General features: G+C 48.0%; 204 protein-coding genes, 3 tRNA genes, 1 rRNA gene, 1 pseudogene, 3 riboswitches and 1 other annotated feature. Of the genes and pseudogenes, 66 read left to right on the forward strand and 143 right to left on the reverse strand.

The window, feature by feature from the left end:
- Positions 1–347 precede the first annotated feature (347 nt).
- Together KNP00_RS06290 and KNP00_RS06295 are read right to left on the reverse strand one after the other, a co-directional pair.
- Complete coding sequence (locus tag KNP00_RS06290; protein WP_215143322.1) at positions 348–1520, reverse strand: substrate-binding domain-containing protein; 1173 nt, start codon at positions 1518–1520, stop codon at positions 348–350.
- 39 nt (positions 1521–1559) lie between these two features.
- Positions 1560–2498, reverse strand: a complete 939-nt coding sequence (locus KNP00_RS06295) for a nucleotidyltransferase-like protein (protein ID WP_240542753.1) — start codon at positions 2496–2498, stop codon at positions 1560–1562.
- A gap of 102 nt (positions 2499–2600) precedes the next feature.
- Here KNP00_RS06295 and KNP00_RS06300 point away from each other — a divergent pair, with 102 nt between their 5' ends.
- On the forward strand, positions 2601–2960 hold the full coding sequence (locus tag KNP00_RS06300; RefSeq protein WP_240542754.1) for a YgzB family protein: 360 nt from the start codon (positions 2601–2603) through the stop codon (positions 2958–2960).
- A 36-nt stretch (positions 2961–2996) separates the two neighbouring features.
- On the opposite strand, the gene perR is transcribed toward KNP00_RS06300, so the two are convergent.
- Positions 2997–3428, reverse strand: coding sequence for a peroxide-responsive transcriptional repressor PerR (gene perR / locus KNP00_RS06305; RefSeq protein ID WP_215143660.1), 432 nt, complete (start codon positions 3426–3428; stop codon positions 2997–2999).
- Between the two features lie 191 nt (positions 3429–3619).
- On the opposite strand from perR, the gene KNP00_RS06310 reads away from it, so the two are divergent.
- Both KNP00_RS06310 and KNP00_RS06315 read left to right on the forward strand, forming a co-directional pair.
- Positions 3620–4918 carry a glutamate-1-semialdehyde 2,1-aminomutase gene (locus KNP00_RS06310; protein WP_215143326.1) on the forward strand — a complete coding sequence of 433 codons (1299 nt, stop codon included), beginning with the start codon at positions 3620–3622 and terminating at the stop codon, positions 4916–4918.
- A gap of 115 nt (positions 4919–5033) precedes the next feature.
- On the forward strand, positions 5034–5429 hold the full coding sequence (locus tag KNP00_RS06315) for a thiol-disulfide oxidoreductase DCC family protein (protein ID WP_215143328.1): 396 nt from the start codon (positions 5034–5036) through the stop codon (positions 5427–5429).
- A 35-nt stretch (positions 5430–5464) separates the two neighbouring features.
- Here the strand turns inward: KNP00_RS06315 and KNP00_RS06320 are convergent, their stop codons facing one another.
- The 4 genes from KNP00_RS06320 to mutY form a co-directional block, all read right to left on the reverse strand.
- The gene (locus KNP00_RS06320) at positions 5465–7213 is read right to left on the reverse strand and encodes an ABC transporter ATP-binding protein (protein WP_215143330.1); all 1749 of its coding nucleotides are present in this window, start codon (positions 7211–7213) and stop codon (positions 5465–5467) included.
- Between the two features lie 39 nt (positions 7214–7252).
- A complete protein-coding gene (gene ntdP, locus KNP00_RS06325) occupies positions 7253–7795 on the reverse strand; it encodes a nucleoside tri-diphosphate phosphatase (protein ID WP_015880896.1) in 543 nt (180 codons plus the stop codon).
- A gap of 89 nt (positions 7796–7884) precedes the next feature.
- A complete protein-coding gene (locus KNP00_RS06330; RefSeq protein WP_215143332.1) occupies positions 7885–8310 on the reverse strand; it encodes a hypothetical protein in 426 nt (141 codons plus the stop codon).
- Positions 8297–9331, reverse strand: a complete 1035-nt coding sequence (mutY, locus tag KNP00_RS06335; RefSeq protein ID WP_215143334.1) for an A/G-specific adenine glycosylase — start codon at positions 9329–9331, stop codon at positions 8297–8299. The genes KNP00_RS06330 and mutY overlap by 14 nt, the downstream gene beginning before the upstream one ends.
- An 88-nt stretch (positions 9332–9419) precedes the next feature.
- Here mutY and KNP00_RS06340 point away from each other — a divergent pair, with 88 nt between their 5' ends.
- Positions 9420–10403, forward strand: coding sequence for a metal-dependent hydrolase (locus tag KNP00_RS06340; protein WP_215143336.1), 984 nt, complete (start codon positions 9420–9422; stop codon positions 10401–10403).
- Between the two features lie 25 nt (positions 10404–10428).
- On the opposite strand, the gene KNP00_RS06345 is transcribed toward KNP00_RS06340, so the two are convergent.
- Complete coding sequence (locus tag KNP00_RS06345) at positions 10429–10962, reverse strand: YceI family protein (protein ID WP_215143338.1); 534 nt, start codon at positions 10960–10962, stop codon at positions 10429–10431.
- 219 nt (positions 10963–11181) lie between these two features.
- On the opposite strand from KNP00_RS06345, the gene adh reads away from it, so the two are divergent.
- From adh to KNP00_RS06360, 3 genes are all read left to right on the forward strand, one after another.
- On the forward strand, positions 11182–12702 hold the full coding sequence (adh, locus tag KNP00_RS06350) for an aldehyde dehydrogenase (RefSeq protein ID WP_215143340.1): 1521 nt from the start codon (positions 11182–11184) through the stop codon (positions 12700–12702).
- 1 nt (position 12703) lies between these two features.
- Positions 12704–13066 carry a DUF779 domain-containing protein gene (locus KNP00_RS06355; protein ID WP_215143342.1) on the forward strand — a complete coding sequence of 121 codons (363 nt, stop codon included), beginning with the start codon at positions 12704–12706 and terminating at the stop codon, positions 13064–13066.
- 117 nt (positions 13067–13183) lie between these two features.
- Complete coding sequence (locus KNP00_RS06360) at positions 13184–13909, forward strand: nuclease-related domain-containing protein (RefSeq protein WP_215143344.1); 726 nt, start codon at positions 13184–13186, stop codon at positions 13907–13909.
- Between the two features lie 42 nt (positions 13910–13951).
- Here KNP00_RS06360 and KNP00_RS06365 read toward each other — a convergent pair whose 3' ends face one another.
- The 12 genes from KNP00_RS06365 to recX form a co-directional block, all read right to left on the reverse strand.
- On the reverse strand, positions 13952–15022 hold the full coding sequence (locus KNP00_RS06365) for an ABC transporter substrate-binding protein (RefSeq protein ID WP_215143346.1): 1071 nt from the start codon (positions 15020–15022) through the stop codon (positions 13952–13954).
- Complete coding sequence (locus tag KNP00_RS06370; protein ID WP_215143348.1) at positions 15019–15813, reverse strand: ABC transporter permease; 795 nt, start codon at positions 15811–15813, stop codon at positions 15019–15021. Before KNP00_RS06370 ends, KNP00_RS06365 begins: the two co-directional genes overlap by 4 nt.
- Positions 15810–16631: an ABC transporter permease gene (locus tag KNP00_RS06375; protein WP_215143350.1), complete on the reverse strand. Its 822-nt coding sequence runs from the start codon at positions 16629–16631 to the stop codon at positions 15810–15812. The genes KNP00_RS06370 and KNP00_RS06375 overlap by 4 nt, the downstream gene beginning before the upstream one ends.
- The gene (locus KNP00_RS06380; RefSeq protein ID WP_215143352.1) at positions 16618–17724 is read right to left on the reverse strand and encodes an ABC transporter ATP-binding protein; all 1107 of its coding nucleotides are present in this window, start codon (positions 17722–17724) and stop codon (positions 16618–16620) included. Before KNP00_RS06380 ends, KNP00_RS06375 begins: the two co-directional genes overlap by 14 nt.
- 21 nt (positions 17725–17745) lie before the next feature.
- Complete coding sequence (locus KNP00_RS06385) at positions 17746–18285, reverse strand: helix-turn-helix domain-containing protein (RefSeq protein ID WP_215143354.1); 540 nt, start codon at positions 18283–18285, stop codon at positions 17746–17748.
- Positions 18286–18435: 150 nt separating this feature from the next.
- A complete protein-coding gene (locus KNP00_RS06390; RefSeq protein ID WP_215143356.1) occupies positions 18436–18705 on the reverse strand; it encodes a YfhJ family protein in 270 nt (89 codons plus the stop codon).
- Positions 18702–19016, reverse strand: a complete 315-nt coding sequence (locus tag KNP00_RS06395; protein WP_215143358.1) for a YfhH family protein — start codon at positions 19014–19016, stop codon at positions 18702–18704. The genes KNP00_RS06390 and KNP00_RS06395 overlap by 4 nt, the downstream gene beginning before the upstream one ends.
- Before the next feature lie 68 nt (positions 19017–19084).
- On the reverse strand, positions 19085–20263 hold the full coding sequence (locus tag KNP00_RS06400; protein WP_215143360.1) for an RtcB family protein: 1179 nt from the start codon (positions 20261–20263) through the stop codon (positions 19085–19087).
- Between the two features lie 9 nt (positions 20264–20272).
- Entirely contained in the window at positions 20273–22327 is a 2055-nt protein-coding gene (locus KNP00_RS06405; RefSeq protein WP_215143362.1) for an ABC transporter ATP-binding protein, read from the reverse strand.
- A gap of 22 nt (positions 22328–22349) precedes the next feature.
- Complete coding sequence (locus tag KNP00_RS06410) at positions 22350–24074, reverse strand: ABC transporter ATP-binding protein (protein ID WP_215143364.1); 1725 nt, start codon at positions 24072–24074, stop codon at positions 22350–22352.
- Between the two features lie 320 nt (positions 24075–24394).
- A complete protein-coding gene (locus KNP00_RS06415) occupies positions 24395–26035 on the reverse strand; it encodes an L-lactate permease (RefSeq protein ID WP_215143366.1) in 1641 nt (546 codons plus the stop codon).
- 48 nt (positions 26036–26083) lie between these two features.
- The gene (gene recX, locus KNP00_RS06420) at positions 26084–26896 is read right to left on the reverse strand and encodes a recombination regulator RecX (protein WP_215143367.1); all 813 of its coding nucleotides are present in this window, start codon (positions 26894–26896) and stop codon (positions 26084–26086) included.
- 145 nt (positions 26897–27041) lie between these two features.
- Here recX and KNP00_RS06425 point away from each other — a divergent pair, with 145 nt between their 5' ends.
- From KNP00_RS06425 to KNP00_RS06445, 5 genes are all read left to right on the forward strand, one after another.
- Positions 27042–27950 (forward strand): TIGR01777 family oxidoreductase, encoded by a 909-nt coding sequence (locus tag KNP00_RS06425; RefSeq protein WP_215143369.1) that lies wholly within the window; start codon positions 27042–27044, stop codon positions 27948–27950.
- Between the two features lie 12 nt (positions 27951–27962).
- Entirely contained in the window at positions 27963–29117 is a 1155-nt protein-coding gene (locus tag KNP00_RS06430) for an amidohydrolase (RefSeq protein WP_215143371.1), read from the forward strand.
- Positions 29118–29294: 177 nt separating this feature from the next.
- Positions 29295–29861: a GNAT family N-acetyltransferase gene (locus KNP00_RS06435; RefSeq protein WP_215143374.1), complete on the forward strand. Its 567-nt coding sequence runs from the start codon at positions 29295–29297 to the stop codon at positions 29859–29861.
- Between the two features lie 168 nt (positions 29862–30029).
- Positions 30030–30719 carry a response regulator transcription factor gene (locus tag KNP00_RS06440; protein ID WP_215143376.1) on the forward strand — a complete coding sequence of 230 codons (690 nt, stop codon included), beginning with the start codon at positions 30030–30032 and terminating at the stop codon, positions 30717–30719.
- A complete protein-coding gene (locus KNP00_RS06445) occupies positions 30716–32107 on the forward strand; it encodes a sensor histidine kinase (protein WP_215143378.1) in 1392 nt (463 codons plus the stop codon). Before KNP00_RS06440 ends, KNP00_RS06445 begins: the two co-directional genes overlap by 4 nt.
- Before the next feature lie 69 nt (positions 32108–32176).
- Here KNP00_RS06445 and KNP00_RS06450 read toward each other — a convergent pair whose 3' ends face one another.
- Complete coding sequence (locus KNP00_RS06450) at positions 32177–32464, reverse strand: hypothetical protein (protein WP_215143380.1); 288 nt, start codon at positions 32462–32464, stop codon at positions 32177–32179.
- Positions 32465–32581: 117 nt separating this feature from the next.
- Here KNP00_RS06450 and KNP00_RS06455 point away from each other — a divergent pair, with 117 nt between their 5' ends.
- Positions 32582–32788 (forward strand): hypothetical protein, encoded by a 207-nt coding sequence (locus tag KNP00_RS06455; protein ID WP_215143382.1) that lies wholly within the window; start codon positions 32582–32584, stop codon positions 32786–32788.
- Between the two features lie 29 nt (positions 32789–32817).
- Here KNP00_RS06455 and KNP00_RS06460 read toward each other — a convergent pair whose 3' ends face one another.
- From KNP00_RS06460 to KNP00_RS06470, 3 genes are all read right to left on the reverse strand, one after another.
- Positions 32818–33225: a cytidine deaminase gene (locus KNP00_RS06460; protein WP_215143383.1), complete on the reverse strand. Its 408-nt coding sequence runs from the start codon at positions 33223–33225 to the stop codon at positions 32818–32820.
- A gap of 94 nt (positions 33226–33319) precedes the next feature.
- The gene (rlmD, locus tag KNP00_RS06465) at positions 33320–34696 is read right to left on the reverse strand and encodes a 23S rRNA (uracil(1939)-C(5))-methyltransferase RlmD (RefSeq protein WP_215143384.1); all 1377 of its coding nucleotides are present in this window, start codon (positions 34694–34696) and stop codon (positions 33320–33322) included.
- Positions 34693–34902 (reverse strand): hypothetical protein, encoded by a 210-nt coding sequence (locus tag KNP00_RS06470; RefSeq protein ID WP_215143385.1) that lies wholly within the window; start codon positions 34900–34902, stop codon positions 34693–34695. Before KNP00_RS06470 ends, rlmD begins: the two co-directional genes overlap by 4 nt.
- Before the next feature lie 85 nt (positions 34903–34987).
- On the opposite strand from KNP00_RS06470, the gene yfkAB reads away from it, so the two are divergent.
- From yfkAB to KNP00_RS06485, 3 genes are read left to right on the forward strand one after another with little or no spacing between them, the layout of a single operon-like run.
- Positions 34988–36094, forward strand: coding sequence for a radical SAM/CxCxxxxC motif protein YfkAB (gene yfkAB / locus KNP00_RS06475; RefSeq protein WP_215143386.1), 1107 nt, complete (start codon positions 34988–34990; stop codon positions 36092–36094).
- Between the two features lie 53 nt (positions 36095–36147).
- On the forward strand, positions 36148–36342 hold the full coding sequence (locus KNP00_RS06480) for a hypothetical protein (RefSeq protein ID WP_215143387.1): 195 nt from the start codon (positions 36148–36150) through the stop codon (positions 36340–36342).
- A gap of 42 nt (positions 36343–36384) precedes the next feature.
- Positions 36385–37527, forward strand: a complete 1143-nt coding sequence (locus KNP00_RS06485) for an MFS transporter (RefSeq protein ID WP_215143389.1) — start codon at positions 36385–36387, stop codon at positions 37525–37527.
- Positions 37528–37566: 39 nt separating this feature from the next.
- Here KNP00_RS06485 and KNP00_RS06490 read toward each other — a convergent pair whose 3' ends face one another.
- Positions 37567–37869, reverse strand: coding sequence for a hypothetical protein (locus KNP00_RS06490; protein WP_214701154.1), 303 nt, complete (start codon positions 37867–37869; stop codon positions 37567–37569).
- 134 nt (positions 37870–38003) lie between these two features.
- Entirely contained in the window at positions 38004–38948 is a 945-nt protein-coding gene (locus KNP00_RS06495; protein ID WP_215143391.1) for a DMT family transporter, read from the reverse strand.
- Between the two features lie 199 nt (positions 38949–39147).
- Between KNP00_RS06495 and KNP00_RS06500 the strand changes: the two genes are divergently transcribed.
- The 4 genes from KNP00_RS06500 (at position 39148) to KNP00_RS06515 (ending at position 43618) form a co-directional block, all read left to right on the forward strand.
- Positions 39148–41055 (forward strand): heavy metal translocating P-type ATPase, encoded by a 1908-nt coding sequence (locus KNP00_RS06500; RefSeq protein WP_215143393.1) that lies wholly within the window; start codon positions 39148–39150, stop codon positions 41053–41055.
- 116 nt (positions 41056–41171) lie between these two features.
- A complete protein-coding gene (locus KNP00_RS06505; RefSeq protein ID WP_215143395.1) occupies positions 41172–42098 on the forward strand; it encodes a PfkB family carbohydrate kinase in 927 nt (308 codons plus the stop codon).
- Positions 42099–42165: 67 nt separating this feature from the next.
- Positions 42166–42603, forward strand: coding sequence for an NUDIX domain-containing protein (locus tag KNP00_RS06510; protein ID WP_215143397.1), 438 nt, complete (start codon positions 42166–42168; stop codon positions 42601–42603).
- A gap of 64 nt (positions 42604–42667) precedes the next feature.
- Positions 42668–43618 (forward strand): YihY/virulence factor BrkB family protein, encoded by a 951-nt coding sequence (locus KNP00_RS06515; RefSeq protein WP_215143399.1) that lies wholly within the window; start codon positions 42668–42670, stop codon positions 43616–43618.
- Positions 43619–43655: 37 nt separating this feature from the next.
- Here KNP00_RS06515 and KNP00_RS06520 read toward each other — a convergent pair whose 3' ends face one another.
- Together KNP00_RS06520 and KNP00_RS06525 are read right to left on the reverse strand one after the other, a co-directional pair.
- Positions 43656–44189: a beta-class carbonic anhydrase gene (locus KNP00_RS06520; RefSeq protein WP_240542766.1), complete on the reverse strand. Its 534-nt coding sequence runs from the start codon at positions 44187–44189 to the stop codon at positions 43656–43658.
- Between the two features lie 36 nt (positions 44190–44225).
- Entirely contained in the window at positions 44226–45125 is a 900-nt protein-coding gene (locus KNP00_RS06525; protein ID WP_215143403.1) for a 1,4-dihydroxy-2-naphthoate polyprenyltransferase, read from the reverse strand.
- 168 nt (positions 45126–45293) lie between these two features.
- On the opposite strand from KNP00_RS06525, the gene KNP00_RS06530 reads away from it, so the two are divergent.
- The 6 genes from KNP00_RS06530 to menC are packed head-to-tail and all read left to right on the forward strand — an operon-like array spanning position 45294 to position 52400.
- Complete coding sequence (locus KNP00_RS06530; RefSeq protein ID WP_215143405.1) at positions 45294–46679, forward strand: isochorismate synthase; 1386 nt, start codon at positions 45294–45296, stop codon at positions 46677–46679.
- Positions 46672–48321 carry a 2-succinyl-5-enolpyruvyl-6-hydroxy-3-cyclohexene-1-carboxylic-acid synthase gene (menD, locus tag KNP00_RS06535; RefSeq protein ID WP_215143406.1) on the forward strand — a complete coding sequence of 550 codons (1650 nt, stop codon included), beginning with the start codon at positions 46672–46674 and terminating at the stop codon, positions 48319–48321. The genes KNP00_RS06530 and menD overlap by 8 nt, the downstream gene beginning before the upstream one ends.
- Positions 48318–49097 carry an alpha/beta fold hydrolase gene (locus KNP00_RS06540; protein WP_215143407.1) on the forward strand — a complete coding sequence of 260 codons (780 nt, stop codon included), beginning with the start codon at positions 48318–48320 and terminating at the stop codon, positions 49095–49097. The genes menD and KNP00_RS06540 overlap by 4 nt, the downstream gene beginning before the upstream one ends.
- A 2-nt stretch (positions 49098–49099) precedes the next feature.
- Positions 49100–49924 carry a 1,4-dihydroxy-2-naphthoyl-CoA synthase gene (gene menB, locus KNP00_RS06545; RefSeq protein WP_215143408.1) on the forward strand — a complete coding sequence of 275 codons (825 nt, stop codon included), beginning with the start codon at positions 49100–49102 and terminating at the stop codon, positions 49922–49924.
- A gap of 50 nt (positions 49925–49974) precedes the next feature.
- Entirely contained in the window at positions 49975–51333 is a 1359-nt protein-coding gene (gene menE, locus KNP00_RS06550; RefSeq protein WP_215143409.1) for an o-succinylbenzoate--CoA ligase, read from the forward strand.
- Positions 51330–52400, forward strand: coding sequence for an o-succinylbenzoate synthase (menC, locus tag KNP00_RS06555; RefSeq protein ID WP_215143410.1), 1071 nt, complete (start codon positions 51330–51332; stop codon positions 52398–52400). Before menE ends, menC begins: the two co-directional genes overlap by 4 nt.
- A 52-nt stretch (positions 52401–52452) precedes the next feature.
- Here the strand turns inward: menC and map are convergent, their stop codons facing one another.
- From map to KNP00_RS06580, 5 genes are all read right to left on the reverse strand, one after another.
- Positions 52453–53202 (reverse strand): type I methionyl aminopeptidase, encoded by a 750-nt coding sequence (gene map, locus KNP00_RS06560; RefSeq protein ID WP_215143412.1) that lies wholly within the window; start codon positions 53200–53202, stop codon positions 52453–52455.
- 14 nt (positions 53203–53216) lie between these two features.
- Entirely contained in the window at positions 53217–54401 is a 1185-nt protein-coding gene (locus KNP00_RS06565) for an EAL-associated domain-containing protein (RefSeq protein WP_215143414.1), read from the reverse strand.
- 40 nt (positions 54402–54441) lie between these two features.
- Positions 54442–54693: a hypothetical protein gene (locus tag KNP00_RS06570; protein ID WP_215143416.1), complete on the reverse strand. Its 252-nt coding sequence runs from the start codon at positions 54691–54693 to the stop codon at positions 54442–54444.
- Between the two features lie 100 nt (positions 54694–54793).
- On the reverse strand, positions 54794–56323 hold the full coding sequence (gene cshA, locus KNP00_RS06575; protein ID WP_240542758.1) for a degradosome RNA helicase CshA: 1530 nt from the start codon (positions 56321–56323) through the stop codon (positions 54794–54796).
- 168 nt (positions 56324–56491) lie between these two features.
- Positions 56492–57343, reverse strand: coding sequence for a CvfB family protein (locus tag KNP00_RS06580; RefSeq protein ID WP_215143420.1), 852 nt, complete (start codon positions 57341–57343; stop codon positions 56492–56494).
- 288 nt (positions 57344–57631) lie between these two features.
- Here KNP00_RS06580 and KNP00_RS06585 point away from each other — a divergent pair, with 288 nt between their 5' ends.
- The 5 genes from KNP00_RS06585 to KNP00_RS06605 all read left to right on the forward strand — a co-directional run bounded on the left by KNP00_RS06585 (position 57632) and on the right by KNP00_RS06605 (position 61179).
- Positions 57632–57784, forward strand: a complete 153-nt coding sequence (locus KNP00_RS06585) for a hypothetical protein (protein WP_215143422.1) — start codon at positions 57632–57634, stop codon at positions 57782–57784.
- Between the two features lie 128 nt (positions 57785–57912).
- Positions 57913–58155: a hypothetical protein gene (locus KNP00_RS06590; RefSeq protein ID WP_215143424.1), complete on the forward strand. Its 243-nt coding sequence runs from the start codon at positions 57913–57915 to the stop codon at positions 58153–58155.
- An 87-nt stretch (positions 58156–58242) separates the two neighbouring features.
- The gene (locus KNP00_RS06595; protein ID WP_215143426.1) at positions 58243–58503 is read left to right on the forward strand and encodes a hypothetical protein; all 261 of its coding nucleotides are present in this window, start codon (positions 58243–58245) and stop codon (positions 58501–58503) included.
- Positions 58504–58582: 79 nt separating this feature from the next.
- A complete protein-coding gene (locus KNP00_RS06600; protein WP_215143429.1) occupies positions 58583–59284 on the forward strand; it encodes a lysophospholipid acyltransferase family protein in 702 nt (233 codons plus the stop codon).
- Entirely contained in the window at positions 59281–61179 is a 1899-nt protein-coding gene (locus KNP00_RS06605; RefSeq protein ID WP_215143431.1) for an ABC-F family ATP-binding cassette domain-containing protein, read from the forward strand. The genes KNP00_RS06600 and KNP00_RS06605 overlap by 4 nt, the downstream gene beginning before the upstream one ends.
- Positions 61180–61190: 11 nt before the next feature.
- On the opposite strand, the gene KNP00_RS06610 is transcribed toward KNP00_RS06605, so the two are convergent.
- From KNP00_RS06610 to KNP00_RS06635, 6 genes are all read right to left on the reverse strand, one after another.
- Entirely contained in the window at positions 61191–61724 is a 534-nt protein-coding gene (locus KNP00_RS06610; RefSeq protein WP_215143433.1) for a GNAT family N-acetyltransferase, read from the reverse strand.
- Positions 61721–62356, reverse strand: a complete 636-nt coding sequence (locus tag KNP00_RS06615) for a response regulator (RefSeq protein ID WP_215143435.1) — start codon at positions 62354–62356, stop codon at positions 61721–61723. The genes KNP00_RS06610 and KNP00_RS06615 overlap by 4 nt, the downstream gene beginning before the upstream one ends.
- Before the next feature lie 2 nt (positions 62357–62358).
- Complete coding sequence (locus KNP00_RS06620) at positions 62359–63381, reverse strand: sensor histidine kinase (protein ID WP_215143437.1); 1023 nt, start codon at positions 63379–63381, stop codon at positions 62359–62361.
- Complete coding sequence (gene liaF, locus KNP00_RS06625) at positions 63378–64067, reverse strand: cell wall-active antibiotics response protein LiaF (protein WP_215143439.1); 690 nt, start codon at positions 64065–64067, stop codon at positions 63378–63380. Before liaF ends, KNP00_RS06620 begins: the two co-directional genes overlap by 4 nt.
- A gap of 78 nt (positions 64068–64145) precedes the next feature.
- The gene (locus KNP00_RS06630) at positions 64146–64790 is read right to left on the reverse strand and encodes a PspA/IM30 family protein (protein ID WP_215143441.1); all 645 of its coding nucleotides are present in this window, start codon (positions 64788–64790) and stop codon (positions 64146–64148) included.
- A 22-nt stretch (positions 64791–64812) separates the two neighbouring features.
- Positions 64813–65202, reverse strand: coding sequence for a lmo0954 family membrane protein (locus tag KNP00_RS06635; RefSeq protein WP_215143443.1), 390 nt, complete (start codon positions 65200–65202; stop codon positions 64813–64815).
- A gap of 245 nt (positions 65203–65447) precedes the next feature.
- Between KNP00_RS06635 and rsgA the strand changes: the two genes are divergently transcribed.
- Entirely contained in the window at positions 65448–66413 is a 966-nt protein-coding gene (gene rsgA / locus KNP00_RS06640; protein WP_215143445.1) for a ribosome small subunit-dependent GTPase A, read from the forward strand.
- Between the two features lie 39 nt (positions 66414–66452).
- Here the strand turns inward: rsgA and pflA are convergent, their stop codons facing one another.
- On the reverse strand, positions 66453–67169 hold the full coding sequence (pflA, locus tag KNP00_RS06645; protein ID WP_215143447.1) for a pyruvate formate-lyase-activating protein: 717 nt from the start codon (positions 67167–67169) through the stop codon (positions 66453–66455).
- 56 nt (positions 67170–67225) lie between these two features.
- Entirely contained in the window at positions 67226–69472 is a 2247-nt protein-coding gene (gene pflB, locus KNP00_RS06650) for a formate C-acetyltransferase (protein ID WP_215143448.1), read from the reverse strand.
- A 361-nt stretch (positions 69473–69833) separates the two neighbouring features.
- On the opposite strand from pflB, the gene KNP00_RS06655 reads away from it, so the two are divergent.
- The 3 genes from KNP00_RS06655 to KNP00_RS06665 are packed head-to-tail and all read left to right on the forward strand — an operon-like array spanning position 69834 to position 72117.
- The gene (locus KNP00_RS06655) at positions 69834–70256 is read left to right on the forward strand and encodes a hypothetical protein (protein ID WP_215143449.1); all 423 of its coding nucleotides are present in this window, start codon (positions 69834–69836) and stop codon (positions 70254–70256) included.
- A 53-nt stretch (positions 70257–70309) separates the two neighbouring features.
- Positions 70310–71476: a DEAD/DEAH box helicase gene (locus KNP00_RS06660; RefSeq protein WP_215143450.1), complete on the forward strand. Its 1167-nt coding sequence runs from the start codon at positions 70310–70312 to the stop codon at positions 71474–71476.
- Complete coding sequence (locus KNP00_RS06665; protein WP_215143451.1) at positions 71473–72117, forward strand: hypothetical protein; 645 nt, start codon at positions 71473–71475, stop codon at positions 72115–72117. Before KNP00_RS06660 ends, KNP00_RS06665 begins: the two co-directional genes overlap by 4 nt.
- Before the next feature lie 22 nt (positions 72118–72139).
- Here the strand turns inward: KNP00_RS06665 and KNP00_RS06670 are convergent, their stop codons facing one another.
- The 9 genes from KNP00_RS06670 to KNP00_RS06710 form a co-directional block, all read right to left on the reverse strand.
- Positions 72140–73246: a hypothetical protein gene (locus KNP00_RS06670; protein WP_215143452.1), complete on the reverse strand. Its 1107-nt coding sequence runs from the start codon at positions 73244–73246 to the stop codon at positions 72140–72142.
- A gap of 9 nt (positions 73247–73255) precedes the next feature.
- Positions 73256–74062: a hypothetical protein gene (locus KNP00_RS06675; RefSeq protein ID WP_215143453.1), complete on the reverse strand. Its 807-nt coding sequence runs from the start codon at positions 74060–74062 to the stop codon at positions 73256–73258.
- Positions 74059–74739: an ATP-binding cassette domain-containing protein gene (locus tag KNP00_RS06680; RefSeq protein ID WP_215143455.1), complete on the reverse strand. Its 681-nt coding sequence runs from the start codon at positions 74737–74739 to the stop codon at positions 74059–74061. Before KNP00_RS06680 ends, KNP00_RS06675 begins: the two co-directional genes overlap by 4 nt.
- The gene (locus tag KNP00_RS06685; protein ID WP_215143662.1) at positions 74717–75109 is read right to left on the reverse strand and encodes a GntR family transcriptional regulator; all 393 of its coding nucleotides are present in this window, start codon (positions 75107–75109) and stop codon (positions 74717–74719) included. Before KNP00_RS06685 ends, KNP00_RS06680 begins: the two co-directional genes overlap by 23 nt.
- Before the next feature lie 139 nt (positions 75110–75248).
- Positions 75249–75839: a kinase gene (locus tag KNP00_RS06690; protein WP_215143457.1), complete on the reverse strand. Its 591-nt coding sequence runs from the start codon at positions 75837–75839 to the stop codon at positions 75249–75251.
- 50 nt (positions 75840–75889) lie between these two features.
- On the reverse strand, positions 75890–77575 hold the full coding sequence (locus KNP00_RS06695) for a b(o/a)3-type cytochrome-c oxidase subunit 1 (RefSeq protein ID WP_215143459.1): 1686 nt from the start codon (positions 77573–77575) through the stop codon (positions 75890–75892).
- Positions 77576–78046: a cytochrome c oxidase subunit II gene (locus tag KNP00_RS06700; RefSeq protein ID WP_215143461.1), complete on the reverse strand. Its 471-nt coding sequence runs from the start codon at positions 78044–78046 to the stop codon at positions 77576–77578.
- Positions 78047–78071: 25 nt separating this feature from the next.
- On the reverse strand, positions 78072–78191 hold the full coding sequence (locus KNP00_RS06705) for a cytochrome c oxidase subunit 2A (protein WP_240542759.1): 120 nt from the start codon (positions 78189–78191) through the stop codon (positions 78072–78074).
- Between the two features lie 176 nt (positions 78192–78367).
- A complete protein-coding gene (locus tag KNP00_RS06710) occupies positions 78368–79078 on the reverse strand; it encodes a Crp/Fnr family transcriptional regulator (protein WP_215143463.1) in 711 nt (236 codons plus the stop codon).
- A gap of 172 nt (positions 79079–79250) precedes the next feature.
- Between KNP00_RS06710 and KNP00_RS06715 the strand changes: the two genes are divergently transcribed.
- Positions 79251–79463 (forward strand): hypothetical protein, encoded by a 213-nt coding sequence (locus KNP00_RS06715; RefSeq protein ID WP_215143466.1) that lies wholly within the window; start codon positions 79251–79253, stop codon positions 79461–79463.
- Between the two features lie 68 nt (positions 79464–79531).
- Here the strand turns inward: KNP00_RS06715 and KNP00_RS06720 are convergent, their stop codons facing one another.
- The 16 genes from KNP00_RS06720 to KNP00_RS06795 form a co-directional block, all read right to left on the reverse strand.
- Positions 79532–80917 (reverse strand): aldehyde dehydrogenase, encoded by a 1386-nt coding sequence (locus tag KNP00_RS06720; protein ID WP_215143467.1) that lies wholly within the window; start codon positions 80915–80917, stop codon positions 79532–79534.
- Positions 80918–81097: 180 nt separating this feature from the next.
- Complete coding sequence (locus tag KNP00_RS06725) at positions 81098–82228, reverse strand: MFS transporter (protein ID WP_215143469.1); 1131 nt, start codon at positions 82226–82228, stop codon at positions 81098–81100.
- 120 nt (positions 82229–82348) lie between these two features.
- Positions 82349–83062, reverse strand: a complete 714-nt coding sequence (gene deoD, locus KNP00_RS06730) for a purine-nucleoside phosphorylase (protein WP_215143470.1) — start codon at positions 83060–83062, stop codon at positions 82349–82351.
- A 15-nt stretch (positions 83063–83077) separates the two neighbouring features.
- Complete coding sequence (locus KNP00_RS06735) at positions 83078–83788, reverse strand: response regulator transcription factor (protein ID WP_215143472.1); 711 nt, start codon at positions 83786–83788, stop codon at positions 83078–83080.
- A complete protein-coding gene (locus tag KNP00_RS06740; RefSeq protein ID WP_215143474.1) occupies positions 83785–85536 on the reverse strand; it encodes a sensor histidine kinase in 1752 nt (583 codons plus the stop codon). The genes KNP00_RS06735 and KNP00_RS06740 overlap by 4 nt, the downstream gene beginning before the upstream one ends.
- Positions 85537–85765: 229 nt before the next feature.
- Complete coding sequence (locus KNP00_RS06745; protein ID WP_215143476.1) at positions 85766–86983, reverse strand: M48 family metallopeptidase; 1218 nt, start codon at positions 86981–86983, stop codon at positions 85766–85768.
- 97 nt (positions 86984–87080) lie between these two features.
- Positions 87081–88169, reverse strand: a complete 1089-nt coding sequence (locus KNP00_RS06750; protein ID WP_215143478.1) for a PQQ-dependent sugar dehydrogenase — start codon at positions 88167–88169, stop codon at positions 87081–87083.
- A gap of 37 nt (positions 88170–88206) precedes the next feature.
- Positions 88207–89667: an MDR family MFS transporter gene (locus KNP00_RS06755; protein ID WP_215143480.1), complete on the reverse strand. Its 1461-nt coding sequence runs from the start codon at positions 89665–89667 to the stop codon at positions 88207–88209.
- A 63-nt stretch (positions 89668–89730) separates the two neighbouring features.
- Positions 89731–90450 carry an ABC transporter ATP-binding protein gene (locus KNP00_RS06760; protein WP_215143482.1) on the reverse strand — a complete coding sequence of 240 codons (720 nt, stop codon included), beginning with the start codon at positions 90448–90450 and terminating at the stop codon, positions 89731–89733.
- Positions 90443–91240, reverse strand: coding sequence for a hypothetical protein (locus KNP00_RS06765; protein WP_215143484.1), 798 nt, complete (start codon positions 91238–91240; stop codon positions 90443–90445). The genes KNP00_RS06760 and KNP00_RS06765 overlap by 8 nt, the downstream gene beginning before the upstream one ends.
- A gap of 2 nt (positions 91241–91242) precedes the next feature.
- The gene (locus KNP00_RS06770; protein ID WP_215143486.1) at positions 91243–91794 is read right to left on the reverse strand and encodes a nitrous oxide reductase accessory protein NosL; all 552 of its coding nucleotides are present in this window, start codon (positions 91792–91794) and stop codon (positions 91243–91245) included.
- Positions 91781–92965, reverse strand: a complete 1185-nt coding sequence (locus KNP00_RS06775; RefSeq protein ID WP_215143487.1) for a right-handed parallel beta-helix repeat-containing protein — start codon at positions 92963–92965, stop codon at positions 91781–91783. Before KNP00_RS06775 ends, KNP00_RS06770 begins: the two co-directional genes overlap by 14 nt.
- 146 nt (positions 92966–93111) lie before the next feature.
- Complete coding sequence (locus KNP00_RS06780) at positions 93112–94404, reverse strand: ABC transporter substrate-binding protein (protein ID WP_215143488.1); 1293 nt, start codon at positions 94402–94404, stop codon at positions 93112–93114.
- 160 nt (positions 94405–94564) lie between these two features.
- Positions 94565–95545, reverse strand: a complete 981-nt coding sequence (asnA, locus tag KNP00_RS06785; RefSeq protein ID WP_215143489.1) for an aspartate--ammonia ligase — start codon at positions 95543–95545, stop codon at positions 94565–94567.
- A 68-nt stretch (positions 95546–95613) separates the two neighbouring features.
- Positions 95614–95854, reverse strand: a binding site (T-box leader).
- Positions 95855–95958: 104 nt separating this feature from the next.
- Complete coding sequence (locus KNP00_RS06790; RefSeq protein WP_215143666.1) at positions 95959–96777, reverse strand: carbohydrate ABC transporter permease; 819 nt, start codon at positions 96775–96777, stop codon at positions 95959–95961.
- A gap of 80 nt (positions 96778–96857) precedes the next feature.
- Positions 96858–97763 carry a carbohydrate ABC transporter permease gene (locus KNP00_RS06795; protein WP_215143490.1) on the reverse strand — a complete coding sequence of 302 codons (906 nt, stop codon included), beginning with the start codon at positions 97761–97763 and terminating at the stop codon, positions 96858–96860.
- Between the two features lie 244 nt (positions 97764–98007).
- Between KNP00_RS06795 and KNP00_RS06800 the strand changes: the two genes are divergently transcribed.
- From KNP00_RS06800 to KNP00_RS06810, 3 genes are all read left to right on the forward strand, one after another.
- Positions 98008–99693 (forward strand): formate--tetrahydrofolate ligase, encoded by a 1686-nt coding sequence (locus KNP00_RS06800; RefSeq protein WP_215143491.1) that lies wholly within the window; start codon positions 98008–98010, stop codon positions 99691–99693.
- A gap of 14 nt (positions 99694–99707) precedes the next feature.
- On the forward strand, positions 99708–100616 hold the full coding sequence (locus KNP00_RS06805) for an alpha/beta fold hydrolase (RefSeq protein ID WP_215143493.1): 909 nt from the start codon (positions 99708–99710) through the stop codon (positions 100614–100616).
- Positions 100617–100786: 170 nt separating this feature from the next.
- On the forward strand, positions 100787–103756 hold the full coding sequence (locus KNP00_RS06810; RefSeq protein WP_215143495.1) for an SH3 domain-containing protein: 2970 nt from the start codon (positions 100787–100789) through the stop codon (positions 103754–103756).
- Between the two features lie 37 nt (positions 103757–103793).
- Here KNP00_RS06810 and KNP00_RS06815 read toward each other — a convergent pair whose 3' ends face one another.
- From KNP00_RS06815 to KNP00_RS06825, 3 genes are read right to left on the reverse strand one after another with little or no spacing between them, the layout of a single operon-like run.
- Positions 103794–104207 (reverse strand): DUF3805 domain-containing protein, encoded by a 414-nt coding sequence (locus KNP00_RS06815; RefSeq protein WP_215143496.1) that lies wholly within the window; start codon positions 104205–104207, stop codon positions 103794–103796.
- The gene (locus tag KNP00_RS06820) at positions 104204–104758 is read right to left on the reverse strand and encodes a hypothetical protein (protein WP_215143497.1); all 555 of its coding nucleotides are present in this window, start codon (positions 104756–104758) and stop codon (positions 104204–104206) included. Before KNP00_RS06820 ends, KNP00_RS06815 begins: the two co-directional genes overlap by 4 nt.
- 2 nt (positions 104759–104760) lie before the next feature.
- The gene (locus tag KNP00_RS06825; RefSeq protein ID WP_215143499.1) at positions 104761–105120 is read right to left on the reverse strand and encodes a hypothetical protein; all 360 of its coding nucleotides are present in this window, start codon (positions 105118–105120) and stop codon (positions 104761–104763) included.
- Positions 105121–105251: 131 nt separating this feature from the next.
- On the opposite strand from KNP00_RS06825, the gene KNP00_RS06830 reads away from it, so the two are divergent.
- From KNP00_RS06830 to KNP00_RS06845, 4 genes are all read left to right on the forward strand, one after another.
- Positions 105252–105325, forward strand: a tRNA-Gly gene (locus tag KNP00_RS06830).
- Between the two features lie 13 nt (positions 105326–105338).
- Positions 105339–105412, forward strand: a tRNA-Gly gene (locus KNP00_RS06835).
- 156 nt (positions 105413–105568) lie between these two features.
- Positions 105569–106369, forward strand: a complete 801-nt coding sequence (locus KNP00_RS06840) for an MBL fold metallo-hydrolase (RefSeq protein ID WP_215143501.1) — start codon at positions 105569–105571, stop codon at positions 106367–106369.
- A 403-nt stretch (positions 106370–106772) separates the two neighbouring features.
- Positions 106773–106979 (forward strand): DUF3006 domain-containing protein, encoded by a 207-nt coding sequence (locus tag KNP00_RS06845; protein ID WP_015880796.1) that lies wholly within the window; start codon positions 106773–106775, stop codon positions 106977–106979.
- A gap of 49 nt (positions 106980–107028) precedes the next feature.
- On the opposite strand, the gene KNP00_RS06850 is transcribed toward KNP00_RS06845, so the two are convergent.
- Complete coding sequence (locus tag KNP00_RS06850) at positions 107029–107595, reverse strand: TlpA family protein disulfide reductase (RefSeq protein ID WP_240542760.1); 567 nt, start codon at positions 107593–107595, stop codon at positions 107029–107031.
- Positions 107596–107669: 74 nt separating this feature from the next.
- On the opposite strand from KNP00_RS06850, the gene KNP00_RS06855 reads away from it, so the two are divergent.
- Positions 107670–108524, forward strand: a complete 855-nt coding sequence (locus KNP00_RS06855) for an aldose 1-epimerase family protein (protein WP_215143505.1) — start codon at positions 107670–107672, stop codon at positions 108522–108524.
- 36 nt (positions 108525–108560) lie between these two features.
- On the opposite strand, the gene KNP00_RS06860 is transcribed toward KNP00_RS06855, so the two are convergent.
- The 3 genes from KNP00_RS06860 to KNP00_RS06870 all read right to left on the reverse strand — a co-directional run bounded on the left by KNP00_RS06860 (position 108561) and on the right by KNP00_RS06870 (position 110783).
- Positions 108561–108779, reverse strand: a complete 219-nt coding sequence (locus tag KNP00_RS06860; protein WP_215143507.1) for a PspC domain-containing protein — start codon at positions 108777–108779, stop codon at positions 108561–108563.
- Between the two features lie 20 nt (positions 108780–108799).
- Positions 108800–109507 carry an SDR family oxidoreductase gene (locus tag KNP00_RS06865; RefSeq protein ID WP_215143509.1) on the reverse strand — a complete coding sequence of 236 codons (708 nt, stop codon included), beginning with the start codon at positions 109505–109507 and terminating at the stop codon, positions 108800–108802.
- Between the two features lie 79 nt (positions 109508–109586).
- On the reverse strand, positions 109587–110783 hold the full coding sequence (locus KNP00_RS06870; RefSeq protein ID WP_215143510.1) for an LCP family protein: 1197 nt from the start codon (positions 110781–110783) through the stop codon (positions 109587–109589).
- 196 nt (positions 110784–110979) lie between these two features.
- Here KNP00_RS06870 and KNP00_RS06875 point away from each other — a divergent pair, with 196 nt between their 5' ends.
- On the forward strand, positions 110980–111894 hold the full coding sequence (locus KNP00_RS06875; protein WP_215143512.1) for a hypothetical protein: 915 nt from the start codon (positions 110980–110982) through the stop codon (positions 111892–111894).
- A 179-nt stretch (positions 111895–112073) separates the two neighbouring features.
- On the opposite strand, the gene KNP00_RS06880 is transcribed toward KNP00_RS06875, so the two are convergent.
- Complete coding sequence (locus KNP00_RS06880) at positions 112074–112298, reverse strand: hypothetical protein (RefSeq protein WP_215143514.1); 225 nt, start codon at positions 112296–112298, stop codon at positions 112074–112076.
- A gap of 271 nt (positions 112299–112569) precedes the next feature.
- On the opposite strand from KNP00_RS06880, the gene KNP00_RS06885 reads away from it, so the two are divergent.
- The gene (locus KNP00_RS06885; RefSeq protein ID WP_215143516.1) at positions 112570–113442 is read left to right on the forward strand and encodes a hypothetical protein; all 873 of its coding nucleotides are present in this window, start codon (positions 112570–112572) and stop codon (positions 113440–113442) included.
- Between the two features lie 65 nt (positions 113443–113507).
- Here KNP00_RS06885 and KNP00_RS06890 read toward each other — a convergent pair whose 3' ends face one another.
- A complete protein-coding gene (locus tag KNP00_RS06890; RefSeq protein WP_215143519.1) occupies positions 113508–113879 on the reverse strand; it encodes a hypothetical protein in 372 nt (123 codons plus the stop codon).
- Between the two features lie 96 nt (positions 113880–113975).
- On the opposite strand from KNP00_RS06890, the gene KNP00_RS06895 reads away from it, so the two are divergent.
- Positions 113976–114395, forward strand: coding sequence for a VOC family protein (locus KNP00_RS06895; RefSeq protein ID WP_215143521.1), 420 nt, complete (start codon positions 113976–113978; stop codon positions 114393–114395).
- A gap of 11 nt (positions 114396–114406) precedes the next feature.
- Here KNP00_RS06895 and KNP00_RS06900 read toward each other — a convergent pair whose 3' ends face one another.
- Positions 114407–115453, reverse strand: coding sequence for an NAD(P)/FAD-dependent oxidoreductase (locus KNP00_RS06900; RefSeq protein ID WP_215143667.1), 1047 nt, complete (start codon positions 115451–115453; stop codon positions 114407–114409).
- Between the two features lie 167 nt (positions 115454–115620).
- Here KNP00_RS06900 and KNP00_RS06905 point away from each other — a divergent pair, with 167 nt between their 5' ends.
- The gene (locus tag KNP00_RS06905) at positions 115621–116175 is read left to right on the forward strand and encodes a methyltransferase family protein (protein ID WP_215143523.1); all 555 of its coding nucleotides are present in this window, start codon (positions 115621–115623) and stop codon (positions 116173–116175) included.
- Positions 116176–116211: 36 nt separating this feature from the next.
- Here the strand turns inward: KNP00_RS06905 and KNP00_RS06910 are convergent, their stop codons facing one another.
- Both KNP00_RS06910 and KNP00_RS06915 read right to left on the reverse strand, forming a co-directional pair.
- Positions 116212–117021 carry a DUF368 domain-containing protein gene (locus KNP00_RS06910; protein WP_215143525.1) on the reverse strand — a complete coding sequence of 270 codons (810 nt, stop codon included), beginning with the start codon at positions 117019–117021 and terminating at the stop codon, positions 116212–116214.
- 73 nt (positions 117022–117094) lie between these two features.
- The gene (locus KNP00_RS06915) at positions 117095–117670 is read right to left on the reverse strand and encodes a GNAT family N-acetyltransferase (protein ID WP_215143527.1); all 576 of its coding nucleotides are present in this window, start codon (positions 117668–117670) and stop codon (positions 117095–117097) included.
- A 99-nt stretch (positions 117671–117769) separates the two neighbouring features.
- On the opposite strand from KNP00_RS06915, the gene KNP00_RS06920 reads away from it, so the two are divergent.
- Positions 117770–118519: a sugar nucleotide-binding protein gene (locus tag KNP00_RS06920; protein WP_215143529.1), complete on the forward strand. Its 750-nt coding sequence runs from the start codon at positions 117770–117772 to the stop codon at positions 118517–118519.
- A 38-nt stretch (positions 118520–118557) separates the two neighbouring features.
- On the opposite strand, the gene KNP00_RS06925 is transcribed toward KNP00_RS06920, so the two are convergent.
- On the reverse strand, positions 118558–119796 hold the full coding sequence (locus KNP00_RS06925; protein WP_215143531.1) for a cytochrome P450: 1239 nt from the start codon (positions 119794–119796) through the stop codon (positions 118558–118560).
- A gap of 91 nt (positions 119797–119887) precedes the next feature.
- Here KNP00_RS06925 and KNP00_RS06930 point away from each other — a divergent pair, with 91 nt between their 5' ends.
- Positions 119888–120253, forward strand: coding sequence for a potassium channel family protein (locus KNP00_RS06930; protein WP_215143533.1), 366 nt, complete (start codon positions 119888–119890; stop codon positions 120251–120253).
- A 17-nt stretch (positions 120254–120270) separates the two neighbouring features.
- Here the strand turns inward: KNP00_RS06930 and KNP00_RS06935 are convergent, their stop codons facing one another.
- Positions 120271–121623, reverse strand: coding sequence for an alanine/glycine:cation symporter family protein (locus KNP00_RS06935; RefSeq protein WP_215143535.1), 1353 nt, complete (start codon positions 121621–121623; stop codon positions 120271–120273).
- Positions 121624–121753: 130 nt separating this feature from the next.
- Positions 121754–122023 (reverse strand): membrane protein insertion efficiency factor YidD, encoded by a 270-nt coding sequence (gene yidD / locus KNP00_RS06940; RefSeq protein WP_215143537.1) that lies wholly within the window; start codon positions 122021–122023, stop codon positions 121754–121756.
- Positions 122024–122215: 192 nt separating this feature from the next.
- On the opposite strand from yidD, the gene KNP00_RS06945 reads away from it, so the two are divergent.
- Positions 122216–123004: a pyrroline-5-carboxylate reductase family protein gene (locus tag KNP00_RS06945; RefSeq protein WP_240542762.1), complete on the forward strand. Its 789-nt coding sequence runs from the start codon at positions 122216–122218 to the stop codon at positions 123002–123004.
- 37 nt (positions 123005–123041) lie between these two features.
- Here the strand turns inward: KNP00_RS06945 and KNP00_RS06950 are convergent, their stop codons facing one another.
- From KNP00_RS06950 to KNP00_RS06975, 6 genes are all read right to left on the reverse strand, one after another.
- Positions 123042–123740 carry a DUF554 domain-containing protein gene (locus KNP00_RS06950; RefSeq protein ID WP_215143541.1) on the reverse strand — a complete coding sequence of 233 codons (699 nt, stop codon included), beginning with the start codon at positions 123738–123740 and terminating at the stop codon, positions 123042–123044.
- A gap of 147 nt (positions 123741–123887) precedes the next feature.
- A tRNA-Val gene (locus KNP00_RS06955) sits at positions 123888–123960 on the reverse strand.
- A gap of 86 nt (positions 123961–124046) precedes the next feature.
- On the reverse strand, positions 124047–124604 hold the full coding sequence (locus KNP00_RS06960; protein ID WP_215143543.1) for a GNAT family N-acetyltransferase: 558 nt from the start codon (positions 124602–124604) through the stop codon (positions 124047–124049).
- Between the two features lie 71 nt (positions 124605–124675).
- Positions 124676–124981 (reverse strand): DMT family transporter, encoded by a 306-nt coding sequence (locus KNP00_RS06965; protein WP_240542772.1) that lies wholly within the window; start codon positions 124979–124981, stop codon positions 124676–124678.
- Positions 124982–124986: 5 nt separating this feature from the next.
- Positions 124987–125316, reverse strand: coding sequence for a DMT family transporter (locus tag KNP00_RS06970; RefSeq protein WP_240542773.1), 330 nt, complete (start codon positions 125314–125316; stop codon positions 124987–124989).
- 7 nt (positions 125317–125323) lie between these two features.
- Entirely contained in the window at positions 125324–125905 is a 582-nt protein-coding gene (locus tag KNP00_RS06975) for a TetR/AcrR family transcriptional regulator (protein ID WP_215143546.1), read from the reverse strand.
- Positions 125906–126019: 114 nt separating this feature from the next.
- Here KNP00_RS06975 and KNP00_RS06980 point away from each other — a divergent pair, with 114 nt between their 5' ends.
- Positions 126020–126802 (forward strand): alpha/beta hydrolase, encoded by a 783-nt coding sequence (locus KNP00_RS06980; RefSeq protein WP_215143547.1) that lies wholly within the window; start codon positions 126020–126022, stop codon positions 126800–126802.
- Between the two features lie 37 nt (positions 126803–126839).
- On the opposite strand, the gene KNP00_RS06985 is transcribed toward KNP00_RS06980, so the two are convergent.
- Positions 126840–128078: an aminopeptidase gene (locus tag KNP00_RS06985; RefSeq protein ID WP_215143548.1), complete on the reverse strand. Its 1239-nt coding sequence runs from the start codon at positions 128076–128078 to the stop codon at positions 126840–126842.
- Between the two features lie 112 nt (positions 128079–128190).
- Between KNP00_RS06985 and KNP00_RS06990 the strand changes: the two genes are divergently transcribed.
- The 3 genes from KNP00_RS06990 (at position 128191) to KNP00_RS07000 (ending at position 132260) form a co-directional block, all read left to right on the forward strand.
- A complete protein-coding gene (locus KNP00_RS06990) occupies positions 128191–128598 on the forward strand; it encodes a YkvA family protein (protein ID WP_215143549.1) in 408 nt (135 codons plus the stop codon).
- A 77-nt stretch (positions 128599–128675) separates the two neighbouring features.
- On the forward strand, positions 128676–129542 hold the full coding sequence (locus KNP00_RS06995) for a YitT family protein (RefSeq protein ID WP_215143551.1): 867 nt from the start codon (positions 128676–128678) through the stop codon (positions 129540–129542).
- A 114-nt stretch (positions 129543–129656) separates the two neighbouring features.
- Positions 129657–132260 carry a putative bifunctional diguanylate cyclase/phosphodiesterase gene (locus KNP00_RS07000; RefSeq protein ID WP_215143553.1) on the forward strand — a complete coding sequence of 868 codons (2604 nt, stop codon included), beginning with the start codon at positions 129657–129659 and terminating at the stop codon, positions 132258–132260.
- 24 nt (positions 132261–132284) lie between these two features.
- Here the strand turns inward: KNP00_RS07000 and KNP00_RS07005 are convergent, their stop codons facing one another.
- A complete protein-coding gene (locus KNP00_RS07005) occupies positions 132285–134354 on the reverse strand; it encodes an alpha-amylase family protein (RefSeq protein ID WP_215143554.1) in 2070 nt (689 codons plus the stop codon).
- 151 nt (positions 134355–134505) lie between these two features.
- On the opposite strand from KNP00_RS07005, the gene KNP00_RS07010 reads away from it, so the two are divergent.
- A complete protein-coding gene (locus KNP00_RS07010) occupies positions 134506–135141 on the forward strand; it encodes a hypothetical protein (RefSeq protein ID WP_215143555.1) in 636 nt (211 codons plus the stop codon).
- Positions 135142–135159: 18 nt separating this feature from the next.
- Here KNP00_RS07010 and KNP00_RS07015 read toward each other — a convergent pair whose 3' ends face one another.
- Together KNP00_RS07015 and KNP00_RS07020 are read right to left on the reverse strand one after the other, a co-directional pair.
- The gene (locus KNP00_RS07015) at positions 135160–137202 is read right to left on the reverse strand and encodes a heavy metal translocating P-type ATPase (RefSeq protein ID WP_215143556.1); all 2043 of its coding nucleotides are present in this window, start codon (positions 137200–137202) and stop codon (positions 135160–135162) included.
- Positions 137203–137310: 108 nt separating this feature from the next.
- Entirely contained in the window at positions 137311–137673 is a 363-nt protein-coding gene (locus tag KNP00_RS07020; protein ID WP_215143557.1) for an ArsR/SmtB family transcription factor, read from the reverse strand.
- Positions 137674–137823: 150 nt separating this feature from the next.
- Here KNP00_RS07020 and yhfH point away from each other — a divergent pair, with 150 nt between their 5' ends.
- Positions 137824–137982 (forward strand): protein YhfH, encoded by a 159-nt coding sequence (gene yhfH / locus KNP00_RS07025; protein ID WP_215143558.1) that lies wholly within the window; start codon positions 137824–137826, stop codon positions 137980–137982.
- Positions 137983–138020: 38 nt separating this feature from the next.
- Here the strand turns inward: yhfH and KNP00_RS07030 are convergent, their stop codons facing one another.
- The 3 genes from KNP00_RS07030 to KNP00_RS07040 all read right to left on the reverse strand — a co-directional run bounded on the left by KNP00_RS07030 (position 138021) and on the right by KNP00_RS07040 (position 140032).
- Positions 138021–138362: a fluoride efflux transporter FluC gene (locus KNP00_RS07030; RefSeq protein WP_215143560.1), complete on the reverse strand. Its 342-nt coding sequence runs from the start codon at positions 138360–138362 to the stop codon at positions 138021–138023.
- A complete protein-coding gene (crcB, locus tag KNP00_RS07035) occupies positions 138359–138751 on the reverse strand; it encodes a fluoride efflux transporter CrcB (protein WP_215143562.1) in 393 nt (130 codons plus the stop codon). Before crcB ends, KNP00_RS07030 begins: the two co-directional genes overlap by 4 nt.
- 78 nt (positions 138752–138829) lie before the next feature.
- Entirely contained in the window at positions 138830–140032 is a 1203-nt protein-coding gene (locus KNP00_RS07040; RefSeq protein WP_215143564.1) for an ornithine--oxo-acid transaminase, read from the reverse strand.
- Between the two features lie 155 nt (positions 140033–140187).
- Between KNP00_RS07040 and KNP00_RS07045 the strand changes: the two genes are divergently transcribed.
- The gene (locus tag KNP00_RS07045; protein WP_215143566.1) at positions 140188–142242 is read left to right on the forward strand and encodes an EAL domain-containing protein; all 2055 of its coding nucleotides are present in this window, start codon (positions 140188–140190) and stop codon (positions 142240–142242) included.
- A gap of 16 nt (positions 142243–142258) precedes the next feature.
- Here KNP00_RS07045 and KNP00_RS07050 read toward each other — a convergent pair whose 3' ends face one another.
- Entirely contained in the window at positions 142259–143662 is a 1404-nt protein-coding gene (locus KNP00_RS07050) for a basic amino acid/polyamine antiporter (RefSeq protein ID WP_215143568.1), read from the reverse strand.
- A 223-nt stretch (positions 143663–143885) separates the two neighbouring features.
- On the opposite strand from KNP00_RS07050, the gene KNP00_RS07055 reads away from it, so the two are divergent.
- Positions 143886–145511: a peptide ABC transporter substrate-binding protein gene (locus tag KNP00_RS07055; protein WP_215143570.1), complete on the forward strand. Its 1626-nt coding sequence runs from the start codon at positions 143886–143888 to the stop codon at positions 145509–145511.
- A 116-nt stretch (positions 145512–145627) separates the two neighbouring features.
- Here KNP00_RS07055 and KNP00_RS07060 read toward each other — a convergent pair whose 3' ends face one another.
- The 3 genes from KNP00_RS07060 to ade form a co-directional block, all read right to left on the reverse strand.
- Positions 145628–147220, reverse strand: coding sequence for a Na+/H+ antiporter NhaC family protein (locus KNP00_RS07060; protein ID WP_215143572.1), 1593 nt, complete (start codon positions 147218–147220; stop codon positions 145628–145630).
- Positions 147221–147332: 112 nt separating this feature from the next.
- A riboswitch (Lysine riboswitch) is annotated at positions 147333–147508 on the reverse strand.
- Between the two features lie 57 nt (positions 147509–147565).
- Positions 147566–147850: a hypothetical protein gene (locus KNP00_RS07065; protein WP_215143574.1), complete on the reverse strand. Its 285-nt coding sequence runs from the start codon at positions 147848–147850 to the stop codon at positions 147566–147568.
- Between the two features lie 119 nt (positions 147851–147969).
- Positions 147970–149679 carry an adenine deaminase gene (gene ade / locus KNP00_RS07070; RefSeq protein WP_215143576.1) on the reverse strand — a complete coding sequence of 570 codons (1710 nt, stop codon included), beginning with the start codon at positions 149677–149679 and terminating at the stop codon, positions 147970–147972.
- 119 nt (positions 149680–149798) lie between these two features.
- Between ade and KNP00_RS07075 the strand changes: the two genes are divergently transcribed.
- Positions 149799–150335 (forward strand): gamma carbonic anhydrase family protein, encoded by a 537-nt coding sequence (locus tag KNP00_RS07075; RefSeq protein WP_215143578.1) that lies wholly within the window; start codon positions 149799–149801, stop codon positions 150333–150335.
- 109 nt (positions 150336–150444) lie between these two features.
- Complete coding sequence (locus KNP00_RS07080) at positions 150445–150630, forward strand: hypothetical protein (RefSeq protein WP_215143580.1); 186 nt, start codon at positions 150445–150447, stop codon at positions 150628–150630.
- A 147-nt stretch (positions 150631–150777) separates the two neighbouring features.
- Here KNP00_RS07080 and KNP00_RS07085 read toward each other — a convergent pair whose 3' ends face one another.
- The 12 genes from KNP00_RS07085 to KNP00_RS07140 all read right to left on the reverse strand — a co-directional run bounded on the left by KNP00_RS07085 (position 150778) and on the right by KNP00_RS07140 (position 161706).
- Entirely contained in the window at positions 150778–151065 is a 288-nt protein-coding gene (locus KNP00_RS07085) for a hypothetical protein (protein ID WP_074037802.1), read from the reverse strand.
- Positions 151066–151239: 174 nt separating this feature from the next.
- The gene (locus KNP00_RS07090; protein ID WP_240542763.1) at positions 151240–151794 is read right to left on the reverse strand and encodes a nitroreductase family protein; all 555 of its coding nucleotides are present in this window, start codon (positions 151792–151794) and stop codon (positions 151240–151242) included.
- 93 nt (positions 151795–151887) lie between these two features.
- A complete protein-coding gene (gene lysA / locus KNP00_RS07095; protein WP_215143584.1) occupies positions 151888–153180 on the reverse strand; it encodes a diaminopimelate decarboxylase in 1293 nt (430 codons plus the stop codon).
- The gene (gene alr, locus KNP00_RS07100) at positions 153150–154238 is read right to left on the reverse strand and encodes an alanine racemase (protein ID WP_215143586.1); all 1089 of its coding nucleotides are present in this window, start codon (positions 154236–154238) and stop codon (positions 153150–153152) included. The genes lysA and alr overlap by 31 nt, the downstream gene beginning before the upstream one ends.
- 12 nt (positions 154239–154250) lie before the next feature.
- On the reverse strand, positions 154251–155177 hold the full coding sequence (locus tag KNP00_RS07105; RefSeq protein WP_215143588.1) for a branched-chain amino acid transaminase: 927 nt from the start codon (positions 155175–155177) through the stop codon (positions 154251–154253).
- A 42-nt stretch (positions 155178–155219) separates the two neighbouring features.
- On the reverse strand, positions 155220–155927 hold the full coding sequence (gene dapD, locus KNP00_RS07110; RefSeq protein ID WP_215143590.1) for a 2,3,4,5-tetrahydropyridine-2,6-dicarboxylate N-acetyltransferase: 708 nt from the start codon (positions 155925–155927) through the stop codon (positions 155220–155222).
- Positions 155905–156654: a 4-hydroxy-tetrahydrodipicolinate reductase gene (dapB, locus tag KNP00_RS07115; protein WP_215143592.1), complete on the reverse strand. Its 750-nt coding sequence runs from the start codon at positions 156652–156654 to the stop codon at positions 155905–155907. Before dapB ends, dapD begins: the two co-directional genes overlap by 23 nt.
- Positions 156651–157532, reverse strand: coding sequence for a 4-hydroxy-tetrahydrodipicolinate synthase (gene dapA / locus KNP00_RS07120; RefSeq protein WP_215143595.1), 882 nt, complete (start codon positions 157530–157532; stop codon positions 156651–156653). The genes dapB and dapA overlap by 4 nt, the downstream gene beginning before the upstream one ends.
- Before the next feature lie 12 nt (positions 157533–157544).
- Positions 157545–158540 carry an aspartate-semialdehyde dehydrogenase gene (locus tag KNP00_RS07125; protein WP_215143596.1) on the reverse strand — a complete coding sequence of 332 codons (996 nt, stop codon included), beginning with the start codon at positions 158538–158540 and terminating at the stop codon, positions 157545–157547.
- An 11-nt stretch (positions 158541–158551) separates the two neighbouring features.
- Positions 158552–159751 (reverse strand): aspartate kinase, encoded by a 1200-nt coding sequence (locus KNP00_RS07130; protein WP_215143597.1) that lies wholly within the window; start codon positions 159749–159751, stop codon positions 158552–158554.
- A 114-nt stretch (positions 159752–159865) separates the two neighbouring features.
- Positions 159866–160045, reverse strand: a riboswitch (Lysine riboswitch).
- Positions 160046–160123: 78 nt separating this feature from the next.
- On the reverse strand, positions 160124–160552 hold the full coding sequence (locus KNP00_RS07135) for a GNAT family N-acetyltransferase (protein WP_215143598.1): 429 nt from the start codon (positions 160550–160552) through the stop codon (positions 160124–160126).
- Positions 160546–161706, reverse strand: coding sequence for an alanyl-tRNA editing protein (locus tag KNP00_RS07140; RefSeq protein ID WP_215143599.1), 1161 nt, complete (start codon positions 161704–161706; stop codon positions 160546–160548). The genes KNP00_RS07135 and KNP00_RS07140 overlap by 7 nt, the downstream gene beginning before the upstream one ends.
- A gap of 95 nt (positions 161707–161801) precedes the next feature.
- Between KNP00_RS07140 and KNP00_RS07145 the strand changes: the two genes are divergently transcribed.
- Positions 161802–162530, forward strand: coding sequence for a GntR family transcriptional regulator (locus KNP00_RS07145; protein ID WP_215143600.1), 729 nt, complete (start codon positions 161802–161804; stop codon positions 162528–162530).
- A 196-nt stretch (positions 162531–162726) separates the two neighbouring features.
- Here KNP00_RS07145 and KNP00_RS07150 read toward each other — a convergent pair whose 3' ends face one another.
- The 4 genes from KNP00_RS07150 to KNP00_RS07165 all read right to left on the reverse strand — a co-directional run bounded on the left by KNP00_RS07150 (position 162727) and on the right by KNP00_RS07165 (position 167364).
- The gene (locus tag KNP00_RS07150; RefSeq protein ID WP_215143601.1) at positions 162727–163830 is read right to left on the reverse strand and encodes an LCP family protein; all 1104 of its coding nucleotides are present in this window, start codon (positions 163828–163830) and stop codon (positions 162727–162729) included.
- A 148-nt stretch (positions 163831–163978) separates the two neighbouring features.
- Positions 163979–164743: a glucosamine-6-phosphate deaminase gene (gene nagB / locus KNP00_RS07155; RefSeq protein ID WP_215143603.1), complete on the reverse strand. Its 765-nt coding sequence runs from the start codon at positions 164741–164743 to the stop codon at positions 163979–163981.
- The gene (gene nagA, locus KNP00_RS07160; protein WP_215143605.1) at positions 164740–165888 is read right to left on the reverse strand and encodes an N-acetylglucosamine-6-phosphate deacetylase; all 1149 of its coding nucleotides are present in this window, start codon (positions 165886–165888) and stop codon (positions 164740–164742) included. The genes nagB and nagA overlap by 4 nt, the downstream gene beginning before the upstream one ends.
- 114 nt (positions 165889–166002) lie before the next feature.
- A complete protein-coding gene (locus KNP00_RS07165) occupies positions 166003–167364 on the reverse strand; it encodes an MATE family efflux transporter (protein WP_215143607.1) in 1362 nt (453 codons plus the stop codon).
- A gap of 39 nt (positions 167365–167403) precedes the next feature.
- Here KNP00_RS07165 and KNP00_RS07170 point away from each other — a divergent pair, with 39 nt between their 5' ends.
- Positions 167404–168177 (forward strand): CHAD domain-containing protein, encoded by a 774-nt coding sequence (locus tag KNP00_RS07170; RefSeq protein WP_215143609.1) that lies wholly within the window; start codon positions 167404–167406, stop codon positions 168175–168177.
- Here the strand turns inward: KNP00_RS07170 and glsA are convergent.
- Positions 168174–169115, reverse strand: coding sequence for a glutaminase A (gene glsA / locus KNP00_RS07175; RefSeq protein ID WP_215143611.1), 942 nt, complete (start codon positions 169113–169115; stop codon positions 168174–168176). The genes KNP00_RS07170 and glsA overlap by 4 nt on opposite strands.
- Before the next feature lie 48 nt (positions 169116–169163).
- On the reverse strand, positions 169164–169328 hold the full coding sequence (locus tag KNP00_RS07180; RefSeq protein WP_215143613.1) for a hypothetical protein: 165 nt from the start codon (positions 169326–169328) through the stop codon (positions 169164–169166).
- Positions 169329–169427: 99 nt separating this feature from the next.
- Between KNP00_RS07180 and hemG the strand changes: the two genes are divergently transcribed.
- A complete protein-coding gene (gene hemG / locus KNP00_RS07185) occupies positions 169428–170807 on the forward strand; it encodes a protoporphyrinogen oxidase (RefSeq protein WP_338082266.1) in 1380 nt (459 codons plus the stop codon).
- Positions 170804–171886, forward strand: coding sequence for a TIGR04053 family radical SAM/SPASM domain-containing protein (locus KNP00_RS07190; protein ID WP_215143616.1), 1083 nt, complete (start codon positions 170804–170806; stop codon positions 171884–171886). The genes hemG and KNP00_RS07190 overlap by 4 nt, the downstream gene beginning before the upstream one ends.
- 161 nt (positions 171887–172047) lie before the next feature.
- Here the strand turns inward: KNP00_RS07190 and clpB are convergent, their stop codons facing one another.
- The 24 genes from clpB to purE form a co-directional block, all read right to left on the reverse strand.
- Entirely contained in the window at positions 172048–174639 is a 2592-nt protein-coding gene (gene clpB / locus KNP00_RS07195) for an ATP-dependent chaperone ClpB (protein ID WP_215143619.1), read from the reverse strand.
- A 20-nt stretch (positions 174640–174659) separates the two neighbouring features.
- Positions 174660–175529, reverse strand: a complete 870-nt coding sequence (locus KNP00_RS07200) for a DnaJ C-terminal domain-containing protein (protein ID WP_215143621.1) — start codon at positions 175527–175529, stop codon at positions 174660–174662.
- Between the two features lie 141 nt (positions 175530–175670).
- Positions 175671–176843 (reverse strand): CamS family sex pheromone protein, encoded by a 1173-nt coding sequence (locus KNP00_RS07205; RefSeq protein WP_215143623.1) that lies wholly within the window; start codon positions 176841–176843, stop codon positions 175671–175673.
- Positions 176844–176966: 123 nt separating this feature from the next.
- On the reverse strand, positions 176967–178442 hold the full coding sequence (locus tag KNP00_RS07210) for an LPXTG cell wall anchor domain-containing protein (RefSeq protein ID WP_215143625.1): 1476 nt from the start codon (positions 178440–178442) through the stop codon (positions 176967–176969).
- A gap of 244 nt (positions 178443–178686) precedes the next feature.
- Positions 178687–180675, reverse strand: coding sequence for an NAD-dependent DNA ligase LigA (ligA, locus tag KNP00_RS07215; protein WP_215143627.1), 1989 nt, complete (start codon positions 180673–180675; stop codon positions 178687–178689).
- Positions 180676–180690: 15 nt separating this feature from the next.
- On the reverse strand, positions 180691–182907 hold the full coding sequence (gene pcrA, locus KNP00_RS07220) for a DNA helicase PcrA (RefSeq protein WP_215143629.1): 2217 nt from the start codon (positions 182905–182907) through the stop codon (positions 180691–180693).
- Between the two features lie 38 nt (positions 182908–182945).
- Positions 182946–183626, reverse strand: coding sequence for a heptaprenylglyceryl phosphate synthase (gene pcrB / locus KNP00_RS07225; protein WP_215143631.1), 681 nt, complete (start codon positions 183624–183626; stop codon positions 182946–182948).
- An 86-nt stretch (positions 183627–183712) separates the two neighbouring features.
- Positions 183713–183946, reverse strand: a complete 234-nt coding sequence (locus KNP00_RS07230) for a hypothetical protein (protein WP_214742724.1) — start codon at positions 183944–183946, stop codon at positions 183713–183715.
- Between the two features lie 13 nt (positions 183947–183959).
- Complete coding sequence (locus tag KNP00_RS07235) at positions 183960–185342, reverse strand: TrkH family potassium uptake protein (RefSeq protein WP_215143633.1); 1383 nt, start codon at positions 185340–185342, stop codon at positions 183960–183962.
- A 35-nt stretch (positions 185343–185377) separates the two neighbouring features.
- Complete coding sequence (locus KNP00_RS07240) at positions 185378–185683, reverse strand: YerC/YecD family TrpR-related protein (protein ID WP_214742722.1); 306 nt, start codon at positions 185681–185683, stop codon at positions 185378–185380.
- A gap of 67 nt (positions 185684–185750) precedes the next feature.
- Complete coding sequence (locus tag KNP00_RS07245) at positions 185751–187493, reverse strand: adenine deaminase C-terminal domain-containing protein (protein ID WP_215143634.1); 1743 nt, start codon at positions 187491–187493, stop codon at positions 185751–185753.
- A gap of 182 nt (positions 187494–187675) precedes the next feature.
- On the reverse strand, positions 187676–189964 hold the full coding sequence (locus KNP00_RS07250) for a bifunctional diguanylate cyclase/phosphodiesterase (RefSeq protein ID WP_215143636.1): 2289 nt from the start codon (positions 189962–189964) through the stop codon (positions 187676–187678).
- Between the two features lie 90 nt (positions 189965–190054).
- Complete coding sequence (gene purD / locus KNP00_RS07255) at positions 190055–191308, reverse strand: phosphoribosylamine--glycine ligase (protein ID WP_215143638.1); 1254 nt, start codon at positions 191306–191308, stop codon at positions 190055–190057.
- Positions 191309–191322: 14 nt separating this feature from the next.
- Positions 191323–192843, reverse strand: a complete 1521-nt coding sequence (gene purH / locus KNP00_RS07260) for a bifunctional phosphoribosylaminoimidazolecarboxamide formyltransferase/IMP cyclohydrolase (RefSeq protein ID WP_215143640.1) — start codon at positions 192841–192843, stop codon at positions 191323–191325.
- The gene (gene purN, locus KNP00_RS07265; RefSeq protein ID WP_215143642.1) at positions 192840–193418 is read right to left on the reverse strand and encodes a phosphoribosylglycinamide formyltransferase; all 579 of its coding nucleotides are present in this window, start codon (positions 193416–193418) and stop codon (positions 192840–192842) included. The genes purH and purN overlap by 4 nt, the downstream gene beginning before the upstream one ends.
- Positions 193415–194449, reverse strand: coding sequence for a phosphoribosylformylglycinamidine cyclo-ligase (gene purM, locus KNP00_RS07270; protein WP_215143644.1), 1035 nt, complete (start codon positions 194447–194449; stop codon positions 193415–193417). The genes purN and purM overlap by 4 nt, the downstream gene beginning before the upstream one ends.
- Before the next feature lie 12 nt (positions 194450–194461).
- Complete coding sequence (gene purF, locus KNP00_RS07275) at positions 194462–195871, reverse strand: amidophosphoribosyltransferase (protein ID WP_215143646.1); 1410 nt, start codon at positions 195869–195871, stop codon at positions 194462–194464.
- Entirely contained in the window at positions 195847–198066 is a 2220-nt protein-coding gene (gene purL, locus KNP00_RS07280) for a phosphoribosylformylglycinamidine synthase subunit PurL (RefSeq protein WP_215143648.1), read from the reverse strand. Before purL ends, purF begins: the two co-directional genes overlap by 25 nt.
- Complete coding sequence (gene purQ, locus KNP00_RS07285; RefSeq protein WP_215143650.1) at positions 198050–198730, reverse strand: phosphoribosylformylglycinamidine synthase subunit PurQ; 681 nt, start codon at positions 198728–198730, stop codon at positions 198050–198052. Before purQ ends, purL begins: the two co-directional genes overlap by 17 nt.
- Positions 198727–198969: a phosphoribosylformylglycinamidine synthase subunit PurS gene (gene purS / locus KNP00_RS07290; protein ID WP_047795907.1), complete on the reverse strand. Its 243-nt coding sequence runs from the start codon at positions 198967–198969 to the stop codon at positions 198727–198729. Before purS ends, purQ begins: the two co-directional genes overlap by 4 nt.
- Complete coding sequence (gene purC / locus KNP00_RS07295) at positions 198966–199670, reverse strand: phosphoribosylaminoimidazolesuccinocarboxamide synthase (protein WP_215143652.1); 705 nt, start codon at positions 199668–199670, stop codon at positions 198966–198968. The genes purS and purC overlap by 4 nt, the downstream gene beginning before the upstream one ends.
- Before the next feature lie 49 nt (positions 199671–199719).
- Complete coding sequence (gene purB / locus KNP00_RS07300; protein WP_215143653.1) at positions 199720–201012, reverse strand: adenylosuccinate lyase; 1293 nt, start codon at positions 201010–201012, stop codon at positions 199720–199722.
- Positions 201009–202103, reverse strand: coding sequence for a 5-(carboxyamino)imidazole ribonucleotide synthase (purK, locus tag KNP00_RS07305; RefSeq protein WP_215143654.1), 1095 nt, complete (start codon positions 202101–202103; stop codon positions 201009–201011). The genes purB and purK overlap by 4 nt, the downstream gene beginning before the upstream one ends.
- Positions 202103–202591 carry a 5-(carboxyamino)imidazole ribonucleotide mutase gene (gene purE / locus KNP00_RS07310; RefSeq protein WP_215143655.1) on the reverse strand — a complete coding sequence of 163 codons (489 nt, stop codon included), beginning with the start codon at positions 202589–202591 and terminating at the stop codon, positions 202103–202105. The genes purK and purE overlap by 1 nt, the downstream gene beginning before the upstream one ends.
- Before the next feature lie 68 nt (positions 202592–202659).
- Positions 202660–202761, reverse strand: a riboswitch (purine riboswitch).
- Between the two features lie 146 nt (positions 202762–202907).
- Here purE and KNP00_RS07315 point away from each other — a divergent pair.
- A pseudogene (locus tag KNP00_RS07315) lies at positions 202908–203099 on the forward strand (NUDIX domain-containing protein); the annotation flags it as partial.
- A gap of 122 nt (positions 203100–203221) precedes the next feature.
- On the opposite strand, the gene tnpB reads toward KNP00_RS07315, so the two are convergent.
- From tnpB to rrf, 3 genes are all read right to left on the reverse strand, one after another.
- Positions 203222–204310, reverse strand: a complete 1089-nt coding sequence (tnpB, locus tag KNP00_RS07320; protein WP_215143656.1) for an IS200/IS605 family element RNA-guided endonuclease TnpB — start codon at positions 204308–204310, stop codon at positions 203222–203224.
- A gap of 255 nt (positions 204311–204565) precedes the next feature.
- Positions 204566–204757: an NETI motif-containing protein gene (locus KNP00_RS07325; RefSeq protein ID WP_215143657.1), complete on the reverse strand. Its 192-nt coding sequence runs from the start codon at positions 204755–204757 to the stop codon at positions 204566–204568.
- Positions 204758–204844: 87 nt separating this feature from the next.
- Positions 204845–204961: ribosomal RNA gene (rrf, locus tag KNP00_RS07330) — 5S ribosomal RNA — on the reverse strand.
- Between the last annotated feature and the right edge of the window lie 131 nt (positions 204962–205092).

Genomic DNA, 205092 nt, shown 5'->3' on the forward strand with positions numbered 1-205092 from the left:
CGCCAGCGTTCGTCCTGAGCCAGGATCAAACTCTCCAAAGAATTTGATATAGCTCTTAGATTGACGAAGCTTGCGCTTCATTCAAAAATTGTAAAACTTATTTTTGCCTCATCGTTCAGTTTTCAAAGTTCGTCTGCCGCTCTTGGCGACTTCATTAATCTATCACGTTTCGACTGTTTTCGTCAACAACTTTTTCACAAATTGTTTTTCTAAAATAATCTTTTGCCGTGACAACGTTTATAACTATAATCTTTAATTACTACTTCGTCAATATAAAACGTAATAAAATTTTAAAAAAAGATTTACTCTCCGTCAATGTGACGAAAAGTAAATCTTGAAATCACCTATTAATCGAGACGAACGTAGCCAGTCTTTTCGACTAACGTCTGCCCTTCCTCACTTTCGAGCCACTTTAGAAAATCTTCATACTGCTTTGCTTTCTCATCAGTAGTCACCGCGTAAAATTCAGACGTCAGCGGATACGATCCATCTTGAATCGTTTCGACGGTCGGCTCGATTCCTTCTATACGAAGTAACTTGATTTTATGGTCATGCACCATTTCAGTCGCATAGTATCGGAATGAAAATCCAATCGCATTTTTATGGTTTCGATACGATGAAGCTTGTTGGATGATCCCACCCATCCCTTGAGGAACATCTTCTACCGGCGCTTCCATGAGCTTTTGATCGCCCATCATCTTTTGTAAAGCTGTTTGGCTGCCGCTATCCTCCGGTCGTTGGAAAGCTCGAATGGTTTCCGAGTTGCCGCCGACCTCTTCCCAATTCTGAATGTCTCCCGAATAGATTCTACGAACCTGTTCGATCGACAACGAATCGACCGGGTTATCTTCATGAACGAAGTAAACAAATGCTTCCCTACCAATCGGTGTCATATGAAGAGAAACGCCTTTTTGATCCGCTTCCTGCAACTGACGGTCTGATGGACCAGCGACGAAAATTAAGTCAGTCTGATTGTTCATCAGTCGACTGTAAGCTTCCGGTGTCGTTGTCGACACGACTTTACTCGTTTGTACATTATATGGGTCGTACGCTCCCGTTTCCGGATAGACCGCTTCCACAAAGGAAGCGTACATCGGATAGAGCGCTGTCGCCCCGTCTAATCGCGGCAAACCTTCCTCGAACTTCACCAAGCTCTTATGATCGAGCTTCGCCAATTGCCCTGATTTCGTAAACGGCTGATAGTCCATCAACTCCACACCGCGCTCTTCAATCTTCAAGCTGTCCTGATACATATAATATCCTTTCACAGAAGCGAAGAGGACAGCACCGACCAACGCACCCCAGCCGAGAACTTTTCGAATCTTTTGTTTTGAAAAGGACGAGAAATCATAGAGTCCCATACATACGATTAGTAGAAGGGCCATATACCATATCGTCCAAATAATCGGTCGCCCGAGTGTGATGGGGTCTCCCATCGTAAAAAGAGCGACAAAGACAGAGATCACAATCGTGACAAATAAAATAAAAATGGTTCCAACGCTAAATTTCAACAGTTTCATACACCTAGTATTCTCCTCATTGTTCCTAGGGAGGGACAGTTAAGCAATCTCATACAGGACCGCTTCTACCCCGACACCTTTTGTCGGTCTCGTGACCGTGCGAACATATCCTTTTTTCACTAAAAAACTAACGATGCTCCCGAGGTCGACTCGGAGCTCATTCAAATTCGGATGTTCCATTAGTTCTGAGAATGTCCACGCCTCATCCTTCTCCTGCATCGTCTGAAGTAACAGCAATGTTCCCGGCAACACTTTCGATTGAATCAAATGTTCCATGCCAATGACGACTAGGTGGATACGCTGTTCAAGCGACTCTTGCCCCCCGACTAATTCCTCGTGCAGTTTATAGATTTCAAGGTCGATTGCCCGGACCTGTTCCCACAACACGATTTCTGGATGAACTCCCGCCTCAAGAATCGAGAGGCGGGCCAAATGGGTGAGCGCATGATGAACTTGTGTGAAGGCATCTTGGAACTCCCCTTCTAAAAACAAATAGCGTCCGTCTTCGAATCGGCGCAACAATTTTGCGAAAGACAACGAGAGTTGTAAACGTTGTTCCCGATTCGTCAAGTTCCGGTTGCGTTGTCGTAACTCTAAGATGTATTCATTCCGTTCGAACAACACGATTCCGTCTTCAATCCAATGGATGGCTCGTCGGTTTTCGTTTAAGACAATCCACCGGTCCATCATTGAGTCACTGACTACATGTAAGACAATTCTCTCCTGACCGACTTGATAATGCTTCACTGTCCAAAACGCTTCCTCTTTCGCTTCGATCACAATGAGTAGACGATCCGACTGATCGGTCAACGGGTCACGTGCCCGTTTCTTCTTTACTTCAATAATCCCGAGTGTTGATACCCGTGCAGCATATTCTGAATAAATGGTGCGAGTCGCATATTCCATCGCCATCTGGACCCCTTCTCTCCCAATCGCAAATTGACTATATATGACGATTGTCATTTCGATACGAACCAAATTCGCCCCCTTTTCAAAAAACTCCTGCCGAAAAAATGCAGGAACTTCTCACTCGTTTGAAGATGAGCTATGATAGAGACAGACAATTGGAGGGATTCACTCATGAAAAAACGGGGGAACAAAATCAATCGCGCACGCAATGTAGCGTTACTCCTCATCTTTGGCGGGATCGGGGTCATGTATCTCGGTCTTCTCGCAAAATCCATCACCTGGCTCATGATTATTTTCATGCTCCTCGGCTTTATCATGGTACTCGCGAGCTCTGCCCTTTACTTCATTATCGGAATGGCCTCAACAAAAGCCATCATCGTGACTTGCCCAAACTGTGAACGAGAGACGAAGATGCTCGGGCGCGTCGATTTATGTATGCATTGTGATGAGCCGCTCACAATCGACCGGTCACTTGAAGGTAAAGAATTTGATGAGAAGTATAATAAACGTCAGTCACAACAAACCGACTAACACAAAAACCACATCCGACTGCTCGGATGTGGTTTCTTAATGCGTTTGCGATTGTTCAGCCTGACAAGATGGACACGTCCCGTACACTTCAAGTCGATGCCGATCGACTTTGAAGCCGGTCAATTGAGAAGCTACCGCTTCAATCTCATCTAATACTGGGTAGTTGAAATCGACGACCTTCCCACACGTGTCACAGATGATGTGATAGTGCTTCGACGTCACAAAGTCAAAGCGACTCGAGGCGTCACCGTAATTCATTTCTTGAACGAGCCCTACTTCTTTGAAGACGCGCAAATTGTTATATACAGTGGCCACACTCATGTTCGGAAACCTTGCGGCAAGTGCCTTATAAATGTCATCCGCTGTCGGGTGACTATGCTCCGTGACGAGGTACTCCAAAATGGCCTGGCGCTGAGGCGTCATTCTGACTCCATGTTCTCGGAGCGACTGAACAGCATGGTCAAGCATTTCGCTTCCCACGTCAATCCCTCATTTCTTCTATAAAATTCATGCGAAATAGGTTTGAACTTTAACTTATTTCTTACATAGTAATCTTTATAATTAGTGTACTGATTTCTAAACGCTTCGTCAAACACCGAGCTTATGCGGTTGACGGCTATGATACAATAAGTGCGAATTTGAATAAGGAGGCAATACATATGACTACTTCATCAAATCGTCAGTCATCTGATGCATTGTACCAAGATGCACTTACTCACATCGTCGGAGGTGTCAACAGCCCATCCCGCTCTTTCAAGGCGGTCGGTGGTGGCGCCCCTGTCTATATGGAACGCGGCGAAGGCGCTTATTTCTATGATGTAGATGGAAAACGTTACATCGATTATTTGGCTGCCTACGGACCAATCATCACCGGGCACGCCCACCCACACATTCACGAAGCGCTCGTAAACGCTTCTTCAAAAGGTCTGCTTTATGGGACCCCTCATCGCCTCGAGGTCGAGTTTGCAAAAAAATTGAAGCAAGCCATTCCTTCGATGGATAAGGTCCGGTTCACCAACTCGGGAACAGAAGCCGTCATGACGACGGTCCGAGTCGCCCGTGCTTATACCGGTCGTGAACTCGTCGTAAAGTTCAGCGGCTGTTATCACGGGCATTCAGACCTCATGCTCATTGCAGCAGGTAGCGGTCCGGCGACGCTCGGTTCTCCTGACTCTGCAGGTGTAACGAAAGCCACTGCCAAAGAAGTGATCACCGTCCCGTTCAACGACGTCGAAGCGTATCGGACGATGATGAAAGAATGGGGAGACCAGGTCGCTTGCGTCCTCGTCGAACCGATTGTCGGAAACTTCGGGATCGTCGAGCCAAAACCAGGCTTCCTCCAAGCTGTCAACGACATTACGCATGAGCATGGCGCACTCGTCATCTATGATGAAGTCATCACGGCGTTCCGCTTCACATATGGAAGTGCCCAACAAGTGTATGGCATCGAACCGGATATGACAGCTCTCGGGAAAATCATCGGTGGCGGTCTGCCGATCGGCGCATATGGCGGAAAGACAGAAATCATGGAGACGGTCGCACCACTCGGACCTGCGTATCAAGCGGGCACGATGGCGGGGAACCCGGCCTCGATGGCGACAGGGATTGCCTGCCTCGAAGTGCTCGAGCAGCCTGGTGTCTATGAGAAGTTAGATGCACTCGGCGCAAAACTAGAAGCCGGAATCCGTGAGGCGGCGGAGAAACATGACGTCACCATCACAATCAATCGCCTGAAAGGTGCCCTTACGGTTTACTTCACGGATGAAGTCGTCACCGACTATGACGGTGCGGAAAAATCAGACGGGGAGAAGTTTGGTCGCTTCTTCAAGTTGATGCTCGAGAACGGCGTGAACTTGGCCCCATCCAAATATGAGGCTTGGTTCCTGACGACCGAGCATACAGATCAAGATATCGAAGAGACAATCGAAGCGGTCCATCGCTCGTTTGCTCGGTTGTGAGAGATGCGCAAGCATCTCTTTTTTCGATTCACTCTATTCATGCTCGCAAACTCGCAACTTGATGTTTAAGATGAAGACAGAATGGTAAAAAAGAACGATGAAGGAGGCGAAGTACTTGCCTACGATTGTGTTATTCGATGGCGATTGTAACTTTTGTGACGCCAGTGTCCAGTTCATCATTCGTCATGATCGACACGCCTTGATTCACTTTGCATCGCTCCAAAGCGAGGTCGGTCAGTCGCTCCGAACACGACACCGGATTCCGGAATCAGTCGACAGTATCGTCTATATTGAACAAGGGGTCCCTTATTTAAAATCAGACGCTGCGATTCGAATTGCCGAACACCTTGATGGCCGTTGGCGCCTGCTTCGACTCATTCGTTTCATACCTAGACCGATTCGTGATTATGGATATGATCTCTTCGCCAAACATCGGACACGCCTGTTCGGGAAAAAAGAAGTGTGCACACTCCCTCCCCCGGATGTGCGTAAACGATTTTTAGACCGATGAAAAAGTCGAGTTCCCACCGGAACTCGACTTTTTCATTATTCCACTACGGCTAAATCTTGAATCATATATAGGTCATAATACGCCCCGCGACGACGCATCAGTTCTTCATGCGTCCCTGTCTCCATGATTTTACCGTTATCGACGACGACGATTTGGTCCGCGTCGGTAATGGTCGACAAGCGGTGGGCGACGATTAACGTCGTACGCCCTTTCGTCAGACGGGCCAACGAGTCTTGAATCATCGCCTCACTCTCTAAATCAAGCGCGCTCGTCGCCTCATCTAAAATCAAAATCGGAGGATTCTTCAAAAAGACACGGGCAATCGCAAGCCGCTGTTTTTGTCCACCAGACAGTTTGACACCTTTTTCCCCGACCGGTGTCGCATACCCCCCCTCAAGTTTCGAGATGAACTCATGGGCGTTCGCCGCTTTCGCCGCTTCGATGACTTCTTCGTCCGTCGCATCCGGGTTCCCCATGCGAATATTCATCGCGACCGATTCACTGAAGAGGACGGAGTCTTGCATGACCATCCCGATTTGATCGCGAAGCGCACGTAATTTGAAATCACGTACGTCTACCCCGTCGATTTTAATGCTTCCATCCGTCACGTCATAAAAACGCGGAATCAGGCTGACGAGTGTCGACTTTCCTCCACCGGACATTCCGACAAACGCAACGCGTTCTCCGGAACGAATTTGGAGGTTCACATCATTCAACGCTCGTGTCCCGTCCTGCTCATACGAAAAGCTGACATGCTCGAGGTCGATTTTTCCTGCTGTCGACAATGGAACGAACCCGTTCGGCTTCTCCTTGATATCGTACGTCTCATCGAGAAACTCGAACACACGGTCCATCGACGCGACCGATTGCGTGAGTGTCGTCGCCGAGTTGACGAGACGACCGAGCGGTGCATAGAGTCGGTCGATGTACGCGATGAACGCGACGAGCGTCCCGAGCGATACCGCTTCTTGAAGGACAAGCCACGATGCCGTCGTGAAGATAAGGATTGGCGCGATGTCGGTGATGGTCGACACGACGACATACGTCTTGGCATTCCAACTCGTATGTTTGAGTGCCGCGCTCAAGAAACCACCGTTTTGTTGTTCGAACGCCTTATTTTCATATGGCTCTAGCGCAAAACTCCGAATGACCGCCATCCCGTTGACGCGCTCTGTCAAATGACCTTGAAGATCAGCAAGTGCGGCCGAACGTTCACGCGTCAAACGACGCAACCGCCCATAGAAATAGCGGACTGCGATCGCATAAAACGGAAGTGGTAAAATCGCAATCAGTGTGAGTTGAGGGTCAATCGTATACATGATCACGATGGCGATGAGGATGGTGACCATGTCGAGCCAAATATTCATCAGACCGGTGATGACAAAGTCTTTCGTCTGTTCGACATCGTTGATGATTCGTGAAATGATCTGCCCCGTCTTATTATTTGAATAATAACGGAGTGACAACTTTTGGACGTGGTCAAACAATCGATTTCGTACATCAAACAAGACACGCGTCGCGGCCCATTGCGCCAAATACTGACGTAAGTATTCAATTGGCGGTTTGACGACGAGAAAGATGAAGAAGACGATGCTGAACAACCAAACGAGCGTCGTGTAATCCTGCTTTGGCGCATCATCCGTCAAATAGTTATCGATGACATACCTATAAAGTAACGGTAATCCGAGCGGGATCGAAAACTTCAAAATCCCGACGAAGATGGTAATGGCAATTTGATTTTTGTACGGACTGACAAATTGCATATAACGTTTAATACTACCCATAGTGCCTCCTGACTTAAGAAAAAAAGCGGAGATGAGGAATCATCTCCGATAACGTGCTTCGTATTCGCGATACCATTCATCGACGAATGTTGGGTTGAACGGCCCTTTCCGTCCTCGAATCCAGTTGATCAGCTCTTGCACGTTCTGCTTCAAGATTCGATCAATCGCTTTCGGATAATTCATCTCGCGACGATGCCGCTCATATTCATCTTCATCTAAAATCGTATACGACATATCCGGGAACACCTTGATGTCCAAATCGTAATCGATGTATTTGATGGCACGTTCATCCCCATCAAATGTAGTCGGCGAACCTAGATTACAGTAGTAGTAAATCCCGTCTTCGCGAATCATACAGATGACATTGAACCAATACTCAGATGAAAAGTAGCAAATTGCCGGCTCTCGCGTTCTCCATTGCCGACCGTCTGACTCGCTGACCATAATCCGGTCATTGAATCCGATCATATCCGTTTTTGACGACTGAAGGACGAGCGTTTCTTCCCAAACGCGATGCAAAGTTCCGTTGTGCTTGTAGCTCTGTATCTCGATTTTGCTACCTGCTTTGGGAAATAAGCTCATAAGCTCCTCCTTTCCGCTATGATGCTATACAATTCTCATATTTAATTATAGCGACTTTCAGAACCAATGAAAAAGGAAATCTCTTATTTTCATGAATTTAGTGTTTTTTGGAAGGCTCGTGCCCGTTCTCGAAACATCGGCCGAAGCACGAAATATTCGACGAGTATGTTCGGGACAAAGCTATCGAACGTCACTTCGTCAACCATGACCGCCTTCCCATCCCGCTCTTCGACCCGATGCACGTGCGTGAACCGCTTGAACGGAAACGGTAACGTCTTCCCTTGATCGCAAAATGCCCGTTCCCCTTCAATCGCAATGACACTGTCCCACGGCAGTTCCACTGGACCGACTCCAACGAACAACTTTATTTCATTCCCTTCGACCGAGGCGCCGTCCCCTACTAAGCGTACTTTCGGAAACTTCGTCAACTTCGTCAGAAGCGAAGCGTCCTGCAATAGCTCCCATAGCGTCTCTACCGTCGTATCGTATGTCGACTCTACATCAAATTGTCTCATGTTCGCCACCCGCCAATCGCTCTAGTTTTTGTTGGGCCACAGAAACCGTCTTCTCCTCGCGCTCCGAGGCGTCTAGCCAGATGACGTCATCGATTGGAAGCGTATCGACTCGATATAAATCGATATACCAAACGATATGAGAGAAGACGTGCTTCACTTGCCCGAGATAAGTACCGTTAACCTGTTCCCCTGTTCCCCGTTCCGTAAGCGGGTATTGCCACATCCCGGCAAGTAAACCTTTGTCCGGTCGCTGCACGTAAGCAACTTTACCGTCTTTCTCGACCCATAGTGCGTCATACATCTCGATGCGAGCCGCTCCTTTTTTCGTCTTCACCGGCAGCTCTTCTTGAACGTTATGGGTGTATGCGTAACAATTGTCTTGCACGGGACAGAGCGAGCACATCGGATTTTTCGGAGTGCAGACCGTAGCACCGAGTTCCATCACGCCCTCATTAAAATCAGATGCATGAGCCGGGTCCATCAACCGACGAACGACTTGTTCAAAAATTTTGCGCGTTTTCGGTAACGCGATATCGTCATAGATTCCAAACTGTCGAGACATCACGCGCATGACATTCCCATCCACGGCTGGTTCAGGTTGATTGTACGCAATCGATAATACGGCTCCCGTCGTATAAGGACCAACGCCTTTCAACTTTTCAAAACGTTCCTTTTCTTCAGGCACGATGCCATCATATACGGAAGCGACTTCCTTGACCGCCTCATGAAGATTGCGGATGCGAGAGTAGTAGCCGAGCCCTTCCCAATACTTCACGACTTCATCTGTTTCAGCGTCCGCAAGCGCCTCGAGTGTCGGGAATCGTTCCATAAAACGATTGTAATACGGGATGACCGTGTCGACCCGCGTCTGTTGTAACATCACTTCACTCACCCAAACGCGATATGGATTTTTTGCGTGTCTCCAAGGGAGGTCACGCTTTTCACGATTAAACCAAGTGACCAACTCCTCGTTGAAATGATGAATATTATAATTTGTGAACAATTTATCAAGATTAAGCATTGTGTTTCCCCTCGTTTTAAAAATATTGTATGATAAATAAGAATAGATAACGTGATCTTGTGTTTATTGATGGAGGTGCTGACGCACATTGGATACAGCGACACACATTGGTATGGGACTTGGCTTAAGCGCCATCGCAACGCTTAGTCCGGAAGTTTCAGGTGATGCTCAACTATTTTTAGCTATGACAGCGACAGCTCTTGTAGGCTCACACGCACCTGACTTTGATACCGTCTTTAAGTTAAAAGGAAACAGTACGTATTTACGCCAGCATCGTGGTCGTTCACACGGAATCACCGCGCTTCTCGCTTGGCCAATCATCGTCAGTGCCGTCATCGGAACGGTTCTTGGCGTCAATCCTGCCTCACTTTGGGTCATGGCACAAGTTGCCGTACTGCTACATGTCACCGTCGATTTGTTTAACGCCTACGGGACGCAAGCGCTTCAACCATTCTCGAAAAAATGGATTGGGTGGGGAGTCATCGGAACGTTTGATCCGTACTTGTTCTCGGCTTATTACGGTGCATATGCATTATGGATGATAACGGGTGCGACTGTCCCTATTTTTGCACTGCTCATCGCGCTTGTCATCAGTTACTATGCCATTCAGTTCAAATTACGCAACCGCGCGCTCGCCACGGTAGCGCGTCACTTCGCAGGTGCACATGAGTTATTCATCTCCCCAGGAATCGGGTGGGATGACTGGCATGTCGCCGTTCGTTTCCGTGACGGTCTCGGAGCCGTAAAAGTGAAGAAAGGAAAGGTCATCGAGTGTGGACGTTTTCGTGATAAACCGATGCCTGGTGAAGAAGACCCACATTTCGTCAAGGCTAAAAGAAATGCCGATTTGCAGGCGTTTCTCGATTTTTCTAAAATTCACACGTACACTGTCACTCGTTATAACGGGATGGTTGAATATCGATTTACGAATTTACGCTACTTCTCTAAAAATATGTATCCGTTCGTCGCCGTCGTCATCGTCGACGAGCATTCGAATGAAGTATTGTCATCCTTTACAGGTTGGGTGTTTAGCGAAGACAGCCTACAAAAGAAATTAGTGTATGAACAATAAAAAGTCGCTCATGATGAGCGACTTTTTATTGTTCTGCCTCAGTGAACTGGAGCTCGAACTCAAATTTCACTTTTTTGTCGACTAGGACTCCACCAGCTTCAAGCGCTTGGTTCCAAGTGAGTCCATAATCCTCTCGGTTGAGTGACCCTTCACCAGAGAAGGCATACTTCATATTGCCCCATGGATCTTTCGCACTCCCCTCATACTCTACTTCAAACGTCTCCTGTCGAGTTGTACCACGAATCGTCAAATCTCCCGTCAACTCGAATTCTCCATCGCCTTTCGAACGGAACGATGTCGATTGAAACAAGATATGCGGATGTTCTTCTGCATTGAAGAAATCGCCTGAGCGGAGGTGATTATCTCGATCTGCGTTATTGGTGTCAATCGATGCTGCCTGAATCGTCACTTTTACGTTCGCATCTGATAAGTTACTTGGGTCACCATTCGCTTTGATCTCGAACTCTTTGAACTCGCCTTTCACCTTTGAAATCATCATATGCTTGACAGTAAACGTGATTGAACTATGTGCCGGGTCGACCTGATATGCCTTTGCCATCATGATTCACTCCCTATACTTGATTTTCATGTACACATGTACTCATTACCAAAAACCTTGACTTCAAAACATTTTTACAAAAGATTGACAAATTATTGTCAAAAAATTTTGACTTTTATCACAGTGCGGCTTTACGATGAGAAAGGGAGTCGTTCGCTTACCGATAAATGTAAGCGCATACATCACTCTTCTATCTCGTATGAAAAGGGAGGAATGATCATGATTTATGAAGTGCCGAACTCAGCAGGAACGACAGTACAGTTTAAGGACCGTTATGAAAATTTCATTAACGGAAAGTGGACCGCGCCAGCTGGTGGAGAATACTTCGAAAATACATCTCCTGTGAATGGGAAAGTATTATGTGAAGTCGCCCGCTCAACGAAAGAGGATATTGAACTTGCATTAGATTCCGCCCATGCCGCTAAGGAAAGCTGGGGGAAAACGTCGGTCACGGAACGGTCTGTCATTTTGAATAAGATTGCGGACCGAATGGAAGAGAATCTCGAGATGCTCGCGTATGCAGAAACATGGGAAAACGGAAAAGCTGTAAGGGAAACGCTCAACGCCGACCTTCCGCTCGCCATCGATCATTTCCGTTATTTCGCTGGTGTGATTCGTTCACAGGAAGGTGGCATCAGTGAACTCGATCACGATACGGTCGCCTATCACTTCCATGAGCCACTCGGCGTCGTCGGACAAATCATCCCGTGGAACTTCCCGATCCTGATGGCCGTTTGGAAACTAGCTCCTGCGCTCGCTGCCGGAAACTGTGTCGTCTTGAAGCCGGCGGAACAAACGCCATCTTCGATCATGGTCCTCATGGAACTCATTGAAGATTTATTACCACCCGGGGTCCTTAATATCGTGAACGGCTTTGGTCTCGAGGCGGGCAAACCACTCGCTTCGAGTGACCGTGTCGATAAAGTCGCCTTCACCGGTGAGACGACAACGGGTCGTCTGATTATGCAGTACGCTTCTCAAAACATCATCCCGGTCACGCTCGAGCTCGGTGGGAAGTCACCAAATATCTTCTTTGCCGACATCATGGAAGCGGATGACGATTTCTTTGATAAAGCGATCGAGGGACTCGTCATGTTCGCCTTGAACCAAGGAGAAGTATGTACGTGCCCATCTCGCGCTTTAATCCAGGAATCCATCTATGACAAATTCATGGAGCGTGTGCTCGAGCGCGTCAAAGCAATCAAACTCGGCAATCCGCTCGATTCGGACGTCATGATGGGTGCGCAGGCGTCGAACGAACAGATGGAAAAAATCCTTTCTTATCTCGAAATTGGGAAAGAGGAAGGCGCAGAGTGTCTCATCGGTGGAGAACGCAACATGATGGATGGAGACTTGGCTGACGGGTATTACATTCAACCGACCATCTTTAAAGGTCATAACAAGATGCGGATTTTCCAGGAAGAAATTTTTGGACCAGTCTTGTCGGTGACGACGTTCAAAGATGATGAGGAAGCACTCGCCATCGCGAACGATACGCTTTATGGACTCGGGGCAGGCGTGTGGACACGTGACATGAACCGTGCCTATCGGTTCGGTCGTGAAATTAAAGCAGGCCGCGTCTGGATCAACTGTTACCATTCCTATCCGGCACATGCCGCATTCGGTGGCTACAAAATGTCTGGGATTGGTCGTGAGAACCATAAGATGATGCTCGGTCATTACCAACGCACGAAAAACATGCTCGTCAGCTACAGCGAACAGAAGCTCGGGTTCTTCTAAGATGGTGAGACGAGTCGAGGCCACTCCCGCCGCGCTCGAACTGATCGAACGTCTAAAGTCGAAACACGGCCCCCTCCTCTTTCATCAATCAGGAGGGTGCTGTGACGGAAGTTCTCCCATGTGTTTCCCACGTGACGAGTTTATGGTGGGCGACCACGATTTGCTCCTTGGTGAAATCGGAGATACCCCGTTCTATATCCACGAGAAACAATATGATTATTGGAAGCATACACAGCTGATTATCGATGTGGTCGATGGTCGGGGCGGTATGTTTTCCCTCGAGGGTGTCGAAGGCAAACGATTTTTAGGGCGTTCTCGAGTCTTTACAGAAGAAGAGCGTGAAGCGCTGAAACGTGAAGCATGAGCAGGAGGACCCATTTCGGTGGGTCCTTTATGATGTAAAAAAAGATTATCCTCAATTGTAAAAAATATACATATCAAATGTTGTTCTTTTGTATAGTAGATAGAAAGGAGGGATTCGATGGATTCATTACTCACGACATTATTCGAAAGTATTTTTGTTACCTTGGTCAGCATATTCGCACCCATTTTTCTCGTCCTCACACTCATCATCATCTACAAGGTCAAACGTTATCAAAGCAGTCAGTATTCTCAACAAACTCGACATCCTTATCTCAAAGTGGTTCAAGATACCGGTCTACTCGGAGAATATTTATGTGTGGCGGAGATTGAGTCAAAGTTCTTCCAACCGTTGATTCTGACAAACTTGTATCTCCCCCATCCTTCTAAAAAAGATCGAACAACAGAAGTTGACGTCGTTTTTATCAATCAGTCCGGGGTACATGTCATCGAATCAAAAAACTATAGCGGTTGGATTTTTGGACGGGCACGTGACCAATACTGGACGCAGACACTCCCCCGCCGGAAGAAACACCGCTTCTTCAATCCAATCAAACAAAATGAATTGCATCTGAAAGCCATCGAGCGAGTGCTTGGATTAGACCGGACCCATCTTCACTCGTGGATTGTGTTCAGCAATCGTTCGACGCTCAAACAGATCGAATCTCCCGATGTCCCTGTTCTCAATCGTCAACAATGGATCAAAAAGCTGATCACCCATCAAGATTTCGTATTTGACCTTGATGAACAAATGCAGCTATATAAAATCTTACAGTCCTTCACTCAAGTCGACACGACTGTCACCTTGAAACATATTGAAGACATCAAATCGACGATCAAGCAATAAATGAAACATCCCCGAGCTCATGAGGAGCACGGGGATGTTTCGTCATTTACTCTGCATTTTAAAGCGTAAATACAGTTCGTTATAGTAAGCGTTCATCCGCTTCCCTAAGTTTTCATACACTTCAAGGTCTTGCGTCACTTCGCGAGACGGGTAGAACCGTTCATCCGAAGTGACTTCCTCGTCCAAGAATTCGAGAGCTGCTTCGTTCGGAGTCGAGTAGCCGACATAATCCGTGTTACGGGCTGCAATCTCGGCATCTAACATAAAGTCGATGAACTCGTGTGCCCCGTCCACGTTTTGTGCCGTATTTGGAATGACGAGGTTATCGAACCAGAGATTCGTCCCTTCTTCCGGAATGACGTACGTCAACTCTTCGTTCTCATACATGATTTCCGACGCATCCCCGGACCAGACGACGGCTACCGCCGCTTCACGGTTCGCCATCAACATTTTGATTTCGTCTCCGACGATTGCTTTAATGTTCGGCCAAAGCGTCGTTAACTTCTCTTCCGCCTCAATCAACTCATCCTTGTCCGTCGTATTGAGCGAGTAGCCGAGCGAGTTCAAGCCAAAGCCCATCACTTCACGCGTTCCGTCCGCAAGGAGGATGTCATTTTCAAGCGGCATGTCCCATAGGTCGTTCCACGATGTGATTTCACCATCGACTAGCTCGGGATTGTAGACGATCCCGACCGTTCCCCAGAAGTATGGAATCGAGTATTGGTTACCCGGGTCGAACGATTTGTCTAAAAAGCGTGGATCGATGTTGTCGACATTCTCCAGTTTGTCGTAATCGATCGGAAGCAATAAATCATCCTCAATCATCCGACTGATCGCATAATCTGACGGGACGGCTACGTCGAACGCCGTACCACCTTGCTCAATTTTCGTGAGCATCGCCTCGTTTGAATCGAACGTCTGATAGACGACCTTCAATCCACTCTGTTCTTCGAACTCACCAATTAAGTCCTCATCGATGTAATCTCCCCAGTTATAGACGACAAGCGTATTGTCGCCACCGAATCCTTGAGCGGCATTCAACTGTTGAATCCAAAGAAGGAGACCAAAGCTGACAAGCAAAGGTACGGCCAGCATGATGACTAATTTTTTCATCGTCTAACCTCCTTTGAGCCACGTTGCGCCAATACATAATATCCAACGACAAGAGTAAGCGTGAAGACGAACAAGATGGCTGACAGCGCATTGATTTCAAGCGAGATTCCTTGACGTGCCCGCGAGTAAACTTCTACCGCAAGCGTTGTAAAACCGTTCCCTGTCACGAAGAACGTGACCGCAAAGTCATCTAGCGAGTACGTGAGTGCCGTGAAGAATCCGGCGAACACACCCGGTGTGATATACGGGAGAATGACTTTCGTCAACACGTCCCACGTGCTAGCTCCTAAATCTCGTGACGCATCGATCAGCGTCGGACTCATCTCTTGGAGTTTCGGTAACACTAAGATGACGACAATCGGAACCGAGAAGGCGATGTGCGACAAGAGAACCGAATAGAAACCTAATTGAATTCCGAGCATCGTAAAGAGGATGAGGAATGATGCCCCGATGATGACGTCCGGACTGACAATTAACACGTTGTTCAATGACAAGAGCGACGTCTTCGTATATTTTTGTTTCGCCGTATAAATGGCGAGAGCCCCGATCACTCCGAGCACGGTCGAGATCGTCGCCGAGAGTAACGCAATGACAATCGTGTTCAAGACGATGACGAGTAGTCTCGTATCCGTGAAGAGCGATTCATACCACTCCAGTGTAAATCCTTCGAAGTTACTCATCGTCCCGCCACTGTTGAACGAGTAGAAGACTAAATAAAGAATCGGCGCGTATAGGATAAAGAAGACGACCGCCAAATATAAATTTGATAATTTAAATCGTTTACGTTTCATCGACGAACCGCTCCTTTCGCACCCCAATCACGCGTGACGACCATGACGAGCACCATCGCCAAAATCAAGAAGACGGCAATCGTCGACCCCATCCCCCAGTTTTGCGTGACGAGGAACTGTTGTTCAATCGCCGTACCGAGCGTGATGACACGGTTGCCGGCGATGAGGCGTGTAATCATGAATAGGGATAATGCCGGAATAAATACAATTTGCACACCTGACTTGATTCCGTCCAATGTCAACGGGAAAATCACACGTCGGAACGTCGTCCAGTTCGAAGCCCCTAAATCACGGGATGCATAGACGAGTGATGGAGGTAACTTTTCAATCGCGTTATAGATGGGCAAAATCATGAACGGAATGAAAATGTATACCGATACGAAGACGAAACTGAAGTCCGTAAAGAGTATTTGTTGTGTCCCGATCCCGATTGCCTCCAAAAACTGATTTGTGATTCCATACGTGCCAAAGATACCGAGAAACGCATACGCCTTTAGCAATAAGTTAATCCATGACGGAAGCAAGATGAGCAAGAGCCAGAGCTGTTTATGTTTGGTCCTCGTCAACAAGTATGCCGTCGGATAACCGACGAGTAAGGAGAAGAACGTAATGAGAAACGCATACCAAAACGAGGATAACGTCATCGACAAATACGTCGACGTGAAGAACGTCTCATAGTTCTCTAAGCTCAAGTTCCCTTCGATATCAAAAAAAGAGTAGTATACGACGAGGACAAGAGGCGCGATGACGAACAAGGCGATCCAAATCCAGTACGTCATCAAATATACCGTCTTTGCGGTCTGGTTAGTTTGATTCATGAGGGACCTCCTCGTAGGACTCGAGACGACGATCAAACTCTTCTTCCGTCTCTCCTAATCGCATGACGTGAATCGCTTCCTCGTCAAACGTCAGCCCAATCTTTGAACCGACCGTCGACTTTTTCGTCGAGTGGACGAGCCATTCGTTCCCTTCTTGGTCATAACAGCAAATCTCATAGTGGACGCCTCGGAACAATTGAGAATCGACATCGACGACGAGTTTCGCCGCCTCGACCGAGGTCATCTCTAGGTCTTCCGGACGGATGATGACCTCTACTTTTTCATTCCGGTCAAATCCTTGGTCAACACAGTCGAACGTTTTACCGGCGAACGTGACGACGTGGTCTTCCGGCATCGTACCCGGCACGATGTTCGATTCACCGATAAAGTCTGCGACGAAACGGTTAATCGGCTCGTCATAAATATCAGTCGGCGTCCCGCTCTGTACGATTTTCCCGTTGTTCATGACAAAAATTTCATCTGACATGGCGAGGGCCTCCTCTTGGTCGTGTGTGACAAAGATAAAGGTAATGCCAAGGCGTTGTTGCAACTCACGAAGTTCATACTGCATTTCTGTCCGTAGTTTCAAATCTAAGGCAGAAAGGGGTTCGTCGAGGAGGATGACTTCTGGCTCGTTCACAATCGCACGGGCGATGGCGACCCGTTGGCGTTGTCCACCTGACATCTCATCGATTTCACGTGACTCATACCCCTCTAAGTTGACAAACTTCAAAGCTTGCTCGACTTTCGACTTCACTTCTGCTTCTTTCAACTTTTTAATCCGGAGACCGAATGCCACATTCTCAAATACGTTTAAATGAGGAAACAGCGCATAATCTTGAAACACGGTGTTCACTTGTCGCTTATTGGCTGGCACATCGTTGATTCGCTTACCGCTAAAGTGAATATCTCCTTCGGTCGCATCCGTAAATCCGGCGATGAGACGCAAAATCGTCGTCTTCCCACATCCCGATGGACCAAGAAGTGTATAAAACTTCCCTCGCTCAATCTCAAAACTAATATCTTCTAGAACGACTGTGTCGTCGTAACGCTTTGACACGTGGTCAAAGCGAATCATTGTCTCTGCATTCATGCTGTTTCCTCCTCTGTTGACTTATAAATAGGAATGGGTCGCGACGATGAGACATTCACTCTCCCCATCGTTGTCGTTGACGAGTTGATGCGAATCTGAGGCGACATAATAAAGGGTTTCCCCTGCCTTGGCAAAATATGTGTGATTACCTAATTTCAACGCAATTTTGCCGGACAAGACGTATACGAGCGTCTCCGAACGTGAAGGCTCATACTGTTTGAACTCTCCATGTTTGAAGAACGTGACGAGAATCGGCTCCATCTCTTTTTCATTTGATTCCGGGATGAGCCATTCTGTCCGATATTTGCGTTCTTCATCCGTATAGATGGTGCGATCATCAACGGTGTACACCACTTTTTGATTCAACTCTTCATCGAAAAACTCTTTCGGGGAACTCCCGAGGACATTCAATAAATCAAATAATGTTTCTAGTGAGGGAGAGCTTAAATCACGCTCAATTTGAGAAATGTATCCTTTACTCAAATCGGTACGTTCCGCCAGCTCCTCTTGGGTCAATCCTTTTTTGATTCGGAGCCGCTTAATGTTTTGACCTACTTCCAACGACTGAACGCCTCCTTTTTGTTTAGTGAAACATGAGTTCAACTAAAGAAAGTTTATCTATACTATACTTACAAGCAAACTATTAGCGACCTTCATTATAACGAATTGTTGAAGAATTGCAATAAAAAAATCACGCCCCAAGGACGTGACTCAATGTAAATTACGTTTAGACATCAAATGCTTAAACTTTTCGTTTTTCGTTTGGAATAAATGGAGCTGTGCCCCGTATGCATCAATTTGTTGAATGACGTATTGGAATGCCTTCGCCTCTCCTGGATACGGTTCGCCCGCCTTGGCAAGTGAGGTCTCAAAATCCTCCCATAGCACTTCGACCCACGTCACCGCTTCCGAATCGTTCAACACGTCATTTTTTTGCTTTAATATTTCAGCGAGACGTTCATACTGATCGTTCCGGTTCATCGCTCCACCTCCGACAATTCTGAGAGCGGGATGGCCCGTTCCGTCATCTCTCCTTCGAACGTTCCCCACCCCATGACACCGTTGACGAAGTTCAAGCGGAACGGACGGTCATTGTAATTGACGACATATGTGTCACCTGGACGAAACGATGTCGGGTCGACCAAATAGCTTTCGGCAATCGCAATCCGCCGCAGGACGACTTCAATTTCGCTGACCATGCCCATCTGTTCAGCCTTTCGTTTCCGTTCATGTAATGCTTGAATCTCTTGCTCTAACTCATATTTTGATAAGTCACTTAACCGCTTTTCCATATCGTTCACCTCGATGTAAGCGTATCAGATTTTGCGAAAAAAGAAAAAGACGAGACTGAGTACGTGACTCAGTTCGCCTTGAAATTGTAGAGCGGTTTGATGACTTGGTCGATACGGACGGCCGGTTCGATATAACGGACAATCTCTTTCATCGATTTGTAGACGAATGGCGACTCATCGATGGTCGACGGACGAACCGATGTCGACCAGACGCCTTCCATCGCACGTTTAAATTCTTTGAAATCGACGCGCTTTCGCGCGGCCGACCGAGACATGATCCGACCTGCGCCGTGCGGACCCGAGAAGTTCCAGTCTGGATTTCCTTTCCCGGTACAGATGAGCGAACCGTCTCGCATGTTCATCGGAATGATGACGCGTTCTCCTTCTTTGGCTGAAATGGCCCCTTTTCGGAGGATCATCGCATCATGGTCGATATAGTTATGAACGGTATCGAATTGATCGACGATGTTCCACTTCATCGCCTCGACGATCACATCCGTCATCGCTCGACGGTTCGCCGCCGCATATTGTTGAGCGATGCGAACGTCATGCATGTAATCGTCCATATCAGCTCCCTCCACATAAGCCAGGTCTCGGAATGGTTTCCGTGACGCTCGCTCTGTTTCCAGATAAGCCGAGATTTCTTTCTGCCGACCAGCGGTTTTCAAACGCTCAATTTCTTCTTTTACATCTTGTGTTTCCATCATATGTTGGATTGCTCGCTCTTGATAGTGATCGGCAATCTGGACCCCGAGATGGCGTGAACCGGAATGAATGACGAGAAACGTGCGCCCCGAGTCATCTCGGTTCACTTCAATAAAGTGATTTCCGGAGCCGAGTGACCCCACTGAGCGCAACGCTCGGTCGAGTTTATACGGCGCTCGCACCTCTTCTAGTGGAAGTTCAGATGCGTATGGGTGAATCTTCTCACGAATGTTCATTCCACTCGGAACCTGTTCACGAATGATATCGTCGAGTCGTTGAAAATCGACCCGCTTTGCTTTGATTTCCGTACAAAGCATCCCACACCCTAAATCGACACCGACTAAGTTTGGGACAACTTTATCGTGAATCGTCATCGTCGTCCCAACGACCGACCCTTTCCCTGCATGCATATCCGGCATGATCCGAATCGATGCCCCTTGTGTGAACGGTTGGTCGAGCAATGTTTCAATTTGATTCCGCGTCATATCATCGATTCGTTCGTTGAACACTTTGGCGCGGTTGTATTTCCCCTTGATTTCCATGTGACCTCCTTAACTGATGGCTTGTTGTTTACTCTGTAATTCATGCATTCGGGCATAGACACCACCATATTCGATGAGTGATTGGTGATTGCCTCGCTCAATGATTCGTCCGTGGTCGAGAACGAGAATCTGGTCCGCTTCTCGAATCGTCGAGAGACGGTGTGCGATCACAAACGTCGTTCGACCGTACGTGAGTGTTTTGAGCGCGTCCTGAATCAACGCCTCGGTCTCGGAGTCGACGCTTGCGGTTGCTTCATCGAGGACGAGGATGGCCGGGTCAAAGACGAGGGCGCGTGCAAAACTGATGAGCTGTCGCTCCCCACTCGAGAGGGAGGCCCCACGCTCGATTACCGGTTCATCGATTCCTTGTGGCAATTGTTTCACGAAACGGTCAGCCCCTACGGCCGTTAGTGCTTTCCACACTTGTTCATCTGTGATCGTCTCATCGCCGAGTGTGACGTTCGTTCGAATCGTTCCAGTGAACAGGAACGGGTCCTGTAAGACAATCCCGAGGTGGTCCCGTACTGCCTGTGTCGGAAGCTTCGTCACATCCATCCCATCGATTCGGAGGACGCCTACAGACGGGTCATAAAAGCGCATGAGCAAGTTCATGATTGAACTCTTTCCGCTGCCGGTATGTCCGACAAGCGCGATTGTCTCACCTGGAGCTGCATGGAGCTCGATTTGTTGCAGTACCGGTTTCCCCGCTTCATAACTGAAGGTCACATCATCAAATACGACTTCTCCTTTAAAGCGCGGGATACGGTCCGACGAGACGCGCTCTCCTTTTTCATCGAGCAACTGGAACATCCGGTCGGCCGATACGAGCGCTTGTTGAAGTGGTGACAGCTGGTTCATGATTTGTGTCACCGGCTCAAAGATCCGTGAGACGTAGTCGATGTATGCGTACAAGATCCCGAGCGTCAAGACACTTCCGACACCGAGTGTTTGTGCTCCGACGAACCAGATGAGCAAGGCGAGTGCCATGTTTCGGAAGAAGTTGACGAGGTTATGGCTCATCAACGCATCTAGCTTCAACAGTTTCCGTCTCGTTTGGAAGTTGTCACTGTTCTTCTCGTTAAATTCATCATAGACGAGATTTTCGCGAACATATGATTGAATGATCGGCATCGTCTGAATGCTCTCATTCAACTGCGCGTTCATATCCGCGACGAGTGCGCGAACACGGAAGTTGTTTTTCGTCGAGAAACGTTGGAACAATTTGATCCAAACGATGACGATCGGAATGATAATGAGTGAGACGAGTCCAAGACGTACGTCTAGGAAGAACATCGCAATCAAAACCCCGATCATCATGACGACACTTTGGAAGACGCGAGCGAGCACCCCTAAATACAGGTCGCGAATCGTCTCCGTATCATTTGTGACACGACTGACAATCTTCCCAATCGGTGTCTGGTCAAAATAACGGACCGGAATCGTTTGGAGATGCTTCATTACGTCAAGACGCATCGTTTTAACGATTTTATGCGCCGATCGTTGCAAGAGCATCTGTTGCCCCCAGTTCAACCCGGCGGCCAGTAGTAGCAAGATGACGTACAGTCCAGACAGCATGAGCACCGCCCGTAAGTCTGTCTGATAAAATTTAAACACATCGGATGACGAGAGCGGGACGATTTCATCGTACGTCGCCGTCTCTTCCCCTCTCGAGATTGTCAGCACGTCGTTCTCGACTTCACGAACACCACCGCTCATGACCGTCTCATTGACGAGGTAGTACCCATCTGTCGTCTGGACGATGGAGACGGGACGAACGACGTCTTGTCCGTCTTGTCCGTCTAGTCTCGTTTCTTTTTCGTATGTGTCTCCATTGAAGGAAACACTCCCGTCTGACTCGACTTGAACCCAATCTCGCTCGATGGCGACGATATGTTCATCGATAATGATTTTGGCGATATACGGACCGGCAAGTTCTGCGCCGACCGCTAAAAAGAGTAAGGCCAGTCCGAGGAAGATGGATCGCTTTACTTGTTTGGCATAGCCAACGAGTGAGCGAATCGTTTTCTTCCGGCGGACCGGATCTAATTCATATTGATCGATCATGAGAGATTCCCCCTTTCCCGGATTACTCCGACTCTCCTTGTCGAATAAATTGTTCATAGTACCAACCGTGTCGTTCCATCAGTTGGTCATGCGTGCCACGCTCTGTGACTCGTCCGTTTTGAAGGACGAGAATTTGGTCGGCGTGTGCCACCGCAGAAAGACGGTGAGCCACGATGAAGGTCGTTTTCGCCTCACGGCTCGTACGAACCGAGTCGATGATGCGCGATTCCGTCTTCGCATCGACTGCTGATAGTGAATCGTCAAGAAGCAGAATCTCAGGATTTTTCAATAAAGCGCGTGCAATCGACAATCGCTGTTTTTGTCCGCCTGACAACATGACCCCTTGCTCACCGACGACCGTATCAAGACCGTTATCCAAATGTTCGATATCGGTATCGAACGCCGCGAGATGAATTGCTGTCTCGAGGGACTCTGTCGAAACATCATCTACACCGAAGCGAATGTTATCACGGACCGTTTTGGAGAACAGGAGATGTTCTTGTGACACATACCCGCTCCAGCCACGGACTGTTTCGAGCTTGATGTCCGAGATTGGCACCCCGTTAATGAGAAGCGAATCATCGATTGGGTACTCCCGAAGCAACTGTCGCAACAACGTCGTTTTCCCAGCTCCGGTCGGCCCCACAATCCCGATTGTCTCGCCGCGCGAGACGTGCAGAACGATATCCTCTAACGAATCTCGGTTCGCGTTCGGATAGCGGAACGAAAGTGATTTAAATGTGATTTTCTCTGGTGTATCGATGTGAACCGTTCCCGTCGAAGCCACGTCTGGCACTTCATTCATCGTCGTTTCGATTCGTTCGAGACTCGCCGTTCCCCGTTGTACGACGTTGATGAGTTCTCCGAACGCATACATCGGCCAAATGAGCATCCCTAAATAAATATTGAAGGAGACGAGCTGACCGAGCGTAATATCATTCGTAAAGACGAGAAACGTCCCATAAGAGAGGCCGATCAAGTAACTGAGACCGACGAGCAACTTGATGACCGGTTCGAATAACACATCAATTTTTGCGACATGCATGTTTTTCGCCATCACGTCGTCTGTGATATCATCGAATTTTTTCGTGTCCGCGTCTTCTTGAACGAATGAGCGGACAACTCGAAGTCCAGATATCGACTCGACGACTTGATCGTTCATCACCCCGAATGAGTCTTGAGCCGCCGTGAAGCGTGCGTGAATTTGACTTCCGAGCTTATTCATCGACCAAGCGAGGATTGGCATCGGCAAAAGGGCCGCAAGCGTCAACTTCCAATCGATGAACACGCCCATGATTGTCAATGCGATGAGCGTCATGTTGAACGAGTCGACCAATGTCATGACACCGAACCCAGCTGTTCGCTCAACCGCTTTCAAGTCATTCGTCGCAAGTGCCATCAAGTCGCCTGTACGATGTTGTTGATAAAAGCGTGGTGTTTGTTTGAGAAGATGACCGAAGAAGCGACCTCTCAATTTTTTCTCAAGTAAGAAAGCTGTCCCGAAAAGCCGGGCAATCCACAAATACGACATGACGTACGATAACACCATGATGCCGAGTAGCGATGACACGATTAGAATCAAGCGCTCTGTCGTCAAACTCCCTTCACGGATCGCATCGATCGCCTGCCCGATAATCCACGGTGGCAACATGTCTACCACACCCGTGATGATGAGTAAGATGATGGCAATCACATACGTCCTTTTTTGTCTTTTAATAAACCAATCCAATTGTTTAATCAGTTTCATGACTGATTTCCCCCTTTCGTCCAATCCATCTAAGCACGCAAAAAAGCGCACTCCACCTGATTGTGCAACCAATCAAATGAAGCGCGCTTGAAGTAGTCTTCAATCTTTTGCATGGTCAGGGAAAGGACACTACCCCTATCCAGCTGCCAAAATCACGCAGTTAAATACGAGTAGCCATATGATGTTTTGAGTGTGTTTGTGAGTGCAATGTTAATCATCATTCTGGCTCCTCTCGTTTCGTTGTTTTAAAATCTACTAAAACCTTAGCAGACTGTTCAGAAAATTGTCAACATTATTTTGTAAAAAAATTGTAACTTGCTTTAGTTTAAGAAAAACATGGCTAAAACGAGACCAATGACTCCCGTAGCCGTGGCGTAATAAATCATCGGCATGAGCGTATAACGGATAATCGTTCCTTCTTTACCGAGAAGTCCGGCAACTGATGCGACCGCTACAACATTTAGTACACAAATCATATTACCCGCGTTCGCGCCGGCCATTTGCATGGACAATGCGAGCGTTTCATCGAGTCCGACTGAGTTCGCTACGTTTGACGTCAAACTCGAGAACATCATGTTCGAGAAGGTCGCCGACCCAGAAACGAATGCGCCAAGAGCTCCGATCCACGGTGCGACGAGCGGCCATACCCCACCGAACGTGTCAGCAGCTGCCGTGGCAAGTTCAACCGGCATCGAAGCGAGTCCTGCACCACCGTTTTCAGAGTGGATGAAAATTCGAACCATCGGAACGGAAGCGGCCAACGTAATGGCGGTCCCTACGACACCGAGCGTCGTTGTCTTAAATACCGACGTCACTTGAGACCAGCTCATGTTGTGTAAAAAGAATGTGACAATGATCGTCAAGATGAACATGAATCCTGGCGAATAAAACGGCTCCCATGATGTCGAGATTCCTTCAACTCCTAAAATGTTCGGAAGGTCAATTCGTACACTACGAGATATCTCATTCAAGAACGGGACCGTACGTGTCAAGATTAAAAAGATTGTCAAAATCAAATAAGGTGCCCATGCTTTCCATTGCGGCAATTCACGCTTCTCTGATTTCACAGTCACTTTTTCAACAGGTTGTTCGATTTCATCTGCATACCCGTCAAAAGTCCATACTCGTTTCGGCATCAAAATTCCTTTACGCGCCATCGTGACAAGTATGATCAAGCCCGTCAATCCACCTAGCATTCCTCCGAATTCAAATCCGAGAATCAAGGTCCAAATGTATGCAGGTACGCTATAAAGAAGTGCCGCGACAATCGCAATCGGGAATACTTCAAGCGCAGGCTTGATTGTCTTTTCCTTGCTAAAGAAGCGCGTCAACATCAAGATCAGAATAAACGGAATGAACAGACCAACAGCCATATCAATCAATACTGTTTGCAAGACGACATCTGTGATGAACTCGATTGCCTCCGGTTGGTTCACATCGAGAGACAACCCGTTCCCTAATCCGATTAATGCCGGAGTCCCAACCGCTCCAAACGTTACTGCCGAAACATCGGCAGAAAGCGCGATGACGACCGCAGCGATCGGCGGGAAGCCGAGCGCAATCAACAATGGCGCCGCAACGGTAGCTGGAGTTCCGAATCCTGAAGCTCCTTCAATGAATGAAACGAACAACCAACCGACAATCAAGACTTGAATACGTGGATCGGGCGTGATATTGACGAATCCTGAACGAATTGCATTCATTCCGCCCCCTTCTTTCATCGTATTCATCATCCCAATTGCACCGTACACAATCCAAACCGTCGTCACGGCAATGACGAGTCCCTGTAATGTGGCCGCCATAATCCGTGTCGCATCCAATTGCCAAACGAAGAACGCTAAAATCGCCGTCGTCACGAGTGACAGTGGCATCGCAACCGATGCGGGTAATCGCATAATAACCAATAAGATCAGCACTGCCACAATCGGCATCAGTGCTGTAATCCATTCTAAAATCGTCAATGTAGACCCACCTTTTCTTGTTTTCCCCTACCGTAAACAAATGTCCCATCACGATTCTTCTTCAACGAGTCGATCTAACGTACGTTCAATCACATCATACGGAAATCCTTTACGCCGAAGCTGCATCTTCATGCGCTGTTTACGTTCGAACGCATCGTACCCGTTAAACTTTCGACTCAACTTTTCAGCCTGTTTTAAACATGCCGCAATCTCGACATCCTCGTCCTCTTCTTCCCAAAAAGTTTGAATCGCCTCTGAAATAATATCAAACGTATACCCTTTTTGTATCAAGGTTTGTTGAATTCTTTGTTGCACTTCTGTGGCAGAACGGCGATTTGTTTCCATTTGTTTCCTTTTTACGAACTTTCCGGCTTTTTCAAGGAGTTCCTCATGGGTGATTGCTGTCAACACCGTCTCGATCACGTCTGATGGAATGCGTAGTTGTTCGAGCTCACGTTTTATCTTGATCGGACCGCTCGGGGTCGTATTGAATTTGGTTTGTACATACGCTTTCGCAAACTCTGTATCATTCAAGTATCGTTGCTCAATCAGTCGCGTGATGGCATGTTTGATGGCAGTCTCACTTAACTCTTTCTTCATAAGATAGTCCTGTACCTCTGAAATCGCACGCATTCGATACGATAAGTAATTGATAGCCAACTTGTAAGCCTTCTGGGCTTCTTCTGCCCCGAGCACATCTTGCACAAAGTCATCTTCGAGCTCCATACCTTTCGTGAGTCCGTACTTAATAAACACATCTACATCAATCGCGAACGCAAACTCTTCTTTTCCCTCACGCTCGATAAAGACGTTCAATCGGTCCTTATTCTTTTTTTGGGTCGTGAATTTTGCAATTTTCACTACGAACTCCCTCCATTTCATACTTCTAACATATCACGTTCAGGAAAGTCAGAGGATTTTTGATAAGTTAGAAGAAAGGGTATTCATTTGGATATACTGATTTATACCCATTTTAGAAACATCACATGATATCGGAGGGAATTTCATGAAAATCGCAATCACCGGCGGAACCGGGCTCATCGGTCAACCGCTCGTCCGCGCATTGGCCGATGCCGGTCACCAAGTCGTCGTCCTGACTCGTCATCCACGTCCTCGTCATCGCGGGGTGTCGTTCATCGAATGGTTGACACCGAATAGCAAACCAGAAGAGGAACTTGAGGGTACAGATGCGTTCATTCATTTGGCCGGTGCCTCAATCAATGATGGACGATGGACCCATAAACAGAAGCAAGCGATCCTCCAAAGCCGAATCGAAGGGACGAAAGAAGTTGTCCGAATCATTAAACAGTTACAACAAAAACCTCAAGTCGTCGTGAGCGGCTCGGCAATTGGCATATATGGTGAAGACCGCTCCATCACCTACTCAGAAGAGACACCATTACCGACACGTACGAATTTTCTCGGGAATGTATGCGTCCTTTGGGAGCAAGAAGCCGAGCCGATTCGCGATCTCGGTATACGCCTCGTCACCATGCGTACCGGGGTCGTCCTGTCCAATCACGGCGGGGCTTTCCCTTTAATGAAACTTCCCTATCAGTTCGGGGCCGGTGGTAAAATAGGGTCTGGCGAGCAATGGGTGCCATGGATTCATTTAGACGACCTCGTTCGATTGTTCGTCCATGCCATTGATACTGAGTCAATCGAAGGACCGCTCAACGGAACCGCCCCTATGCCGGTGACGATGAATGAGTTCGGACAGACGATTGCGAAAGTGATGCATCGCCCTCATTGGATACCGGCGCCTGCCCCGATGATGAAGCTCGCCCTTGGCGAAAAAAGTGTGATTGTCCTTGAAGGAGCAAAAGTCGTTCCGACGAAGGCGCTTCAACACGGTTTTGATTTTCGTTACGAAACACTAGAGTCCGCATTAACGCAACTACTAAAAGATGTGTAAGGAGAATGAATGGTGAGTCACTTACTGATCCGAAATGCCCATATTTATCCGATTACTTCAACCCACTTTTACGGAGACCTCCGTGTCCGTGATGGCAAAATTGTCGAGATGTCCGAATTACTCGAACCACTTGACGGAGAACAAGTCATCGAAGCGGAAGGAAACTTTTTATTCCCGGGCTTTATCGACGCCCACACCCACCTCGGCTTATATGACGAGGGGACTGGGTCTGTCGGAAACGACGCAAATGAAACAGTCGAAGCCATGACGCCACATGCGCGTGCAATCGACGGAGTCTACCCGCTTGACGAAGGTTTTCAAGAGGCACGCATGGCAGGAGTGACCGCTGTGCAGGTCATGCCAGGAAGCATGAATGTGATCGGCGGGGTGACGAGTGTCATCAAAACACACGGTCGTTATATTGACGATATGGTCGTTCGACGTTACGCCGGACTGAAGATGGCGCTCGGTGAAAACCCGAAGCGAATTCATAGTATGGGAAAAACAGGTGATCTGACGCGGATGGGGATCATGGGGTTACTTCGTGAAGCGTTCCGTACCGTCGGGTCTACGAAGACGATTGGAACGTTCGGCAGTCAGATGATTCAACTCGCCCTCGATCGTGACATTCCGATTCGCGTCCACGCCCATCGTGCTGATGACATTTTATCCGTGGTCCGATTCGCACGTGAGTTCGACCTCGATTACCGGATTGAACATTGTACGGAAGGTCATCTCGTCGCCGAAAAGTTACAGGAACTTGGTGTGAAACACGTCACGGTTGGACCGACATTTACCCGTAAATCAAAAATCGAACTCCAAAACAAGACGTGGGAAACGTATCGAATCCTCCACGAGCACGGTATGATCGTATCGATCACGACCGACCACCCGTATACGCCTGTTCAGTATTTAAATTTATGTGCGGGTCTTGCCGCACGCGAAGGATTGCCTGTAGACATCGCCCTTCGAGGCATTACAATCAATCCGGCTGAATCGCTAGGCGTCGACGACCGAATCGGTTCATTAGAAATCGGAAAAGACGCCGACCTCGTTCTATGGAGCCACTTCCCGCTCGATTATTTATCAAAGCCCATTATGACGATCATAAACGGGGAAATTGTCTATAAAACAGACCGGGCAGAAACGCATCACGGGGTCGATTGATCTTTATTATTTTTCATAAGATTTTCAACAGATAATTTACTTGCATTTTTAAGAATACTATATAAAATTATCTTGTAACTTCATAAAGCAGCCAAGGCGGTTCGAACAGCGAAGCCAGAAGTATGCTTTCGTTACAACTATTCTTCAGCGGTCTGAAATAGGAGGAGGAATGTAAAGGTGCTCAAATTTCGTGAGCTCACCGACTGCGCGGAGTTGTTCGAACTGATGCAACACCCAGATGTCTTTCCGTATGTCCGTCAAAAGACGGTCCATTTTGACGAGTTTTTATTTAGCACGAAGCAAGTCATCGAGCTAGAAGAGCAAGGAAATCTCATCTCACGTACAATCACGAACGAGTATGGCACCCCGATCGGGACAATCAGCTTGTTCGATGTCGAATCCGGGTATGGATTCCTCGGTACGTGGCTTGGCAAGCCGTATCACGGCAAAGGTTATAATCAAGTGGCGAAAGAAGCCTTCTTCTCAGAACTCTTCTTCGAACTTGACATAGAAAGTGTATTTTTAAAAATTCGTAAGTCCAATGAACGATCGATTGCCGCAGCAGAAAAGCTTTCATATGCATTTTGTGCGAATGAGATTCGTTCAGAGCTACTTGCGGAGATTAACCAAGGGGAAATCGAATATGTTCTATTCGAGGTGTCGAAGTCGAGTTTCCAACTCTACTTGCATGCCCTCCATGCCCCAGAATACGAAGTCCCATACGAAGCTCAACTCGAAGCATAAGCCGATTCTGTCAAAGAATTGGCTTTTTTGTGTCGTTTTTGTGTGGATTTGTTGGAGTTAACTTGTCGCAGACGAATAAATCTGTTCTAATTCGAAGAGATAGGTATGATAAAGGTATGAGGGATTCGTCACAACCCCCGTTAACTGTTTCGTAAAGGAGAATAGCATATGTCAGAATCAACATTTCGTATACTCGTTACTGATGACGAAGAACAAATGCGAGACTTACTTGTATCAAACTTAGAAAAAGAAGGATATGAGACGGTCACCGCCTCAAACGGTCTTGAAGCGATCGATCGTTTGAAAGAGGAGTCGTTTCACCTCGTCTTGTTAGACGTGATGATGCCAGAACTTGACGGATTGACGGCCTGCATGCGCATCCGAGAGTTTTCGAACGTTCCAATCATCTTATTGACGGCACGTTCAGAAGAGCTAGACCGCATTCATGGCTTGAAGATCGGGGCGGACGACTATATCACCAAACCATTTAGCCCGCGCGAGTTGCTGGCTCGAATCGAAGCCACGTTGCGTCGTACACACAGTTTTTCTAAAGAGCAGGATGCGACGTTTGATATCGGCGTCCTCTCCATCGATATTGAAGGACGCGCTGTCAGTGTGAAAGGAAAAACCATCAACCTCACTCGAAAAGAGTTTGATTTACTTTACTTGTTCATCACGAACGACGAAAAAGTATTCTCACGTGAACAGTTGCTCGACCAAATATGGGGAACCGAATACCACGGCAACCTGCGCACGGTCGACACACATATCAAGACGCTACGCTTAAAGCTCGGCGAGGCGGGCGGATACGTTCACACAGTGTGGGGCATCGGATATAAATTCGAGGCAAACGAATGAAGCGATACACGATCAGGAAGCGGATTTGGATTACCATTTGGACAGCCAGCCTCTTCTCAGCGTTCGTGTTTCTAATCATGACCTTCTATCTATACGATAAATTCTATATTCAAACGCAAGAGGACTTACTCATCAATCGCGGGGAGAAACTTGTCACCATCTACAAGGCTGACGGTTTCTCTGATGCGTTCGCGGACAGCATGACGTACACGAATGAGTTAACAGAAACAAAAGTGTTCCTTTCCTCGGTCCGAGCGGATACACTCGGCTCCGGAAAGACGTTTTTAAGGCAACAGGACCTCGAGCGTCTGCAGGACGGATATGCCATCTCCGTCACTCGAAAGCATCCGACCGAAGATGTCGATATATTGATGACCGCCTTCCCTCTCATTCGAGATGGGGAGCTTGATAATGCGCTCATCCTCTACATGGAACTCAGTAAAATCAGTGAGCCGTTCCAACCGATTCGTCTCATGATTACGTTTTTGCTGATCCTTATGGTCGTAAACTTGCTCCTATTCGGCAAACAAATTATCGACACCATCATCCAGCCGCTGATTCAGATGAAGCGCGCCTCTCAAGTGTATGCGCAAGGTGATTTCTCACACCGCATCCCGATTGTGTATGATGATGAGATTGGAGAACTGGCCGATACGCTCAATTCAATGGCTGAGTCGCTCGGCCTCGTCGAGGAACAGCGAAAAGAATTTTTAGCAAACGTCAGTCACGAACTACGTACCCCTCTCTCTTATATACGTGGTTATACCGAAATGCTTCAAGATGAGTCATTAGATGAAAAGACGAAAACGCAGTATTATGAAATCATCGAGAACGAGACGAATCGACTTCAACGGCTAGTCAGCGATTTATTAGACCTCGCGCAATTAGAGCGTGACTCTTATCCAATGACGAAAGAGCCGGTCGTCTATTCGCAAGTGCTTGAAGACGTCCTCTATCGACTCGAGCCGATTGCTCGGGCAAAAGGCGTGACAATCAAGTCAGATTTAGATTTCGATTTGATCATTCTCGGGGACCACGACCGACTCGAACAAGTGATCGGCAACCTTCTCGACAACGCACTTCGCTATACGGAGACGGGCAAGACGATTTACGTGAAGACGTTCGCTGAAACAGACTATGCGATTACAGAAATTCGAGACGAAGGACGAGGCATCCCGAAAGAAGATTTAGATAAATTGACAGAGCGCTTTTATCGTGTCAACAAATCTAGAACACGAAAAGATGGTGGGACCGGTCTCGGTTTGGCCATTGCCAAGCATATCATCGAACGACACGAAGGATCGATTCATTTCAGTTCAGAAGTCGGTCAAGGAACGACCGTCATGGTCGGCTTGCCACTCCTTCCTGAAGAAACATTTGATACGTGATGAGCTTGAAAAGAGAAAGGGGAGACCACCAAAATCCGTGGTCGTCCCCCCTTTTTTTATCGAGCGCTTTTAAATGTCTTTCCCTTTATATTGGTCGACCGATTCTTGCTCGAGTCGTTCTCGCTCGGCATGCGTCTGCGGGAATCCATTCGCCTGCCATTCGGCACGATGACTCGAATCAAGTTGCGTGAGTCCCTGCTCCGCTTCATCTTGATTCGCATCCACACTCTCTCGCTCGTCCATTTTTTGCCATGTGTCGTCTTCCCCACGCTCTGAAAGTAGCGCCGCTACTTTCGGTGCAACGAGCGCAGCTCCTGCGACACCTAGTACAATCCCCATCATTACTTTCCGATCCATCCTAACCCCTCCTTCACTATGCACTCTTCATTCCACCATTTCACCATATCAAAACCATTTCGGAAAACGTTTACAATGTTTCGTCTAGTGGAAAGTTTAGTTGAAGGAGGCGATTGGATGGAAAAGAAACGACCTAAATCAAAACGTCCGTTCGACAACCCGGATGCGGTTGATACGGAGAAAGAAAGCATTTTTGACGAAGAAGGCATGCAAACCGTCGACCCGATTCCGGTCGAAGAGTTGAATGAGCGTGTGAAGGATGAGAAGAACAAACGTCACTCTAAAGACGATTCTGTGAGTGAAAAGAAATATACGGACAAGTAAACAAGCTGCGGACGTTTGTCCGCAGCTTGTTATGTCAAATCTTTTGGTGAAAATCCGTAAGGCAACATCTCTTCTTTCGTCATCACTTTTGTTTCACCTTTTAAGTTTGCGAGAATCAACGTGAAGTCATCGCTGGCAAATTCGGCGATCACTTGTCGACATGCACCACATGGTGAAATCGGACCGTCCGTATCACCGACGACGACGACCGTTTCAATCGAGTCACTGCCTTCTGAGACGGCTTTAAAGATTGCAGTTCGCTCGGCACACATCGATAGACCATATGAGGCGTTCTCAACGTTACATCCTGTAACCTCTTTTCCGGATGTATCGATGACGACCGCCCCAACGTTAAATTTCGAATAAGGTGTATAGGCGCGTTCGCGCGCTTGAATGGCTTGATCGACGAGTTCTTGTACGCGTTCTTTTGAAATCATTGGACGTTCCTCCACTTCTATATTTGAAAAGAGAAGTCTGACATCTGAACTATACCTTGAAAACGCTTACTTCACAAGAGTTGTCACGGAGTCGTCAATATTTTTTCTTTTTCTTTTTCTCAAATACGACGACAGATTCGACGTGAGATGTTTGCGGGAACATGTCATACGGTTGTACGTAGTTCACTTTATATCCCGATTTCATCAACTGATCGGCATCACGTGCGAGTGTCTGTGGATTACATGACACGTACACGATTCGCTTCGTCTTCGACGAAATGATGGAGTTGATCAATTGATGATCCATGCCCGTCCGTGGCGGGTCGACGACGACGACATCAGGAATCCAACCGTCTTTCACCCAACGCGGAATCCAATGCTCGGCACGTCCTTCGACATACGTGACGTGGTCATAGCCATTCTCACGCATGTGATCATTCGCATCATCTACCGCTTCTGGCACGACTTCCATTCCACGAATCTCTTTTGCGTGCGGGGCTAACCAAAGACCGATTGACCCGACACCCGCATAGGCGTCAATCACACGCTCTTCCCCCGTCAACCCTGTAGCCTCAACGACTTCACGATACATCTTTTCTGTTTGTGCCGGATTTAACTGGAAGAATGCGCGCGGAGACAAATGATAATGTACATCGTCCAATCGTTCGTCCATCTTCTCTTGACCTGCGATATGGACCGTCCGATAGCCAAAAATGACACCTGAGCGGTTCGCATTGATGTTCATGTGGAATGAAACGACATTCGGCAATGCCATGATCCGCTCGCTCAATTCATCTAAATCAGGGACATCTTCATGACCGACGACAAGGACGACTTGTACGTCGTTCGTGTTATAGCCTGAACGGACGACGATAGTACGTGCATATCCTGTGTCACGGCGTGCGTCGTAGACGGGAATGTCGAGTTCGTTTAAAATACGGACAATCGCATTGTTGATGTTCGTCGTATCCCGTTGCTGGACCATACAGTGTTCGATCGGTACGAGATGATTCGAGTTCGGCTTGTAGAGTCCCGATACGATTTCACCGCGACGTGTGCCGAGTGGAAATTGTGACTTGTTCCGATAGTACCACGGATCTTCCATGCCAATCGTCGGACGGATATCCGACTTGTCCACGTTGAGTTTCGTCTTTTGACGGAAGGCGTTCCGAACGATTTCTTCCTTATATTCCATCTGCAGACGTGAACTCATGTGTTGGATTTGGCAGCCCCCGCACTCATCGTAAATCGGACAAGGTGCTTTGACACGGTCTTTCGAGTCGTTATCTCGTTTGACGACACGCGCTTCCGCGTAATTTCTTTCTACACGTGTGATTTCGACTTTTGCTCGTTCTCCCGGCAATAAGTTTGGAATGAAGATGACCATGCGATTTACTGTCGCTATCCCTTCTCCATTTATGCCAAGTCGTTCGACTGTGACATCTTTAAAATCTCCTGTAATTAATTTCAATCTGCTTCATCCTTTCGAGACGATTGTTCTAAGTCTTTGGCGTAACGCACCACTTTAGCGCGCAACGAATCAATGTCGGCTAACAGGCGATGTAAATCTTCAGGTGTCGTGTGCTCGTCTAGCGTATTGACCGATAGACATAGCAATTCCGTTCTCGATTTTAGGACGTTCATCTTTCCGGCAGTATCTGTTCGTGATTTACCCATCTTGTAATCGCTCCTTTGGTTCGTGACAAAGAGTTGCTATTATAGCATACTATTTCGTGTATCTTGATGAAAAGGTGGAATCCACATGCAAAACATCTCCCCAACTTTCGACCCGTGGGAAGCGTATCTCGATCAAATTGAACATGGTCGACTCGTCTTGTCTAACGTCGAGGTGACCACAACAAAATTGTGTAACATGCGCTGCGAACACTGTGCAGTCGGTTATATGCTGGACCAAACAGAAGAACCGGAAGTTCCGCTCGACCTGTTGATTCAACGACTGGATGAGATCGAACATTTGCGTGCCTTCTCCATCACAGGCGGTGAACCGATGCTGTCCATGAAATCGGTCCGCAACTATGTCGTTCCATTGTTACGTTATGCGAAAGAACGTGGGGCCCGTACGCAAATCAACTCGAATTTGACGTTACCGTTATCTCGCTATCATCTTATTACCCCTTACTTGGACGTTTTGCACATTTCGCATAACTGGGGCACCGATGCCGATTTCCTTGAAGGCGGATTCGCGATGATGGACCGGAAACCGAGTGAAGAGGCAAGGTTGAAAATGCTTCAAACGATGAAAGATAATGCCCGTGCACTCACCGCTGAAGGAATCATTGTGTCAGCGGAGACGATGATCAACAAACGAACGATTCCGCACTTGAAAGAAATCCATGAAGAAATCGTATCGCTCGGTTGTCAAAGACATGAAGTTCACCCAATGTACCCCGCAGACTTCGCTAGCGCTCTCGAATCGGCATCGCTCGCTGATACGCGACAAGCCATCCATGACTTACTCGACGTCCGTGACGAGAACGTATGGATGTTGTTCGGTACGTTGCCATTCTATGCTTGTTCTGATTTACCCGAAGATCGCGCGTTATTGAAACGACTTCACGAGACAAAAAATGTGACCGTTCGAAACGACCCGGATGGCCGTTCACGTCTCAATACAAATATTTTTGATGGCCAGATCATCGTGACCGATTTCGGTGATGAGCTCGGTTCACTAGGCACCGTATATGACACGTCATTCCAAGAAGCTTACGATACATGGACGAACAGTCAGTTGAATGCTACACTCTCTTGTCACTGCCCTGCGGTGAAATGCCTCGGTCCAAACGCGTTGGTCAAACAAGCCTATTACCCGACTGTTGATTTCAAATCACGCCGCGCTACTTCGTTTTAATTATTTCATTTAGGGAAATGTTCTATATATTAAATGAATCGAGGTGTGTGCAGATGACAGCGATTTATATATTGATGATTACCGTGATGACCGTCATCATCTTCGGTGGTGTGCTTAGCATCTTATTGACAGCCGCATTCGTTTCAGACAAAGTAGATCATGATGAAATGTTTAGTCAAGGTAGTTGGGATGATGAGTTGCTACACTTGAACCATTCCACACAACCGATTGACGACACGAAAAGCTGAGAGAATTCTCGGCTTTTTACTTTGACTTCTCGAGGTGACGCTATGCTCCGTTTTCGTTTTATGATTTTATTATTGATTGTCTTCATTTCCGGTTTGATTCAAGGTGCGCTCATCCCACTTCTCTCGACGCTGATCGAACGGGACGGGGTACCGGCTTGGGTGAACGGCTTGAATGCGACGATGCTTTACGTTGGGGTGATTGTCTCCGCGCCGCTTCTTGAGCAATTCGTCCGAAAATATGGGTTTCGACCGACGATTGTCCTCGGGATCGTGATGACGGCTTTCGCGACCTTCGCCTTGCCAATTTGGCCTTCTCTACTCGTTTGGGCGATGATGCGTTTCTTCATCGGCTTCGGCGACTCCGCCCTACATTACGGTTCGCAAGTATGGGTCACATCCGCCAGCGAGAAGAGAAGTCTCGGTCGAGCGATGGCATATTACGGTATGTCGTTCAGTCTCGGTTTCGCGGTGGGACCCTTGATCGCCCCATTCGTCGATATATGGTTTTGGCTTCCGTTTTTAATCATCGTCTTTTTCTGCCTCGCTTCATTGATGCTCATCTTTAAAGTCGAAAATGAGTTCCCTGAAATCGAGAAAGTGGAAACGGATTCGAAGGGACGGATCCGATTGATTCTGATTGGTGCGGGCTATACACTCCTCCCCGCGTTTACATACGGGTTCCTTGAAGCGAGCTTGAATGCCAACTTTCCAATCTTCACGTCACGAAACGGGATGAGTTTGACGGAGACGAGCACGCTCATCACGACGTTCATCGTCATGTCAATCGCTGTGCAGCTTCCTCTTGGTCGTCTCGCAGACTTATACGGTAAGAAGCGGATCTTACAAATCGTACTGACGTTTGGCACCTTCGTATTCGCTTTGGCGAATCTTGTTGTCGATTCCTATATCGGTCTACTCTTCCTATTTGCACTTGCCGGCGCCGGGCTAGGATCGACTTATTCACTCGGTTTGGCACATATGACAGAGGTGCTTCCCCGTTCCTTACTGCCGACCGGAAACATGCTTTATAGCATCTCATTTAGCATCGGTTCAATCTCAGGTCCGATGATTGGGGCCTTCTGGTTGTCTTTACCGAAAGAGGTCTATTTCTTTATGTATGCCGTCATTCTCGGTATTCTAGCGCTCCGACTCTTCACATCGACCGCTAAGCCAATCGACTTATAAACAGAGGCAGATGGTTCCCATGAACCATCTGCCTCTGTTTTATTCCACTACTCGTTCCATTTCGTCGTCGTTCAACTGTAAAGCTCGGATGAAGACTTCGTCTAATGCAAAAGGTTCCGTGTCTAACGAAGCGAGTACATCGGACTTTAGCGTCACCTCGACGACACGGTCATTGAACTGCCATCTCGTCTGAATGTCATCACCTTGTCTCGTGGCGCGTGTCGCCACCGGGCCGTGACGTTCTTTTAAGCTTTGACTCACGCACTTCATCACGTACTTGACGTATTCATCTTTCGGTTGACGCGAGATGAGGATGTTTCGAACGATTCGATTCCTAGCCATTGTTGCCCCTCCTTTCTTTTCAATGATTCCGCACGCAAGTCTTTACAAACGAAGACCGATTTTTCGAACTTTAAAATTCAGAATTTTTAATATATTTTGTCACGGTATTGCATTTTCGTCAACTCCGTCTCTTTTCAAACAACGTTCTGTCTTTTCTTCGTACGACGCCCTTGAAAATAAGTGGACAAATAAATGCCGACAATAACGAATCCGAGTCCGACCACCGCATTCCACGGAATCGTTTCACCGAGTAAAACTCCGGACAACATGACCCCGAATAAAGGGACCAAGAAAATGTAAAGTGAAACTCGACTGACCGGATTATATTTCATCAATGTATTCCAAAGTGTAAAACCAATTGCCGACAGCATCGCTAAATAAAAGAGGAATGCGAGCGTCTGTCCTGTATACGGCATCGAAACCCCACTCGGGTCTAACATATATCCGATGAGGAGTAGTCCGATCGAACCGATGACCATCGCCCAGGCTGTCATGGGAGCAACATCATATTTACTAGCATAATCTTTTGCGATTAGATTCCCGAACGCACCTGACACCATCGCCAAGATGAGTAAAATCTCTCCTAACCCAAAACCAACTTCAGATCCAGTCGCCGGCCAGTTTGCGATGACAATTCCGGAAAAACCAAACGTCAAAGCAAACCCCTTCAATCGATTCAACTTATCGTCTTCATATCGGAAATGAGCGAGAGCCATTTGGAAAAAAGATGTCGAACCGGCAATGATCGATCCTTGTACCCCAGTTGAGATTGAGAGGCCAATATAGAAGAACAAGTACTGCAAGAACGTCAAAAATGAACCGAGATGCGCATACGCTTTAACCTTTTCACGTGTCAATCGGACGGACCGTTTCAATACGGTCTGACTGATGATGAGCAATAGAATCCCTGCGAGCAAAAAACGTTCGCCTGCGAACAACAACTGCTGTCCGTACTCATTCGATTGAATATCTAGTTTTTCATAACTCAGTTTGATGAACGGGAACGCACTTCCCCATAACAATGTGTTGATTATTGCCAACAACGCCACTGTCCACGGCCGTTGAAATATATTTTGCATGACATAAAAACTCCTTATTCTTTTTATTTGTGACTCATGGTCACGCGTGTTAAAATAAACCTAGATAATAATTATTATAATTAAATCATTCTCAAAAAAATGACTAAATATCATGATTTTAAGCCAATTGAATATGATAATCATATTCAATCATTATCATTAAAACGAGATTCATTCTCAATTAGGAAGAAGGGATTAGATGAATACCTCAACAATGACACACGAAAAAAGGCACGTGTTTAAACGGGCCAACTGGTATGAACATATCGAATTGATTATGGCGCTCATTAGCGGTGTATTGATTGTACTCGCTTATATTGCCGAAACACAAGGAGGAGCCTCTTGGATTTATGTCAGCCTCTACTTAACCGCCTTCTCCATTGGAGGATACGCGAAAGCGAAAGAAGGCATTACAGACACGATTGACACAAAATCATTGAACGTCGAGCTACTCATGATCATCGCTGCCATCGGTGCCGCTTCGATCGGCTATTGGATGGAAGGTGCGATTCTCATCTTCATTTTCGCCCTGTCTGGCGCGCTCGAAACGTATACAATGAATAAAAATGAACGTGCCCTCGAGTCGTTGATGGAACTTCAGCCCGAACAGGCGACCCGCCTCACCCCTTCCGACGAGCTCGAAGTCGTGCATATCGACGACCTAAAAGTCGGAGATCATATTTACGTTCGTCCTGGTGAACGCATCCCTGTCGATGGTCGTATCACGAAAGGGAATGCGTCTGTAGAAGAGGCAGCCATCACAGGTGAGTCCGTACCTGTCGATCGTCAAGTCGGGGATGAAGTGTTCGGTTCGAGCGTCAACTTGAACGGCGTATTGACGATTGAAGTGACAAAACGTGCGACCGAGACGTTGTTTCAAAAAATCATTCAAATGGTTCAGGAAGCGCAAGAAGAAAAATCACCGTCCGCTCAGTTCATCGATCGCTATGAAGGACGATACGTTCAAATCGTCCTCTTCTCCGTCGCGGCAATCATCTTACTCGGACCACTTCTCACATCATGGTCTCTTGAAACGAGCATCTATCGTGGCATGATTCTCCTCGTCGTCGCTTCCCCTTGTGCACTCGTCGCGGCAATCACCCCCGCGGCACTCGCGGCTATCGCCTCTTCGGCAAAACACGGCATCTTGTTCAAAGGCGGCGCTCATATCGAGAACATGGGACGCTTAAAGGCCATCGCTTTTGATAAGACCGGTACACTCACCATCGGGAAGCCGATTGTACAAGAAGCGCTCATTTCGAAAGAGTTACGCGAGGACGACGTGAATCGAATCGTCAGTTTGATTGAAGAGCACTCGATGCACCCACTCGCTGAAGCGCTCGTCTCGTATACCGGAAAGCATGCAGGTGAAATGACAAACTTCAAAGACATCACAGGCTCTGGCATCGAGGCAACGATTGATGGTCTGACATATCGTGTCGGTAAGCAAACATTCGCCGACCGGAGCGGTAATTTTTTTGAAAAAGATGTAGCTCGCTTGAAAGAAGCCGGTCATACACTCGTCTTCATTAGTGACGAAACACGTACAATCGGTGCATATGCTCTCCGAGATACGCTACGACCTGAAGCAAGCGTAGCGATTCAGCGACTGAACGACCTCGGGATCGCCACCATTATGATTACCGGAGACAACGAGGCAACCGCCCGTGCCATTGCGAACGAAGCCGGACTGACGCGTTTTATCGCTGAATGTCTGCCTGAAGAGAAAGTGTCACAGATCAAGGCACTGCGTGAAGAATACGGTTCAATCGGGATGATCGGTGATGGGATCAACGATGCACCGGCACTCGCGACCGCTGATGTCGGGATTGCAATGGGAGAAGGGTCTGATGCGGCTCTCGAAACGGCAGATGTCGTCTTGATGAAAAATGACCTCGTCCGCTTGAGTGATGCCATTCGTCAATCACGCAAACTTAATCGAATCGTTCTTCAAAATGTCATTTTTGCACTGAGCGTCATCCTCGTCCTGATCGCAACGAATATATTCGAACTGCTCATCATGCCTTTTGCGGTCATCGGTCACGAAGGGTCTACCATTCTCGTCATCTTAAATGGACTTCGACTCCTCACCTCATCGTGGGAGTGACCTATTCGACAAATTAGAATCGACGATTGAAACAAGATGTCGATTTCGTTATAATTGAAACAATATGTCTAATTGACTGAAACAGATCGAAAGATTGCTTAAAGGTGGTACAAGATATGAATACGATTGCAGTCATCGGCAAGGTGTTTGTCGATATTAAAGGGACTTCTTTTGCACCGCTCCATAAGGATGCGAAGAACGTCGGCGACATCACTTTCTCCAATGGCGGAACAGGTCGAAACGTTGCTCAAAACTTAGGCGTTCTCGGCAACAACGTTCGTTTCGTCTCAACCGTTACAAATGATCAAATCGGAGTCGGTGTACTCGATGAGTTACGTTGCTTAAACGTAAATGTCGATGGCGTTGACATGCTTGAAGATAATGGCATGGGTATGTGGCTCGCCGTTATGGATAACAATGGAGATCTCCAAACGTCCATCTCAAAACAACCTGACGAGGCACGGATGGAGGAAGCCATCTTACGTCAAATCGATACGGTTTTCGAAGTGAGCGATGCGGTCGCAATCGACTTAGACTTGTCGGTCAACGTATTGAATGAAACGATTGAGCTTTGCCGTGAAATGAACTTACCACTTTATGGAGTGTGCGGTCACCTTTCTGTCATTGAACGAAATCGACATTTACTCCAAGGATTCACCGGATTCATTTGTAGTCGTGAGGAAGCAGAAATCTTGTCCGATATGTCAATCGTCACCGTCGACGACGCGCTTCGTGTCGCAGAAGTACTTGCGATGAAAGGCGCCCCCCTCACCATCGTTACGATGAGCGAGCTAGGGGCCGTATACGTCGACATTCGTACGAATGAACAAGGTCATGTGCCGACGACGAAAGTAAAAGTCGCCGACTCTACCGGGGCGGGCGATTCCTTCTTCTCGGCTGTCATTTCCGAACTGATGAAGCAACATTCAATCGATGATGCACTTCGTCTAGGAATGCGGGTCGCTGGTAAAGTGATCGCATCGCACGAGAATGGGTTAACACAAGACATGTATGAATCATTAGAACAACCTGCTCAAGATTGAGTTGAACGCATCGGCGAATCGTCGGTGCGTTTTGTGCAAAATGACAGGAACGAAAGGAACGATTGCAGTGGTTCGAACAAAATTGAGAAGCGCGATTATTCTCGTGAATGACCGAGACGAAGTCGCTTTAATCCGACGCGAGAAAGAAAATAATTTGTATTACGTGTTTCCCGGCGGCGGTGTCGAGTATGGTCACACGACAGAAGAGACTGCCGTTCGTGAAGCATTCGAAGAACTTGGGGTTCATGTCGATTTAGAAGGTCTCGCCGCCTACGTCGTGTTCAACAACGAGTTAAACCCATATTATTGGGCCAAAATAACTGGAGGGACATTCGGCACCGGGACAGGGGAAGAGTTCCAAGAAGAACAAACGAACGGTTCGTATACCCCTATGTGGATCAAGCGATCGGCCTTACCACACCTTCCGGTTCGCCCCCCTTCTCTCGCCGAAACATTAGCCTCTCACCAGTCACGTTTCTATGATTTGACGCTGTCTGAGGAATAATCATGTGTATCCTCGACCGAATCCGGGAATCGATTTCTAACGATTGAGTCAGGAGGGTTTCATGATGGCAATGACAGAAGTGAAAGAAAAAAAGAATTGGCTCTCATTCGGTAAAGAGTTGTTCCGACGATTTAAAGAGCATGATGTACAAGACTACGGGGCTACACTGGCGTTCTTTTGGTTTTTATCCATTTTCCCCGGAATCATCTTCATTTTGGCACTATTATCATTTTTTGATATCTCACAAGCTTCATTTCAAAACCAGCTGAATGATTTGGCACCTGGGTCAGCCGCTTCGGAATTTTTGAATGGGATTTTCGAGGCGATTGGCGAACCGAGGGGCGGCCTGTTATCTCTCGGTGCGATTTTAGCGATTTGGTCCGCTTCGAAAGGAGTTGATCGTCTCGTGACGACTTCACTCCACGCTTATGGCGAAGACGATGAACGGAACTTTTTCGTCAAAAAAGGGTTGGCGCTCGGATTGACGATTTTACTCGGGGTCGGGATGTTACTACTCATCCTCTCGAACGTGTTCGGTTCTCAAATCATCTCGTTCGTGACCGAATATCTTCCCATCGATTTGACCGGGGCCGAAGAGACGATGATTAACGTGTTTCGGTACGTTTTGACGACGATCGTCCTCATCTTGACCCTTTCGATTTTTTATAAGCTCTCTCCGCAACAACATGTGTTTTGGAAAAGTACCATTCCAGGGGCCATTTTTGGGGTCATCGGTTGGCAACTCGTGTCACTCGGATTTAGCTTGTATGTCTCGAACTTCGGAAGTTATGATTCGACGTACGGTTCGCTAGGAGGAATCATCGTTACCTTGCTTTGGTTACAATTGACCGGGATCATCATCCTCATCGGGTCCGAAATCAATGCGACGTGGATGCGTTTCTTCAAATCACCGAGCGAGCAAGAATATGAACGGGATTTCAAAAAGAACAAAAAGAAAGCAAAGCAGAAGCAAGAGGATGACTATGACGACATCCCTACAAATACGTACGGATGACAAAGAAGGAGCACGTTCAAGCTGAACGCGCTCCTTCTTACGTTTCAATCGGGTCGAGTCTCCCCGTTTCTGGGTCAATCAAAAATCCATGTACGTTTGTACCTGGTGGTAACAACGGATGGTCTTCAATGAGATGGACTGAATGTCTCACGTTCTCTTCAACCGAGTCAAAGCCGTGCAACCACTTCTTCAAATCCATCCCTGACGATTTCAATGTTTCCAATGTTCGAGAGTCAATTCCACGTTTATTCATTTCTTCAATCAAGACAGTCGGCTCAATCGCCGCCATGCCACAATCATAATGGCCGACGACCACCACCTCTTCCGCCCCCAATGCGTAAAGGGCGACTAAAATCGAACGCATGCCCGAGCCGAAAGGATGCGACAAGACCGCCCCAGCATTTTTAATAATTTTGGCGTCACCATTCTTTAGCCCTAGCGCGTGAGGTAACAGTTCTGTCAAACGTGTATCCATGCAAGTCAATATAACAATTTTTTTATCCGGAAACTTATCAGATACGAATGGCTCATACTGCTTTTCCGCCACAAACCGTTTATTAAATTCAAGCATGTCTTTTATGACTGACACGTGCTCGTCCCCCTATCCTTAAAGAACAAATCTCGAGACGATGAGTCCGACGACCACCCATGTCCCGAACAACGTATTCACTTTCGCTGTCATCGCCATCGCCGGCATCAATGCCAACGGCTCTGCTTTTTGCCAAAATCGTTGAATCGCCCGTACCATAACCGGAATGGTGAGCAACGACAATAAAACCCATGGTGTGATTCCGTAATACACGACTCCAACGATGATACCGACTAATGCAGCAATAAAAAAGATTGCGAGCACGTAAACCGCGCGTCTATGACCAACGAGACAAGCGATGGTTTTCCGCCCGTTCTCTCGATCGTTATCCAAATCGCGGATGTTGTTCGCAAGTAAGATCGCTCCAATCAACACCGCCATCGGAAACGATACGACGAGTAGTTCTGTCGTCACTTCATTGACTTGGATAAATCCCGCGATCCCAATAATGACATACCCCATGAATACTCCTGCGACAATCTCGCCGAATGGTGTATAGGCAATCGGTAGCGGACCGCCGGTATACAAATAGCCGACAAGCATGGACAAAGCACCGACCCAGAGTAAGTGCCAGCTCGTAGATGCGGCAATGTAGAGACCGAGTAGTGCCGACACCGCGTACATTCCGAGGGCAATCGTCAATACTTGTTGCGGCGTAAACCCATCACGCACGATAGAACCACCAATTCCAATCGACCCTTCATGATCAAGCCCACGCTTATAATCATAATATTCGTTAAACAAGTTCGTTGCGATTTGGATGAGGACTGACGCCGTCAACATGGCCAAGAAAAGTCCCCACTTCAAGTCAGTTTGATTGAGAACGATAAACGTCCCAAGCAATACCGGGATAAAGCTTGCTGTTAAGGTATGCGGGCGAATCATTCGCCAATACGCTCCCTTTGATTTCTGTTTCATTTCCTTCCCTCCCTTCGTTAGTTTACGTCTCGAAGAAAAAATCTGTCAACGCCAGCCGTTGTTCCCCCACTCTATATCATTTCCCGAGCATTTCATACGCAGTTGGGTCGGCTACTCGTGATACACTAAAGAGTGAGAATTCTATCGGATTGAGGAGGCTTTTCGTGTATGCCAGATACTCAAACACATATAAAACAACGAATCGAACAAGCCCATAAACGGGCACGAGCTTGGCAACGACCGGTCCTCGCTTCGTATACATGGGAGATTTCGGAGTTCGATGCTTTTCAAATCATCCAGAACACCGATTCGTCTCACTATTATTTCATGACACCGGACCGTTCGCTTGAGATGCTCGGGTGTGGTGACGCGCTCGTATTGAGCGCTTCAGGACCGGAACGATTCCAGCGACTCCAATACGACTGGAGTTTACACCGCCGAGATGTCGATGCGACCATCTATGCGTTTGCCGGTTTTTCATTCGATACATTCATGAGACCGCAAAAAAGCATGTGGGATGCCTTTGGGGAGGCATCGCTCGTCGTTCCAAAATTTCTATATCGTCGTCATAAAGATAAGCATACGTTGACAGTGGCCACTCTCGTCTCTTCGAAGCAGTCCGTCGAACAGTATTTGATTCAATTGGCGGATCAGCTGGCGCAGTTTCATTCACTTCACCCGACAGACGAGTCGGCACCGTCTTATACGAAAGTGAAAGACGGCATCGACCACTTTAAATCTAGTTTTCAACAAGCGAAACAACTGATCGAGGAAGAGCAGGTCGAAAAGATCGTCATCGCACGAGAGGAAATATATCAACGCTCTGATGACGCCTTCCCATTCGCTAAAAGTTTAAAGCACTTAGCGGATCATCAAGAGTCAAGTTACATCTATCTGTATCAACCGAAGTCCGACATCGGTTTTTTCGGGGCGACGCCCGAAAAACTGATTCAAAAAGAAGGCATGCAACTGAACACGGCAGCCATCGCCGGGACGACAAAGCGTCCTGATACGGAGATCGAGTCCGCCCTTGCAAAAGAACGGCTATTGAACGATGCAAAAAATCGCGAGGAACACCAGATTGTCGTGAAAAATATTAAACAGGCTCTGACGCCTTACACTGCACCGATTCAAACGATCAGTACACCGCAAATTTTATCAAATCGCTCTGTGTTTCACTTGCACACACCAATCCAAGCGAAACTAGAAACGAACGCTTCTTTATTATCACTAGCAGAGTCATTACATCCGACACCAGCGCTCGGTGGCTCACCGAAACGAACGTCGGTCCGCCTACTTCGTGAAATCGAGCGCTTCGACCGCGGATGGTACGGCTCACCATTTGGTTGGATTGACAATGAAGGTGATGGCGAGTTCGTCGTCGCGATTCGCTCGGCTCTCGTCCAACACCAATTCGTCGCACTCTATGCAGGATGCGGGATCGTCAAAGACTCCGCACTCGAGCAGGAACTTGAAGAGACCGAAATGAAAATGAGTCCAATCAAACAGGCTTTGTTTGATTCGACTAGTCGAGGGGGCGAGCTTCATGAATAAGGCGTTGACCGATTCGGTAGCGTTCATGGTGAATCGACTCGTCACGTCCGGTGTGAAAGACGTGGTCATCAGCCCTGGGTCGCGCTCGACCCCACTCGCGATGGCCGCATATCTTCATCCATGTATCCGTCATCACGTCATCGTCGATGAACGCTCTGCCGCTTTCTTCGCACTCGGTTTGACGCGTTCTTCGGAAACAGTTCGTCCTGTCGCCCTCATCTGCACGAGCGGGACGGCGGCGACAAACTATTATTCGGCCGTGACAGAAGCGTTCATCTCTCAGTTGCCGCTCATTGTTTTGACGACCGACCGTCCACATGAACTGCGGAATGTCGGTGCGCCTCAAACAATTGACCAGGTCCGCTTGTATGGTGAACAGGTGAAGATGAGCGTTGACTTACCCGTGCCGGAGGAAGCGACGATTTCGTTCGTACAACAGACGATCACTCGGTTCGTCAATCTGTCTGTCCAAGCACCGATGGGACCCGTCCATATAAATGTTCCGTTCCGAGAGCCGCTTCTTCCGGATATCGAGCGATTGAAACAGAAGCTGACAGGAGACCTGAGCACACCCGAGAGACAGAGCATTCGTCCGACGCAAACCGACCGAGATCTATTTTCGGAGCGGACAAACGAAAAACAAATCGCTTTCGTCGTCGGACCGTACACACCTTCAGCTTGGCATGACGAGATTTACAAGTTCGCTACAGACCGACACATCCCCGTCTTCGCCGACCCTTTGAGTGGCTTGCGTCGCTTCGACCATGTCTTGACGAATTATGACACATGGCTTGCGAGCGAGCACCGAACCGAATGGTTACCGGATGTGTTCATTCGTTTCGGGGCAGCACCTGTTTCGAAACGAATGAATCAATGGATGACTTCGGCAGACCAACTCGTCATTGACGAACCCGGCTCTTATCGCGATCCAAGTAGCCGTGCGACCATCTGTGTCGGAGACGCACTCGACTTTCTACCGCTCATTGAACCAGCTAACGAACCGACATATATTGAGCGATTACAATTCTTTGAAGACATTGCCGAGTCCGAAAAGTCGTCGCTTCAAGGCGAATCTGAACTGACGAAACGACTGCTCGATACGTCGATCGAACGCCTATTCGTCAGCAACAGTATGCCGATCCGAGACGTGGATACGACGCTGTCGGCTGGGACGAACATACACATTCTCGCCAACCGCGGCGCGAACGGGATTGACGGTGTGTTATCTAGCGCACTCGGGAGCAGCTATGATACGACCCACGCCGCTCTATTGATTGGTGATTTGGCGTTCTATCATGACAGCAACGCGCTTCAACTTTTGAAACATCATCCCGGAAAGTTCTCGGTCGTGATCGCAAACAATAATGGAGGCGGCATCTTCTCCTTTTTACCGCAAGCCTCTATCGAACCACAACTGTTCGAAGATTTGTTCGGAACACCGCTCGATTTGAACATCCGCGGCTTTGCTGAGACGTACGGCTTGTCCTATCGTCTGATCCATCGAGCCGAACAGATTCAAGAAGCGATTGAAGACGGCATTCACTTAATCGAGTTCCCATCGAATCGTGAACTGAATGTCACTGCACATCGAAATTGGACGCAATCGGTCTGCTCCCGTCTCATCGTGGAGAATGAGGCATGAACATCGACCTCCGTGGCGTCCGATATGAGGTGTGCGTCCGAGGTGAAGGGAAGCCTGTATTATTTATACATGGATTCACCGGGAGCGCCAAATGGGTCGATTCGATGCCGATATTACCCATCCGCCTCGTGTCCCCATCACTTCTTCAACATGGAGAAAGTGAGCACCCTTCTGTCAACCGCTCTACTATGAGCCAACAGGTGAAAGATATGTCTCGGTTGTTAGATCTAGATGACCGCCCTTGGACTGTCATCGGCTATTCACTCGGTGGAAGAATCGGCTTAACGCTCGCCGCATGCGACAAGCGTGTCGAACATGTCATCGGGGTCAGCACGACTCCCGGCCTCCGGTCATCTAGAGAACGAGCCGCACGGCGTCGCCAAGACGAAGAACTTGCCCGTTTCATCGAAACTGAGGGACTTCCTGCATTTGTCGAACGGTGGGAGAACCTGCCGCTCTGGCGACAAACGGAAGAGATGAAACGTTCACTAAGGGAAGACCGCCTCGCCCAACACCCCGAGGCCCTTGCAAATAGTTTACGAGCCATCGGGACCGGTCATATGCCTTCATTGTGGGGAAGATTACGTCAGCTCCCTCGCACCGACCTCATTGTCGGGGCTGAGGACCTAAAGTTCCAAACGATCGCACGCCACATGCAAACAGAACGATCTGATATAGCAATCCATGAAATTTCAAACGCAGGACATGCTCCACATATCGAGAACGCATCAGAGTTTGGTACAATAATAAAGAAATTGATTTTAGGGGGTATATAAAAATGGAATCAGTAGCGAACTGGACATCGGTCCGTACGTACGAAGACATTAAATATGAGACATGGAACGGGATTGCAAAAATCACGATCAACCGTCCCGAGGTGCGCAACGCGTTCCGTCCGTTGACGGTCAATGAATTGATTGACGCATTCGCAAGGGCTCGCGATGATAAAGAAGTCGGCGTCATCATCTTGACAGGTGAAGGTGAAAAGGCGTTCTGTTCAGGCGGAGACCAAAAGGTTCGAGGACATGGCGGCTATGTCGGGGAAGATGAAATCCCACGCTTGAACGTTCTCGACCTTCAACGCTTAATTCGCGTCATTCCAAAACCGGTCATTGCCATGGTCGCAGGTTTTGCAATCGGTGGTGGGCACGTCCTCCACGTTGTCTGTGACTTGACGATCGCAGCGGACAACGCCCGCTTCGGACAAACAGGCCCTAAAGTCGGTTCGTTCGATGCAGGATACGGGTCTGGTTACTTAGCTCGCATCATTGGACATAAGAAAGCTCGTGAAATCTGGTACCTTTGCCGTCAATACGGTGCACAAGAAGCGCTCGACATGGGGCTCGTCAACACAATCGTCCCACTCGACCAACTCGAAGCTGAAACAATCAAATGGTGCCAAGAAATCTTGCAACACTCACCGACAGCTCTTCGTTTCTTGAAAGCAGCAATGAACGCAGATACAGATGGTCTTGCCGGACTTCAGCAACTCGCTGGAGACGCAACGCTTCTCTACTACACGACAGATGAAGCAAAAGAAGGACGCGATGCGTTCAAAGAAAAACGTGACCCTGACTTCGGTCAATTCCCACGTTTCCCTTAATTTTTCGAGAGAGTAGCGATGTCGCTACTCTTTTTTTGGAGGTGACAAACATGTATGAATGGATTCGTAAACACCCTGCTTCACATGTCGCCCTTGTGACAGCGGAAGCACGATTGACATGGGAGATGGTACGCACGGAGAGCCTTCGACTTGCCCAATTCATCCATGAACAGGCCCCTACAGCCCAAACAATTGGCATCCTTGCTAAAAACAGCAAAGATTATGTCATCGCGATTCATGCGGTGCATCTGCTCGGAAGAGTGCTCGTGCCGCTGAATACACGGCTGACCGAAAAGGAAGTGCGGAATCAGTTAAAAACCGCAAAAGTGGACCTCCTTCTCGTAGACGAAGAAAACGATTTGTCCATCACGCAACTTCTGGTGACACGTCGGGCCACTTCATGTTTCACCGAGACATATGAGTGGAAAAAAAATGAAACCATGTCGCTCATGTTCACTTCCGGTACGACGGGTCGAGCTAAAGCAGTGCAACAGACGTACGGCAATCATCTTGCAAGTGCCCGTGCCGCTGAAGCACATTTGGATTATCGCTCATCAGACCGCATACTCACGGTAACACCACTCTTTCACATGAGCGGACTGTCTCAAGTATATCGAAGTGCGATCATCGGTTCGAGGCTTTATGTCGAGCCTCGTTTTGACGTCAATCGAACACTTCATCTAGTTGAAGCGGAAGGCATCACGCAACTGTCGCTCGTTTCCGTCATGCTTCAACGATTACTCGACGCTGGACTCGAAAAGCACCATCTCCGCACGTTACTCGTCGGCGGCGGACCAGTTCCTCGCCCACTCTTGGAAGAAGCGGAACAAAGGCAACTCCCCATTGCACAGACATACGGGATGACCGAGACGTGCTCTCAAGTTGCCACGTTGCTCCCGCGCGAGGCGCTTTCGCGTATCGGTTCAAGTGGTCAGGCGATTGCCCCAACAATCGTTCGAATCAATGCAGAAGGAGAAATCGAAGTAAAAGGTCCGACCGTGACGAGTGGGTACTTCGAACAACCCGAAGCGGATCCTTGGACGGATGACGGCTACTGGCGTACAGGTGACCTCGGTACGATGGAAGATGGTTACTTATATGTACACGACCGCAGAAGCGATCTTATCATTTCTGGTGGCGAAAACGTCTATCCCGCTGAAATTGAAGCCACGATGTTACGATGCTCCGGCATTCAAGATGTCGGAGTCACGAAACAATCACACCCGACTTGGGGAGAGGTCCCGCTTGCCTTCGTCGTCGGCTCCTACGACCCGACCGAGATGCAGATGATTCTTGATGCACAGCTTGCCAAATACAAACATCCGATTGCAATCCATCGCGTACAAAACCTGCCACGAAACGCAAACGGCAAATTAATGCGTCATCGCCTAAAGGAGCTACTGACATGATTAAACGTGCTGACCTTTCCATCGTCCCATTGACATTTAAACACCCGGTCGTGACGGCGCATACTGTCTTATCCGTCAGAAGAACAGTCATCCTTCGTCTTGAGACGGTAGACGGGGCGGTCGGTGTCGGTGAGGGTGTTGCCTTCGAGACACCGTGGTACACAGAAGAAACGACTCAATCGATGATTGATACGTCAAAACTGATTTTCAATCTTTTAAAGGGAAAAACGGTCACGACGGACATGTTCCCAGACTTTGTCTCATCCATCATCGGTCAACGGATGGCGAAAGCGATGTGGGAGAGTGCATTATGGGAGATAGAGGCGAGACGCGCGAACAAATCACTCAAGTCACACTTGAATGCCGGGGACTCCGTCTCCTGCGGACGGACGATTGGGATCGGGTTACTGAATCAGACGATGCACTCGATTGAAATGGCGTTAGCTGACGGATTCGAACGAATCAAATTAAAGGCGTCTCCAAATGAATTGTTGCCTGCATTGGGCGAAATCCGCACCGTTTTTCCCGACGCACCACTCATGATCGACTTAAACGGAAGCGCATCCGATCAACCGATAGAATGGTTCGAACAAATCGACACCCATCGGTTATTGATGATTGAACAACCGTATCCGAGCCGCCAGTTCGCCAAATCGGCGACTCTTCAACAAAAACTCAAGACGCCAATCTGCCTCGATGAGTCGATTACGTCTTACGACGATGTGGAAACGATGACGCAACTCGGCGCGGGTAAAATCGTCAATATTAAACCTGCACGTGTAGGTGGTTTCAGTGAGGCGTTACACATTCGGAAACATGGGACACCGTACTGGGTCGGTGGGATGTATGAATCTGGAATCGGAAGGTATCACACGCTTTTATTTGCTTCGCTCAGCGGCTCGAGCTTCCCGGCGGACATGTCGGGGACGAGCGCTTACTTCGAGCAAGATTTGCTCGATACACCGCTTGAGGTCGAGAATGGGAAGTTGACGCTTCCGGATTCGGTACAACCAGACTGGGATGTAATTGAACAGCTACGCGAAGAAGTGATTTCATTGCAAACATAAAGAAGGTGCGGTTCACGAGAACCACACCTTCTTTATGTTTTGCGAAGCAATTTCACCGGAACGATCCCGTTAACACTTCATATCCATCTTCTGTGACAACGACCGTATGCTCGAACTGCGAAACAAGACTCTTGTTCGGAGTGAAGAGCGTCCAACCATCCTCTTCCGATTGATAGACGATTTCATCCTTTGTCGAGATGAACGTCTCTACGGCAATCACTTGGCCGACTTTTAAGAGCTGATTCTCTTCACGACTGTAATAGTTCGAAATCGTTTCCGGCTCACCATGTAACGTCCGACCGAGGCCATGTCCAGCCAAGTTACGGATGACCGTGAATCCGTTCTTTCTCGCGTCAGCATAGATGGCTTTTCCAATCTGATTGACTTTTACGCCCGCCTTCACTTTGCTCAGTCCGGCCTCGAGCGACGTCAACGACACCTCTACCAAGCGTTCGTGCTGAGGTGTTTTTGCCGTCCCGGCAATCACTGTACGACCCGTATCTGCGTAATACCCATCCTTCACAGCGGAGACGTCGACGTTTACGATGTCCCCTTCTTGAATGACCTCTTCCCCAGGGATTCCATGGGCAGCGACATCGTTAAGTGAGATACATGTATAACCAGGAAACTCATACATTGTGATTGGCGCAGAAGCCGCACCTTCCTCTTCTAAGATACGCTGACCAATCGCATCCAACTCCTTCGTCGTCATACCGGGCTTGACCGCTTTCGCCATCTCGTCTCGTGCAAGCGCAACGATTCGACCAATTTCGCGTAGCGCATCGTAATCATAATCTAACATCGTCAATCTTCCTTTCAGTCTAATAATCGATTCTTATATAAATATTCTTCTGATATGTCAGCAAACAAGAACATGCCGCCCGGTAACGGGTAGCTGAACGTACGTGTCACTTCGTTTGAACTGAAATCACGATAGTCTCCGGATAGATATCCACGCCCCCGGACATCCATCGCCGCCATCGTCTGAATGAAGTACGGTCGGAAACTCCAGTTATAACCCCGATACGTGTTATCAACACGCCATTCTCCATTCACACAGTAAACGTTCGCGCTCGTCTGAAAGCCTGTCTGATCCGTCAAATAATAACGGACAAACACCTCTTCAAGTTTTGGTGCGATATACAGTACCCATTCATCTTTTTTATCTTGAGACCACTTCCCAGATTGAACCAACTCCCCGATTCGACGATGCAGTTCAAACTCAAGTTCGTATAAACGGTTCAACCGCATTTGATCATGTAAAAAGAACGAAGGTACTTCTTGTGTCAACACGCCCATCCCTTTGATTTCTTGTTCAGGACGCTCAGCTTCTAATCCGAGCAGACCACCCATATAATAGCGCCCGCCATGTTGCCAAGCATACCGGAGTTGTCCGAGATGGTTGATGGATTTGAACAGAAGCGGCGCCCCAAGTTTTGAGGCGATATATTCCATCGTCTGAAGCATATTCGGATACGTGACCGATAATGTCTTTTTCTCGACCATCGTCGCCAAATCGACAAGCAATAGTTCCGGTGCGAGCGTCATGATATCCTCGATACTCGTTGATTCGGCAAAATCTAACGCAATCTTCAATCCGTAGGACCGATAGTATTGAATGACGCGTGACAGTCTTGGAACGTCGACCAAGTCTGTTCCTTGTAGCGTCACGTAAATGCGGTGTAGCGGAAAGTTCAGCTCACGTAACGGGGTTAAAAACGCCTCGCCCCCTTCTTCGAGAATCCACTCTGACCGGCATCTGAACGTGACGAATGGTTTTGCATCACGAAGTTGCTCTGCCGCCAATTGTTCCATTCGTTGGGCGATGTCCAACTGATACTCGAGGGGAACGTCATCATCATAAAAAAACGGTGTCAATGACTCGCCACGAAAGCGTCCATGTACCATATATCCTTCCACTTGAAACGTCGCCGCTCCGAGAATTGGTTCATATGTCACCATCACTTCTTCAGGATGAACCATCACTTCTACCGCATCCACAATACATCACCTCTTCGTTAAATACGAAAACGAGCTACATTCAGCTCGTTCGCGTGTGTACGTACATATAGGCACCAAAACAAGCAATGAAATAGACGATACTCATCACGCCGTATGCAATGCCCATCTTTCCGCCTACTCCAATGGCTAACACTAAGAAAATCATCGCGCCAAACAACAATGTCGCCACAGGGATATAACGAAAGTTAGGACGGTCCGTCTTCGACACGATTGGTTTTAATGCAAACACACAACCAAGTAGCACAAGGAGACCGAAACTTAATTCCACCATCCGTTGACACCTCATCCTTCCATCTCTACTCAACTAGTGTAGCACGACACTACAAAAAAAGCCGCAAATCCACTTAAGGAAATGCGGCATTTCATGATGATTAGTCACGCGGACGACGTGGACCACGGTCATCCGAGCGACGACGATCGTCACCACCACGGTATGATCCTTTACGGTCTCCACTGCGTCCATCACGACGGTCGCCACCGCGTCCACCACGACGGTCGCCACCACGGCCACCGCCACCACCGCGACGGTCGTTACGACCACGGTATCCACCACGATCGTTGCGGCCACCTTGGCGTTTCACACGAACTGGTTCAGCGTACGAGATTTCAACAGGTGTTGAATCTGGCTCTTTCGTCAATCCACGAAGGGCAGCAGCGAGAATTTCGACTGCTTCGTACTCTTCAAGAAGTTCTGTTGCAAGTTGCGTGTAAGCTTTGAAGTCGCCCGCTTGAACGCGTTCGATCAACTCTTCAGCTGCTTGTTTTTGGTTTCCTTCGAGTACTTCCGCGATTGTCGGTACGTGACGACGATTCATGCGTTTGTTCGTTACACGCTCGATTGCCTTCACTTGTCCAAACTCACGTGGCGTGATGAACGTGAGGGCTGTACCTGTCTTACCAGCACGACCTGTACGACCGATGCGGTGTACATAGCTCTCTGGGTCTTGTGGTACATCGAAGTTGTAAACGTGTGTGACACCTGAAATGTCAAGTCCACGTGCAGCAACGTCTGTCGCTACCAAGATATCAATCGTTCCGTTTTTGAAACGACGAATGACTTGGTCACGTTTCGATTGCGTCAAGTCTCCGTGAAGACCGTCTGCAGTATATCCGCGTTTGATAAGTGCTTCTGTCACTTCATCTACACGTTTTTTCGTACGAGCGAAGATGATGCTAAGTTCCGGTGAGTCGATATCGATCAAACGGCAGAGCGTATCGAATTTTTGACCTTCGCGCAATTCGATGAACTGTTGGTTGATGTTCTCAACTGTCATCTCTTTCGCTTTTACTTTAATGATTGTCGGCGACTTCATGAAACGCTCAGCAATCTTTTTGATTTGTGGTGGCATCGTTGCCGAGAAGAGAAGCGTTTGACGCTCTTCAGGAAGACCTGCCAAAATCGTTTCGATATCTTCAACGAAGCCCATGTTGAGCATTTCGTCCGCTTCATCCAAGATGACTGTTTGAATGTCATCAAGTTTGATCGTCTTACGCTTCATGTGGTCCATGAGACGTCCTGGTGTCGCTACGACGATTTGTGGGTTCTTTTTCAAACCACGGATTTGACGGTCGATTTGCTGACCACCGTAAACAGGAAGTGCGTAAACGCGCTTCGCTTCTCCGATTTTGTTTAATTCTTCTGCAACTTGAATCGCAAGTTCACGTGTCGGTGCAAGAACGAGTGCTTGGACTTGACGTGCCTTTGAGTCGATTCGCTCAATTGTCGGAATACCGAAAGCTGCTGTTTTCCCTGTACCTGTTTGCGCTTGTCCTAATACGTCCACTCCTGTGAGTGCAACAGGAATCGTCTCAGCTTGGATCGGTGTTGCTTCTTCGAAGCCCATTTTGTGTACACCTTTTACTAATGCTTCACTTAATTGTAAATCTTGGAATTTTGTCAAATTATATTCTCCTTTGTTCATACAAAAAACGTCTGAGTTCAGTTTGACAGATCTACAGACGTTTTCTCAATGTTTCCTCATAGTCAACTTTATTAACTATAACGTATTTATTCCTAAAATGAAAGAAATACATTTTTAAACTTTCATGTCACCTGAACATGAGTTATCTTATTTCAATTTATAACCGTTGTCGAGTTTTTCAACTTGCTTCTGTTTCAACAGTTTTCCGAGCGCTCGTTTGAATGCGGCTTTACTCATTCCGAACTCGCGATCGATGACATCTGGTGACGTCTTGTCGCCATATGGCATTTGACCACCGCGTTCTTCAATGTAAGACAGGATGCTCGCCGCGTCACCATCAATCGCCTCATACGCTCGTGGCTTCATCGAAACGAGGACCGTACCATCTTGTTTGACTTGCGTCACACGGACGGTCAACTGTTCTCCGAGACGTGGCCAACGCGTCATCTCTGCCTCATGCAAGAAACCAAGTGATTCCCCTTCGACCCATACGTTGACGCCCACTTCTCGTTTATTGACGACGATGGCCTGAACGTCTTGGTTGCTCCACTCCTCTTTTGAAGGACGTGCTAACAAGTTTAAATACGAGTACGGTGCAGGGTCCCCAAGTAAACGTCCTTTTTGGTCATACTTCAATCGAATACATAGTCGATCCTCTGCTTGAGGCCAATACGAACGATTCTCTGGTAAATCGTCCATCGATACGAGAACATCCTTTTGAATCCCGATATTGACGAAGACCCCTGTGTTGTACCGAACTCCTGTCACCTCAAACCATTCATGCTCATCAAATGAAACCGACGGAATCGTCATCGTTGATGCGAGACGCCCTTCCGAGTCATGATATAAGAATACACGAACCGTTTGGCCAATCGTCACTTCTTCCGTTTGTTCTTTTCGATGAAGGAGTACCTCTTCGCGACCGTTACTAATGAATACTCCAAAATCAGCAGAACGTTCCGCGACTAAGTCTACTACTTCTCCTGCGCGCAATGCCATGACACCCACATCCTTTTCTAAGCTATTACTGTCAGTATACCTATCTACACACGTTCCTAATCATATCATGTTCTCTTTCAACATTATGAACAAATATGTCGAAAGTGTGAACGTATTTTCATCCCCCTACATGCCGATGATGAATAGAACCTACTTGATTTATTAAAATTTTGTGACAATTTTGTGAACGCTTTTCTTTCTGCTAGTATCCTATTTTTGAAAACGTTATTATATAGGAAGTGTCCGATATAAATTAGGTTTCATTTAAGAGGGATCGGGGGATATTAAATGTTTGATATACAGTCTCGTTCATTTGCAAAACGTTTCACAAAAGGTTTACTCGTCGCCTTTTTCGCATTACTCGCATCACTAAGCTTCATTTTCTCAAACGGTGTCGACACGGATGTATCGTCATCTTCGACTTATATGACTCAAGAGTAAACGCCATTCAGCCAACTGGAGGCGTTTTTTCTTTGTAAATCTAAACAGGATTTTCAAAAAAGAGGTCGAATACGATTAAAAGACCTTGCCTTTTTCTTTCATACCCTTTAAGAAAAGGAGACTTCGCTATGATTTTTTATTTTCTCACAACGATCTTGTCTACCGCAGGCCTCGCTTTCTTGTTCCAGTCTCAACTGTACAAAGATCCGATTGGAACATTTTTATTTGCTGTCTTAATTGCGATGGGACTTTCTTCCTTCAAACAACTGTTCATGCAGACGAATGATTTTTTTGTGGAAAGACGAAATCAAAAACGAATCAAACGCGTCGTCGCAAGAATGCATTCGACGACCCGGAGGCGCTCTACATAACGCTCGTCTTCCCACGCCACATTTGGTATCCTATGAAGGAACAGACATCGTACCATCGATTTATAATCGCAGGAGGCACAAAAACGTATGAATGAAATCCCTTTATCGAATGAATGGCTACTTCGCTACTCACCTGTCATGGAACTTTGGCTAAAGGAAGACGGCATTTTACTTGTCGATGATGACAATCAAATTCGTCTCACCCTCGAAATCGGAAATGATCAGGCCATGCAAATCAAAAGTGTAGAACAAGACGGCGCCTATTTTGTCGTCGATCCTGTAAATAAACGAATTACGTTCGAGCTTGAGGAAGAGGAAGAAGAAAGCGATTCTCGCTTTTGGGAATAATGATTCATGCCGTAGGGTCGGATTCTCGTCAAGAGAAGAAGACTCTTTCTTGTTGTCATGATGAGAGGAGAAAAATAGAATGATTCGAACAGCCGTATGGTTTATCTCATTTTTTGCTGTGTTACCAATCACCATCCCGTTTTTACAGAAAGCAAAAAAAATCGAGCCCCCAATGCGTTATCGCTATGTACAAGATATCGCCTATAAATGGGCGCAGTTTTTATTAAAAATCGCCGGTGCGGATATCCGGGTCCACGGACAAGAACAGATTCCAGATGAACCGGTCGTTTACGTATCAAACCACCAAGGGAACTTTGATGTTCCCATCATGTTGACGGCCACGAAACGACCGAAGGCGTTCATCTCAAAAATCGAAGTCCAAAAGTTCCCGATTATCCCGCGTTGGATGGAAATGATGGGTTGCATTTTCATCGACCGTAACGATCGCCGGCAATCGATTAAAGCGATTCGTTCCGGTGTCGAAACGATTCAGTCCGGTCAATCGATGATCGTCTTCCCCGAGGGTACACGCTCAAAAGGTGGCCCTATGAAAGAGTTCAAAGCCGGTAGCTTGACACTCGCGACATCAAGCGGAGCCAAAATTGTCCCTGTCGCCATTCAAGGGAGCTACAAACTGTTAGAGGCTAAAAACCGAATCACTCCGGCAACAGTTGATGTCACGTTCCTGCCGGCAATCGACCCGACCGATTTACCAAACAAAGAAATCGCAGCTACAATCGAATCGGCCATCCGGAGACAGATTGAAGGAGAGAACGCATGAGCTTATTGATGATTGAAGGCATGCATAAAGAGTTTGCCGACAAAGTACTATTTGACGATGTGACGATGACGATTCATCCTGGCGACCGTATCGGGATCATCGGAGTGAACGGTTCTGGTAAGTCGACATTTATGAAAATCATCGCCGGTGCCGAGACGGCAGACCGGGGAACGATGCAACATCCTAATGATTATCGGATTCGCTATTTGACCCAAACCGTTCAATTCGGTGAGGGACAAACGATTCTTGACGCTTTGTTCACGAGTGATACTCCGTCCGTCCAAGCACTGAAACAATTTGAGCGTGCCCGTCAAGCACTCGAATCGAACCCGACGAGCGAACAGTTACTCGAACGCTTCATGAAGGCTCAACACGCCGTCGATGCCGCAGACGCCTGGGAGACAGAGGCAAAACTGAAGTCGATTTTAAACCGTCTCGGACTCCCAGACGTGTCAGTCGATGTGAATGCTCTATCCGGTGGACAACAAAAACGGGTCGCCCTCGCCGCTGCATTACTTGACGAGGCGGACTTGCTCCTTTTAGACGAGCCGACGAATGAACTTGATGCCGATACGATTGCTTGGCTCGAGACGATGCTGGCCGATTACCGAGGGGCCATCCTTCTCATTACTCACGACCGCTACTTCTTGAATCGTGTCACGAATCACATTTTAGAAATCGCAGACGGGACGAGTTACTTCTATAACGGAAATTATGAGCTATTCCTTGAAAAACGTGCCGAACGAAAAGCACGGGCACAGTCGATGGAACAAAAGCGACAAAATATTTTACGACGCGAACTTGCATGGCTACGTCGTGGCGCCAAAGCCCGGACGACGAAACAAAAAGCACGCATTCAACGCGTCGAAGATTTGAAACATCAAGAGAGCTTGGCTGAAGAAGAAACGCTCGACGTCTCGGTCGGCTCACGTCGCCTCGGTAAAAAAGTCATTGAAGTCGAAAACGTGTCTTTCGGATACGATGATTCCTTACTGATTCGAGAGTTCCATTGGATTTTCGGTCGACGTGAACGCTACGGCATCGTCGGACCGAACGGGAGCGGGAAATCAACCCTCATGAACTTGCTCGCGAAACGTCTAGAACCGTCCGATGGCACAATCGTGCATGGGGAAACAGTTCATCTTGGCTATTACGGTCAACAAGTCGAGTTTGAAGATGAAGCAAGACGTGTCATCGATGAGATCGAACGTATCGCAAAAGTCATCTACACACCGGACGGCGAGACCATCACGGCCGGTCAAATGCTCGAACGCTTCCTCTTCTCACCGGATGCGCAATATAAACCGATTGCGAAGTTGTCTGGTGGTGAAAAGCGACGCCTCGTCCTGCTCCGAATCCTTATGGATGAACCGAACGTCTTGTTTCTTGACGAGCCGACAAACGATTTGGATACGGAGACGTTGTCCGTACTCGAAGATTATTTGGAGTCCTTCCCAGGAACGGTCATCGCCGTCAGTCACGACCGCTATTTCTTAGACCGTGTCGCTAGCCAGTTGATTGCGTTCGAAGACGGGGCAATTCAGGTGTATCATGCGGAATATAGTGACTACTTGGCCATGCGCCAAGAAGAGGGTCGTCAAATAAAGAAAGAAAAAGAACCGAGAGAGAAAAAAGAGCGTGTGAAGTCAGAAGTCGTAAAATTCACCTTCAAAGAACAGAAGGAATGGGACACGATCGAGGAAGATATCGCCGCACTTGAAGAACAGATTGAAGCGCAGGAAGCGACACTTGCATCAGCGGGCAGCGACCTCGGCAAAGTGAATGAACTGTATGCGACGATTGCAGAATTGAAAGAAACACTCGATGCGAAGATGGAGCGTTGGACGTACCTATCTGAAATCGATGAACAAATACAGGAACAGAAAAAAGGCTAGGTCGAGATGACCTAGCCTTTTGTCATATAGCTATACATATAGACGTCATGGGCTTGCCCGCGTTGTCGCATGTAGTTATGTAGACGTCCTTCTTGAACAAATCCATTCTTCTCTAGCATACGTTGCGATGGGAGATTGTCGATATGGACGACGGCCCCGACACGTTCAATCTCACACGTCACAGCAAACTGAAGCGCCGCATGAAGGGCTTCAGTCGCATAGCCCGCACGCCAATATTCCGGCCTGAGTTCATAGCCTATTTCAGCACGACGGTGCGATGGAGCCCGATTGTGAAAACCGATTGTTCCGAGCAACACGTCTGATTCGCAATGCTCAATTGCAAAACGGATGACCGCTCCGATTTCGATTTGCGCGAGCATATGCGTAAGCATCTGTTCCGTATCATCTAACGTCCGATGTGGCTCCATGCCGTAGTGACGTAGCACGTGTTCATTTGAAAAGATGTCGAAAACGTGCGGACCGTCCTCCATTTGGAGAGGACGCAGTCGGAGACGCTCCGTCTCAATGACAGGGAGCTTGGTCATCCTTTACTGACCAAGTTATGTTGGAACGCATAGACGACTGCCTGTGTCCGGTCATAGACGTCAAGCTTCGTCAAAATGTTCGACACGTGTGTCTTCACCGTTTTTAGTGAAATGAATAACTCGTCGGCAATCACTTGATTCGACTTTCCTTCCGCCATTAGTTGCAAAATCTCTTTTTCTCGGGCAGTGAGACTCTCGTGAAGCGTCATTTCCGGATGACGTAGACGCTCGAGCATTTTTCCCGTCACCTGGGCGGCCATGACCGGATTGCCGGCAGCGGTTTGACGAATCGCATCTGCGATTTCGTTTGCATTCGCTGTCTTGAGGACATAGCTCATCGCACCAGCTTCGATGACCGGATACACTTTCTCATCATCCAAGAAACTCGTCACGACTAATATTTTCGCCTCTTTCCAACTTGCTTTAATTCGTTTCGTCGATTCGACTCCGTCAACGGGCTCCATAACCAAGTCCATGAGGACAACGTCCGGCTTTTCAGCAATCGCAAGCTCCGCTCCCGTCGCTCCGTCGGACGCTTCGCCGACAACTTCGATGTCCGGTTGTGTCGATAAAAAGGCAGATACGCCCGCCCGAACCATTTCGTGATCATCAATTAATACGACTCGAATCATCATTACCCCTCCACTTGTTGTTTCACACGTACTTCGATTTGCGTCCCGACATTCGGCACACTGACCAGCCTCAATGTTCCACCGACTTCGGCTGTGCGCTCTCTTATCGATTGTAATCCATATGAGGCGACTTGTGTATCGTCCACATTAAATCCGATTCCGTCATCATTAATCTTTAAAATGACCGTCTGTTGAACGGTACGCATCTCAATCTCTAGACGCGTCGCTTTTGCGTGCCGTAACGTGTTGCTGATGGCTTCCTGAACAATCCGAAACAATTCATTTTCAGTGTGTCGGGACAGTTTCACTTCTTCTAATCGCCAGACGAGTTCGGTCGACTGCTTACGGGACAGTTCCTCTAACAAACGCTCGATTCCCGTCTTTAACGTCATACCTTCTAGTTCGACCGGCCGAAGCTGCAGGAGCAACGAGCGCATCTCTGCTTGTGCCGTTTGAGCCATGAGCTCGACTTGCGCCATTTGTTTACTCGCTAGTTCCGGTTTCGTCTGCATCGTTTGTTTGACCGCTGTCGTCATCATCGAAATGGCATATAGCTGCTGACTCACCGAGTCATGAAGTTCGCGCGCGACGCGTCGTCTTTCTTCAACGACGGCTTCACTGCGTGCCTCTTCCACACTAAGGGGACGCTCGCCAACCCGCTTCGCCATCTCGACCATCTCTTGGCGCTGTTTTGAAACGCGGACGATGCGCTCGAGCGTATCCCGGTAAGGGGACAAGGGACGAAATGTGATATCTTTTTGATTTTCTAGTTTCCACAGGGCATTGGCAACTTCCCGAAAGTCTCGGCGCAAATAAAAATACGAACCGACACCAAAAATACTCCCAATCAAGACAGCGATCACTAAGATGGACACACCGAAAGGCAACCCTTCTTCACGTGAAAACAAGTCGCTCAGTGAAGTCGAGTCACCTATGAGAAACGCTACTGTAATCAAGAAAGCCGTCAAAAGACTACTGAACAACTGATGCCAGACGACCGTTCGTGGATAAGAGTCTTTTTTCATACCGTCATCACCTCGACACTTCCGCTCATGAGCACGATATGAATCCGAACTTTCCGTGTGGCTTGGACATAGTCGTCAGACGCTGTATAGAACCGGCGATTGAACACGGGTGAATAGTTCGATTCATCGACCTGTACTTTCCCAAATCCGATTGACGCATCAATCGAATAATCATAACCGGCCGGAATGAGGATTCGGATGTCTCCAGCTAGTCCATTGAGGAGCAAGAATGTCTCCCCTTCCGGAATAATCGCTTGAGACAGGTCCATCTCGACATCTCTGAGTAAGAAGAACTCATTTGTATCACGTAAAACGTAATGTCCCGATTCTTTCATACCAAATGAAAAGGCTTGTTCTTGGCGAAGGGGTGTCCGAATTTTCGATTCTCCAGGTCGATTCTTATACAGGCGATAACCGAATAATAATAAGAGCCCGGAGAGCACGAATCCGAATGCGGCAGATGAGAAAATCAAGCCAATTAGAAGAATGCCACCCATCGCATAGAAGATATAACTTGCTGACTGTTTACCCCGACGGCTGAAACGTCGTCCGATATAGAGGAGAAGCAATGGGAGGATCATGCTGAATAAGACACTATTTCCACCCGTCACGATATCGATGAAGAGTCCGACTGAAAATAAAATAATCATGAATCCAATAATTTGACGTGTGTTCCAACGTTCCATGTCCATTCCTCCTTTCTGATTATATGTATGAAGCAAAGAAAGCGATGACCTTATTCAGGTCATCGCCGAACCGTCGCCTCACTCTTGTTTAAAGCGACGCTCCAGTTCTTTCAATTTTGCTTCAAAATCATCTTCGTCCGCTTGTGTGTCTTGTTTCTCTTCAGCAGACTCTTCTTTCTTTTCTTCCTCAGTGAAAGGATGAGGCTGTGATGTGCTCTGACCAAAAATTTGATCGAGTGCCCCTTTTAACAGATCAAGGTTTTCACGCATCGCGAACTCATAACGTTTGTTCTGCATCTCATCGAGCTTGAGTTTCATCTCGAGTGCACGACGCTCGAGTGCATCCAATTCACGCTTCCCTTCATCAATCAAGCCTTCAAAATAACGGTACTGCTCCCCATAATGTTTCGACTCGAGCGCTGCACGTTCTGCCAACTTCTCTTCATCAGCTTGTTTTGCCAGCTCCGTCTGTTCATATCGTTTATCCGCCATTTTTTTGGCGTCGTCACGTTTTTCAGCAAGTTCGGCGAGCAATGTGCGTTGGCGTTCCACGAGTCGCTCGACCGATAACGCTTCTTTCTCGGCCCCACGGATGTGACGATTCAGTTCAGCCTCGCCACTTGAACGTGGCATTTCTTTATCTTGATACTTCTTCACTTCTTTTGAAATTTCTTTCGTCAACTCATTCGCTAATTCACGAAACTGATCAAACGGTGTCTTCATGGTGAATCCTCCTTATGAAATCTTAACGACGATTAACAAATTTTTGCCACACTTGATCGAACTGTTGGAAGCTGCTACGGCCAGCACGAGTTCCATCCGCATCTAAAATCTCGACATCCGGATCTCGTTTTCGTCCCGTATACATCATATACCCCTTAAACAACAACCATGCCACAATTACTCCGACGAGTGCCCAAATGTTCGAGAGCATCGTCCCAATCCCAACGACAGCAAGGATTCCGAAACCAACTTTAGCACCGATGTGTGTCACGGCCTGAAAACGGACCCCAGCCCAAAGCGTCAAGAGAGCTCCTAATCCGAACAAAATCATATTCGGTAAAGCGCCGATTAACACGAGCGCTAGAGCGATCCCGGCCACGATGAACAGCACCTTTTTCACTTGGTGATTCATCTGTCATCCCTCCTTATTAAGTACACTCTTATCATAATACGTTTTTTTGTTTAGGTCGACGAGCGGAAGGCTTGTTTCGCCTCGGTCTGTAGACCGAGATGTTATCGTTTCCAACAACTGTGGTACACTAATTTTATCGAACAATGAAAGGATGATGTTTTATGAGCAACATGATGAATGCACGCCACCTAATGTCAGCAAATCGGAGGGCTGTCGTCCTCCATCATTAAAAGGAGGATTCTAATTTGATTCAACAAACTGAAACGGGACGTGTCACGGCACAGTTCCAACATCTCTACACGGTATCCATCGGGGAGAACGCTTATATGTGCGGGGTTTCCGGGAAATTTCGACATGAGGCGACGAGCGAACGGGATTATCCGGTCATTGGCGATTATGTCACGATTCAAGTTCGCGAGCATGGTCAAGGTACGATTCACCATCTCCTTGAGCGTCGAACCGTTCTATCTCGAGCGGCCGCCGGCAACGAGACGCGTGAACAACTGATCTGCGCGAATGTCGACTACGTTCTGATCACGATGGCGTGTGGACACGACTTCAACATCCGCCGCCTAGAACGCTATACGCTAGCCGCATGGGATACCGGTGCCATCCCGATCATCGTCTTGACGAAAACCGATCAAGTCGACTCCGTCGACCCATTGCTCGAAGACATTGAGCTGAACGCACCTGGAATTCAAGTGTTTCCCGTCAGTGCCGTGACGGGAGAAGGTGTCGCCGAACTTCGGCATGCGTTACCGGGCGAGAGCACGATTGCCTTCGTCGGTTCGTCCGGCGTCGGAAAATCTACACTGACGAACGCCCTTGCCCACGAGACACTTGCTGTCACACAATCTGTCCGGGCGCAAGACGAGCGCGGGAAACATACGACGACACACCGCGAACTGTTCCGCATCGATGACTTATACGTCATCGACACACCAGGGATGCGAGAATTCGGATTATGGGAAGGAAGCGAGCATCTAGATGAGACGTTTCGTGATATCGAAGCACTTGCCGAGACATGCCGTTTCCGCGACTGTTCTCATCAAAAAGAGCCGGGTTGCGCCGTCCAAGAGGCACTCACGAACGGTACACTAGATGCGAAACGCTATGCGAGCTACGTCAAACTTGAGCGGGAGCTTCTCTATATCGAGAAGAAGCAGGCAGAACATGCTCGCGCGTTAGAAAAAAAGAAAAAGCGAGTATAACGTAAAACAAGCGCAGGCCGCTCGGCCAGCGCTTGTTTTTTATACGGTTCCCTGCAAGATGCCTTCCGCCCACTCGACTTCATCAGAGGTCGGGGGTTTCGTGCCTCTAAGTGGATAATCCAGTCCGAGCGCCTCCCATTTATAGACGCCCATCTCATGGTACGGTAAGATTTCGACTTTCTCGACATGGTCTAGCTTTTGAATGAACGCGGCGGTGCGACGAAGCGCTCCTTCTTCAAGCGTCCAACCAGGGACGAGGACGTGGCGAATCCACATTTTCGTTCCGCGCTCGGAAAGGTGTTCGGCAAGCGCGAGCGTGTTGACATTGCTACGTCCCGTCAACTTCTTACACATGTCGTCGTCGATATGCTTGATATCAAGCAAGACGAGATCTGTGTGATCTAAAATCGCATCCAAATTAGGGGGACGGAGTGCACCGGACGTATCAAGTGTCGTATGAAGCCCATGTTTTTTCGCTTCGCGCAACAGCGCCTCTAAAAATTCAGGTTGCGCAAGCGGATCTCCACCAGAGATGGTGATGCCACCGTTCGATGCTTCCATGAACGGACGATAGCTGAGCGCCTCTTGGATGACGTCTTCAGCCGAACGGTGATTATTTTTTTTGAAATCCCACGTGTCCGCATTATGGCAGTACAAGCAACGTAACGCACAACCTTGTAAAAAGACGATGAAGCGAATGCCGGGGCCGTCAACTGTTCCGAATGATTCGACCGAGTGTACATATCCCATTGTCATCGAAATGACCTCCTAACGAATGAGCGGCCCTCCGTAGAAGGCCGCTAAGCCTTTATTTATAACGAACCGTGGAACGTACGGTTGATGACATCAATCTGTTGCTCACGCGTCAACTTGATGAAGTTGACTGCATATCCAGATACACGGATTGTGAGTTGTGGGTACTCTTCAGGATGTTCCATCGCGTCAAGGAGCGTCTCACGATTGAAGACGTTGACGTTCAAGTGATGTCCTTTATGCTCTCCACTCATATACCCATCGAGAAGTGCCGCCAAATTGAGTTCGCGTGCGACTTCTTCTTTTCCGAGTGCTTTCGGTACGATTGAAAATGTGTAAGAGATTCCGTCTTGTGCGTGTTCAAACGGAAGCTTCGCCACAGATGAGAGAGAGGCAGCTGCACCTTTCGTATCTCGTCCATGCATCGGGTTCGCTCCTGGCGCGAACGGTTCACCGGCACGGCGACCGTCTGGTGTGTTTCCTGTTTTCTTACCATATACGACGTTTGATGTGATCGTGAGAACCGATTGCGTATGAAGCGCGTCACGATACGTTTTATGCTTCCGCACTTTTTCCATGAACGATTCGACGAGCTCGACGGCGATCGCATCGACACGGTCGTCATTGTTTCCGAATTTCGGGAAGTCCCCTTCTGTCTCGAAGTCGACGATGATTCCCTCTTCGTTACGGACCGGTTTGACGTTCGCATATTTGATTGCCGAGAGACTGTCTGCCGTGACCGAGAGACCGGCGATTCCACATGCCATCGTCCGTAAGATTTCAGGGTCATGGAGTGCCATTTCGATTCGCTCATATGCATATTTGTCATGCATGAAGTGAATGACATTGAGCGTGTTGACATATAGCTCTGCCAACCAGTCGAGTGTACGATCGAAGTCGGCGTACACTTTCTCATATGTGAGCACGTCTTCCGTATTCATTTCCCAAGTCGGAGCGATTTGAGCACCGTTCTTCTCATCACGTCCGCCGTTCATGCTATAGAGAAGGGCTTTCGCCATGTTGGCGCGTGCACCAAAGAACTGCATTTGCTTGCCAATTTTCATCGGTGATACACAACATGCGATACCGTAGTCGTCACCAAATTGTGGCATCATCAAATCATCATTTTCATATTGAATGGCCGATGTTTCAATCGACATTTTCGCACAGTATTGTTTGAAGCCTTCTGGAAGCTTCGTTGACCAGAGAACAGTCAAGTTCGGTTCTGGGGCAGGTCCGAGGTTTGTGAGTGAATGTAAGAATCGGAACGAGCTCTTCGTGACGTTCGAGCGACCATCTTCACTCATTCCACCGATCGACTCTGTCACCCAAGTCGGGTCACCTGAGAATAGCTCATTGTAGTCCGGTGTGCGTAAGAATTTGACGATCCGAAGCTTCATGATGAAGTGGTCGACGATTTCTTGAACATCGGACTCCGTCAAACGACCAGCCTCGATGTCACGCTCTGCGTACACATCAAGGAACGTTGAGACGCGCCCGAGTGACATCGCCGCACCATTTTGTTCTTTGATCGCCGCGAGGTATGCCAAGTACACCCATTGATAGGCTTCTTGCGTATTTTCCGCAGGACGACCGAGGTCGAATCCGTATGCGGCTCCGAGTTGTTTAAGTTCTTGGAGGGCACGAAGTTGTTCATTCAATTCTTCCCGGTCACGGATATCTGCTTCAGATAAAAAGCCACCGCGTTTCGCCAAGTCTTTTTTACGCTCCGCCATCAAGAAGTCAATTCCATAGAGAGCGACGCGGCGATAGTCACCGATGATCCGTCCACGTCCATACGCATCCGGAAGACCTGTGATGACACCCGATTTACGGGCAGCCCTCATCTCTGGTGTATAGGCATCGAAAACACCTTGGTTATGTGTCTTACGAATATCCGAATAAATTTTTGTAACCTCTTGATCCGGCTCGAAGCCGTATGATTCGAGTGCGGCATCCACCATACGGATCCCGCCGTTCGGGTGAATCGAACGTTTGAATGGCTCATCCGTTTGAACACCGACGACTTTTTCTAACTCTTTATTCAAGTAACCTGGTCCATGCGACACGATCGTCGATGGTGTGTGTTGATCGACGTCCCAGACGCCTCCACGTTCACGTTCCTCTTTTGTCAGTTCCATCACACGATTCCAAAGAACGTTCGTCGCTTCTGTCGGACCTGCCAAGAACGCGTCGTCCCCTGTGTATTCATGACGATTCAAACGGATAAATTCACTGACGTTCACTTCATTCGTCCATTGACCAGGAACAAAACCTGACCATGCGGATTTGATTTCAGTTGCCATGTTGATTCACTCCTCATTCTCGAAAGTAACTGCCTGCTATCTATACTTGAAGTGTACGTGAAAACGTGAACAATATGTTTTACATTCTTGTGAAACTTGTAACAATCTTATGAACGTGATGAAATAGCCGTTTTTGAAAGCGTTTTATTAACTGTTATATTCTCTAATCCATATAATTTGAAACAGATGAATCCCCATTACATAAGGTTTTGATTTCATCTGTACTATTTTGATTGTTCTGTGACGAACTATACAGTTTTTGTGGTGATAAACCTCACACCAATCGGTTAGAACTTGAATTTTTGTGTCGTATCAGACACAATGAAAGCAGAACATCGTATAAGAGGAAGGGGTTCTACTCATGACGTATGAACCATTAACAACAAGCCACGCCTTTCAAGTCGGTGACCGCATCTCCTTGAAGGTCGACGAATCTGGTGAAAAGCGTGACGGTTTTATCACAGAATTTGAAGACGGAGGGTTTTGGATTCGCTTTGACGATGATATCGAGAATGAAGACTTTATCGATTATCGTGACCAACTACTCGCCGTACTTGTATCGCGCCCGATCGATGTCGCCACGACACATCCGGAACTAGAGCCGTACGAGCAGATGACGGCCGAGTTACAGTATCGTGTCTATCAAGGATTCACGATTGAGAAAGTTGAAATGACAGCAGAAGGGGCGGACGCCCACATCCAACTCATCGAAGACGGTCAAACGTATACTCAGACGTTACGCTCTTCAGTGGAAGATGGTAAGGAGCATGTTCGCTATATTTGACGAGGGAGCGCTTTCGCTTCCTTTGTTTTTGCCTAAAGATAAGGAGACAAATTATGAATTTTACAAAACCTTTTATTAACGAAACGTGGGAACGGATGGGCTTTAATGAGCCGATGCCGGTTCAAAAAGAAGCGTTTCCCCTACTATTGGATGGAAAAGACGTGACAATCGAGGCGCCGACCGGTACCGGTAAAACGCTCGCCTATTTACTCCCGGCCATTGAAAAGATTGATTCAGCGAACGACCGCATCCAAGTCGTCATCGTTGCCCCGACGCGTGAACTCGTCATGCAGATCCAACAAGTCGCACAACGTTTCACTGAAAAAGGTGACGTCCGCATCGGTTCGTTCATCGGCGGTGTCGAACTGAAACGTCAAATCGACCGATTGAAGAAAAAACCGCATTTGATTGTCGGGACGCCAGGACGACTCGTCGAATTGATCGACAAGAAAAAACTGAAGCTCCACGAGACACATACCGTCATTCTCGATGAAGCTGATCAAATCATCGACAGCGGTTTGACAGAGGCCGCAGAACGAATCATCAAGCATACGGCACATGAGCGTCAGCTTGCACTCGTCTCGGCAACACTCACCGATTCACTCAAAGAGTGGTCGGCACCGTTCATGAACGAACCGGCACATATCAAAATCGAACGTGCTGTCAGCGATCAAGTGACATACGGCTATCTGTTGACGACGCGCCGGTATAAACCGGAACTTCTCCGTCGTCTTTCACACGTCGATGGTGTGAAGGCACTCGCCTTCATCAACAACCGTTCGTTCTTGCCACCGCTTCGTGGAGAACTCGAGAAGTTGAAAGTGGACTACCGCATGCTCGACAGCTTGAAAGGGAAACGGGAACGCGTCGAGACGCTCCGTGAATTCCGTAAAGGCGAATACCCGCTCCTCATCACGACCGGTCTCGCCGCACGCGGTCTCGATATCGAGGATGTGACACATGTCGTCCATTTCGACTTACCGGAATCAATCGACGACTTTATCCACCGCTCGGGCCGTACCGCTCGCGGTAGCGCAGCCGGAACCGTCCTTTCTCTCGTGACGACGGACGATCTCCCGCACTTGAAATCATTCGCGCGTCAACTCGGTGTCGAGTTAAAAGAACTTGAGATTTATCGTGGCGACGTGATCGAGAAACGGATTGAGGAGAAGCCTCCTGTCGTAAAACGTCCTGCGAACAAGCGAGGACCGCGCCGATGAAAAAAGACCGGAAAGTAATTCCCTTCCCTTTGCTCGTCGAAGAGTCCGAATTGCTTGCCGAACTGAAAAAGTTGTATGAGCAAGCGGCTCTCGCACGAAGCACACAGTGGACGAACTATATTCAAGAGATCGCCTCGGAAGGGACGTGGCATTTAAAAGATGCCGAGCTCTTCCGCGATCTCTTCATTGATTGGGCCGTCTTCTTTGAAACGGACGAGGACGGCATGACGCCTCATGGTCGCTATTTGACTGACCACAAGGACGACATGTCACCTGCCCTCTATCATGCGCTCCGTGGACTAGCCGTCCCGCGTTGTAGCATCTTTGAAGTGACAGAAGACGGTCAGTTGAAGGACTGGGAGTCAAAAGAGACATACGCTGTTCAATTGCCGGAAGAACGTGAGACCGGTGACCTCGTCCTCGGGAAGCTACTCGACATCCGAGGCAGCTGGCGCTTCGGTTCGGCGTTCCTCGCCTTACCTGCGAAAATGTCTGGGAACGTGGCCGATCTTTATATCGACTTTACGGATGAAGTCGGTCCAGGTGCCTTTTTGGAGCAGTTCCCGGAGTTCTGTGCGGAACTGATCGACTTGTTGCTTGATTTAGAAGAAGGCGTCATCATACCGAAACCATCAAAATAAGCAAAGGGCCGCGGCCCTTTGCTTATTTTTGTCTGACGTATACATCAATCTGATCTAGCATCGCTTGCGCTTCCTCGTTTTCAGGTGTGACCGCCGCACTCGAGACTTGTTTTCCATCTTCATACACGTCGATGACGACACCGTCTTTCACTTGGCGCGTTTGGTAGAGACGACCGTTCGCATAGAAGGCGCGATTTACTGAGTCGAGAACTTTTCGGGTCGACTGCTTACCGGTTTCTAAATCAATGACAGTCTCTTCACCATCTGTATTTATTGTGAACAGTCTATTTTCGAAAACCGCATAGTCCCAAAAGTCTTGATTTCCTGCTAATTGAACAACCTTTCCCGTTTCCGTATCATAAGCAAACTGGCCCGGCATCGTAATTCCACTATAATACGTCTCGTCCCCTTCTCTAATTGTTTCATAAGCGTTGACAGCGACTGGGACATAGCGTGTTTCGGAGATTGACGGGGATTTACTTGTCTCATCAAAATAAGATGTCCCACTTACGTGCGTGATAAACCCATTATCCATCTTTATCTCATTGACAGTGACGTCATCCATCGTTTGAGTAAACGTTGCAAGCATCGTTGTTTCATCTCCATCATACCCGTTTCGATAAATCAAGTTTAGTTCACCCTTATGCCAAAATAGTCCTGACCACCAGCCTGTCAAAATCTCATAGATTTGACGATCCTTGGCATCGAACGTATAAGTCTTAATCTCCTTTCCGTTTAACTGGTTAAAGATAATAAGTTCTTTATTCCCATACTGACCTAGACCGACATAACCGTCTTTCATACGAATAGATTCTGTATACGTCATTCCGTTCATTAGTCGATGAACCGCTCTAGCGTCTCCTTTTAAGCGTTCTCGATAACGAAGTCCTTCGGCTATATAATTCAAATCCGAAGTGACGCGACTCTCATCAGAAGTGACTTCATACCTTTGGGAGACATCGTCATCTGTGTTATAACCAAATTCAACGACTGCGTCTTTCCAAACAGATGGATTCGAACTGATGTCTAACGCCCATTCTGCTTTCGGTTCTGTCGCATCGACAGCAAACGTTCCAAGACCAATCACGATGACCGCACCGAGCGCGGCCACATTCCACATTCGTTTCATCTTCTCACCTCACACATTCAATTTCGTCTGTAAAAAGCGTCTGCCTAGCCAAATCGTCACACCGGCCCATACGATTAACACCACACCGACATACATGATCGTCTCATCATAAATCAATCGATTCGACAAGAATGCGTATCCTAAAATCGGAATAGTCAAGATGACAACTAGGATCGATAAGCTAAGTACCGGTGACCAGATCGTGCGTTGCCAAAAACTCCGTTCAATCAACACAAATGCGAAGATAAACAACACGACGATATAAATAAATAATTGATGGATGACAAAGTTGACGATTGAATCAGGATACATCATACCCAATATTCCGTTAGAAGATAGGGCTTGTTCAAATGACCCATTCATCGGTATCATCTTCCCATCGAACCAACTCGTGAACGCTATGTATTGTAGCTTGAGGGCGATCCATTCGATGGCAAATAGCCCTAACGTCATCATTAGAATAGTAGCGAGTTTAGCGAAAAAGATGACCATCCGTTTTTGCGGCATTGTCAGGAGTCGGAGCATGAACGTCCCTCGTCCTTGAAAATCGCGATACCAGATCCATACGCTGTAAAGTAACATGGCTGCAACGGCAATTCCTAGTGACAAGAGATACGCCGTACCGCCAAGATAGTTCGCAAATGACATTTGATAGTCTGCGTCCCCTGCACGTCGTAACTGCTCGTACAATTGTGTCTCATCCCATAAAAAGTAGCCGAGATATCCAAACTGGACGACGAGAAGTCCTGCGACTAATATCAAGAACGGTTTTGTGACACGCTCGACTTCCCAACTCAAAAGTTTCAATAGATTCATGCCCCGTACTCCTCTCTCATCACATCGACGATGGACTTCCCGTGAATGAAACGGACATCCTCGACGTCAAACTCACGAACGATGCGTCCGTTATTCAACATGACCGCCTTGTCAATCAAATACTCGATATCCTCAATTTCATGTGTCGTAATGAGGACACCTCGGTTCTCCATGATTTCACTTGAGAACAGTTCAACAATCTGTTCTTTCGAAAAGACGTCGATTCCTGAGAACGGCTCATCGAGCAATAGATAATCCGGGTCTTGGGCAATGCCGAGCGCGAGGTTTGCTTTGGCGAGCGTCCCTTTCGATAGCTCGCTCAACTTATCTTCCGGGAATAATTTAAAATCTTCGACGAGACGGGCAAATAATGCCGAATCAAATGTCGGATAAAAATCTTTCATGAACGCCTCACATTGCTCGATTGTGAAGTGGATCGGGAACATCGCATGGTCGGCGACAAAGGCGACACGATTCAAATCGATCGGTTTCCCATCAATCAATACCGAACCTTTATCAAAAGGTGTCAATCCCATGATGCCTTTCAATAACGTCGATTTCCCCGTTCCGTTCAGCCCGATCAAGCAGGTGATCTCCCCTTTATTCGCTGTGAACGAAACGTCTTCAATGACTTGTTTTTTGCGATAGCGCTTCTTAACTCCCAACACTTCGATCATCATACATCCCCTCCTTGTACTGTCGTTTAATCTTCTCGACCAGCTCGTCTACCGAGACATCGAGTTCTTGAATCGCCTCCACAAATACCGCGACCGCATCATCTACAATCTCAGAGCGAATGTGTTTGAGGATGACGTCATCTGTCGTCACGCGACTCGGTCGATTTCGTTCGGTCGTAATCAATTGTTGGTCCTCCATTTCCTTGAACGCTTTTTGAACCGTGTTCGGATTAATTTTTAATTCATTTGCCAGCTCACGCCGAGATGGCATCTCATCCCCGGCCTTTAGTTCACCGAGCGCCATCTTCTTCTTGAAGTAGTCGACGACTTGTAGGTAAACCGGTGCCCTCGTATTGAATTGCATGTTCATCACCTTTCTAAGTGTATGACATGGTTAATACACTTTCTAACTGTATTATTAGCGTAATACACCAAGACGTCAATCATTTTTTCAAATTTTCTCCAAATAAAAAACATCTGACATATGCGTCAGATGTTTAAACGTTTAGTCAGAGCACGATATCTGCTCCTCTTTTCGGGTCGACGTGTTGAAGATACAAATCTTCTCCGGGCCAGTAACGGCGCTTGTATTTCTCAAGCCGTGCCGTCGGATCACCGAGGTATGTATCCCGGTTCAATACTCGTTCGTACCGAACTTCTCGGGGGCAATCGAGATAAATCACATAGTCGAAATAAGGTCGCCATTCTGGTCGTTGCAGAAAAATTCCTTCGACGACGATTATTGAAGCAGATGATACATCGACCACTTCCTCGACGATGACGTCTCGTTCATACACGTAACGAGGTAACGTCAATTCCGCCATCCCATTCCTTAAGGGACGGAACAGTTCGTTTTCAAGACGCGACACGTCCCATTGCAGTGCATAATACTCGGTCGGTTCAGGCTGTCCGGTCTGGTAGCGTTTGTCACGTTCGACGATATAGTCATCGATATGAAGAACGCACATACCCGGTTCTCCACCCAAATACGAGACGAGCGTCGTCTTGCCGGCTCCGCTCAATCCGTCAATCGCCACCACAAATGGCCGAGCGCCCGAGTAGGTCGAATGCGCTGTACGAATCACGTCTAATGCGTTCATATCGTTCCTCCCCATACAAAAAGTCAGCTCACGCATGAGCTGACTTTAGTTTACCAGAGTACCCAACCACGCGCTCCAGGAGGTGCACTCTCAATCAAGTGCCAAATTGGAACCGTGTATGCGAATGCAATCAAAATGAACGTTACCGTGATCCACAATTTCCAGTTTTCGAAATAACGAGGTGTATCCATCGCTGCCTCTTCCGTCTCAGCGAGCGGGAATTCTTCTTCGCCTTTTGGAGCGAGGAACGACAAGTTGAACATCGAATAGACGAAGACGAGAACCGAGATGAACAGAATCGTTCCTCCGATTGCCATCATGACATGATATGGGATCCATTCACGTGTCAACGCATCCGAGAAGTAAGTCGCCGGACCCGTGCGACGCGGGTTCCCATTCAATCCTGAAATGTGCATCGCATACGACATGATGGCCATACCGACCGCCCAAGTCCCTGTTTGAATCAATCCAAGTTTGTTCATCGCCTTCGTCAACGTACGACCACGAAGGACTGGCACAAGCCAGTATGCCGTTCCGAAGAACGTCAAGGCGACGGCAGTACCGACCGTGATATGGAAGTGACCTGTGACCCAAAGCGTATTGTGCACCATCGCGTTCAATTGGTGAGACGCGTTGATGATTCCACCTGCACCGGCAGGAATGAAGAATAACATCCCGACGAAAGGTGCGAGGAAACGAACATCGCCATATGGCATTTTCTTAACCCAACCGAACAATCCTCTCGCACCGAGCGCACGACCACGAAGTTCAAACGTCGCGAAGAGCGAGAATGCTGTCATAAACGACGGAATGACAACCAAGAACGTCAAAATGACTTGAACGAACTTCCAAAACGGATCAATCCCTGGCTCTGTCAACTGATGATGGAAGCCGACCGGGAACGAGAAGAGTAAGAATAATAAGAACGCCATCCGCGCCAACGCATCAGAGAAGATCTTCCCACCGATGACTTTCGGCACGACCGTATACCAGACAATGTATGCAGGCATGAGCCAGAAATAGACGAGCGGGTGACCAAAATACCAGAACAATGTACGGGATAGCTCAATTCCAACCGTGTCTTTCCATCCTAGCGAAAGAGGTAATAGTTGAAATAAAATCGTTCCCGCAACGCCGAGTGTCGCAATGACCCATAGGAGCATCGTCATGATACTCATATATGCAGGAAGCGGCGGATGGACACCCGGATTGTCGCGTTTATAATCCGCATACATCCGAAACATCGAGAACGCGGCAAACCATGTACCGACGACAAATAGAACGAGTCCTACGTAAAACAGTGGATCTGCCATAAGTGGGGCATAGAATGTATAAAGAACAGTCCCTTTATTTGCAAGAATCATTCCAGTCACCATGACTGCACCAACAATCATCGTCCAAAAACCGAGCCAGGCGACGCGTGTCGGGAACGATTCAAAGCGACCGAACGACTTCGCAAGCAACGCATACAAAAGACCGATAATAAACATCGTCGTGAAGACGATTCCAAGCATGATTCCATGAGCTGTCAGCAATTGATAGTATCCAAAGATTTCAGGAATGACACCGGTTCGAATCAATGTTTGCATCAAGCCGGCCAAAGCACCGATTAAGATGGCGAGTATCGATACGAGAACGTGACCGTAAGCAAGCCTCGCTTCCTTTGCTCCGATACTCGGAACCGGAACGCCGCGCTCCATCTCCCATTGCTTCAGTTTAGAAGAGACGTCATTCATTTAGCCCACCACCTTAATTTTAGTCGACATCATATGATGCCCTGTGCCGCAATATTCGTTACAAAGAATTAAAAACTCGCCAGCTTCCTCGAATGTGTAAGTTAGTGAGTTGATATGACCAGGCACGACCATCATGTTGACCGGTGTTCCTGTCAACTGAAATCCGTGTACGACGTCAGGAGATGTCACGAGGAATGTGACTTTTGCACCTTTCGGAATTTCAACATTCCCTGGTACGAATGTGAACGCTTGTGCGATCATGACGAGTTCGTATTCATTTTCCCCAATTTGATGCAGTCCTGGTTTGTCGAACGGAGCTGTCTGATTCACTTTCGCCGGGTCGACCAAGTCAGCATCCGACGCAGGTTGATTTCCTGCCGCGAAAGCCGACACCCCGAGAACAGTCAAGAAGACTGCAAGTAGGATAATTCCAAATGTAAGCCAATATTTCTCAAGTTTATGAATATGCATGATGAGACACTCCTTTCCTGTATGTTTATCGAGTAACAAATAAGTAAAAGACTGATGACCACATGGCGATGATGACCCCCGCGACGATCATGACCGATGTGAACGTTCCTCTCAAATCTGGTTCTTTTCCATCTTTCTGTTCCATGTGTAAGACCCCTTTCGCTTGTTTTTCCACTCTTATTGTATGCAATCGCCCTTATGTTAATATGTGATATTTGTCACTCCAAAAGTGACAATCACATCAATTATGCGTAATTCCAACACACAAAATTCACATTTAGAAAAGCAACCCATAAAAAAACCGCCCTTTGTACAGGCGGTTTACAAACGGCATATTCCAGAGGGACACCCTTCACAATGACACAATTCTTTTAAGAAATCGACATCGTGAATAACAATCGATTTTGTCGTCGTCGTGATGACACTCTCTTTTCGCCACTGACTGATTAAACGATTCACCGTCTCACGTGGTGCCCCGATCAGTTGACCAAGCTCCCCGTCCGAAGGGTGACGAGGAATCACAATTGTGCCTTCTTCCTCTACCCCGTGCATGGCAGCCATTCGAAGTAACGTCGAGGCCAATGCTCCTGGCTTTCCATATAACAGCAAATCACGAACTTTCATTTCTGAATGCTTCCGCATCATCGATGTCCAACGCAAAATCTCTCCGGCAAAGCGAATATCTCGTTGCATGAGTGATTCTAACTCGCGTTTTGAAATCGTTCCGATCGCACTTTCCTCCGTTGTTTCAATGCTGTATGAACTTGGGAATGTCTCGGTGATGTCAAATTCTCCAAAGAAATCGTCTGGGCCATATACGAACATGACAAGCGGATTTCCTTTTTTCGTGATTTTCGTGAATTTGACAGAACCACTCTTCAAGTAAAAGAATTTATCACACTTTTCACCTTCCCAACACACGATACTCGCTTTTGGGTGATGATGAACCGTCATCATTTCAAGTAGCAGTTGCTTCGTCTCATCTGAAAATACAAAACTATTCGGTTGGGTCGTTCCGCATTGCATTGACATAGGTCTGTGCTCCCTCCACATTTCATTCGTCCATTCTATTTATGAGTTTATTATACAGGAGTGTGACAAGGAGTATCACAAAAGTATGTGACATTTCAAACAATCTTTTTAAACTATCTTTAAATGTGCAATCATATATACATGCAAACTCTAAAATTTGAGGAGGTAAAGAATGAATGTACTGTGGGGTGGCCTCATGTTTTTCGCGGGGCTGTTTTTGTTGGTTTCCGGATTTATGAAGAGTGATTTCATCATATACCGCCTATTGGTCAGTCGTTCAGAAATCCTTTGGGGTGAGAAGGTTCACGTAATGTATCAAGTAGGCGGCGGAATAATATTAGTTATAGGTATACTGTGGATGTTAGGATGGATATGGTCAAAATAACCAATTTTTAAACAAACGAGAGAAGAGAAGAAACCCAACACAAAGTGGGATTCCTCTCTTCTCTCGTTTTATCGTTGAATCAACCGAATTAATTTTTCAGCTGGTTTAAAGTTCGGATAGCGGACGGGCAAATCGAATTTTGTCGTGTTTTTCAAAATCGATTTGGCATGACTGAACGTTTCAAAACTCGTTCGACCATGATATGCCCCCATGCCGCTCTCGCCTACTCCGCCAAATGGAAGGTTTGGATTCGTCAAATGCATGATGACATCGTTTACACATCCTCCCCCAAATGAAAGATGTTTCATAACCGTTTTTTCCACATCTTTCGATTCCGTAAAGAGATAAAGAGCCAGGGGATGCGGCCGGTCCGAAATGAACTCAATCACCTCGTCAAGTTGACGGTACGGAATGACGGGTAAGATTGGTCCAAAAATCTCATCTTTCATCACATTAGCATCTTCATGAAGGTCCGTCATGACCGTCGGCGCAATTTTCAGTTCGTCCCGTTTCGTTTCTCCTCCGAATACATGATTTCCTTCGGTCAAGTAATGAGATAGACGATCAAAGTGCAATTCATTGACGATTCGTGCATAGCGTTTCGTTCCTATACCATTCCCAAACATCGCAAAGGCTTCTTGTTTGATGGCTTCTAAGAAAGCTTCTTGTTGTGACTCGTGTACGAGCACATAGTCCGGTGCGACACACGTTTGACCAGCGTTCATCCATTTCCCCCACGCCACCCGTTTTGCTGCAATCGAAACATTGGCGTCTCCGTGAACGATAACAGGTGACTTTCCACCAAGTTCGAGCGTGACGGGAGTAAGCTGTTCTGCTGCCGCTTTATTGACGATTCGACCGACTTGCGTCGAGCCCGTGAAGAAAATATAATCCCATTTTTCGTTCAATAGTTCTTGCGCCGTGTCTTTGTCCCCTTCAACGCTTGCCACATATCGGTCCGTGAAGGCGCGTTCTAATACATGCGTCAAGACACGTGCGACGTTTGGCGTCAATTCTGAAGGTTTGACGACCGCCGTGTTCCCTGCTGCAATCGCACCAATCAGTGGGGCGATTGCCAATTGGAACGGGTAATTCCATGGAGCTATGATTAAAACGGTACCGTACGGATCATACTGGATCTCGCTTTTCGTGCCAAGATGAATCGTTGTTCCACGGACACGCTTCGGACGCATCCATCGTTTCAACTCCCGTGTCGTCCGTGAAATCTCATCATAAATGAATCCGATTTCCGTCGTATACGCTTCCATCTCTGACTTATTCAAGTCTTGATGAAGCGCCTCTAATAAATCCGCTTCATAATGCTTGATTGATTCCTTTAAGAAAGTAAGCATACTTAAACGAAACGCCATCGATTTTGTCGCCTGTGTTTTAAAAAATCGACGTTGTTTTTGGACAAGTTCTTCAATCGTCAGTTGTTCAATCGGTGCCAACATGAATCTTCCTCCTTATGGTGTGCCTCATTCATTTCATCATATCAACTAAAACGCAACAGACCTATAAAAACGCTTTCATCAACAGATTATACTCTTCTTCCTTAAAATGTTTAAATGTTTAAACGTTTAACCGTAAGGATAGATTAATCGACTGAGTCAATCGTGTCAAAACTTTCGTCTTCATTTCAATGAACGGATACCAAAGAGAAGGCTCGCCCCCCATAAAATCATTCCGGTCAGTGTAAATTGATGCGTGATCGAAATGGGAAGACCACTTAAAAACGATGAACCCGCCACTGTCCCGAGAGAGAAAAATGCGTAAAACGCCCCATACGCCTTTCCGCGATTTTGTAGAGATGTCGATTGAATCAACAACGTGTTGATCGCGGGGAAAAGAATTGCGAACCCGACTCCATATATAGCAAGTACCCCGTACAGGACAGATTGAACATCTGCTTGTCCAATCAGCACTTGACTCGTCCCAATGATCCCGACACCGATTGCCGTCAACTTCGTAGGAGAAAAATGATCGAACAATCGGTTGGTCGGCAATAAGAAGAAGAGTACCGCGACCACCCCGAATAGACTGAGTAACGTTCCACTGAGGCGTGAATCATATCCGAGCGCCTGTACGTGGAGCGGCAATAAAAATGCAAGTGCCCCTTGAGAAAACATGAGGAAAAATGCCCCCCAATAAGCGCGAATCACTCTCGGATCAGGCCTCGTCGACCCTTCATCGACCTCGGGTTTCACTGGCATCAATCGATCATTGCGCATCGAAGCCACTGTCACAAGTAACGTGACCCATCCGAATAAAGAGACGAACAAGAAAACGGTCGGAGGCGACGTGGCACTCGCCACAATCCCACTAAAAGCAGGACCGATAATGGCCGCTAGTCCGACAAAGCTTCCGGTGATGGCGACTTTCTTCCCTTGACGGTCCGTCGCGGTAATGTTCGCAGATAAGGTGAAGGCGGCCGGGACGATGAGTCCGGCCATGAAACCATGCACACATCGGACAAAGAGCAGCATGCCAGGTGTGTCGACAAATTGATAGGATAATAAACTCAAACTTGTCAGAAACAACCCGGTGATCAAAACAAGACGTGGACCCTTTCGGTCGGTCCATATACCGGATAACACATTCCCAAACGTGTTCGTCAATGAATAGACGGCGATAGAAAAACCGGCGATAAAGGACGATGCACCGACAGAGACCGCAAACGTACTCATAATCGGTAGTTGGGCGAACAAATCAAAAAAAGCAAAAAATATGATGCCATATAGCATGAAACGTGATGAAATTCTCATAATACAGTTCCTCTTTCTCATCATCTTACCCTTAGTCTAGCTCGAGCTCCACACGTTTCATAGAGATGAATCGGTTTGGACACAAAAAATCCCTACAGCGACCGCTGTAGGGAGAATCGGTTAGTTCGTCACTTCGACTGCCGTATCAAGGGCGACACGAATCATCTCGTCAAACGTCGACTGACGTTCTTCTGATGTCGTCTCTTCGCCCGTCAACAAGTGGTCAGAGATTGTGAGGATCGTCAATGCGTTCACTTTATGTTTCGCCGCAAGCGTATAAAGACCAGCCGCCTCCATCTCAATTGCGAGGCAACCGAAGTCAGCCCACTTCTTAAAGTGATGGAAATCGTCTTGATAGAACTGATCAGCCGTGAAAATTTGTCCGACTTTGACTGGAATACCGGCTTTTTCTGCGTTCATATAGGCACGATGTAGGAGGTCGAACGTCGCTGTTGGTGCATAGTCCATCCCATTGAATCGAACACGGTTTTGTGCCATCTCGCTCGAAGCGCTCATCGCGATGACAACATCACGCACTTTGACATCTTCTTGAATCCCGCCTGCCGTTCCGACACGAATCAAGTTTTTCGCTCCGTACGACATGATGAGTTCGTTCACGTAAATCGACATCGATGGGACGCCCATCCCTGTACCTTGAACCGAGATTCGTTTCCCTTTGTATGTCCCTGTGAAGCCATACATGCCACGAACTTCGTTATATAATTCGACGTCTTCTAGGAACGTTTCCGCAATATACTTCGCACGAAGCGGATCTCCAGGAAGCAATACCGTTTCTGCAATTTGTCCTTCTTGAGCCCCAATGTGTACACTCATGTTTGATTTCCTCCTTTAAGCTTGTCGTTGTACTTGTTCCCGAAATTCATTCGGCGTAACACCGACTTGTTTTTTAAAGACTTTTCGAAAGTATTTATCATCCGAAAAGCCGACTGCTTGGGCGACTTCATAAATACGCTGTCTACTCGTTTCTAACAGGCGCTTCGCTTCGTTCATCCGAATCGTCAACACATATTCAGACAAATTCACGCCATACTGCTGTTTAAATCGTCGCGAAATGTACTCTCTGCTTAAGTAAAATCGTTCACTCATTCCTTGCAAACTCAGTTCTTCCGCAAAATGTTGTTCAATGAACGTCCCAATCTGAGAAATCGGATCTTCACTCGACTCATTCACCACGTCCGCTAACGCGCGTGCCAACGTATCGTTTAATACGTCTGGGTCAATCGGCTTCAACAAATAATCAAAGCTCCCGTACTGGATTGCCTGACGCATATACGAATATTCATCGTATCCTGTCAGGAGGACGAGCTTAGTGCATGAAGCGTGGTCATGTACCCACTTCATCAGCTCAATCCCGTCACAATGCGGCATTTGAATATCAGATAAAACCAAAACCGGTCTCTCCTGCTCAATGAGCGCCTGCGCTTCAAGGCCGTTCTTTGCCTCGAGCACCATCGTCACACCAAACTTTTCCCATTCACCGAGCAGTTTCACCGCTTCCCTTACTGGAGATTCGTCATCTACAATCAACACTTTCGTCATGACGCCACCCCTTCATACGTTGCCGGGAAACGCATCATGATTCGAAAACCGCCTGTTTCAGGTGTAGCCAACATAAATTCTGCCTCCCGATTATAGTTTAACATGAGTCGATCACGAATGTTTCGTAATCCTGTACCCTCTGTGTCATAAAATGTCGAATCACTTTGATCGATTCGTGACATGACCCGTTCCCATTCCTCCGGCGTCAACGAACGACCACTGTTCTCACAACGAATCACGAGTGTCGTCTCTTCCATCCAAATCATCACGTCAAATCGATTCGCCAATACCGAGCCGTCCCGTTCGAAACCGTGCTTAAAGAAGTTCTCAGCTAACGGCTGTAAAATCATTTTTGGAACAATGAGACCGTGTAGTTGTTCTGGCACGTTGACCGTCACTTGAAACTGGTTCGGAAACCGTACGTCCTGAAGACGAACGTATGAGTTCAAATGTTCAATTTCTCGCTTCAGCGTGACCATCGATTCTTCCGGATGCATCGTGTATCGCATCATCGAAGAGAGTTGTGCAATCAATCGGTATACCGTCTTGCCATCCCCTTTTAATGCCAAAGTGCCAATCGACTGCAAGGTGTTGAACAAGAAGTGAGGATTCGTTTGCGCCTGTAAGGCACGAAGTTCGTTCGTCCGATTCTCTAAGGCAAGCTTGTACTCCCGCTGAATCAGGTCATCAATCCGTTCAATCATTCGCTTGAACTGTCTTCCGAGTACACCGAGCTCATCATTTCCTAGTGAATCGAATGACACAGTCATATCCCCCTGTTCGATTCGCCAAATATTCGAGGTCAGCGTCTTGATCGGGGTCGTCAGTTTCATCGAGGCATACGTTGCTCCAATCAACGCCAAAATGAGCGAGATGATTCCGACGAGTAAGATGATGAATGACGTTCGTGATGCGGGCTCGGTCAAAAGTTGGTCCGGAATCGATTTGCCTACATAAAATTGTTGATGGTCGAACTCGAACGTTTTTGTAATTTGGTGATACTTCCCGTCAGTCGATACCGATGTCGGTTGAAACGACGAGGGGATCTCGCCACTCCCAAGATGAGCGAACACGCGATTGTCCTCACCTACGAACCATAAGCTTTCATCCGGACTATTTTGAAGAGAAGCCAACTGTCCGATGAACAGGTCTTCCGGGATATCGAGCGACAGAATAGCGAGCGGTTCGTCCGTCTCAATTTTATCGAGTCTGAAATGAAGTGTGACAACGTCTTCTTGAATCATGATCGGTCCGAAATCATGATAAGGGACGAGAGGATGCGAAGCTTCGAGTAACACACGACTCTCTGTATTGTTCAATAGTTGCTGTTGGATCGCGCTCGGTTCTTTTTTCGAACGTGGTGATACTTTCATTTTATATGCTGCGAATGAATCCATGTCTTCAAGCATCAATAGCTGAATTTGCGCTACGTCTTCCCGGGACAGATACATCGCGAGGAGCGCTCGACGCACTTCAATCTCCGTTTCTCTTAACGACAAGCCCGGGCCGTACTCCAATATGTCTAGTACGTCACGATCCGCGTATAGGCTCGTCGGCAAACGACTCAAGTCAGAGATGTAGCGTTCCATTTGACGCGTCCCCCTCTCGAGAGACCATTCCGTCATTTCAAGACCGCGTTCACGTTCTCGATCCTCTACATACCAAAACGAAATGATTGTCGCGATAATGACCGGCACGATGATCGTTAATGCAATCATTCCCGTTAACTTTGTCCGGATGCTCTTCACCGATATCCCCCCTACCTTTTGAGTATATCATGCGTTATGCAAGCGTTTGCAATAAACTCAAAAATTCCTTTCGTCATACAGAGATTCAATAACGAACAGCGATGCACTCAAGAAAGCGACGTGCCAAAAAGGTGACAAAGATAAAGGAGCGTCATCCACAGGTGGGACGATGCTCCTCTATTCAAGATCATTAGGTTTTCAGTGTCCTCGTCACCCAAAGAGTGTTCTCTTATTGATATGATTCCATCAATTCAATGATTTGTGGTCCGTGTCCCCAATCTCGTGCTACATCAATCGGGGTCATGCCTTCTTCATTTTCAATCGTCACGTCCGCACCATGGTCAAGCAAGAGGCGGACGGTTTCGCGATCGATGTCTTCATTGTAAAACAAGTTGTGAAGTGGTGTTTCCCCGTACTCGTCTTGAATGTTCACGTCAGCCACGTTTGCCAGTTCCGCTTCAATCTCTTCGTAACTCGCGTTCATGTACGTCAACTCTTGAATCGGTTCACCTAACTCGATTTCCCAGTCATCTTCCATGTTATCACTCATCGCCGATGCGACGATGTCAGATAGATCATCGTTCGTGACGAGAAATGCGAGGAGCGCTCCATTTCCGATGACAATCAATAGAACTGTTGAGACGATGGAAGCTTTCACGTATCCTGCCGTCTTGAAGACGGGTACATGTTCTTCACCGGCATACGTTGCAATCGCAGCGATACGTTTCGGGAGCGTCGGGTGTGTCGAGATCAACTCGCTATACTTGGCAATAAATCCGCTCTCTCGGCTCGCTTCGTGAAGATAGTGGGCTTCATTCACTTCGTTCGCGAGCGGTCCCCCAATCGCGAGTACGGTCAACGCCCGTTTCGCCGCTCCAAAATCTTGAAGGTGATAAGCTGCCATACGGTCGCACGTGTATTCACAAGCGCGTGAGTAAGCCGACCCTAAAAATGGGATGATGCTTCCAAGCAGGACGACCCATTGTTTTTGAACGTGGTTCCGACGAATGTGTGCCAACTCGTGCGCGATGACAAACTCGACTTCTTTTGTCTGGCCAGTACGTGTCAGCTCCACGACATCAGAATATAAGATGACCATGTTCTTTTGGAAGAATCGTGTGGCAAATGCGTTCAATACGCCACCTGCCTGTAGGATGTACACGTCTGGCAACAAACGAATGCCCATCTCGGTTCCGACGCGTTGCACCATTTCATGAAGTTCTGTGAACTGTCGAGCTGTCACTTTGACACCGTTCGTCCGAATATACCCGATCTGGATCCAGTGTGTGAAGAGCGAGAACGCTACGATTGTACCAATGATCCATAGAAATAAACCGAATGAAGCAACCGTCAACACAATCCCTACAATCAAGATGAGCACACTTGCTGCGATTAATAATGAGAAGTATACGTTCTCTCGCTTATGTATTAAATTAGAATGTTCCATCTGTTTTCTCCTTCTTTTCCTAAAAATACATGTCTAATTATACCTTTAATTCCAAAAGAGACAATAAAAAAATAGAAACTGACGGATTTGTCAGTTTCTATCGGATGACCACTTCATAAAGCTTGTCGTCTTGTGATTGCGGATTGCCTCGTCCGTCCGTATTGTTCGAAACAAAATATAACGTATCATCGTTTAACCACACATCACGAATCCGACCCACATCGTCAACAATCGTCGTCACTTGTTTCGTTTCTCGGTCGATGGCGACGAGCCGTTCGTCCCGAAGCGTTGCCATATACACGTATCGATTATCGGTCGCGATCCCGGATGGTGCCCAAGACGTTTCGCCCACCTCGAACCATGGCGTGACGAGACCGTCTTGCTTCTCGTTCGCCTCAATGATAGGCCATCCATAATTTTCCCCTGCTTCAATCACGTTCACTTCATCATGTCCGCTCGCCCCGTGTTCACTCGCATAAAGAAGTCCATCTATCCGACTCAGCCCTTGCGGATTCCGATGACCGAGCGAATAAATCCAGTCGGTCGGTTCGCCTTCCCCGGATAGTGGGATTCGCAAAATCTTCCCTGCCAAAGATGACTCGTCTTGAGCGAGTTCAGGCACGAGTGCATCTCCTGTCGTCACAAAAAGATACTCGCCATCCAGTAGTAGGCGCCCCCCATTATGGAAGCGTGCCCCTGGGATTTCATCGAGCAAGACACCCGTCTCTTCGAACCGTTCCCCGTCCCACGTCAATTCGACAACCCGGTTCTGCACGTCTCTCCCTGACGAACCATACGTGTGATACGCGTAAACGATTCCGCTCGACTCAAAGTCTTCACTCAACGCGATGCCGAGGAGTCCTCCTTCGCCAATCTCAAATACGCTTTCTTTTAAATTTACTTCAGCCTGTGTCGTACGACCCGAATCATCGATCACGGTGATCGTTCCGCCACGTTCCGATACAAACCATCCGTCCGGTGTGCGAGCGATTGACCAAGGAATATCCAAGTTTTCAACGATTGGTGTCACTTGTCCAATGTTAAGGTCCGACTCTTCAGCGATGCTCGATTCATCCGTAGTCTCAACCGATTCTTCTGAAGGCGGTTGTTCCGAGCCCTCATTTGTCGATTCTGGCGTACAACCCATAAGAAACAACAGTGTCACGATTCCAATTTGACGTTTCATGCCGGTTCGCCTCCCTTTCCTCTATCATACCCTTGTTTCAAGAATGTTGTGAAGGTTCCGGTCGGCGTGCTGGCAAGCGAGAAGCGATGACGAATGCGATGATTGCTGCAACCATCGCCCCGATGAAGATGCCATTCAGTCCGGTCGCAATGATTTGTTCTCCTTCCAACCGAACAGAGACATTCAGCGTCTCCGTCACACTTTGATTAAAGAAGTCTTCCAAAGACACTTCGGCTAACGAACTGCTTTCTTTAAAATCATTGAGTACGACGAAGTTAAAGACCGCTCCAAACACTGCAACACCGAGCGTTTGACCGACCGTACTCAAAAAGGAATTCGTCGCGGTCGCCGTTCCGCGTTGCTGATACGAGACCACGGTTTGCAGAACGACGATGAACATCGGCTGGGACAGTCCGAATCCGACACCGATCAATGCCACTGCACCGTATACCCATAAATCTGAACTCGGCTGTGATAAAAGCGTCAATGTAAAGGTCCCGATCACAAGCAGTCCCATTCCGACCAACGCACGACGTCTCGGCGACGCTACACCGAGCGTTCGTCCACCGATAATCGAGGTGAATGTCCACGCAACGGATAGAGGCATTAACATAAACCCGGCCTCGGTCGCTGTCTTTCCGAGAACAGCTTGTGCCCAGATTGGGATATAGGCTGACATGGAGACGAGTACCCAGGCTGCAAAAAAGACAGAACCATTGATGGCCGCAATCGTCGGTTGCTTCAACAAGTCAAATGGCAACAACGGGGACTTCGACTTACGTTCAGATAGGAAAAAACCACCTAGCAACACCATACTCATGATCGCACTCCAAACGATCGTCCTCGTCCATTCATTCGTTTCACTGAAGGTGATGAGCGCGTATAAGAATGCCGTCGTTCCCCCGGCAAACAAAAGCGCCCCTTTCAAATCAATCCGTTCACTCGTCTCGGTAACCGTTTCTTTATAAAAAACGATGATCATAATGAACGAAAGTAACGCGAAAGGCACATTTAATAAAAAAACGTAACGCCAGGACAACGTCTCAACTAAAAAGCCGCCGATGACGGGACCGAGCACACCCGATACACCCCATACCGCGCTTAAAATCCCTTGAATCTTTCCACGCTCCTCATATTTATATAAATCTCCGATAATCGTCATCGAAATCGGTAGGACCGCCCCGGCTCCGAGACCTTGCAACGCCCGAAAGACGATGAGTTGTTCCATCGATGTCGCCAAGCCACATAAAAGGGAGGAAAGGGTGAACAATCCGATTCCAAATAGTAGAACCCGTTTTCGCCCGAACAAATCTGCCACTTTTCCATAAATCGGTGTCGATACTGCTGTAAAGAGTAAGAAAGCGGCAAATACCCAGCTGACGAGTGTCGCTCCGTTCAACTCACTTGCGATGACAGGTGTCGCAACCGATACGACCGTTCCTTCGATCGCCGCTAAAAAGGTTGCCAATAAGAGGGCAACCGTCACGTTTTTTCTCATCCGTCCCATCTCCTAAAAAAAATAGTGGCGTCGGAAGGTTCCGAACACCACTTCAACTGTCTATTATTTTGTGCGAGCCACGTCCATTTGACAAGTGTCATCTCTCGATTCGAAAAAGAATTCCCTTAAACGTTCATAGGCGGCCTGTTCTTCTTGAACATATACCTTCCCGTTCATGACACCTGCTCTCATCATCCAAACTTCATCTGACAACATGGAGGCAACATCAAGTTGATGTGTTGAAAACACGATTGTCGCCCCTCGCTTCGCCTCTTCGCGTAACAAGTCTTGAAGCATACGTATCCAAACGGGGTCCAGGCCGTTCGTCGGTTCATCCAACAACAAGACGTCCGGTTCGCTCACGAGCGCTTGAGACAATAAGAGACGCTGTCGCATTCCTTTTGAGAGTTGCGCTACTCGTTTTTTCCTGTGCTCGTACAGGTCGACCCGCTTCAACATTTCAGCATTCGGACTTGCTCCCTGTAAAGTGGCGTAGTAGACAAATGTCTCCTCAACCGTCCATCCGTCGTCAAAAGAAAAGTCGTCCGGCATATATCCGAAACAATCATTGTATTTTAATCGCTGTTTCGGTGTGTATCCGTTCAATCGTATACTTCCTGTACTCGGTTCGATTGTACCGTTCATCAAATTTAATAGCGTTGATTTTCCAGCACCGTTACTTCCACACAATGCGATGATCCGACCTGGTGCAACTTCTTCACTAACCGGATGAAGTGACCACGTATCCCCATACTTTTTACCGACTTCTAAACAGTTAATCATGACGTCTCCCTCCGTATACAACCATCGAGGCAAGCCAGAGCAAGACACCACTCGTCGCAATCAAGATCATCCAAACAACTGCATATCCGCTCGGTCGACTCATCCAGCTCAACAAATCAAGATACACATCTCCAAAAACATCTGTAGACGCCACGGTCGCACTCGCCCACACCCGCATCAACTCAAATCCATTGATAAAGAGCGCGACAGTCATTGCGTTTACTTGCATGCCGTAAGGAATCCAGGAAATGATTGTGACGAGAATCGTCGGCCAAAGCAAGACAAGGACGACCCACGTTAAAAAAGCGAGTAAGATTGACCGGATTCTCGTCCGACCAAGTAGTCCGAGCAACGTGCCGAGCGCCGTTGCATAAACCGTCAATCCAACCGCATAGGCGAGCAGAGTGCCCCACGTCTTAAACGATTGATCGACGACAAGTGAAGCGATGAGAAATGCGAGCAACAGAATGAATATTTGCGTGACCAAAAATGAGCTAAACCGAATGAATAGTAACTTCCACTTCGGATAGCTGAACGTCGACAACAAGTTCAGTCGTCTCGACTCCCGCTCCTGTCCCCAATGGAGTGACGTCGTCAATAGCATGAATAAAGGAAGCAATAGACCGAGGACAGTCACAAGGGTAGAACCTACATTCGTGTAGTTCGCAGCTACTGGCAATGCTTGACCGAGGCCTCCAAGCAGAACGAGCGTCAGAACCCACGTCAGGAGAAATGCATAGTTTTCTCGTTGACGAAGGTTACGCGCCCACTCCATTCTCCATAAAGACACGATTAATGACCTTCTTCTTCTGTATCCATTTCACTATCATGGTCGTGGTTATGCTCCGCGTCTTCCCCATCCATCTTCATGTGGTGCATCTCTCCACGTTCCCATTCATGATCCTTCAACTCGTCAAAGTCCATCATCGTTCCACCGTTTTCATCTATATATTGTTCTGCATCCGTTTCTTTTGCGAATGAGATCATATTGTAAGCCATCGGTGTCTTAGATTCTTTATCGTATACGAACGACGCTTCGTCTAACTCAACCCAATCCAGTGTATTGTAGTCTTTCACATACATGGCTGCGATGTCATCCTCGTTTTGTTCTGGATACCAATCGCGCATCAAACATCCGATATCATCAAACGCATATCCTTTCTCATTTACCATGATTGCCTCGGCTGCGAACTGTTTATCCACGATCTTCATCTTACATACTTCACATTCTGTCTCCCCCCATTTGATTTCAAACGGTTCTGCCGATGCACTAGAACATGCTCCGAGAGCCAAAGATAAGCCTGCCACTGATAATAAGCCTGCCACTTGTTTATACGATTTCATGTCGTTTCCTCCCAATTATCCAAATGATTATCAATAATAAAAGACTGCTCAACTTCCATAAAGACCCTTCAAAGCGCCAAGTCGCTGAAAATGTTTTGGGCGACGGGTCTGTCAATGTGATCTCATCTGGACTCTTCAATATGTTCTGTAATAGAAGAAGACCAGGTGACCCGTACAATAATTCGAATGCTTCAGACGTGTCAGCCAATAGGAACATGTAAGGATCGGTACGGTATGGTATTTCACTGAACCCGTCCCTGTCCAAATCAAGCGTCAGCCCGTCCCAAACATTTCCTCGAACAATGTTTTCATGGGATTCAACCATCGTCACCGCTTCACGATTACCCAATAAGTTATTTTGAAGAACCGTCATCCCGCTCGCTCGTTTGAATTGAAAACCGATATCGTTTCCGTACACCTGATTTTGTTGGAGTATCGTCCCGACCGATTGTTCAGCATATATCCCGATGTGATTTCCAAAGACGTTCGTCATTTCAACGGTCGTGTCGACCGCCTCATACAACATCATCCCCATCGCGGATCCCCCGACTTGATCATGCACGTTTCCATTCTTGAACAAGACTTGGTTTGTCCCCATGATCATCGCACCCGTCACATTATGATGAAGCTCCGGGATTGAGATCACAACGTCGGTCGGAAACATCAAATGAACGCCGTAGCGAGAATGTGAAATGACCGGGCGAACGATTGTGTGCTGAGACCCATACTCTATGTAGATTCCATCGCGAACACGTTTCACGACAGCGCCAATTAGTTCTGCCGCTTGACTGTTCACCAATACGATCCCATCTGCCTGCATGTTTCCTGTCACAGATACCCGAATGGCGCGCACACCGTAACTCTCTTCAATCAAAACACCGATACCTGACGATTCGATTGACACATCGAACAGTTGGTGCCCGAGACCCGAGACGTTCACCACCGGTACTTGATCGCCATCACACTGTCGAACCGACACGTTTTCAAGGACGGCACCCGTTCCGCGCATAATAAAGGCTGGATGGTTACAACTCGTATACGTTTTCCCACGCCCATCAAAATGTTCATTCGATTCAATGACAATCGGCTCAGTCAAATAGATCGTCTCTTCTTCCGCATTCACGTGTTGTCCCCAACATATAAATAAAATACAAATCAATAACCGTTTCATGCCCCCTCCTCTTCACAAGCGCTTACATCATCCATTTTACTTAAACCCCTATAGGTATGTGTGTCATTTTTATGGGATTACTGTGACAATTTCTTCATAAAAAAAACACAGACGGTGAAGGGGTCGTTTCACCGTCTGCGTCTTGGTTATTTCACTTTGTCTTGCCACACTTTTGTGAAGTCTTGGAGCATCTCTTCACCAGTTTTTTGTTCACCGACATATGCTTGCATAAGCGCACCATATTCGTTTACAGCACCATCCGGATACTTGAACCAGTTCCAAGAGATGGTTTTCCCTTCATTCGAATACGCCAAAATGTCATCTGCGAGTGGTCCGAGGTCGTTCGCTTCAATCGATTTGAACGCCGGGATAAACTTGAACTTGTTGACCATGTAATCTTTCCCTGTATCCGATGTCGCCATCCACTCTAAGAAGTCTTTTGCCTCTTCTTTATACTTCGAGTTTTTATTGACGACCCAGTTGTTCGGGACACCGACCGGAAGTCGGTCCATCTTCTCGGCATCATCGTTGATTGGAATTGGGACGAAGCCCATCTCCATGTCCGGGTTCACGTCGAGGATCATCTGTTGCGCCCAGTTCCCTTGCTGGAGCATCGCTGTCTCTCCTTGGGCGAACTGCGTAACTTGAGTGTTATAGTCCGTCGTCAACGGGTTTTTGTTCCCATACTTGATTGTTAAATCAAAGAGTTTCAAAAACTGCTGGAACTGTTCATTGTCTTCAAATTTCGCTTTATTCTCGTTGAGCGCTTGGATGAATGCATCCGGATCATCTTGCTGTGCCATCGGGATATTTAATAAGTGGATGCCTAAAATCCAAAACTCTGCATAACCGACAGAGAACGGCGTAATGCCGGCTTGATCTAATTTTTCAGCTGCATCCGTCAATTCAGAGAGCGTTTTCGGTAATTCCTCAATCCCGGCTTTATCAAACAGCTCTTTGTTATAAATAAATCCGTATCCTTCAAGGTTCATCGGCATCCCGTATAGTTTATCGTCCATCGTCATCGGCTCTTTGGCGACTTCCGTCAAATCGCCGACCCATTTCTCGCTCGATAAGTCCTCAAGCTTATCTTTCCATGTCTGGGCTTCTGTGAATCCACCGTTATTGAAGATATCTGGTTCGTTCCCGGAAGCGAATTGTGACTTGAGGGCAGCGCCGTAGTCAGCACCACCGCCGACCGTTTGCACGGTCACTTTGACGCCAGTCTCTTCTTCATACTCTTTTGCCATCGCTTCAAGATCTTTCGCGATTTCCGCTTTAAATTGGAAGACATTTAACGTGACGTCTTTTTTGTCACCGCTATCCGCATTTCCTTCAGAAGAACCTTCGTCCGTGAGCGAGCCTCCGCCACAAGCCGCGAGTGATAAGACCATTCCAGCCGTCATGACCGCTGTTGATAATTTCCACTTCCGTTTCATCTCATTTCCTCCCTTAATCTCATCCATTCTTTACAAAATCAACTTTAAATGAAAACGCTTCCAATATGTAGGTGTCAAAATTGACGGATAGGGTGGAAAATGTTGCACAGAAAAACAGGACTCTCTTTTTGAGTCCTGTCCCGCTTTTCTTCATATTATATTACAACAAGCTGATTCCGGCTTCTTTGCAAGACAGGATGACTTCTTGCGGCCAAACCGATGTTTGTACTTCACCGATATGACGAGCACGCAAGAGATACATCGCGACACGCGATTGCCCGATCCCACCACCGATCGTAAGTGGAAGCGTTCCTTCAAGTACGCCTTGATGGAATGGATACGCGCGCTTCTCTTCTGCGTCGGCTTTCTTCAATTGCTCGTCAAGCGCCACTTCGTCGACACGAATACCCATCGACGATAGTTCAAATGCCGACTCGAGTTCAGGGTGCCACACAAGGATATCACCGTTGAGCGACCAATCATCATAGTCTGCCGCACGTCCATCGTGTTTCATCCCTGAAGCGAGAAGGTCCCCGATTTGTGAGATGAAGACCGCACCGTACTCTTTACAGATAGCACTCTCACGCTCTTTCGGTGTCATCGTCGGATACGCATCCTCCAATTCCTGACTCGTGATGAAATGAATGGCTTCCGGAAGAAGTGCTTCAATGCCGTACATTTTTTCTACTTCTGATTCTGTTTCACGGAGCGCTGCATAAATCGACTCAACTGTCGCTTGTAAATATGCCATCGTTCGCTCTTCTCGAGCAATCACTCGTTCCCAATCCCATTGATCAACGAAGAGAGAGTGCGTGGCATCAAGTTCTTCATCGCGTCGAATGGCCCGCATCTGCGTATATAAGCCCTCACCGACACCGAACCCATAACGCCCGAGCGCTTCGCGTTTCCATTTTGCGAGCGATTGAACGATTTCAAGCTCATGCCCCGGATACATCGTGTCGAACTGAATGATGCGTTCCACACCGTTCAAGTGATCGTTGACACCACTCGCTGATTCGACGAATAGCGGAGCTTGTACTTGAATGAGTCCGAGTTCCCGTGAAATTTTTTCCTCGAAGAGTGCCTTTACCGCTCCGATTGTCTGCTGTCTTTCCTTCATCGTGCTTGTTGTAGTTGTCATTTTCCGTTTCCTCCAATTGTGGAATATTTGAAATGAAGCCATGAAAAAAAGCCCTCCATTCCCATCGAACATGGGACGGAAGACTTCGGTTCCGCGGTGCCACCCAAATTAGTAGACGAATCTACTCACTTTTTCGAGACAATCATCTCGTAACTCCGATAACGGGGAGCGGTCCGGCTACGTCTACTGGCAAAGCGTTCGGGTAGCGACTCCAGGAAGTTTTTCGACGAAGGGTTCAGACCGGGCTCTCACCACCCCCGGATCGCTTGGCTCACTACCTTCGTGTACTCGTCCTTTCGACGTCGTTCACAATTGAATTGAATTCATTATTATAAATATTCAGACTAATGTCAACGATTTTTTTCAAAAAAAATAATCCTCCGTGTAGCGAACGGAGGATTCCCTTAGGAGGGTTATTTAATCGAGCCGCTTGTAATCCCCTTGATGATATGTTTTTGCATACCGAAGAAGAAGAGCAGAAGCGGAACGATTCCTAACACTAAACCAGCTAACGCCAAATCCCATTGTTTCGTGTATTGTCCAAAGAAATAGAACGTCGCAAGCGGGATTGTCCGTAACTCGACATCACGAAGCACGAGCGATGGTAGCAGGAAATCGTTCCAAATCCATAGACTGTTCAAGATGACGATTGTCACCGTGATCGGTTTGAGTAGTGGAAAAACGATGCGCCAAAATACTCCCCACGTCGAGCAACCATCAATGATGGCTGCTTCTTCAATCTCCTCGGGAATCGACTTCATAAACCCGTGATAGAGAAACACGGATATACCAGAGCCAAATCCAAGATACATGACAATCAGACCCCAATGACTATTCAACAACCCAAGGACGCTCGAGACTTTCACGAGCGGAATCATGATCGACTGGAACGGAATGACCATCGCTGCCACGAACAAGAAGAAAATTAACGTCGAGATCCAATGCTTTGTTCGAACGAGCTTCCACGCCGCCATCGAGGTGAAGATGACGATCACCGCGTTCGCCCCGACCGTGATGAGGAGCGAATTTAAAAATACGCGCCCATAATTCATCGCTTCCCATGCTTCTGTATAATTTGACGTCAACCATTCAGACGGCAAAGCGGACGTGTTCGTAAAAATTTCGGCCATCGATTTGAACGAGTTCGCGACAACATAGTAGAACGGTACCAAATAAAGAAGTCCGAGCAGGATGGCGACAAGTTCGATAACACCGAGATTCCACGAGTACATTCCCGGACGAAGAGGTCGCTTCGGAATCTGTGTTGGCGTCTCATCTAACTTCCTCTCGACACGCTCCAATTTTTCAGTCGTCATGCCTCCACCTCCCGTTTTTTCGTGACATACACTTGTGTCACCGTAATCGCAGCCACGACTAAGAAGAAGATGACCGCCTTCGCTGACCCGAGACCATAATTGTTATTCACAAAAGACTCGGTGTAAATATTTAAGGCTAACATCTCGGTCGATTTAAACGGTCCACCGTTCGTGAGTGACAAGTTCGTATCAAACACTTTGAACGACCAAGAAATCGTTAGGAACAAACAGATGGTGATCGATGGCATTATCATCGGCAAGGTGATATGGCGGAGCATCTTGAAGCGGTTCGCCCCATCGATTCGAGCCGCCTCCATCAAGTCAGTCGGCACATTTTGGAGCGCCGCGATGTAAATGACCATGACATACCCGCCTCCTTGCCAAATGGCGACAATGACGATGCCCCAAAATGCCGTTTGCGCATCACCGAGCCACGGTAATTCGAATAAGCTCCACCCCGTCAACGCACCGATCGAGGCAAATCCTTTCACATAAATGAACTGCCAAATGAATCCGAGAATCAAGCCACCAATCAAATTTGGCATGAAGAAAATCGTTCGTAAGAAGTTTCGTGTCTTTATGTTCATCGTCAATAATAGCGCCAATGAGAAACCGACGATATTCGTCAATAAGACGGACACGATCGTATATTTTGTCGTGATCCAAAAAGAAGATCGGAACTGCTCATCTTCGAGAAACAAGCGTTGATAGTTTTCGAATCCGATAAAGTTCAATTCTCCTGTCACACCGTTCCAATCTGTGAAACTATAATAAATTCCATTGAAAAACGGGATGAGTACGATGGCGACAAATGCCAGAAAAGCAGGTCCGACAAATGCCACAAAACTCGCAGGTTTTCTCCAATTTCGTCTTTGTTTCGTCCGTTTAGCCGTTTCATTCATCTGTATCGCCTCCACTATCAATGTATCGCGTCAAACTCATTATGAAAACGGATACATTTGACGGAAAGGGTGGAATATATTGAACGGAATGAATGAAATTGAACACATAATGAGTTATGATAAAATCAATGATTATACGAACGGTAGGAACATGATTCGCCTTCATCCGTTCGATAACCGGAAAAATCCGAATGATGATAACCTTATATAAATATATCGTTCGATAAACGGAGGGACTTTTTGAATGACAACGACGAAACCATTGTCCGACCTTACCATCGCCCAACAAGCTACAACATTGCCAATCAAAGATATTGCAGCAAAAATCGGATTGCATGAAGACGACCTAGATCTTTATGGAAAATACAAGGCTAAACTTTCTTTTGATGTAATCGAACGTGTGAAGACGCGTGAAGACGGGAAGCTCGTTCTCGTCACTGCGATCAATCCGACGCCCGCTGGTGAAGGGAAATCAACGGTGACGGTCGGATTAGGACAAGCCTTGAACCAATTGGATAAACAAGCAATCGTTTGTCTTCGCGAACCTTCTCTCGGGCCGACGATGGGCTTAAAGGGTGGTGCAGCCGGAGGTGGTTTCAGTCAAGTGCTCCCAATGGAAGACATCAACCTCCACTTCACAGGTGACATGCACGCCATCACATCGGCACACAACACCATCAGTGCTATGATCGATAATCATTTACATCAAGGAAACGACCTCGGAATCGATGTCCGAAACATTGTGTGGAAGCGCGTCCTTGACTTGAACGACCGTGCTCTCCGCCATGTGACAGTCGGACTTGGTGGACCCGCTCACGGAGTACCTCGTGAGGATGGATTTGATATTACCGTCGCCTCAGAAATTATGGCTATTCTCTGTCTTGCGGATTCATTAAGTGACCTTGAAGAACGCATTAAACGTATCGTCGTCGCCTATGATGACCAAAAAGAACCGATCACCGCCGAGCAAATCGGGGCTGCCGGCGCCGCAACGTTGTTGTTGAAAGAGGCATTTAAACCGAACCTCGTCCAAACGCTCGAGCAAACACCTGCCATCGTCCACGGTGGACCGTTCGCAAACATCGCACACGGATGCAACTCGCTCATCGCGACGAAAACCGCTTTAAAACTCGGAGAATATGTGGTGACGGAGGCTGGATTCGGTGCCGACCTCGGAGCAGAAAAGTTTTGTCACATCAAATCCCGGGTCGGAGAACTAAATCCGGACGCGGTCGTCCTCGTCGCGACCGTCCGCGCTTTAAAAATGCATGGCGGCATATCGAAAGACCAACTCCATCACGAGAATGTAGGCGCAGTCGGAGAGGGCTTGAAGTTACTCGCAAAGCATATTGATACGATGAAGAAACTCGGATTACCGACGGTCGTCGCATTGAATCGTTTCAATTCAGACACAGAAGAAGAACTCGCAACCGTTTTGGACTGGTGTGCGGCACATAACATTCGCGCCTCCCTCAGTGAAGTGTGGGCAAGCGGTGGTCTTGGTGGACAACAATTGGCTGAAGCGGTCATCGATGCTGTCGAGTCGAATGAAAGCAAGTTGAATCCACTTTATGAGTTGAGCGATTCGATTGAACTGAAAATCAAAACGATTGCCCGGGAAGTATATGGGGCTGCTGACGTCGTGTTTACAGCAAAAGCGCAAAAACAAATGAAAGAAATAGAGCGGAACGGCTGGGCCGACCTTCCGATTTGTATGGCAAAAACACCGTTCTCTCTATCGGACGACCCAGTAAAATTCGGTTACCAAAAAGGATTTACAATCACCGTCCGTGAATTGAAACCATCTGTAGGGGCCGGGTTCCTCGTCGCCCTCACAGGGAACGTACTGACGATGCCAGGTTTGCCAAAACATCCGGCGGCTCTCAACATGGGAATCGACGAATCTGGAAAAGCGATTGGACTTTTCTAATAGGAGGATGACAGATGATCGTTTCGGAGTTGACGTATCCTGACGGGTACCAAACGCAAGTGATGAAAGTTAGTGCAGAACAGGCAATTGGTAAAATTTTCATTTTCCATGGAATGCTCGAGCATTACGAAAGATATATCGACCTCGCTCAATATATGTCAAAAAATGGATATGATGTGTTCGTATGTGATTTACGTGGGGCAGGGGCGAGCGCTCACGAACAAAGCACATACGGACACCTTCCATCCGGGACGGGATTTCAACAACTCGTCGAGGATGCCCAGTATATGCTCGACGAATATAGTGATGAGCGCCCCACCTACCTGTTAGGTCATAGCTTCGGGTCGCTTCTCGTACGACGACTCGGGCAAATCATGGGTCATGCGTTATCCGGTATTGTCGCCGTCGCCCCACCACCACATCCCGGGGTCGCAGGAGAAATCGGCCATCGCTTTATTGCTACCGCAGTGAAACGCAAAGGTGAAACGTATCAATCTAAATTTTTCGAACGACTGTTGTTCGGTCGCTATAACCTCAAATTCTTACCTGCTCGAACGGATAGCGATTGGATCTCAAGCATTCCAGATGAGGTCGATTCCTACATCGATGACCCCAATTGTGGCGGACTTCCTTCACTCGGTTTTTTACACGAAGTGACTCACGCCTCACTCGACGTCACGACATCGGCACGGATACATGAACACCCGAAGTCACTTCCGGTTTTATTCGTCGCTGGAGCGGACGACCCTGTCACTCACGATGGTGAGGGGTTGAATGGAATCATTCAGAAATATCGTAAAGCGGATATCGAACCCTCTGTCGCCACATACGACAATGCCCGACATGAAATCCTCCGTGAAACGCATCGTCAACAGGTGTGGTCACATATCCTCAGTTGGATGAACGAAAACAAAACCCATTAATTTACTCATTCCCCTTTTATAAGGGGAATTTTTATTTACCTAATTTTAGAAAAAGTATTTTAAGCATTTACCTTTTTTAAAATTATGCATCTTCTTTCCAATTTTTAAGTACGTTATACTTAGACCGCAATCACTTTTATCACGTTTTTTTATCCGAAAGGGGTAACATATTGAAACCGACACTCTCACGGTTGGGGGTAGCCGCGATCGTCTCAAGTACGATCTTGAGCACTGTTGCACCTCTCCAATCATACGCAGCAACATCAGAAGGAACCGTCAACACACCGATACTAAATGTGCGCTCCGATTCGTCGACGACGTCTTCGATTGTCGGCAAGTTAACAGAAGGTACGACGGTCGATGTATTTACCGTCAATGATCAATGGGCACAAATCAGCTTTGAAGGTCAAAAACGATACGTATCGGCTTCTTATTTGACGATGGGAACTCCTGTTTCAACAACAGCTACTACATCTAGTTCATTATACGTCGCTGAGATGAACGTTAATCTCCGTTCGTCGATGTCAACATCCGCTTCGATTGAAACGGTCATCCCTAAAGGAGCGACGGTGACCTATCAATCAACCCATGGAGCGACGGGATCTTGGTATAGAGTTCAGTTTGGCACATACACAGGCTATGTCGCCGCTCGATACTTCAGCCAAACGAGTCCGGCATTTTATGCTTCGAAAACAGCCGTTTTATACAATTCGACCGGTTCTGGAGCGTCTAAAATCGCCACGATCCCAGAAGGCGCGAAAGTCACTTATTTGGATTCATTAGGTGCGACAGGATCATGGTATAAACTCGAATACGGTTCGCTCGTCGGATACGCTCCGGCACGCCATTTCACATCGACACCACTCGCTCCCGAAGCCGTCACCGCTTACTATGCAGTGAAAAACGTTGCGCTTTACAACGGTTCAGGGACCGGTGCGACAAAAATTGCGACCATCCCGCTCGGAGCAGAGATCAAGCGCGTACATGTGAATGGATTAAGCTCATCGTGGTTCAAAGTTCAGTATGGAAACACGGTCGGCTATGCGGCAGCACGTAACTTCTCCACATCAAAACCCGAAGCAGTCGTCAAAACAACCTACTATGCGGTTCGAGACCTCGTATTGTATGAGTCATCCGCTTCTGGAGCTGCTCGTCTTCGTACAATCAAAGAAGGGACAAAAGTGGTTCAAGTATCTGATGCCAACCTGCCCGGCTCTTGGTTCAAAATTGAGCATGATGGTGTCACCGGGTTTGCTGCCGCTCGTCACTTTTCAACGAAAGCTCCAGAAGAAGTGAAGATTACGCCATATTTCGCGATTCGAAACGTCGCGATGTATAGTTCTTCTGCTGCAGGGGCGACAAAAATCGATACGATTCCATTCGGTGCTGTAGTTGAACAAATCTCACAACGTGACCTTTCTAGTTCATGGTTCAAAATTCGCTATGACGGAAAAACAGGATACGCAGGTTCTAGTCACTTTTCATCGAAAGATCCCGCGGTCGTCGTGAAAACTGATTACTACACTACCCGTGATGTCGTTTTGTACAATCGTTCGGATGCAAGCAAAGTTAAAATTGCTGTCATTCCGTTCGGTACGAAAGTCCAACAAGTATCTGAACCCGGCCTTACAGATCGCTTCTTCAAAATCGAATACGGTCCGATCACCGGCTATGCGACGGCAGATTACTTCTCAAAAACAGCACCATCAGACGAACAATACGAAGAGGAACGTCAAGTCCGTGTTTATGTAGATGGGAATACCCCATTGAACGTTCGGTCGACACCAGAAGTAACGACCTCAAATAAGGTTGGAACATTGACGACCGGAACACTCGTCAACATTAAACCGATTGTCGGGTCAGACTGGGCACTTCTCACAAATGGTACTTTTAAAGGAAATTATATTCATACGGACTACGTCGTACCTGTCACAACGACTCCACCTGCGACAGGCATCACGAAAAAAGTCTCGTACACGAGCTACCCGATGAGCGTGAGGCAGATGGCAGAGCGTCAAGTGGCACAATTCGCCCAAACTGATGCACATCGGTATGACGAAGCTTATTTACCACGTGCTTGGGTCAGTGTGAACGGTTCGACAGGGACGATTGTCAAGCCAGAGATGACAGTCATCTCTGGCTTAGGAACAGCATTGAAGATGGCAGCCTCTTCAAGCTCCTCATCACTTGTCACGATTCCATACGGGGCCAAGATCCAGTATGTCGATCGCCACACTTCCGGTTCAACTGTTTGGTATAAAGTGAAATATGGTACGATGACCGGCTACGTCACACCAGGATCAGTCGTCGGGACAGCAAACATTTTGAGTCGGCCGATTTTAACATCTCACGCCTATGGACAAATCAATACAGGTGAAACTGTAACGATAACTGGTCAGACGGGGACGTACTATACGATTTCGTATAAACGACCGGCTGGACATAACATTCGCGTATTCGACAACACATGGCGTCGCGCTTCAGTAGATGATTTACTCTCGTATGTCGACCCGAGTCAGGTGGACTCGAATTCACGTTCGTTCTATCAGTTCCTAGACTTATCAAAGAGTGCCGGAACAACCGCGACGACGTTAAACAAAGTTCTCACGTCTAAAGGAACACTCAGCGGACAAGGTCAAGCGTTCGTCGATGCGGCAAGTATGTATGGCGTGAACGAAGTATATCTTCTCTCACATGCCCTACTTGAAACCGGACACGGCACGTCGCTCCTGGCAAAAGGAGTCCCTGTCGACAAAGATGGCAATGCGTTGATCAACTCGAGCGGGAAGCGAATTTACCCAGAGCGACCAGTGGCAGCCACGGTCTACAATATGTACGGAATTCAAGCGACCGATAGCAATCCGCTTGGGAACGGCGCTAAGTACGCTTTCCAGCAAAAATGGTTCTCACCGAAAGAGGCAATCATTGGGGGAGCTTACTGGATCGGAGCAAAATATATTAATAATCCGCAATACATGCAAAACACGCTCTACAAGATGCGCTTCAACCCGTCTTCACCCGGAACTCACCAATACGCAACCGATATCGGATGGGCCGTGAAACAGACGACTAGCATCTATAATATCTATCAATCCCTTGATGCTTACACACTTAACTTCGATGTACCTAAATATCAATAGAAAAGAGACACGCGCCTCGTTGGCGTCGTGTCTCCTTTTATGTCCACTCGATCGAGTCGATGATGGATTCGATCTCCATTTTTTCATTGGTCACCTGATCGGCTACGTATGTTAAAAATAAGAGCCGCTTTCCATCGGTCAAGGACCATACGTCTAAATGCATGCCGTCTTCAATCCCACTCGCGTAAGCTGTCGTCATGTCACTCGTCTCATCGGTCACACTCGGTGCGATTTTCACGTCAATCGGGAACTCACCTAAGAACGTGTTCAACTCGCTCAGTGCGGATTTTTTCGGTTCTTGCGAATCTTCTGATTCATAAATCGAGATTTGAAGTGTCCCTTGCGCATCCTCTTCTGTCGAATAGAAGCTCACATAGTCCTCTTCTTCGCTATACTCATAATGTTCAGGATACGTCAGGCGGAACCACCCATCAATTTCATATTCTTTCATGCTGTCTTCTCCTTTACTTGCTTAAATGCCAGCCCTGTGACCATTTTAGCTTGAAGCGCATACTTCAATCGGTCGGTCACATAAAGACGTTGGCTATTTTCGTCTTGGGCAATCATATGTCCAAACAAATCCATTCGGACCGTTTGATCAGATAGGAAGTAGAGTCGATCCGCGCTTAACGGACGATATTCGTTCGAATGCTCAAGGTATTCGATTTCAAAGCGGCGGAGGACGTTGAGCGCACAGTAACGGTCGGTTTTTCCCGTGCTTGTATGAAGTTCGACCCGAACGAGCTGAACGTCATACGGACAGACGTTCATAAAAATAGGTCCCACCCGCTCGTGAATTAAGAGAATGCCCATATCGGTCTCAATTAAATCAGGTAAGGCTTTTTCATCTTGTGAGATGCTTAACACGACATACGGTCGGTTTGTCGGTGCGAGCAATTCTCCTTTATAAAACCGAAATCGCTGAATCCCTGTTAAAACCCGGGCACGCCAGGCACTCCCACGAGCCTCGGCTTCGATCCGATACAACCTCTCTCCACTCACACTTACTCCCCCTTCACTTGTTTGAGCGCATCGACGAATCTTTCCCATTCCAGGTTGTCACAAACAACCTTATTTTCCAATCCCCATTCTTCGTCGATTGTCAAACGTACATCGTTCGATTCTGTGTGACGGGCGATTCGGAGGTCTCCTATCTGTATCGCATCTTTTTGGATCTGGAAGGTCGTACTCGGCAACCCAATCCACTTGACTCGTTCCGAACGCAGTACGACATGCCACTCATGATCGTGTTGAATCGACAGCGTCCAGTTTCGGAGAGACACCGTCGTGTCCGTCTGTTTCGATTGTTGTAACATTCGAAACCCTTCGCTCATCAGTTGTAAATATGATTTTCGTTCACTCATATTTGATTTCTCCCCTTTTTTCTATTATCTTCGTTGTAGATAGGATTCTGCAACCTAAAAAGTTTTTTTAAAAAAGGGTTTGCAAATCTAATCTGATGTGCTATTATATCAAAGTAACGTTAATTCGTTTCGCGGGTGTAGTTTAATGGTAAAACCTCAGCCTTCCAAGCTGATGACGAGGGTTCGATTCCCTTCACCCGCTCCATATTTTCTTTCATGCGGGTGTAGTTTAATGGTAAAACCTCAGCCTTCCAAGCTGATGACGAGAGTTCGATTCTCTTCACCCGCTCCAATATCGACATATACGCGAGATGTTCTCGCACACATACACTGCACGGTTGAGACCTTGCAAAAGCAGAAAGTCACATGACTTTCTGCTTTTTTGTTGTTCCCTCGCTTGTTTTAGGGAAAAGAGTGAGTGAATCCAATCTGCTAAGGAGGAACTCCATTGATTCAAGCGAAGCTGCAATCGTTTACCGTATATGAAAGTGCGTTGATGCGAACGACGTCTACCGTTGTCGATACACCAGATGCCATTCTATTGATTGATCCGACATGGCTTCCAGAAGAAATTGCGACGATTCGCCGTGACATTGAGTTAAACCGTCACGACCGTCCGCTTTATGTCATCTTCACACATCACCATTTCGATCACATCATCGGGGCTTACGGTTTCACAGATGCGACAACAATCGCCTCGCAAGCCTTTGTCGAGGCAGATTCGTCTGATCAGTTAAAGGAGATTCATGAGTTCTATGAAGAGTATTACATCGATCGCCCAATTCAAAAACCTGATATCGATATCGTGATTCAGCCTAATCAAACGCTTTCCCTCGGTTCAATACCGGTCACCTTCATCTCTACGCCTGGTCATGACGCGACGCACATGTCGGTTCTGATTGAATCGATGAACCTACTCATTTGCGGTGATTATGGTTCTAACATCGAACCCCCTTTTATCGAGCACGACCCGAGTGACTATCTCGATACGTTACAAACGCTTCAATCACTCGTTTATGAGCATGAGATCCGTTGGTTCGTACCGGGACATGGTGATCTGTGCGATAATCGAAGCGCAATGATTCAACGGTTGAGTGCCGCTGAAGAATATATTTTGGCACTCCCACACGAACGCCACTGGTCTTCATCATGGCCAGAGCACTCCTTTTTCGATCGGGTTCATGAACGGAATCGAGAGATGGTGGCACAAAAAGAGACCGATCGCCGGTCCCGTCAGCAAGACTATTAAAAAATCGCAACGTCTCCCCAAGACGTTGCGATTTCCCCCTATGTAGACCTATTTCTTTGTGACGCGTTCTGAGCGGACCGTGAACATACGGTCAACCCCATAGATCGTTACTCCCGTCAGAGCGAGTAACCCAATCATTGCAGAAGAAAACATGACCATCCCCCCATTGTTCACAGTTTCGTCATAATCACCCCGTGGTTTTATTATAGAAGACATCCACTTAAAAAGAAAGCGTTTTCTTCAAACTTTTTTCACAATTTCCCTTGAGGACGTACTGTCTTTGGTCGCGCCCCTTCTCTTTTGAGGGGGGAAGGTTGTAAATATGTGTAGCTTTTGTGGAATGTGGGAATACATGAGGTAAGGATAAAAAGAGACAGAAGCTGCTCGTCGAGGAGGAAGAGGTATGATAAAGTACGGTACATTGGTACGGATCGAGGGAAAATATGCCGTATTGAGATGGAATAATGGCTCAAGTTTTATTCCTAGACGATTCCTACCGTCCGAAGCACGTGTTGGTGATACAATCATTCGAGACAATCATCACTATTATTTGGAAGAAGATATGACTCCTAATTTTGATGCATTGATCAAGCAACACTATAAAAGCTGAACGATCTGCCTAGTCAAATTAGGCAGATCGTTCAGCTTTTTGTCATATGTCATTCTGTTTGTTGATTTAACTGTTGCCGAATCCACGCTTCATCTACAGGACCGGTTTGTTTTCCTACGATGACACCTGTCGCGTCCAAAACATAGGTTGTCGGTAACGCGACGACACGGTACTGTTGCTCGACAGCGGCCTCTTCATCTAGCAGAATCGGAAAATCGACGGGATACTCATCTAGAAAGGTTTCCACGTCCTCTTTTCCACGCCGTTCATTCTTCGTGACATTTACACCGAGAACCGGAATAGTTGTCGCTTTTTCAAAAGATACGAGTTCAGGAAACTCTTCCCGGCAAGGCGGACACCAGGATGCCCAAAAATTAATCACGACCGGTTTGCCCTCATATTGCGAAAGGGTGAGACTTTCTCCGTCTAACGTGTTCAAGGTGAAGTCTGGGGCTTTTTGTCCAACTTCTAATCCGCCTAACACCGTCTCATCTTGAACGATCGGGACCGCCTTGTCCTCCTCCAACGACATCATATATTCTTCATATCCTTTATAAGCAAGCCCAGCAATCAATAGTAGGATCAGTGTTCCGATTACGATTCTTTGTAAGCGCATCATTTACCCCTTGTTTGTTTTACTTAATCTTTCTACACTTAACTTATCATAAACCGCAAAGGAGCGTATCGATTGTGCAACTCCAAAATGAAAACATACAGATCACTTTAAAAACCCAAGGTGCCGAGATGACCAGTTGGAAAGTATCCGGAAACGAGTATTTATGGCAAGGGGACCCCACCTATTGGGGAAGACAAGCCCCGATACTCTTCCCGATTGTCGGGCGGTTGCTCGATGATCAATACCTTTTTGAAAGAAATACGTACACGATGAGTCAACACGGATTTGCCCGTGACGCCACTTTTAAAATCGAATCATCAACCGCCACATCTGTTCATTTCACATTGAGCGATACATCAGAGTCGCGACAGCACTATCCATTCCCGTTTACATTACACGTCTCGTACCAGCTTGTGGGCGAAGAAGTCATCGTGACGTACCGCGTTCACAATCCGGGTGAAACAGTGTTACCGTTCAGTATCGGAGGTCATCCCGCATTCAATGTTCCTTTCGCGGGAGGAACGTTCGAGGATTATACGATTGACTTTGGCGAAACACGTACACTCGACCGCTATTTGTTAGATGGTGCCTATTTGACCGGGGCTTATCAACCACTCGGCGAGCGTCAATACATCCCTCTCACTCGATCACTATTTGACGACGATGCGCTAATCTTTGAGAAAGTGGAGTATGCGGCAATTCGCCATCAACCGACAGGCAGAGCGATCGTGATGGAGAGCCCATCTTTCACACACTTCGGTATTTGGTCGCCACCGCATAAAGACGCACCATTCGTCTGTCTCGAGCCTTGGTTCGGTCATGCCGATTATAAAGGACATCGAAAAGATTTTATGAATAAAGAAGGGGTCCAGCTCCTTTCGCCAAACGAAACGTTCGAAGCGAGTTATACGTTATATGTTGAAAACTAAAAAACAATCCGACGGTTCTCGTCGGATTGTTTTTAATTAGAAACGATCTTCTTGTTCCACCTCATACTCTGACGGTGGTTTTTTCATAATGATTGCTAGGATGATGTAGATGAGAAGTCCCGGTCCTCCTAGAAGTGCCATCACCACAAAAAGAATGCGCATGATCGTGACGTCCACCCCTAGATAGTTTCCGAGTCCTGAACATACTCCAGCAATCATTTGGTTGCCTGGGTCTTTATACAACTTTCGTTCCATGTCATCCTCTCCTCAACTCATTATGAACGTTGTGGTCGACGTAACGTCGTTCTACCTCCGTTCGCCACTTCTCCACGTCCTTCAAAATCAAGCGCTTCATTGATCGGTGTACTACCAGACTTGATTTCGACTCGGCGGCCGTACAAACCACGATTATCGAGAGAGGCTGCAATGACCGTCGCGACATCGGTTTCAGAAATCGTCGCACCATCCACATCGTTCAAATCCTCAGAGGCTTCGATTGAACCTCTGCTCGGTTCATCGACAATAGTCACTGGGCAAATGATCGTATAGTTCAAACCGCTATGTTCGATATATTCGTCGGCAGCATTGTTGGCTGACAGAAAGTTGAAGAGTTCTTTCGGTGCTGCATCTGGTTGATCCGCACCGTAAGCACTAAGCAAGACGACGTGACGTACCCGCTCTTTTTTAGCAGCATCGATTGCGTTCATCGCAACATTACGGTCAAGCAGTTCGATTTCAGTGCTCGAACCGTCCGCACCGGCCGTTGCCGCAATAATGACTGCATCTTGACCAGCTGTCGCCTCATGAACTTTCTTCTCGAGCTCTTTCTCGATGTCGACCGTCAATACGTGCGCACCCATTTTCTCATACTCTGCTTGTAGTTCAGGGTAACGAATTAAAGCGGTCACTTGATGGGTCTTCGCTAGACTTTTCAATACACGTTTTCCGATCTTTCCGGTTGCTCCAATGACTAAAACTTTCATTCAAATTTCCCTCCTCAAAAGAGTAGTTCATTTGTTTAAAATTCCTCTTTCAAGTCAGAATCAAACCCTTTTCTTAAAATTATCTGACAGTACCCCAAATCGATAGGTCAAGAGCACTTCGAATCGATTGTACGCTCTCATCTAGCGGCTCATAATAATAGACATTATTGATGTAGGCGTCCTGCCCTTCCACTTGCATCTTATTCACTTCTGGACTAGAGATCATCGTCACTCCGACAGCCGCCATTTGCAGAACGTTCATCTCAAGACCCATCTCTTCTTTCATAAAGCGATACGCCGTCGGGATTTTTGTCCATCCTGATGGACTTGCCAATTTTTCCGCTACGGCAGTCATCACTTCCGTCTGACGATTCGAACGGGCTCCGTCCGTGTCGGTTTTTCGATGTCTCGCATACGCAAGTGCCATATCTCCATCCATCGCGTAAGAGACACCCTCTGTATACTCATACGTTTGGTTGAACCCTTTTTCACTAAACGAATGCGTCGCCGTGACGTTCACACCGCCAATCAAATCAATCATTTCCATGAATGATTCGAATGTGATGACGACTTGTCCATCGACCGTTGTATCGGTCAGCCCCTCGACAGCACCGACTGTACATTCCGCACCACCAAAGGCAAATGCATGAGTGATTTTGTCACCCTCCCGGTCAGGCTCACATGGAATGGTCGTATACGTATCTCGTGGAATCGATACGTTCTGAACGGTACGTGAGCGCGGAACAAATTCCATCAATTGCAGGGAGTCCGTACGAGATCCCGAAAGCGATTCGCCTACCCGTGCATCGCTCCCCATAATGAGAAACGTAAAAGGAGAAGTAGCCATATACCCTGCCACAAGTAACATGACGATAAGAAAAAGGGCAACTTTCCCTTTCCATTTTCGCTTTCGTTTTGGTGGTTGTTTAGAAGGTTGATCCATCTCTCGTTTTACGGGAGTAGACGGTTTCGATCGACTCGTCGCATGTTGCGATTTCGGACGAGATGGTTTCCGTCTCGAAAATAATGAGATGCGGGGCGATCGTTTACGACGTGATTTCGCCGTCCCGTTTTTCGGTTTAGAAGAGGCTTGCGCCTGTTCATTTAAAAATGGATGTTCAGATTGATGCGTCGTCTGTTCACGCCATTGTTCGTGTTGTGCATGTATAGATGATTCGTCCGCTTGACCATGACCTACACGAGACGATTCGATTTCTTGTTGTTCTAATTCGCGTTTTCTACGTTCGACACGCGATAAATGTTGTTCATCCTTCATATTGTCATCCTCAACTTTATCAATTTTTCTCTATTATCCCGAACGCGCCTTCATCTGACAACGATTCTTAAGAAAATCCGTCTTAAGCATGAGTCCAAATGATTGTTTCGGAATAAAAGCGGGAAAGGAATAATAATTGGTGTCTGCCTAAAAAGATATAGTTCACCATAAGAGATGAATGAAAGGAGGAGAGCTGATGCGCATCGGGAAATTACGCATGTTGTTGGAACAGTATGGCGAAGCGACGTTACGCGATTTACTCGTCGAGATGTATCGTCATACTCCAAAAGAAGTGATTGATGATCAAGACATTGATTTTATGATTAGCCAGTTCACGCGCTATAAAGAAAAAAAGAGTTCTGAAGAGCGACATTCGCTCTCACAGACCATCACATTGGCTGAAAGGTTTGTCGACTCAGCATACGACCACCTATACGTCCGCCCGAATCAAGTGATGTCGGAACGTGACCAAAAAAATTGGTATATCCACGCTAAAAAAATCATTCGTGATTTAACCCACTATGCAGAAGACTATATAGAAGCTCGTACGATGTATGAAGAAATGTTTTATCTTCTGTCTACATCGGCTGGGGAAGAACCTTTATTTTCGACAAGCGACCCGTTTCGCCTATTGAAAATATCACAAGTCACCATGCTCCAAAAACTCATTCATTACTACCAGTTAGATGCCCCGGTTGACACGGTTTGGATTGACCGCGCCTTATACACCACCCTACACGTACCAAAAGACGTCGATTCTACGAGAATTGACTTGCTTTCAACGTTGCCCATTGAACAGAGTCACGCCACCACACGCAACATCCTTCATTCCCGTATCCAGAAACTGTGCGAACGCATGTTAGAGAAGTCCCAGACGGAAGATTCCGCACTCGAAAACTATCAAGCTCTCAAAATGCTAGAACTCCGACTCCTCGTTGCCGAAGGAAAATTAATTGAAGCAGAACAGAAGCTGTTTTCAGAATATATCCCGTTTTTCTCTCATCGTTCCGAACCGTTTCGGGTATACGTCGACTTCTTAGAAAGTCACGGACATGCAGATGAGACGAAACGATTAAAACGACTAGCGAAAGAGAAGCGAATTCGATTGTAAAAAAAAGGGAGTCAATCGATGACATCGATTGACTCCAATACATGATATGAACGAGGGGTGTTCATTTGAAAAGGAGGACAGAAAGTTGGTGCAGAACTTTCTTCCTACATGTACAAGTATAAGCGAACGTCTGTAACCGCTGCCATTGCACTTATTGCATTTTTGTGAACGTTTTCACGTTATTCGATTGTATTTATAATCCCGAGTCCGATGACCGACAACAATACAATTAAAACGAACACATATACCATTTCGTTCGGTGATTGAAACCCCTCGTGGACCTCTTGACTCTCTTCCACGATGATATTCTCGTGAATAACCACGGGCTCTACATCAGCTAACGTTGTAGAAGGGACGACCGTCCAAAACAAAGAAGCTAATATTATTTGATAAATGAATTTCATTACATATCCCTACTCTGTAGTTTCATTGTGAATAAGTATAGCATGTCCCACTCGTTCAGTGCGGACGATATTTGACGAATCTCACACATTATCGATCAAGAGAAACAAGGTTTAACAGATTGAATGCATTTAATCTATTTTACACATCTCATTTTTTCGGATCCTTGATATTTATTTCAATCAGTTGTCATGAGAACGCCATACAACATTTATCATGATGGCGCTTACAATTTAATTGTATCAACATCTAATAATGAAAGAAGGATTCTGAGTGAAACGAGCGCTACGCTTTGTAGAATGCAGGCAATTGCCGGTGCACGAACGCATTTCAATTCAATCGTTATATCCTTTGAGCAAGGCACCCTTGCTCCTCTCCCTTCCATCTCACCTCCATGTATACGTCGCATTAAACCGAGATCTCCCATTAGCCTCCATCGTCGCAAATGACGAACAACTTGAAATGTTTCACGTCATACAACTATCCAAGGCAACGTATAACGACCGCCATGTCTTCCGTGGGCTCCTCGACCGGCTCATTCATGAACGAAGCCGAGAAACGAAACATACGATCACCTACTACCTTCAAGAACACGACTATTATAATCAAGATAAACTTCGTCTATATGATGCATCCGGATTTCAATTATTCCATCAAACGAATGTATATCATTTACCTTTCATACCTTGCAAAAAGAAATCACATGCCTATTGGACGCTCGAACTGATCGATTACTCAAGAAGGGGGGAATGGCTCACATTTCGAAATACACATAGCCACATCCTCCCAGAGGCCCATCCGATGACAGACCGCCAGTTCGTAAGTGAACTGGGACAACAAACATTGTTTTATATGTTGAATTGGTGTCGGCAACCGGTCGGGGTCATGAAAGTAAGATTACATATGTATCGTGTGTACATCCAAGAGGTTCATTTAGAGTGTGACGAATCTTTTTCAAGAGAAGCCATTTCATTTCTTCAACAAAAATTTTTCCATACGTTCCGATATATCAAAGAGGCTCACATCTACACGACGAGCTTGCAACCTGACTTGTCCTATACGCTTCGACAACACGGCGCACAAGTTTCTGATGTGAGGCATCATACGTACGTGAAACGTGTTCCACCGATTCCGAACTATTTATAAATTATAAAAGACGTCGAGCAAATCAACTCTTTCTCAACAAGAAAAAGTTGTTCTTTCGACGTCTTTTATTCTGCAGCAGTTGTCGACTCCATCGCCAAGGGCGGCATTCCTTCAAACAAAACGGTCCGAAGTCCTTTGTCTCTTAAATCAAGCGATTCAATCCGATCAAATTTGATTTCGCGATCGACGACATTGAACCAATACGTGATATTTGGCTCATCTTTAAAACGAATCGCATAATTCGACCCATTCAAATGAAAATCGACCTCGGTAGACAACAACTCCGTCGGACCGATTTGTTTATGCGTAGTTAACCGTTCGAGTACAACCTGCTCTTCATTGATGCGGTAGTCGACAAACGTCGCAAGCGAGAGTCCAAACACAAATGATACTAGGGCAAATGTACCCACCAAACCGATTGTGATTTTTCCGTTCATTTCGCTGTCCCTCCCTCTTTTATTATATCGGATATGCACGAAACGTTGTGAAGTGACATTTTGTTCAACTTTAGGCAAACTGAAGAGTGAGGAGGAATGTACATGCAAATTGATCATACAGGAATCGCCGTTCGAGATTTAGACGAGGCGATCGCTTTTTATACGACCGTATTAGGTGGGGAACTCATAGACCGCTATACGAACAGTGCGGTCGGTGTCGAAACCGAATTGGCCGTCATTCATATCGGAGAAGACGTCATCGAGTTGCTACGTCCGACGAGTAACACGAGTCCGATCGCGCGCTTTATGAAAGCCCGTGGAAAGGGAGTTCACCACATCGCTTACCGCGTTGATGACTTGGATATCGCCATCGCCACCCACAAACAGAACGGCATCACGTTCTTAGAAGACACGCTCCGTACGACCTCAAAAGGCCGTCGATTAATTTATATGGACCCACGCCATTCAGGAGGCGTCATCACCGAACTTTGCGATTACCCTATTCAAAAGCAGTAAGAGTGTCCCTCTTACTGCTTCATCATGCTCTCTTCTATGATTTGACGATTTTTTTCAGTAAAACGCTCGTTGTGAGAAGACACCATTGCTGTCGCATTCGCATTCGGGTCGATATACGTTTTTGCCCGATTCACGGCATTCGCCGCATCCTGAAACGCTCCCGCGATTAAATGCACTTTCCCTTCATGCGTCAGAATATCACCTGCTGCATATAGTCCAGGTACGGATGACTCGCTACTCGAGCTTCCTTTCACATAAAACCCATCAACCAGTTCCACTTTCAGCTCACTATGATGAAGTAAATCCGAATCTCGTTCATATCCGTGATTGATGACCACTTCGTCAACAACAATCAGACTCGTATCACCTGTCTCGACACACGTCAGTGACACTTGTTGAATCGATTTCCCATCGTGCGAGATTAAATCTGTCACTTTTGATTGCGGACGACAGTCAACCCGACTCTGTTTCACTTTCTCAACCTGCGCCTCATGTCCAGTCAGTTCTTCTTTACGGTAAGTCAGGATGACTTCTTCTGCGATTGGTTCGAGTGCGTTCGCCCAGTCAACAGCACTGTTCCCTCCACCTGAAATGAGTACTCGTTTTCCTTTGAAACGTGCAAGCGACTTGACGGTATAATGCAAGTTGGACAGTTCGAACCGCTCCGCTCCACTGATTTCAATTTTTTGAGGCTTCAATATCCCGCTTCCCGTCGCCACGATCATGGTTTTAGAAACGTGATGACCCGTCGTCGTCTCCACGTTGAATAAACCGTCTTCACGTTTTGACATCGACTCCACTTTTTCCCCAAGCACGACTGTCGGAGAAAACGTGAGTCCTTGCTGAACGAGTTGTTCAATCAGCTTCGCCCCTGTCGTTGGCGGCAATCCTCCTACGTCCCAGACCATCTTTTCCGGATATACGTGTACTTTCCCACCTAAAAAAGGTTGAAATTCAATAATCTTCGTCTTCATTCCTCGTAAACCGCTATAAAAAGCCGCATATAACCCGGCCGGTCCCCCACCGATAATCGTCACATCGAACTGTTCTTCATTCATCTTCATACCCTTCCTTCCCGGTCACTTAAAAATGATAATCATTCTCATTAGATGATACATTGTTCTATTCGTTTTTACAAACCATTTCTGGTTCGTGTACACTTCTGTGGTTTTTCTTGCTCGAAGGTCGGGTAATGTAAGATGAATCAAAAGGGAGGATGTTCGTTATGGAGTGGATGGATCTCATATTAATTGTTGCGTCCTGCTTTTGGCTAATCGAGACGTGGAAGTTCCGAAATCGAAAAGAGGTTTCAGATGGGACGATTGAACGAAAAAGTTTTTATTTCGTAGCGTCGACAATGATCGGCGTTTTTATCCTGTCTCTTGCCTCCTCTGTCCTTATTGAGACGAAGCCCCCGGTGATCCAACGAATAATCGGTCTCACGTTCTACATAGCCGGCGTGTCATTACGCTATTGGGGAATTATCCATCTTCGACACCAATTCACTCGCCATGTCGTTGTTCGACCTGAAGATGAGCTGGTCAGCTCTGGTCCTTACCGCTATTTGCGACATCCATTGTACACCGGATTATTATTGATTACGTTAGGATTCTCACTATATCTCCTCCACTGGGGTGTCGCGCTGTTCGGTTCTATGCTAACCTCTCTCGCATTGCTATATCGGATTCGGATTGAGGAAGGTATGCTCATTCGCCACTTTGGTCAGTCTTACCGTTCTTGGTCGAAATCACGTAAGCGCTTGTTTCCATTCATATATTAAAAGGAGTCCGGGTATTTTCCCGAACTCCTTTTCCATTCACACAGAATATTTGCTGAGTAGCCGAACGGCAACGACCCCTAGGACGAAAGCGATGAGACTGAGCGCCCACATCAGTCCTGAAGTCGGGATTCCTGGAAATACGACAGCAAGCGACCCAATCACCAAGCCGATAATGATTGAGAACGTCATTCCCGGGAAGTTCGCCAACAAGTAACGAATGACTTTACTACTTACAATGAAACCAAACGCGACTCCCGCTCCGACGATTCCAATAATCAACAAGTTAAAGTTCGAGATGGCACTGATGACCGTCGGATAAACCCCGATCAGCAATAAGACGAATGAACCGCTAATACCCGGGAGCAACATGGCCATACTTCCTAACCATCCCGACAAGAATAGTAAAAGCGCAGTTCCAAGCGTCACATCCGTGATGACTGACGTATCGACCGGATTGAGGAACGCCATACTCGCCACGAGGATGATTGCGACGGTCGTAGCGATGACATGAACCGGACGGATCGAGGATCGCGATGTAAATTCTACAAAAAGTAGCGGAATGATCCCTAAAATCAATCCGATGAAGAAAAATTGTGTCGGTGCATAATACTCAAGCAGTAAGTATTCGATCATTCGACTTAGTGCGATAATGGCCGTTCCCATTCCAATCGCAAGCGGAATCAAAAACCCAATATATTTCTTCCAATATCGGCTAAACACGCCGCTAATCGCTTCGATGAGTTGATCGTAAATGCCTAAAATGACCGCGATGGTCCCACCGCTAACACCGGGAATTAAATCACTCGTTCCCATGGCCATCCCACGCCAAATATTCTTCCACTCCATAACATATCTCCTTTGCATAGATCTTTCCTCAAGCACTTAGTATAGTCGAGAAAAGAAGTTTGCGCATCCGCTTTTAGACTGAGAAAGGAGTCGGAGCAATCTCTTTTTTCATATAGTCAAATCTCGCTCCAGAAATGTTGATTTCTTTTTCCTTACGAAATCCGAGACGTGTGTATAAGCGATGTGCTGCAGGATTTTCTTGGTCCACATTCAATGTGACGTCGGGTACACCACGCTCTTCTGCAACGAGACAAACATGTTCGATTAACTTCGTCCCAATTCCGCGACCTCCAAACGACTCCGCAACTGCAATCGAGTCGATGTATTGGACGTTCCCGTTTGTCTCTACATCCAACTTTCCATCACTTCCCTGCGTCTTCAACCACTCCTGAATCGGACGATCGAGCGCTTCCGCTTCATCTCCTCGATACGACAGGATCATCCCTGCCACATCACTTTCCACATCAGCCACCCATATGTTTTCATAGCTTAAGCGATTTTGCGGTCGTTCTACCCACATCGCGAGCCGCTCCAACACCTCAGTCGTATTCGTTGACGCTGTCAACGTGTACGCAATCTCGTGAATCGCTTGGTACATGAGTGGCGCAATCTGATTACAATCCTGTCTTGTCGCTTGTCGAATAACCATTCTTGATCCCTCCATCACCCAGTCTAGCATAGTCCGACACATCGATTGTTTGTCTATGCCTATTTGTGGCATCATATAGAGTGAAAGGGGAGAACATATATGAAAGCCATTATTACAGGAATGAACGGTACAGTCGCACCAATCGTCGCCGAAACGCTCAAACGACATGAGATTGAGGCAATCGCTTGGAATCGCGAACAAGTATCGACAACTGATGAAGTAGAAATGCGTCAATTTATCGAACAGATTCATCCGGACTATTTTTTACATATTGGCATGGGTGCGGTGGAATGGGCCGAAACACTTGCTCGTTTATGCGGGGAGATGAGCATCCCGTTCCTATTCACGAGCACCGTCTCCATCTTTTCAGACGATGTGACCGGACCCATCTCGCCGGACACGGTACCGGATGCTGAAGACGACTATGGAAAGTACAAGCGTGATTGTGAACAGGCAATCGCCCGTGTCAATCCAGGCGCCCAGATTGTCCGTCTCGGTTGGCAGATTGGTCATGAGGCCGGGTCAAATAACATGATGGACTTTTTCACAAACGAAATGAAGCAACATGGCGTGATTCAAGTCAGTGAACACTGGTATCCATCCTGTTCATTTTTGGAGGACACAGCGGACGCCCTATTCGAGATTTTGACAAAACGAGGACCGGGTATTTATCAACTAAACGGCAACACGAGCTATTCTCTTTACAACATCGCTGTTGGATTGAAAGAGCTACATGACACCGATTGGCAAATCGAAAGCACGGATGAACCGAAACGAGATAATCGGATGATTGATTCATCTGTCACCATTCGCCCGATTTCAGAGCGGCTCAATCTACAAACCAAGTAAATTCAACTCGCCTACTCGATAATAGTAGGCGAGTTGAATTAGGTTCGAGTTAGATGATTCAATCGTAATTTACTTTTCGGCAGACTCGGCATGTCTACAAAACTGTAGCTCAAATCTTGAGGAGGGACTGTATAAGAGTACTCCTTTGTAAACAATTCGATGACTTGTGCAAGAATTGCAATAGTCACGTGTTCACCTGCACATCGGTGTCCAAAGTCTACATCCCCACCGCCTTGCGGAATAAAATTGAATGGACTTTCATTCCAATCATCGAAACGGGAGGGGTCAAACCGGTCGGGCTCCATCCAAATGGTAGCGTCATGATTTGTGCCATACAAGTCCAAAAGCGTCAACGTTCCTTCTGAAAATGCATAGCCGTTCCATTCAAAATCTGATTTGACTCGAGCTGCTGCGACAGGGAAGAACGGATAATATCGTCTCACTTCCTGAACAAACTCTTTTTTCGAGACCTCTCCCCGCTTTACCTGCTCTCTTACATTCGGGAACTGATGCAAAGCCAGAACGGTAAAGAGGACATACACCGAGATTGCGACAGTCGGGCGTAAAATGTTTAATACTTCGACCGCCACTACCTCTTCAGACAATAATCTTCCAGATTCATCCCGATGCCACGAAAACTCGTAAAGCGCTGTGTGTTCGTTCGGCAATAATCGTTTCGACCGCACTTCTTTTACCATTTGACGAATCCAGGATTCGGCCGAGGATCTCGCTTTTCGCCCTTGTATATAAGTCGGACCAAGAGACGTACCCGATTCAAATAACAATCTCATCTCTTCTGTACGTTTTCGAATTTCTTCTGGCGCGAGCGGAACTCCCGCCCATTCACATACAGCCTTCATCAACACTTGTTGTGCTACGTCGTATAAGACGATCTCCTCTTCCATTCGTTCAATCCGGTTCCATTCACGATGTGTCAATCGAAGCAATCGGTCTATGTTTTCTTTTGTCATCAATGACATGAACATGTGTTTTCGATGCGTATGTTCCGCACCGTCTAATGTCTGGACCCCTTCTTCTCCAAATAATGTCTTAAGGAGACGTTTCGGTGCAGCATTCTGACGCATGAATTTATCTGAATCATAGAACACTTCTGCCGCCTCTTCGCCTCCAAGGCAAATCACACGCTCCCCAAGCAAGCGTGTCTCAAAGATATCGGATTTAAAACTTTTGCGACGATTCGCGACGAACAGATATCCTTCCCGTAAAAAATCGACACTATGGTCGAGTCCTTCTTGCTTCGGTATGACTTTCCCCATCCAACTCACCCTTTCAATTTTTTCGAACTATAAAGGATGTTCCCGTGTCGTTAGCGAACAAACCTAATATCGAAAGGAGGGAGTGATTGATATGTTACCGTTTTTATTGACGTTGCGTCGAATCATACGAGGAATTTGGCGTGGTCTTCGTGACCCCGAGTTCCAAGTTCTATTTAGCCTCGCCCTTCTCACCGTTCTCTCTGGCACACTCTTCTACGCCCAATTCGAATCGTTACGCTGGTTGGACGCTCTCTATTTCAGCGTCATTACGTTAACTACAATCGGGTATGGTGATTTCGCTCCACAGACCGACATAGGGAAAATTTTTACGATTGGATATGTGATCACCGGCGTCGGAATTATGGTCGGATTCATTACACGAGTGTTTGACCACTTACAAAAAGCAAGAATCGATGAACTAGAAGCAAAACAAAAGACGCCCCCCTCTGATTCATGAGGATGGCGTCGATTTGTTTAAGACACTTTTCGACTTTCAATTTCAAGCTGTTGATTGAATCGCTTCGTCTCTGCAATGACGACACCTGACAAGAACAAGAGACCAATCAAGTTCGGGATCGCCATCAAACCGTTGAATACGTCAGATAGTGCCCAAACCAAGTTTAAGTTGGTCGTCATGGCACCGAGTCCGGCAACAAGGACAAACGCAATACGATATGGAACGATTGACTTTCGTCCGAACAAGTAATGGATCGAGCGCTCTCCATAGTACGACCAGCCGAGTACGGTCGAATAGGCAAATAAGACAAGGCCAATCGTGACGATATATCCACCAATCGGGCCAAGGAACAACTCGAACGTAGCCGAAGTCAGTTCGACTCCTTCTAGACCCGTTCCAATTTGACCACCCATGACGAGCGTCAAACCGGTTACCGAACAGACGACGAGCGTATCCAAAAAGACTTGCGTCATCGAGACGAGCGCTTGGCGTCCCGGCATATCCGTTTTCGCAGCCGCCGCTGCAATCGGAGCAGAGCCGAGTCCCGCTTCGTTCGAGAAGACGCCTCGTGCGACACCGTAGCGAATGGCTGCCCCAATCGCACCGCCACCAATCGCCTCCGCACTAAAGGTACTGCTAAAGATGAGCGCGAATGCATCTGGAATGAGCGTATAGTTCATTGCCATAATCAACAATCCGCTACCCAAATAAAAAACAATCATCACAGGAACGAAGTAACTGACTACCTTACCGATTGAACGAACGCCTCCGAGGATGACCGCACCCGTAAAGGTCATCATGAGAATACCTGATATGTATAGCGGTACATCAAAAGTCGTTTTAAGCGCCAATGCGACCGAGTTCGTCTGGACCCCGTTTCCAATACCGAAAGCCGCGATCGAGGCGAACGCCGCAAAGGCAACCGCCAACCATCGTTGATTCAATCCTCGTTCCAAATAATACATCGGTCCACCAGCCATTTGACCACGTTCATCAGTCACCCGGTATTTGACGGCAAGCACTGCTTCCGCATACTTCGTTGCCATCCCAAAGAACCCAGACACCCACATCCATACGATGGCACCGGGTCCCCCTAATACGACGGCCGTCGACACCCCGACGATATTCCCCGTACCGACGGTCGCCGCAAGAGCCGTCATGAGCGCTTGGAAATGACTGATATCCCCTTTAGAAGATTGATCTTGTCTTTTTGAAAACGCCAGTTTCAGCGCATACGGTAACTTCGTGATTTGAATCCCACCTAGACGAACCGTCAAGTAAATGCCTGTCCCCACAAGCAAGATCAAAAGCGGTGGTCCCCATACGAAGTTGGATGCTGTGCTCACCCATTCACTAAATGATTGCTTCATAATGATGTATCCCCTTCCCCCGAAAAGTAGTGTACACCTTCATTTTTTCAGAATACTTAGAACAATGCAAAAGTATTGTACTAAAACAAAGCTTTCATGTAGCTTCTGTCATTGAAACAGCGAGACGAAATCAATCGTCTCGCTGTGACTCAGGTTTCTCTCGTTGCAAAGGCGCCTTCCAATCAAATGTATCCGGCACATAATCAAGTCCACCTGGATGAAACGGTTGACACCGCATGAGCCGGCGTGCGGTTAAATAGCTCCCTTTGACCGCCCCATGCTTTTCAATCGCTTCAATTCCGTAATGTGAACAAGTCGGATAAAATCGACAGGTCGGTGGCTTCAATGGTGAGAGAAAACGTTGATATCCTCGAATCCCTTTAACTAGTACACGTTTCACACGATTTCTCCTCATTCATATAAATTAATGCCATCATAGCGCGATTTGAATCGTTTGTCATGTTCGTCGATTCCTATGTCAAATCGTTTTCACTCTCATTTCAAATGAGCAAGATGAGAGATATTCGAGTGCATGTTTGTTATGATAGTCAACATAACTATTGACCGAATCGAAAAGAAGAGGTGACGGATGATGAATCAATTACTAATGGTCGGTGCAGGATCGATGAGTGAGGCGCTCGTTCGCGGGTGGATCGACTCAGGGGTCAAACCGACACAAATCACAATGACAAACCGAAGTGACCGGGAACGCTTGCTCTTCCTACAAGATGAACTCGGCGTTCAGATCGTTGAGAACGAGAACGTCAACGACTATGATATCGTTGTACTCGCGATGCAACCAGATGGCGTCATTCCATATGTAGAATCAAAAGAATGGAAGACCCCACTACTCGTATCGGTCGCCGCACATATCGAACCGAGCCAATTAGAAGAGGCTTCAGGGCTTCCAGCCGTATGTGCCATGCCAAACACGCCTGTCGCATACCGGAGCGGGATGACTGGACTATGGTTCGGTCCCGAAACAGATGAGGCCGACCGATTGAAAGCGACCGAGCTCTTTGAGCGGGTCGGTCGGACAGCCATCACGGATGCGAAGACGATGTCACCCTTCATGGCCGCCGCAGGATGCAGTCCAGCCTTCTTCTATGAAATCGTTGGTGCGATGACGCCCGTTTTGACGGATGTCGGATACGACGAAGCGACGGCTCGTCAAATCGTCGCCCAGGCGATGAAAGGTTCTGCCGAGTTGTTGTCTCATGAAACACGTGAGACAAATGAACTGATCGCCGACGTGGCCGCTCCAGGTGGACCGACTGACCGTGGAGTCGGCGTGCTTCGTGAACGTAATCTCGCCGATGTCATGGCTTCAGCTTTACGTGAAAGTGCCAAAGAAGACCACGAAACAATCGAGAAACCATAAAAATGGACAGAAGCGACTCACTCGCTTCTGTCCATTTTTATGTAATCGTATGTATGACAGACACAATCAGGCCTACCACTAGTATGCCGGGTAATAAGTTGGCCACGCGAATTTTCGTGATTCCGATCAAATTCAAGCCAATCGCCACAATCATCACACCACCGGTCGCCGTCATTTCTAAAATAAAGCTGTCCATGAGCGACTCCGGGATGAATTTCATGATTTGAATGGCGAGAAGGGCAATCCCGCCTTGATAGACGAGCACCGGAACGGCTGAAAACATGACACCGATTCCAAGCGTTGAACTCAACACGAGAGCGGTAAATCCATCAATCAAGCCCTTCGTATACAACACATCATGATCGCCCCGCAATCCACTATCAAGTGCGCCAATAATCGCCATCGCACCGATGACAAAAATGAGCGTCGCCGTCACAAATCCTTCCGCCACACTCGATTGGCTACCAAGACGTCGCTCAATCCGATAACCGATTCCATTCAGTAGTTCATCTAGCTTCCACCACTCCCCGAGCGCAGATCCCAGCACAAGACTCCCGATCACAATCAAAAAATTCTCACTCTTCAGTCCCATCTGAATCCCAAGCAAGATGACCGCAAGGCCGATCGCTGCCGTCACCGTCTCCTTCATACGCTCCGGAATGCGGTGAAACAAGAGACCTAACAATGACCCGATGACAATCAGCGTAGCATTGACGAGGGTTCCCGTTAGCACCATGTCGAATCCCCCCTCTTATGTATTGAAAGAAATATACCAATTGGTTCCGTTCATTGTCAACGCACAAAAAAAAGAGCCACTTCTCGCAAGAAGTGGCTTCGCGGAAACCCATGTTCCGGTGGGTTTCTCGAGGGTTTGGCACCCAAGTGATTCTGACTGGGCTCGAACCAGCGACCTCTACCCTGTCAAGGTAGCGCTCTCCCAGCTGAGCTACAGAATCAGGTCGTGTCCTCTCTTAAGGACACTATTAATATATCAAGAAACTATTGAGTTGGCAACATCTTTTTTATTTTTTTTGAACTTTTTTCATCGAGTCATTTGTTGATGGTCAATATGTCGGCATAAACGCTCCAAATCGCCTGCATAAACGCAAACGAGCATATTTTGATACAATGTGTCCCGTTCCCAGTGAAGTCCGTTCGCTTTCGCGACACGCTGGGATGGAACATTGTCCGGGTGAATGAGCGAAATGATTTCCTTTTCACCCTCAGTAAATGCATATTGCATCAAGCGTGCGGCCGCCTCTCGACCATAACCCATATGCCAATGTTTCGGTGATAGCCAGTAGCCGACTTCCAACTCGATTTTGCCGTCCAGTTCATGAAGTAGCGTACCTGCGTGACCAATCGGCTCATCACTATCAAACGTCATGAGCTTCAATAGACCTGTTTGGCGCCCCGTCTTATAGCGGGCCAATTGACGCTCGAACCATTCGATTGTCTGTTCATCTGTATACGGTCTCCCGTCCGGACTGATGAAGCGCATCACTCGAGGATCTTGGAGAAGCGATTTAACAAAATAAAAATCAGAAATCGTATACGGTTCAAACCGCAAACGTTCGGATTGCAACTCGACAAGATGCATCGTTTTCCGCCCCTTTCTCCCATCACATAACCTGAATTATTCAATTCCCGTTTTCAAGCTACTTCAATCCTTTATGCTACAACTTTTAATCCGACGACACTGCCGATAATCAACGTCAAATAAAAGATGCGCCAACGACTTTTCGACTCATTCAAATAGAGCATTCCTAATATGACACCACCAGCTGCCCCGATACCGACCCAGATCGAATAGGCGAGACTGAGTGGAATGACTTCAAGCGACTTCGATAGCCAATAAAAACTGAGGGCAAACGACAATACCGATAAAATCGACCACTTCAATAGTTGGTATCCTTTCGACTTCCCCATGAAAAACACAGCTGTCATTTCGGCAATTCCTGCACCGATCAAATACATCCAACTCACGCCTCTTCACCTCCTGTCACTTGTTTCAATCCGACGATGCCGACAATCAACGTCGTCACAAGTATTAGTTTCCAACCCGTAAGCCCCTCGTCGAATAAAAATGCACCAACAAATACCGTCCCGACCGCACCAATCCCTGTAAAAACGGCGTAGCCTGTACCAGCAGGCAAAACCCTGAACGCTTTAGCCAACAATCCAAAACTGAGTATCAATAAAATAATCGTCCAGATTGTCGGACCAAGTATAGTGAATCCTTCGGACAATTTCATCGTCGTCGCCCAAACGATTTCAAGCACTCCTGCGCCGAGGAGTGAGAACCATGCCATCTTCTCCCTACTCATTCCAGCCCACTCCTTTCTTAAAAATTCGGAACGCGGCTTCCTGTCTCATATTCCGATTCTCTTCAAATGTAAATAATGATAACAAGGCACCGTCTAAAAAACAGTAATATGCGGCATAGAGGTCTTCGAGTGGTTGATCCGGTAAATCGCCGTGCTCGATTGCGAGGCGGAACTGTTCTTGTTCAAACTGTTTTAGCTTTGATTCGACCGTCCCGATGACTTCCTCGATATACTCTCGAAATTCCGGGGGCGGCACGAGCAACATCCGCTTCGTCAACATCCACGTCTCTTGATTGTTAAAGAATGACGTGAGTGTATGAACAATCGACTCAATCCGTTCCAAAGGTGGTCGACCGACCGTATCGTCACAGGTTCTCTGCCATACTTCTTCATAACGACTCGCCATGTCCGTCACGACTTGCTTAAACAGTTGCTCTTTCCCATCGATATGAGCGTACAAAGATGCTTTTCGTATGCCTACGTCTTCAGCTATTGCCGCAAGCGACACCCCTTCATAACCTTCATACGCAAAGCGTGTACGGGCGGACTGCATAATCTTCTCTTTTGTATTCACGTCATTCACTCTCCTCACCACACAGTTTAACTAACGAACGGTAGGTAGTCAAATGTGATGATTGTCTTTTCTCCGACCATTCCGCAAAATAAAGACAAAAGGAGCTGATCATAGATGATTGATCAATTGAATGTGTCGATTCCGACGGAGAAATCGAGCGGACTAAAACGGATCGTGCGCGTGTTCCGACCAGACTGGGTCGATACCCATACCCCACTCCCTGTCTTATACATGCATGACGGACAACATGCGTTCTCTGGAAATGCGACGGAACATGGAGAAGGCTGGGAAATTGACCGATGGATCGATACGTTGCGACTCCCGCTCATGGTCGTCGCCATCTCGAGTGCCCCGAATTGGTTAGATCGCTACGATGAATATTCGTATCATGAAGACGAGATGCTGTATCGTCGCATCGGACCCGAACTAGCAAAAACCCGTCCGTCCCTCGGTGGTCAAGGTCGTACATATACAGATTGGCTCATGTATGAGTTAAAACCAACAATCGACACGGCATACGTGACTGATCCAGAGGATGTCGGAGTGATCGGTAGCTCGATGGGTGGTGTCATCTCTTTATATATGATGGCGACCTACCCGTCCATCCGACGAGTCGGTTCTCTCTCGACTGCGGCATGGGCAAATCTCGATCCATTGATCCGAGAAATCAAACAGGCTACCTTCACTGGCAAACTGTATATGGACATCGGGACAGAGGAAAAAAGTGGACCCATCACGGCAAACGACTATTTGTTCACGAACGCAAAACTCGTCGAAGTGATCGCTCAAAGCGGCATCGCCTTCCGATATGAGGTCGAGCCTGATGCGATTCATCATGAATCGGCTTGGCGACGCCGGTTGCCACATGTTCTTCGTTATTTATACGACCTCACATGAAAAGAGCGAATTCCGGGACCAGAATTCGCTCTTTCACTTAGATGACCCAGTTTCCATCACGCATGATCGCTTCGCGCGTGCCGTCTTCCTGTTCTCCATCAATATTCATTTCCGCCGACCCGATCATGAAGTCAACGTGTGTCATCGAATCATTCGCCCCGTTTGCCGCGAGTTCTTCTTGTGACATCGAAGGACCACCTTCGAGACACGTCGAGTACGCACGACCGAGCGCCAAGTGACAAGATGCATTTTCATCGAACAATGTGTTGTAGAAGAGGAGTCCCGAGTTTGAAATCGGAGAATCATCTGGAACGAGTGCCACTTCCCCGATACGACGTGCTCCCTCATCCATGTTTAAGAGTTCATCAAGAGCGGCCTGACCTTTTTTCGCTTCTGCCTTGACGACTTTTCCACCTTCAAACCAAAGGGTGAACTCGTCAATCAAGTTGCCGCTATAGCTGAGTGGTTTCGTGCTTGATACATGACCTTCGACAGAGTCCTTGTCTGCGAGCGTGAAGACCTCTTCCGTCGGCATGTTCGCGATAAAGTCGACTCCATCGGCGTTCGGACCGCCACCACCGAGGAAGACATGTTTTTTCGGAAGTCCGATTGTAAGCTCTGTACCCGGTGCTTTATAGTGCAACTTCGCATACTTCTTCTCAGTCAACAGCTTTGCACGGCTCCGAAGTGATTGGTCGTGCTGATCCCACGCCGAAACGACATCTTCTTGGTCCATACGCGTTGCAGCAAAAATAGCCTGCCATAACGCAGCGACCGCATCTTCACGCTCTGGGAATACTTTCTGTGCCCATGCCTTTGACGCACCCGCAACGATTGACCAACTCACGTTGTCGCTCATCACGTACTGACGCCACTTGGCGAGCGCTTGCCCTGCCGCGCGGTTCGCATCCGAGATGCGTGACGATTCCACACCATTCAATGCATCCGGGTCGTCGCTGACGATTGACAAGAATGCCGTCTTCTCTTCAGCCAATTGCTCGAAGCGAGCCTTTAACCAGTCCGGAAACTCTTTAAACGAATCCGCCGGTGCATTGAAATAACGGATTTTCCCTGTTTCTTCATCACTCCAGTTGACGAATACTTGCTTCGCCCCTGCTGCATACGCAGCTTTCACCACGTGACGTACGAGTGGTGCCTGACTGATGTCAGCTCGTACCTCTAATTGTTGCCCAGGTTGAATGTTTACACCTTTTTTCACCGCTAATTCTGCATAGCGAGCGAAATCTGCCTCTGTCGGCATAGAAATCATAGACATATGTATCGTTCCTCCTTTTCAGATATCTTTATTTTCTTAAATTTCAGGAAAAGTTGCAACCGATGCGCAAAAACGGGCATATTAATAGATGAAGAATGAAGGAGGAATACACATGGCAGATTGGAAAACAACATACACACACTTTTTAAATCAAGCGAAAGAAGATATCCACGATCGAGAACAACTTGGCGACTTGCTCGTTCAAGGTGAACGTGCACTCGCAAAAGTCACAGTCGATGTGGCTTCTAATGAAATCAGTAACATTGAGCGTGAAGAAGAACTGACGCTCTATTTCCAGATGAAGCAAATGTTGAACATGTTGCGAGCTCTTTATAATGGACAGTTCGAGATGCAGCCCGACAAACAAAAAGAACTCGTTGCGGCCATTCTTTACTTCGTCTCTCCGTTTGATGCGATTCCAGATGATGTGCCGCTCGGACTTTTCGACGACGCCCAAGTCATCGACTACGTACACGAACAATTAGCGAGCGATATCGACCGATTCCATAATGAATTGTAAGACTTGAAATGACATGAAAGTAGCAGTACGCTTGCAAAAGACTTACTAAAAGGAGGCGTCTGGCCTAGCCATCATCTATGTATGCAAAATCTCGTAAACGGGTTGCCCTTGAAACGGTGTTGTTCATCATTGCCGGGACAATCCTTCAGTCGGTCTTTGTCAGTTTACTGTTAAAACCAAATGAAATCGGTTCAGGTGGAATCGTCGGAATCACCTTGATATTCAACGAACTGCTCGGTACACCGATCGGGATGACCCAACTTGTGCTCAACATCCCACTCTTCCTTCTCGGTCTGAAATATTTAGGAAGACGTTTTATTTTAATGACAGGGATAGTCGTCGTACTTTCATCGATTCTTATTGATAGCCTACCCGTCCTCGTCCCTCCGACCCCACTCGATGACCCGCTCGTCGCTTCTGTATTCAGTGGGATTGTATCGGGTCTAGGACTTGCGCTCCTTCTTTTTGCGGGAGCATCCACAGGGGGGCTCGATATATTGGGAAAAGTCATCTATTTAAACAATCAAAACTTATCATTACCTAAAATCTTTCTTACTCAGGACATTATCGTTTATGTGATGGTGTTTATCGTCTTTGACATCAAAGCTGTCATGTACGCCCTCGTACTCAGTTTCGTAAGATCGCGAACCTTGCTGACGATTCATAAGTTCTTCTCCGCACAAAAGCAATGTTTCATCATTTGCCAAAAAGCAGACGAAATTAACTTGGTCATCAAGCAGAACTTGAAACGAGGAGTCACCATCATGGATGCGACAGGCGGATATTCGAACGATTCGAAAAAAATGCTATATGTCGTCGTACAAAATAATGAGATTCCACGACTCCGTCAAATCGTCTCTGAAATTGATTCTGAGGCCTTTGTCACTGTATCTGAAATCGATTCAATCGTCGGGAACTTCAAAGAGCACTCCTATACACTGTAAATCTAAAATTTTCGACAACAATATAGATTGTTGTCGATTTTTTTGTGTAATTTTTGTCCACCTGTTCCGATAATAGATAAGAGCCCTATATACATAAAGAAGGAGGTGGATGAGTTGCCTATTCACTCGTTGCGCCAATACGTTCCGGCGATTCTCATCGGAACCTTTTCTACCGGACTTTTACTTTTATTTTTGACACCTCATGATTTACGAGATATGACGTTACTCATCTATTATCTCGTCATCTCGGGAGCGGCAATTTTATTCAGTGGAATAGCTGTTTTTACATATAGAGGGATGCGACGTTTTATTCATGTTCTAATCAGTGCAGGAAACGTGTGCTTCGTCCTTTATTTACTGATGCATGATTATTCTCCTGGATCGAACACACAGTCGTTATTGTTTTTACAGAATTTCTTTTATTTGGTTATGTCTTTGGTCGTTATCACTCAATCGATTGAAATTCGTACATTAAAGTTACGTACGTTCGATTTATTCGCTTTGTTTAGTTTCCTCGTCATCGGCGGATTACATATTTGGTTTTACTCGACACAGGATGTATCACTCGTTTCCCAGTTGAGCGGCTTTGAGGAGCAAATGTTACTCATCAGCCTCTACATGATGCTCGGATTCCTTTACTTGAATCGAGTCGTATCGGTCGGTCAACACTTTCGCATCCTCTTGCTCGTCGGTATACTTGGTTTCACCATTGCCTCAATCACAAACGCATTATTTTCGTTTTCAGGCATCACACATGATTTGATCCATTTGGTTCAAGTGAGCAGTATCCTCACGATCTCAATTAGCTATTGGGTCGATGATTCATCGGAAGATGCCCTCGTCTATGATTCGATTGTAGATTACGTGCTATATAGCTTTGTCGTGATGCTCTTTTTACTCGCATCAGACCGTCTTCTCGGGACGTCTGTGTTAGATTCGATGATTGCGAACGCCGTACTTCTATTGTTGATTCGTCAATTCGTCGTCTCCAAGCAGAACGCCCTCATCAGTCATCGATTGCATACAGTCAACACAGATCTAGAGGTTGCCGTGTCAACCAAGGCACATGAGCTTGAGATTCGCGAACAACAATACCGTTCACTTTTCGCCTATCACTCAGAGCCGATTTTTTTATTCGACCTACATGGCGAAGTGCTATCTGTCAACGAGGCAGGTAGCTCGATTTTAGGACTAACATCCGATAAGTTACTCGGGTCGAACATCCTTGATATTATCGAGCCGAAGGACCGAGCGCCTTATACGCGCATTCTTCAAGAGTTGACGAATGGACGACCACGAACGATTGATGTGTGCGTCTTGACCGACGAAGGAGAAACACGTGTATGGCAACTCGTGAACGTCCCGATGATTATCGACGGAGAGGTCGAAGGAATTTATGCGATTGCCAAAGACATCACACAGATGATTGAACAGCAAGAGCAGATTTTGTATCAGGCCAAGTTTGATAGTTTGACGGGTCTTCATAATCGTTACGCACTTCAAGAAGAGATTGAACGCTTAATCGAGGAAGGGCGTACGTTCACGTTGATGTTCTCCGACTTAGATGGGTTCAAAGAAATCAACGACCAGTTCGGTCACCATATGGGAGACCAACTCCTGCAACATATTGGAAAGCGTCTTCGCACTGCCCTCCTTCCAAACGAATATGCGGGACGACTCGGTGGTGATGAGTTTATTGTCGTCGCTGAGCACGGGGATGACGAAATGTTGACGGAACGATTGCGACGACTCGTCTATCGCCCGCCATACTATATGGCCGGGACGCTCGTCGAAGTGCATGCCTCGATTGGGATCGTGCGCTTCCCAGAGCATGGACGAAAACTGAAACATCTGCTCTCGAATGCGGATTTGGCCATGTATCGCGCGAAAGACAACGGTCGTGATGAGACGGTCATGTTCGACCCCGAGCTGAGAGAGGACAAGGAAGAGCGCAAAGTGTTGATGGAAGGACTCGAAACCGCACTTGAGAGAGGGGAAATCTCCCTCTTCCTACAGCCTCAAGTCGACGCCTCTACAAAGGCAGTCATCGGTGCAGAAGCCCTTATGCGCTGGCAACATAACGGTACGTTCATTCCACCGAGCCAATTCATTCCGATTGCCGAAGAAACTGGGCACATTCATGATTTAGGTCGGTGGATGATTCACGAGACGTTCCAGTTGATTCACGTATTCGAACAAGGAGAGATTCACCTACCGAAACTATCGGTCAATTTGTCTGTACGTCAATTGTTTGACGAGCATTTGATTGATTACTTAAATACATTGTTCGAACGATTCCCCATCGATCCGTCTCGGCTCAATTTTGAATTGACAGAAACTGTGGCCGCGCACCACTCAGACCGTGTCTTGAATCGGATTTTAGAATTGAAGTCACTCGGCATCAAGCTATCGATTGATGATTTTGGTACAGGTTATAGTTCACTCGCCTATCTCGTTCGTTATCCAATCGATGAGCTAAAAATACCTCGTGAGTTCACGATGCAACTCGAAGAAAACCGAGAATATCAAATGGTCACGACGACAATTGTAGCGATGGCACGACAACTCGGTATGGCCCTCGTCGCTGAAGGGGTCGAAACAGAGTATCAGGAAACGTTTCTTCGCAAAATCGGATGTGATTCTATGCAAGGTTATCGCTATGCGAAACCGATGCCGCTTGACGAGTTTCTGATCTACTACATGAAACAGACGCCTTGAACCATTTTCGGTCCAAGGCGTCTTTCATTTCATCTCATATACTTTGACTTCACCAGGTTTCAGGTCGACCACGAGATTCCAGTTGTCATCAAACGAGTGCTCGGCGTATGGCCACGAGTTTGGTGAATACACCATCTCGGCGAATCGGCTCGCGTTCCAGTTTCGGCGTCTCACCCCATCAAGGGAAACGACCCCTCGCAATGACTCCATCATGTTCGTGTTTGCCACGACGAGTAACGTATCATTCGTTTCCGGACGTAACCAGGCGAAACCGACGAACGGTGCGAACGGTTCATTTAAGATGAGTGGCTCAAAATGATTCGGGTCAACAAGTACATCTAACCATCGCCGCCGTATTTCAGCCACTTGATGCATCACTTCAATCATCTCATCCCTCTCCGGATGATCCCAATGGAACTGATATGCATCAAAGAAGGCGAGCTTGCCGAAATATGGATCCGTCGGGAAGAGCTGATACGCTTCGTCCGGACGACAGTCGAGTCCAGTGTTCATCGGCTGTGTCTCATACAGTTCGAGCCCTGAGTTCGTCATCGGTACGCCGTTCGGCATAAATCCGTTCAGCACCGTCAGCAATCGGCTCGCTTGTCGCCCACCTTCCCGCGTAGCGAGACGACGGGTGTCAGCTGTCTCCCCTGAAGCAAATACAGGAAGAGGTAAAAAGCGTGAGTCATATAAAAATTGATGGGTTTCATGCGTCTGGAATCGCGGTTCTTTATAGAACCCGTATCCGATAATCATGTTATAACCGGCATCTTTGGCCGCCCAAGCACCTGCCTCAATCAACTCTTCGGCAATGAAGCTGAAGTTCGGGTCAATTGAACGTGGTTGTTCCAAAATTCGTTGTGCCAAATCGACGGGAAGGGCATGCCCCATGTCAATACGTGCTCCATCAATACCAAATTCACGCTGATAGTGCGGGATGATATCGGCGAGCATCTCCCAAAGTGGTTCATTGATTTCATTTCCTCGGAATTGATTGGATTTAATTGAATCAAATAAAATATAAGGTGCAACGTTTGCATCATTGACATAAGGTGCCGCTGCAAGTGGGTGGTCTAAGAAGAGTCTAAAGTATGTCACGTCCGACCATGGAGGCTGCGGGTCGTTGATACAGTCTGAAAAAGCAGGCGCGGTTGTCAATCCGAACTCCCGTTCAATCATTGCCAATACGTTTTCTTCCGGTCGTTCCAACAAAACTTCACGGAGACGATTCCATTTCTCGGCATCAATCAAATTCGGTGACATCGAGAAACGTCGTAAATGTTGCCACACATCCTCTGAATTGTACACCATCGGCAAGAAGGCAAGTTCTGGTTTAACGTTTTCTCCGATTCCGGGCACATGTGGCGGATGATAATGGTCGACCTCTGTCAATGGAATCCAATAAAACCATTCCGGGTTTTCAAGGATGAGACGGTTATCTCGAGCACACGTACGAGGGATGACATCGATGACAACACGGATCCCTACCATGTGACAGGCTTCTACAAATGCGGCAAACTCTTGTTCGACCGTCATCGCGTCTCCAGTCAATGTTTCCTTCAACTCTTCGTCGATTGCAAAGAAGTCCTGAACGGCATAGGGCGAGCCGAACTCCCCTTTTTTATTCTTGTGACTGTGTTGAGAAATCGGTAAGAGAAACAATGTATCAATCCCCATGTAGAGAAGGTGTGGGATGAGCGCGAGCGTCTTTACGAAAGTACCCGTGTCTTTCATCCCTAACGAATTTTCCATCTCAACGTAGCCAGACCCATCGTGGTCCCAAGAGGTCGATGTCCGAACTTGCATCGAATAGACAGATGCCCGTTTGATCCAATCACCGCCCGTTTGCAAGTGTCCATCTGCAAGCGCGATGGATGTACGGTAATCTCGGTTTTTTGTCGCATATGGAAAAATCGTTTTTTCAATCGTTTCTAACAAAAAATCATATGGATTGACACGCTCGACCCCATCCCGAACCGATTCGGACGTGAAACGCATTCGATTCCATAGGCTCGGAATCTCATAAGTAAGATTTGTACGCTTGTCTTGTAAAACTTGGTACAGTTTGTGTAACGATGAGTTGTCTGACATATTGACTCTCCTTATGCATCTAATTGTCCTCTCTAGTAAAGAGACACTACATTAACTGATTATACATTTCCCCGTTTTTTCCTTTTTTAAAAAAATATTTTCTGTCGTTTGTTACGAAATCATGTACGATGTAGGAGAGAGGAGGGGCACAATGTCACAACGAAAGTGGATTTTATTATGGATTAGCCTATCCGTTTTATCGATCTTAATCATCGGTGTTTTTATTTTCCAATTACAAGAAACGAATGAGCGTCTAGAAATCATACAAGGAGAGCAACTCGACTCTTACGAAGCAATCGAGAATATCATGTACTATAACGTCGAACGAGCCAACGCGATTCGCGGATTACTCGCCTACGATGATCGACATTTTTTAGAAATGTACTATAGCTTGTCTCAACAATCCAGTGAGCTGAAACAGTCCGTCATCACCGAACCGAGCACACCAAGTTCCGTCCTCGACCTACTTGAACGGGACGCCATCTGGGAGAAGGAAGCCGACCGCGTACTTGTCATCTATGAAGAAGGCGACCTAGCAAAAGCGACCAACGTCGCAGAGACGATGACCGAACAACGGCAGACCATTCTTGAAGATTTACGCTCCCTCAAACAAATGCAATATAAAGATGTCCATAAAGAGTTGACTGCCGTAGAGAACCAAATGTCCGTCTTGACTCAAGCTCTCTTCACCATCACTTTTTTGCTTCTCGCCATCATTGTCATTTTGATTTTTTTATTGGCGCGAATCAAAAGCGATCCCATCAAAAAAGAAGTGTCTCAGACTTGAATCTGAAACACTTCTTTCTCATGAAGTCATCCGAAGCAACCTCGTCGCATTCGCAATGGCGAGAAGGGCCACACCTACATCCGCGAAGACTGCTTCCCACATGGTGGCAATACCGAACAAACCTAATAGTAAGACAAGTGCTTTCGTCCCAAAAGCAAAGAGGATGTTTTGCCAGACAATCCGTTTCGTCTGTTTCCCGAGTTCGATGGCCCGGACCACATCCGTCGGGGCGTCGTGCATCAAGACAACGTCCGCTGCCGTGACAGCCGAATCGCTTCCGACTCCCCCCATGACAAGACCGACATTTGCCCGTGCCAAAGCTGCCGCATCATTCATCCCATCCCCCACAAAAGCGACTTTTTGAGAGATGGTCATCCGTTCAATGGCTTCCACTTTCTCATGTGGAAGCAGTTCTCCTCGCACTTCGTCCAAGCCGAGTTGCTCACCAATTTTTGTCGCGACTTGACGACGGTCCCCGGATAGCATCACCGTCCGAATTCCGGAGCCCTTCAGCGCGTCAATAGCAGTGATTGCATCAGACTTCACCGTGTCCATCAATTCGATTCGACCAAGCCAAGAGTCATTCTTCATCACGTGGACGCTCGTACCGACCGATGAATCCTCAATCGTTAAACCTAACTTTCTCATATAACGCGCACTCCCGACATATATATGGTCATCTTGATCGTGCGCATAGAGACCATATCCAGGCTCCTCTTGAATCGAGTCGAAAGCTATTACCTCACCGACTCGATCAACGATGGCGATTGCAAGTGGGTGGTTGGATGCCAACTCGACACGGGCAGCAAGATGTAATAGCTGTTCGGCACTAATCCCTTCTGTCGTCATTACATCCGTCACTTCAAATCGTCCCGTCGTCAACGTTCCTGTTTTATCGAAGACAATCGTATCTACTTCCGTTAACGTGTCTAAATACTCGCCACCTTTTACGAGAATTCCTCGCTTAGAACCCGCGCCAATCCCACCAAAATAACCTAATGGAATCGAGATGACGAGTGCACACGGACAACTAATGACGAGAAAGATCAATGCCCGATAAACCCACTCTTCTAAATCCCCTACGAACAATGGAGGAACGAATGCGACGATTGTGGCTAAAACCACGACGACGGGCGTATACACTTTTGCCAATCGTGTAATCATCTGTTCTGTTTTCGCTTTCTTTCCGTTCGCCTCTTCTACGAGGGCAATCATCTTTTGTAAGCTTGATTCGGCAGCAAGCCTTGTCGTTTGAACGATGAGTCTTCCTTCCATATTGACCATCCCTGCTAACACGTCTTCACCCGCACTTACTTGTCTAGGAATTGACTCACCTGTTAACGATGCGGTATCAAGGGAGCTCGCACCGCTCACCACAGTACCGTCCATCGGGACAAGTTCACCTGAACGAATGACGAGATGCGACCCGATTGACACTTCTTCTGGCGAGCGTTCGACTTCGTCGCCGTCTTCTAGCACACGTGCGCGGGTAGGCTTCATATTCAACAAGGACTGAATCGATCTTCGGGAAGCGCGTACCGCCCGGCCTTGAACGTATTCTCCGAGTTGATAAAAAAGCATCACTGCTACTGCTTCCGGATACTCAGAAATGGCGAATGCCCCGATTGTCGCAATCGTCATCAAAAATTTTTCGTCAAACCATTCCCGATGCCATATATTTCTTACGGCGCCGTATATGACGTCGTACCCGGCAACCCCGTATGCCACGACAAAACCTGCAATTGAATCCGTCCAAAGGGCAATCGAAAACATGAGTGCGGCCGCCAAAAATCTCCAAAGCGTCACGTCACGTCCTTCAGTTTGGTCGCCATCTCGTTTATCAAACTTCGCCCCCGGCTCGACACGCCTCATCGTTTGTTCAATCGATTCAAGCATCGTCTCTCGGTTCGAGGAGCTCTCCCACTCAATAATCATTCGGCTCGTCGTAAAATCAACCCGGCAAGAAGACACTTCTTCCCGCATGGTGACCTCTCGTTCAATTTTAGCCGCACAGTTCGCACATGTAATTCCAGATACGGGTATCGTTTCTCGTGCCGTCATCATCATCCCCCTAATCATTCAAACGTGTATTTGAATATATCGTATCGTGATTATTGGTGGATGACAATAGGTAAAATGACCGACCCTTCACGGGGTCGGTCATTGACATCAAACATCTTTTTGCTCTTCACTATGCGTCAAAGCGATTTCAACAAGCTGTCGTACGTGGTCGTCATCTAATGAGTAATATACGACTTTTCCATCCTTTCGATATTTCACCAATCCTTGTTCGAGTAACGTTCGCAAATGATGGGATGCGGTCGCGTTCGAATGGCCGATGACAGCTGCGACATCACACACACACAGCTCGTTTTCGAGTGTCAACACGTAAAGTACTTTCAAGCGGGTCGGATCCGCGAACGCCTTAAACAACCGACTGACACGCGGAGCATCCAACTCCGCTAGAGCGGTTTGTAACTTCGGGACATCCTCTGATTGAATTCCAATCGTTTCGCACTGTGGCACTTTCATTAAATTCACCTCGTTCATTAATATATTCAGTGTAGCAAAAATTCAACACTATATCTGTTATATATCTAGTTGACTTTTTAAACACTGTTATAATACAATCATTACAACAACTAACTCGTTGCACTATCACTCGAAGGAGGTATACTTCATATGAACGAATGGGCGAGCCGACTCGAATCATCTGTCGAGTTTTATCAAAAGTTACCGGACAAAACATGTCCGGAATGTGGAGAACATATGGACGAACAGTGCGAATCATACGAAACAATATGCGCTTCTTGTACGGAGAAGCTCCAACTAGCAGAATAAACAACGCCCACCCCTTCAATCGAAGGGGTGGGCGTTGTTTATATGGACCATCCGATATAGGCTGCGATCAACCCGAATAGATAGGTCGACACCAAATAGAGACCAAAGCGAATCCGATCGTTCATCGCAAGTCGCACCAACTCTAAGTTTATCGTCGAGAATGTCGTGAATGAACCAAAGAATCCGACTCCTATAAAGAGAATGATCGTTTGATGGGTCGTATGTGCATATAAATAGCCGAGACCAAACGCACCTAATACGTTGACGAATAATGTTGCAAAAGGAAAAGATGAGTCAGACCACTGTTTCATAACTTGACTAATGGCGAAACGACATATCGCACCGATAAAGGCACCGGCCGCAATCCAAACGAACGTCACCCGACCTCACCACCTTTTCTCTGTCTCGTGCCGACTCGATAACCGACCCACGAACTTAATAACCCAAACGTGATGCTAAGGAAGACATATAGAATGGCAAGCCATATTCGCCCTTCCTCTAGCAATTGAATCGTTTCAACGCTAAACGTAGAGAAAGTGGTGAAAGATCCGATCATCCCGGTCCCGACGACCGTGACGAGTTGAGGAGATGGTTTGCCCGTTTGCAGGAACTTGTGCGTCAACCACCCGAGTATAAAACTACCGATGAGATTGATGAGCAGTGTCGAGACCGGAAACGCGCTCGTACCGACCGAATCAACCATCAACCCAAGACCGTAGCGCGCCAAGGCACCGATCGCCCCTCCTAATCCGACGTATATGTATAGCATTCAATCCCTCCTCATGAAAAAGACACCCGCAACGCAGGTGTCGATTCATCTAAGGCTATTATATCAAGCCGGTGTACATTACGAAATAGCTGCTGGAGCCAGTACGGCCTCAATCGCTTCAAACGCTTGGTCGAGTTCTTCTTTTGTGATGACGAGCGGTGGCGCCAATCGAATCACTGTCTCGTGCGTTTCTTTGCAGAGAAGTCCCCGCTCTTTAAGCGCCTCGCAGTATGGACGGGCCGACTCCGTCAATTCAATACCGATAAAGAGGCCACGTCCACGGACATCATGAATCATCGGGTTGTCAATCGACTTCAATCGATCCATGAAATACGTTCCTAACTCCAACGAACGCTCTGGAAGATTTTCTTCTTCCAACACTTCAAGCGCTGCGACAGAGACAGCCGATGCAAGTGGATTTCCTCCAAACGTCGAACCGTGTGATCCAGGGTTGAAGACGGATAATACGTCTTTATCAGCGGCAACACACGAGATCGGGAATACCCCACCCCCAAGTGCCTTCCCGAGAATATACATATCCGGCGTGACATCCTCCCACTCGATGGCAAACCATTTTCCTGAACGCCCAAGCCCTGACTGAATTTCATCTGCGACGAAAAGGACGTTGTGTTCTTTACAGAGCTCTGACGCCCGTTTTAAATACCCTTTTGGCGGGATGATAATCCCGGCCTCACCTTGAATCGGTTCAACGATGAATGCGGCCGTATTCTCTGTGATCGCTGCCTCGAACGCGTCGATATCACCGTATGGCACGACTTTGAACCCTGGCAACAACGGTCCGAATCCACGCTGATATTCCGCTTCTGTCGACATCGACACAGCAGCCATCGTCCGTCCATGGAAGTTTCCTGAGCAGACGATGATTTCAGCTTGTCCAGGAATGCCCTTCACGTCATATGCCCAGCGGCGAGCCGTCTTCACCGCCGTCTCGACAGCCTCAGCCCCCGTGTTCATCGGCAATATCATCTGTTTTTTTGTAAGCGTTACCACTTTGTCGTAAAAACGTCCGAGCTGATCGTTATAAAAGGCACGTGACGTCAGCGTGATTTTATCTGCTTGGTCTTTCAATGCTTGAATAATTTTCGGATGACAGTGTCCCTGGTTGACAGCAGAATATGCACTCAACATATCCATATACCGATTCCCCTCAGGATCGGTCACCCAAATCCCTTTCGCCTCTGAAATAACAATCGGTAGTGGATGATAGTTGTGCGCCCCGAACTTCTCTGTCATCTCAATCACATCATGTGTCTTTGACATATTGTTTCCCCCTTATTCAAAACTATCTTACACTTTCAGTATATGATGCTCCTGTTTCGTTTGACAATGATGAACTTGAGCATTCCATGAATTGGCAATATAAGGTACACTGTCAGTAGAAAATGCATTCAGCATGACAGATTGGAGGAAATGATGTGGCTTCATTGCGTGATTTGTCAGTAGATCAGTTCATCGATGCTTTATCAGTTCCATGTTGTTATATTGCTCAAGATGGTACGGTTTTATTATGGAATGGACATGCCGAAGTTTTATTCGGCTGGGAACGTGAAGAAGTTCTCCGTCAACCGCTACCGGTTGTCAGACAGCTTGACCATGCACTCGACACATGGAAACCGCTCCTCCTACAATATCCCTTCTCGACGACGGCGATGACACCGTTTCAACATAAAGACGGTTCTGTCATTTATGCGACCGCATACTTGCAATCCTTTTCACTTGAAGGAATAAATGGCTATTTTCTTGCCTTTCTCCCGAAAGGGTTTGGACCACTCATTAGCACGGAGCAATTCAATTTGTTACATCATTTTCAAGAGATGATCAAACAGTCCACCCATTACGTCGCGACGAATGTGAAAGGCGAGCTGATCGACATCAATCCCTCGTTATGCGACTTGCTCGATACAACGGAACAACAACTGATCGGACGTGACTGGTTTGATTTCATTCATGAATCGGGTGACCAAGCTAGCATTTCGCAAGATGTCTCAACCGCTTTGGCAACGAAACATATTTGGAACGGTGAGATACCTGTATCGTGCAAATCGAACGAGCAGGAACCATGCTGGCTCAACTTGACCGTCGTGCCGATCGTGAGCGAGACGAATGAGGTGATTCAGTACACCGCATTCGGATTTGATGTGTCAGAAAAAAAACGTCTTGAAAAAGAAGTCCAGTTCCTTGCCTATCAAAACGAGTTGACTGGCCTCTACAATAAAAAAGGATTTTTACGACGATATGATTCGATTCTAAAGCAAACCGACGCACGTGACGGGCTCCTTCACATCGCCTTGTTTGATATCGACCGTTTCAAAATTATTAACGAATCATTCGGGTCTCGCGTCGGCAATGAACTCCTCAAACAAATCAAAGAGCGTGCCCTGCACCTCATTCCGGACAACGCTTTGATGTTCCATCCGATGGGTGGACTGTTCGGTGTCATGTTTTTTGAAGAATCAAAAGAAGAGGTGTTCCAAGTGTTGCGGCACTTGCAACACGAGCTGCAACGACCGTTCCGAATCTACCATCACTCGATCATGGTATCGATCTCGGTCGGATGCGTGTTTTATCCGTCCTCCACAAGCTCGCTCGAAGAGCTATATACACGTGCTGAAAGTGCCCTCTTCAAAGGAAAGCAGATTGGAGTCGGTACGATTCAATTTGTGACAAAGGATATGGATATCGCCTTCTCGAGACAGATTCATATTGAGAAGGCATTGTATCGGGCACTCGAAGAAAAACATTTTTACCTTGAGTATCAACCAAAATATGACCTCGCCACCGATTGCCTAATTGGGTTTGAGGCGTTGCTTCGTTGGCATCATGACGAGCTGGGACAAATTCCACCATCAGAATTTATTCCTCTCGCAGAAGAGATGGCACTCATCGTCCCAATCAATAACTGGGTGATTTTAGAGGCGGCGAAACAACTGAAGACGTGGAAAACAGAGTTCAACCAACCGCTCTCAATGGCAATTAACATTTCGCCAAACCAGTTCCGAAGCGATAGCTTTTTGAATACGTTGCGGAATATAAAGCAACAACTCCAACTCGACCCGACAGATATCATCTTAGAAATCACGGAGAGTCTCGTCATGCAACAAACCGACGAAATCATCGAACGAATGGAACAGATCAAACGCTTGAACTATCGACTGTCGATTGACGATTTCGGAACCGGCTTCTCTTCTTTACAATATTTGAAGTCATTCCCCGTCGATGAACTCAAGATCGACAAAGTCTTTCTCGATGATTGGATGACGTCCAAATCCCATTTGCTCGATGTCATCGTCCACCTCGGGAAAAGCTTAAATCTTCACGTGGTCGCTGAAGGGGTCGAAGACGAATCCATGCTTCAGCATTTAAAATCAACGAACTGTGATTCCTTCCAAGGATATTTATATGCGAGACCCACTTCCCCACTCGAGATTGAACGATTGCTTCGTTCTTCAAAAAACTCACCGAACGCTTGAAGCGACGGTGAGTTTTTTATAGTGTAATTGCGGCTGTCCAAAGACCATATATACCATACGTTGCACTTAGAAGAATGATGAGGGCAATCGCTGACTGTGTACGGGTCAAAAACAGCTTTCCTTGTTCCCGCTCCGCCATAAGAAAGACGAAGATGCCCGGTGCATATAGAATCATCGCGATCAAAATATAATCTAATCCCGATGCGTATAGCAACCAGGCGGCATACAACGAAGCAATTCCCGAGACAGTCATCATCTGTAACGACATTCTCCGTTTCGCCTCAATCCATCCGTATAATGCCGAGAACAAATACGGAACGAGTGCCGCAATACCAGCGATACTTGAAAGTACGAGATATGTCTGCTCAGAGAACAGGGCGATGCCGGTAACGATTTGAGTGAACAGTTGTGTGACAAACAAGGCGTTCACCGGTGTTTCGTTTGAGTTCAATCGGTTGAACATGTTTGGAAATACGCCGTCTCGGCTAGCGACATAAGAAATTTCCGTAGCTAAAATCGTCCAACCGAGCAAGGCACCCGTCAGCGATACGAGTAGACCAACGTTAATCAACATTGCACCGACCGGACCGACGACAGCCTCTAATACGTATGCCATCGACGGCTCAGGCAGAGCCGCAAGTTGCTCTTGTGTCATGACACCAAACGAGAAAATCGAAATCATCATGTAAATCAATAACGTGCCGATCAGCCCAATCACCGTCGCCCGACCCACATCTTTCTTATGACGAGCGCGAGACGATAAGACGACGGCGCCTTCGATGCCTACAAACGCCCAAAGCGTCACGAGCATCGTTGATTTCACTTGAGGGAACACATCTGCCCATACAAATCCTGACTCTCCCCAAAAATCAATTTGGAACGTATCGAATTGAAATGCGAAGAGAATGAAAGCGATAAACAAAAAGAGTGGCACGAGCTTCGCAATCGTTGTGACGAGGTTCAAGAGCGCAGCCTCACGCATACCACGCGAAATGAGCCAAAATAGCCCCCAAATGAGTATCGTACTCATGAGCAGGCGGAACATGCGATGTTCGGCTGAAAAAATCGGAAAAAAGTAAGCCAATGTGCTAAAGATTAAGGTGATATTCGCCACCGTGCCAATCCAAGCTGACATCCAGTATCCCCAGCCACTGTTGAACCCGACAAATTTCCCGAACCCTTCTCTGGCATAGGCATAAATCCCACCTTCCAACTCAGGACGTGTGTTCGCTAAAAACTGAAAGACGAAGGCGAGCATAATCATCCCAACCCCTGTAATTCCCCACCCAATCAAAACAGGACCAACACCTGCCCCTTGCGCCATCGCACCAGGAAGATTGAAGGCACCTCCACCAATCATAGTTCCAACGACCATTGCCGCGAGACCGAAAAAACCGATACCGGTTAAATTTTGTTTCAAGTTAACGCCTCCACATTCCCTATACCTTTGCGAATAACTATACAGAAATACCGTATAATCATTCGTCGATTTTTCTATTCTACTTCTAGAAAGGATTGATGAATAGTCATTCTTAATAAGTCTATATTTTCGAATAATTTGAAAAATTCCATTGCATATTCATCTCATCTGTAGTTTAATTACAACATATTCTAAATTATCAGAATTTTCGGGAGGTTGAACAATGCGTAACAAAAAATGGCTAGCTTTATCGGGGGTCGCATTACTTGCGACAGCAGCTTGTAGCACAGGGGATGACTCATCGAACTCAGAAGGTTCATCTTCGGGCGATTCGAAAAAAGAAATCACAATGGTGTCGGCGACGGACTTGCCACAGCTCGACCCAACGTTGACAACGGACTCGACTTCGATCATCGTGACAAACAACGTTTTCGAGGGACTGTACCGTTTAGACGAGAACAATCAACCGACACCAGGAATTGCCGAGGATGTCGACGTATCAGAGGATGGACTTACATACACGTTCACGTTACGTGACGCCAACTGGTCAGACGGGTCACCGATTACGGCCGAAGACTTCGTTTACTCTTGGAAACGTGCGCTCAATCCGGAAACAGGTGCTGAATATGCATACATTCTTCAAGATTTAAAAAATGCGAATAAAATTCTTGCTGGTGAAGCATCTCTTGACGAGCTCGGTGCAAAAGCGATTGACGATCAAACACTTGAAGTGCAGTTAGAAGCACCAGCCCCTTATTTCTTAGGTTTGACCGGTTTTCCGACATATATGCCACAAAAACAGCAATTCGTTGAAGAACAAGGTGATAAATTTGCGATGTCTGTCGACCAAACGCTCTACAACGGTCCTTACGTCTTGAGCGAATGGCAAGATAACGCCGGTTGGGTTTATACAAAAAACCCGGAATATTGGGATGCAGAAAACGTGAAGATGGATACCATCAACGTCAAAGTCGTCAAAGACGTATCAACAGGCGTCAACTTATTCGAGTCAGGCGAATCAGACTATACCCTTCTCTCATCTGAGTTCGTCCCGCAATTTGAAAATAGCGATGAGTTTAAGACGCGTGCCGATGCCCGTATCAACTTCCTCCGCTTCAACCAGAAGAACGAGGCTCTCCAAAACGTCAACATTCGTGAAGCGCTAGCAAAAGGGTTTGATAAGCAAAGTGTGACAGACGTCATCTTGACAGACGGTTCACAGCCAGCAAACTTTATCGTGGCCAAAGACTTCACGTTCACAGAAGACGGTGCTGACTTCCGGGAGAAACATCCGGACCTTCTCAACTATAACGTAGACGAGGCAAAAGCGGCTTGGGACAAAGGACTCGAAGAACTAGGCGTTGAAACGATTGAACTTGAGTTCCTTTCACGTGACGAGGAAGCGTTCAAAAAAGTCAACGAGTTCATTAAAGGGGAGCTTGAGAAGAACTTGCCTGGATTGACGCTCAACATCAAGCAACAACCGTTCAAAAACTTCCTTGACCTCGAAGGAAAAGGCGAATATGATGTCTCTGCAGCCGGTTGGGGTCCTGACTACCAAGATCCAATGACATATCTCGACATGTGGATCACAGACGGACCATTCAACCGTATGGAGTACTCCAATGAAGAATACGACCAGCTAGTCCAATCAGCGAAAAAAGAAGCGGACCAAATGAAACGTTGGGAGACGATGCAAGAAGCCGAGCGCATCCTCCTCGAAGAGGACTTTGCCATCGCTCCAATCTATCAAAAAGGTGAAGCATACCTAGAGCGTTCAAGTATTGAGAACATGTATCGTCACCCGTTCGGTGCTGATGCAAGCTTCAAATGGCTTGATGTGAAATAATTGAAGAAACCCCGATGCGCATTGCATCGGGGTTTTGTGCGGACGCCATCATTTCAGTTGCACTTGCATCGTTAATAAAAAAAGTGACTCCCTTAAATCGGAAGTCACTTTAGCGATTATGCTTCACGCTTTGCTCGTAGTTCAGCTGGCACTTCACCACGTTTTGAAATCAACTGAGCGATACCGACCAACACAACGAATGAAATCAAGGCTGAGAAGAAGCCGATCCAAATCGATGCCGTCATCCCGAGTACCAAGTACCCGATCGCCGAAACAACTGCTGCGAGAATCGCATAAGGCAACTGTGTCAACACATGATCGATATGATGCGAGCCCGCTCCAGTCGAACTGAGAATCGTCGTGTCTGAAATCGGTGAGCAGTGGTCTCCGAACACCGCACCAGCCAGTACAGCTGCAAGGGATGCGAGGAGTAGCTCTGGCTCAACTGCCATGACCAAATCGGCACCGATTGGAAGCATCAATCCGAACGTTCCCCAACTCGTTCCCGTCGAGAACGCCATAAGTCCCGCAATCAAGAAGAGGAGAAACGGCAAGTACGAAGCTGCGATCGTGTCTGTCACGAACCCTGCCAAATAATCACCAGTCTTCATATCACTAATCACCGCAATGATTGTCCAAGCAAACAAGAGGATGAGCACTGCCGGCCACATCGCGCGGACGCCTTCCCATGCCGCTTTCCCATAGGCACGTCCCGGAATGTTACGCCCGATGAGAAGTAAGAACGCTACAATCAAGCTAATGACGACACCTGAGACGAGTGAACGTGTCACGTCTGTCGACTCGAACGCCCCAAGCAATGTAAAGCTCTGTCCGTCAGCAGCGAGTGCTTGACCACCCGTGTAAAGCATCGCAGTCACCGTCGCGAGAATCAACGTGATAATCGGAACGATCAAGTCGCGGACTTTCCCACCTTCATGCTCGTGTATGTCTTCGCTCATTCCCATAGGTGCACCTTTTGACGAATCATACAACTCGCCTCGGATGGCACGGAGTTCATGCGTACGCATCGGCCCGACCGCGAGACCTGTAAAAGCAACGTAACCTGTCAACATGAGTGCGAAGATTGCGTAAAAGTTCATCGGGATGATTTGAATAAACGCAGAGAATGATGAGTAGCTATCAATTGAATATTTAGTCAAAATTCCAGCGATGATGGCGATAATGTACGCACCCCAACTAGAAAGTGGGCTGATGACACAAACAGGTGCTGCTGTCGAGTCAATCGTATATGCGAGTTTCGCACGTGAAATATTTTTACGGTCTGTGAGCGGACGACTGATGTTCCCGACCGCCAAACTGTTGAAGTAGTCATCGATAAAGATTAGAATACCGAGTCCAAACGAAACGAGACGTGCACCACGTGCTGATTTGACGTTCGTTGCAGCCCATTCACCGAATGCACGTGCACCACCTGATGTTTGAATGATTGACGATAAAATGCCGAGTAAGAGCAAGAACGCAATCAACAAGACGTTCCATTCATTGATTGCTCCGTCCGACCAGAATAAGGCGATGACATTCGACCATAAGTATTGGGTCGAATCAATCAGATCGAAATCATGCAAGAGAAGCACCCCTGCGATAATTCCGACACCTAGTGAAGGGATGACCTTTCTCGTCGTGATTGCCATAATGATTGCGAGTAATGCCGGTACGAGTGAAAGTACCGAAGTTGAATAATCTACCATACTGAATTCCTCCTTTTTGATTAGGATGAGGCCCCCCTATGCTTAAAAAAACGCAAAGCGAGGGCATCGGCAACAAAGCCGACACCCTCGCTGGATGTTCCGTCTTTCTTAGCCGACTTGGAGCGCTCCATACGCATAATATGTATGGCAGTCTGACAGGTGTTTCCCGTCAGCCCAGCACAACCCCACGGACATGGTGTTGCACTTCGGCGATCCTGCCTTTTTGTAGTCCTCATCGTTGTCATCCTCCGACTACTTACTCATCAGCATCGCACCTCTACCTCATCGATAGCACGAATATTCATTTAAAGTTACGTCTAAATTATCACAGGTTGATATCACATATCAATAGTTTTTTTCATCACGAATAATTCGTTTCAAGACAGCGAGTGCTTCTTGGTCATTCGTTTCTACCGCTTTAAAGAAGTCGTTGAAGAAGTGATACAACACGAATCGGTCGGCGTGAGACTTCGTCTGTTCTTTAATCGTAGAGAAAATCAGTCGTCTTAAACGACGCTTCGTATGAGTCTCTTCTGGTAGTTCTTCGCATCGGTCCTTGAAAGCACGATATACAGAATTGATCAATTCCTCATGTTCATCATACGACCGATTAAAAGCAACTTGTTCCATCTGTAATATCCCCCCTTTCAATAGTTGACCCGATGAAACTTGACGTAACTATACCAACTTCATGTCACGCATTCAATCGTTATCGACCGTTCTTAACAAAAATCATACGTTAGACCGAGTCACGCGTTGACGAATGAGAACGTGGTCACATCGAACAAGCCCATATCGGTCAATTTCAAATCAGGAATGACTGGCAAAGCAAGGAAGGACATCGTCAAATACGGGTTAAAATGACGGTGTGCACCGACAACGTCGAGCGCGTCATTCAACTGTTCTAAAATCTCCGCCACTTCACGATAAGGACGTTTCGTCATGAGCCCTCCGATTTCAAGCGGTAGCACAGCGAGCACTTCCCCTTCCGATACGGCAACGACCCCTCCGCCTACCTTCTCAAGCGTTCTCGCCGCAAGTAACATATCTTCCGGGCTGACTCCAGCGATGACCAAGTTGTGGCTGTCATGAGCCACGGTAGCCGCGAGCGCACCTCGCTTCAAGCCGAATCCCGTCACAGGGGCAAGTGCCATATGCCCTGTTCCGTGATGACGCTCGATGACGGCCAGCGTGGCGATATCCTGTGATAAATCTGCGCCTGATGCATCTGGTTGGAACGTGAGACGTTGTCGTTTCGTCAATAAACTGTTCGGAAGCACTTGAATGACATCGACTTCCTCTTCGCTCGGGGCGAGTCGGAACGAATCAGCTGTCAACTCAGGTAACGCGAGCTCACCTTTCATCGGTTTAGGAACGTCCATCCCTTCAGATCCAAACGTGGCATTTCCCTTTTCCGCGACGAGTGTACCGTTGACATACACTTGTTCGATTTTCACCGATTCGACGTCTGACAAGATAACGAAGTTCGCCTTCTTCCCGGGTGCAATCGCTCCAACCTCTTTCAATCCGTAGGCCTCTGCGGCATGTAGACTTGCGATGGCATAGGCCGTTTCTCGTTTGACGCCTTGCTTGATGGCGGTACGGATGTTGTAGTCGATCCCACCTTCCGCAACGAGGTCATCCAAGTGCTTATCGTCCGTACAGAAGAGAAAACGATGGGCATTGCTCTCTGTGACAGCCAGGCTGACCTTCTCCACGTTTCGGGCAACCGACCCTTCACGAATTTGCACATAGAACCCACGTCGTACCCGCTCGATTGCTTCCTCCGCAGTCGTACATTCATGGTCCGTCATGATTCCTGCAACGCGATAGACGTTCAGTTGGTCTGGACCGAGTCCCGATGCGTGTCCATCGACCATTTTACCCGCTTGTTCCGTCTGCGCGATCTTTTGAAGCATGTCTTCACTTCCTGCCTCAACCGATGGATAGTCCATGACTTCGCCTAGTCCATGCACTCCTGGGTCACCCAAAAACGGTGCCAAATCTTCGGCATATAGTTTGGCTCCGGCATGTTCGAATGGAGTCGCCGGTACGCAGCTCGGTAGCATCATCCGTACATCGAGCGGTAGTCCCTTCGCATCGGCTAACATATATTCGATACCGAGCGCTCCGTTCACGTTCGCAATCTCATGCGGGTCGGCAATCACGGTCGTCACACCGAGCGGCAGAACGGCTTTGGCAAACTCATGCGGCGGTACCATCGATGATTCGATATGCACATGTGAATCGATGAAAGATGGTGCGAGCGTCCACGTCGGGTCATGATACTCAATCTCCCCATCGTACCCTTCCCCAATTGCCACGATATACCCTGCATCGATGGCGACGTCTGTACGAATCGTCTCACGACTGTACACGTCAATCACTGCGACGTCTTTAAAGACGACGGCCGCTTTCTTTTTCTTTGCGGCGATGTCAATCAAATGTTGTTTCTCCATCTCTCGATCTCCTTATTCAACGTATTTTAACTATCTTACCAAGAATATTCTTTTCGTTGCAATTTCTTTTTCAAGTTGTGCGACAATGATAACATATTCATTTGAAAGGGGTTACAACAATGCAATACAAATTAGGAGAATTGACACCAAAAGTCGATTCAACGGCCTATCTCGCGCCGGGATCACATGTCATTGGTGATGTGACAATCGGAGCCCACTCGGGGGTATGGTTCAATACTGTCATTCGAGGAGATGAAGGACCGATTCGAATCGGTTCCCACGTGAACATTCAGGATGGTTCGATGATTCATCAATACGAAGGCTCACCGACAGTCATCCATGACCGGGTCTCCATCGGGCATATGGCGATGATTCACGGTTGCGAAATCGAAGAGGACTGTCTAATCGGCATGCACGCCACCGTACTCGATGGGGCGAAAATCGGAAAAGGATCGTTCGTGGCCGCCGGTGCGCTCGTCACACCGAACATGCAAATACCAGAAGGTGTGATGGTCATGGGCGTCCCAGCAAAAGTCGTCCGCTCGCTAAACGACGATGACCGTTTTATCATGGAAAGAACGGTCAGGAAGTATGCCAAACGCGCTGAGCAATATAAACAATCATGCGTCCCACTCCGTGAAACGCATAGTTTGTGAAAGCGTTTACAAGATTCATAAAATGTTAACGTTTCTCTCGAATTTTCTTCATAGTTCCTTTGTATACTAAAGTTGTAGCCAAGCTGACGTATTGAAAGGAGCCCACTCTATGTATCCAAATCATGATCGACTCATGCTAGATCTATACGCCTCCTCCATCGACCCAAGTTACGGACTCCATATTGATGATTCATTTGATGACACGTTACACGGTACACATCGAGAAGTTTGGGAACGTATGCATTTGGATAATAATAGAGAAGAAGATATTAAAAACGGAGGAACGACTAAATGATTCCAACAAATGTGATTCAAGACTGGCTCGCAACAAAAATTAAAAAATGAACCATATAGCAAAAGCTCAAGCAAAGACTGAACCGGTCCCTACTTGAGCTTTTTTATCGGCTCTATTCATTATATTTATATAAGATTCTTATTAGTCTTAGTAATAAAAAGTCTTTTTAGGTTTCAATTTAAGATTTTCGACTACCTTTGCCTTAGCGATCCCTTTTTTAAACTTCACATGATTGAGCCAATCGACAATTGCATATGCATCGTAATTCGGACAATCTTTTTCTCCATTTTCATACGCCCAATATTTTTTATTCTTTTCATCATCAAAGATCCAGTCAAAAAACTCGTTTTGTGTTTTGTGAATTTTTCTCCCTACTTTAGAAGAACAGGAGATGTACTGAATATAGTTATCTCCAAAATCAAATTTTATAATCATAAGAAGAGCTCCTCCTTTTAGCAATCTTGATTTATAGCATTGGTTACATTGGTGCTTTTTTGTATAACGTCAGCATCCGTTCAAGGTCAAAGAACAAGCCATTAACGACGATGATGTTTCAAGTAATCATAATGTTATTCAGTTAGCTAGACTTTCTACATGAGTGAACATCGTTCATTCAAAAATGGTAAGGTGTGCATCAATCGGTTGTCGCGCTTTCGGTGCAGGGATATCTTCTGTGTCATATTTCCCGATTTGCAGAAGACCGATAAACGTCTCGCCCTCCGCCCCAATCATTTCCTTCAACCGTGCATCATCGAACAGTCCACCCGTCCGCCAGACCATCCCGATCTCACGTTCACTTAAGAGCAGCTGAACATTTTGAATGAATGTCGCCGTCGCGAGCAATGCGTCACGATTCCCTTTGTCCGTCTCAAAATGTTTTGCCGTCACATACATACAGGCCGCCGCATTTAAGATTCGTCCCGTCACTTTTTCGCGTTGCCCCTCTGACGCCTCCGAGAAGGCTGGTTCGAGCGCATCGAGTAACACTTGCTTCCCGTCTCCATTGAACACATACACGTTCCATGGCTCGACTTTATTGTGAAATGGTGCATGATGTGCCGATTGCAATACTTCATAGAGCACTTTCGTATCGATTGGTTCTTCTTTGAACATACGGACCGTACGTCTTTCTTCAATTAACTTTTGTGCTGCTGTCTTTGTCATGACCGTCACTTCCCCTTTTTTTCTCTTCTCTATCATAATTGAAAAACGTTCTCATTTCAAAATCAAAAAAAGACTACAGATTGCTCTGCAGTCTTACGTCGATTGTCCAATGACTTCACACGCCACCAAGTCTTCAAACGTTTGGCGACGGACGACAAGGCGGTGATTCCCGTCTTTGACGAAAACGACCGCCGGACGAAGCATTTGGTTATAGTTGCTCGCCATCGAGAAATTGTATGCTCCTGTCGCTTTGACAAGTAATAAGTCACCTGGTGTGACAGGAGGGATCAACGAGCGGTTCGAGATGATGTCTCCCGACTCACAGCACGCTCCGACTATTTTTGCCTCGAGCGTCTTCTCTTCATTCATCCGTGTCGCTGCCACAACCTCATACTCTGCGTCATACAGTGCCGGACGGATATTGTCCGTCATCCCGCCATCGACAGACACGAATGTACGAACGCCGCTCACTTCTTTGACGGTCCCCACCTCATACAGCGTGGCACCCGCATTGGCGACGAGCCAACGTCCTGGCTCAATCCCGATTTTCGGAAGTGGCAATTCACGTGCCTCGACCTCTTCGACCAACGTCTCCATCACTTGCTCCATCGTCTGGGCAAAATCGAGATATTCGTCTTCATCCAAGTAAGCGACGCCGAATCCCCCACCGATGTTCAAGACGTCCGTCGTATAGCCGGTTTCCTGACGAATCGTATCCATAAAGCGCACCATCGTCTTCACCGTGTTGATGAAGAGGGTCGGATCTTGAATTTGAGAACCGACGTGACAGTGAATCCCCTTCAACTGTAAGTGCTCGGCTTCTAACGTCGCACGAACAGCATCCAAATATGTGTCGTCGTGCGTCGGGAAACCGAATTTTGTATCAACCCCGCCTGTTTGAATCGCCGTATGGGCGCCCCCGATGACTTGGGGCACGATTCGGAGTAGCACATCGACCATGCAATTGTGTTCAGCCGCGAGCCCTGACAAGAGACTGATTTCCCGCATGTTATCGATTGTAAAATGCGTGATCCCATTCTCTAGCGCGAACGAGATATCTTGAATCGTCTTGTTTGATCCGTGGACATGAATACGCTCCGCCGGTACACCGGCATGCAGTGCCACGTACATCTCACCGCGTGAAACAACGTCGACACTCAGTCCCGCTGACACCACTTTATCGTAAACGGCCGCAATCGATAACGCTTTTGACGCATATAACGCATACGTGTTCGGATATTTGTCGAGAAACGCCTCCTGCACGATCCCGAGGCGGCGCTCTAGTTCCGACTCACTCATCATATATAAGGGTGTCCCGTACGTCGCTTGAAGTTCACGGACGGACACGCCTTCGATCAAACATTCTGATTGATTGCTGGTGTACATACAATTCCTCCTTCAAAACGATGGGGGACACGCCACGAACGGGCGCATAGCTGTTCTGAATTATTGGCATAGCCAATCCGTGTCACGTCATCGATTTTTGTCTCTACTCCATATAGCGCAACGCGGTCGCCGATTTGTACGTCATCGTCGACTTTGATGAAGCTATGGCTCATAAAGATATTGCTGACGAACGGATAAGCTTCGCCCTCAATATGGACGGGTAAATGACGCCTCGCCCGCATCAATCCGTCACCGTATCCGACGGGTAAGACGGCGATTCGTTCATTTGTTTCCGCGGTATATCCCGTCCCATATCCGACATACGCTCCCGCCTCGATATGATGGACGGCGACGACTTCCGTTTCCCAGTAAAAAGCAGGCACGAGCCATGCCACTGGTTCAACCGATGAATAGCCGTATAAGAAAATACCGACCCGCACATGTGTGCAATGATGCAAGCGCGGATCGTCTTGAAGCGTGGCCGCACTGTTCGCCGCATGGATCAGTTCGAAAGCGTGACGCTCCATCAATCGCGTCGACCAATCGGCGAAACGTTCGACTTGAACGCTATGTTCGATTTCCGCATTGTCTGCATCCGCAAGCGGGAAATGTGTACATAATCCGACGAGGTTCAATCCTTCATCCTGACAGAAGGCAACGATTTGTAGCGCTTCTTCGAACGTTTTGGCACCGAAACGATTCATGCCGACGTCCAATTTCAAGTGAAGGCGAACGCCATCGAGATGCTCTCGCTGCGAGACGAGCCATTCATATGACCCGATGGCGACGTCGAGTTCATGATCATGTACGTGCTGCCACGTATATACCGGATTCATGACGAGGACACGAGCTGATTCGGCATACGTTCGCACTTCAATCGCTTCCTCTAATGTAGTCACCATGAAGTGACGGACCCCTTCATCATACAAAGTCGTCACAACTGGCTCCATCCCTAAGTTATAGGCATTGTTTTTCACGACCGCAAACACGGGACGACCTAGCGCCTCGACCCGTCGTTTGTTTTCGCGAATCGCATTCAAGTCGATGGTGACTCCCATATTAAAACCCCTTTACTCTTTGACCGCTGATTTTACGAACGTGATCCAATCTCGGTGTTCTGGAAGCTTTCCTGTCACAGCTTCGCGATAACGTGTCAACATTTCTGTCGCGACCGTCTGGACGCCACCACCGATTGAAAGGTGATCGACTTCGATGACACTCGTCACTTCGGCAGCCGTTCCGGTCAAGAAGATCTCATCGGCGACATAGAGCTCGTCTCGACCGATGTGACGTTCTATGACTTCGTACCCTGTCTCACGTGCGAGCTGCATAATTGTTTGACGCGTGATGCCATCTAGAACAGAACAATCGAGTGACGGTGTTGTGATCGTCTTCCCTTTGACGAGAAAGATGTTCGCAACACTCGCTTCACTGACGTTCCCGTTTACATCAAGAGCGATCGCTTCGTCGAATCCGTCACGGAGCGCCTCTCCTTTTAATAGCTGTGAGTTCATATAGTTCGATGCCGCTTTCGCTTGCATCGGCATCATCGTAGAAGACACGCGGCGATACGAGGCCACTTTGGCTCGAATTCCGACCGTCTTATTGAAATATTCGCCGAGCGGCCAACACGAGATGGCAACATGCACCTTCGTCTCCGCTGTCGGCATGAGTGCTTGCCAAGGTGTTCCGAGGAAGACGAACGGGCGGATGTAGCATGCTTCAAATCCGTTTCGCTCAATCAATTCCATCGTCGCTTGTTCGAGTTCATCTACCGTATAAGGTAATGTGACGTGATAGTATGCACATGAGCGAACGAGTCGCTCCAAGTGCTCACGCAATCGGAAGATGGCGGGGCCTTCCTCCGTATGATAGGCACGAATCCCTTCAAAGAACCCGCTTCCATAATGTATCGCGTGTGTCATGATACTCGTGTTTGCGTCAGTCGGCTCAATCCAAGCCCCATCTTTCCACATCCATTGTCCATACTGTTCCATCATGCAACTCTCCCATTTTTCATATTTTCTGTCTATTATACGTTAGAGAGAGCGTAAGTCATCAACAAGTTGTGTTTTTTCAGAAGTTTTTTCATCTTTCTGTTTGATGATTCGTGCCGGTGTCCCTGCGACGACGACACCTGGCGGGACATCTTGTGTGACGACACTTCCGGCTGCGACAACCGCATTTTCACCGACGCGAACTCCTTCTAAGATGACAGCGTTCGCCCCGATCATAACACCGTCTTCGATGATGACCGGATCTTTTGAAGGTGGCTCAAGGACACCTGCGACCACGGCACCGGCTCCGAGGTGAACGTTTTTCCCGAGTGTTCCGCGTGCTCCGATGACAGCATTCATGTCGACCATCGAACCGTCTCCGATGACGGCCCCGATATTGACGACAGCTCCCATCATGACGACGGCGTTATTCCCGATTTGGACGTGGTCCCGGATGAACGAACCTGGTTCAATTCGTGCATTGAGCTGTGTCGTATCAAGCATCGGTACGGCACTGTTGCGACGGTCGTATTCAAGGTGTGAATCGATGATGACCGACGCATTCGTTTCAAGGAAAGCGACCGCGCGTTCTGCCGTCGTCAAGAATAGTTTCGACTCGTCCGTTCCGAATGCTTTCGCTTCTTCGATTTCAAGGCCTGCCAATTGCCCGTTGACGTAAAGTTTGACCGGTGTTTCCTTTTTAGCATCTTTAATATATTGTGCAATTTCATAAGCGTTTGTGAGTAACATGAGTAGCCTCCTCGTATAAGTTCGATAGATTATAAAGTCCTGCCGGGCGATCGATGACCGTTGCCGCTGCGGCAAGCGCCCCGTTTGCAAAGACGCGTTTCGATAACGCGGTATGTTTCAATTCAATCATTTCGTCATCTCCGGCGAATAGTACGGTATGCTCACCGAAAATCGTGCCACCTCGAATCGAGTGCATACCTAACTCTTCGGCACCACGCGCCTCTCGTCGTGACGTTCGTTCGTAAATCGGTGTGACCTCTCGTTTCGCTTCGATGGCACGGGCCAGTAACTCCGCCGTGCCGCTTGGCGCGTCCACTTTCTTCCGATGGTGCGCCTCGATCACTTCGACATCATAGCCGAGCGTGAGCGGGACGAGTTGGTCGAGCAACTGTTTCAACAGGGCAATCCCATATGATGTGTTGTATGACTGAAAGATCGGGATGTCTTGTGAAGCCGTCTCAATCTCGGCCAGTTCTTCCGGTGTGAAGCCGGTCGTCGCAATGACGAGGGGAATATGATGCTTCCGTCCGAATGCAAGTAAATCAGGAAGTAGCGCCGGGTTCGAAAAGTCAATCACGACATCGACGGGTACATCTACCTCACCCAGAGTCGCAACATGTTCATCACTTCCCGGTGAGACGATTGCCGCGACGTTCACACCTTGCGCGTGAGCGACCTCTTTGACAATCTTTCCCATCGCACCAAATCCATGGATGAGGACATTCATTGTCTCACCTCATTGAATTGCTCCATCGCCGACAGTAATTTCGCTTCAGCCGTCGCGCTCATCGGAACGAGCGGCAGGCGTGGCGCACCGAATTCAAACCCTCGCGCTTGAAGTGCCGCCTTCACCGGAATCGGGTTCACTTCTGCGAACAGCTCATCGATGACCGGAAGCAACCGAAGTTGCCATGTGCGCGCCGACTCTAGGTCACCCGCCAAAAGAGCTTCCGCTAAGGCGACCGTCGCTCCCGGATAGACGTTTGATAAGACGGAAACGACACCTTGTGCACCCCATGCCATATATGGCAAGATTTGATCGTCATTTCCACAGTAAACGGTGAACCCTTCCGGAATGTGTGCCATCATCTGCGCCATGACTGAGATATCCCCACTCGCTTCTTTTAAAGCCGTGATGCGTGGATGTTCTGCGAGCTCACCGACCGTTGCCGGTGCCAAGGCGACACCTGTCCGTGACGGGACGTTATAAAGCATGAGTGGGATCGGTGACGCATCTGCAATCGCCGTAAAGTGGGCAATCAGCCCGGCCTGTGTCGACTTGTTATAGTACGGTGTGACGACCATCGCCATCTCCGCTCCAAGTTCGGCGGCCCGCTTTGTTTTTTCGATACTCATAGCCGTGTTGTTTGATCCGGTTCCGGCGATGATCACAGCTCGACCGTTCGCGATTTCGACCGCCCGAACGAGCAATGTTTCAAACTCTATATCTGTGAGCGTCATGCCTTCACCGGTCGTTCCACCGATGACGAGACCACTCACCCCTTCCTTGATCTGGTCTTCAATCAACGCTTCCCATGCCTCTAGATTTAACTGTCCTTCCTCTTGAAACGGCGTCGCTAGTGCTGTCGCTACTCCTGTGAACATGTCATCTCCTCCTTATTTCATCGCTGTTTGACCAATCATACATTGCGCGATCTGCACCGCATTTGCCGCTGCCCCTTTTCGGACGTTATCTGCGACGCACCATAGATGGAACGTATTCGGTTGGGAGTCATCCCGTCGAATTCGACCGACATACACGTCATCCGTCCCGTTCACATCAAGTGGCGTCGGATACGAAAGTTCGGCCGGATTGTCCATTAACACGACACCCGGCGCATCTGCGAGTACGGCTTTCACTTCCGCGACCGTCGCATCCCGTTCGAGCGTCACCGTGATTGCTACCGCATGACTGTTTCGTACTGGCACTCGGACACAAGTCGCGGTCACCCCGAGATTTGGCGCATTTAATATTTTTCGCGTCTCATCCATCATCTTCTGCTCTTCTTTCGTGTAGCCATCTTCTAAAAATACATCGATATGTGGCAACACGTTATCATAAATTGGATATGGATAATTCATTGGCTCCTCTCCACGCGCACCGCGCTCGAGGTCGTCAATCCCTTTTTGCCCAGATCCGGATACCGCTTGATACGATGTATACGCGACACGTGTCAATCCGTATACTTCCGATAATGGTGCGAGCGCCACGACCGATTGAATCGTGGAACAGTTCGGATTCGCAATGAGCTTCTTCTCCGAACTGAGTTCGACCCGATTCACTTCCGGCACGATGAGTGGAATTCCTTCTTGCATTCGGAATGCGCTTGAATTGTCGATGACGATGACCCCTTGTTCACTCAACCGCGGGGCATATTGCTCACTGATGCTTCCACCGGCAGAGAAGAGTGCGATATCGATCGGATCCGCATAAATCGTATCGTTCAATTCCCGAATCACGACTGATTGTCCGTTCACTTCAACCGTCTTTCCTGCTGAGCGGGCCGAAGCGTATAATCTCAGTTCATTGATTGGAAACTCATATTCTGTTAAGACGTCAATCATTTTTTGTCCGACGGCACCTGTTGCGCCGATGACTGCCACGTTGTACATGGTGCTCCCCCTTATAAGTTGAACCGGGCCGCAATGGCTGCGACTGCCGCTTCTACATCTTGATCTTGAATCGTATAGGAAATACTGATTTCAGATGTCGTGACTTGGTAGAATGGAATCCCGATCTCGCGGAATGTCGCAAAGAGTTCTGAGGCGACACCTGTCGCGTCCCGCATGCCGATCCCGACGACCGAGATTTTTGCGTGTTCCGTGTGGCGGTCGATTTTGATTTGCGGCCAGGTCGCCATCAACTCCGCGAGTGCTTCTTCTAAAAAAGCCTCTTCGTCGAGCGGACACGTAAACGATAGGAACACTTCCCCGTCAAACGCCGTCTGCGAAATCATATCGATGTTGACGTGGCGTTCTGACAATCGTTCAAAGATGTCCGCGACCCCGGCTGCCGTGTGCGGGATATGTTTGATTGAGACACTGAGTACGTTTTTGACGACACTCACACTCGTGACCGCTTTCTGTTCCATTGCTTGCGTCGTATCCATGATCCATGTTCCTCCTTCGCTCGAGAGCGTCTTTCCAACGAAAATATTCACATCATACTTTTTCGCGAGCTCGACGCTTCGCATCTCCATCACTTTGGAGCCGAGTGCACTCATCTCCATCATCTCATCGTAAGAGACGGTGTCTAGACGCTTCGCCGCCGGATGAATCCGTGGGTCCGTCGTATACACCCCAGCCACATCCGTATAAATTTCACAACGTTGACTGAGGACGGCCGCGAGTGCGACGGCTGTCGTGTCCGAACCACCGCGCCCGAGTGTCGTGACGTCTCCTGCTTCATTCACACCTTGAAAACCAGCGACAATCAAGACATCGTATTGACGCAACTTCTCATGCAACACTTCTTTACGAATCGCTTTGATTTTGCTCTTCGTATGGATGCCCATCGTATCGATTCCGGCTTGTTGCCCGGTGAGCGAAATGGCAGGTACACCTCTCGAGTTCAAAGCGATACTGAGTAAACTGATTGTCTGTTCTTCTCCGACGGCTAGTAGCCGATCGAGTTCACGAATCATCGGACGGTCCGTAATTTGTTTAGCAAGCGACAGGAGCGAATCGGTCGTCTTGCCCATCGCCGATACGACGACGACCAATTTCTCACCTGTTGTGACGCGTGTCTGTAAATAGTCGGAAATGGCTTGTATTTGATCGATTGTGGCAACGGAGCTGCCACCAAATTTCAGTACGGTTGTCATCAAGTTCCCCACCTTCAAGATGTCTACCAACAGAAAAAGCGGCAGACCGATAGGAAGCACTCTCCCTACGGCCTGCCGCTTGTACGCGCAGTTGAAAAACGATTCGTAAATCGTTCCGTAGATAGCGCTCCATGGTAGTTGACCATGGCAGTGTAGGCGTTGTTCACGACTACCCCAGCCTTCGTTCATACGCACGTGAACGTCGACTTCGGCGAATTTTCCCTTTCGACTTGGTCCGGAGTGCGTCCGTCTCAACCAAGCTTACTCATGTCATTCGCAACCTCTATCTGTCAGTTGTTAGTATTAGTTATAACAAAACCGTACCTTCTTGCCAACCTTTTTTTAGAAAAATGGGATATTTCAAAAAAAGAGTTAGCATGTTTTTTTCATCATTCGATGTGGGATGAACGCATCCATAAATTCATCGCCAAACGCCTCATACCCGATTTTTTCATAAAATGGGAGTGCTGTCAGTTGTGCGCCTAATCGTAATTCGACCAACCCTTGACGTTTCGCGACACGTTCGACCTCGTTCATAATATCCTTCGCATATCCTTGTCCCCGCGCCGACTGAATCGTCGCCACCCGCTCCACTTTTCCGACCTTTGCATCGACGGGACGAAGGCGTGCCGTCGTCACAGGCTCGGAGTCCAGAAGACCGACAACATGTATACACGCATCGTCTAGGTCGTCATACTCTAAACTCGGATCGATTCCTTGTTCCTGGATAAATACGATCTCCCTTACTTGTCTGGCTTGTTCAATCAACATTGTGTCTTTTCCAGATTGAATCGTCAACATGGGAGCACCCCTTCCTGCAATCGTTCGACAATTTCTTTCATAGCCCGCTCCAGTTCCACCACGGATGTGAATCGTGCTTGCGCTTGTTTATGATTCCCGCCGCCGCGACCAATCTGCATCTGTTGTAGTGCTGCTCGGAGAAATGTACCGACCGGGAGATCATGGGTCCCATCGTGCATGACAAACAGTTTGTTCGTGCCATAGTTGGCGCCGACCGCAATTCGACCAGTCGCTGCAATCTGTTCGACAATTGCAGTCGTCAACGTCTCGGCTTCTGTACGTCCTACATGTAACGCCACATAGTTGTCCTCTTTTATAACGGCCTCTACTTTTGCTTTCGCAATTCGTCCTTCGAGCGCCTTAATCTCCCGCTCTCGTTCTAGACGGATCGTATGTTCTTCAATCACACGGGCCGCCACGGATTCATTCGTCGTCGAGAGCGTATGATGGATTGAACGTAGCGCCTCACGTGCTCGTTGGGTCGCTTTTAGCGCCCGATTCCCGGCCACGTATGTCAATCGGATATTTCCTCTCACTTTTTTGAGCGTCGTCACTTGAATCATACCGAGTTGCCCAGTCGTTTTTACATGTGTACCCCCACACGCGTTATAATCAAGCCCTTCAATTTCAACGATTCGAATCATTCCTGTGCGGTCGGTTTCTTTCCGTAAGCGCGTCCGGTCTACTTCTGTTTCCGGAATCTCATAAACATGAATCGGATGGTTTTCAAAGATGAGTTGCTGTACCTCTTCTTCAAGTGCTTCAACTTGTGCCCAGTCCATCTCTGCCGTATCAATCTCGATGGATGAATCTTCTTCCCCGATTCCAAAGCTGAGCGTACGAATGCCGTGACGATCTTCTAATATTGCCGTCAAAAGATGTTGAGCAGTATGCTGAATCGAATGATCCCGTCTCACACCCTCATCGATTCGAGCCTCTACCGATGTGCCAGCAGGAAATGCTTCTGACAAAAGATGCCACACCTCACCATCCTTGATTTGTACATCCAATACATGATGCGTTCCAATCCAGCCCCGATCAGCCGGTTGTCCGCCGCCTTCTGCATAAAAAGGACTGTTCTTAAGTGTGTGCCAATACCCTGATTGATCCGTTTTAGTTGCAGTCACGATTGTTTCTAATGTGTGTTGACTCATCTTCTCCTCCACCTTTTCTCTATAATCTGTTCAGACAACTAGTTTAATTTCGTCTATAATGAAACATACAACTTCTCAGTCAGGAGCGAAATGATATGTTAGAAATTGATAAACAGTCTCCGTTACCTATTTATTATCAAATTGAAGCGTACTTAAAGCAACAAATTGATGACGGATTGTTAAAGCCAGGAGACACCTTACCTTCAGAACGAGAATTTTCCGAACAATTTCAAGTCAGTCGGATGACGATTCGCCAAGCGATCATGAACCTCGTCAACGCCGGATATTTAAGGCGTCAAAAAGGACGGGGCACGTTCGTCGCGAGTCAGAAGATTGCGATGACATTATCCGGATTGACGAGTTTTTCTGAGGAAATCAAACATCGAGGGATGCGACCGCTCAGTCGCCTCTTGTCGTACGAGATCATCCCTGCAACCGACCGCATCGCTCAGCAACTAAGCATCCCGAACCAGACACCCGTGTACGAAATGAAGCGGCTTCGACTCGCCGATGACAATCCACTTGCTCTCGAAACCGCATATATCCCCGTCCGTTTATTGCCTGCCCTGACGGAAAAGGACGCCACTGGGTCGATTTATGCATACGCCGAACAACACGGCTTACGTCTGAAGAATGCCACGCAGACACTCGAAGCGCGAAGCGCCGATACCGAAGAAGCCACGTTGTTAACCATTTCTCCAAATGCCCCGGTCCTATTGATTGACCAACGGACGTATCTCGAGGATGGCGAAATGTTTGAATATAGTCGTTCTCTCTTTCGTGGAGACTCGTACTCTTTGACCGTCGCGATGGATCGCATATAACGGACGAATCAGCATTACAGTTTCGGTCCACTTTTTGATTCATATAAAACCTAAAATATCGTTGTCTGTACGGTGATGCCAAATTTTTTAGTGGAAACATCAACGACCAAATCAAATTCAAAGAAATCGCTCTGTCTTGAGATTAGCAACCATATAAAAAAACGCTCAGAAAATGAATTCTGAGCGTTTTACATGTTTATTGCGCTTCGTACGTCACTCCATACGGGTCTAACGTGTAAGATTCTAATTCTGTATCCGACATCGTTTCAACTCGATTTCCTGCATCCGCTTGTTGGACACGATAACGCACTTCTTCAAGAAGTGGTTCGTTCAAGAAATAATAAAAGTGTCCATCATCTGCCCGAGCACCCTCACCGGTCAGTTGATACTGAACCGTATTATTCAATGCCCCGACATCTTCAATCAAACGCATATAGTCATTCGGTCCGAGTGTCGTCTGCATATTGTCACCGACGGCTTTCAAGACCTTATCATAGTTATTGATGAGTGACGTGCCAAGTGATTGTTCGAGAACGGCGTTAATGACCTCCATCTGACGTTGTCCACGTCCGATGTCTCCGCGCGGGTCGTCGTATCGATTTCGGACGTAGGCGAGCGCCTCTTCACCAGAGAGTTGTTGAAGTCCCTGTTCGATTTGAACCGTCTCACGTGTCGCATCATAACTGTTTTGTTGTGATGAGAACGGGACATCGATTTCAACGCCACCTACCGCATCGATGAAGTCGACGAATCCTTGGAAGTTGAGAGAGACGACATGATCAATTTCAATGCCGACCAAGTCTTCAATCGTGTTCGTCGCCATCCGCATCCCATTGTTTGGATTCGATTCATCCATCGAACCGAAGTAGTAGGCGTGTGTAATCTTGTCTTGGTCAAGTCCTGTCTTTCCGTAAGGGATATTATAACCCGTGTAGTCGATATTGACATATGAGTCACGCGGGATACTGAGCATCGTCGTCTGTTTTTCTTTCTTGTTCAAGATGACGACAATCATAACATCCGATCGTCCGAACTCTCCGCGCGCTTTCTTTTGAGGGGAGAGGTCCGTCCCTAAAACTAAGAACGACTCCGTATCTTCTTTATCAAAACGAGTCGGTTCCACCATCGGATCATCTTCTAACGTGACCTGGGTTCCGGACAACATATTGTGTGCTTTATAAAAAGCTGTACCGTAAATGCTAGACCCCACAATAATCGCAATCAGCACGAGGGAACTAAATACCTTATAAAACGCAGACGGACCTTTGCGCTGTCTACGAGTATGTGTTCTAGAATTCATGATCGTCTCCTTCGAGTCAAAATATTGAGCTTCACTCATTATAGAGGAAAGTGTGAACTTTGTCGAAAACGTTTTGATGACAATTTTGTTTCTTATATTTTCCCGTAGTTGAAAACAAAAAAACCTACGGAAAATCTCCGCAGGTCCATTAAGTACGAATCGTGAAAAACCGTGTTGCCGCTTCTTGTCCTCGTGCTTGAAGCGCTTCCGCACAACGAGATGCCGCTCTTTCATCGAGTACGACCGTTACACCTGGATGTGCTTGAAGGATTGTAGCCGGCCAGTCGACCGTCGGCACGCTTTCAATCATGTGCTGTACCGCTTCCGCTTTCCGTTCACCTGTGGCGACAAGGATGATTTCACGTGCATTCATAATCGTGTCGAGTCCCATGGTGATCGCGTGCGTTGGAACATCTTCCAATCGATCAAAAAAGCGACGGTTAGCCTCTCGTGTTGATTCGGCGAGTTCGGTCACATGTGTCTTCGCATCAAGCGCTGTGCCCGGTTCATTAAATGCGATATGACCGTTTTCCCCGATACCAAGAAGTTGTAAGTCGACACCAAGCTTCCGGACGAGACCTTCGTAGCGAGCCGCCTCCGCTTCAGGGTCAGGTGCATCACCTTGAGGAAGATAACTTTGTTTGAACGGCACTTCGTCAAATAAACGATCTTTCATAAAGCGGTTGTAGCTTTGTGGATGCTCTGGTGACAGACCAATATATTCATCCAAATTGACACTCGTGATGTGACTACAATCGAGCGCATCTTGCTTAAACATTTGATACATCCCGACCGGCGTGCTGCCTGTCGCGAGACCGAGTACGAAGTCATGTTTCCCTGAAATCCGTTCTTTCATGAGCGAATAGGCGATTCGTTCCGCGTCGTTCGCTGTCTTTGCGACTAATACGTTCATTTTTGTTCCTCCCGTTCGTAAACGATTTTTCCTTTGACGAAGGTCATCTGAACATGTGTCGTGGCATCCCACACGACAAGGTCTGCATCAAACCCTGGTTTGACTTCCCCTTTTGTCGTCAGTCCAAATTCTTTGGCCACATTCGTCGCGGTCATTTTGACTGCTTCTTCCACCGTACATCCCGTATATGTCTGGATATTCCGAAAGGCGGCGTCCATCGTCAAAACACTACCGGCAAGATTCCCGGCTTGAAGTCGCGCAGCCCCTTTCTCTACGATGACCGGTTGCCCCCCGAGCTCATACTGGCCGTCCGGTAGACCTTTCGCTCGCATCGCATCCGTGATGACGATCAATTCATCTGCGCCTTTTAAACGGAACGCAAAATCGACCATCTCCGGACGACTATGAATCCCGTCCGGAATGATTTCTGCCATGACGCCTCTTTCTAACAAGCAATACCCGACCGTTCCCGGTTCCCGATGGTGCAACCCACGCATTTGGTTATACAAATGCGTCCCATGTTTGACGCCTGCCTGTTTATTGTCTTCAAACGTGGCACTCGTATGACCCGCAGAACCGATGGCACCCGACTCACGAAGTGCCGCTTCAAATGCTCGAGCTCCCGGTCGTTCCGGTGCATAAGTGACAAGTCGAATATGTCCGCCCGCAAGCTCTTGCCATTTCCGAAACTGTTCGGCATCCGGGTCGATTATATGCTCCGCCGGTTGTGCCCCCGCCATCTCGACATTGACGAATGGACCCTCTAAATGAATCCCGAGGAGGGTCGTATCTTGCGCTTCAATGACGTCTCGAACCGCCGCCAATGCGTGCTCAATCGCCTCTTTTGACTGCGTGATCGTCGTCGCGAAAAAAGATGTGACCCCTTCTTGTAACATGCTTTCGCTCAATCGTCGAAGTCGCGATGCATCCGCATCCATCGTATCAACTTCGTATCCTCCATGGATGTGTATATCGATGAGCCCCGGTGTGACGAGTGCCCCAGCGACATCGATCACGTGCTCATCTTGTTGTTCAAATTGTTCCATCGGCCCAATCTCGTCAATCGTTTGGTCACTCCATTTGATGTAGCCTCGCTCCCACGTTTGTTCCGCCGATACGATATGGGCATTGATCAACGTCCCCACCGGTTCACCACTCCTTTTTGTTTTCTTCCATGTTATCATAACCGATAAAAGTATAGTTGTATAGACCAATTCAGTTAAGTAAAAGATTGTTCACATTTGCGAACAATCTTTGCATCATTTCACCTGATGGAACGTCCCATAGCGCCGCACAATCCATACTAACCGAAGGAATAATAGGACGGCACCGGCCGCGAGTCCTGCAATCAAACCGATCCAATAACCGTCTGGTCCGACCCCCGCATGTTCCGCCAAGACATAGCCGAGAGGTAAGCCGATGACCCAATAGGCGACGAGGGAGAGGACGAGCGTAATATTGACGTCTTTGAAGCCACGTAATATCCCTTGAATGGGTGCCGCGACGGCATCTGACAATTGGAAAAACACGGCGAAAATCATGAAGTGGGCCGCGAGGTCGACGACCGTCGCATCGTTCGTATAGATGGCCGCGACCCGCTCGTTTTGCCAAAACAAAAGAGCACCGGAAAAAAGTGAGACCCCGAGACAAAGTGAAATACCGATTTTTGCATAGCGGACGGCATCTTGTAGTCGTTTTGCGCCAAGCTCGTACCCGACGACAATCGTTAACGCGCTCGATGCCGACAGTGGCAGCATATATACGAATGAGGCGAAGTTAATGGCTGCTTGGTGAGCCGCCACGATTTGGTCACCGTATGAGCTGAGTAGCAATGTAACCGCCGCAAAGATACTGACTTCTGCAAAAATGGCGAGCCCGATTGGGGTCCCGAGCTGTAACAACTCTTTTTGCCTAAGCCAAATGATGCGCTCAGTCGTCCGTAAAAACTTATACTCGCGGAACGGCTTCCCATTCTTGACGAAGAAAAAGGCCATGAAAAAGAGAAGCCAGTAAGTGATACTTGACGCAATCCCCGCTCCGACACCGCCATATGCTGGAACACCAAGTTTTCCGAAGATGAAGATGTAATTTAATCCGACATTAATGGGTAACCCTAATAATATGAGGATCATCGAGATTCTCGTCTTGCCAAGGGCATCCATGAGGGTGCGAAGCACGTTGAACAAAAACATCGGCAAGACACCGAACCCGAGGGCAACTAAGTATTGCGTCGCGATTCGTTTCCCTTCTGTACTGAGCCCCATTCCATCGATTGCGATCGGTACGAGGACCGAGCCTAATGTCAACGTGATGACACTGAGCATGATGGCTAAATAAATCCCTTGGAACAACGTCCGCTGGATCTGTTGACGATCTCGTGCGCCAAGTGCTTGCGATACAATCGGGGCCACCGCCAGCAAGATTCCGCTGAGCCCGGTATATACCGGCATCCACAGGCTAGAGCCGACACCGACACCTGCTAAGTCGACCGCTCCCGCGCGTCCGGACATGACGGTGTCAAAAAAGCTGATCAAATAAAAAGACACTTGCGTGACTAGGATTGGAAAAAATATCGTAAAAAACAGTTTTATTTTTTCGTTTAATGAATGTGTTTGGTACATGGATAACCCTCATCTCTTTTTCAGAAAGGAAACAAAATTATGAATCAACGGCATGCAGAAAAACTTAAGTTCGAGCTGTTAGAAACATGGAACACGTTCAACCATTACGTGACCGAGGCCCTCTCTTTTAACAATTCCGAAGATATTCATCGTGCCCGCGTTCATTTGCGAAAGTTGATCACGTTCATGCAGATTTATGAAACAAAGCCTGCGACGTTTCGGCAACTCAAACAACTGATGGAGGCACTCGGACATGTGCGCGACCTCGACGTACTCATCGAGCAGTTCGACTCTCAAACCGAACTCGACGAAGCGTTTCTTCATGCGGCAGAGAAACAACGTGCCATCGAACGGACCATCCTCGCAGCGCGCGTCAGTGAGAAAATGACCCCATCGCTCGATCAGCAAGTCCGTCGCTTCATCGGCGGCCCCCTATTTCGAGCGTTCAAAAAAATAAGCGCCTCTCCGATGTTAGAAAAGGCGAAAAGCGAACGCAAACGACGTGTTCGCATCTATCATGAACAGTCTGATAAAAATGATCAAGTCGAAGCACTCCACAAAATCCGTTTAGCCGTCAAACGTGAACGTTACTTGCATGAATACTTGCTAAACTATGAATCGAACGCCTCGATGAACACCGTGCGCACACTAAAAAAGATGCAGACCAAGCTCGGTGAGATGAATGACCATGACCAACTGTTGAAACGTTGGCGTGCCTTCACACCTCCCGAAGGTCTACAGCACGCATATGATACTAAAGTCGAAACATTGCAACGTGAACTTGATTCATCCATGGAACATTTATCGATTTAGCGCGACGTATAACGTTCAATCAGCAACTCTAACAACTTCATGCCCGCAATCGAGTTCCCTTTCGAATCCAGTGCAGGACCGAATATTCCAAATCCGACATTACTCAAATCTAACTCATGGTTGCCGACCGCTAAAATCGCACCGGAGACCCCACTTTTTCCTGGTAAACCGACACGGACGGCAAACTCACCCGATGCATCGTACATGCCGCACGTCGTCATGATGGCTTTGACGATTCGCACGACCCGACGCGGAATCAGTTCCTCTCCTGTATCCGGGTCTTCTCCGCTCCCTGCAAAAACGCGTCCGATTCGTGCCAAATCGAAGCAGTCGATTTCGATGGCGCATTGTTTCGTATACACATCAATGATTTCATCGACGTCGCCATCAACAATTCCATGGTGGCGCATAAAATAGAGGAGTGCACGATTCAAGTCGGTCGTCTCGTATTCAGAGCGAGCGACTTTTTCATCGTATGTGATCTCCTCGACCGATCGATTCAACAACGTCGCCAAAAACTGACGGAACTGATAGATTTTCAGTTCTGCCGTTTCTCCTAAAATCATGCTCGTCACCGCGAGGGCTCCCGCATTGATCATCGGGTTCAGCGGTTTTGACGGTACTGTCTCCTCGAGCTTGGCGATGGAGTTGAACGCATCCCCCGTCGGTTCCATTCCCACTTTGGAAAACACATAGTCTTCCCCAAACTCCATCAAGACATAACAGAGCGTCAACGCCTTTGACACGCTTTGAATCGTAAATTTGTGATGAACGTCCCCCGCATGAATATACGTACCGTCCGGCAAACAAATCGCCACTCCGAGCAAATCATTTTTCATGTGGGCGAGTTCAGGGATATAATCCGCCACTTTCCCTTGAGCCGTGTAGGGACGACACTCATCGATTAAGTGATTCAGCTGTTGTTCGAGTACATTCATTCAATCACCCCATGTTCCATCAAATTTCAACCGGGTCATCTTATCACATTACCCGTCCGGTGGTCCATCTTCTTTATACCAGTCCTCGTCCGCCCAAATCATCGACGGTTCTTCCTCATCACCAACCAGTTTCTCTCCATGTCGATTCATCGTTACGATGAATCCGATAATGCCAATCACGACAATCGTTGCGACGACCAATAAGGAAATCATCTCATCGTCCCCCTTAAATTCGTGACAAATTTGTCTAGAACTCCGTGATACTTATCCTATATCTTCGTCAATATTCTCTGTACCGTTAATACGACAACAATTTTTAGGAAATGGGTGAATCGATTGAATCACATCGCAATTATCGGAGGCGGCATCACTGGACTTGCCGCGGCACATTATGCCAAAGAAGCCGGCGCACACGTCACACTGTTTGACGCTCAAGACCGACTCGGTGGAAAAATCAAAACCATCTATCAGGATGGATTTACGTTAGAGACCGGACCGGACGGCTATATGGCACGAAAGGCGACCTTGACGTCCCTCATTACCGACCTCGGTCTCGGGGATCGGCTCGTCCGGTCCAAGACCGGGACATCTTACATTTACGTACGTAACCAATTGAGACAGATGCCGGCCGGTTCGGTCATGGGGATTCCGACTAAGTTTTGGCCAATGGTCAAAACAGATCTCTTCACATGGAAAGGAAAGTTTCGTGCAGGATTCGACCTTGTCATTCCACGCGTCTATGAAGGCGAGGACATCTCGCTCGACCGCTTCTTTCGAACGAGACTCGGTTCAGAAGTCGTCGATTCGATGATTGAGCCCCTTCTGTCCGGAATATACAACGGTACGCTTGATGATATGAGTATCGAGTCTACTTTCCCTCAGTTTATCACGATTGAACAAAAAACTCGCAGTCTGATTCTCGGGATGAAAGCACTCACCCCTCCCGTTCAAGCCGGTGTGAAACCTTCTGACACCGGAAAGTTTCTGTCAATCGACCAAGGGCTCGGTGGTCTCGTCGAAGCGCTCCGACCTTCGATTGATCGGCTCGAACTAAAGACGGTCGTTCAGTCTGTCCGACCTCATGAGGTCACACTCGCCAATGGGAAAGTCGAGCGATTCGATGGCATCATCATCGCCACATCACCTAACGCACTCGGTTCACTACTTCATATCCCGGAAGCAGAACGCTTATCTAAACTGAAGCGGACATCCTCGATGACCGTTCTTGCCGCATTCGATGAATCCGAAGTCGACGCATTGGACGGGACCGGCTACGTCATTGCTAAATCTGAAGGAAACGCCTTGACCGCTTGTAGCTGGATGCATAAAAAATGGCCACATATGGCGCCTCAAGGAAAAGCGTTGCTTCGAATGTACATCGGATCAGAATATGTTCCGCCCCTTCTCCATGAAGACGACGTTTCTGTCGCAACCTTTGCTTTAGACGAGCTGAGACGCATTCAAAAAGTCGGGAAACCTCTATTTACGAAAGTCGAACGGCACATTCAAACGATGCCACAATACGAAGTTGGACATAAACAAGATGTCAAAGCCTTTGAAGAGGCGCTTGCGAAATGGGACGGTGTCGAGGCTTGTGGTGCCATTCTCCACGGGGTCGGATTACCTGATTGTGTCGATTCCGCTAAAAAGGCTGTCGCGAAGCTGAATCTCGAGCAGTTGGTGACGGTATGAAGCAGATCGACTATAACGAAAATCCGTTCATCGTCATTTGGGAAGTGACACGTGCCTGTGCGCTCTCTTGTGTCCATTGCCGAGCCGAGGCACAGTTTCATCGATACGAAAACGAACTCGACACCGAGGCAGGAAAAGCGCTCATTCGTGACATCCATGCGATGGACAATCCGATTCTCGTTTTCACAGGCGGGGACCCTCTCATGCGTGAAGATTTGTTTGAACTGACTGCGTATGCCGCCTCTCTCGGGATGCGTGTCTCGATGACCCCTTCGGCCACACCTCGTGTCACTCATGACGCCGTGAAACGTGCGAAAGCGGCCGGATTGTCACGCTGGGCGTTCTCCATTGATGGACCAGACGCCGTGACGCACGATTACTTCAGGGGGACACGCGGCAGTTTCGACCGTACCCTCCGAGGAATTTCTTACTTCCGAGAAGAAGGGATGTCTTTTCAAATCAATACGACGGTGACCGAATATAATGTCGACCGCTTACCCGAGATGGCAAAACTCGTGGAGTCCCTCGGTGTGTCGGTCTGGACGCTCTTTTTCCTCGTGCCGACCGGACGAGGATCCCTGTTACAACCCATCTCCCCTGAGCGACATGAGGAAGTGTTGAAGTGGGCGTTCTCGCTACAAGAGACGGCACCGTTCATCATCTCGACGACGGAAGCCCAGTTTTATCGGCGGGTGGCAAGACAGGAAAATAAGCGGCGAAAAGCAGAAGGCCTTCCTCCAATCGGACACCCACACGATGACTTGGCAAAGGCACCTCGTGGGACGAACGACGGTAACGGTTTCGTCTTCATTTCACATACAGGTGACGTACAACCGTCCGGATTTTTACCGATCCCATGTGGAAACGTCCGAACAACACCGCTTGCCGATATATATCGCCATCATCCGACGTTCAAGGCGCTACGTGACCCCGACACCCATTACGGAAAGTGTGGGTACTGTGAGTATCGCTACCTATGTGGTGGTTCACGTGCCCGGGCCTATGCGGTCACCGGTGATTATAAGGAGTCGGAACCGTACTGCATCTATCAGCCAGAACGTCCCCTCGTTTCACAATAAAGATCCCTATCTAGTTCCTCACGATGTAAGATGAGATGATATGCATCTGATTGTGAGAAGAGAGTCAGGTAGGTGCAGTCATGATCGGCGTCCGTTTTCTGCTTTGAGACGAAAACGTCAACGTACATAAAAGAGGAATCCGATGTTGGATTCCTCTTTCTTTATGCATTGACCGTCGACGGACGTAACGTCAACGCCCCGTTTTCGACATCGATGACGACCGTTTGCCCATCTTCGACATCCCCAGCAAGGATGCTACGGGCAAGTTTCGTCTCGATGGTCCGTTGCACGTATCGATTAATCGGTCGCGCACCGAACTGAGGTTCATACGCCTCGTCCGCGACGAACGCTTTCGCCGCATCTGTGATTTGGATGTGAATGGAACGCGTCGTGAGCCGTTCGCTCATCCGTCCGACCGCCTTCTCGACGATTTGACCGATTTGATCTTTCGTGAGCGGGTGGAACAAAATCGTTTCATCGACCCGATTCAAAAATTCCGGACGGAAATGACGACGGAGTTTGTCGAGCACTTGACGCTCCTCGTCCTCATCGATGACCCCATCTTTCGCTGCCTCAAGTAATATATCCGCTCCAATGTTCGATGTCATGATGACAATCGTGTTCTTGAAATCGACAACACGACCGTGCGAATCGGTCAATCGACCATCATCGAGCAGTTGTAGCAAGATATTGAAGACGTCCGGATGCGCCTTCTCAACTTCATCGAGTAAGAGCACCGAGTATGGGTTACGACGAACCGCTTCCGTCAACTGCCCACCTTCCTCATAACCGATATAGCCAGGAGGGGCACCGACTAGACGCGACACGGCATGTTTCTCCATATACTCACTCATATCCAGTCGGACGATGTGGTCTTCTGAATCAAACATCGCTTCCGCAAGCGCCTTCCCGAGCTCCGTCTTCCCGACACCGGTCGGTCCGAGGAATAGGAATGAACCGATTGGACGGTTCGGGTCTTTAATACCGGCACGGGCCCGAATGACCGCGTCACTGACGAATCGAATCGCATCATCTTGCCCGAAGACACGCTGATGCAACACCGCTTCTAAATTGAGGAGTTTGTCCCGCTCTCCCTCGGTCAGTTTCGTCACCGGGATGCCTGTCCATTTCGAGACGACTTCGGCAATTTCCTCTTCTGTCACTTCCTCACGAACGAGTTCGCGTGTCACAGAACCCGCCAATCGTTCCGCTTCCTCAAGCTCTCGCTCAAGTTCTGGAATGCGTCCATATTTTAACTCAGAGGCCCGGTTTAAGTCGTAGCGACTTTCCGCTTCCTGTAACTCAAGACGCACTTTCTCGAGGTCGCCCCGGATTTGTTGAACCCGGTGTGTCGACTCCTTCTCGTTCTCCCAACGAAGACGTAGCGAATCAGACTGTTCACGGATTGAGGCTAGCTCTTGTTGTAGCGCATCTAGGCGTTTCATCGAAGCTGGATCGCTCTCTTTTTTTAGAGCGGCTTCTTCGATTTCAAGCTGCATGACCCGACGGACCAATTCATCGAGTTCGGCCGGCATCGACTCCATCTCCGTCCGAATCATGGCACACGATTCATCGACGAGGTCGATGGCCTTATCCGGCATGAACCGGTCCGTAATGTAGCGATTCGATAGCATCGCAGCTGCTACAAGGGCATTGTCATGGATGCGTACCCCGTGATGAATCTCGAACCGTTCTTTTAACCCACGCAAAATGGAAACAGTATCTTCAACGTCCGGCTCCGCGACGAGCACCTGTTGGAATCGGCGTTCGAGCGCCGGGTCCTTCTCAATATATTGACGATATTCGTCTAGCGTCGTCGCACCGATGCAATGCAGTTCACCTCGGGCGAGCATTGGTTTTAACATGTTACCGGCATCCATCGATCCTTCCGATTTCCCTGCCCCGACAATCGTATGCAGTTCATCGATGAAGAGGATGATCATCCCTTCCGCTTCCTTCACTTCCGTCAAGACCGCTTGAAGACGCTCCTCAAACTCACCACGATATTTCGCTCCAGCTACGAGAGAACTCATATCCAAACTAAAAATGGTTTTATCCTTTAAACTTTCCGGCACGTCACCTCGAACGATGCGCTGGGCGAGTCCTTCGACGATCGCCGTCTTCCCGACACCCGGTTCCCCGATGAGGACCGGGTTGTTTTTTGTTTTCCGGCTCAAGATTCTGATGATGCGCCGGATCTCGCTATCGCGTCCGATGACTGGATCGATTTTTCCGGTCTTCACTTCTTGAATGAGGTCACGTCCGTATTTCGTCAAGACATCATACGTCGCTTCGGGCGATTTTGATGTGATTCGGCGATTCCCACGTACAGCGACGAGTGCTTCACGGAGATGTGCCTCTGTGATGCCCTTTCGTTCGAGCATCGCTTGTGCTTGACTACTATTCAATAATATTCCGAGTAAAATATGTTCGACCGATACGTATTCGTCGTTCATCCCGGTCGCTTCACGCTCTGCCGTCGTCAAGACGTTCAGTAACGAAGCCGAGATCATCGGTGTCGCCGGGTTTTGGAGTTTCGGCGCACGCTTTAGAGAAAGTGCGACTTCACCTTCAATCTCAGACACATCAATCTCCATCTTTTGAAGCAACAGCGGTGTGATTCCGTCCGTCTGTGAAATCATAGAGGCTAACACATGCCACTCGTTGATTTCACCATGGTGATATTGTTTCGCCAATGCTTGCGAACTGACAATGCATTCATGTGCTTTATCTGTAAAGCGATTAAAGTCCATCACGATTCCCCCTTAATCTATCAACGTTCGATTTGCTCATAAACAGAACGGTAGGTATCATCAAGCGGCAGGTCGACCTCGAGTTGTACGAACAGATCCGACCGGACTTTCGAACCGGTCATGACACCACGACCCGGAATCCGCATCCGTTGCCCTGGTCGGCTTCCCGGCTTCACTTTCAACTTCACGCGTCCCCCGTCCAGTGTCGCAATGATGACACTCGCCCCGTCCAAAAACTCGAGTGGGCGCAGGCGTTTCACGGTCACGATATGCTCCCCTTCGCGCCGGAACGTATCGTCATCCGTAAAGTGAAGTTCAACGTACACGTCGCCCCGGTTCCCAGATTGTCCGACCCGACTTCCCTTTCCTTTTAATCGCAATTTTTGACCTTCGTAGGCACCTTGTGGAATTTTGACGTTCACTGTCCCCGTCTGAAGTCGAAGGCTTACTTTTGATTCTTTTGTCAATTGGCTGAAAGGGATGTTGACGCGAACAGTCTCATCCAAATCCTCCTCGACTGCTTGGTCAAAGAAGCTCCCGAACATATCTTCGAACCCGAATGTCCGAGAAGTCGTGCGTGAACCGCCACCAAACTGTCGGAATAAATCCTCGAACTGGGACGATCCTTCTCCATAAGTCTCTCCGCCGCCGCCGAACCCCTGTCCAAACGATGGTCCATCCGGGCTACCGTATCGATCATAGTTCGCCTTCTTCTCTGGGTCGCTCAATACATCGAACGCTTCTTGGATTGATTTGAATCGGTCTTGGGCGCCAGGATCTTTATTGACATCCGGATGATATTGTTTCGCCAATTTCCGGTATGCTCGTTTAATCTCTTGCTCGGATGCTTCTTTTGAAACACCGAGGTCGTCATAATAATTTTTAGCCATATCGTTTCACCTCACCTATCCCTTTCCCGTTTCTGTTAACTCTATTCTACTCATTTGGTCAAATAAGGTCAAAGGTTAACCTATCACTTTTTATACGAAAAAAAAGAGCGATTCGTTTCAAAAAAACGAACCTCTCCTTTTTTAGAAGTACACTTTCGGACTATCCATACCGTCCTCGAACACAATCGTCACTTCAGTATCTCCACCGAGTGATGTCACGTTGATGCGGACAGGGACGTTTCGATTATATTCCCAACGGTTTTCAAGCAGGCCGACAATGTGTTGAGTGAATCCGACAAGCTCGGCACGACTGTAAAACTGAATCGGAATATCCATCTCGAGTCGTGACAAATCTCCGTTTTGATAAAACCCTTTCCCGATCATCCCACTATAGTCTGGGAAAAGGTCGCCGATCCGGTCGCTAAAGAGCGTAAATTTCTGAGCGTCCTCACGTACGTCGTTCGTCGCTGTTGCTGATGGGAAATAATAATATTTCTCATCGATGGCTTTCCAGTCACCTGATGCGACCTCGTCATCTGTTCCGACAAACGCAGATTTAATATAGTTCCCTGGAGTCGGTGAACCTTGCGTCGACTTCATATAGAGCGCGACATTGATGTCGACATTTTTAAAATCTTCCCGCTTTCGTAACTCGGAGATGAGTTCATCCGCCATCCGTTCTCCTTCTGCGATCACTTTCTTTTGATCTAACTTGACCGTATATGTCGGTCCATAGTTCGGTGCTTGAAAAACATATTCACGATTCAATATGAGTCCAAACGAGACGCCGCCCAACCGATAGCCGCTATCCTCTTTCGTCATGTAATTTTGTTCAACTATTGAAGCAAGATATAACGGCGATTTCTTGTTTGCCTCGACAAATTTCTCGTCTTCGACTTCCGCCTTGCCATCCGCATAGGCCGGGTTCAATGGTGTCAACCCTTCATTACTTTTATCTTTCCGTGCGAGCAGACGAGATACATCCTCCGCGTTCAACAGCTGTCCTTCCTGATAGGCGAACTTGTCCGGGTCGAACGCATCGGTCGAATGACGCATGAGACCCAGTTCGACCTCCTCAAGCTCTAGCGATGAACTGACCTGACGTTGGGCAAGTCCTCTCGCTGCCGCTGGCTTGAACGGGATGACCATCTGATAATACGAGTCTCGTGCTTCAATCGCTTGCGTGACCCCTTCGGCTGTTGTCTCTTCCCCGATCGGTGTCGCGTCTTCTTCACCCATCGGTATTTTCATTGAACATCCACTCAACAAAAGCGCAGAGGCGATTGTCGGGATGACGATTTGATTCCATTTCATCTATGTCTAGCTCCTTTAAACATCATTTCACTTTGTTCATTATAACAAAATCGTTCCGTGAAAAAAGTATCGAAGCGGAATCAGAACGAATCCCTTCTCGCATGCGCAAGAAGGGATTTTAATTTATGGCTTGGTTGACGGATGGTTACGACGAATCAACAAGAGGAGTCCGAACGCAAAGAGCAGTGTACCGAGTATAGTGTGCCATGATTCATTCGTCTCTCCTGTCATCGGGAGCAAATCTTGGGCGTACGTGTCGGTCTCATCGACGATTTCGAGTGGCGGGGCTTCGTTCTCCTTGATGACGTTCACGACTTGTCGCTCCGTTTTGACTTCTGGCTTCTGTTTTTTAACGTCTTGTTTCGTTTCTTCTTTCGCCGGAACGGGTTGCTTCACCGTGACCGCTGCATCAATAGAACGTGTGACCATCACTTTTTCATTAACATGAAAAGTGAACGTGGCACGTTGAAGTAGTTCTGCCCCGGACTTCACGTCATATGAAGAGAGGAGCGGAAACTCAAATGAAAGCGAGACCGCCTCTTCTGGGCCGAGTCCGTTCACAAACTCAGGAATTGCTTCGACTTGCTTTATAAATTTTTCATTCGCTAGACTTTGCTCATGTTGCGTCAAGGCACCTCTCGGCCAAGTGAGCATCACGTCGGATAGGAATAGGGTGATATCTGAAATATTGGTGAGAGTGTACGTGTATCGAACAAGTTCTCCCGGTTGTACGGTCGTCTTCTCAGTCGTTGCATTCACAGTGAAATCTGCCTGTTGCAACAGAATGATTTGTGGACTTTCTGACGTGACGACCCGGTTGAACTCATCCACTCCTGTCACCCGAAACACACTGCCGATCTCAGGATGGTCGTCAAATGAATAATCGGTCGGAATCGATAAGACTTCTGTCACTTCTACTCGTTCACCAGGAAGAAGTCCGTCGTTCCCAATCAGCTCAGTCAACTGATTGAAGACACGTTCGTTAAACGATTCGATCGATAAATGATTCACATCCCCACTCCCATACGTATGGGATAGATCCGTCACCGTCAACGGCGTCTCTCCTGTGTTCTCGATGATAAACGTATAGGAAATGTCGCCTCCGACAACAGCTCGGTCGACACCTGCGACGTTCATCGCTTCAATGGCAAGCATCGGCAGCATCGGTTCAGTCGCTGGCTCTTCGATGACTGGCTCTGGTTCAACCGGTGGCGTCACCTCTTCTGACGAATCTGGTTCCGTGACAACAGGTGGTTCCTCTATTTCGACAGGATATGCTTCAGTGATGGTATTTGGAGAAAAGGTATAAGGAACCCCCTCTGCATCATAGAGTGTGATGATGTCAATCAACGAATCGTCAACCGACTCTTCATCAATCATAAATCGCCAAATATTCGCTGACTCACGTACCCCGTAATACGTGACGTCTTGATAGACGAGGCTTGATTCATATAGTGTTTCGATTTCCTCGTCTGTCAGATTCACTTGGATGTAACGAAACGTGGGCGTTTCAGCGTGTGCGACGTGAATGGTGGAAAAGGTGAAAAGAAGTGTCAGGATTGTAAATACGGCAACGAAGCGCTGGATGTTGTGTGTCATGATGTTGGTCCCTCCTCTAAGCTGAAAACAGGCGCACGAGTCGATGTCGTCCTGATGATGACTTTCACCACATAGGGGAATAAGAGGGAGATGTGTAGGAAAGTCTAGGTATCAAATGGTTCTACCGCAAAAATATATTAGCATTTTGATTTATATACTTTATACCCTGTGAGTACTTATATGAATCTATCCAATCCCATTTATTTCCGAATGCACGAAAAAGACGTTCGCCGAAGCGAACGCCTTACGCTTGTTCATTTAAATAATGGAGCAGTTTGGCCTCATCCCATACTTCGATTCCTAGCGATTCTGCTTTCGCCAGTTTTGAACCCGCTTTTTCACCGGCGACGAGCAAGTCCGTGTTCTTACTCACACTTCCAGTCACACTTGCACCAAGAAGTTCAAGCTGTTTGCCGGCCTCACCGCGTGTCATCTCATGTAATTTCCCAGTCAATACGACCGTTTTACCAGCTAATGGCGCATCATCAGAAGCTGGACGTTTCGCCCCTTTAAAAGATAGATTCACTCCCGATTCCGCCAGTTCTCTGACAAGTTCACGCGCTTCAGGTTTTTCGAAATAGAGCACAATCGATTCGGCCATCTTCGTCCCAATCCCATCGATTGATGTTAAGGCTTCGACCGTGGCATCAATGATCTCCTCCATCGTCTCAAATCGCTCTGCAATCAAAGAGGCGGCCTTTTGACCGACGAGACGAATTCCGAGTGCAAAGAGCACCCGTTCGAGTGAGTTTTGTTTTGACTCCTCAATTGCTGAGAGCAAATTCGTGACAGACGTCTCACCCATACGCTCGAGTCCAAGTAAATCGTTTCGGTCCAAACGATACAAGTCGGCCACGTTATGGACAAGTCCCGCTTCATGGAGCTGGGTGATCACTTTCTCGCCGAGTCCATCGATATTCATCGCTTGTCGTGAAACGAAATGAATCAATCCTTCGAGCAATTGGGCCGGACATTCCGGATTGACACATCGATGATCCGCTTCCCCTTCGAGTCGAATCAATTCAGAACCACACGCCGGGCAATGAGTCGGGAATTCAATCATCTGCTCTTCGCCGCTTCGTTCACTCGCAAGTGCCGACACGACGGCCGGGATGACGTCTCCCGCCTTTTTGATGACGACCCGGTCGCCGATACGAAGATCTTTTTCTTTTATGAAGTCTTCGTTGTGGAGCGTCGCGTATGTCACGGTCGACCCTGCGACAGAGACCGGAGCGAAACGGGCACGCGGTGTGACTTTCCCTGTACGACCGACACTGAAGTCGATGTCTTCAATCGTCGTCACGACCTCTTCTGCCGGAAACTTATACGCGACGGCCCAGCGTGGACTTTTCGCCGTGAATCCAAGTTGTTCTTGTTCTTCATACCCTGCCACTTTGATGACGATCCCATCGATTTCATATGGGAGCTCGCTTCGCTTCGTCACATACGTCTCGATATAGTCCCATAACTCATCTGCCGTTTGGCACGTCATATAATCTCCGTTTACGGCGACACCGAGCCGCTTCAAGTAATCGAGCGACTCGTCGTGTGACGCGACGAGGTCATCTTGTGAGACTAAACCGTATGCGAAAAATGCCAAATTTCTTGATGCGGCTATTTTGGAGTCGAGTTGTCGGAGTGAGCCCGCCGCTGCGTTTCTAGGATTCGCGAACAATGGCTCGCCGGCCCGTTCCCGTTCGTCATTCAGTTGTTTGAACGAACGTTTCGGCATATACGCCTCACCACGGACTTCAAATGTCACATCTTCATTCAACCGAAGGGGAATCGAGCGAATCGTCTTCAAGTTTTGCGTAATGTCCTCACCGGTCGTCCCGTCACCGCGAGTCGCCCCCCTCGTGAGACGGCCATCCTCATACTTCAAGGAGACGGCGAGTCCATCAAACTTGAGTTCCGCCACGAAGGTCGGTGTATGACCGAGATCTTTTTCGATGCGTTCTGTCCATTCCACGAGCTCTTCTTTCGAGAACACGTTGCCGAGTGAGAGCATCGGTGTGTCATGTGTGACTTTGACGAAGGCGTCAAGCGGTGCTCCTCCAACGCGTTGCGTCGGGGAATCCGGTGTTAGTAGTTCCGGGTGGTCTGTCTCGATTTGAATCAATTCGTTCATCAAACGATCATACTCCGAGTCTGGCACACTCGGACGGTCAAGGACGTAATATTCATATCCGTATTGATTCAATACTTTTCGTAGTTCTTCTACGCGTTCTGCCATCTCCACATCATCACCTCACGCTTTTTCGATTGGGGCAAACTTCGCTAACAGACGCTTGATCCCAACTTCCGGGAACGCGATGTCGACTTCGATTTGGTCGCCTTCACCACGCGTTTGAACGACTGTGCCTTGTCCCCACTTTTTATGATTCGCCTTGTCACCGACTTGCCATCCGACCGTTTCGGCACCGGACGATTGAGCGAGTTTTGGCTTCGGTTTCGAACTGAAGCCGTTCACCGGTAGCTTACCTGGCGATTCGACGGGGTTCCATGGCATCGGTTTTCTCGCTTTGCCAGACCGCTCCAACAGCGTTTCTGGCAACTCATGTAAAAATCTAGATTCCGGGTTGTTTTGGAAACGACCGTATAGCATCCGTGACTGGGCACGCGTCAAGTAAAGGCGTTTCTCGGCACGGGTGATTCCGACGTACGCAAGGCGACGTTCTTCTTCCATCTCTTCCTCGTCGTTTAATGCCCGGCTGTGCGGGAACAGTCCCTCTTCCATCCCAATCAAGAAGACGACCGGGAATTCAAGTCCTTTAGCCGAGTGCAACGTCATCAATGTGACTTGATGCGACTCGTCGACCTCATCGAGTGAATCAAGGTCTGAGACGAGCGTCAAATCAGTGAGGAAGGCGACGAGCGTCTGTTCGTCACTCTCTTTCTCGAAGTTTTGGGCGACCGACAAGAATTCTTGCAAGTTCTCGAGTCGACTTTCTGCCTCAAGCGTCTTCTCGATTTTGAGCATCTCTTCATATCCCGTCTTCTTCAATACTTCCTCGACGAGTTCTGAAATGGAGAGATAGTCCGCCATTTGTCGTAAATCCATCATCATCTGACGGAAGTCCGCAAGTTTCGTCGCCGTACGTGGGGCGATCCCCGACAGTTCGACGTCACGAATCGCATCCATAAGAGAGACACCCTGCATGTCTGCAAAGTCACCCAGTTTATCGATCGTGGCGGCTCCGATACCACGTTTTGGCTCATTGACGACGCGAACGAACGAGATGTCCTCATCCGGGTTGGCAATCAAGCGCAAATAAGCTAAGACGTCTTTAATCTCTTTTCGCTCATAGAACTTTGTGCCACCGACCATTTTGTATGGAATATTCGATTTGAGGAGCATCTCCTCGAGCCCACGTGACTGAGCGTTCGTCCGGTAAAGGACCGCCATCTGGCCGTAGTCCATCCCTTCCATCTTTAGCTCTTTCATCTGGTTCATGATGAAGAACGCCTCATCGCGGTCATCCGAGGCGACGTGAAGCAGGAGTTTCTCTCCTTCGACGTTTTCAGTCCATAAATTTTTATCTTTACGTGACGCGTTGTTCTTGATTACGCCGTTCGCCGCTTCTAAAATTCGTTTCGTTGAACGATAGTTTTGTTCGAGCAAGATGACGTGTGCGCTCGGATAGTCTTTCTCGAACGTCAAGATATTGGCGATATCGGCACCGCGCCAACGATAGATGGACTGATCCGAATCCCCGACGACACACAAGTTCTCATGTGCCTGCGCGAGAAGTTTGACGAGTGTGTACTGGGCCCGGTTCGTATCCTGATACTCATCGACGTGGATGTATTTGAATTTCTTCTGATAAAACGTCAAGACGTCAGGTGCTTCTTGGAACAGATGAATCGTCTTCATGATCAAGTCATCGAAGTCGAGCACGTTATTTTGCTTCAACTTTTTCTCATACGCCGTATAGACGTCCGAGATGATTCGCTCATATGGGTTGTTACCGACAAGAGCTGCCGCATCGCTCGCTGTGCGCAACTCATTTTTTTGATTGGAGATCATTCCTAAAAGCGTGCGCGGTTCATATTTTTTCGGGTCGAGATTCAACTCTTTCAACACTTGCTTGATTGCTGTCAGTTGATCCGAGGCATCTAAAATGGAAAAACTTCGGTCATAACGGATGCGGTCGATATCCCGCCGCAAAATACGGACACACATCGAGTGAAATGTAGAAATCCAGATGTCTTCGGCAACGCCACCGACAAGACGTGCAATCCGGTCTTTCATCTCCCGCGCCGCTTTATTCGTGAACGTGATCGCCAAAATATTCCAAGGTGCCACTTGTTTCGCCGCCATCAAATAGGCGACACGATGTGTCAACACTCGAGTCTTTCCAGACCCCGCACCCGCCATGATCAATAGAGGACCGTCCGTATGCTTGACCGCCTCAGCCTGCTCCGGGTTCATTCCTTTGACTAATTCTTCGCTAAGATTATACATAATCGTTTCCTTCCTTATTCCAAACGTTTGTTCTTATTTTATCGGAGTGCTTGCACGGTCGCAAGTGCTCCCACTAAGTCTTCATAAATGATGTTACCGACCACGACCGTATCAGCGTATGCCCCCATCAATCGAGCCGTTTCTTCTCCATCGATGCCTCCCCCGTAAAAGAGATGTGCATCCGGTAGCGCCAACCGAATCTCTTTGAGGACGTCAACGTCCCCGAATCGTCCGCTGTATTCGATATAGAGTGACGGGAGGCGAAACAAATGATGCCCGACTTCGGCATACGACACGGCTTCTTCTAGCGACAAGTCGCATCTCGATTCCGTCACTTTAGCGACTTTGGCGTCCGGGTTCAAGACGAGATACCCCTGTGCCGTGACAAGACGTGAGTCAAAGACGTGACCGTATCGTTCAAACGCCCGCGCATGATGCCCGATCACCCATTCTGGAGTTCCCGCGTTCAGTACGGTCGGCACGAAATAATGATCAAATCCATGGATGATCTGGCTCGGTTGACTAATCTCAAGCGCGACGGGGATACCCGTGTCACGTACTCTCGCATACAATGCAAACGTATTTTCTGCATCGACCCCATCCGTGCCTCCAATCAAAAAGGCGTCGGTCCCCGAATGAATGAGCGCTTGAAGCGCCTCATCCGTGAGTCGTTTATTCGGATCTAGTTTAAATACATGCCGCCATGATTGAAAATCCAACTCTTTCCCTCCCATCGATTCTTTCTCTAGTGTATCGATTTTTTTTACCGCGTGCATCTCCAATAAAAAAGACTTGCCGAAGCAAGTCACGAACGTGCCGTACGATTCCGTTCTCGATCCGTTAACCATTTCGCAACTAGCAATGCGAAAAGACCATATACAGGGACAAACCAGAGCGGATTCGCCAAAAAGAATCCGAGTACAGGAATATCGAGTAACGGAGAGTCTGGTGAACAGAGTGCCGTCCCATTTACAACGGCGATAAAGGGTAGGACCGGTACGATAAAGACATACCCAAAGTTGATCCAAAATGCTTTCATGTTGACGTTCTCCTTATCCTAAGATGATTGATTCTTTCGGATAGTTATACATCCGTTTCGGCTGTCTCCGTTGCAAGATGAGGATAAAGGCGATGACTCCGATTCGACCGATGAACATGAGAATCGTCAGCACCCATTTCCCAACGTCGCTAAACTCGGAAGACAGACCGACAGATAATCCTGTCGTCCCGAACGCGGAACATGCCTCGAACAAGATTCGTGTCAACGAAGCGTCTTCAAAGTAAGCCATGACCATGACGCCTGAAAGAAGAACCGCAAGCGAGACGGTGATAATCACGAACGCTTTCCAAATGTCTTCGAGGACGATTTCACGTCCGAAAATTTTGATTGAGGAGTCCCCGCGGATGAAGGCGATGACTCCTAGAACAGCCACAGCAAACGTCGTCGTCCGAATCCCACCGCCGACAGACGATGGTGATGCCCCGATGAACATGAGAATCGACAAGAGTAACATGCTCGCTTCGGAGAACAGGTTGACATCGACCGTCGATAACCCACCGTTGCGCGTCGTCACCGACTGGAACAGCGAATCTGAGAACGCTAGCCAAAGAGGCAAGTCTTTAAAGGCATTGTTGTATTCAAAGAAAAACAAGCCGACCGTTCCGACGGCAATCAAAATAAAGAATGTCGATACCGTCAATTTGGTGAATAACGAGAATCGGCTCGGGAACGTATGACGTCTCCGGGTGATTCGACTCACCAAATATGTACGAATCTCAACGAGTACCGGAAAACCGATCGCACCACCTGTCATGAGTACGATCTGTGTGAAAATAACGAACGGGTCTTCACGGAATGGTGCGAGCGAGCTACCGGTAATGTCAAACCCGGCGTTCGTCGTCGCACTGACCGAACCGAATAGACCTTGTAAGAAGGCTTCTCCTGCGGTATCAAAATAATTTAAGTAATGGACGCCGAGTAAGACGGCTCCGACAGCCTCAATCGCGAGAACGGTGATGACGATTTCTGTGATGTATTTGACAATACCAGACATGGACGTCTGGTTTTGGTCACGTAAAATCAGTTGTCGTTCTCTAAATCCAATTCGCTTCCCGAGTAAAATCCACATAATGACGTGCAAACTGATCAACCCGACCCCACTGACTTGGACGATGAACAGGATGATAAATAAGCCGAACGTTGAAAACGTATCAGCGACCACAATCGGCGTCAGCCCAGTGACACTGACACAACTCACCGCAAAAAAGACGAGATCCGTAAACGTGATCGTCACACCTGGTTTATGGGCGATTGGCAAAGCGAGGAGCAAAACTGATAAAACCGCTGCCGCACTATAAATGAGCACGAGTGTTTGAACTGGTGTTAAATTTCGAAAGAACAGTTGTAAGTTCCGCTTCATAAATTTTTGTTGCATCTTGCCCCTCCCCTCCATCAAAAACAAGATGACTCTTACGAGTCACCTTTCGTTTGTTGTAGACGTTCAAGAGCAAGATCATATCCGCCTGTCCCGTAATTTAAGCATCGCTTCACACGTGAAATTGTCGCGGTCGAAGCACCCGTCGCGTCCTCGATTTTATGATACGTATTTCCTTCACGTATTTGACGCGCCACTTCAAGTCGTTGTGCAAGTGCTTGAACTTCATTGACCGTCGCTAAATCATCGAATAATTGATAACAGTCCTCGAGTGTCTCGAGCTTCAAAATCGCCTCAAACAATTGATCGAGCTCTCGACCTCGTAATTTATCGAGTTGCATCCGCAAGCATCCTCTCTACTCATACTTCTTTATCATTCTAAAGCAGGGGCGGCTCGGACTCAACTATTCATCGCAAAATTGCAGGAAATAGTACTTGTTTCTTCATGACTTCGTAAATACCAAGAGGTGTTGCCCGGACGTACGGTAAATGTGTGGATGCCAAAAATAGTAACGTATAAATCGGGTCCTCGAACTGATAGCCCCTAAGCACGAGTTCCTCACGCAGTTTTTTCTCTTGGCCAATCAGTGTCTCGAGCGGCTCTGTTGACGTCATCCCACAGAGTGGCAATGGGATTTCAGCGATGATGTCTCCCTTGTCCACAAGCACGATGCCGCCTCCTAGCTCTTTCATTCGTTCGAACGCCTGTAGCATATCTTGTTTACATTTTCCTAAAATCAAGTAGTCCCCGCTAATCGAATACGAACTGACAAGACCACCAAAGTCATTCGCAAATCCTTTCAACACCGTGTTCAACCGCCATTTTCCTTCTTTGTCGAGCAACATGAGGAACGATTCGTCCTCATTTCGTGGCAATTCGTCCTGACCTGTGTCGTGCTTGATTTTAAACAGTTTCATGATGACCGAATTGACCATGTCGAGTCCGACCGGCATGCTGAATGACAAATCTTGTGGAGTCAAATCAATCGAGACATCGGTCGACGGCATCTTAGAGAGGGCTGTTTCCACTAGTTCATTTGGAAACAGGGACGTTCCGTCACGATAAATCCATTGACCTTTCGCAATTACCGCCGTCGGACGCGGTTCCTCGATCGCATCGAGAATGTTCAAGTGTGCGATTCGTCCCGGAGCAATCGAACCGAGAACGTGGTCAAGGTCAAAATGACGTGCCACATTATGTGAAACGATTCGATATGCCTCGATCGCCGATAATCCCTCTTCCAGCAAGATACGGACGAGCGCATCTTGCATCCCCTCTTCATAAAACCCAGGGGTCGAACCGTCTGTCGTCACCATGAGGTGATCGAACGCTTGTAATCCGTTCGCCAACAAGTCACGAATCATTTTCGGAAGGTCCGGTCGAATCGATGAGTGACGAAGCGTCGTCGTATAACCTAGCTCGAGTCGATTGAGTGCCTCTTCCGCTGTCATCGCCTCATGGTCGCTGTGTACTCCCATCAACGCCATTTTTGTCAACGTCTTAGGCGACGCCCCAGGGAAATGCCCTTCGACCGGCAAGCCACACGTTTCAGCATCAAGCATCCACTGGAGCATCTCATCATCGCCTTTCAAGGCGCGTGGCCATGCTGTCAGTTCACCGGCCATCACGACGTCTGGATGACGAAACCATTCATGGACGCGTTCTGAATCGACGGCGAGGCTTTCTCGATCAAGCTCGGTCTGCGTATCGAGACGTGCCCACCAATACGTGCTCGTCGGCAACTGCTGAATCGCTTCAAGTTGCGCAAACGCTTGCTCTTTCTCTTGTAAAAAAAGCAGCATATTATCATTGATGAGAGTCGTCGTTCCCCGTTCACCCGCATACTTTGACAATGTCGCCGGATTGTATAGTTGGAATGGATGCGCATGTGGCTCGATATAGCCTGGTACAATATATTTTCCTGATACGTCGACCGTCTCGACCGCGGATTCCGGTAAATCCGGACCGACATATACGATACGATCTCCCTCAATCCAAATGTTTGCGGTTTTCCATTGTTTCACATGTACGTTCAAATACGTCGCATTTTGCAAGACGAGCGAAGGTGGCCTTAATCGGTCCACAACTTCAATCTGTGAACGAATCATCACTTTAGACCACGGTGCCCGCGCCGTTCTTTTTGTTGGCATCGAACCCAATCCTCCCTTTTTCTCTTTCAATCACTATTAAAAAATAGTTTTGAAAGCGTTTTCTTCACCTGTTTCAAGTTTACCTTTTCTTTGAAAAGGTCGCAAGTTATGTTCACTATTGTAACAAAATTCACATAAGTTTTTCACAAAAAGGTGGCTCTTCTCATGAAGAACCACCTCGGTCAAATTTGAGTTAAGACGCTTTTACGCAAATAATGATGTAACTGATCAATCGGGATCGGTTTACTGTAGTGATACCCTTGGATGAGCGAACCACTATATTCTAATACGAACGCAAGTTGTTCCGGTCGCTCGACCCCTTCTGTGACGATGTCGAGACCGAGCGTATGGAAGGTTTGATAAAGCCCTTCTAACAAGGCACGGTCGAACTTGTTTTCTGGGATTCCTTTAACAAAATTTTGATCGATTTTAATGATATCGAGACGCAGTGATTGTAAATAAGACAAGGACGATGTACCGACCCCGAAGTCATCGAGTGATATTTTGACACCGATCGCCTTCAACGCTTGAATGAACTGTTGAAGTTCATACACGTTTCCACCGACTTCGCTCTCGGTTATCTCCACATGTAATCGGGCGGGTGGAAAATCTGTCATAGCGAGCGTTTCTTCCAATGCCTCTAAAAAAGACCCATCTAAAATTTGACGCTTCGATACGTTGACAGATAAAAATAAGTCAAAGTGTTCTGCGTGTGCTTGCATCTCGGTGATTGCGCGTACGAGTACCCATCGACCGACGTCTGAGATGAGTCCGAGTTGTTCTGCGATCGGAATGAAGACGCCAGGGGAGACGAACCCTTTCTGTGGGTGATGCCATCGGATCAACGCCTCTACCCCTCTTACTCGAAACGGCTGTGGGGAGACAATTGGTTGATAATAAAGTTCGAACTCATCGTGGCGTAACGCATGACGTAAATCACGTTCCATTTCGAGCGCCTGCAAATAATGACTTCCATCCTCGATGTCTTGATAGGAGAGAATGTTGTCTTTGCCAGATGCTTTCACCTCGTGTAAGACGACATCGAGACGTGCCATCATCACTTCGTATGTGTGATGCGCCGGGTCGGTCAATTCATCGATTCCGATACTCAAGGTCAAATGGTTCATTCCTTGCTTCAGACCCCACTCCCTCAAGTCCCTCATCAACTGGTTGGCGACGATTTTCAACTCTTCGACCGTCCATCCGGGATGAATCAATATAAATTCATCCGCCCCCGTCCTTGCCACGAAGCCATCTTCCTTATAAAACATCAAACGAGACGCAAAGAACGTAAGCATCGCATCACCCGTCCGCTGACCGAATTGATCGTTGATGCGCCGGAAGTTGTCGAGATCGATTCCCATCACCCCGATTACTCGTGGTGACTCAGGCAAACTCATGAACACTTCTTCGACGGCCAATCGGTTCGGAAGACGGGTCAAGGAATCTCGGAAGGCACGTGTCAACGACTCTTTCTGTGTCTGTTCGAGTGCATCGAGCACCTCGTTCATGCTGATGGCCATCTGTTCGATTTCATCTCGTTTACCTGGGTTCAACCGAATGCGTAATCGACTATTTCGCTCTTTCGTGATCCCTTTTAATTCGTTCACGATCTCAACCAATCGCTTCGTGATGATTTGATTCACCGTCCAAAACAGCGTCAACAGCAATCCTATTCCTAGTACGAGTAACCCGAACATGCCAAGTTCCAACATCGTCTCTGTATTTGAATAGTACGTTCGTTTCACAGAAAAATTGATTTCCCAATTCGCATCTTGATAAATCGATTGAAGTGGTAATGACACACGGGCGAACTGATCGTCTCGCTCGATCGTCAATCGCTGATGCGAGAGCGGACTGATTGATAATTTGGTTTTCGCTTGCGCGCTCATCGTTGCCATGAAATCCGGTCCGATTTTTTCAATCAATATGAGCGTACCACCTTGATCTTTTGACCCGTCGTTTCTAAAAATCGGATGACTCATAAAGACGACCGGGCCAAAATCGGTGCCATACACCGCACTTTGCTTCACGCCGGATGAATTGACATAGCGTAACAAATCGTTTGTGAAGGCAGTTCGTTCCGCTTCACGATCCAATTCATAAAACTGATTGAACTCAGAATAGACAACTTCTCGATTCTCATCAAGAAAGATCATCGCTCCAATCCCAAGGTTGTCGAGCGTATCCTCCCCTAAGTTTTTTTCGACAAACGACTCATTGTTGCCTTGAACGAAATCAAAGACGTTCGTCCACACCGACCAATCGACAAGCGTCCGCTCTAACATGAGGCGATGATTGGCGAACACTTCCGAAACACTCTCAATCTGATCACGGGTCATCGCCCTGTCCTGTTCAATGCTTTTTTCTACGAAGTACGGTTTGATAACAAATAAAATGACGCCGATAAAGAGAAGTATGTTTGCAGCAATCGCAATGAATAATTTTGTTTGAACACGCAGGTCGATCACCCTCTTTCGTTAAGCTCCTTCATTATTGTAAAACAGGATATCGGCATTCCCTTTTTTTCGTATGAAAAAAAGGATGGGTTGACCCATCCTTTACACAATCTTCACAAACGCTCGTGACCCAATATCCGTTCGGTGGAACGTTTTCGGTAAATCCAGTTGTGAGATGGCCGCATAAACAGCCGTTTTTGCCTCGAGTAGCGTCGGCTTGGTCGCCGTCACGACAAGGAGACGACCTCCGCTCCCGACGATTTGACCGTTCCGGCTTTTCGTGCCGGCATGGAAGACGAGTACATCTTTCGGAAGCGACTCAAACCCTGACAGCACCTGACCGGTAATCGGTCGGTCCGGATATCCTTCTGCTGCAATGACGACACCCATCGTATATCCGTCAATCCATTCAATCCGATACGGTTCTTGACGAACGACCGCTTCAATCACGTCTAAGAGCGGTGATTTCAGGTTTGGCAAGATGACCTCCGTCTCCGGGTCTCCGAAGCGCGCATTGAACTCGATGACTTTTGGTCCCTCCATCGTCAAGATGAGGCCGGCGTATAAAAATCCTTCAAATGGAGTACCTCGTTTGACCATCACTTGCGCGAGCGGTTCTAATACGGTCTTCACCGCTTTTTCATACATCTCTTCTGATAAGTGAGGCATCGGGCTATATGCGCCCATACCACCCGTGTTCGGTCCCTCGTCGCCGTCATAGGCGCGTTTATGGTCTTGAGAGGTGATCATCGGAATGACACACTCTCCCGAGACGAACGCCATGAGTGAAAACTCTTCCCCATCGAGGAACTCCTCGATGACGACTTGTGACTGTTCGCCAAATTTATCCGTCATGAAAATATCATGTACGGCCGTTTTCGCCTCTTCGACCGTGAACGCAACCGTCACACCTTTACCGGCAGCCAGTCCGTCCGCCTTGACGACGAGTGGTGCCCCGAGCTTCTCGATATAGGCAAGCGCGGATGCCGCATCCGTGAACGCTTCGTACGCAGCCGTTGGAATGCCCGCTTCCATCATGACCTCTTTAGCGAACGCCTTGCTCCCTTCGAGTAAGGCGGCCGCTTTCGTCGGTCCGAAGATGTTCAGTCCATTGTCACGGAACGTATCCACGACTCCTGCCATGAGCGATGACTCCGGTCCGACAATCGTCCATTCGATTTCGTTCTCTCTTGCGAAATGGGCGAGCGCCTCGACATCTGTCTCATGGATGTTCGCGCATGTCATCCCTTCCATGAAGTCGCTACCTGGCGCCACGAAGACGTGATGTCCGTCCTGTTTCAACTTCCATGCGAGCGCGTGCTCACGCCCTCCTCGACCGATGACCAATACGTTCATGACATACCCTCCTCTCAGTGTTTGAAATGTCTGACTGATGTGAATACCATCGTGATGCCGTGGCGGTTTGCCGCTTCAATCGATTCGGCGTCGCGAATCGATCCGCCTGGTTGGATGATGGCCGTGATTCCCGCGGTCGCAGCCGCTTCGACCGTATCGGCCATCGGGAAGAAGGCATCACTTCCGAGAGCCGCGCCCGTCGCACGTTCCCCTGCTTGTTCGAAGGCGATTTTCGCTGCACCGACGCGGTTCATCTGTCCGGCACCGATTCCAATCGTCGTCTCATCTTTTGCGACGACGATGGCATTCGATTTGACATGCTTGACGACACGCCATGCAAGTTTCAAGTCTTCCCATTCCGATGCTGTCGGACGACGATCTGTCACGATTTGGCACGCCGCGTCATCGAGCGTCATGTCGTCGCCGTCTTGTACGAGCAGTCCTCCGGCGACAGCCGTAAGGCGCATGCCGGTCATCTGTCCCATATCTAACGTCAACAACCGAAGATTCTTTTTCTCTTTCAATCGGTCAAGTGCTGCCTCACTAAAGGATGGGGCGATGATGATCTCTAAAAAGATGTTGCGAAGGGCATCCGCCGTCTCGAGATCGACTTCACGGTTCAAAGCAACGATTCCGCCAAAGATAGAGACCGGGTCGGCCGCATGGGCACGTTCGAACGCTTGATGAATCGTCTGCCCTACCGCGACACCGCACGGGTTCATATGCTTGACGACGACTGCCGCCGGCTCAGTCAATTCACTGAGTGCTTCAAGGGCTGCATTCGTATCTTGAATGTTGTTATACGAGAGCTCTTTCCCGTGAAGCTGTGTCGCATTCGCAAGTGTCATCCCGTCATATAACGGTGTCTTATAAAACGCCGCTTGTTGGTGTGGGTTCTCTCCGTAACGAAGGTTTTGAACTTTTTCATACGTGACCGTCAACTGCTCTGGGAACGTTTCGCCGATTTGACGACCTAAGTAGTCGGCAATCAACGCATCATAGGCCGCCGTATGACGAAACGCTTTCGTCGCAAGCCGTTGACGTGTCTCAAATGATGTCCCGCCCGAACGTACCTCGTCGGCAATCAGTGAATAATCATTCGGGTCAACGACGACCGTGACACTCGCATGATTTTTCGCAGCCGAACGCAACATGCTCGGTCCACCGATATCAATGTTTTCAATCGCTTCCTCATACGTCGTGTTCTCTTTCGCAATCGTCTCTTTGAACGGATACAGATTGACCACGACATAATCGATTGGTTCGATGTGATGATCTTTCATTTGCGCGACATGCGTATCGAGGTCGCGACGTCCGAGCAAGCCCCCGTGAACGAGTGGGTGCAACGTTTTGACACGGCCGTCTAACATCTCCGGGAACGATGTCACTTCCGAAATGTTTTGGACCGGTAATCCCGCCTGCTGAAGCGCCGCCTCGGTCCCACCTGTTGAAATGAGCTCGATGCCCGCCTCGTGCAAGACGGTTGCGAGTTCGACAATTCCCGTTTTATCAGAAACACTTAATAATGCTCTCACTTGAAAACCTCCTGTTGATTCAACACCTGTTGTAATACGCGCGGATACAGTTGATGCTCGATCGTTTGAATGCGACGTGTCGCTTCGATTCGATCACACCCTTCAATCTCGACGGACGCCTGTGCGATGATGGGACCTGTGTCCATCCCCGCATCCACATAATGAACGGTCACGCCACTCGTCGGTACGTCAGCGTCAAGCGCCTGACCGATCGCGTCTTTCCCCGGAAAGGCGGGCAAGAGCGATGGATGGATGTTTATAATTTGGTTCGGATATGCGGATAGTAACACATTTCCAATCAAGCGCATATACCCTGCCAATACGACACAGTCTACACGTAGCGTACGGAGAAGGACGAGGATTTCTTCTTCGAACTCCTCTTTCGACGCGTAATTCTTTGGACTAAAGGAAAAGCTCGGAATGTCATAACGTTCAGCTCGTTCGAGAACAGTCGCTTCTGGTTTGTCCGTCACGAGCAACACGCATTCGGCCGATAAATCCCCCTCGGCAATCGCTCGCCAAATCGCTTCGGCGTTACTTCCCGAACCTGACGCAAAAATGGCAAACCGTTTCATTGGTCCACTCCTGAAATCCGGATTCCTGGACGACTCTCGACTTTCCCGATTCGGTGCGCGGTCTCCCCGACACGTTCGAGCGCCGCTTCAACGAGCCCCACATCTTCAGCACGTACCGTAATCATATACCCAATCCCCATATTAAAGACGTTGAACATTTCTTGCTTCGAGATGTTCCCGACTTGTTCGAGCCAGTCGAATACAGGAAGACTTGGCCAACTCGACGCGTCGAATGTGATCCCGAGACCTTTTGGCAACATGCGAGGGACATTCTCATAGAATCCACCGCCCGTGATATGTGCCATCCCTTGAACCTTACCTGTTGAAATCGCCGCCTTCGCCGCTTCGGCATAAATCCGCGTCGGCAGGAGTAAGGCGTTCCCAAGTGTCGTATCGAGCATCGCAATCTCATCCGTATAATGGAGACCCTGTGATTCGACGATATGACGTACAAGGGAGAATCCGTTCGAGTGGACACCTGAAGAAGCGAGTCCAAGGACAACGTCTCCCGCTTGAATCGTTGAACCGTCGAGCATGTCTTCTTTCTCGACGACACCGACCGCGAACCCGGCGATATCATATTCGCCATCCGGGTACATCCCTGGCATCTCAGCCGTCTCGCCCCCGACGAGGGCGCAACCCGCTTGGACACATCCTTCGGCGACACCGGCGACGATGCGCTCAAGCTTGGCCGGTTCTGCTTTCCCGGTCGCAATATAGTCGAGGAAATAGAGAGGTTCTGCTCCATGTACGAGACAATCGTTGACGCACATGGCGACGCAATCGATTCCAATCGTATCATGTTGGTCGAGCGCGAACGCCAACTTCAGTTTCGTCCCGACCCCGTCGGTCCCGCTCACGAGAATCGGGTGCTTCATGTTCATCGCCCCGAGGTCAATCATCGCCCCGAAACTCCCGAGCCCTGTCATCACTTCCGGCCGCATCGTCCGGGCGACATGACGTTTCATACGGGATACGGCCTCGTATCCTGCTTCTAAATTCACACCCGCTTGTTCATATCGAACGCTCATCGCATTTCCCCCTTAAGCCTTTGTCTCTGTCACGAGTTCTGCAAGTTCAGTCGGGTAAAGCCCCGTGAAGCACGCAGCACACTGCCCGCGTAGTGCCCCTTCGAATGGACGGTCAATCGCTTCGACCGTTCCATCTAATGTGAGGAACGCTAGTGAATCGGCACCAATCTCTTCTCTAATTTCTTCAATGGATTTGGTTGCCGCAATTAACTCTTCCTTGGTAGATGTATCGATTCCGTAGTAACACGGATGCTTGATCGGTGGCGACGTGATGCGCACGTGCACTTCCGTCGCCCCGGCCTCCCGAAGTAACGTCACGATTCGGCGACTCGTCGTTCCCCGGACGATGGAGTCATCGACCATGATGACCCGTTTTCCGTTCACGACACCGCGTAACGCCGACAGCTTCATCTTCACACCGCGCTCCCGTAGTTCCTGAGACGGTTGAATGAACGTCCGCCCGACGTAGCGGTTTTTGATGAGTCCCATCTCGTATGGGATCCCGCTCGCCTCAGCGTAGCCGATTGCCGCGGAAATACTCGAGTCAGGCACGCCTGTCACGACGTCCGCTTCGACCGGTGCCTCTTCGAACATCTTTTTCCCCATCGCTTTACGTGCCGTATGCACGTTGATGCCGTCGATAATCGAGTCCGGTCGTGAGAAGTAGATGTATTCCATCGAACACATGGCACGGACGGCCGCTTCACTGAATCGTTCTGATGTGATGCCCTCATCCGTGATCATGAGCAACTCTCCCGGCTCGACATCCCGGACGTACGTCGCCCCCACGACGTCAAACGCACACGTCTCCGAGGCGAAGACGTACGCCCCGTCTTCCGTCTGTCCGAGTGATAATGGACGTAACCCATGCACGTCGACTCCGACGTATAGCGCGTCTTCCGTCAAGAATAGAAAAGCGAACGCCCCTACGAGACGGGCCAAGCTGTCGGCGATCCGTTCTTTCAACGAATTGCCACGACTCCGTCTAATGAGATGGGCCACGACTTCTGTATCAGACGTCGTCTGAAAGATGGCACCTTCCGCTTCGAGCATATGTTTCAACTCGTTCGCATTCACGAGGTTTCCGTTATGCGCCATCGCCAAGTCTCCTGTCAACGACTTGAAGTGGAGCGGTTGAACGTTCTCGAGCGTATTGCCACCGGCCGTCGAATAACGGACGTGACCAATCGCATGATTCCCCGTGAGTGTATCGAGAGACGCCTCATTGAACACCTCGGTAACGAGACCGAGTCCTCGTTTCGCATGAAGACGTTCGCCGTCCGCTGTGACGATGCCCGTCCCTTCTTGCCCTCGGTGTTGCAAGCTGTGAAGTCCGTAATAGGCAAGGTGTGAGGCTTCGATGTGACCGAACACACCAAATACTCCGCACTCCTCGTTCATGCCTCGGATGTCATATAACATGGAATAGCTCCTTCCCATACGCGTTCCAACTCTTGCACGTCCATTTCAATCAAGCGGTCGCTTGCGCGAACGACGAGGGTCGATGCTTCTGTAACTGTCCCGATTGCTGTTCCGTTCGTCACGTTCGCGAATGTCTCGGCATGTGCCTTGTCGACCGTCACGAGGAAACGTGACTGGGATTCACTGAATAGCGCCGTCACAAGATCTGTGTCGATTGTTACGTCCATGCCGAACCCTGTCCCAAAGACCAGTTCCGGTAACGCTGCCGCAAGACCGCCCTCTGATACATCATGTGCCGCCGTGACAAGACCGTCACGGATGGCGTGAAGCAACGCCTTTTGAGTCTGACGTTCTTCCTCAAGGTCGAGTGTCGGCGCATGACCGCTCACTTTTCCGTCTTGCAACATCTGAAGGGCACTTCCGCCAAATTCTGCTTTCGTCTCACCGAGTAAGAAGACGACGTCTCCTGCTTGTTTGGCAAACGATGTCGTAATATGTTCTGGTTTCTCGATGAGTCCGACCATTCCAACGACCGGTGTCGGGTAGATGGCTTGTCCGTTTGATTCGTTATAAAGCGATACGTTCCCACCAATGACCGGCGTATCGAGCGTACGACACGCTTCTGCCATTCCTTCGACGGCTTGGTCGAGTTGCCAGAACCCTTCCGGTTTATCCGGGCTTCCGAAGTTGAGGCAGTCCGTCAAGGCGAGCGGTTCTGCACCACTTGCAACGATGTTTCGTGCCGCCTCCGCGACAGCGATCGCTCCACCGACACGCGGGTCGAGATAGACATATTTCGCATTGCAGTCTGTCGTCATCGCAAGCGACTTCTCCGTCTCACGAATGCGAATGACCGCGGCATCACTGCCTGGCGCGACAACTGTCGACGTTTGTACCATATGGTCATACTGCTCATACACCCAACGCTTCGAGGCGATGCTTGGCATCGAAAGGACGTCTTTCCATGTCGCCATCACATCCTCGACGATCGGCGTGACCGGCTTCATTGCTTGGAAAGTTTCATAGTAGGCCGGGACTTTAGACGGTTTATGATAGACCGGTGCGTCTTCTGCGAGCGCGTCGACTGGTACTTCGGCTGCGATTTCTCCTTGATGAACGAGACGAAGTACTTTCTCTTCGATGACCTCGCCAACTTTGATCGCATGAAGTCCCCACTTCGTCACGATTGCTTCAATCTCGTCCTCATGTCCAGCTTTGACGACGAGAAGCATCCGCTCCTGTGATTCCGAAAGCATCATCTCGTAAGGTGTCATACCCGTCTCACGTTGTGGGACGAGGTCTAGGTTCATCTCGATCCCCATGCCTGCTTTTGATGCCATCTCCGCTGACGATGACGTCAACCCGGCTGCGCCCATGTCTTGAATCCCGACGAGCGCAGGATGTTTGATGACTTCGAGACACGCTTCGATCAAGAGCTTCTCCATGAACGGGTCCCCGACTTGGACGGCCGGACGCTTTTCATCTGCGTCTTCTCCGAGTTCTTCAGAAGCGAACGTGGCACCATGGATTCCGTCACGCCCTGTCGTCGCTCCGACGTACATGACCGAGTTTCCGACACCTTCCGCAATTCCTTTTTGAATGTCTTCATGACGGATAAATCCGACGCACATCGCGTTAACGAGCGGGTTTCCTGAGTAAGCCGGGTCAAAGGCGACTTCCCCACCGACAGTCGGGATGCCGACACAGTTCCCGTATCCAGCGATGCCGGATACGACATGACCGAATAAATGTTTCACACGTGATTCGTTCAAATCTCCGAAACGGAGTGAGTTTAATAAAGCAATCGGACGGGCGCCCATCGAGAAGATGTCACGGATGATTCCGCCCACCCCAGTCGCCGCTCCTTGATAAGGCTCGATCGCGGACGGATGGTTATGACTCTCGATTTTGAAGGCGACGGCTTGACCGTCTCCGATATCGACGATTCCAGCCCCTTCTCCCGGTCCTTGTAAGACGTGCTTGCCGGTTGTTGGAAACTTCCGGAGCACCGGTTTCGAGTTTTTGTACGAACAGTGTTCAGACCACATGACCGAGAAGAGACCGATCTCTGTATAGTTCGGTTCCCGGCCAAGCAGTGAGACGACGAGCGCATATTCGTCGTCCGATAATCCCATCGTGGCATAGATCCGTTCATCGCGGATTTGTGTAGCTGTCGGTTCAGTTGTAAGTAACATGTCGTGCCCCCCATTTTACGATTGACGTGAATAACCGTTTACCGTCTTCCCCACCGAGCAACGCTTCGACCGCCCGCTCCGGGTGTGGCATCATGCCGAGTACATTTCCTGCCTCGTTCGTGATGCCGGCGATGTTTTCGACCGATCCGTTCGGATTCTCTTTATAGGTGAACGCAATCTGGCCATTTGCCTTCAATGCCTCGAGTGTCGCCTCGTCACAGTAGTAGTTGCCCTCACCGTGTGCGATTGGCACGCGAATCGTTTCCTGTACCGCATACTCACTTGTGAACATCGTCTCGTTGTTTTCGACGACGAGGTCGACGGTCTTACACATGAATTTCAAATCGCGGTTTCGCATCAACACACCTGGGAGGAGTCCCGCTTCGACGAGCACTTGGAATCCGTTACATACCCCGAGTACCGGGCGTCCTTCTTCTGCGAAACGCTTCACTTCAACCATGATTGGTGAAAACTGGGCGATTGACCCGCAGCGCAAGTAGTCTCCGTATGAGAAACCACCTGGTAAGAGGACACCATCGAATCCTTCAAGTGAGGTCTCCGTATGGAACACGTATTCCGCTTCTTCCCCGAGCACGTCTTTTACCGCATGGTACATGTCGAGGTCACAGTTTGATCCTGGAAAGACGATGACCGCGAACTTCATGCGAGTACCCCCATCTCAATTTCATAATTCTCAATGACCGTATTGACGAGTAACTTCTCACACATTTCTTTGACCATGTCTTCTGTCGTGTCGTCCGCTACTTGAAGCTCGATGACTTTCCCGATGCGCACCGATTCAACACCAGCGAATCCGAGATGTTCGAGTCCGCCTTTTACGGCAACTCCTTGTGGGTCGAGTACACTTTCACGTAATGTCACGTACACGTTTACTTTTTTCATTGTCCGTTTCCCCCTATGCGTGTTAACAATTGTCCATACGTCTCAGTCAAAGAACCTAAATCGCGACGGAATACATCTTTATCAAGCTTTTGTTTCGTCTCTTTGTCCCAGAGACGGCACGTATCCGGTGAGATTTCATCCGCCAAGATGATCGTCCCATCCAATTTTCCGAATTCGAGTTTGAAATCGATCACATCGATAACGTGTTGACCAAAGAAATCGAGCAAGACATCGTTCACCCAAAGCCCGAGTTGTCGCAATGTTTCGACTTCTTTGTGTGTAGCGACTTGCAATAATCGGATATGATCTTCTGTGAGGAGTGGGTCCCCAAGAGCATCGTCCTTATAATAAAACTCGACAATCGGTGCGAGGAGCGGTGTTCCTTCTTCCCAACCGAGACGTTTCGCTAGACTACCGGCCGCGACGTTACGGACGACCACTTCTAACGGGATGATGTCGACGCGACGGACCAACTGTTCCCGGTCTGAGATTCGTTTGATAAAGTGAGTCGGAATCTTGTTGTCATGCATCAATTCGAACAACTGGGTCGTGATGGCGTTGTTCAGGATCCCCTTCCCATCAATCGACTCTTTCTTCTCTCCATTGAATGCTGTTGCATCATCTTTGTAATATACGCGAAGCACACCCGCTTCTTCTGTCTCAAATAACGCCTTTGCCTTGCCCTCATAAATTGCTTTCATCTGAACCGTTCCCCCTTAAAAGTGAGAGGGGCATGTCGCCCCTCAACGATTACAAACCACAGCGTTCAAAAATCGTATCGACACGGCGTACGTGATAACGCGGGTCGAACAACTCATCGAGCTCTTCACTCGTAAAGAGTGTGCCCATTTCTTTGTCCTCTTCAATCAATGTCCGGAACATCGTCTCTTCTTCCCATGCCTGCATCGCCTTCGGTTGAACCGCATCGTATGCCGCTTCGCGAGACCAGCCCTTCTCGATGAGACCGAGTAAGATCCGTTGCGAGAAGATGATTCCGAACGTGCGGTCCATGTTGCGACGCATGTTGTCCGGGAAGACCGTCAAGTTCTTCACGATGTTACCGAAGCGGTTCAACATGTAGTTGAGAAGAATCGTCGCATCCGGGATGATGATTCGTTCTGCTGATGAGTGCGAGATGTCACGTTCATGCCAGAGTGGGACATTCTCGTATGCTGTCATCATATGACCGCGAATGACGCGTGCAAGACCTGTCATATTTTCAGAACCGATTGGGTTACGTTTATGCGGCATGGCAGACGACCCTTTTTGCCCTTTCGCGAAGAACTCTTCCACTTCGCGCGTCTCTGTTTTTTGAAGTCCACGAATCTCGGTTGCCATCTTTTCAATCGATGTCGCGATCAATGCGAGTGTCGACATGTACTCGGCATGGCGGTCACGCTGGAGTGTCTGTGTCGAGATCGGTGCAGCTTGGATACCGAGCTTGTCACAGACGTATGACTCGATGAACGGGTCGATATTCGCAAACGTCCCGACCGCTCCGCTCATCTTCCCGAATTCAATCGTTTCGCGAGCTGCCATGAAGCGTTTTTTGTTTCGTTTCATCTCTTCATACCAAAGGGCGAGCTTCAGACCGAACGTGGTCGGTTCCGCATGCACTCCGTGGGTACGTCCCATCATGATGTCATATTTATGTGCTTTCGCTTTTTCTGCGAGAATACCGATGAAGCGATCTAAATCGGCTTCTAAAAGATCGTTCGCCTGTTTGATTAAGTATGAGAGTGCCGTGTCGACGACATCCGTCGACGTCAAGCCGTAATGTACCCACTTTTTCTCTTCTCCGAGTGTCTCAGAAACGGCACGAGTGAACGCGATCACATCATGACGTGTCTCTTGTTCAATCTCTAGAATGCGATCAACATCAAACGATGCCTTGTCCCAAAGGACTTGTACATCTTCTTTCGGGATGATGCCGAGTTCACTCCAAGCCTCGCAGGCATATAACTCAACTTTTAACCAAGCCTCGAATTTGTTTTGATCGGTCCAAATGTTTGCCATCTCTGGGCGGGTATAGCGTGAAATCATAAAACGGTCTCCTTCCAAATTGCCAGTTGTTCGATGGTATGAAGCGCATCTTCGACCGTGTCACCAAGGACATTCAAATGTCCCATTTTACGGCCTATCTTCGCTTCATCTTTTCCATACAGATGTAGTTTAACATTCGATGGCATTGCTTTGACATGAAGTCGTGGCATATGCTCGCCGAGAAGATTCACCATGACGACAGGCGATGTCAATGTCGTCCGTCCGAGGCGCATTCCTGTCACGGCCCGAATGTGTTGTTCAAATTGTGAGGTCTCACAAGCATCGATCGTGTAGTGCCCGGAGTTGTGCGGACGTGGCGCGAGTTCATTCACATATAGGCGACCATCCGCCATGACGAATAGTTCGACGGTGAGCGTCCCCATTAAGCCGATGTGGTCCGCGAGCTGGAGTGCGAGGTGCCTTGCATCCTCTTGAATCTCGTTTGATACGCGAGCCGGTACAATCGATAAGTGTAGGATGCTGTTGCGATGAATGTTTTCACTGATCGGGAATGTCGACGTTTCGTCATGTCCTCTCGTCACAATGACCGAGATCTCTTTTTCAAATGGCAACCAAGCCTCGGCGACGTATTCCTGTTCGACGAACTGTTCAATGAATATCTGAAGGTCCTGTGCCGATCGAATGACCGTCTGTCCTTTTCCGTCATAGCCGAAACGACACGTTTTGATGACAAATGGGAAGCCGAGTTTCTCTTGAGCCTGCCGTACATCTCGAACCGTACGAACCGAAACATATGGAGCGACACGTAGTCCCGCTGATTCAATCATCTGTTTCTCTAAGATGCGATGTTGTGTCGCCTTCAACACGTCCATACCTTGTGGACATTTCTCTTCGATGGCAGCAATCATTTCCGTATCGATGTTCTCGAATTCATACGTCACAACATCTGAACGATCAGCGAGTTCTTTTGCGGCATTCACATCATCAAATGAGGCGACAATTGAATCTGCCACTTGAGCCATCGGTGCATTTGGATTTGGATCGAGACAAAGTGTCGTGTATCCCATTGCACTCGCGCTGAGTGACATCATCCGTCCAAGTTGTCCTCCACCTAAAATACCGATTCTCATTAGACCAACTCCTCCGTTCCACGAATGGCCATCTCTTGTTTCTGCTCACGAAATGCATCCAGTCGATGTGTCATGTCTGTGGAGTGGATGCTGAGGATTTGAGCAGCCAATAATCCTGCATTCGTCGCTCCCGCTTTACCAATCGCGACAGTTGCTACTGGAACTCCTGCAGGCATCTGAACAATGGAGAGTAGCGAATCCATTCCATTGAGTGCTTTTGACTGAACCGGGACACCGATAACCGGAAGTGTTGTTTTCGCAGCAACCATTCCAGGAAGGTGGGCTGCCCCACCAGCACCCGCAATGATCACTTGAATGCCTCTGCCTCGTGCCTCTTCAGCATATTCGAACATAAGGTCTGGTGTACGGTGAGCTGATACGACTTGTTTTTCATATGGAATCTGTAACTCATCCAACACGTCACACGTATGTCTCATCGTCTCCCAATCAGATGAACTTCCCATGATGACTCCAACTGCTACGTTCATTCCAAATGTCCCCCTTACAAAAAGAAATCCCTAAACCGACAATCAGTTTAGGGTATAGGCATGACAAATACACGTCCGCTACACCCCATAGTCTGATCAGAATCGGTGATCAGGTAGAAACTTGCAAGCCATTTCCTTGCGATTATATGGAGCACTATTTATTTTTCCTATCTCACACGCCTATCGTACCTTGTTCTTTGAAAACATGTCAATAAACTGCGAACATTTTAATTTTCTGAATATTTATCGTTCGCTTTTTGGATGTTATCCGCACAATCTCCTCCGATAATGTATGCTATTGAAAAGGGGGAGTTCGATGAGTTACATATCGAGTCTTCGGGAAGTGGTTGGGAATCGTCCAATCATCAGTGTGGGAGCGACCATACTGGTCATCAATCAAAAGCAAGAGGTACTGATGCAATTCCGATCGGATACACTTGACTGGGGATTACCAGGAGGGTCGATGGAACTCGGGGAAACATTGGAAGAAGTTGCTGCACGAGAAGTGAACTACTCGCCACTTATTTGCTTCGCAAATTGAAGTGGGAGCTTCTTGGGAAGACCGTGCTCTTACTAGCCACAGTTGTTTACCAAGCTCGTCGGGTGGTTCCCACCCTGAAGGAGTTCGTTTTAGTTTGCCAATCTCAACAGATTGATGCTTGCGTTGATGTCACGGTCATGATGCGCACCACAGGCACATGTCCATTCACGGACATCCATCGCCTTCTTCTGACCTTTCTCGCCACAAGAAGAACAGATCTGCGTCGATGCGTACCAGGGGTCTGCCTTGATGAGCGTCCGTCCGTAGAAGTTTGATTTGTATTCGAGTTGCCGGACGAACTCGTACCAACTGACATCCCCGATGGACTTGGCGAGCTTATGGTTTTGCATCATATGCTTCGACTTCAATGTCTCCACGACGATGACTTGGTTCTCGTCAACGATCCGTCTCGACAGTTTGTGAAGGAAGTCCTTGCGTTGGTTGGCGATCTTCTCATGTCTCTTGGCGAGGATCAGCCTGGCCTTCTCTCGGTTCCGGCTCCCGGTCATCTTGCGTGATAGCGCGCGTTGTGCCTTCTTGGTTTTCTCTTCCGACTTGCGAAGGAGGCGAGGATTGTCAATTTTTTCAGAAACCATTTCATCATTTGTCATGATGGCGAAGTGCTCCAGGCCGAGATCAATCCCGACCTTGCTCTTGACTGGGATCCACTTTTCCTCATCTTGATTGACGAGGATGGAGATGAAGAACTTGCCCGTCCTCGTCATCGAGACCGTCGCCGACTTAATGATTCCCTCGAACGGACGATGTTGTGTGAACTTCACGAAGCCGATTTTAGGAAGTCTCACCTTGCCGTCCTCGATGCGGATCGTGCCGTGCTGGTTGTTCGTCGTGTAGGACGCGCGCGACCGCCGTTTCGATTTGAACACCGGGAAGCCGCCCGTCCCGGCGAAGAACTTCGCGAACGCGGCGTCGAGGTTCAGCTTCGCGTTCGCGAGCGCGAGGCTGTCCGCCTCGGCGAGGAACGGGAACAGGGGCTTGTAGGAGGCGGGTGTCGCCGGTTTCCGTCTCGTCCCGTTCCCCGCCTTCGCCTCCTCGCGGATGGCGATGCGGTCCTCGAGCAGCTTATTGTAGATGAACCGTGCGCAGCCGATCGTCCGGACCAGGAACTCGGCCTGTGCCGGCGTCGGGTGGAGCCTGTATGTATAGCCTTTCAGCATGTCCGTCCCTCCTCCCTCCAGCAGATTGTGATGTATCCTCCTCATCCGATACCCGCGGAGGGAGAGGAAGAATCTGACGGAATCACGAACTTTTGTTCGTCACATCTGTCACAGGAGGAGAAGACTATTGGATTGGGTGATTCATCCCCCACCTACGCGGGCTACGGCCCGAGGCGCTTAGAGGAGGGAGAATTCTCGCCTGATTTAGTTAAAGACATAAAAAAGCCGTCACACAGATAGTGTGACGACTTGGCATTAGGCTTCTTTAGAGACGCATTCAAATAAAATCGATTGATGGGAATGGACAGGTTCATCTTTGGCTCCCGTTTGCTCAAAGACGGGCTTTTCAATACGGCGTATAGGACGATAACCCATTTCATTGATTCGATCTAAACATTCACTGACCGTTTCATTTGGTTCGACATATACTTTGATCTTCTTAGCCATTGCTTCTTACGTCCTCTCTTCCACTAAGCTGAATCGATGATATGAAAAAACGGCGGCCCTTGAGCGAATGCTCCAGAACCACCGTTTGCCTGGCAACGTCCTATCCTCACAGGGGGAGATCCCCCAACTACTTTCGGCGCTGAGACGCTTAACTTCCGTGTTCGGCATGGGAACGGGTGTGGCCGTCTCGCTATCGCCACCAGACTACAGGGCTTGTTCCCTGAAAACTGAGGATTCATCAACACAAACCATTAGACTAGATCAAAGCCTCGACCGATTAGTATCATTCAGCTCCACGTGTCGCCACGCTTCCACCCATGACCTATCTACCTCAT

It is taken from the genome of Exiguobacterium qingdaonense (genome assembly GCF_018617855.1).
GTDB classification, from domain to species: Bacteria; Bacillota; Bacilli; order Exiguobacteriales; family Exiguobacteriaceae; genus Exiguobacterium; species Exiguobacterium qingdaonense.

Coding starts and splice junctions, on each gene's coding strand:
- KNP00_RS06920 (WP_215143529.1), top strand. CDS start 117,770: ATGAAAGCCATTATTACAGGAATGAACGGTACAGTCGCACCAATCGTC.
- KNP00_RS07010 (WP_215143555.1), top strand. CDS start 134,506: ATGTCACAACGAAAGTGGATTTTATTATGGATTAGCCTATCCGTTTTA.
- KNP00_RS07015 (WP_215143556.1), bottom strand. CDS start 137,202: ATGACGGCACGAGAAACGATACCCGTATCTGGAATTACATGTGCGAAC.
- menC (WP_215143410.1), top strand. CDS start 51,330: ATGATTAAACGTGCTGACCTTTCCATCGTCCCATTGACATTTAAACAC.
- KNP00_RS06995 (WP_215143551.1), top strand. CDS start 128,676: ATGTATGCAAAATCTCGTAAACGGGTTGCCCTTGAAACGGTGTTGTTC.
- KNP00_RS06825 (WP_215143499.1), bottom strand. CDS start 105,120: ATGAGTGAACGAAAATCATATTTACAACTGATGAGCGAAGGGTTTCGA.
- KNP00_RS06945 (WP_240542762.1), top strand. CDS start 122,216: ATGAATCAATTACTAATGGTCGGTGCAGGATCGATGAGTGAGGCGCTC.
- KNP00_RS06900 (WP_215143667.1), bottom strand. CDS start 115,453: ATGAATGAAGAACAGTTCGATGTGACGATTATCGGTGGGGGACCGGCC.
- KNP00_RS07145 (WP_215143600.1), top strand. CDS start 161,802: ATGTTAGAAATTGATAAACAGTCTCCGTTACCTATTTATTATCAAATT.
- KNP00_RS06780 (WP_215143488.1), bottom strand. CDS start 94,404: ATGAAACGGAAGTGGAAATTATCAACAGCGGTCATGACGGCTGGAATG.
- KNP00_RS06635 (WP_215143443.1), bottom strand. CDS start 65,202: ATGAATCACCAAGTGAAAAAGGTGCTGTTCATCGTGGCCGGGATCGCT.
- nagB (WP_215143603.1), bottom strand. CDS start 164,743: ATGAACGTATTAGTCGCAAAGACAGCGAACGACGCGGAACGAATCGCC.
- pflA (WP_215143447.1), bottom strand. CDS start 67,169: ATGACAATGGGATATGTACACTCGGTCGAATCATTCGGAACAGTTGAC.
- purC (WP_215143652.1), bottom strand. CDS start 199,670: ATGAAAGCAATTTATGAGGGCAAGGCAAAGGCGTTATTTGAGACAGAA.
- KNP00_RS07135 (WP_215143598.1), bottom strand. CDS start 160,552: ATGTTGACGATTCAATCTGGAAAAGACACAATGTTGATTGAACAAGCC.
- KNP00_RS07130 (WP_215143597.1), bottom strand. CDS start 159,751: ATGACAACCGTACTGAAATTTGGTGGCAGCTCCGTTGCCACAATCGAT.
- KNP00_RS06525 (WP_215143403.1), bottom strand. CDS start 45,125: ATGAAACAGAAATCAAAGGGAGCGTATTGGCGAATGATTCGCCCGCAT.
- KNP00_RS06360 (WP_215143344.1), top strand. CDS start 13,184: ATGGATTCATTACTCACGACATTATTCGAAAGTATTTTTGTTACCTTG.
- purN (WP_215143642.1), bottom strand. CDS start 193,418: ATGAAACGGTTTGCCATTTTTGCGTCAGGTTCGGGAAGTAACGCCGAA.
- KNP00_RS06530 (WP_215143405.1), top strand. CDS start 45,294: ATGCCAGATACTCAAACACATATAAAACAACGAATCGAACAAGCCCAT.
- KNP00_RS07090 (WP_240542763.1), bottom strand. CDS start 151,794: ATGACAAAGACAGCAGCACAAAAGTTAATTGAAGAAAGACGTACGGTC.
- crcB (WP_215143562.1), bottom strand. CDS start 138,751: ATGCTATACATATACGTCGGATTAGGAGGGGCGATCGGTGCCTTGGCG.
- KNP00_RS06375 (WP_215143350.1), bottom strand. CDS start 16,631: ATGAATCAAACTAACCAGACCGCAAAGACGGTATATTTGATGACGTAC.
- adh (WP_215143340.1), top strand. CDS start 11,182: ATGATTTATGAAGTGCCGAACTCAGCAGGAACGACAGTACAGTTTAAG.
- KNP00_RS07165 (WP_215143607.1), bottom strand. CDS start 167,364: ATGTACCAAACACATTCATTAAACGAAAAAATAAAACTGTTTTTTACG.
- KNP00_RS06795 (WP_215143490.1), bottom strand. CDS start 97,763: ATGAATGAAACGGCTAAACGGACGAAACAAAGACGAAATTGGAGAAAA.
- KNP00_RS06705 (WP_240542759.1), bottom strand. CDS start 78,191: ATGGAACAGAAAGATGGAAAAGAACCAGATTTGAGAGGAACGTTCACA.
- lysA (WP_215143584.1), bottom strand. CDS start 153,180: ATGTACACCAGCAATCAATCAGAATGTTTGATCGAAGGCGTGTCCGTC.
- KNP00_RS06470 (WP_215143385.1), bottom strand. CDS start 34,902: ATGGGTAAATCACGAACAGATACTGCCGGAAAGATGAACGTCCTAAAA.
- KNP00_RS06355 (WP_215143342.1), top strand. CDS start 12,704: ATGGTGAGACGAGTCGAGGCCACTCCCGCCGCGCTCGAACTGATCGAA.
- KNP00_RS06490 (WP_214701154.1), bottom strand. CDS start 37,869: ATGGCTAGGAATCGAATCGTTCGAAACATCCTCATCTCGCGTCAACCG.
- KNP00_RS06860 (WP_215143507.1), bottom strand. CDS start 108,779: ATGGAACGAAAGTTGTATAAAGACCCAGGCAACCAAATGATTGCTGGA.
- KNP00_RS06405 (WP_215143362.1), bottom strand. CDS start 22,327: ATGATCGATCAATATGAATTAGATCCGGTCCGCCGGAAGAAAACGATT.
- purD (WP_215143638.1), bottom strand. CDS start 191,308: ATGAACGTATTGGTCATCGGTCGAGGAGGGCGTGAGCACGCGCTCGCA.
- KNP00_RS06990 (WP_215143549.1), top strand. CDS start 128,191: ATGGCAGATTGGAAAACAACATACACACACTTTTTAAATCAAGCGAAA.
- KNP00_RS06630 (WP_215143441.1), bottom strand. CDS start 64,790: ATGAAGACACCGTTTGATCAGTTTCGTGAATTAGCGAATGAGTTGACG.
- KNP00_RS06815 (WP_215143496.1), bottom strand. CDS start 104,207: ATGAAAGAATATGAAATTGATGGGTGGTTCCGCCTGACGTATCCTGAA.
- KNP00_RS06880 (WP_215143514.1), bottom strand. CDS start 112,298: ATGAAATTCATTTATCAAATAATATTAGCTTCTTTGTTTTGGACGGTC.
- KNP00_RS06930 (WP_215143533.1), top strand. CDS start 119,888: ATGTTACCGTTTTTATTGACGTTGCGTCGAATCATACGAGGAATTTGG.
- purF (WP_215143646.1), bottom strand. CDS start 195,871: ATGTTATATGACATCCGAGGCATGAACGAGGAGTGCGGAGTATTTGGT.
- KNP00_RS06480 (WP_215143387.1), top strand. CDS start 36,148: ATGACAGCGATTTATATATTGATGATTACCGTGATGACCGTCATCATC.
- KNP00_RS06865 (WP_215143509.1), bottom strand. CDS start 109,507: ATGAAAGTTTTAGTCATTGGAGCAACCGGAAAGATCGGAAAACGTGTA.
- KNP00_RS06500 (WP_215143393.1), top strand. CDS start 39,148: ATGAATACCTCAACAATGACACACGAAAAAAGGCACGTGTTTAAACGG.
- KNP00_RS06390 (WP_215143356.1), bottom strand. CDS start 18,705: ATGAACCGGAACGATCAGTATGAACGTCTCGCTGAAATATTAAAGCAA.
- KNP00_RS06760 (WP_215143482.1), bottom strand. CDS start 90,450: ATGATTAACTGTTTAGAAGTCGGTAAAAAGTATGGGGATACGTGGTCA.
- ligA (WP_215143627.1), bottom strand. CDS start 180,675: ATGGCAGAACGCGTAGAAGAACTACGAAAAGTATTGAATCAATACGGA.
- KNP00_RS07075 (WP_215143578.1), top strand. CDS start 149,799: ATGCAATACAAATTAGGAGAATTGACACCAAAAGTCGATTCAACGGCC.
- purM (WP_215143644.1), bottom strand. CDS start 194,449: ATGAGCGTTCGATATGAACAAGCGGGTGTGAATTTAGAAGCAGGATAC.
- glsA (WP_215143611.1), bottom strand. CDS start 169,115: ATGAATGTACTCGAACAACAGCTGAATCACTTAATCGATGAGTGTCGT.
- KNP00_RS06485 (WP_215143389.1), top strand. CDS start 36,385: ATGCTCCGTTTTCGTTTTATGATTTTATTATTGATTGTCTTCATTTCC.
- KNP00_RS07190 (WP_215143616.1), top strand. CDS start 170,804: ATGAAGCAGATCGACTATAACGAAAATCCGTTCATCGTCATTTGGGAA.
- KNP00_RS07230 (WP_214742724.1), bottom strand. CDS start 183,946: ATGAAAGCATTTTGGATCAACTTTGGGTATGTCTTTATCGTACCGGTC.
- purL (WP_215143648.1), bottom strand. CDS start 198,066: ATGTTACTTACAACTGAACCGACAGCTACACAAATCCGCGATGAACGG.
- KNP00_RS06725 (WP_215143469.1), bottom strand. CDS start 82,228: ATGAGAATTTCATCACGTTTCATGCTATATGGCATCATATTTTTTGCT.
- KNP00_RS06520 (WP_240542766.1), bottom strand. CDS start 44,189: ATGCTTGAATTTAATAAACGGTTTGTGGCGGAAAAGCAGTATGAGCCA.
- KNP00_RS06850 (WP_240542760.1), bottom strand. CDS start 107,595: ATGCGCTTACAAAGAATCGTAATCGGAACACTGATCCTACTATTGATT.
- KNP00_RS06380 (WP_215143352.1), bottom strand. CDS start 17,724: ATGAATGCAGAGACAATGATTCGCTTTGACCACGTGTCAAAGCGTTAC.
- KNP00_RS06895 (WP_215143521.1), top strand. CDS start 113,976: ATGTACATGCAAATTGATCATACAGGAATCGCCGTTCGAGATTTAGAC.
- KNP00_RS07040 (WP_215143564.1), bottom strand. CDS start 140,032: ATGTCAAAGACACATGATGTGATTGAGATGACAGAGAAGTTCGGGGCG.
- KNP00_RS06950 (WP_215143541.1), bottom strand. CDS start 123,740: ATGGTGCTAACGGGAACCCTCGTCAATGCTACGCTGATTGTCATCGGG.
- yfkAB (WP_215143386.1), top strand. CDS start 34,988: ATGCAAAACATCTCCCCAACTTTCGACCCGTGGGAAGCGTATCTCGAT.
- KNP00_RS06495 (WP_215143391.1), bottom strand. CDS start 38,948: ATGCAAAATATATTTCAACGGCCGTGGACAGTGGCGTTGTTGGCAATA.
- KNP00_RS06290 (WP_215143322.1), bottom strand. CDS start 1,520: ATGAAACTGTTGAAATTTAGCGTTGGAACCATTTTTATTTTATTTGTC.
- KNP00_RS06700 (WP_215143461.1), bottom strand. CDS start 78,046: ATGCATATTCATAAACTTGAGAAATATTGGCTTACATTTGGAATTATC.
- KNP00_RS06370 (WP_215143348.1), bottom strand. CDS start 15,813: ATGAAACGTAAACGATTTAAATTATCAAATTTATATTTGGCGGTCGTC.
- KNP00_RS06915 (WP_215143527.1), bottom strand. CDS start 117,670: ATGGTTATTCGACAAGCGACAAGACAGGATTGTAATCAGATTGCGCCA.
- KNP00_RS07240 (WP_214742722.1), bottom strand. CDS start 185,683: ATGCAACTCGATAAATTACGAGGTCGAGAGCTCGATCAATTGTTTGAG.
- KNP00_RS06615 (WP_215143435.1), bottom strand. CDS start 62,356: ATGATTCGAGTCGTATTAATTGATGATCACGAAATGGTTCGGGCGGGC.
- KNP00_RS06620 (WP_215143437.1), bottom strand. CDS start 63,381: ATGAAAAAAGACTCTTATCCACGAACGGTCGTCTGGCATCAGTTGTTC.
- KNP00_RS06395 (WP_215143358.1), bottom strand. CDS start 19,016: ATGGAAAAGCGGTTAAGTGACTTATCAAAATATGAGTTAGAGCAAGAG.
- KNP00_RS07205 (WP_215143623.1), bottom strand. CDS start 176,843: ATGAAATGGAATCAAATCGTCATCCCGACAATCGCCTCTGCGCTTTTG.
- purQ (WP_215143650.1), bottom strand. CDS start 198,730: ATGAAGTTCGCGGTCATCGTCTTTCCAGGATCAAACTGTGACCTCGAC.
- KNP00_RS06960 (WP_215143543.1), bottom strand. CDS start 124,604: ATGCATCTTGTCGAGTTGCAATCCGAACGTTTGCGGTTTGAACCGTAT.
- KNP00_RS06905 (WP_215143523.1), top strand. CDS start 115,621: ATGGAGTGGATGGATCTCATATTAATTGTTGCGTCCTGCTTTTGGCTA.
- KNP00_RS06965 (WP_240542772.1), bottom strand. CDS start 124,981: ATGTATTTGATCGGTGCAGGAATTGCCGAAATGACAGCTGTGTTTTTC.
- deoD (WP_215143470.1), bottom strand. CDS start 83,062: ATGAGTGTACACATTGGGGCTCAAGAAGGACAAATTGCAGAAACGGTA.
- KNP00_RS06345 (WP_215143338.1), bottom strand. CDS start 10,962: ATGGCAAAGGCATATCAGGTCGACCCGGCACATAGTTCAATCACGTTT.
- KNP00_RS07245 (WP_215143634.1), bottom strand. CDS start 187,493: ATGCCAACAAAAAGAACGGCGCGGGCACCGTGGTCTAAAGTGATGATT.
- ntdP (WP_015880896.1), bottom strand. CDS start 7,795: ATGAGCTTATTTCCCAAAGCAGGTAGCAAAATCGAGATACAGAGCTAC.
- KNP00_RS06445 (WP_215143378.1), top strand. CDS start 30,716: ATGAAGCGATACACGATCAGGAAGCGGATTTGGATTACCATTTGGACA.
- KNP00_RS06695 (WP_215143459.1), bottom strand. CDS start 77,575: ATGAATGACGTCTCTTCTAAACTGAAGCAATGGGAGATGGAGCGCGGC.
- KNP00_RS06300 (WP_240542754.1), top strand. CDS start 2,601: ATGAAAAAACGGGGGAACAAAATCAATCGCGCACGCAATGTAGCGTTA.
- asnA (WP_215143489.1), bottom strand. CDS start 95,545: ATGACAACTACAACAAGCACGATGAAGGAAAGACAGCAGACAATCGGA.
- KNP00_RS06720 (WP_215143467.1), bottom strand. CDS start 80,917: ATGTTGGCACCGATTGAACAACTGACGATTGAAGAACTTGTCCAAAAA.
- pcrA (WP_215143629.1), bottom strand. CDS start 182,907: ATGTATAATCTTAGCGAAGAATTAGTCAAAGGAATGAACCCGGAGCAG.
- KNP00_RS06925 (WP_215143531.1), bottom strand. CDS start 119,796: ATGGGGAAAGTCATACCGAAGCAAGAAGGACTCGACCATAGTGTCGAT.
- KNP00_RS06580 (WP_215143420.1), bottom strand. CDS start 57,343: ATGGCATTGCGCGCAGGAGAAGTAGTAGACTTAGTCGCGGAACGTTCT.
- KNP00_RS06875 (WP_215143512.1), top strand. CDS start 110,980: ATGCGCATCGGGAAATTACGCATGTTGTTGGAACAGTATGGCGAAGCG.
- KNP00_RS06670 (WP_215143452.1), bottom strand. CDS start 73,246: ATGAAACGAATGTGGAATGTGGCCGCGCTCGGTGCGGTCATCGTGATT.
- KNP00_RS06610 (WP_215143433.1), bottom strand. CDS start 61,724: ATGACCAAGCTCCCTGTCATTGAGACGGAGCGTCTCCGACTGCGTCCT.
- KNP00_RS07125 (WP_215143596.1), bottom strand. CDS start 158,540: ATGTACAACGTGGCAGTCATCGGCGCAACAGGTGCCGTCGGACAAAAA.
- KNP00_RS07065 (WP_215143574.1), bottom strand. CDS start 147,850: ATGGAACAAGTTGCTTTTAATCGGTCGTATGATGAACATGAGGAATTG.
- menB (WP_215143408.1), top strand. CDS start 49,100: ATGGAATCAGTAGCGAACTGGACATCGGTCCGTACGTACGAAGACATT.
- KNP00_RS06985 (WP_215143548.1), bottom strand. CDS start 128,078: ATGTCTATGATTTCTATGCCGACAGAGGCAGATTTCGCTCGCTATGCA.
- KNP00_RS07140 (WP_215143599.1), bottom strand. CDS start 161,706: ATGAGTCAACACACATTAGAAACAATCGTGACTGCAACTAAAACGGAT.
- KNP00_RS07170 (WP_215143609.1), top strand. CDS start 167,404: ATGAATCAACGGCATGCAGAAAAACTTAAGTTCGAGCTGTTAGAAACA.
- KNP00_RS06540 (WP_215143407.1), top strand. CDS start 48,318: ATGAACATCGACCTCCGTGGCGTCCGATATGAGGTGTGCGTCCGAGGT.
- KNP00_RS07180 (WP_215143613.1), bottom strand. CDS start 169,328: ATGATTTCCTTATTGGTCGTCGCAACGATTGTCGTGATTGGCATTATC.
- KNP00_RS06320 (WP_215143330.1), bottom strand. CDS start 7,213: ATGGGTAGTATTAAACGTTATATGCAATTTGTCAGTCCGTACAAAAAT.
- KNP00_RS06750 (WP_215143478.1), bottom strand. CDS start 88,169: ATGAAACGTCAAATTGGAATCGTGACACTGTTGTTTCTTATGGGTTGT.
- KNP00_RS06735 (WP_215143472.1), bottom strand. CDS start 83,788: ATGACGAAAGTGTTGATTGTAGATGACGAATCTCCAGTAAGGGAAGCG.
- purS (WP_047795907.1), bottom strand. CDS start 198,969: ATGAAAAAAGTAAACGTGTACGTGACATTACGTGAAAGTGTACTCGAC.
- purB (WP_215143653.1), bottom strand. CDS start 201,012: ATGATTTCACGCTATACCCGCCCAGAGATGGCAAACATTTGGACCGAT.
- KNP00_RS06410 (WP_215143364.1), bottom strand. CDS start 24,074: ATGAAACTGATTAAACAATTGGATTGGTTTATTAAAAGACAAAAAAGG.
- KNP00_RS06745 (WP_215143476.1), bottom strand. CDS start 86,983: ATGGAACATTCTAATTTAATACATAAGCGAGAGAACGTATACTTCTCA.
- KNP00_RS07325 (WP_215143657.1), bottom strand. CDS start 204,757: ATGGCTAAGAAGATCAAAGTATATGTCGAACCAAATGAAACGGTCAGT.
- KNP00_RS06805 (WP_215143493.1), top strand. CDS start 99,708: ATGATCGTTTCGGAGTTGACGTATCCTGACGGGTACCAAACGCAAGTG.
- mutY (WP_215143334.1), bottom strand. CDS start 9,331: ATGCTTAATCTTGATAAATTGTTCACAAATTATAATATTCATCATTTC.
- KNP00_RS06770 (WP_215143486.1), bottom strand. CDS start 91,794: ATGAAATCGTATAAACAAGTGGCAGGCTTATTATCAGTGGCAGGCTTA.
- KNP00_RS06455 (WP_215143382.1), top strand. CDS start 32,582: ATGGAAAAGAAACGACCTAAATCAAAACGTCCGTTCGACAACCCGGAT.
- KNP00_RS07085 (WP_074037802.1), bottom strand. CDS start 151,065: ATGATTATAAAATTTGATTTTGGAGATAACTATATTCAGTACATCTCC.
- ade (WP_215143576.1), bottom strand. CDS start 149,679: ATGGAGAAACAACATTTGATTGACATCGCCGCAAAGAAAAAGAAAGCG.
- KNP00_RS07105 (WP_215143588.1), bottom strand. CDS start 155,177: ATGGAACAGTATGGACAATGGATGTGGAAAGATGGGGCTTGGATTGAG.
- KNP00_RS06590 (WP_215143424.1), top strand. CDS start 57,913: ATGATTTTTTATTTTCTCACAACGATCTTGTCTACCGCAGGCCTCGCT.
- KNP00_RS06910 (WP_215143525.1), bottom strand. CDS start 117,021: ATGGAGTGGAAGAATATTTGGCGTGGGATGGCCATGGGAACGAGTGAT.
- KNP00_RS07235 (WP_215143633.1), bottom strand. CDS start 185,342: ATGCAACAAAAATTTATGAAGCGGAACTTACAACTGTTCTTTCGAAAT.
- KNP00_RS07005 (WP_215143554.1), bottom strand. CDS start 134,354: ATGTCAGACAACTCATCGTTACACAAACTGTACCAAGTTTTACAAGAC.
- yhfH (WP_215143558.1), top strand. CDS start 137,824: ATGAACGAATGGGCGAGCCGACTCGAATCATCTGTCGAGTTTTATCAA.
- KNP00_RS07060 (WP_215143572.1), bottom strand. CDS start 147,220: ATGGTAGATTATTCAACTTCGGTACTTTCACTCGTACCGGCATTACTC.
- KNP00_RS07200 (WP_215143621.1), bottom strand. CDS start 175,529: ATGGCTAAAAATTATTATGACGACCTCGGTGTTTCAAAAGAAGCATCC.
- map (WP_215143412.1), bottom strand. CDS start 53,202: ATGTTAGATTATGATTACGATGCGCTACGCGAAATTGGTCGAATCGTT.
- purE (WP_215143655.1), bottom strand. CDS start 202,591: ATGAACGTAGCAGTTGGAGTCATCATGGGAAGTTCATCTGATTGGGAG.
- KNP00_RS06710 (WP_215143463.1), bottom strand. CDS start 79,078: ATGTCAATGCAATGCGGAACGACCCAACCGAATAGTTTTGTATTTTCA.
- pflB (WP_215143448.1), bottom strand. CDS start 69,472: ATGGCAACTGAAATCAAATCCGCATGGTCAGGTTTTGTTCCTGGTCAA.
- menD (WP_215143406.1), top strand. CDS start 46,672: ATGAATAAGGCGTTGACCGATTCGGTAGCGTTCATGGTGAATCGACTC.
- dapB (WP_215143592.1), bottom strand. CDS start 156,654: ATGAATGTCCTCATCCATGGATTTGGTGCGATGGGAAAGATTGTCAAA.
- clpB (WP_215143619.1), bottom strand. CDS start 174,639: ATGGACTTTAATCGCTTTACAGATAAAGCACATGAATGCATTGTCAGT.
- KNP00_RS06570 (WP_215143416.1), bottom strand. CDS start 54,693: ATGGTGGAATTAAGTTTCGGTCTCCTTGTGCTACTTGGTTGTGTGTTT.
- KNP00_RS06605 (WP_215143431.1), top strand. CDS start 59,281: ATGAGCTTATTGATGATTGAAGGCATGCATAAAGAGTTTGCCGACAAA.
- KNP00_RS06505 (WP_215143395.1), top strand. CDS start 41,172: ATGAATACGATTGCAGTCATCGGCAAGGTGTTTGTCGATATTAAAGGG.
- KNP00_RS06440 (WP_215143376.1), top strand. CDS start 30,030: ATGTCAGAATCAACATTTCGTATACTCGTTACTGATGACGAAGAACAA.
- perR (WP_215143660.1), bottom strand. CDS start 3,428: ATGCTTGACCATGCTGTTCAGTCGCTCCGAGAACATGGAGTCAGAATG.
- KNP00_RS06755 (WP_215143480.1), bottom strand. CDS start 89,667: ATGAGAAAAAACGTGACGGTTGCCCTCTTATTGGCAACCTTTTTAGCG.
- purK (WP_215143654.1), bottom strand. CDS start 202,103: ATGAGAATCGGTATTTTAGGTGGAGGACAACTTGGACGGATGATGTCA.
- KNP00_RS07055 (WP_215143570.1), top strand. CDS start 143,886: ATGCGTAACAAAAAATGGCTAGCTTTATCGGGGGTCGCATTACTTGCG.
- KNP00_RS06400 (WP_215143360.1), bottom strand. CDS start 20,263: ATGGAAATCAAGGGGAAATACAACCGCGCCAAAGTGTTCAACGAACGA.
- KNP00_RS06685 (WP_215143662.1), bottom strand. CDS start 75,109: ATGAACATGCAATTCAATACGAGGGCACCGGTTTACCTACAAGTCGTC.
- KNP00_RS06585 (WP_215143422.1), top strand. CDS start 57,632: ATGTTTGATATACAGTCTCGTTCATTTGCAAAACGTTTCACAAAAGGT.
- KNP00_RS06655 (WP_215143449.1), top strand. CDS start 69,834: ATGACGTATGAACCATTAACAACAAGCCACGCCTTTCAAGTCGGTGAC.
- KNP00_RS06775 (WP_215143487.1), bottom strand. CDS start 92,965: ATGAAACGGTTATTGATTTGTATTTTATTTATATGTTGGGGACAACAC.
- menE (WP_215143409.1), top strand. CDS start 49,975: ATGTATGAATGGATTCGTAAACACCCTGCTTCACATGTCGCCCTTGTG.
- KNP00_RS06715 (WP_215143466.1), top strand. CDS start 79,251: ATGAATGTACTGTGGGGTGGCCTCATGTTTTTCGCGGGGCTGTTTTTG.
- KNP00_RS06330 (WP_215143332.1), bottom strand. CDS start 8,310: ATGAGACAATTTGATGTAGAGTCGACATACGATACGACGGTAGAGACG.
- KNP00_RS06970 (WP_240542773.1), bottom strand. CDS start 125,316: ATGGCATGGTTCTCACTCCTCGGCGCAGGAGTGCTTGAAATCGTTTGG.
- KNP00_RS06845 (WP_015880796.1), top strand. CDS start 106,773: ATGATAAAGTACGGTACATTGGTACGGATCGAGGGAAAATATGCCGTA.
- KNP00_RS06450 (WP_215143380.1), bottom strand. CDS start 32,464: ATGGATCGGAAAGTAATGATGGGGATTGTACTAGGTGTCGCAGGAGCT.
- KNP00_RS06515 (WP_215143399.1), top strand. CDS start 42,668: ATGGCAATGACAGAAGTGAAAGAAAAAAAGAATTGGCTCTCATTCGGT.
- KNP00_RS06660 (WP_215143450.1), top strand. CDS start 70,310: ATGAATTTTACAAAACCTTTTATTAACGAAACGTGGGAACGGATGGGC.
- alr (WP_215143586.1), bottom strand. CDS start 154,238: ATGGGAGTCACCATCGACTTGAATGCGATTCGCGAAAACAAACGACGG.
- KNP00_RS06890 (WP_215143519.1), bottom strand. CDS start 113,879: ATGAACGGAAAAATCACAATCGGTTTGGTGGGTACATTTGCCCTAGTA.
- liaF (WP_215143439.1), bottom strand. CDS start 64,067: ATGGAACGTTGGAACACACGTCAAATTATTGGATTCATGATTATTTTA.
- dapA (WP_215143595.1), bottom strand. CDS start 157,532: ATGTTCACAGGAGTAGCGACAGCACTAGCGACGCCGTTTCAAGAGGAA.
- KNP00_RS06980 (WP_215143547.1), top strand. CDS start 126,020: ATGATTGATCAATTGAATGTGTCGATTCCGACGGAGAAATCGAGCGGA.
- KNP00_RS06690 (WP_215143457.1), bottom strand. CDS start 75,839: ATGAACGCATTAGACGTGATTCGTACAGCGCATTCGACCTACTCGGGC.
- KNP00_RS06935 (WP_215143535.1), bottom strand. CDS start 121,623: ATGAAGCAATCATTTAGTGAATGGGTGAGCACAGCATCCAACTTCGTA.
- KNP00_RS06595 (WP_215143426.1), top strand. CDS start 58,243: ATGAATGAAATCCCTTTATCGAATGAATGGCTACTTCGCTACTCACCT.
- KNP00_RS06870 (WP_215143510.1), bottom strand. CDS start 110,783: ATGAAGGATGAACAACATTTATCGCGTGTCGAACGTAGAAAACGCGAA.
- dapD (WP_215143590.1), bottom strand. CDS start 155,927: ATGTTACTCACAAACGCTTATGAAATTGCACAATATATTAAAGATGCT.
- KNP00_RS07080 (WP_215143580.1), top strand. CDS start 150,445: ATGTATCCAAATCATGATCGACTCATGCTAGATCTATACGCCTCCTCC.
- KNP00_RS06800 (WP_215143491.1), top strand. CDS start 98,008: ATGACAACGACGAAACCATTGTCCGACCTTACCATCGCCCAACAAGCT.
- KNP00_RS06790 (WP_215143666.1), bottom strand. CDS start 96,777: ATGTACTCGTGGAATCTCGGTGTTATCGAACTTGTCGCCATCCTGCTC.
- KNP00_RS06680 (WP_215143455.1), bottom strand. CDS start 74,739: ATGATCGAAGTGTTGGGAGTTAAGAAGCGCTATCGCAAAAAACAAGTC.
- KNP00_RS06310 (WP_215143326.1), top strand. CDS start 3,620: ATGACTACTTCATCAAATCGTCAGTCATCTGATGCATTGTACCAAGAT.
- KNP00_RS06460 (WP_215143383.1), bottom strand. CDS start 33,225: ATGATTTCAAAAGAACGCGTACAAGAACTCGTCGATCAAGCCATTCAA.
- KNP00_RS06425 (WP_215143369.1), top strand. CDS start 27,042: ATGAAAATCGCAATCACCGGCGGAACCGGGCTCATCGGTCAACCGCTC.
- KNP00_RS07210 (WP_215143625.1), bottom strand. CDS start 178,442: ATGACACACAACATCCAGCGCTTCGTTGCCGTATTTACAATCCTGACA.
- KNP00_RS06365 (WP_215143346.1), bottom strand. CDS start 15,022: ATGAAAAAATTAGTCATCATGCTGGCCGTACCTTTGCTTGTCAGCTTT.
- KNP00_RS06600 (WP_215143429.1), top strand. CDS start 58,583: ATGATTCGAACAGCCGTATGGTTTATCTCATTTTTTGCTGTGTTACCA.
- tnpB (WP_215143656.1), bottom strand. CDS start 204,310: ATGCTGAAAGGCTATACATACAGGCTCCACCCGACGCCGGCACAGGCC.
- KNP00_RS07150 (WP_215143601.1), bottom strand. CDS start 163,830: ATGAATTCTAGAACACATACTCGTAGACAGCGCAAAGGTCCGTCTGCG.
- KNP00_RS07020 (WP_215143557.1), bottom strand. CDS start 137,673: ATGAAAGTGCCACAGTGCGAAACGATTGGAATTCAATCAGAGGATGTC.
- KNP00_RS06665 (WP_215143451.1), top strand. CDS start 71,473: ATGAAAAAAGACCGGAAAGTAATTCCCTTCCCTTTGCTCGTCGAAGAG.
- KNP00_RS06675 (WP_215143453.1), bottom strand. CDS start 74,062: ATGAATCTATTGAAACTTTTGAGTTGGGAAGTCGAGCGTGTCACAAAA.